The sequence below is a fragment of the Okeania sp. SIO1H4 genome, from assembly GCF_010672695.1.
GTDB lineage: Bacteria > Cyanobacteriota > Cyanobacteriia > Cyanobacteriales > Microcoleaceae > Okeania > Okeania hirsuta.
On sequence record NZ_JAAHGB010000009.1, the window covers coordinates 1 to 174716 of the forward strand.

Annotated in this window: 136 protein-coding genes, 1 tRNA gene, 9 pseudogenes and 1 other annotated feature; of the genes and pseudogenes, 66 read left to right on the plus strand and 80 right to left on the minus strand. The window is 37.1% G+C overall.

Features of this window, described 5'->3' with window-relative positions; all coding sequences use genetic code 11:
- Nucleotides 1–197: 197 nt before the first annotated feature.
- A complete protein-coding gene (locus F6K06_RS09750) occupies nt 198–659 on the minus strand; it encodes a hypothetical protein (RefSeq protein WP_287240886.1) in 462 nt (153 codons plus the stop codon).
- Nucleotides 660–687: 28 nt separating this feature from the next.
- Complete coding sequence (locus F6K06_RS09755) at nt 688–843, minus strand: hypothetical protein (protein ID WP_287240885.1); 156 nt, start codon at nt 841–843, stop codon at nt 688–690.
- A gap of 485 nt (nt 844–1328) precedes the next feature.
- Here F6K06_RS09755 and era point away from each other — a divergent pair, with 485 nt between their 5' ends.
- A complete protein-coding gene (era, locus tag F6K06_RS09760; protein ID WP_287240883.1) occupies nt 1329–2261 on the plus strand; it encodes a GTPase Era in 933 nt (310 codons plus the stop codon).
- A 430-nt stretch (nt 2262–2691) separates the two neighbouring features.
- Here era and F6K06_RS09765 read toward each other — a convergent pair whose 3' ends face one another.
- Entirely contained in the window at nt 2692–4131 is a 1440-nt protein-coding gene (locus F6K06_RS09765) for a sodium:alanine symporter family protein (RefSeq protein WP_287240881.1), read from the minus strand.
- 779 nt (nt 4132–4910) lie between these two features.
- On the opposite strand from F6K06_RS09765, the gene F6K06_RS09770 reads away from it, so the two are divergent.
- Complete coding sequence (locus F6K06_RS09770) at nt 4911–6017, plus strand: DUF1611 domain-containing protein (protein ID WP_287240879.1); 1107 nt, start codon at nt 4911–4913, stop codon at nt 6015–6017.
- A gap of 570 nt (nt 6018–6587) precedes the next feature.
- On the opposite strand, the gene F6K06_RS09775 is transcribed toward F6K06_RS09770, so the two are convergent.
- From F6K06_RS09775 to F6K06_RS09790, 4 genes are all read right to left on the minus strand, one after another.
- On the minus strand, nt 6588–8723 hold the full coding sequence (locus F6K06_RS09775) for a helix-hairpin-helix domain-containing protein (RefSeq protein ID WP_287240877.1): 2136 nt from the start codon (nt 8721–8723) through the stop codon (nt 6588–6590).
- A 617-nt stretch (nt 8724–9340) separates the two neighbouring features.
- Nucleotides 9341–10642, minus strand: a complete 1302-nt coding sequence (locus tag F6K06_RS09780; RefSeq protein ID WP_287240875.1) for a HEAT repeat domain-containing protein — start codon at nt 10640–10642, stop codon at nt 9341–9343.
- A 141-nt stretch (nt 10643–10783) separates the two neighbouring features.
- On the minus strand, nt 10784–11047 hold the full coding sequence (locus tag F6K06_RS09785; RefSeq protein WP_287308822.1) for a hypothetical protein: 264 nt from the start codon (nt 11045–11047) through the stop codon (nt 10784–10786).
- Between the two features lie 15 nt (nt 11048–11062).
- On the minus strand, nt 11063–12613 hold the full coding sequence (locus tag F6K06_RS09790) for an NACHT domain-containing NTPase (protein WP_287240873.1): 1551 nt from the start codon (nt 12611–12613) through the stop codon (nt 11063–11065).
- 590 nt (nt 12614–13203) lie between these two features.
- Between F6K06_RS09790 and F6K06_RS09795 the strand changes: the two genes are divergently transcribed.
- The gene (locus F6K06_RS09795) at nt 13204–13386 is read left to right on the plus strand and encodes a hypothetical protein (protein ID WP_287240871.1); all 183 of its coding nucleotides are present in this window, start codon (nt 13204–13206) and stop codon (nt 13384–13386) included.
- Nucleotides 13387–14144: 758 nt separating this feature from the next.
- On the opposite strand, the gene F6K06_RS09800 is transcribed toward F6K06_RS09795, so the two are convergent.
- The 6 genes from F6K06_RS09800 to F6K06_RS09825 all read right to left on the minus strand — a co-directional run bounded on the left by F6K06_RS09800 (nt 14145) and on the right by F6K06_RS09825 (nt 23700).
- Nucleotides 14145–15587, minus strand: coding sequence for a phosphoglucomutase/phosphomannomutase family protein (locus F6K06_RS09800; RefSeq protein ID WP_124147690.1), 1443 nt, complete (start codon nt 15585–15587; stop codon nt 14145–14147).
- Between the two features lie 448 nt (nt 15588–16035).
- Nucleotides 16036–16749 carry a GTP cyclohydrolase I FolE gene (gene folE / locus F6K06_RS09805; RefSeq protein ID WP_124147691.1) on the minus strand — a complete coding sequence of 238 codons (714 nt, stop codon included), beginning with the start codon at nt 16747–16749 and terminating at the stop codon, nt 16036–16038.
- 1056 nt (nt 16750–17805) lie between these two features.
- Nucleotides 17806–18780 carry an acetyl-CoA carboxylase carboxyltransferase subunit alpha gene (locus tag F6K06_RS09810; protein ID WP_124147692.1) on the minus strand — a complete coding sequence of 325 codons (975 nt, stop codon included), beginning with the start codon at nt 18778–18780 and terminating at the stop codon, nt 17806–17808.
- Nucleotides 18781–18986: 206 nt separating this feature from the next.
- Complete coding sequence (locus F6K06_RS09815; protein WP_192901223.1) at nt 18987–20222, minus strand: pitrilysin family protein; 1236 nt, start codon at nt 20220–20222, stop codon at nt 18987–18989.
- A 996-nt stretch (nt 20223–21218) separates the two neighbouring features.
- Entirely contained in the window at nt 21219–21404 is a 186-nt protein-coding gene (locus F6K06_RS09820) for a hypothetical protein (RefSeq protein ID WP_124147693.1), read from the minus strand.
- Between the two features lie 472 nt (nt 21405–21876).
- A complete protein-coding gene (locus tag F6K06_RS09825) occupies nt 21877–23700 on the minus strand; it encodes a CapA family protein (RefSeq protein WP_124147694.1) in 1824 nt (607 codons plus the stop codon).
- 362 nt (nt 23701–24062) lie between these two features.
- On the opposite strand from F6K06_RS09825, the gene F6K06_RS09830 reads away from it, so the two are divergent.
- The 3 genes from F6K06_RS09830 (at nt 24063) to F6K06_RS09840 (ending at nt 27512) form a co-directional block, all read left to right on the plus strand.
- Nucleotides 24063–24833, plus strand: coding sequence for a sulfotransferase family 2 domain-containing protein (locus F6K06_RS09830; RefSeq protein ID WP_287240865.1), 771 nt, complete (start codon nt 24063–24065; stop codon nt 24831–24833).
- A 104-nt stretch (nt 24834–24937) separates the two neighbouring features.
- Nucleotides 24938–26011 (plus strand): dTDP-glucose 4,6-dehydratase, encoded by a 1074-nt coding sequence (rfbB, locus tag F6K06_RS09835; protein WP_124147696.1) that lies wholly within the window; start codon nt 24938–24940, stop codon nt 26009–26011.
- A gap of 1075 nt (nt 26012–27086) precedes the next feature.
- Nucleotides 27087–27512 (plus strand): hypothetical protein, encoded by a 426-nt coding sequence (locus F6K06_RS09840; RefSeq protein ID WP_124147697.1) that lies wholly within the window; start codon nt 27087–27089, stop codon nt 27510–27512.
- Between the two features lie 3 nt (nt 27513–27515).
- Here F6K06_RS09840 and F6K06_RS09845 read toward each other — a convergent pair whose 3' ends face one another.
- The 3 genes from F6K06_RS09845 to rpaB all read right to left on the minus strand — a co-directional run bounded on the left by F6K06_RS09845 (nt 27516) and on the right by rpaB (nt 30462).
- Nucleotides 27516–28046, minus strand: a complete 531-nt coding sequence (locus tag F6K06_RS09845; protein ID WP_287240943.1) for a DUF456 domain-containing protein — start codon at nt 28044–28046, stop codon at nt 27516–27518.
- A 60-nt stretch (nt 28047–28106) separates the two neighbouring features.
- Entirely contained in the window at nt 28107–28754 is a 648-nt protein-coding gene (locus F6K06_RS09850) for a cofactor assembly of complex C subunit B (RefSeq protein WP_124146529.1), read from the minus strand.
- A gap of 976 nt (nt 28755–29730) precedes the next feature.
- Nucleotides 29731–30462 carry a response regulator transcription factor RpaB gene (gene rpaB / locus F6K06_RS09855; protein ID WP_124146530.1) on the minus strand — a complete coding sequence of 244 codons (732 nt, stop codon included), beginning with the start codon at nt 30460–30462 and terminating at the stop codon, nt 29731–29733.
- Nucleotides 30463–30626: 164 nt separating this feature from the next.
- Here rpaB and radA point away from each other — a divergent pair, with 164 nt between their 5' ends.
- Nucleotides 30627–32177 (plus strand): DNA repair protein RadA, encoded by a 1551-nt coding sequence (radA, locus tag F6K06_RS09860; protein ID WP_124146531.1) that lies wholly within the window; start codon nt 30627–30629, stop codon nt 32175–32177.
- A gap of 716 nt (nt 32178–32893) precedes the next feature.
- On the opposite strand, the gene F6K06_RS09865 is transcribed toward radA, so the two are convergent.
- The 3 genes from F6K06_RS09865 to glpX form a co-directional block, all read right to left on the minus strand.
- Entirely contained in the window at nt 32894–34198 is a 1305-nt protein-coding gene (locus F6K06_RS09865; protein ID WP_124146532.1) for an endonuclease NucS domain-containing protein, read from the minus strand.
- A 187-nt stretch (nt 34199–34385) separates the two neighbouring features.
- A complete protein-coding gene (locus F6K06_RS09870; RefSeq protein ID WP_124146533.1) occupies nt 34386–35681 on the minus strand; it encodes a glutamyl-tRNA reductase in 1296 nt (431 codons plus the stop codon).
- Between the two features lie 503 nt (nt 35682–36184).
- On the minus strand, nt 36185–37222 hold the full coding sequence (glpX, locus tag F6K06_RS09875; protein ID WP_124146534.1) for a class II fructose-bisphosphatase: 1038 nt from the start codon (nt 37220–37222) through the stop codon (nt 36185–36187).
- A 320-nt stretch (nt 37223–37542) separates the two neighbouring features.
- On the opposite strand from glpX, the gene F6K06_RS09880 reads away from it, so the two are divergent.
- Nucleotides 37543–37872, plus strand: a complete 330-nt coding sequence (locus F6K06_RS09880) for a co-chaperone YbbN (RefSeq protein WP_124146535.1) — start codon at nt 37543–37545, stop codon at nt 37870–37872.
- Between the two features lie 383 nt (nt 37873–38255).
- Here the strand turns inward: F6K06_RS09880 and F6K06_RS09885 are convergent, their stop codons facing one another.
- The 5 genes and pseudogenes from F6K06_RS09885 to F6K06_RS09905 form a co-directional block, all read right to left on the minus strand.
- A complete protein-coding gene (locus F6K06_RS09885; RefSeq protein WP_124146536.1) occupies nt 38256–38438 on the minus strand; it encodes a hypothetical protein in 183 nt (60 codons plus the stop codon).
- A gap of 491 nt (nt 38439–38929) precedes the next feature.
- Nucleotides 38930–39257, minus strand: a pseudogene (locus F6K06_RS09890) (IS5 family transposase); the annotation flags it as partial.
- Nucleotides 39258–39445: 188 nt separating this feature from the next.
- A complete protein-coding gene (locus F6K06_RS09895; RefSeq protein ID WP_205127487.1) occupies nt 39446–39706 on the minus strand; it encodes a transposase family protein in 261 nt (86 codons plus the stop codon).
- Nucleotides 39675–39986, minus strand: a complete 312-nt coding sequence (locus F6K06_RS09900) for a transposase family protein (RefSeq protein ID WP_287240857.1) — start codon at nt 39984–39986, stop codon at nt 39675–39677. Before F6K06_RS09900 ends, F6K06_RS09895 begins: the two co-directional genes overlap by 32 nt.
- A 47-nt stretch (nt 39987–40033) precedes the next feature.
- Nucleotides 40034–40339: pseudogene (locus F6K06_RS09905) on the minus strand (transposase family protein); the annotation flags it as partial.
- 565 nt (nt 40340–40904) lie between these two features.
- Here F6K06_RS09905 and F6K06_RS09910 point away from each other — a divergent pair.
- Nucleotides 40905–41375 carry a transposase gene (locus tag F6K06_RS09910; protein ID WP_124146671.1) on the plus strand — a complete coding sequence of 157 codons (471 nt, stop codon included), beginning with the start codon at nt 40905–40907 and terminating at the stop codon, nt 41373–41375.
- Nucleotides 41376–41510: 135 nt separating this feature from the next.
- Entirely contained in the window at nt 41511–42122 is a 612-nt protein-coding gene (locus F6K06_RS09915; RefSeq protein ID WP_124146672.1) for a HEAT repeat domain-containing protein, read from the plus strand.
- A gap of 51 nt (nt 42123–42173) precedes the next feature.
- Here F6K06_RS09915 and F6K06_RS09920 read toward each other — a convergent pair whose 3' ends face one another.
- The 4 genes and pseudogenes from F6K06_RS09920 to F6K06_RS09935 all read right to left on the minus strand — a co-directional run.
- Nucleotides 42174–43043 (minus strand): HEAT repeat domain-containing protein, encoded by an 870-nt coding sequence (locus F6K06_RS09920; RefSeq protein WP_124146673.1) that lies wholly within the window; start codon nt 43041–43043, stop codon nt 42174–42176.
- A gap of 285 nt (nt 43044–43328) precedes the next feature.
- Nucleotides 43329–44588, minus strand: coding sequence for a transposase (locus tag F6K06_RS09925; protein WP_287240853.1), 1260 nt, complete (start codon nt 44586–44588; stop codon nt 43329–43331).
- Between the two features lie 233 nt (nt 44589–44821).
- Complete coding sequence (locus F6K06_RS09930) at nt 44822–45616, minus strand: phycobilisome rod-core linker polypeptide (protein WP_124146675.1); 795 nt, start codon at nt 45614–45616, stop codon at nt 44822–44824.
- A 177-nt stretch (nt 45617–45793) separates the two neighbouring features.
- Nucleotides 45794–46114, minus strand: a pseudogene (locus F6K06_RS09935) (bleomycin hydrolase); the annotation flags it as partial.
- A 1199-nt stretch (nt 46115–47313) separates the two neighbouring features.
- Between F6K06_RS09935 and F6K06_RS09940 the strand changes: the two are divergent.
- Nucleotides 47314–47808, plus strand: coding sequence for a bleomycin hydrolase (locus F6K06_RS09940; RefSeq protein WP_287240850.1), 495 nt, complete (start codon nt 47314–47316; stop codon nt 47806–47808).
- A 1010-nt stretch (nt 47809–48818) separates the two neighbouring features.
- On the opposite strand, the pseudogene F6K06_RS09945 reads toward F6K06_RS09940, so the two are convergent.
- Nucleotides 48819–48977, minus strand: a pseudogene (locus F6K06_RS09945) (hypothetical protein); the annotation flags it as partial.
- Between the two features lie 264 nt (nt 48978–49241).
- The gene (locus F6K06_RS09950; protein ID WP_124143327.1) at nt 49242–50441 is read right to left on the minus strand and encodes an MFS transporter; all 1200 of its coding nucleotides are present in this window, start codon (nt 50439–50441) and stop codon (nt 49242–49244) included.
- 386 nt (nt 50442–50827) lie between these two features.
- Here F6K06_RS09950 and F6K06_RS09955 point away from each other — a divergent pair.
- Nucleotides 50828–51229: pseudogene (locus F6K06_RS09955) on the plus strand (IS1 family transposase); the annotation flags it as partial.
- A 42-nt stretch (nt 51230–51271) separates the two neighbouring features.
- Here F6K06_RS09955 and clpX read toward each other — a convergent pair.
- The 3 genes from clpX to tig all read right to left on the minus strand — a co-directional run bounded on the left by clpX (nt 51272) and on the right by tig (nt 54913).
- The gene (clpX, locus tag F6K06_RS09960; RefSeq protein WP_124145364.1) at nt 51272–52618 is read right to left on the minus strand and encodes an ATP-dependent protease ATP-binding subunit ClpX; all 1347 of its coding nucleotides are present in this window, start codon (nt 52616–52618) and stop codon (nt 51272–51274) included.
- Nucleotides 52619–52630: 12 nt separating this feature from the next.
- Complete coding sequence (gene clpP, locus F6K06_RS09965; RefSeq protein ID WP_124145365.1) at nt 52631–53317, minus strand: ATP-dependent Clp endopeptidase proteolytic subunit ClpP; 687 nt, start codon at nt 53315–53317, stop codon at nt 52631–52633.
- Between the two features lie 156 nt (nt 53318–53473).
- Nucleotides 53474–54913: a trigger factor gene (gene tig, locus F6K06_RS09970; protein WP_124145366.1), complete on the minus strand. Its 1440-nt coding sequence runs from the start codon at nt 54911–54913 to the stop codon at nt 53474–53476.
- Between the two features lie 1790 nt (nt 54914–56703).
- Between tig and F6K06_RS09975 the strand changes: the two genes are divergently transcribed.
- From F6K06_RS09975 to F6K06_RS09985, 3 genes are all read left to right on the plus strand, one after another.
- Nucleotides 56704–57759, plus strand: a complete 1056-nt coding sequence (locus tag F6K06_RS09975; RefSeq protein WP_124145367.1) for an aspartate-semialdehyde dehydrogenase — start codon at nt 56704–56706, stop codon at nt 57757–57759.
- A gap of 352 nt (nt 57760–58111) precedes the next feature.
- Complete coding sequence (gene dapA / locus F6K06_RS09980; RefSeq protein ID WP_124145368.1) at nt 58112–58996, plus strand: 4-hydroxy-tetrahydrodipicolinate synthase; 885 nt, start codon at nt 58112–58114, stop codon at nt 58994–58996.
- A 488-nt stretch (nt 58997–59484) separates the two neighbouring features.
- A complete protein-coding gene (locus tag F6K06_RS09985; protein WP_124146800.1) occupies nt 59485–61302 on the plus strand; it encodes a ribonuclease J in 1818 nt (605 codons plus the stop codon).
- Nucleotides 61303–61421: 119 nt separating this feature from the next.
- Here F6K06_RS09985 and F6K06_RS09990 read toward each other — a convergent pair whose 3' ends face one another.
- The 3 genes from F6K06_RS09990 to hisZ form a co-directional block, all read right to left on the minus strand.
- Nucleotides 61422–61667 (minus strand): ferredoxin family protein, encoded by a 246-nt coding sequence (locus tag F6K06_RS09990; RefSeq protein WP_124146801.1) that lies wholly within the window; start codon nt 61665–61667, stop codon nt 61422–61424.
- Nucleotides 61668–62390: 723 nt separating this feature from the next.
- Entirely contained in the window at nt 62391–63407 is a 1017-nt protein-coding gene (gene hisG / locus F6K06_RS09995) for an ATP phosphoribosyltransferase (RefSeq protein WP_124146802.1), read from the minus strand.
- 82 nt (nt 63408–63489) lie between these two features.
- Nucleotides 63490–65022 (minus strand): ATP phosphoribosyltransferase regulatory subunit, encoded by a 1533-nt coding sequence (gene hisZ, locus F6K06_RS10000; protein WP_287240844.1) that lies wholly within the window; start codon nt 65020–65022, stop codon nt 63490–63492.
- A 180-nt stretch (nt 65023–65202) separates the two neighbouring features.
- Between hisZ and F6K06_RS10005 the strand changes: the two genes are divergently transcribed.
- The 4 genes from F6K06_RS10005 to F6K06_RS10020 all read left to right on the plus strand — a co-directional run bounded on the left by F6K06_RS10005 (nt 65203) and on the right by F6K06_RS10020 (nt 67622).
- Nucleotides 65203–66162, plus strand: a complete 960-nt coding sequence (locus F6K06_RS10005) for a Rieske 2Fe-2S domain-containing protein (RefSeq protein WP_124146804.1) — start codon at nt 65203–65205, stop codon at nt 66160–66162.
- 216 nt (nt 66163–66378) lie between these two features.
- Nucleotides 66379–66534, plus strand: coding sequence for a hypothetical protein (locus F6K06_RS10010; protein ID WP_287287231.1), 156 nt, complete (start codon nt 66379–66381; stop codon nt 66532–66534).
- A gap of 275 nt (nt 66535–66809) precedes the next feature.
- Nucleotides 66810–67412 (plus strand): prohibitin family protein, encoded by a 603-nt coding sequence (locus F6K06_RS10015; RefSeq protein WP_205127504.1) that lies wholly within the window; start codon nt 66810–66812, stop codon nt 67410–67412.
- A gap of 63 nt (nt 67413–67475) precedes the next feature.
- Nucleotides 67476–67622, plus strand: a complete 147-nt coding sequence (locus tag F6K06_RS10020) for a hypothetical protein (protein ID WP_205127505.1) — start codon at nt 67476–67478, stop codon at nt 67620–67622.
- Nucleotides 67623–67917: 295 nt separating this feature from the next.
- On the opposite strand, the gene rplL is transcribed toward F6K06_RS10020, so the two are convergent.
- The 9 genes from rplL to F6K06_RS10065 form a co-directional block, all read right to left on the minus strand.
- Nucleotides 67918–68322: a 50S ribosomal protein L7/L12 gene (gene rplL, locus F6K06_RS10025; protein WP_124146805.1), complete on the minus strand. Its 405-nt coding sequence runs from the start codon at nt 68320–68322 to the stop codon at nt 67918–67920.
- A 145-nt stretch (nt 68323–68467) separates the two neighbouring features.
- Nucleotides 68468–69040, minus strand: a complete 573-nt coding sequence (gene rplJ, locus F6K06_RS10030; RefSeq protein WP_124146806.1) for a 50S ribosomal protein L10 — start codon at nt 69038–69040, stop codon at nt 68468–68470.
- Nucleotides 69041–69053: 13 nt separating this feature from the next.
- Nucleotides 69054–69242: a sequence feature (ribosomal protein L10 leader region), on the minus strand.
- A 205-nt stretch (nt 69243–69447) separates the two neighbouring features.
- Nucleotides 69448–70164, minus strand: a complete 717-nt coding sequence (gene rplA / locus F6K06_RS10035; RefSeq protein ID WP_124146807.1) for a 50S ribosomal protein L1 — start codon at nt 70162–70164, stop codon at nt 69448–69450.
- Between the two features lie 115 nt (nt 70165–70279).
- On the minus strand, nt 70280–70705 hold the full coding sequence (rplK, locus tag F6K06_RS10040; RefSeq protein ID WP_124146808.1) for a 50S ribosomal protein L11: 426 nt from the start codon (nt 70703–70705) through the stop codon (nt 70280–70282).
- Nucleotides 70705–71379, minus strand: coding sequence for a transcription termination/antitermination protein NusG (gene nusG / locus F6K06_RS10045; RefSeq protein WP_124146809.1), 675 nt, complete (start codon nt 71377–71379; stop codon nt 70705–70707). Before nusG ends, rplK begins: the two co-directional genes overlap by 1 nt.
- Nucleotides 71376–71600, minus strand: coding sequence for a preprotein translocase subunit SecE (secE, locus tag F6K06_RS10050; RefSeq protein ID WP_124146810.1), 225 nt, complete (start codon nt 71598–71600; stop codon nt 71376–71378). Before secE ends, nusG begins: the two co-directional genes overlap by 4 nt.
- Before the next feature lie 405 nt (nt 71601–72005).
- Nucleotides 72006–72078 (minus strand) — tRNA-Trp (locus F6K06_RS10055).
- Between the two features lie 100 nt (nt 72079–72178).
- On the minus strand, nt 72179–72562 hold the full coding sequence (rplS, locus tag F6K06_RS10060) for a 50S ribosomal protein L19 (RefSeq protein ID WP_124146811.1): 384 nt from the start codon (nt 72560–72562) through the stop codon (nt 72179–72181).
- A gap of 35 nt (nt 72563–72597) precedes the next feature.
- The gene (locus F6K06_RS10065) at nt 72598–72756 is read right to left on the minus strand and encodes a hypothetical protein (protein WP_205127691.1); all 159 of its coding nucleotides are present in this window, start codon (nt 72754–72756) and stop codon (nt 72598–72600) included.
- A gap of 629 nt (nt 72757–73385) precedes the next feature.
- Between F6K06_RS10065 and F6K06_RS10070 the strand changes: the two genes are divergently transcribed.
- The gene (locus F6K06_RS10070) at nt 73386–75146 is read left to right on the plus strand and encodes an EamA family transporter (RefSeq protein ID WP_124146812.1); all 1761 of its coding nucleotides are present in this window, start codon (nt 73386–73388) and stop codon (nt 75144–75146) included.
- A 488-nt stretch (nt 75147–75634) separates the two neighbouring features.
- Here the strand turns inward: F6K06_RS10070 and F6K06_RS10075 are convergent, their stop codons facing one another.
- Nucleotides 75635–75784: a hypothetical protein gene (locus tag F6K06_RS10075; protein ID WP_161564669.1), complete on the minus strand. Its 150-nt coding sequence runs from the start codon at nt 75782–75784 to the stop codon at nt 75635–75637.
- Between the two features lie 150 nt (nt 75785–75934).
- On the opposite strand from F6K06_RS10075, the gene groL reads away from it, so the two are divergent.
- Nucleotides 75935–77617: a chaperonin GroEL gene (gene groL, locus F6K06_RS10080; protein ID WP_287240836.1), complete on the plus strand. Its 1683-nt coding sequence runs from the start codon at nt 75935–75937 to the stop codon at nt 77615–77617.
- A gap of 21 nt (nt 77618–77638) precedes the next feature.
- The gene (locus F6K06_RS10085; protein ID WP_287240834.1) at nt 77639–77788 is read left to right on the plus strand and encodes a hypothetical protein; all 150 of its coding nucleotides are present in this window, start codon (nt 77639–77641) and stop codon (nt 77786–77788) included.
- 623 nt (nt 77789–78411) lie between these two features.
- Here F6K06_RS10085 and cofH read toward each other — a convergent pair.
- Complete coding sequence (gene cofH, locus F6K06_RS10090) at nt 78412–79596, minus strand: 7,8-didemethyl-8-hydroxy-5-deazariboflavin synthase subunit CofH (protein ID WP_124142707.1); 1185 nt, start codon at nt 79594–79596, stop codon at nt 78412–78414.
- Nucleotides 79597–79618: 22 nt separating this feature from the next.
- On the opposite strand from cofH, the gene F6K06_RS10095 reads away from it, so the two are divergent.
- The gene (locus tag F6K06_RS10095; RefSeq protein WP_287240832.1) at nt 79619–81775 is read left to right on the plus strand and encodes a glycosyltransferase family 39 protein; all 2157 of its coding nucleotides are present in this window, start codon (nt 79619–79621) and stop codon (nt 81773–81775) included.
- 67 nt (nt 81776–81842) lie between these two features.
- Here F6K06_RS10095 and F6K06_RS10100 read toward each other — a convergent pair whose 3' ends face one another.
- From F6K06_RS10100 to F6K06_RS10115, 4 genes are all read right to left on the minus strand, one after another.
- Complete coding sequence (locus F6K06_RS10100) at nt 81843–82100, minus strand: hypothetical protein (RefSeq protein ID WP_287323228.1); 258 nt, start codon at nt 82098–82100, stop codon at nt 81843–81845.
- A gap of 395 nt (nt 82101–82495) precedes the next feature.
- The gene (locus tag F6K06_RS10105; protein WP_124145213.1) at nt 82496–83107 is read right to left on the minus strand and encodes a DUF3318 domain-containing protein; all 612 of its coding nucleotides are present in this window, start codon (nt 83105–83107) and stop codon (nt 82496–82498) included.
- A gap of 336 nt (nt 83108–83443) precedes the next feature.
- On the minus strand, nt 83444–84028 hold the full coding sequence (locus tag F6K06_RS10110) for a hypothetical protein (protein ID WP_287273838.1): 585 nt from the start codon (nt 84026–84028) through the stop codon (nt 83444–83446).
- Nucleotides 84029–84942: 914 nt separating this feature from the next.
- A complete protein-coding gene (locus F6K06_RS10115) occupies nt 84943–86352 on the minus strand; it encodes a NupC/NupG family nucleoside CNT transporter (RefSeq protein WP_124145215.1) in 1410 nt (469 codons plus the stop codon).
- Between the two features lie 673 nt (nt 86353–87025).
- Here F6K06_RS10115 and F6K06_RS10120 point away from each other — a divergent pair.
- From F6K06_RS10120 to F6K06_RS10135, 4 genes are all read left to right on the plus strand, one after another.
- Complete coding sequence (locus tag F6K06_RS10120; protein ID WP_124145216.1) at nt 87026–87310, plus strand: hypothetical protein; 285 nt, start codon at nt 87026–87028, stop codon at nt 87308–87310.
- Nucleotides 87311–87850: 540 nt separating this feature from the next.
- On the plus strand, nt 87851–88066 hold the full coding sequence (locus F6K06_RS10125; RefSeq protein WP_124145217.1) for a hypothetical protein: 216 nt from the start codon (nt 87851–87853) through the stop codon (nt 88064–88066).
- Between the two features lie 45 nt (nt 88067–88111).
- Nucleotides 88112–89323, plus strand: coding sequence for a lipopolysaccharide assembly protein LapB (locus F6K06_RS10130; protein WP_124145218.1), 1212 nt, complete (start codon nt 88112–88114; stop codon nt 89321–89323).
- Nucleotides 89324–89356: 33 nt separating this feature from the next.
- Nucleotides 89357–92779, plus strand: a complete 3423-nt coding sequence (locus F6K06_RS10135) for a CHAT domain-containing protein (protein WP_287240827.1) — start codon at nt 89357–89359, stop codon at nt 92777–92779.
- Nucleotides 92780–92896: 117 nt separating this feature from the next.
- Here the strand turns inward: F6K06_RS10135 and larC are convergent, their stop codons facing one another.
- On the minus strand, nt 92897–94222 hold the full coding sequence (larC, locus tag F6K06_RS10140; protein WP_287240825.1) for a nickel pincer cofactor biosynthesis protein LarC: 1326 nt from the start codon (nt 94220–94222) through the stop codon (nt 92897–92899).
- Nucleotides 94223–94694: 472 nt separating this feature from the next.
- On the opposite strand from larC, the gene F6K06_RS10145 reads away from it, so the two are divergent.
- From F6K06_RS10145 to F6K06_RS10160, 4 genes are all read left to right on the plus strand, one after another.
- Nucleotides 94695–95357, plus strand: coding sequence for an L-threonylcarbamoyladenylate synthase (locus F6K06_RS10145; RefSeq protein WP_124145221.1), 663 nt, complete (start codon nt 94695–94697; stop codon nt 95355–95357).
- A 234-nt stretch (nt 95358–95591) separates the two neighbouring features.
- Nucleotides 95592–95726 carry a hypothetical protein gene (locus tag F6K06_RS10150; protein ID WP_287287936.1) on the plus strand — a complete coding sequence of 45 codons (135 nt, stop codon included), beginning with the start codon at nt 95592–95594 and terminating at the stop codon, nt 95724–95726.
- 441 nt (nt 95727–96167) lie between these two features.
- Nucleotides 96168–97409: a HetZ-related protein gene (locus F6K06_RS10155; protein WP_124154348.1), complete on the plus strand. Its 1242-nt coding sequence runs from the start codon at nt 96168–96170 to the stop codon at nt 97407–97409.
- 869 nt (nt 97410–98278) lie between these two features.
- A complete protein-coding gene (locus F6K06_RS10160) occupies nt 98279–98992 on the plus strand; it encodes a PHP domain-containing protein (protein ID WP_287240822.1) in 714 nt (237 codons plus the stop codon).
- Nucleotides 98993–100165: 1173 nt separating this feature from the next.
- On the opposite strand, the pseudogene F6K06_RS10165 reads toward F6K06_RS10160, so the two are convergent.
- Nucleotides 100166–100466: pseudogene (locus tag F6K06_RS10165) on the minus strand (IS630 family transposase); the annotation flags it as partial.
- Between the two features lie 105 nt (nt 100467–100571).
- On the opposite strand from F6K06_RS10165, the pseudogene F6K06_RS10170 reads away from it, so the two are divergent.
- A pseudogene (locus F6K06_RS10170) lies at nt 100572–101679 on the plus strand (RNA-guided endonuclease InsQ/TnpB family protein).
- Nucleotides 101680–101820: 141 nt separating this feature from the next.
- On the opposite strand, the pseudogene F6K06_RS10175 reads toward F6K06_RS10170, so the two are convergent.
- The 7 genes and pseudogenes from F6K06_RS10175 to F6K06_RS10205 all read right to left on the minus strand — a co-directional run.
- Nucleotides 101821–101973, minus strand: a pseudogene (locus tag F6K06_RS10175) (IS630 family transposase); the annotation flags it as partial.
- Nucleotides 101974–102143: 170 nt separating this feature from the next.
- Complete coding sequence (locus F6K06_RS10180; protein ID WP_124147431.1) at nt 102144–102836, minus strand: response regulator transcription factor; 693 nt, start codon at nt 102834–102836, stop codon at nt 102144–102146.
- Nucleotides 102837–103920: 1084 nt separating this feature from the next.
- Complete coding sequence (locus F6K06_RS10185) at nt 103921–105018, minus strand: NF038122 family metalloprotease (protein ID WP_124147432.1); 1098 nt, start codon at nt 105016–105018, stop codon at nt 103921–103923.
- A 608-nt stretch (nt 105019–105626) separates the two neighbouring features.
- On the minus strand, nt 105627–106472 hold the full coding sequence (map, locus tag F6K06_RS10190; RefSeq protein WP_124147433.1) for a type I methionyl aminopeptidase: 846 nt from the start codon (nt 106470–106472) through the stop codon (nt 105627–105629).
- A 795-nt stretch (nt 106473–107267) separates the two neighbouring features.
- Complete coding sequence (locus F6K06_RS10195) at nt 107268–107582, minus strand: PepSY domain-containing protein (RefSeq protein ID WP_240039186.1); 315 nt, start codon at nt 107580–107582, stop codon at nt 107268–107270.
- Nucleotides 107583–107968: 386 nt separating this feature from the next.
- Nucleotides 107969–108406 carry a VOC family protein gene (locus tag F6K06_RS10200; RefSeq protein WP_124147435.1) on the minus strand — a complete coding sequence of 146 codons (438 nt, stop codon included), beginning with the start codon at nt 108404–108406 and terminating at the stop codon, nt 107969–107971.
- Nucleotides 108407–108811: 405 nt separating this feature from the next.
- Complete coding sequence (locus F6K06_RS10205; protein ID WP_124147436.1) at nt 108812–109336, minus strand: TIGR02652 family protein; 525 nt, start codon at nt 109334–109336, stop codon at nt 108812–108814.
- Between the two features lie 316 nt (nt 109337–109652).
- Here F6K06_RS10205 and F6K06_RS10210 point away from each other — a divergent pair, with 316 nt between their 5' ends.
- The 3 genes from F6K06_RS10210 to F6K06_RS10220 all read left to right on the plus strand — a co-directional run bounded on the left by F6K06_RS10210 (nt 109653) and on the right by F6K06_RS10220 (nt 112875).
- Nucleotides 109653–110180: a gamma carbonic anhydrase family protein gene (locus F6K06_RS10210; protein ID WP_124147465.1), complete on the plus strand. Its 528-nt coding sequence runs from the start codon at nt 109653–109655 to the stop codon at nt 110178–110180.
- Nucleotides 110181–110564: 384 nt separating this feature from the next.
- The gene (locus F6K06_RS10215) at nt 110565–110690 is read left to right on the plus strand and encodes a photosystem II protein Y (RefSeq protein ID WP_124147437.1); all 126 of its coding nucleotides are present in this window, start codon (nt 110565–110567) and stop codon (nt 110688–110690) included.
- Between the two features lie 607 nt (nt 110691–111297).
- On the plus strand, nt 111298–112875 hold the full coding sequence (locus F6K06_RS10220; RefSeq protein WP_124147438.1) for a sodium:proton antiporter: 1578 nt from the start codon (nt 111298–111300) through the stop codon (nt 112873–112875).
- Between the two features lie 674 nt (nt 112876–113549).
- Here F6K06_RS10220 and F6K06_RS10225 read toward each other — a convergent pair.
- The 3 genes from F6K06_RS10225 to F6K06_RS10235 form a co-directional block, all read right to left on the minus strand.
- Complete coding sequence (locus tag F6K06_RS10225; RefSeq protein WP_287243005.1) at nt 113550–113996, minus strand: ferredoxin; 447 nt, start codon at nt 113994–113996, stop codon at nt 113550–113552.
- Between the two features lie 223 nt (nt 113997–114219).
- Nucleotides 114220–114606 carry a DUF1257 domain-containing protein gene (locus F6K06_RS10230; RefSeq protein WP_287243004.1) on the minus strand — a complete coding sequence of 129 codons (387 nt, stop codon included), beginning with the start codon at nt 114604–114606 and terminating at the stop codon, nt 114220–114222.
- A gap of 45 nt (nt 114607–114651) precedes the next feature.
- Nucleotides 114652–114864, minus strand: coding sequence for a DUF2997 domain-containing protein (locus tag F6K06_RS10235; RefSeq protein ID WP_287243012.1), 213 nt, complete (start codon nt 114862–114864; stop codon nt 114652–114654).
- Nucleotides 114865–115726: 862 nt separating this feature from the next.
- Here F6K06_RS10235 and F6K06_RS10240 point away from each other — a divergent pair.
- The 3 genes from F6K06_RS10240 (at nt 115727) to F6K06_RS10250 (ending at nt 118302) form a co-directional block, all read left to right on the plus strand.
- A complete protein-coding gene (locus tag F6K06_RS10240; protein WP_287243002.1) occupies nt 115727–116731 on the plus strand; it encodes a saccharopine dehydrogenase-like oxidoreductase in 1005 nt (334 codons plus the stop codon).
- A gap of 606 nt (nt 116732–117337) precedes the next feature.
- Nucleotides 117338–117886, plus strand: a complete 549-nt coding sequence (locus F6K06_RS10245) for a flavodoxin (protein ID WP_287243000.1) — start codon at nt 117338–117340, stop codon at nt 117884–117886.
- Between the two features lie 164 nt (nt 117887–118050).
- Nucleotides 118051–118302, plus strand: coding sequence for a hypothetical protein (locus tag F6K06_RS10250; protein WP_287242998.1), 252 nt, complete (start codon nt 118051–118053; stop codon nt 118300–118302).
- 233 nt (nt 118303–118535) lie between these two features.
- Here the strand turns inward: F6K06_RS10250 and F6K06_RS10255 are convergent, their stop codons facing one another.
- The 3 genes from F6K06_RS10255 to petE all read right to left on the minus strand — a co-directional run bounded on the left by F6K06_RS10255 (nt 118536) and on the right by petE (nt 122246).
- Complete coding sequence (locus tag F6K06_RS10255) at nt 118536–119465, minus strand: tetratricopeptide repeat protein (RefSeq protein ID WP_287242997.1); 930 nt, start codon at nt 119463–119465, stop codon at nt 118536–118538.
- Between the two features lie 846 nt (nt 119466–120311).
- On the minus strand, nt 120312–120656 hold the full coding sequence (gene petJ, locus F6K06_RS10260; protein WP_124147449.1) for a cytochrome c6 PetJ: 345 nt from the start codon (nt 120654–120656) through the stop codon (nt 120312–120314).
- 1188 nt (nt 120657–121844) lie between these two features.
- Nucleotides 121845–122246, minus strand: a complete 402-nt coding sequence (petE, locus tag F6K06_RS10265; RefSeq protein ID WP_124147450.1) for a plastocyanin — start codon at nt 122244–122246, stop codon at nt 121845–121847.
- A gap of 219 nt (nt 122247–122465) precedes the next feature.
- On the opposite strand from petE, the gene F6K06_RS10270 reads away from it, so the two are divergent.
- Both F6K06_RS10270 and F6K06_RS10275 read left to right on the plus strand, forming a co-directional pair.
- Nucleotides 122466–122888, plus strand: coding sequence for a BlaI/MecI/CopY family transcriptional regulator (locus F6K06_RS10270; RefSeq protein ID WP_124147451.1), 423 nt, complete (start codon nt 122466–122468; stop codon nt 122886–122888).
- A complete protein-coding gene (locus F6K06_RS10275) occupies nt 122888–123733 on the plus strand; it encodes a M56 family metallopeptidase (RefSeq protein WP_124147452.1) in 846 nt (281 codons plus the stop codon). The genes F6K06_RS10270 and F6K06_RS10275 overlap by 1 nt, the downstream gene beginning before the upstream one ends.
- 803 nt (nt 123734–124536) lie before the next feature.
- Here the strand turns inward: F6K06_RS10275 and F6K06_RS10280 are convergent.
- From F6K06_RS10280 to F6K06_RS10290, 3 genes are all read right to left on the minus strand, one after another.
- On the minus strand, nt 124537–125088 hold the full coding sequence (locus F6K06_RS10280; RefSeq protein WP_124147453.1) for a gamma-glutamylcyclotransferase: 552 nt from the start codon (nt 125086–125088) through the stop codon (nt 124537–124539).
- Nucleotides 125089–126079: 991 nt separating this feature from the next.
- A complete protein-coding gene (locus F6K06_RS10285) occupies nt 126080–127195 on the minus strand; it encodes an aldo/keto reductase (protein ID WP_124147454.1) in 1116 nt (371 codons plus the stop codon).
- Nucleotides 127196–127710: 515 nt separating this feature from the next.
- Nucleotides 127711–128217 carry a bifunctional nuclease family protein gene (locus F6K06_RS10290; RefSeq protein ID WP_287242992.1) on the minus strand — a complete coding sequence of 169 codons (507 nt, stop codon included), beginning with the start codon at nt 128215–128217 and terminating at the stop codon, nt 127711–127713.
- 419 nt (nt 128218–128636) lie between these two features.
- Here F6K06_RS10290 and ribE point away from each other — a divergent pair, with 419 nt between their 5' ends.
- The 4 genes from ribE (at nt 128637) to F6K06_RS10310 (ending at nt 133225) form a co-directional block, all read left to right on the plus strand.
- Nucleotides 128637–129350 carry a riboflavin synthase gene (gene ribE, locus F6K06_RS10295; protein ID WP_124147456.1) on the plus strand — a complete coding sequence of 238 codons (714 nt, stop codon included), beginning with the start codon at nt 128637–128639 and terminating at the stop codon, nt 129348–129350.
- Between the two features lie 71 nt (nt 129351–129421).
- Nucleotides 129422–130657: a hypothetical protein gene (locus F6K06_RS10300; protein WP_287242990.1), complete on the plus strand. Its 1236-nt coding sequence runs from the start codon at nt 129422–129424 to the stop codon at nt 130655–130657.
- Between the two features lie 516 nt (nt 130658–131173).
- Nucleotides 131174–131770, plus strand: coding sequence for a GNAT family N-acetyltransferase (locus tag F6K06_RS10305; protein ID WP_124147458.1), 597 nt, complete (start codon nt 131174–131176; stop codon nt 131768–131770).
- Nucleotides 131771–132556: 786 nt separating this feature from the next.
- The gene (locus F6K06_RS10310) at nt 132557–133225 is read left to right on the plus strand and encodes an ester cyclase (protein ID WP_124147459.1); all 669 of its coding nucleotides are present in this window, start codon (nt 132557–132559) and stop codon (nt 133223–133225) included.
- A gap of 333 nt (nt 133226–133558) precedes the next feature.
- Here the strand turns inward: F6K06_RS10310 and F6K06_RS10315 are convergent, their stop codons facing one another.
- The 3 genes from F6K06_RS10315 to F6K06_RS10325 all read right to left on the minus strand — a co-directional run bounded on the left by F6K06_RS10315 (nt 133559) and on the right by F6K06_RS10325 (nt 138886).
- Nucleotides 133559–134257, minus strand: coding sequence for a sugar transferase (locus F6K06_RS10315; protein ID WP_124147460.1), 699 nt, complete (start codon nt 134255–134257; stop codon nt 133559–133561).
- 868 nt (nt 134258–135125) lie between these two features.
- On the minus strand, nt 135126–136688 hold the full coding sequence (locus tag F6K06_RS10320) for a hypothetical protein (protein WP_124147461.1): 1563 nt from the start codon (nt 136686–136688) through the stop codon (nt 135126–135128).
- A 401-nt stretch (nt 136689–137089) separates the two neighbouring features.
- Nucleotides 137090–138886 (minus strand): hypothetical protein, encoded by a 1797-nt coding sequence (locus F6K06_RS10325; RefSeq protein WP_287242987.1) that lies wholly within the window; start codon nt 138884–138886, stop codon nt 137090–137092.
- An 822-nt stretch (nt 138887–139708) separates the two neighbouring features.
- Between F6K06_RS10325 and F6K06_RS10330 the strand changes: the two genes are divergently transcribed.
- From F6K06_RS10330 to cobT, 4 genes are all read left to right on the plus strand, one after another.
- Nucleotides 139709–140413 carry a Crp/Fnr family transcriptional regulator gene (locus F6K06_RS10330; protein ID WP_124147463.1) on the plus strand — a complete coding sequence of 235 codons (705 nt, stop codon included), beginning with the start codon at nt 139709–139711 and terminating at the stop codon, nt 140411–140413.
- A gap of 6 nt (nt 140414–140419) precedes the next feature.
- Nucleotides 140420–140623, plus strand: coding sequence for a hypothetical protein (locus F6K06_RS10335; RefSeq protein WP_287242986.1), 204 nt, complete (start codon nt 140420–140422; stop codon nt 140621–140623).
- A gap of 194 nt (nt 140624–140817) precedes the next feature.
- Complete coding sequence (locus F6K06_RS10340; protein ID WP_124147464.1) at nt 140818–141477, plus strand: DUF2232 domain-containing protein; 660 nt, start codon at nt 140818–140820, stop codon at nt 141475–141477.
- 506 nt (nt 141478–141983) lie between these two features.
- Nucleotides 141984–143072, plus strand: coding sequence for a nicotinate mononucleotide-dependent phosphoribosyltransferase CobT (cobT, locus tag F6K06_RS10345; protein WP_287242985.1), 1089 nt, complete (start codon nt 141984–141986; stop codon nt 143070–143072).
- Between the two features lie 606 nt (nt 143073–143678).
- Here cobT and F6K06_RS10350 read toward each other — a convergent pair.
- Nucleotides 143679–143909 (minus strand): hypothetical protein, encoded by a 231-nt coding sequence (locus F6K06_RS10350; protein WP_124146540.1) that lies wholly within the window; start codon nt 143907–143909, stop codon nt 143679–143681.
- A gap of 477 nt (nt 143910–144386) precedes the next feature.
- Here F6K06_RS10350 and F6K06_RS10355 point away from each other — a divergent pair.
- Nucleotides 144387–144752 (plus strand): annotated as a pseudogene (locus F6K06_RS10355) (ferredoxin); the annotation flags it as partial.
- A gap of 371 nt (nt 144753–145123) precedes the next feature.
- On the opposite strand, the gene F6K06_RS10360 reads toward F6K06_RS10355, so the two are convergent.
- The 4 genes from F6K06_RS10360 to F6K06_RS10375 form a co-directional block, all read right to left on the minus strand.
- The gene (locus tag F6K06_RS10360; protein WP_287242983.1) at nt 145124–145669 is read right to left on the minus strand and encodes a hypothetical protein; all 546 of its coding nucleotides are present in this window, start codon (nt 145667–145669) and stop codon (nt 145124–145126) included.
- Nucleotides 145666–148587 (minus strand): hypothetical protein, encoded by a 2922-nt coding sequence (locus F6K06_RS10365; protein ID WP_287242982.1) that lies wholly within the window; start codon nt 148585–148587, stop codon nt 145666–145668. The genes F6K06_RS10360 and F6K06_RS10365 overlap by 4 nt, the downstream gene beginning before the upstream one ends.
- 457 nt (nt 148588–149044) lie before the next feature.
- Nucleotides 149045–150475 carry an ATP-binding protein gene (locus tag F6K06_RS10370; RefSeq protein WP_124145672.1) on the minus strand — a complete coding sequence of 477 codons (1431 nt, stop codon included), beginning with the start codon at nt 150473–150475 and terminating at the stop codon, nt 149045–149047.
- A gap of 172 nt (nt 150476–150647) precedes the next feature.
- Complete coding sequence (locus F6K06_RS10375; RefSeq protein WP_287308864.1) at nt 150648–150836, minus strand: hypothetical protein; 189 nt, start codon at nt 150834–150836, stop codon at nt 150648–150650.
- A gap of 92 nt (nt 150837–150928) precedes the next feature.
- On the opposite strand from F6K06_RS10375, the gene F6K06_RS10380 reads away from it, so the two are divergent.
- The 7 genes from F6K06_RS10380 (at nt 150929) to alaS (ending at nt 157964) form a co-directional block, all read left to right on the plus strand.
- On the plus strand, nt 150929–151948 hold the full coding sequence (locus tag F6K06_RS10380) for an ATP-binding cassette domain-containing protein (RefSeq protein ID WP_287242979.1): 1020 nt from the start codon (nt 150929–150931) through the stop codon (nt 151946–151948).
- Between the two features lie 455 nt (nt 151949–152403).
- Nucleotides 152404–153294 (plus strand): hypothetical protein, encoded by an 891-nt coding sequence (locus tag F6K06_RS10385; RefSeq protein WP_287242977.1) that lies wholly within the window; start codon nt 152404–152406, stop codon nt 153292–153294.
- A 189-nt stretch (nt 153295–153483) separates the two neighbouring features.
- A complete protein-coding gene (locus F6K06_RS10390) occupies nt 153484–153675 on the plus strand; it encodes a type II toxin-antitoxin system HicB family antitoxin (RefSeq protein WP_287242976.1) in 192 nt (63 codons plus the stop codon).
- 4 nt (nt 153676–153679) lie between these two features.
- Nucleotides 153680–153895: a hypothetical protein gene (locus tag F6K06_RS10395; RefSeq protein ID WP_287308863.1), complete on the plus strand. Its 216-nt coding sequence runs from the start codon at nt 153680–153682 to the stop codon at nt 153893–153895.
- Nucleotides 153873–154178 carry a hypothetical protein gene (locus tag F6K06_RS10400; RefSeq protein WP_287242972.1) on the plus strand — a complete coding sequence of 102 codons (306 nt, stop codon included), beginning with the start codon at nt 153873–153875 and terminating at the stop codon, nt 154176–154178. Before F6K06_RS10395 ends, F6K06_RS10400 begins: the two co-directional genes overlap by 23 nt.
- Nucleotides 154179–154193: 15 nt before the next feature.
- Entirely contained in the window at nt 154194–155060 is an 867-nt protein-coding gene (locus F6K06_RS10405) for a hypothetical protein (RefSeq protein ID WP_287242971.1), read from the plus strand.
- Nucleotides 155061–155339: 279 nt separating this feature from the next.
- Nucleotides 155340–157964: an alanine--tRNA ligase gene (alaS, locus tag F6K06_RS10410; protein ID WP_287242969.1), complete on the plus strand. Its 2625-nt coding sequence runs from the start codon at nt 155340–155342 to the stop codon at nt 157962–157964.
- Nucleotides 157965–158324: 360 nt separating this feature from the next.
- Here alaS and F6K06_RS10415 read toward each other — a convergent pair whose 3' ends face one another.
- Complete coding sequence (locus F6K06_RS10415; protein ID WP_124145675.1) at nt 158325–158510, minus strand: hypothetical protein; 186 nt, start codon at nt 158508–158510, stop codon at nt 158325–158327.
- Between the two features lie 132 nt (nt 158511–158642).
- On the opposite strand from F6K06_RS10415, the gene F6K06_RS10420 reads away from it, so the two are divergent.
- The 4 genes from F6K06_RS10420 to F6K06_RS10435 all read left to right on the plus strand — a co-directional run bounded on the left by F6K06_RS10420 (nt 158643) and on the right by F6K06_RS10435 (nt 163875).
- Nucleotides 158643–162317 carry a tetratricopeptide repeat protein gene (locus F6K06_RS10420; RefSeq protein ID WP_287242966.1) on the plus strand — a complete coding sequence of 1225 codons (3675 nt, stop codon included), beginning with the start codon at nt 158643–158645 and terminating at the stop codon, nt 162315–162317.
- Nucleotides 162307–162441 carry a hypothetical protein gene (locus tag F6K06_RS10425; RefSeq protein ID WP_275670253.1) on the plus strand — a complete coding sequence of 45 codons (135 nt, stop codon included), beginning with the start codon at nt 162307–162309 and terminating at the stop codon, nt 162439–162441. The genes F6K06_RS10420 and F6K06_RS10425 overlap by 11 nt, the downstream gene beginning before the upstream one ends.
- 103 nt (nt 162442–162544) lie before the next feature.
- The gene (locus tag F6K06_RS10430) at nt 162545–163117 is read left to right on the plus strand and encodes a Uma2 family endonuclease (protein ID WP_124142677.1); all 573 of its coding nucleotides are present in this window, start codon (nt 162545–162547) and stop codon (nt 163115–163117) included.
- 191 nt (nt 163118–163308) lie between these two features.
- The gene (locus F6K06_RS10435) at nt 163309–163875 is read left to right on the plus strand and encodes a Uma2 family endonuclease (RefSeq protein ID WP_124142676.1); all 567 of its coding nucleotides are present in this window, start codon (nt 163309–163311) and stop codon (nt 163873–163875) included.
- A gap of 1204 nt (nt 163876–165079) precedes the next feature.
- On the opposite strand, the gene tnpA is transcribed toward F6K06_RS10435, so the two are convergent.
- Nucleotides 165080–165484 (minus strand): IS200/IS605 family transposase, encoded by a 405-nt coding sequence (gene tnpA / locus F6K06_RS10440; protein ID WP_287242963.1) that lies wholly within the window; start codon nt 165482–165484, stop codon nt 165080–165082.
- Between the two features lie 58 nt (nt 165485–165542).
- Here tnpA and F6K06_RS10445 point away from each other — a divergent pair, with 58 nt between their 5' ends.
- Together F6K06_RS10445 and F6K06_RS10450 are read left to right on the plus strand one after the other, a co-directional pair.
- Nucleotides 165543–166829, plus strand: a complete 1287-nt coding sequence (locus tag F6K06_RS10445) for a transposase (RefSeq protein WP_287242962.1) — start codon at nt 165543–165545, stop codon at nt 166827–166829.
- Nucleotides 166830–167186: 357 nt separating this feature from the next.
- Complete coding sequence (locus F6K06_RS10450; protein ID WP_124145525.1) at nt 167187–167411, plus strand: hypothetical protein; 225 nt, start codon at nt 167187–167189, stop codon at nt 167409–167411.
- A 151-nt stretch (nt 167412–167562) separates the two neighbouring features.
- On the opposite strand, the gene F6K06_RS10455 is transcribed toward F6K06_RS10450, so the two are convergent.
- Nucleotides 167563–169398: a serine/threonine-protein kinase gene (locus F6K06_RS10455; RefSeq protein WP_124155539.1), complete on the minus strand. Its 1836-nt coding sequence runs from the start codon at nt 169396–169398 to the stop codon at nt 167563–167565.
- Nucleotides 169399–170235: 837 nt separating this feature from the next.
- On the opposite strand from F6K06_RS10455, the gene F6K06_RS10460 reads away from it, so the two are divergent.
- The 4 genes from F6K06_RS10460 (at nt 170236) to F6K06_RS10475 (ending at nt 174670) form a co-directional block, all read left to right on the plus strand.
- On the plus strand, nt 170236–171666 hold the full coding sequence (locus tag F6K06_RS10460) for a form I ribulose bisphosphate carboxylase large subunit (protein ID WP_124145527.1): 1431 nt from the start codon (nt 170236–170238) through the stop codon (nt 171664–171666).
- A gap of 292 nt (nt 171667–171958) precedes the next feature.
- Nucleotides 171959–172339: a chaperonin family protein RbcX gene (locus F6K06_RS10465; protein ID WP_124145528.1), complete on the plus strand. Its 381-nt coding sequence runs from the start codon at nt 171959–171961 to the stop codon at nt 172337–172339.
- 308 nt (nt 172340–172647) lie between these two features.
- Complete coding sequence (locus tag F6K06_RS10470; protein WP_124145529.1) at nt 172648–172983, plus strand: ribulose bisphosphate carboxylase small subunit; 336 nt, start codon at nt 172648–172650, stop codon at nt 172981–172983.
- A gap of 373 nt (nt 172984–173356) precedes the next feature.
- Nucleotides 173357–174670 (plus strand): class I SAM-dependent methyltransferase, encoded by a 1314-nt coding sequence (locus tag F6K06_RS10475; RefSeq protein ID WP_287240816.1) that lies wholly within the window; start codon nt 173357–173359, stop codon nt 174668–174670.
- Nucleotides 174671–174716 lie beyond the last annotated feature (46 nt).

Below are 174716 nucleotides of genomic sequence, written 5' to 3' on the forward strand. Positions count from 1 at the left end.
AAGACTACCCGTTGATAGGTGTTCGGTGGAAATGCAGTAATGTATGCAGCCTAGACACACTAACAGACCGAGGACTTGACCTCATTTCTCTTTTCACTTCTGACTATGCAGCCTTCTTTGTTTCTTTTTTTTAAAAAGAAAGCTTGTTTCTATTCGTTGAATTTAGAAGCAGGCTTTCTTTTTTACGTTACCTTGCGTTACCTACAAACAGCACGATTGTTAGCATTTAGAACTATTGTGCCTTCTTCTCCATTAATAATAACTGGGTTGCCTGTGCTAACTCTCAATAATCGTGGTTTTTTATTCAAACATTCTGTAACCTCTTCTCCCCAAGCTTCTATAGAAGCAGTGTACTCCGCTCTGTAACGCAAAAGCTCATCTAGAGTAATTCCAGTGGGTATAGGAGGTAAGTTGTTAACAAAAGCATCAGTTATTGGAGAATCTGTACTGATGCTGTCATCAACATCAACTTCAGTAATAATTGGAAAATCAAATCTTCTGGGTAAGGTTCTGTACGGAATAGACAAATCTGGTAATGGATAATATTCTTCCTTACCAGATTTGTAATCGAAATCAGATGGTATTGCCAAAGCTGGTAGAGGTAAATTTGCAACGACTAAAGCACAAACACTTCCTAATAATGTAGAAAATTTTTTCATTTTTTTTCCTAGTTCTAGATCGATTTAATTAGATATCAACTAACAAGTTAGTTTGCCAAACCTTGAAAGTTTCTAAACTTTCTGCCCCTAATGTTTTTGCTCGCCTAAGTAAATCAACTTCTTTTTTAGATAAAGAGAAGTCAAAAGTAACTGGCAAAAAACTTAAACAAGGCAAAATTATCATACTCTACAAAATACTGTAAAATTCAACAGTATATCTTAATAAAGTAAGAAAAGATAAGATGTCTGTTATAGCAGCAGAAGGCAGAATAAAAAAGGGGTTGGTGATTAGGTAATGCCATTAAATATTTATGAACGGTACAATTATAGTTTTTTCATAGATATTTGAGACAAAAGCATTACGCATTCACCAATGCCATAAAAAATCTGGCTTTGTGTGAGTTTTCAGCTTTTGAGATGTTTTCACCTTTCCTTCGACTGCTATAATTATTCAGCTTTGTACTACTACATGAATTAAATTCATGTAAGCACTGAAGTTAATATTTTACTGATGATGAGTCACTTCAGAATAATATACTTTAATCCTTGTATTTTAATAATATTCTGATAACCACAAGAAAAATGTATAGTATCTATCAGTTAATATCAAAAAAATTTTACTTAATAAGTTGTTATTTTTGAAATATATAAAATAAAAAAAATACAAAAATGGAATTGTCCACAAGTATGATAATTCCCGTAGCACCTGCGGGATATAAATCTGGATTTGTTGGTATAATAGGACGGCCTAATGTTGGCAAATCTACTTTAATGAATCAACTGGTAGGGCAAAAAATTGCTATTACTTCCCCAGTTGCTCAAACTACTCGTAATCGTCTCCGTGGTATTTTGACTACAGAAGCAGCGCAGATGATTTTTGTTGATACTCCTGGTATTCATAAACCTCATCACCAATTGGGCAAGGTATTAGTTCAAAATGCTAAAATAGCAATCCAATCTGTGGATGTAGTATTGCTGGTAGTGGATGGATCAGTAATAGCTGGTGGGGGCGATCGATATATTATAGATTTACTCAACAAAACACACACTCCTGTGATATTAGGTTTGAATAAGTTAGATTTACAACCTCAAGATAATGGGGAGATAGAAGCTAGTTATCATCAATTGATCGCTCCTCACCCCTGGCAAATAGTGAAATTTTCTGCTCTTACAGGAGAAGGAGTAGAAGGACTACAAGATTTGTTGATTGAACATCTTGAAACTGGACCTTATTATTATCCTCCTGACTTAGTAACAGACCAACCAGAACGTTTTATTATGGGGGAATTGATCCGAGAGCAAATCTTACTGTTGACTCGTGAAGAAGTACCTCATTCAGTAGCGATCGCTATTGATAGAGTAGAAGAGGAAAAAACTATTACTCGTATTCTTGCTACTATTCATGTTGAACGCTCATCTCAGAAAGGAATTATTATAGGTAAAAGCGGGAATATGTTAAAAGCTATTGGTAGTGCAGCACGTCAACAAATTCAAAAGTTAATTGCTGGAAAAGTTTATTTGGAATTATTTGTAAAAGTGCAATCTAAATGGCGACAGTCTCGGATTCAATTAGCAGAGTTGGGTTATCAAGTTGATGAATAAAAGAAATTATATCATGTCTGGTTAAACAGTTATAAATAAATGACGAAGGAGTCAGAAATCAGGAGTCAGGAGGGAAAAAAGAAGAAGAAAGAGAAAGTTTTTCTATCACTAATTATCAAGATATGATATTACACTTTCAAATAAAAATATATTAGTTTAGACTCTTAAAGATATAAAGAATTGGCATTGCTCAATTAGACTATGAATTTGTTAAGGTGAAATAGAATAAATAATATTAGGCGTTCGCTTTCACCTGAATTATTACCAAAATGTAAATCGGAAAATATCCGTAAAAATGGTAAGAATAGGTATTAATTAATGATGGATTTCATTACTTATATCATGTTCGGATAATCACTAATTACAAAAACCTTATCCCTTTGAACCTTTCCTTCCCTTCTGCCTTCAGCATAACTGCCTTCTGCCTTCTTCAATGCATTGTTCCTGACTGCAAACGAAGCATATAATTTTTTAGATCGGATGCAACTTCACCTGACATTAAATAACAACCAATTAAATTAGGAAAAGCCATAGCTAAAAGCATCATATCTGTAAAATCTAATGCAGCACCAACACTAACATTAGCACCAATTATTACACCGAAAATATAGATAATTTTAGGAATAATAGCTGTCTTAATTCCAAACAAATAGTTCCAAGAAATTATTCCTTGATAAGCAGTACCAATCATAGTTGAAAAAGCAAATAAGAAAACTGCAAAAGCCAACATATAAGGAAACCAGCTAAAAACTGAAGCAAAAGCATCAGCAGTCATTTTTACTCCATCAATTCCTTCTCGAGAATCTTGATAAACTCCTGTAATTACAATTACTAAAGCTGTCATATTACAGATAATAACTGTATCAATAAATGGTTCTAATAAAGCCACTATTCCTTCTCGAATTGGTTCATTAGTTTTAGCCGAAGCATGGGGAATAGATGCAGTACCTAATCCTGCTTCATTAGAATAAGCTGACCGTCTTAACCCTATAGAAAATGTTGTGACAAAACCACCAGCAACGACTGCTGAAGGAGAAAAAGCTTCAGTGAAAATTTTACCAAAAGCTGGCAGAATTTCTGTAAAATTAATACCTAAAATCCACAGACAAGCAACAATATAAATAACTGCCATTGTTGGTACTAAACTACCCGCAACTGTACCAATACGTTTCATCCCACCCAGAATGACGACCGCTACTAATATTGCCACGATCGCACCATAAACCCAACTTGATAACCCAGGTATAACATTAGAAACGGCGATGTAAGACTGATTGGTTTGGAAAATGCTAGCACCAACTAGGGTAGATAGTCCGCAGAAGAATGCAAATAAAGTGGCCATTCCTTGTCCCACTGCACGGAATCCCATATTAGCTAGACCTTTGGATAAATAATACATTGGGCCTCCAGCTATAGAACCATCTGAGTTGATTCTTCGGTATTTCAGACCGAGAGTACATTCTGTAAATTTGCTGGTCATACCAAATAACCCACCAATAGTCATCCAAAATACTGCACCAGGCCCGCCTAATTGGATGGCGATCGCGACACCTGCCACATTTCCTATACCCACTGTGCCAGAAATAGCTGTGGCAAGAGCTTGGAAGTGAGTAACTTCTCCTTCATTTTCTGGGGAATCATATTTTCCTCTCACGATATCAATAGCGTGTTTAAAACCTCGGATATTAATAAACCCCATACGAAATGTTAGTAAAATTGCTCCTAAAATTAGCCACAATACAATTAGTGGAAAACCAGCAATATCAAAAAAGATAATTTTTTCTAGGATGACTACTAACTTTTGAAAAATCCCATCAATAGCACTAAAAATATTAGTATTTTCGACCTTTGTGACAGCTAAGACAGTCATTTCAGTTATTAGTTATCAGTTATCAGTTATCAGTTATCAGTTCCTCTGCAATAAGGAGGCAAGAAAATACGGAATTCTCTTTTCTCTTGGTCGATTAGATATGGCGCAGGTTTCCTCCCCATCTATCGACCGCTTTTTATCCCCTTAAAAGGGGAGGCGCATACCCACAATTTATCGGTAAAATTTACTGTAGTAATAAATATTATAGACAACAGCATATTTTTCACTAAATTTTGAGGAAATTTTGACATTTAATTATGTCTGATGGGCAAAAAATAATAATATATATTAATGATATATATTCATGGATTTATTATTTTTCAATATGTAAGCATTTCCTGCGGAATGCTGCGCAAACAGCTATTAGCAGTCAGCTCTCAGCAATAAAAATGAATTAAGCAAGTACTCGTTTAACTTCTACTACATTTTCAACTCTATGGAGGGAAATATAGATGTGGCTAGCGCTTAGTGCTAAGGTTAAGTAATGGGCAATTCTATTACTAATACTTTTAATTCTGTAAAGCTGATAGCTGATAGCTGACCGCTGAATGCTTACTTCAATATACAATTAGGAACATTGATGAAAAATATATTTTTAACAAATTATTACACAATTTTTAATGAATGCTAGTTTAAACTAAATACTATAGTTAAGGTTATACAAAGATTTGTAAATTACCTATACAGATTTTAAGTTATAAAAGGAATTCTATTTGTATTCTAGGTTCATTATTAACTATTACTTGTACTTACACAGGAAATTTATTCATTAAAAAACCATGACTGCAGAAAATACACAATCAAAAATTCAAAATAGTAAAATAGCAATTCTCCTACACAATGGCATCCAGGGTACATCAGGTAAAACTGGCTTATCACTATTGCGCTACAGTCAAGCAGAAATTGTTGCCGTCATCGATCGCCAATGTGCCGGAAAATCATTGCCCGAACTCACTAAAATTCCCCGCGACATACCAATAGTTGCTTCTGTTGCCGAAGCGATCGCTTTTGACCCAGAAGTATTAGTCATAGGTATTGCTCCTTCCGGCGGTGCTTTACCTGATGAATGGTTTGGAGAAATCAAACAAGCAGTTACTTCTGGGTTATCAGTAGTCAACGGTTTACATAGCTCTCTGGCAAATCATCCAGAAATTCAACCACTATTGCGACCTACGCAATGGATATGGGATGTGCGTCAAGAACCTCAAGGATTAACTATTGCCACTGGGAAAGCTAGAACACTTTCTTGTCGCCGAGTCTTAACAGTGGGTACTGATATGGCGATCGGTAAAATGTCTACCAGTTTAGAACTAAATGCCACAGCTCAACGTCGAGGTTTCAACTCTAAATTCCTCGCTACAGGTCAAGCAGGTTTAATGATTGCTGGCAATGGTATTGCTTTAGATGCAGTGCGAGTTGACTTTGCTGCCGGAGCAGTAGAACAAATGATTATGCAGTTTGGTAAGACCCACGACTTACTGATTATTGAAGGCCAAGGTTCTCTATTGCATCCAGGTTCTACTGCTACCCTCCCACTATTGCGCGGTACTCAACCCACGGATTTAATCTTGGTGCATCGTGCTAATCAAACTCATATTCGCAATCATCCCAGTGTTTTGATTCCACCGTTACCTAAAGTAATTGAGTTCTATGAGATGGTAGTCGCTGCTGGTGGCGCTATGGAAGCAGTGCGAGTTATTGGTATTGCTATGAATACTTTTCATTTAGATGAAGTGACGGCTAAAGAAGCGATCGCTCAAATAGAAACAGAAACTGGTTTGCCTTGCACTGACCCTGTGCGTTTTGGTGCGGATCTATTATTGGATGCAGTTATAGTAGGCAACAGGCAACAGGCAACAGGCAAAAGTGGGAAAAACATTGCCTAGTATTGCTACGCGGAAGTTAAAAGTCAAAAGTATTTGACTCTTATCTTTAATATTGAATAACAAGGATACTACCGGATTTGATATAGCAATAGGTATTAAGATTAGGACAGCTAAGAAACTTCAAAACATGACAGTTAAAAGTTTTGACTCTAGCTGATAGCTGTTTGCGTAGCATTCCGTAGGAAATGCTTATAGCTATCAGGATTTACGCACGGATACTAAATCGAGTGAGGGCGCCATTCGGAGCTTTGCGGAGCGCAAATGCCATCCGCCCCTACACATGGCGTTTTCAAGGTTAATTTGCGTAAGTCCTTGCTATATTATACCAATTTGAAAAAAGAATGCTACAAAAAAAAGCTGAGAATTATGCCTAAAAAGAACTTATCCAATCCTATAAGCTACTTATTTCGATTGTTTATCCTTTTTTTATAATTTGTTTATTACTTTTCCTTCTTAGCAAAAAAGACGGTCTAAAGCCTCCCCTTTTAAGGGGATAAAAAAAGAGTATTCCGTATTTCAAGCCTATGGCTTCAGAAGTAGGTACTGATAACTGATAACTGATAACTGAAATTACCACTTCCCCATACCTCCCCAAGCTGCCCCAGAGAAACAGCCAGCAATTGCACCCAAACCAGCCCCAAAAATCGTTGAAAGTATAATAGTAAAATCTTCATCAACTCGCATAATTCTAACTAAATCTATCGACCAAAATTGCGGTAAAATACCACCCAAAATTACCCCAATAATTACTCCTAAAAAACACCCCCAAATTCCACCTAAAAAAGCACCTCTAATCCCTGATAATTTATTTGATAAAGGTAAAGTTGGCGCTCCTAAAATTGGTCCTAAAACAGCACCACCGATAATACCACCCATTGCACCTACACCTATTGCAGGAATCATACTACTTATGAATATTGATACTAACTCCAGCCAAGAATTACTATTCTCTTTCATACTTTCCTGAAACACAAAAACACCAGCTAAAATTGCCCCAATAACTGTTCCTAAAAAAGCACCCCAAATAGCACCTAAAAATAAACCACGTCTTCCCCAAACTCGTCCAGGCACAGGCAATGTTAAAGGTGGTTTAAAAGCACTCCAAAAACTACCCCAAATAGTACCTAGAAATCCTCCAAATAAAACTGCTTGCCCAAATAACTCCAGACGATTACTAATTCCATATATACTACCACTAATAGCAACTGCAATAAACCCTCCCCAAAATGCTCCAGTTAAACCTAAACTGCTACCAGACGATCCCAAAGGAATAATATATTGCCAAGCTAATGCGAAAAACCCCCCCCACAACATTCCCACGATCGTACCACCAAAAACTGCAAGGCTACCTTTTATTGTTCCTAATATTAAACCTGCTACTGCTGCTGCACACAATACTCCCCAAAGGCTACCCCACATAGCATCTTTAGCAATACCAGCAATACCATTTCCACCACCTGGTAGAGGAATTATTGGTAATGATGGCGGTTTAGTTTTAGTCAGAATAGGTGTTAATAAAGGTTGATATTGACCCATTTTTCTGTTTATAATAATAGGTTTTGGCGGTGCTGGTTTTCGGGGAGTAGTAGTAGTTTTTGGCGGCCCCAACGACAATAATTTTCGTTGCTTAGGTTGAGCTGGTTGCAGATGTTTCTGATTTCGCACTGCTTCCCTTGATGGAAAAGGGTCGCGCCCTTTTAATTTTTTGGTACGATCGCACCACGGACAAGATTTTAAATGATTACCATATAAATGTTGATGATTTTTTTGACAAATTATCAAATTATCTTCTGCTTCTCGTAGAACTTGCAACCAAATTTTAGTATCTGGGCGCTCCGTAGGATGTTTATGTCCTTTTTCAAAACAATCAATAAACAATTGTTGTATGGTGGGATGCAAAATCTTAAAATCTGGCGCAAGTGGGGTTGGGCGATAGGGAACTCGCTTTTTACTGTAGGGAAAATGACCTGCTTGAATTCGAGCTTCAAGACTTGGTGGTTCACCTCTACCTTGATAAACTCCAGCAAAGGGGTGAGTTCCCTCCATCAACACCTGAAATATTAACACCGCCACCCCAAATAAATCATGTTCTGGTAGGCGATCGACTTCCCGGAAACTCTGACCTTGTAATTCTGGGGGAGTAAATTCTGGTTTTCCCACTGGGCAACGATAAACTTCTAGAGTGTAGGGGTCGCGCACTTGAAATGAGTCTGTATCAACTAGGGTTACTAAAGCAGTATCTGTCACCAGCATATTTGACTCATTGATATCGCCGACTGCATATCCACTTTTGTGTAAAGCATTAACTGCTGCGACTAAATTACGAGCTGTGCGGTGAAGATAACGATAGTTGAAGAGGGGTTTTTGTTCCCTACGGTTTCTAGGATTATAGAATATGTGTATCGGTTCTGCTCTAAAAACACGAGGCATGAGAAAACCGATGATTTGCTGTTTACTGTTGAGGGTGTGTAGTAGGTCTACAGGCCATGCGATCGCTGAATGTCCGGCTGCTATTGGTGCGTCTGGTGGGTGAGAGAACATCACTGTTAGTTTATCGGCATCTTCATCTGTGGGTTTGTGGTAAATTTTGGCCACTAAGGATGGGTCTTGTAGCACAGGATAGATACGACCTTCTCCACCCCCACCAATCAAGTTTTGGGTGTCTAAAGTGACGATTTGTCCACTAAACTGACGTTGCAACTGCATGGGTACTGTTGTTTACCCTAAGATTGTTTTTTCGTTTACAGTATAGCTTGAAATTTTTAATTAGGGAATAGGGAACAGGGAACAGGGGGAATAAAAAACTGATTATATAGGGCTTGCTGAAAAAGTCTTTTTTAAGGAGTAGGGGAGCGGGGGAGTAGGGGAAGTAGGGGAGAATTTTTTTGCCCAACTATGCGCTAAAAATGCTAACTTTTTGAGCATCAAGAGCTGAAAACCATGTACTTTTTCAATACCTTAAAAGGCTAAAACCTTTATCTGGTAATTATTTAAAATTTAATCAGCCAACCCTAATATAAGCTTTTAGCTATTGGAAAGTTCTTGTAATTTGTACATAAGCCAGCGCACATTGCTATATATGAAGTAGGACTTACGCAAATTCACCTTGAAAATGCTATCTGTAAGGGCGAATGCCATTCGCACTCACTGAATTTAGTGTCTGTGCGTAAGTCCTGTGAAGTACAAATATTAATGTTTAATGTTCTGTATTCTGGGCATCCTAGTAGTGTACCTGATTGAGATGAAGTATGGCAGAATGCGACAACGGGAGCAAGATGCTCCCACTGCCTAACTATTGAATTTTGACAAACTGCCTCATATTCTTAACTCTCCTCACTTACAACTAAATACCACAGCACATCAATACCTCTGCCGACATATTCTGAATCTTGATGTTGTTGAATCCATTGAATAATTGTCGGGAGGATATTGTTGGATTTTTTGCCTAAATTACCTAAAGCTTCGGCAGCATCACTACGCACAAAAGAATCCTTATCTTGGAGTCTTTCTATTAGGGCATTAACTACAGTTTCTGAGGTGTTATTCAATATACCTAAAGCTTTGGCTGCTTGCCTACGCACATCATAGTTTTTATCTTGAAGCAGTGCTACTATGGCATCAATTACATTTTCTGAACTGTTACCTAATCTCCCCAAGGCTATAACTGCAGTCTTACGAACACCATTATTCTCATCCTGAAATTGTGCTAGTAGAGTGCTAACTACAGTTTCTGAATTGTCATGTAAATGACTCAAGGCTATAGCTGCCCACCCTCTCACACCAGGATTCTCATTTTGAAGTTGTGCTAGTAGGGTGCTGACTATAGTTTCTGAGTTTTTGTCAAAATAACCTAAGACTATGGCTGCCCATGCTCCCATATCAAAATCGTTATCCTGAAGTTTTGCTAGTACAGTATTAACTACAGTTTCTGAACTTTCACCTAATGTCTTTAAGGCTAAGGTTGCCCATCCTCGCACAGTATAATGTCTATCCTGAAGTCGTGCTAGTAGAGCATTAATTATAGTTTCTGATGTGTTACCTAGTCTGGCCAAAGTTGAGCTTGCCCATCCTCGTACACTTGTATCTTCATCCTCAAGTAGTTTTAGCAGGACGTCAACCAAAGCTTCTGAGTTTTTGCCTAAATAGTTTTTACCGAAACTGCTCAAGGCTGAGGCTGCCAGCGAACACACATAAGAATCTTCATCTCTAAGCCGTGCTAGTAGGGCACTGACTAAAGCTTCTGAGCTTTTACCTATTTTGAAGGCATCAATAACTGCTCTTCTACGGACATTATAGCTCTTATTTTGAAGCCGTGTCAGCAATGTTTCTATTACCTTATCTTCTAACTCATATTCTGCCCCCAACTCTGCTTGATATTTCCACCACCGCCACTCATCAATTAAATTTCTCTGCTCTTTTAACACCTCCAAAGCTTGCACCTGAAAATCAGTTTCATAAAGACTACAAAGAATTTCATAGACCTGCTCACGAACTTTCTCACCAACCTGCTCTACATTACTCACTTCCAACTCAACCAACCTCTCCAAAATCTCCTGTACCAACTCACCATCAACACTCCGCAAACCCTTCGGATCTTCTGCTAAACAATTTCCAGCAAAAAACAAATCCCGATGTAACCACTGCTCATACTCATATCATGTCCGGTAGCATCGGTCTTGTATAGCAAAGGTAAGGAAGAAGGAAGAAGGAAGAAGGAAGAAGAAAGAGGGAAGAGGGAAGAAGGCTACCCTCGCAAGAAAAAACCATCATTTCCTGTAGATATTCACCCTTAGGTTTACACAAACGATATAAACGGACATGATATCACTACCATGATTCAAAATTGCCCGCATCGCCTTTGCCACCTTTTTCGGCTTCTGTTGTGCTATTAGCAATAATAAAACTTCCCGCCAGTGAGACTCATGCAAATGTTCTCGAATACTATTCAAAACAATTTCAAAATCACCCTCATTATCCGCCTGATAATCAATCTCCTCAGCACACAAATATTCTTGAAAAGTCTTATGCACGAACCCATAAAAATCTTACCCCTGCTCATTCAACAACCCCGTGCGTTCCCGAATTAATTCCACAAATCTTTCCGCCTCTTCCTTTGCCTGATATAACTGCACCTGCTTCAACCTCTTAATCTCTCGACTCAACTGCTCTATCAACTCATCTCTATCTATCAACGTGCCACCCTCATTATCCCCAACATTTCCCTGAGTATGTACCCAAAAAGCCAACAATTCCATCAACCTGCGTAGATCGTCTAAATCTAAATATTGAAACACCCCATGATTACTGATTTCTTTATTAGCATCCCAGGAAGTTAACAGCGTCTTCACGGCAGCATCATAAAGCTCAAACCGTTTTTTGGGCAAAACTGCCTGATACCGATGAATCAAAGCAATAATTGTCAATAACAAGGGATTTCGGGCTAACAACTTAATCCGGTCATTATCATCCAACGCCTTTCGTAAACTCTCTTTCCGTCTTTCTGCCTCCGCTCGATCTTTAAACCGACTGTCATACCAATTATTGATAAATGCCGAAATTTTCTCATCGTCAAACGGCTGCATTTGATAGTGGGGAAATTCCTCTGTGCGGAAAAAGTCGCGTCTATAACCCGCAGGGCGAGATGTAATAATTGCCCGGTTTCTGTCAAACTGTCCTAAAAAATTCTCAATGCGTCTGACCACATCATAACGTTTGCCTTCTTCGGCCACTTCGTCCAAACCATCGAGCAATATTAATGCTCTGCCATCTTCTAACCAATGTTCAAAAAATCCTGTTGGTAAAGTTTTGACTGCCATAGTTTTCTCGGCAAATATACGAGCATATTCGAGAATGCTTTTGTCGGGATGTCGCGCTAAGTCTCGTATTCTAATTAAAATTGGGAGCCAGTCGGTGTTGGGGTCTAAACCCAAAATTTGAGGTTGTGTTTGTGCCAACATCACGGCAAAATAACTCATCAATGTTGTTTTTCCTGAACCAGGCGCACCTAATATGACAAATTTCCGTGACTGACTTTGAGTCAATAATTCTGAGGCTAAAAATTTTCTGCCAGTAGTATTTATCAATAATTCCCTTTCCAGTTTTTCCCCACTTCCTGCTAATAATAAATCCCTTTCAAAACCCCCTGCTGTTGAGATATCTTCTACCACATCTGGCATGACAAAAATATAGGCTAATTTTTCTGATTTTTCTACTTCTTGTCCAGGTACAGAAATACCAGCAAATTTCACATCATCAAACCAATTTGTTAACTGCTCAAAATAATTTTGTTTAGCTACTTGGTATTTAATATAAGTATCAGTTTGTTGAAAATAAGCATTCACAAAGGTTTCTATCCAAGGTTGTAGAGATTGTTGATTTAATTGAATATTTTTTGTCTGTGCTTCTTGTTGAAAAATTATGATTAAAATATCAATATCTGGTTTGCCTTGACTAATTAATGGTTTTTGTAATTCCGTCAAAACAGCAGAATGTTGAAAATATTGGCTGAGAAATTTATTAACTCCATTCCAACCATCTTGTTTAGCTGAATAAAATAAAAGCTGTTGAGGCGAGAGTTTATTTTCCCATTCCTTCACAGCTTTTTCTCCAGATTTAATTGCCTTTTCTATTTTTTTGGCGATGCAAGAGGAAAATCTTTGCCGTTTTTTTGGTGCTTCACAGAATGCAGATTAATCATCCCTGTATCCGTGGCTCAATCCTTGTCTGGCAACAACGATTTTTTTGAGGATGCAAGGGGAAAATCCTTGTGGTTTTTTTGAGCTTCACAGGATGATAATTTTCTTTGGTTTGTGAATATAGCGATCGCAGAGCAAGTGCGGTAGCTACATCCCTTCTACATGAGTAAATATATAGATGTGTTGATGGGGTGAAAATTTTTCCTGTCGCTATTTCTTGATCTGAGTGCTTCTCCGAATGATTATTTTCTCTGCTTTGATGGTTTGAGTATCCCTTCTATATATATTCAGTGGCGAAATGGTATTTTTGGGTTGAATAAAAAGTCATAATAAATGGCAAACTACACCCAATGATTACATACTATCACGATTTTTTTGAGGATGCAAGGGGAAAATCCTTGCCGTTTTTTTGGTGCTTCACAGGATGATAATTTTCTGGATTTGTGAATATAGCGTTAGTGGAGCAAGTGTGGTAGCTACATTACTTCTACATGAGTAAATATATGGATGTGTTGATGGGGCGGGCAAATTTTGCGATCGCTACTTCTTTCCTGAGTGCTTCGCAGGATGATTATTTTCTCTGCTTTGATGGTGTAAGTTTCCCTTCCATAAGTATTCAGTGGCGAAATTGTGTTTTTCGGTTGAATAAAAAGTCATGTATAGGGGAGAATTAGCAGGGCAAACGCATCTTATTTTGCCGTTCCCTATATGTAGTGTTTATTTGATTTTATAGACACTATATGTTGAAAGTCTATTGTCAACAAGCGCAATAAAACCCGGTTTATTGATAATTACCCCTAGTTTATTGACGAGATGCGTTTGCCCTGGGAGAATTAGACACAATGGTTAAATTGTATCACGATTTTTTTGAGGATGCAAGAGGAAAATCCTTGCCGTTTTTTTTAGAGCTTCACAGAATGCAGATTAATCATCCGTGTATCTGTGGCCAAGTCCTTGTCTAGCAGTTGCTCAAATGTAATAGTAAGTAGTTGAAGGTAATTTCAGTTATCAGTTAGTCTCTTCTCGAGGAGCTACGCTAACAGTACCTCTGCAATCAGAAGGCTTTAAATCTGGAATATTATCTTTTCTGTTGGTCGATGGTCGGTCAGGGAGGAGACCCGTTCTTGCAGACCCGCTCCCCTGTTAGCGTTTGCGGTAGCATTCCGGAACGGAAAGCTTTGCGGTAGCAAACGCCATTCCATCCTACGGGAAGATCCGAAGATCGACCGCTTTTTATCCCCTTAAAAGGGGAGGCCTCAGACCACAATTTTTCGGTAAAATTGAACAACTTATGTTTTACCCTGATATGATACTTAATCTAAAAATCATTACCACTAAGCAACGCCAGAATTGAACTTCTGACTTCTGACTTCTGACTTCAGTAAAGTGCTAGACATCAAAACTACAGGATTCATTTGCAACTTTGCATAAATCAAGCAATACTGTTAGCCCAATTTTTAGCCCATTCCAAAGTCTGCTTAACCTGCTGCATATCCGCACCTTCACAATAAAGCCGCAAAACAGGTTCAGTACCACTAAACCGAATCAATAACCAACGACCATCAGCTAACCGCAACTTATACCCATCTATAGTCAAACAATCAACCACTTTTTGTCCGGCAACCTCCGTCAAAGGATAACTTTGTAACTGCTCCAACAAACGCGATCGCACCTCCATATTAGGCAAAGGTAAATCTATCCTGTCATAAACAGAACTAAAACCTGTTTTTTCTTGAAGTTTGCCGTAAATTGCACTTAAATCTTCACCAGACATTACCACTGCTTCTAACAAATAGAGTGCTGATAATAAAGCATCCCTTTCCGGAATATGAGTACCATAACCAATACCCCCAGACTCTTCTCCACCCACAAGCACCTGAGTTGACAACATCCGGTCGGCAATATATTTATAACCAATGGGAGTTTCAAAAATTGGCATATTATATAATTGTGCCACCTTGGGAAATAGATCCGAACCACTAATAGTCTTTACAACTTCCCCACTAAACCCATGCCTAGTTGTCAGATGTTCTATCAGAATAGGAATTAAAATTTGGGAGCTGAGAAAATTACCCTCACCATCCACAGCAGCAATGCGATCGCTATCTCCATCAAACACTAATCCAATGGATAAACTTCCCTGATTTGCTGCTCGATAACTTTTCATTTCCTTAAAAAGTTTACTCAAATAGCGAGGCAAAGGTTCAGGGGCACCACCATCAAATAAAGGGTCGCGATTACCATTAACCTCTTGAATTTCCACTCCCAGTATCTTTTGCAACCCTCCAGCAGCAGCACCGTGCATTACATCTGCAAAAACTTTTAATTTTCCCTCATTAATAGCAGACTTAATGTTGTTAATATCTACCATTTTTTGTAGAGTTTCACAATAACTAGGCCAAGGATTAAAACTTTCTATTTTGCTCCCCTGAAGCCTATCTTTTTCTACTTCAACTGTTAATAATTCTTCTATTTGTTGTGTAATTTCTGGAGGAACTGACCCACCAAAAGCACCCTTTACTTTTAACCCTAAATATTTTCCTGGATTATGACTAGCAGTCATTACGATTGCCCCAAGAGCTTGTTTTTCAAATGCTGCCCAACTAAAAGCTGGAGTAGGAGCATAAGTATCTGTTAATAGCACATCAAACCCTACATTTTGAATAGCTTCAGCAGCAACTTGGGCAAATTCTTCGGCCATAAACCTACGATCATAACCAACAATTACTGTTTTACTATTATTCGTAGAATCAGCATAATTTTTCTCTAAAATTCGCGCTGCGATTGGAGCTACTAAAGAAACCCGTTCAAAAGTAAAATCATCAGCTATAACACCGCGCCAGCCATCTGTTCCAAATTTTATTGGTTTAGCCATACCATAAATCTCTTTAATATATAGATTTGTTTGTTTAATTATAGCAATCAGGAATCAGATGTGAGAATTGAGGTATTCCTTTAAAGCATAGAATATAGTAGTTATCTTATTCTTATGTATTCGTTTCTTCCCTCCATACCTATTTCCTATTCTCTCCATACCTAAAACAAAAGTATCCAATATCTCACAACTAAAATCATATTGCTATATTTGCTTTAACTCTTAGCTTTTTCCCCTACTTTTCTATACATAATTATTGTTGAAAAGAAGAGGGAAATAAGAAAAGTTGCTTCCTTATTCCCAGGGTATTCAGTTAGTAGTGCAGGATGGCAGAAATAACTAACCAGTTACAAAATCCTAAAAGCCTTACCAATCAATACTCTTGACTTTTGACTTTTGACTTTTGACTTCCGCTGACTTTTAAATTCCGCGTAGCGACACTAGCTAGTTAAAAGAATGCAGGTTGATGGCGAATTAAGCTCAGGTATTCCTCTCTAACTTTCTGATCTTCTTCAAATAAACCAAGCATAGCACTGGTAACAGTCCAAGACCCAGGTTTTTGTACTCCTCGCATTACCATAGAGGTATGAGTAGCTTCTATGACAACTGCAACACCTTTTGGTTCTAAAACTTGTTGAATTGCCTCAGCAATTTGACGGTTGAGTCGCTCCTGAACTTGCAATCTACGGGAATACATTTCCACAATCCGAGCTAGCTTACTAAGACCTACTACTTTTTGATTGGGAATATAAGCTACATGAGCTTTTCCCATAAATGGTAACATATGATGTTCACAAAGACTAAAAAGATTGATATCTCTAACTAGAACCATTTCGTTATGACCTTCGTCAAAAATGGCATTATTGACAATTTCTTCAAGGGATTGATTATAGCCTTGAGTGAGGAATCGCATTGCTTCTGCAACCCGCTTAGGAGTTTTGAGTAAGCCTTCTCGTTCAGGGTTTTCTCCTACTGATAGTAACATTGTTCGTACTGCCTCCATCATTGCTTCATTGGTCTCTGTAGCAGGAGGTTGTTGTTTAATCGGTTGACCATTAGATGAGGAGCTGCGGTCAGGTCGGTGAGAAATACCATTTGTAGAAGTTTTAACACCATTGGTGCTAATTGTGTTATTGGAAGCGTTGGAAAAAGTTTGAGTCATAATAGATCCGGATCAGATTAAAAAAAAAGCAAGTTGTATCTTGACCTAACTTTTGCTAGGCCATTTAGCTTAGATCACAGCTCTCTGTTCATTGGTGGTAATCAGTTTTAGTTATTAATTAGCAATGAACTATGAGAATGGGAAATTTTCAATTTCTCTGCTGTAAGTGTGACACCGAGCAAGAATCTATTTTCACAAGTTATTACTTATCATAGAAGTAAGTAAATTACAGTCTAAGTTGGTATCAGGAAAGTATTAAGAATTCTCCGCAACTATTTCTATTTTAGGATGTTATCATGGTGAAATAGTTAAGCTCAATTCCAATAAGTTTCTTGACCCTAGATAGGGGTATCGATCAACCCAGGGAGAATTGGCTGTAATACTAACTAAGTAGTTATTTCTTTTCTTGTTATTATTTCATAAGGAGCTATGAAGCAAAATTGACTGGACACAGTAGATCCCCTTTTTGTGAAAATACTTGGTCATTAACGAAACCATACTCACTACTTTAATAATTATGCCAGAAAGTCAGTCGTGCATGGTTAATTAAGATTGCTTGAATAAATTTAAAAACAATGAAAGAAAAAAAATATCTAGATTCTATTGAATTTTATTAATTTTGCCAGATCAAATGTTTGAGAGTTATGAGAGCAATATTTCCCTAGCTAGAGTATAGATTAAAAACTACTGAGGTTATTTTAATAACCGTTTACTTTATCTTAATTAGGGTTGACACTATAACTTAATTTCTAGTATAACCTAAAATCAATTTATTAAAAGCATACTAATTTCTCATTACTTCATTAAATTACATTTTATTGTGTAGATCATCTGTTGAATATTCCTAGAGTAGAAATAATAAGTCACTAATAAATCGTCTTTCTTATCCATCTTTTGGATTTAATCAAAAAAATTAACTGGATATAGAGACAAGAGATTCATCCATAGAAAAATAAAGCTTTTATTCATGCCAATTGATTTGATTAATGGGATAATAATTTGTGACTTTTGACTTCCACGAAGCGGTTTACTAGAAGACAAAATCAATTTCAGTTATTAAGTTTCCAAAAATACTCCTATGGAACGGAACTTTTGATAACGTTGTTTTCGGCGTTCCTGACTGCTGATCTTAGTTAATTCTTCTATATTGCTAACTATGGCCTTTTTGAGGTTTTCTGCTGCCTGTAATGGGTTAGCATGAGCCCCACCATTTGGTTCTGGAATGACATGATCGATAATCCCTATATTTTTTAAATCCCAAGAGGTTATTTTTAAAGCATCTGCTGCTTGAGAAGCTTTACCGGCATCTTTCCAGAGAATTGCTGCACAAGCTTCAGGACTAGCAACTGTATATACAGAATGTTCTAACATTAGTAGGCGATCGCCCACTCCAATCCCTAACGCTCCACCTGAACCACCTTCTCCAATCACCGTACAAATTATTGGTACATCCAGATGAAACATTGCTCGTAAATTGTATGCTATCGCTTCTCCTTGTCCCATTTTTTCAGCTTCTATACCTGGCCATGCACCAGGAGTATCGATAAATGTCAAGATTGGCATTCCAAAGCTATTGCCATGTTCCATTAACCTCATTGCTTTGCGGTACCCTCCTGCTGAGGCCATACCGAAATTACGGGCTACATTATCTTTCGTATCTCGTCCTTTTTGATGACCAATAATTATAATTGGCCTTCCATCTATCCTGGCCAAGCCTCCTACTATTGCTGGATCGTCACTACCACCACGATCGCCATGTAACTCGATCCACTCATCACAAATAGCTTGGATATAATCCAGAGTGCTTGGTCGCCTTGGGTGGCGGGCCAACTGTAGTTTCTGTACAGGGGAAAGACCATTAAAGATTTCTTGACGTAGTTGAGTTGCTTTTGCTTCTAGTTGGCTAATTTGCTCAGAGACATCTACACTACTACAGTCTTTAGCTAGTTCGCGAATCTGATTTATACGGTTTTCTAATTCTGCTAGAGGCTTTTCAAAATCTAGGAGAATTTTACGTTCTGATTTGGGCACACCGAGTTTTTATTTTAGGTTCTATATTAACATTGTTAAGTTTACCACAGTTCATCAGTTTTTTTTGACTACTCCCCACTCCCCACTCCATTACTCAACAAAATGTAGAAAAGTTTTTGAGAAATGGTATAATTCCAGCTTAGGTGCGATAATGAGCTAATAACTCATAGCTGATAGCTGATAGCTGACCGCTGAATGCTTACATTTTATTCTGGTCCAACAATTGAAATATAGGGTTCAATGAAATACTTACTAGCAACTTCTTGTGCCTCAGCAGTAGTTACCATTGTCAGATTTTCTTGAAATTTAGCGTCAAATTCTATACCCAAACCTAAAATTTCATACCATCCTAAAATTTGAGCAATTTGTGAGTTTGTTTGTTTACCTAAAGCATATTGACCTAATAATTTGTTTTTGGAGACTTGTAATTCTTCTGAGCTAAGTTGGTTATTCACTAAGCGCTCCACTTCTTCTCTTAATCCTGCTTTAGCGATCGCTGTATTTTCTGCAGCGGTTCCTATATAAACTGTAAAGTTGGAGATATCTAGACGGGTAGGATAAAAAGCAGATATATCATAAGCTAAACCTCGTTTTTCTCTCAGTTCAACAAATAAGCGACTTGATAAACCATTACCCAAATAAGTATTAATTAATTTGAGAGGAGCATAGTCAGAACTGTTAACATTTGCGGCTAAATAACCAAGCATAATAATTGATTGTTGAGTTTCTTGGTATGTTGTTGCTTTTGATGGTTGGGGAGTTATACTTGGTAAGTTTAAAGTTATCGGGGGTGTTTCTGGTTGTTGCCAATCTCCTAATGTTTGTTCAACTAAATTAATTGCTTTGGCATTTGTAATATTACCTACTATAGATATGATTATATTATCTGGACGGAAGTGAGTTTGATGAAATTCTTGAAGATCGGTGCGGGTAATTTGAGAAACTGTTTTTTCTGTACCTAAAGTTGATAAAGCATAAGGATGATTTTGATACATCATTTCTCGTAATTGAGAGAATGCTACAGTAAAGGGTTGTTCTAATTGAGAGCGAATACTTTGAATAGTAATTCGTTTTTCTAGTTCAATTTCTGTTTCTGGAAATGATGGATATCTGATTATTTCTCCTGATAATTGAAATATATCTGCAAAATCTGTAGATACTGTTTTTATGCTCAGTAAGAAATAATCTGTGGTTGTATCTGTACCTAGTCTTGCTCCTACTGATTCAACTTTATGGGCTATATCTAGAGAGGATAATTTTTCTGTCCCTTTGGTTAATACTGCTGCTAATAAGTGAGAGATTCCTGCCTGTTCTCTGGGTTCATAACGACTACCTATTCGTAAGAATATTTTGGCTGAAATAATATCCGCTGTCTTATTTTCTGTTGTGATGAAGACTATGCCATTATTCAGGACTTTTCGCTCTATATTTTTTTTAATCATTAATTTTTTAATTTTAAATATTTATAAATCTTATTTGAGTTGTGAGATATTGTAGATTTTTAGGGAATAGGGCACAGGGAACAGGGAATAGGGAATAGGGAACACAGAAGCAATAAAATTCTTACATCTGATTCGGTGATTGCTATTAGTTATTAGTCAAGAGTTAGGTAAGAGGCGAAAACCCCATTAATTTTTTTTGTGTTTTTACTATTAGACATCTCCAATAATAGAAAATAAAATTAATTATCGCACATAAATGATCGATTCTTTCCTCCTACTCCCTACTCCTTCTTTTCTGGAGATGTTTATTGAGTTACACTTTGATTTGTCTGTAGCTTTTTGGGTACTCCTTGTCTATTCAAAATACACTGTTTATTTTACAAAAATACTTATTTTTTGAAACTGGTATATTTAAAAATAACTTACATAAATTTTTTGGCATTGTTAATTTTAAGTATCATAGCTAATTTCACAAATAGTTAGTAACTAATGAAGTTAAATTACTTTAGAGTAGGTAAGCATTTCCTGCGGAATGCTGCGCAAACAGCAATCAGCTATCAGCTTTATTACATTTAAAGGAAAAAAAAGCAATTTTATCAAAGCTTCAGAGTACGAATCTCTAGTTAATAATGTAGTAGAAATTAAACGAATGCTTGCTTCATTCATTAAAAAGCTTATAGCTGACCGCTAATAGCTGAATGCTTACTAGAGTAGAGGCTTTAAGTACTGAAAATATCACTTTTGGCTTTTAATTTTTGACTATGGAATTATTAATGCTTTTATTAATTATGTTCGCCCGGAAGTTAAGGATTTTCGCGAGGCTATTACTACTTTTCAGGCAGACTTACCTACTATTTTAAAAAGTTTACGAGATTTAATTGCTAAACAGTCGGAGAATAATCAAAAGTTTTGTTTGGCTAGGGATAAGTTTTTGACTATTTGTCGAGAGTCGATTAATCCTGAAGTTAGTTTGTTTGATGTGCAGGAAATGATTATTCAACACATCTTGACTTCAGAAATAAAAATTTGATTCAATTTATTCAACCAAATTTCCCTGCTAAAAGGCGATCGCTCATCTTTAGGAATTTTCTTAGAAGCAGTGCCAGAAATATTGTCATCTTGTGGAGCTTTCAGCAAATACTTATTTTTCCCTCCATCACCCCTCAGTGCAAAGCCACCCACATTTTCATTTTGTGGAGATCCAAAAAACGCGTCTCAAAGTATTTTCCGTTGCATCCCCACAATTTTTGTGATATTATAACAACTATAAGGGGTTTATTGCCAATACGTATGACTTTTTATTCAACACAATTTTCTGCTAAAAGGCGATCGCTCATCTTCAGGAATTTTCCTAGAAACAGTGTCAGAAGTATTGTCATCTTGTGGAGCTTTAAAAAAAATACTTGTTTTTCCCTCCATCATTCCTCAGTACAAAGTCAACCACATTTTCATTGTGTGAAACTCCTGAAACGCGCCTCAATTTTCAGTTACATCCCCAGAATTTTTGTGATATCATAATAACTATAAGGGGCTGCTCGCCCATACGCATGACTTTTTATTCAACACAATTTTCCTACTAAAAGGCGATCGCTCATCTTCAGGAATTTTCCGAGAAGGAGTACCAGTTATTACCTCAATTTTTAACCTTTAACTTTTAACTTTTAACTTTTAATTTCCCTTCCCCATCAATTTCTAAAATTGTCTTCGGAAAATCTTTTTTTGTAAGCTGCTGAATTAACTTAATACTCCGACCATACTTATCAGGATAAGGAATACCCTTACTATTCAAATGAACAGGCAAAATTTTACCAGAAACAAAATCCCCTCTAGGATTAATATCTACTTCTAATACCAAAGAATATCCCAACTGAGCTTTGCTAGACAAAGTGCGATATCCCATAAAATTACCAAGAGAATAAGCAATTAACTTCCCTTGATAAACCTCCATTGCTCTAGGCACATGAGGACCATGAGCCAAAATTAAATCTGCACCTTCATCTATTAACGTATGGGAAAATAATATTTTATTACCTCGATTTTCACCAAAAAAATATTCAGTCTTATTCTTAATTCTCAACGCCCTAGTTCCCTCTGCACCAGCATGAACAGAAATAACAATAATATCTGCATTTTCATCTGCTTCTCGAACAAGTTTTTTTGCAGACTCTAAGTCAAGCATAGAATTATGATAACTATAATTACTAAAAGCAATAAACGCTATATTAATCCCTTTCACTTGACGATAAACAATTTCTCCCTTTTTCCCAACAGCTTGCATACCAGCATTTTGAATATTGGTAATTGTATCTTCAAACCCTTGCTTTAAAAAATCGAAAGAATGATTATTTGCCACACTCAAAACATCGAAACCAGCATCTTTCAATAAATATCTATAATTCGGTGGTGTTCTAAAAGCAAATACCCTACCACTCCCCATTTTTTTGCCACTTCTTGGATAACTTGTTAAGGTACTTTCAAAATTTCCAAAAACAATATCTGCATCTTGTAGCAAAGGTTTAACTGATGCAAATAACTTTTGTTTTTTAGGGTGTAATTTATTCTTAGGATAATTAGTCCCGGGGATAATATCTCCCACTGCTTTAATAGTAATTCTAGTATCAGGATTAATTGGAGATTTAATAGATGATAAAACAAACTCAGAAACCTGTGATAAATTAAGTTGATTTTGAATTTGTACAATTTGAGGAGTAGCTACAGTTGATATTTCTGACTTACTAACTTCTACTATTGAAGAACTTGACTGAGATTTTTGTTGCGGTCGAGAAATATTTGAAATAATTTCAGGTAGCTTGTAATTATTAGAGTTGAAAACTAAATTTGATACAGGAATTAATGCTATGCCAACAGTGCTTAATAATAGCCAAAAAGCTTGATTTTTCTGAGGTAAAAATTGCCAAGAACTATCATCAGAAGAAAATACTTTTTTTGCCCTAGAGCGATTATTTCTTTTTCTCACAGGTCGGTTGAGATTAACTGGAGAAAAATCTACATTTTTATCTTCACTTTGACCAAACTCTGGATTAGTCTTAACTATTTCTGGAGTATTTAATTCCACCTGTTGAGATAGGGAAGGTAGGGTAGTTTCAAGAGATTCTTGGGAAGAATTTGTATTTTCTGATTGCCACCAAATTGTCCCTACTCCCGCTGGATGGTATATACTAGGTCTGTGTAATTCAATAACTTCTGTCCACTCAGGGATAGTGTTACCTAATCTTCGCCCATAAATATTGACAAAATCAATCGACGATGCGTTTAGACGTTGCATTCCTTGATGAATGACTCTAATACAAACTTGGCGATCTGGAAGTTGAGAGCTTTCCAGTAGAAGATGCAGATTATTTTTCTGAATACTAACCCTAGCTTTAACTCCAATAGTTGTTAATGCTTGATTGACCAGAAAAGCGATCGCTTTAGGGTCTCCTTGTTTTGCTCGTGTTAAAATTTCTTGTTGACTCACAATTATTTTCCTTACACCAAAAAATATAAGCTAAACTCAATCATATTACTACTTATCAGAATAAATTTTTACTGATAATCCCTTATAGTTAAGTTGTTTTGCATTTAAACCATATATCCGATTTTTATCAAAGGGAACACTGGATCGGGGAATATAGAATCTAAATGATTCTTAGCTTACTAAAATTTATGGCGTTGCACAGCGACGAATGATTTGAGATTTTTGATTGAATTGGATTGTGGATTAATCAATTGCCAGAATGATTAATTAATGGTTATTTTTAGTCAAAGTCTAAACTAATTTTTGGCAATATCATTCCATAATGTGCAACCCAAAATTTATCGTCGATAGAGATTAGCCAAATGATTATTTCTGAGAATGATAAATTTATCTTTATTCATATTCCCAAAAATGGAGGAACTAGCGTAGCACTATCTCTAGAAGAACATCTGAAGTATAACGACATTGTTATAGGTGGAACTAAATATGGTGAGAAATTACTACAGATTTATCAAAAACAATTTGGCGTAAGTAAACATTCCTTAGGGATAGAAATCCAAGATTTAGTCGGAAAGGAAAAGTGGGAGCAATTTTTCACATTTGGTGTTGTCAGAAATCCCTATCGCAGAATTGTTTCTATCTATACCTATAGCGAAAAAAAATTATCTAGTTTTTTTGGCACAGGAATTTTACACCATTCAAACAAAGAAACATTAGCTCATATTCCCCAGCGCATTAAATCTCAAATTAAATATTTGGGTGCTAAAGTTAATAGTCAATACTTTAAAAATACTCTCTGGCTACTGAAATGGCCTGATATCAAAGCTTATTTAGATACTGCCAACTTTTCTGAGTTTATTCGCCATCCTTTTCTTATGAAGGATAATTCCTTTCGCACTCAATGGACATGGCTATCAGACCGCGATCACCAGAACCTTATAGTCGATCGGGTCATTAAGTTAGAAGAAATTGAGTCTGAATGGCCGAAATTATGCCAAGATTTAGGAATAAGTTGTAAACTAAAATTTGAAAATAAATCGGCTTCTAGAAGTGTTGAGTTGACCCCTGAAGACCGTAGCTATATATATTCGCAATTTAAAATAGACTTCGACAAGTTTGGATACCTGCCTTAGGTCACTACATTCGAGTTCTTCTTCCATACATAGCTCGACAAAATGTTAAATTAATCTAGCATAGATACTTAATTGGAATTAGAAGCTCTCAGGAGATGATAATTATGGAAAGTAGATTATTGGTGACCGGGGGTGCTGGATTTATAGGTTCTAATTTTGTCCATTATTGGTGTGAAACCTATCCTAATCATCGAGTAGTTGTATTGGATGCTCTGACTTACGCTGGTAATAAGGAGACTTTAGCTGATTTACTAGAGTTACCAAATTTCCGTTTTGTCCAGGGAGATATTTGCGATCGCTCGTTAGTAGATAGCTTACTCCAGGAAGAGGATATAGATACAGTAGCCCACTTTGCCGCAGAATCTCATGTGGATCGGTCTATTCTTGGCCCGGCAGCTTTTGTTCAAACTAATGTTGTGGGTACTTTTACTTTGTTAGAGGCATTCAGAAGTCATTATTCCACTGTTGCCCAAAATCCAGATCGTAGGTGTATATTTCTCCATGTTTCGACTGATGAAGTCTACGGTAGTTTAAGCTCAGAAGATTCTGCCTTTACAGAAACCACACCTTATGCGCCAAATAGTCCCTATTCTGCATCGAAAGCAGGAAGTGACCATCTGGCTAGAGCTTATTATCATACTTACGGTATCCCGACAGTTATTACTAATTGTTCTAATAACTACGGACCCTATCATTTTCCAGAGAAGTTAATTCCCCTGATGTGCATCAATATTTTACTAGGAAAACAATTGCCAGTTTATGGTGATGGGCAAAATATTAGAGATTGGTTGTATGTGATAGATCATTGTCGGGCATTAGATACGGTAATTCACAAAGGTAAACCTGGAGAAACTTATAATATTGGTGGAAATAATGAGGTTAAAAATCTTGATTTGGTGCGAATGTTGTGTCAAATTATGGATGAATTAGGAACTGATTTACCAGTGCAACCTTGTGAAAAGTTAATTACTTTTGTTAAGGATAGACCAGGCCATGACCGACGTTATGCTATTGATGCAACAAAGATTAAAGCTGAGTTAGGTTGGCAACCTTCAGTAACTGTTGAAGAGGGGTTGCGTCAGACAGTAGAATGGTTTTTGAATAACCGAAATTGGTGGGAGCCATTATTATCTGAAGAATATCAAGCTTATTATCAGAAAGTTTATGCAAGCTCTTAAATTGGCTATTGGTAATTAGTAATATTTTTTGATTATTAGCTACTAGCTCTTCTATTTTCTGCAAGTAGTCTTTTCTAGCTACTATCCTAATTCTCAATTAGTTAATCTAGTCGTAGAGTTTTCAAGGTTACTACTTTTATAGCAGAAGGTAGAAGGAAAAATCTGGCGTGGTCTGAATTTTCAGCTTTTGATATATCCTCATCTTTACTTCGACTGCTATATAGAAATTTTATTTGAGTTAATAGGTAAAATTTCTGGGAATCAGGGACTAGATAAGCAGGAAAATAAATAAGACTTTCAAATTTTCGATCTGATGAAATCTCTTGGTAAAGATTTTCCTTGCTTCAATAAAAATTGAGAACATTTGTCTTTCCGGCAATGCAGAAAAATTGTTTAGATAGATATTTGATGGAGGGTTTAAGATTACTAAGTACTGAGACAAAATTAATTACATATTCTGCCGTTCCCTTTTTGCCAATTTCAACTATAAAGTTTATTTTGCACAGCTATATATCAGGGTCATTTCATTCTAGAAAATGACAATGAATTTATTGATTTTCAGACAGCGAAAGATAAATTTTCTAAAGCTGTAAATAACGTGGTTTCGTCAATACATAAAATGGCACAGTTTAGAATGAAATAGCCCTGGCTATATATTGATTATATCCAGCAGTTTTCGAGTCTTGCAGGTACAAAGTTTTAATAATTTAGAGAATACTCGAGATGGTGACAGAGATACAGCAGATTCGGTGGTATATGAAGTACAGAGGTTAACAATTAAATATTTGTAGTGCGGGCATCTTGCCCGCGACGGGTGTACCTCACTAAAATGGAATCTGCTGTTATTATTTAAACCGTACTAGCGCGTCAAGCTTGAAATAGTGTTTTAGGAAAATTCTCCAAACCTTAGTCAAAGCAAGAATTATACTCAAAAATTTAATACACCATTTTCAGCTTGACACGAAAGTACCTTACAATACTGAAAATTGCTGTTAAGACTACCTCACAAATAACCGAAGCAAAAATTTTGGAGTATTAAGTATTAGATTTTTTGTAAATTACAACAAGAGGAAAAATGAAAAAATTTGCTCTAATCACAACATTATTAATAACTTCAAGCTTAATAATTTATCCCAAAGAAGTTTTATCTCAAAATGCTCCTACTTATGTACCTGGATATTGGCAACCAGAAGCTCAAGCAGCAGATTCAAAACAACCAATTATACTAAAGATTTTAAATCAGACTGGAAAAGCTCTCAACTATAACTTAATTCCAGAAGTAGAAAGAATTTTGCCCGCAGGAAGAAGTAAAAATATCAGAGTTGACTTGCAAAGTATACCTGACGGTTATGGCACAGTAAATATATATAATCACAGTTTACTTACTTATGAATATAGTGCAGAGGGTAATACAGTTACGGTGAGAGTTAAACCAGGTTCAGAAGCAACTGACCATAAATCAGTTTATATTTCTCCCACTGGCAGAGTTTATTCTTTTTAACCACTAACTGTTAATGGTCGGCCAAGTGGAAACAAGAAAAACTATCACAGTGGCGATCGCTAAAATTCCTTGAATTATATTTCCCACAACTGTCCCGACCACTATACCTATTCCAGCTTTTACAGATAATTTAGCCCTCTGAATAAACTCTAAATCTTGACGATATAAAAATTCTCCAACAACTGCTCCGAAAAAAGGTCCAATCAACATCCCTAATAAAGGTCCGCCAAATGGTAAAGCTGGTAATAGACCAAAAAAACCTAGTGCCAGACCAACGAAACAACCTATTTGTCCCCATTTGCTAGCACCTGACTGTTTTGCTCCCCAATAAGTAGCTAGAAAATCTATCAAAGTACTCAAAACCAGAACGGCGATCGCCATTCCTAATGCCCAACCCACTCCAGTAAAATTTTGAATAAAGCTCCAAACTAAAATCGCTGCTAAAATCAAACTAGAACCTGGCAAACCTGGAATTACAGCACCAGCAACACCGACCAACATAACTATTATAAGAAGCCAATAAATAATTACCATTAACATATTAATTAAAATCAAATTAATTAAAATCAAAAAAATTAACCTGTATTATTGATTCTAGTTAATTTCTCTCAATAAAGTATCTGTCAATTTCTCTGCTATTCCTGAAATCCAATTTTCATCTTGTTTCGTATAACTGCGAGGGGAATTTGCACCTAAGATAATTACACCATTCTTACCAATAGGTTGACAAATGACACCTTGAGTATTTTCTGGTAAATAATTAAATTCAATACGACCCGGATAAACTTTTAAATCTACTAAATAAATAGGTTTTTGTTTATTCAAAACTTGCTTGAAAATAGCTCCCGGTTCTACTTGTGAGTGAGATGGTAACATTCCTCTTTTTAATAAGACTTTGTTTTGATACCAAATAATAATAGTTTTAGTAACTGTATTAGTTAATAATAAACTAGAAGCCCAGGCAAGTTCATTTTTTGCTATGTCAGATAATTCTGGCAATAGTTCAAATCCTGATTCACCAATTAATTCAACAGTATCAGGAGAACGTGGTTGTATCTGTTGCCAAAGTAAACCAGTTAAAATTAAAAAAGCGCTTAAAATTACTCCTACAACATCAGAACGAGCTTGGGAAGCTAAAAGATTAGGGGTGAAAAATCGATTAACCATGAGTAAAGTTCCACCTAATCCTCCTACTATTATAGGTAACATTCGTAGGACTTGATTTTGGTCTGATTTAGCCATATTTTAAAGAATAAATTATTAAAGAAAGAGGGTTTAAATATAGTGTTTATATTTAAGAAATATGAATATATAGTAATATAATATAATTTAAGTTGTGAGATATTGGCAAATTTTAGGAAACAGGGAACAGGGAAGAAGAAAAAAAATCTATCATCTGAATATGATAACTGCTATACTTTATACTTTTAAGGAACAACTCAACTCTCACAACTTATTCCTGATTGCTATATAGTCTCTACATAAATTTTGAAAGCTATGATTTAACTCATTAAATTTATTGAAGAAGGAAAAAGTTGATTGAGGTAGTCTTTGACAAGCCACTTCGTGTCTGATAACTTCAAGCAATTGTAGACACAGCAGTTGAAGTGTGGAATCTTATACCCAAATATCACGCATTTTTGCTACATCTTCTTGAAAGCAGAGAGTAGAAAGTAGTTCAACAATTAATTATTAATTATTAATTATTATCTCTCCTTGAAAAGAAGAGGATTGATATCAAATCCGCCTAATTGCACATATATCCAATAACCTTATAATCAGAATTGTAAGCTATTGATTGTGAGGTTATTTAACCGGATTTGATATGACACGGAGCATGATTTTTTTTCTTTTTTATCCTTTAAAGGAGAGGCTTTTAACCTTAATTATTCGGTAAATTACGAATAAGATATCTTGACTTTATACAAATAATTGCTAAAAAAATTAATGAACAATTATCATTACTTAATAACTGAAGTATTCAATAAAAATAGCATTATTTTTAGGAATTGGTATTAAACCAGTAAAGAAAAATATAAATTTAGATACCGATAAGGTAATTTTTAAAGTTACTGAATAACTAGCATTTTTTAGTAGTACTAAACAAGTAATGATTTTTATAGTCTACCTTCTTATAATTAAAGGAATGTAGCAACTAATATCCTTAAATCTTTAGGACTACCCATTTTTTAGCCTTTGATTTGACTGTAACTATATTTCAACCAACCTCACCAGGCTCAATAATACGTTGAAATAAATAACCAGTACCCCGCGCAGTTAAAATCAATTCTGGATTACTTGGATCTTCTTCTAACTTAGCCCTCAGTCGAGAAATATGAACATCCACTACCCGCGTATCTACATGGCGCTCCGGAGTATAACCCCAAACTTCCTGCAAAATCTCAGACCGAGAAAAAGGTTCTCCAGAACGACTTACCAACAACTCCAACAAACTAAACTCCATACCAGTAAGTCTAATTCGTTCATCTCCTTTGTAAACTTGACGCTTATTCGTATCAATTCTAATAGTGCTGACCTGAATAACACCAGAACTAGGAATGCCAGAAGCACCATTTTTATCAACTCGACGTAATACAGAACGAATTCTTGCTTCTAATTCTTTTGGAGAAAAAGGCTTAACAACATAGTCATCAGCACCTAACTCTAAACCTGTAATTCGATCTGCAACATCTCCCAAAGCAGTTAGCATAATTATGGGAATATCAGATTCTTTTCGCAACTCCTGACATACACCATAACCATCTAATTTTGGCATCATCACATCTAATACTACCAGATCGGGTTCCGCATTGTGAAAAGTTACTAAAGCTTCCTCTCCATCAGCAGCGGTGACAACATCATAACCAATCATTGACAGCCGAGTTTCTAAAATACGACGGATACTTGCCTCATCATCAACAACCAATATTTTTTCTTTATGATTTTCCACTTTTCCTAACACTCCTTCATTTAGATTTATAATTATATTAATTTTTTTAACTCTATCATCAAAATAACAATAGAAATTACCATTATGTATTACTCCTTAGCTTAGGATGAGTGAAACTTTAGGCTTTTTTATATTTGCGAGTGAATATTAAATTATTTTAAGAAATGCCAAAACAGAAAATAAAGTATGTTTGTGGAGAATGTGGATATGAGTCTACCCAATTTTTGGGCAAATGTCCTAGCTGTAATACTTGGAATTCTTTTACAGAAGAGATAGAAAAATCAACTACTGCTGCTCTACAAAGATTGGGACTGACTGATATTGGGGGCAGTCAAGCATCTGAATCAGATAAGTCTTCTGGTCAACCAAGGGCATCTTTTCTATTATCCCAGATTTCTGACCAAAGTTTGTCCAGAATGCCTTCTGGGTTTGAAGAGTTAGACCGAGTGCTTGGTGGTGGAATTGTTCCTGGTTCCTTGGTTTTGATTGGTGGAGAACCTGGTATTGGTAAATCTACCCTTTTGTTACAGGTGGCGAATCAGTTGTCTAGTAGATGTCGGGTTTTGTATGTATCAGCGGAAGAGTCTGGACAACAGGTTAAATTACGTTCGCAACGTTTAATTGTTAATCTCAATGAAGTAGAGCAAGAGGATAAGGATAATGTTTCAAATGTTGAGATGGATGAAGATTTATCCTCAAATGAAAATCAAGAAAGTAATAGCAATTCTGAAACTATAAAAGATTCCACTACAGATTCTCACGAAAATTTATTTTTATTGCCAGAAACAGATTTAGAAGTAATTTTGAGAGAGTTGGAATCTCTCAAACCATATTTAGCAGTAATTGACAGTATTCAGACAATTTATTTTGCTTCGCTGACCTCCGCTCCTGGTTCAGTTGCTCAGGTGAGGGAATGTACTTCCGCATTAATGCAAGTAGCAAAGCGGGAAAATATTACTTTATTAATAGTCGGTCATGTCACTAAAGATGGTGCTTTAGCAGGTCCCCGTGTTTTAGAACATTTAGTAGATACGGTTTTGTATTTTGAGGGCGATCGCTTTGCCTCCCACCGTCTGTTGCGCTCTATGAAAAATCGTTTCGGCGCTACTCACGAAATTGGAGTATTTGAAATGGTGGCGAATGGTTTAAAAGAGATATTGAATCCCTCAGAGTTATTTTTAGGAAGTAGGGATGAGTATTCTTCAGGAACTTCTACAGTTGTATCGATGGAAGGTACTCGCCCAATAGTTGTAGAGATTCAAGCTTTAGTAAGTCCAGCGAGTCATGGTGCGCCTCGACGTTCTACTACTGGAATTGATAGTGGTAGGTTGCAACAGATTTTGGCAGTGTTGGAAAAACGGGTAGGTATTCCTTTATCAAAGTTGGATACCTATGTGGCGACAGTGGGTGGGTTGAGTGTAGAAGAACCTGCCGCAGACCTGGGAGTTGCTATTGCAGTAGTGGCTAGTTTTCGCGATCGGGTAGTTGACCCCAGGATTATTTTGCTGGGAGAGGTTGGTTTAGGTGGCCAAGTACGACCTGTATCTCAGTTGGAATTAAGGTTAAGAGAAGCTGCAAAATTAGGTTTTAAGAGGGCAATTATTCCGAAAGGTCAACAAACGCCGGATTTAGGTATGCATATTTTACCTATTGCTAAGGTGATTGATGCGATTATTGCTGCGATTCCAGCGCAACCTCTAACTATGGAGAATTGAGGATTTTGTTGTTAAAAGGAAGAAGGAAGAAGAAAGAAGGAGTAAATAGGGTTTGCTGATTAACTATCAAAGTATTGACTGATAAAGGTTTTAGGCTTATGAGATTCCCAAAAAGTGCCCTTGTTTTAGTCTAAAACGTTCAAAAAGTTAGCATTTTGGGCAAATCAAGGACAGAAAAATTGAGGGACAATTCTTACTTTTACCTCCTCTAAATTCCCCGTTTCTTCTGACTCGGTCCTCGGTCCTTTTCCTCTAACCAGGTAGCAGCTACTCCTTACAGCTCTTTAACCAATCAGGATCGAAGAAAAATCGTTGAAGCTAGCTATCAATTCAGAGATGCACTACTTGAGGCTCGTGCTGCTCTTAACCTTTCTTAAATGTATGGTTGTAGGGAGGATTTAAATGAAAAAATGGGTTTAAAACCTCCCCCTATAAGGAGAACTATATCTACAATCTTTTTTTGAGATAATTATTTTATTAGACATTTCCAGAAAATAAACTTACCCTTTATTTACTATAAACTAGGGTTGTAAAAGTTACTCACAAAATAATTTTCCGTGTTTTTTTCCTCAAAAAATCTTCCCTTTTCCCTACTTTTACAAAAAGTCTATATATTTTTCGGAGGTGTCTATTCTGTAGAGATCTGCGATGAAATATTAGCTTTGAGATATGGCATAAATTTATTTCCAAAAAAGGGATTAAGTAAATTAGCTACTTTACTTAATCTTATAATTCCAAGTTTTTAGAGCTAAATCAATATACCAACCTAAATGTATAGGAGTTTTTGTTTTATATGACTCCCACCAAATTCTATCTTCATCAGTAATAGTTTTTGGTGTCACACCTTTTAAAACATACATTAGTAACCAGAATGTCGGATTATTTTGATATGAATTAACAATTTGATTTAATACTTTAGAACTAGATGTTTTAGCTACTCTTTTCCATTCATCTAATTTAACAGGGTCTTGGGTATAACGAAAAGTCACGTTACCTAAATATAAATTCGCTCTACTCCACTTTAATGTACCATCTCTACCATAAGCAGCTACTTCTGAATTAATATCGGGTGTATTTTTATTATTCAAAGTTTCTTTAGTTGATACTAACCACTCAACAACAGAATCATTAGATAAAGAATTACTAGAATTTTTTAAAACAAATCCACATCTTGCTACTGGTTTCTCTGACTTTGTATCTACAGATGTCGGTAACCACAGAAATAAACATAAATCTTTTCCAGGAGTATTAGTAATTTCTGCTAACTTTTTATGATTTTTTCCCTCACCTGTTCCATACAATACTTTTCTATAGCTCGTGCTAACCATTTCTTTAATTTTTGGTTGAACAATTAATTGATTTCGTAACCCTTGAAAATCTTTCTTGTATTTTTGGTCTAGTCTAAAATAAAATTCCCAAGCAAAAGTCGGTAAACTTTTACTATAAGATTCAGAGTTTAAAATTTTTCCTGGGAAGCCAAATATAGGATAAGGAATATCATAAGTTTTTCCTGAAAGATTAAATTGAGCAATATCTTTACCCTGCTCAATATCAATACTAAACTCCCACAGACAAAAATCATTCTCGAATTTAGAAGCTTCTTGATCTGTATAATTATCCTCGTGAAAAGTTGGAGCGATCGCTATTAATTTCACAGGTAATGAATAATCTATTTGTTCTGGAAAAGGCTTTTCTATCAGTAAAGCTTTCCTATACCGAGTAAGCTGAGAGATTAAATTCCTATCCTCTTCATTTTTTAACTCAATTATCACAGGTTGCTTAACTGATTTAATAGAGCATAGTAAATCACATCTTTGCGTATTAATAGTATGCTGACGCTTAATCAAAACTAAGCCTGGTAAAATTTGGTTAAAATTTTCCTCTATATAATTTTCTAAATCTTCTTCTGACTGAAATTTAATTTTGTCATTGATCAAGACTAAATTACGAGTAGACTTTGCTACCTTCTCATCCCGCTTTTTCTCAGCTTCAGTTAAATGCTTGGCTTTTAAATATGGCATAAACTTCTTTATAAGAATCAGAATGTGTAAATTATACTTGTCATGTTACTTACTGTTAAAGAAAAAGATCATAAGATAAGTAAAATGGGAGTTATCAGGACTTACGCATGATTTTTTATTCAATGTAAAGAACAGGCAAAATATAGGGTACGCCACGCACACCCTACTTAACAAACTCAGTCACTAACTAAACAACTTTCCCAGAACTAATTTCTTGTTCTAAATTAAACAAAAGTTGTAAAGTCTGCATCGCATGACGCCTTGCTTCAATATCCTGTTGTGCCCGTAACTGCACCATTGGGTCATGCAAAATCTTATTCACAATACCCCTAGTCAAAGCCTCAATTACCTCTTGATGTTTTTCCGCAAATTCTGAACCTAAACGAGATAAAGCTTTTTCTAATTCCTGCTCCCGAATAGTCTCTATTTTTTGTCGTAAAGAATTAATAGTAGGAACCGTCTCTAAACTTCTCCACCAAACATCAAAAGCTTCTACCTCTTCCTCCAATAAAACCTCAGCCTCCATCGCCATCTGCCGACGACTTTCTTGATTTTGAGCAACAACAGCTTTCAAATCATCCACATTAAAACAACGAACATTTGCCAATTCACTCACATCAGTAGCAATATTACGAGGCACGGAAATATCCACCAACATTAAAGATTGATTAGGAGCTAAAATTCCTTCTAATTTAGCCTTATCTAAAATTGGTTCAGTTGCCCCAGTGCTAGTAAATACCAAATCAGAATTACTAATAACCTGACTCATTTCTGACATAGAATCAACATTTATATTTGCATCTTTAAAACTATTTGCTAAATCCTGAGCGCGTCCGATAGAACGATTAATAATTGATATATTGCTTGCACCTTTAGCTAATAAATGTTGCACCAATAATTTTGACATTTTACCAGCACCAACAATAGCCACTCGGTAATTAGATAAATCCTCTAATTTCATTTGAGCTAATTCCACCGCTGCAGAACTAATAGAAACAGCACCAGTACCAATACTTGTTTCTGTCCGAACCCTTTTTCCAGCAGTTACAGCTTGCTTAAATAAACGATTAAGAATACGCCCAATACCTTTATATTGTTGTCCGAGTTTATGAGTTTGTTTCACCTGAGCTAAAATTTGTCCTTCACCTAATACCAGACTATCTAATCCAGCAGCAACTCGCATTAAGTGCATAATAGAATCTTCATGGAGCAACATAAATAGGTGTGGACGAAGTAAATTTAAAGGTATTTTACTAGAGTCAGAAAGAAACTGAGTTACTTCTCGAATACCAGGCTGCATTTCATTAGTAACTACATAAATTTCTAAACGATTACAGGTACTAAGAATGCCAACTTCTTGAGTATAAGTTCCACCACATAATTGAGTAATGGCATTTTCTATTTGTGTTTCTGGAATACTTAATTTTTCTCGAACTTCAACCGGTGCTGTTTTGTGGCTAAGTCCTACAACTGCGATATTCATGTAATTTTTCTTTTGTTAATTTGTTGTGATTTTTAATTAAATTAAAAAATGAGGTCTAATACCATTTATTCATAAACTTGCACTTAATATTCAGTGTAATAAGGTCTGAAAAACAATTATTAAGCGCATTTTTACAGATAAATGGCCTAAAAAATTTATATTGTTTCAGAAGATCATTAGAATTGTGAAAAAACTGAGGGAGGTTTAATATATGGTTAGTTCTTTTCCGCCTAAATATTTAATTTAAAACCTACCCCCAAAACTTTAATAATTCCCTGGTTATCCTGATTGATATGAGCCATGAATTTTGACTGTTTAGCAGTAATTTTTCAAAGGTCATTTTTCAACAGAGATATTTTGTAATGCCCCATTTACCTAATACTATTTATCTAAGCATTCAGCCATCAGACATTAGCCATAAACTGTACGATAAAATACATCAACTAGCTTGATTAATTAAAAAGCTGAATGTTAACTACTAATAGCTGAATGCTTATCAATTTCTATCTCAGTTCCAGTGTTTTTGATTCTCCAAACATATGCACAGTATCTACGAACCGAGCAGTTTTTGACTGAGAAGAAATAACTAAACTTTGGGTACGAGCACCATTATGGAAGAAACGTACTCCTTCCATCAGAGTGCCAGGAGTAATACCACAAGCTGCAAATAACACTGTTTCTCCAGAAGCTAACTCTTCAGCGTTGTAAACTTTGTCTGGATCTTCAACACCCATATCCTTGAGTCGCTTCATGTTATCTTCTTTGCTTTCTCCAATCAAACCAGTTTTGACAATAGCTGGGTCATAAATCAGTTGTCCTTGGAAATGGCCTCCTAAAGCACGCATAGCTGCTGCAGAAATTACTCCCTCTGGCGCTGCACCAATACCCATTAAAGCATGGATATTTGTTCCAGAAAATGCACAGGAAATTGCTGCAGAAACGTCACCATCACTAATTAGACGAACTCTGGCACCTGCTTGACGAATTTCATTAATTAGGTCTTTATGACGGGGGCGATCCATGACTACAACGACCAATTCGTCAACAGCACGTTCCATGCAGTCTGAAATAATCTTGAGGTTTTCAGTAGCAGATTTGTTTATATCTACATGATTTTTAGCTACTGCTGGTGCTGCTAATTTTTTCATATAAACATCTGGTGCTGCTAATAGACCACCTTTTTCAGAAATAGCTAATACTGCCATAGAACCATTTTGACCATAGGCAACTAGGTTTGTTCCTTCGCAAGGGTCAACTGCTATGTCAATCTCGACTAGCTGTTCTATGTCACAGACCTCACTGGCATTAGGTTGAGTACAAATTCCTACTTGTTCCCCAATGTAGAGCATGGGCGCTTCATCTCGCTCCCCTTCTCCAATCACGATGCGGCCCCGCATATGAATTTGGTTCATGCGTTTCCGCATAGCTTCTACAGCTACTTGGTCTGCAGTATTTTTCTCACCTTTTCCCATCCAACGAGCAGAGGCGATCGCTGCTTGCTCTACTACTTCGATAATTTCTAAACCAATTACGTTATCCACGAATTTTTATCCTCCCAACTGCTGAGGAAAACTTTTTTATTTAGCTCTCCCAGTGTTAAAGTCTATCAGAGCCAGGGTTCAGGTTAGGACTTTGTGCGGAATCTAGGATGTAAAGTTTTATTGCAGATAGTAAACAGTCATTAGTCAAAGAAACAAAGACATAAGTTAAAAATAAGGATTGATATAGGGAAAGCGATGGTTTGGGAAATTTACTAGCTTCAGTTATCTTAAATATTTAGTTTGACCTACTCAAATTCTGATAAAATAAATAGCCACAACATTTGTGAGAAAATGTCAGCAAATTATGGAACGGAAAAAACGTGAGTAGTAACGTTATTGTCATTAATGATTCTCAGTTTGAAACTGAAATCCTCAAGTCAGAAAAGCTTGTATTAGCTTATTTTTGGGCTACTTGGTGTGGCCCATGTAGGCTAATGTCCCCTTTAATGGAAAAAGTGGCCACTGAATATAGCGATCGCCTCAAAGTAGTGAAAATGGAAGTCGATCCTAAGTCTAAAATTGTGAAGCAATATCAGGTGGAAGGAGTCCCTGCCTTTAGACTATTTCGGAATCAAGAATTATTACTCTCCGATGAAGGAGCTATGACAAAACAACAGTTAATAGATAAGTTAGAACCTTATTTAAATTGAATTAGGTCTTTGTTATCTTTAGTAGTTCACAGATTAAACAATTATTTGAAGGAGTGTTTTATGAAAATCAAAACCTTGGTCAGTTCAATTATTAGTATTATATCTGTCCTTGGTTTTGCTATGCCTAATGCTTCAGATGCTGATTCTCGGCAAATCTAAGTCTCCTTTGAAAACATCCCTCCCAATGGAGAAATTGCCTGAAGTTATATCTGGCAAGCTTTCCATCATGGTACTTATGATACCGATGATTTGGGAAATACTACTTCTGCTTTAATTTAGCAAATTGCTGAAGATGAGATTGTTGTACCAGGAAGCTATCAGTGTAAGAAGCTATCAGTGTAAATAGTATAGCAGTCAATTAGTCATAGCAGATAGATTTTATCCTAGGGCGTGTCATCAATTAAAAAATTGACAAGTAGGGGTCTTGTATGTTCTAGGTCGATGGCGATCGCTACGCCAATAAAATGACTGAGGCTGCCTGTAGGAATTCCTCCTAGAAAGTTAACTGAACGTTGATCGTATCTAGTAGCGATATAGCTGCCGCACTTGCTCCGCCAACACTCCATACTGTTTGAGTTTGGCCAAAAAATTTTCTATTCATAGACGTGCTTTGTACAATATTTCATCGTAATTACGGAGTTCACGGGCGGTTTTTTTTGGGAGGAATCACTACTTCTATTCCTCTGTTAGTCAAAGGCGATTGGCACCCGCTCCTGAGCATCATCAGCTTTGTCCCCGCGCTCCCGCTTCCACTTCTACCATTGGTAATAGAACATCTGCCCCATCCAAGTCAGACCCTTGAGCTGGAGTTAAAAAAAATTAGTGGGATTTACCCAGAGCATCTACTACTCCATGTATTTTCGTGCTTAATCCCCCCTGACTACGGCCAATAGAGTTGTTGGGAATTAAGCACAAAAAATGGCTAAAACCCTTATCAGTCAAAGTTTATAGCTATTTTCAAGTGTAAAATCATGAAAGCCTTATACAGTAAGCTTTTGAGCATTTGAAATTTTTATTTCCCAACAACTCTAATATCTTCCTGTTGTGGACTACTGTTTTTTGCTCCGGCACTACGAGTATGAGCACGAACAATAGTGGCATCGATCATGGCATATTCGTGATCTGCATCCTCAGCCTTAGCTTGAAATACTATGCACCCATACCCCTGAACAGCTCCAACGACTAAAACGAGTATGGACAACGCGAAAATCCCCAAATCTTTCTGGCAAGTCTGTCCAAGGAATTCCGGTTCTATACCTATATAAGACAGCTTCCACAAACAGACGGTTGTCTGTTGCTGTCCTCCCTACAGTCCCTTCACGCCCTGGTAATAAATTTTGAATGCGTTCCCATTGATCGTCTCGCAAGCCATAACGTCTAGTCATTTAGAGCAGTCCTATGCATGTTATTCCTGTAGTTATTCTTCACCAGCATACTATATAGCGCTGTGCGCAGGCAACAGCTCATCTGGCAACAGCTCATCTGGGGGAATAAAAGACCGATAATACAAGACTTTTAGCTATTGGACAGTTCTTGTAATTTGTAAATATGCCAGCGCACATTGCTATACCTTTTATGTCAACCTCTTTATAAGTTCCAGCCATCCAGTTGCTGTGAACATTAATTTGTCATCAAAATTACTCTTGTGATTACGATCAATCTGGCTAACTGCACCATAACGTTTAACACCGGCGAAAGCGTTTTCACATATTACCCTTGATTGACTCAAATTTCTGTTTTCTAACTTTTGCTGTTCAGTTAGTTCTCCTGCTTTTGGTTTTTTATGGGGGATGCGGATATTTTCATACTGGCGAGTGCAGACCTTGAAAACCACTATCTACTTCAATTGGAATTTCTAAAGGTATATTACCAATAACCTTTTGCTGGTCATGGAACTTTTGATCATGTAACTTCCCTTCTCGAGCCTGAGTTAATATTAGCACTCGCTTGTTTTGGTCTACTGCTGCTAGATGTTTGCGAGTGTGACGTTTTTTTTTCCCGAATAATTCAGTTTTTGTTTTTCTGGGTGAGTTGGTCGCTGCACTGGTCGTTTTGTGCCATCCATAATTACTCGTTCTACTCCAGGGAAACGCTCTATAAATACTTGGACACAATTAATTTGACGCTCTGGTAGTACTTTTTTTTCTCCCAGGGTGGCTTCTAAAATAGGTTGTAAACGATGAACCCAATGATGTGCCTGGCTGCGATCAATATCAAACAAGATGCTGGCCACATCAAAGGTTGGATAACATTTAAAGTAGAAGAGAATGTAGAATAATTTGTCTTGAGTGGTGCGTAAACGAGCCTTACGACCTCCTCCAACAGAGCGTTGACCAGGTTTCAAGAGCAATGTTTGCTCATACATTTGATTAAAGGACTTCAACAAAGTGTAATCTGCTTTACAGTTTAATCCTGTTAATGCTCTGAGTAACCTGTCTTGTTTTAAGGCTCGTTCAATATTTAGCATTTTTATGGGCCAATTTCTGCTTGAATCATTTTACCTTATTTCCCAACAACTCTAATAATCATCATGATCATCGGAAACCAAAACAATGGAAGGCTCAAAGAAAATAATGTTAAAAATCTTTGTATATGTTTTCGACGACTTTCATATGTGATCGCTAAAGGAAAACAACCAGAAATACCTTTCTATTTTGACAGTTTTCTGTACCGTTAATCACCAAACTAAAATTTTTAAAGCTTGGACTTGAGTATCACTCCAGGATTGTTTAAAATATAACTCATACAATGATAAAAATTGCATTTGGTTGGTCTATTTATGTAAGTGGATCGACTTTTTCTACCATAAAATGTGAGTGATGGCTACCATCAACAATTGAGATAAAAATCAACTTGAATTGGGGGAGAAGGGATTGGTAGGCTCCACGTGCCAACCCCTTCTCTAAAAATGATGATCATTATTATTGAGGAAAAATTCAGATTTTATACAGAGGTATAATCATTGAAACTATTGCCCCACAATAGTTTTGAGGTGCTTGTCACCCCCTGAGATCAAAAGGTGAGTTACTGGTGTGGGTACAGGGCGTATAAACTGCGCGGGAGACCCAGTCCCTCATGAGTCGAGATTAGGCTTAATCACATTATGGGCAAGAAAACTGACATCTAGAGGAGTCCAACCTGTAGCAATAGAGCAATGGTGCTTCGATTATCTCTGGTTATATGGCTTAGTCGAGCCTGAAACTGGAGAAAGCTTTTTTGCAGAATTTTCTCATGTAGATGGGGTTTGCTTTCAGCAGTACCTGAAGTGGTTTGCTCAAAACTATCCAGCCGAACTACATATAATTCAACTAGATAATGGACGGTTACATACTTGGTCAAAATTAGAAATTCCTGAGAATGTTATCCTTTTATTTAAACCTCCCTACAGTCCACGAGTTAATCCGATTGAAAAATTATGCAAAAAAATTAAAAAGCAATTGAAGTGGGAACTGTTTGAGAACCTTGACAGTTTAAGGAACCTAATATCTCAAGTCTTACAGTAGTTAACTCCACAAACCATTAAATCCGTGACGGGATGGGACTTTATTTTAGAAGCTTTATCTGTAGCATAATTTTTCGTATTTCATATTACAATCAATTAAGGTATACTTATAATTTGTCAAACTACTCATAAAGTGATGACACAATCCTCTTTATTTGAGAAACTAAAACACCCTAACCCTCACTTGCGTGATCGAGCAATGTGGGAAATAGTCGAAACTTGTGATGAAACTACCATTCCTAACTTGATGGAAGTTTTGGCAGAAGAAGATACCGTCTATCGACGGGCAGCAGTTAAAGCACTCGGAGCGATCGGGACAGATACTGTGCCATTTTTAGTCGATTCGTTGCTCAACAGTGATAATTCAACAATTAGGAGCAGTTGTGCTAAAGCTCTAGCTCAGGTAGCTATTAACTATAAGAATGTTCCTTTCCCATCTGAAGGAATTGAAGGCTTAAAAAAAGGACTCAGCGATACCAATCCCGTTGTTCATATTGCCTCAGCAATGGCTTTAGGAGTCATTGGTGTGCCTGCTTTAGATAGCTTGTTGGAAGTCCTAGATGGAACTGAGAACTTAGGCTTGGCAGTGGCAATTCTCAATGCTGTTAGCTCTATTAATGACGAACGCTCTAAAGCAGTCTTAACCAAATTAGCCAATGATGCCTCTGCTGACACCTATGTACGGGAGACAGCCATCAGTGCTTTATCCCGCTTGGATATGTTGAATTTCAAACCTAACCGAAGTTAAAAAGGCTAAAGCTACTGTGCTTCAGCCAGGTTAAGCTTATTTAATATTTAGCTATTCCCAATCGTTTTCTGATGATTGCCTCTCTAGTTGAGTAATTGCCAATTTAATAATCTGCTTAATATCTGCTTCTGATTCCTGTTCCCATGCTGTTTGTAAGGGAACTAATGCACTATCGGAACGAATTTTCATCAAAGATAGAGCTGCTGCCTTGCGAGTTTCACCGCTAGTAGGATGATTCAGTAACTCTATCAAATAGGGAGCTGCTGGTTTATAAGCCAAATTTCCCAGGACGGCTGCTGCTTCAGTGCGTACTATTTCAGACGAATCTCTTAGGGCAGTCAATAAAATATTCAGAGCCTCTTCCTCCCCTGAATCTTGGGCAATTTTGGCGATCGCCCCTACCACAGCAGCCCTAACTGCGACTTTTTCAGAATGAATCTCCCGATATAGATACTCTTTTGCTTCAGGTCCAATAAATGCCAAAGCCCAAGCTGCATGACCTTTGGTACTTTCTGGATACTCTGTTGACCCTAAAATGTCCAACAATGGAGGTACAGCAGCTTTTCCTATCCTGGCTAGGGCACCAACTGACGATCCTTTAACCACTGTATCTTCATCATTGAGGAGAGCATGGACTAAGGGAGAAACTGTTTCTGGGTCAGCAATCAGGGTGAGGGTTTTGGCACTAGCTCTGCGTACTACAGGATCGGGGTGATTTCCGAGAGCCTCTATCAAGAAAGGAGTAGCTGGTTTGCCAATTTGTCCGAGGGTCTCAGCAAAGCCTAAGCGCACCATTCCCCGTGAATCTCCCAGACACTCTACCATAAGTTTTAGGCGTTGACTGTCGTTGGGGTCAAAGGTTTGTTGGACTACTTCTTTTCTAGCAGAGGCCAGAAAAGCATCTGTTTCTTCTGGAGACATAAAAAAACGGCGTTGATAAATTAGTGTATGATATTAATCTTAATTCTTTAGGAGTCAGGAGTCATATCATGTCCGGTTGAATACTTATTCTTTGGTGGAAGGAAGGCAGAAGGTTTTCTTTCAATAGAGGAGGTAGTCGGATATATTTATCCCTTTATTTTTTTGCCATAGTTACCCCAAAATACTAACTTTTTGGTCGCTCAAGCTTAAAAAGCTGCACTTTTTTTCTTTCTAAAAAGGCACTTACCTTTATCTGTAAATGCTCTTAGATTTAATCAGCAAACCCTAATAAAAATACAGTGACATCTCCCACACGCTCGCTGACGCTATAGTGTGGGCTTCTCGTTTCGTAGCCCCGGTATCCCGTCGGGCTCCACGAGCTTTAAAGACGGAATGCCCTACCGCCCTATTTTTTATATTTATCGCCGCATTTAAGTCGCGGTCTATGACAATGCCGCAATGCGGACAACAATGAGTTCGTATGTTTAATTCTTTCTTGACTTTTTTTCCACAGTTTGAGCAATCTTGGCTAGTATTTTTGGGGTTCACTGCTATAATCTTCTGTCCAGCATTTCCGGCTTTGACAGTCAAAATAGTTAGGAATTTACCCCATCCAGCATCGTTAATTGATTTACTCAAACGAGTTTTTGCTAGCCCTTTAATATTTAAGTTTTTATAAGCGATAACATCCGCTTTTGATAATAATTCATTGGCTGTTTTGAAGTGGAAATCTTTACGTTTATCGGCAATTTTTTTATGTTGTTTAGCTACAGTTTTTACAGCCTTTAACCACCTTTTACTTCCTTTTTTCTTTCGAGATAAACGTTTTTGTAGAGTCTTTAATCGCTGCTGAGATTTTCTATAGTATTGAGGTATAGGAACTGATTCTCCTTCACTTGTGACTAAGAATTCCTTCAATCCCATATCAATTCCCAGAGTGTTTTTTAATGTTGGTTCCACTTTAGTTGTTAAAGCTGGAACTGATTTGTCTTCTAGGGATAAAGTAATATAATAACCATCTGCTTTACGACTAATCGTCACTGTTTTAATTTGAAAACCATCAGGTAAAGGTCGATGTTGAATAAATTTGATATTGCCTATTTTGGGCAAGTTTATTTTGTTTTCTTCTATGCAGTTTTGCTTGATTTGAGGATAAGTAAAACTACGATAACGTCCTTTTCCTTTGAACCTTGGTTTTCCTAATTTATGTCCATTTTTGTCTGTCTTAAACCATCTGTCAAAGGCAAGTTTTACCCGTTTTATACAATCCTGTAAAACCTGAGAATGAATTAGCTTGTATTCCGGAAACTTGTCTTTGGTATTGACCAAATCTTTTTTTTGAGAGTAATAATCTGGATTATCTCTGAGTTGAGGGATTGGCATCACCAAGGGACAAGCGTTAACTGGACAACGGTTTTCTGACCACCATGAGAATCTTTCACCCAGCCTATAATTGTACTGCCGACGCAACAATTCCAACCACATTTCTATGACTGCGGTTTGTTCTTTGTTGGGTCTTAATTTATATTGGTAGGCAGTGCGCATAGTGGAAAATTTTTGAAGCTACATAAGATAATAACACAAGTTTTTTAAGGCGACAACTTGCGGATAATATTTGTAAATTGAATGGGCATTGAACCCATTCAATTTACCGCCGAGAAGCCTCACGCCATAATCTTCGATTTGGCGTGAGGCTTCTCGGCGGTCTAGCTAAAAAAACCCGCGCTGTAATACTTACGCAGTACACAGCCGGGATTAAGTAAAAAAAACGAGAGACATTAAGCGACTTCGCTAATACTGATAATTTTTCCGCCTGTTTTCTGGATATTTTGAAGTATCTTAGACATTTGGCTGTAGTTGACTACGCATTCTTGACGACTGAGCTTGCCCAATCTAGCAGGAGATCGAGAGGTAGAAAATGCTATTGTGAAGCGCTTTTCTGTATTACCATAAGAAGCTCCATTGCCGATTGCCAGTGGCTTTATCGGAGTTGGTAAATTAGCAGCCACAGAAGAAATTAATTGGGCGCGTTTATCGCTATCGTTAGTTGCAGAGCCGCGTAATAGAGAAAACATCCGGTTGAATGCTTCGTTTTTCAGTCCAACAACTGAACGAATACTGCGTGGATAGGGTACAATATTATCGCCAAAATTTTGAATATACTCGTCACTATCAATGTACGAGTTAATCTCAGTTTCGTATCCTTGTTCGTTATAAATCTGAACGTGCTCAGAAATTTCCTCTTGAGCTTGAGGAGGACGACCCAATAAATGCTTAAAATTTAACTCAATAAAGCGGTACTGAGACGAAGAGTGAAAAAAGAGTGATTGATAAAGACTTGATTGAGCCACACTCCTAACAAATTCACGGACTGTAATGTCGCCATTACGCAGTAGAGACTCAGCACTAGAGAGGCGATCGCCTTCCATGAGATACTGGTTTCCTAGTACCTGCTTATAAACTGCCCTGATGAGCTGTTCTAGCTCTCCTTCTGTGGTATTAGGACGGAGTTCTAGTGGGTCAACTTCAAAGGCATCCAAACCTAGAGTCGCTGATGTGCTTAATTTTCCCATTACTTTATTTTCTAAAGACCTGATGTTGATATTCTTAAAATTATGTTCGCTCTTAAGGCAGCGTAGTTAGCCTGCAGTAGGAGTAGTTAGCTCAATGAGTTCAAACCTCTAAACCCATAGCTTCTAACCCTTACAAGCAGACTAACCTTTATATCGCAATACTTTCAATAAAGAGTATTAGGACATGGAATTGATTAAGTAATCAAGATATCCATTGTATTCCCCTAAGGCTTGAGGAGACAGATCGCGAGGAGCGCAACCCCGATTCCGAAGGAAGCTTAACCCAGTAACGTAAGTATCAGTACCAATTCCAAGAGCGCGGTATACTTCCCGTGCTCCAGCAATTCCCCACTCATCAAGAGGACCTGTACCACCAACAATTAGACAGTAATTAATTAAGCGCAAGTAGTGAACGATATCCCGCTTGCACTTATTTTTCTGAGTTTCGGCATCCATATCCCGACCACTGCCACTAGGGAATTTGCTATAAATAGCATCAACCTGAGTCAGCGCTAGTTACGGTTCTGGAAAAAGCGTCAAGCATTGAATTCTCCTTAGTCAAGCTAATTCTAAAATATATGACTTAAATATAGTCACTGATATAAGTATATAAAGCACTAGCAGTTTAAAATCTCATATATGAGAAACAAATTAATAAAACTTTATTTAGAATAATATTATGTCTGCGCTTTATCGTTTGTTTACACCTAACTTGATACAATAAATTGTTTTGTATTTAAACCATATATCCAATTTTTGTCAAAGGGACAGTGCGGCCCCGCAGGGTGTGACAGATTTCATTAATGGATAATTACCCCTGGTTAAAACCGTTCTTGATTGAATATAAGGAAATATAGAATTTAAATAATTTTTAGCCGATCAATAAACTATCAGGACTTAAAAGTTAATTTTTATTACTTTTTTCCTTGATTCCTTGACAAATTTGCAGATTGAAGAAGGAGACAGGAGACAGGAGACAGGAGGAAAATTACATGGGGATTCTCACCCCAAGTAATTTTGAACACCGTGTAGACGGTGGGGTATTAAACCCACAAAGAAAATGATAAAATATGTAACTTCATGAGAAATCTCTATTGCTTTAGGCTATAGAGAGTATCGAAAACTAAAGATGTTAAAAAAACAACTTTCTCAAAATAACTTGGAGAATTTTTATGAACACATAACCTCTGAATAAGAGCTTGATGGAAATTAATCTAAGAGATTATTCAGAATATTAGTTTTGTTAAGTACCTAAGCAAAATTATTTACCTATCCCAATTCTCTGCGATCTTTAGAAGTTCAATAATTCAGATTGTATAGATGTGTAATTAATTTTGCGCGACCACTTAAAAATCAATGTCTAGGCCGACTATTTCTGTCAAAAAACTGAAATTTTAATTTATTTCATAATAAAAAACTATATTTATTTTATGGTAGATTCAATCACAAATAATAACATAATTAGGTAGTTATTTTACATGGCTATATATATGAGATTTAAGAGAAAATATGATTTTATTTAGTCTATAAAAAAACTGAAGTATTTTGATATAATATCTCTACAAAAGCTTTAGAAGTAGTTGAAGTATAGATTAGGTGATGAGAAGAAATTATAGCTGTAGTTTATCTCGTTTTTTTCTATTTACTATTCATTTATTCTCTCCTAATTTTTGCTTCATTTGCGATAAAAAAAAATAATGAAGTCATTTATTTCAACTGTAATTACTGCTGCTGACATAGCAGAGCGTTTTCCTAACTACTCCGATCTAGAGTGCATTCGAGGCGGTCTACAACGTACTTATGCTCGTATGGAAGCAGCAGAAAAACTCGCTACTCGTATTGATGCTGTGACAAAAGAAGCTAGTGAATGGGTATTTAGAAAATACCCCGATCTTACCAAACCTGGCGGACCTTGTGATTCTCAAATTAAGATCGAAAAATGTTATCGTGACCTAAGTCATTATCTGAGACTAATTAATTATTGTTTAGTAGTTGGTAGTACTGCTCCTCTGGATGATTGGGGTATTACTGGCCAGCGCGAAGTTTACCGCGCCCTCAATTTGCCTACTGCGCCTTATGTTAGCGCACTTCAATATACACGGAATCGTGCTTGTTCCCCCAGAGATATGTCTCCTCAAGCTTTAGCAGAATTTTGGGTTTATCTAGATTATTTAATTGATTCCTTCTCCTAACCAGTGTCGCTGCATAAATACTGTGGTGACTACAAATGATGATCGGGAGATGGGGAGATAATATAATACCAATTTGATAAATGTTTGCTACAAATGGTTAGGCTATTTCTTAGGAGTCAGGAGTCAGGATCCGTATGGGAATTGCTTCAATACCAGTTTTTAGCTCGGAAATCATCCTTTTTGTCAAAGGGAATATCCTGCATTTGTCTTTTTATTCCTCTTACTATTCGTAACATTCTTTTTTCAAATTGGTATAACTACTAGACATAGGCGTGATAATAAAAAATCAAATCAATTCTCACACATAAATTATCAATTATTTCCCCTCCTGGGAGGGGGAGGGGCTAGGGGTGGGTTCCCTACTGCCTACAGCAAAGCTGCCTACTCCCTCTTTTGGAGGAGATGTCTACTGGGGTTGCATATTATGGAATGATACTGCAAAAAATTGGTTTATACTTTGACTAAAAAAATCTAATATTAATCATTCTTAGCAATTCTTAAATCCAAAATCAAAATCAATCAAAAATATCAAATCACTGGTCACTTTGCAATGCCTAATTATAGCAAATTCGATGATTATAGGGTAGTTATCTAAGTGTCCAAATCTTGATCGAGAAGGGTTTTTATTTTTGTTAATATCTCCTTATTACAGCGGATTTGATATTACTTGTATCGAACTCGAAGCAAAGGGCACGGACATATCAAAAGCATAAAACTCAGACAACGCCAGATTTTTTCCTTCTTCCTTGTGCTATTTTTCATATAAAATTGCTATTTTACTCTCTCGTTCAACTTTAAGCTTTTGTAAAATAAATGTGGCATTATTTTTTGTTTTTAACATGAACTTATTCCAGTAATAATATTTTTGTTAAAAACACTAAATATTTTGATGTTTAAAAAAATAATAATTAAGCTTTTTAAACACATTTAACCTCAATAAATAACCCTGTCAAAAATAATGGAAGAGGTTCATAAAACCATGTCCGAATGATTAAGTATAATGTAAGGATTCAGGTATGCAAAATAGGAATAAGAGAAAGAGTTGATGAGGGATCGCCTACAACGCTGTCCACTAGAGACTGTTCAAAGAATTCAATCACAGAACGCCCCTGGCGACGACAGGTTTGTACCACAGTTAATAAATTAGCTGTGTGTTGAAATCTTTCCATNTACATATAATTCCACTCCATCAAAACCCATCTCTGAAATAATATTGGCAGTTTTTTCTAATTTATTATGACCAAATATCCAGGTAGTAACGCCGATTTTTCTCTGTATACTTATACTCATTTTATTGCTAAATATATGAAAAAATACTCAAAGTATTTGCTTAACTTCTACTACATTTTTGAACATTGAAGCACAAGAACAACGAGCTTAAATTGTCCACTAAAGGTAATAAAGCTGATAGCTGAATGCCGACCGCTGAATGCTTATTCAATAGTCACAAAAAGTTTACTAATTAACCCCAAACTCAAAACAGAAAAACCAGCCGCAGCATAAAAAACTCCAGCCATTCCCCAAATTCCAAAAGCAACTCCAGCTAACAACGGACCTAATGCTTGTCCTGTAGATAAAACCGTAGCATTAACAGCCATAAAACCAGCGCGATAATCTGGAGGAGCGAGTTTTCCTAACAATGCCTGAGTAGCAGGATAACACATTCCATGAGCAGCTCCAAACAAAATACTAGGGATTAATAATAACCACATACTTTGTAGGAATGGAGTAACTATTACTGCCAAAGTATAAAGTACAAATGAAATTTTAATTAGGGTAAACTCTGATATAGATTGGGAAAATAATGCTACCTGAGAAGACACAAATGCTAAAGATAGCGCCATAGTTGCTAAAATAATTCCAATTGCCACATTAGAACCTGCAAAAATATCTGCAGCTAAAATCGGAATATAAGTAAAATAAGCACCAAATAGTAATATAAATAAAGCAACTACTGCAAACAACAATCCTAATACCTGCCTATTATTAACACTATGCCAAATATTTCTTAAATATACTCTCAAACGGAATTTTGGTGTTTTTTTAAAGGAGGGTAATTCTAGGAAAAAAATAACAGCAAGTACAACTGGAACTGCGAGCAATGGCAGTAAAAAAGGATAGCGCCATCCCCATGTTGCTAACCATCCAGTTATTAGAGGATACACTGTCAAACTTATACCAATCATACTAGCGTTGAATGCCATTGCTGATGTTAAACTTTTGCCTGCATACAAATCGCTGATTAATGTAAGTGCGAGGAATTCTAAACTAGCAGCTCCTACACCCTGGAGAAACCGCAATTCTAGCAATGTGCGAAAATTGGGAGCAAAACTGCAAGCAACTCCGGCGATGGCAAATAATAATAATGAGGGAATGAGTATTTGTTTTCTCCCAAAGCGATCTGCTAATACTCCTAAGATGGGAGTTCCAATGGCGATGGGTACAACAAATGCTGTAATCACTAATCCTATTTTTTCTGGAGGAATTTGCAGTGCTGATGCCATTGTTGGCAATACTGGTCCAATACTACCTGCTGAACCTAAGACTGCTATCAATGTTATCCCAATGATGATTTGCAGGTTTCTGTCTAAGTAAATTTTTGTACTGTGACTCAGAAATTTACTGTTTTCCATTGCTCGACCTTTTTTACAGTTGTCAGTGCATTAATGTAGTGGACTGACACAGCTAAAATGTTGCAATAAGTGTAGGTTAGGTTGAGGTGCTCACACCAATTATGCCACGGATATAGGGATTAATAGCTATAACGTAGCAAGATCCCGTCAGAGTAACCCAACAACAATTTTGCTCCCCATCTCTCCATATCCCCTAGGGACGTTCCATGGAACGTCCCTACCATAATGCACTATTTTAGCTGAAACAGTCCATTTGAATTTCGTTAGTATCAAAGTTTTGAGTCTACAAAGTCTTAATGCATGAATTTTAAATTTTGACTTTTGACTTCTGTTGAGGAGAAGTAGAGTTAGATTCCTCCATAATTGCAGTTGAGACTGCAACTTTCCTGGTAGAGTTAGATTCCTTTGTCGGAAAAAAAATCAAATCTGGCACAGGAGCTGCTGTAGACAATTTTCCAGCGGGTATTTTAGGCTTGTTGTAGGTGACCATAGTGCAGAAACATTTATGGTATGATGGCAGACTATTTTCTGGTGGCAATGTTACTTTTGGGTGAGGGATGGTAATCCAGTTTATACTAAATTTATTCCGGCAGGAGATCAGATTGTGAGCAAGACTTACATGACTGGTGTAGAGGGAGAAAATACACGCGCTACGTCATTACTGAGCTATGTTAGATGGCAAAACCTTGTGCTATTCCAAGTCTGTTGAAATGTTAAAGCACTCAATTCGACTACTGATTTATTACCTTAAGTTTAAAGAGGTCCCTGTTCCCACCCTGTCCCTATAATTCATCTTTTAATCTGACAACGCCTGAAATGCCGATCGCTAGTTAAGCAGACTCAGGTTTTGGCAACGATGATGGATGCACTAATAACTCTGCAGTCGATCGCTTCTCTACCATTTCCTTAGTAATAGTACACCGAGTCACATCCTTGCGCGAAGGTAATTCATACATCACATCCAACATCAACTCCTCCACAATACCCCGCAACGCTCGTGCTCCGGTCTTTCTCCTAAATGCTTCCTTCGCGATCGCTCGAATTGCCTCTTCCTCAAACTCCAACTGTACATTATCCATCTGCAACAACTTTTGATATTGCTTCACCAAAGCATTCTGAGGTTTTGTCAAAATTGCCATCAGAGTCTCCTCATCCAGAGGTTCAACTACCGCCACCATTGGTATTCGCCCAATTAACTCTGGAATTAAACCAAACTTCACCAAGTCATTCGGTTCCATTTGCTTCATTAAATCTACAACTTTTCGATCCTTGGACTCCTTTTCTCCTACTTGCTGAACAAAGCCCATTGACTTTTTGCCGTTTCTCTGTTCTACTATTTTATCTAAACCAACAAAAGCCCCACCACATATAAATAAAATATTGCTCGTGTCAATCTGAATACAATCTTGATAGGGATGTTTCCGACCACCTTGAGGCGGGACATTAGCAACAGTCCCCTCCAACATTTTTAATAAAGCCTGCTGTACCCCCTCTCCAGAAACATCTCTTGTTATCGAAGGGTTCTCACTCTTGCGAGCTATCTTATCTATCTCATCTATATATATAATACCCCGTTGTGCTTCCTCTACCTCTAAATCTGCCACTTGCAGAAGTCGCAGCAAAATATTCTCCACATCTTCCCCAACATATCCAGCTTCTGTTAATGTTGTCGCATCTGCCACAGCAAATGGTACATCCAATAATTCTGCCAAAGTTTGAGCCAACAATGTCTTACCACAACCAGTCGGCCCAATCAATAAAATATTAGATTTTTGTAATTCCACCTCATCTGGAGAAGACTTGCCACTTTTTTTGGCTTCTACAAAGGTCAGACGTTTATAGTGGTTATAAACTGCCACTGACAAAACCTTCTTACCTTCCTCCTGACCAATAACATGAGTATCCAGATAATTCTTAATTTCTCTAGGTTTAGGAAGTTGGGCAACTGACACTCTTTTGGCAGTACTACTTCGCTTTTGAGTAGGGGTTGTTGGTCTTGGCGTTGGAGATTGTGGCCCTGTTGTGTTAGAGTCAAAAAGCTCCTCATCTAAAATCTCATTGCACAACTCTACACATTCATCACAAATATAAACTCCAGGACCTGCTATTAACTTACGGACCTGTTCCTGAGACTTGCCACAAAATGAACATTTTAGATGGGAGTCGTATTTAGACATAACTTCCTCTTATTACATTGCGGGAACAGACTCTCCTGGTACAGGAAGATTCTGTTTAGTAATCACTTGATCGACCAAGCCATAATTTTTGGCCTCTTCTGCGGACATAAAGAAGTCGCGGTCTGTATCAACTTCTATTTTTTCTAGAGGTTGACCTGTATGAGCTGATAAAAGTTCATTCAGCTTACGTTTATGATATAAGATTTCTTTAGCCTGGATCTCAATATCTACTGCTTGACCTTGAGCCCCACCTAGAGGCTGGTGAATCATTATTCTAGAACTAGGAAGGGACATTCTTTTACCTTTTGTCCCACCAGAAAGAAGAAAAGCTCCCATACTTGCAGCTAAACCATAACAAATTGTTACTACATCAGGCCGTACCTGCTGCATGGTGTCGTATATAGCCATTCCAGCAGTAACAGACCCTCCAGGGGAGTTGATATAGAGTTGAATATCTTTTTCTGGGTCTTCAGCATCCAGGAATAGCATCTGAGCAGTAATGGTATTAGCTACATTATCGTCTACTGGGGTCCCCAAAAAAATTATTCTTTCTCTAAGGAGCCGTGAGTAGAGGTCAAAAGCTCTTTCTCCCATCCCTGATTGTTCAACTACCATAGGAACAATGTTACTAGGACCGGAGTAAACTTGTAACTTATTATAGATATTAACTAAATCATCAGAATATTGAGATATAACCATAGTCCATCAGTTTATATATAAACAAATTTTGTTTTGACTTGCTCATTTTTGATTCGTATCAATCCAAGCTGAATATTATTATGACTTAGCTTTACTAATATTGGTAGTTGGGATTACCCAACCATTCATTAATTTGAGTTTAGTTAATCTTGTTCATTATTGAGGATTTTCCACAGTAGCTACAGGTTCCGCCTCAACTTCTACAATAGTTTCTGACTCTGACTCAGTTTCTACAGGAGTTTCTGTAGCTTCATCTATTTCTGAATCTTTAGTTAGAGTTCCTTGAGGTACTAACTCTACTGTGCCATTTTCTTCCAACCATTTGATTGTTTTTTCCTTCAGTAAGTCTTCTGTCACTACTTCTCTTAATCTATCTGGATCGACATCCTTTCCTTGGAGTTGTCCCATGACTTTAGCTGACTCTGCTACAATCTCTTCTTCATTTACCTCGATTGACTCTTCCTTGGCCACTGTTTTAATAGCCCAATCTCTTTTTAATCGCTCAATTGCTTCTGGCCGCGATCGCTCTTGCATTTCTGGCAATTTATCGCTACTGAACAATTCTTTAACATCTATTCCATACTGGCTCAACTCCATGGCACTTTGGGCTAACATCTGCTGAACTTCATTTTTAATTAAAGTTTCTGGTAATTCTACTTCCAGATGGTTCACCAGCTCATTTACAATGGCAATTTCCTTATTCTGTTTTGTTTGTTCCTCTTTTTCTTTGGTAAATTTTTTCTCCATGAACTCTTGTAATTGGGCTAATGTTTCAAACTCACTAATTTCTTGAGCAAAATCATCATCCAACTCTGGTAATTCTTTTTCTTTTAATTCTTTAAGAGTAATTGTAAATACTGCTGGTTTACCTGCTAACTCTGGTTGACCATATTCTTCAGGAAATTGAACGGAAATTTCTTTTGTTTCCTCTAGGTTCATACCTACTATTCCATCAATGAACCCAGGGATAAATTGTCCTTCTTTCAACTCCATTTGATAATCTTGAGCCTTGCCTCCTGGAACTTCTTTCGGCTCTTCTCCCTCTGTATCAGATGGGATTATACCTTCAAAATCTACTATTGCCACATCTCCTAACTGAGCAGCTCTTCCTTCTACGGGAATTAGTGTGGCCTTTTCAGAGCGACGTTCTTCTAGAAATTCATCTAATTGAGCATGGTCATATTTAGCTTCTTCAGCCTTGACCACCAATCCTTTATAATCATTAACTTTAGCCTCTGGCTCTACATCCACTTTAGCAGAGAAGGCCATTTCTTTTCCTGGTTCAAAATCTTTTACTAACTCTTCAAATTCTGTAACCAGGTCAAATTGACCTATTGCATTGATTTGTTCTTGTTCTCTTGCTTTTTCTAAGCAATCATTAATGAGGTTATCTAAGGCCATAGCTTTAACATAATTTCTACCCAGCCTCTGTATCAATATTTGTCGAGGCACCTTGCCTTTTCTGAACCCAGGAATATTGGCGGTACGGATATATTTCTGAATCACCTGTTCGTAGGCATTCTTGGACATTTCTGGTGTAATCTCGATTTCCAGGCCTATTTGGCTAGCTGGAAGTTTTTCCTGGGTAACTTTCATCGGCGTTTTGTTTAAGTTAGTTAGAACTAAGTTTAAGATTATAGGCTATGATTCTATCATAAATGTTGAAAGAGGACTCCTGTTATATCCCTACTTGAATCGGGAATGGGGAATAGGGAACAGGAAATAGCAAACTGTAAAAGGGTTTTAGCATTGAAAAATGTCCTCACTAATTCTTGTAGTGCTATATCATCGCTCTTAATTTAACGATGAGGTGAATTTCAACCAGAAAAGTGATTGAGCAATACGCGTGCGCATTTTTGGCGTTATAATTGCATCAATAGCCGTGGAGTACACGGTTGAATCAAAACGCACCGCCTGGGCTGAGGTAAATTCAGGGTAAAGACGGAGCAAGACAGCTTGTTGAGATAGTAGTAGCGGGGGTGCAATTCAGTTTATTTGATTTGTTATCTAGCCCGAGAATCTGTGAGACAAGAATCTCCCGTTATGATCAAGGGATTTAACCATGAGAGTGTCAATAAGCTATATAATTATTTATTTATAGGAATCTTAAGATTCTGACTTTTTCTTGCACTATACTTTTTGGCTTACTATTACTATAAGTATTTCTCTACCTTCGCCAACAATGCTTTAATTTTAGGAATTTTTTAACTTTATTTTTTTCTCGCTATTGGCAAAGTAAGTTGATATTTTTTCTTTTAAAAAGCTACCATATTATGGTATTATTAAAGGTTTACTTAAAGATGACATGACTCTAGTGCCGCTACGCGGAAGTTATTATATCATGTTCGGTAGAACAGTTATAATTAGGTTCGTAGTTTTGCTCTAGCAATAATAGTAAGTATTTCAGAGGCTCAAGCCCAACTACAAACAAAAATGTAATTATAAGTAATTATCCGTTAGCGTAGCTCCCCCTCCGGGGGAACATGATATTAAAGGTTAAAAGTATTGATTTGTAATTGTTTTAGGATTTTGTAACTGGTCAGTTATTTTCGGCATCCTGCACTAGGTTCTTATTTTAAGATTCTCAAGTTGTTACACTACAATTATAATTAATACTGATTAAATTTCGGCCAAAAATTTCATATAAATCTTTCTCGATTTTCCTCTATTTTGTCTGAAAATTAATATGTTAATACTTTTACTTATATAAATAGCCGAAGTAATATAATCATTTAAAACTACTCTATCAAAAAGACATCTCCGATCATAAAAAATCAAATCAACTATTGTACATAAATTATCAATTATTTATCCCTACTACCTATTTTCTGGAGATGTCTAAAGAATTAAACCGAAATATCTAAGAATAGTTTGATTTGATTTGACTATAGTCAGTCAGTAGGTATAGAATTAATTTAGTAGTATGAAAATATTGGTTTTATTAAATATTTTTTGGTTTTCTGCTATTTACGATCGAATAATCTAATTGAATATCTGTTGTAAGCATTTAGCAGTCAGCTATTAGCTATCAGCTATTGATGATAGGAGGAGGTAAAAGCAATTTATAAATTTGGATAAATTAAAAAACTTATTGTCAAATTACGCTGATTTAGACTTATAAGGAATTTTCATTATTTGCTGATAGCTGACTGCTAAAAGCTGAATGCTTAGTATATGTTATATATGAAATATCAAGCTAATTTTTAATCCTTAGTTTATGAAAATTATCTATATTAACCAAGTCGTAAGGGAGTGCAGATTAGATAATCTAGATGAGAATCAAATTTAATAAAAATAAAAAATCTATTTTAGTCAGAAAATCAAAAAATTAGCTCAAACTATTAAACTTAATAAAAAACATTATCAAAAAATAAAATGATGAAAAAATGAAGGAGGACAAGAATTTGTCAGAGTTTTACAAAGTAGCAATATTAGGAGCAACAGGGGCTGTAGGAACAGAGTTGTTAGAATTACTGCAAACTAGAAACTTTCCAGTAGCAGAATTAAAACTACTGGCATCACCCCGTTCCGCAGGTAGCACTCTAAAATTTAAAGGACAAAACTTACAAGTAGAAGCTGTAACAGATGATTCATTTAAAGATGTAGATTTAGTGCTAGCATCAGCAGGTGCATCTACATCAAAAGAATGGGCAAAGAAAGCAGTAGAAGCTGGTGCTATAGTAATTGATAACTCCAGTGCCTTTCGTATGGACCCTAAAGTGCCTCTTGTAGTTCCAGAAGTTAACCCAAAAGCTGCGGCTCTACATCAAGGTATAATCGCTAATCCTAACTGCACAACAATATTAATGTGTGTAGCAATATGGCCTTTGCATCAAGTCCAGCAAATTAAAAGATTGGTAGTGGCCACTTACCAGTCAGCAAGTGGGGCAGGGGCAAGGGCAATGGAAGAAATGAAAACTCAAACGAAAGAAATTTTAGAAGGAAAAACTCCTGGAACAGAGATTTTTCCCTATCCATTAGCATTTAATTTGTTCCCACACAATTCCCCACTGAATGAGCAGGGATATTGTCAAGAAGAAATAAAAATGGTTAATGAGACTCGTAAGATATTGGGGACTAACGATATCGGGATTACAGCAACTTGTATTAGGGTACCAGTATTACGCGCTCATTCAGAAGCTATTAATTTAGAATTTGCTCAAACATTTAGTGTAGACAAAGCTAGGGAAATATTAAGTCAAGCACCTGGAGTAACACTGGTAGAAAATTGGCAAAAAAATTATTTTCCCATGCCAATAGAAGCAAGTGGTAAAGATGATGTATTAGTAGGTAGAATTCGTCAAGATATTTCTCATCCTTGTGGATTAGAATTATGGTTAAGTGGAGACCAGATCCGAAAAGGAGCTGCCTTGAATGCGGTACAAATAGCTGAGTTATTGGTGGAAAAATATTGCTTGAGGGTAGAAGCAGCAACAGTTTAGACTCAGGGTGCAAAAAACAAAAGAAAAAAAAAGAGTATTCAACAATTAATAATTAACAATTATCTATCCTTGAAAAGAAGAGGATTGACTCAAAGGAAAATTTTTTCTTGTTTCTCCTTTAAAGCAGAGGCTTTAAACCTTAATTATTCGGTAAAGTTAGTTCCTATTTCTACAATGTAATGAAATGGGTTATTAACAATAGTTCAGTCATACAAAAATAAAAAAATTTTGCAGAGAGACTGTAAAGCGAAAGCGATGTTAATCTGAAAAAAAATTAGGTCTAGTAAGATAGCCCAAAAAAAAGAATAAGACCTAACAAAGCTATAAAAAAACCATAAGGAGTGCAAAGAGTGTGGTAGATTTCGGTAAAGTTATAACTGCAATGATTACGCCGTTTAATTCAGACGGTAGTGTTAACTATGAAGAAGTAGAAAAACTATCTATATGGTTGACAGAAAATGGGACAGATTCATTAGTAATATGTGGAACAACAGGAGAATCTCCAAGTTTAACATGGGAAGAAGAATATAAACTATTTCAAGTAGTTCAAAAAGCAGTAGCAGGAAAAGCTAAAGTAATAGCTGGTACTGGGTCAAACTCCACAATAGAAGCGATCGCAGCTACCGAAAAAGCTGCTAAATTAGGCTTAGATGGTTCATTACAGGTGGTACCATATTATAATAAGCCACCACAGTCAGGACTTTATGAACATTTTAAGGCGATCGCTCAAGCCACCCCAGAATTGCCAATAATGGTATACAATATACCAGGGCGTACTGGTCAAAATCTGATTCCTGAAACTGTAGCCAAACTGGCCGAAATTCCTAATATTGTTGCGATTAAAGAAGCCAGTGGTAACATAGATCAAGTAAGTCAGATTAGGCACTTGACTGCACCAGAGTTTAAGATTTATTCTGGGGATGATTCCCTCACACTACCACTTATGGCTATTGGTGGAAGTGGCGTTGTCAGTGTAGCTAGTCATTTAGTAGGAAAACAGCTACAAGAGATGATAGTAGCGTTTGAAACAGGTAAGGTACAAGTTGCTACAGAAATTCACCTAAAACTATTCAGCTTATTCAAAGCTTTATTTGCAACAACTAACCCCATTCCGGTAAAAGCAGCTCTGAATCTGCTAGAGTGGAAAGTAGGCTCTACTCGCCCTCCACTATGCGACCCTCCAACTGAAGTAACTGAAAAATTATCAGCAGAAATGGGTCAACTAGGTTTATTATGAGTCAATTTCACTGGTAATAAAATTTGTCAGAAAATTAAATATCATCAATCTGAATAATGATTTAGTTACCCCCTCACTAAATCGCTAAAATCTTGAATTTTTAAGAGATTAGTTTTTCTACTTTTAACTAATGGGTATTAAAAATCAGTAATGCCAATTTTAAAAAAGAATGTTTAGAATAATTCAGGGTAATAAAAATAATTTACAGGAGATGTCTCTTTGACTAAAAAAATGAATTACAACCTAAAAAATGGTATAAAAGCTATTCATTATCACTCCTGACTCGCTCATCCAGACACCTAAGAAATAGCTAGGCTATTTATAGCAAATATTTATCAAATTGGTATATAGCAAGGAAGAAGTTGATGTTTGACTTATATTAATGATGAATTTGAGACAGAGAAAAGCTTTTCCCACTGTTCCCTGTTCCCTGCTATAACAATCATTCAAAATCTTTCACAGTTAACAACAAGAAAAATAGGATAATTATGACAAGAAAGAAATCATCATCTGCCCTAAAAATTATTCCTCTGGGTGGACTACATGAAATTGGTAAAAACACCTGCGTATTTGAATATGATGACGAAATTATTCTGCTTGATGCAGGATTAGCTTTTCCTACTGATGGAATGCATGGTGTAAATATCGTCTTACCAGATGTAACTTATCTGACTGAAAATCGTCATAAAATCAAAGGTATGATTGTCACCCATGGTCACGAAGATCATATTGGTGGTATTCCTTTCCATTTGAAAAATGTAGAAATTCCTGTCATTTATGGACCTAGATTGGCAATGGCTTTACTATACCCAAAACTAGAGGAAGCAGGAGTCCAAAATCGCACAGAATTAAGAACTGTTCGTCCACGTGATATTGTCCGGTTAGGCAGACATTTCAGTGTTGAATATATTCGTAATACTCACTCAATGGCGGATAGCTTTACAGTCGCCATCACAACACCAGTGGGAGTAGTTATCCATACAGGTGACTTCAAAATTGACCATACTCCTGTAGATGGAGAAAATTTTGACTTTCAAAGGTTAGCAGAGTATGGAGAAAAGGGAGTTCACTGCTTATTAAGTGATTCCACAAATTCAGAAGTACCCGGTTTCACGCCTTCAGAAAGGTCAGTTTATCCAAATTTAGACCGAGTATTCGCCAACGCTCCTGGACGTTTAATGGTTACAACCTTTGCATCTAGCGTACATAGATTACAAATAGTTCTAGAGCTAGCAAAAAAACATGGTAGGTTGGTGGCAACAGTAGGGCGATCGATGCTGAATGTGATTGCTCATGCTCGCAATCTTGGTTATGTTAAGTGTGAAGATAGTTTGTTTGTACCTCTACATAGCGTCCGAAGTGTACCTGATGAGAAACTATTGATTCTGACTACAGGTTCTCAAGGGGAACCAATGTCAGCACTAACTCGTATTGCTAAGGGTGAACATAGGCAAATAAAAATTCGTAAAGGAGATACAGTTGTATTCTCTGCCAACCCTATTCCTGGTAATACGATCGCTGTTGTTAACACCATTGACAAACTAATGATGTTAGGAGCAAATGTGATCTATGGTAAAGATAAGGGTATCCATGTTTCTGGTCATGGTTGTCAGGAAGACCAAAAATTAATGTTGGCACTTACTCGTCCTAAGTTCTTTGTACCGTTTCATGGTGAGCATCGGATGTTAGTTAAACACAGTCAAACTGCTCAAAGTATGGGGGTTTCTCCAGAAAATATGGTAGTGGTACAAAATGGTGATGTGGTGGAATTAACTAAAGATTCTATCGGTGTTGCAGACCGAGTAGCTTCTGGTATTGAACTGGTAGACTCTTCTCGTTCTGGTATGGTTGAAGACAAGATTCTTAAGGAAAGGCAACAATTGGCAGAGGATGGTGTTGTGACTGTAGCGTTGGCGGTGAATGCGGATGGTAAATTGATTGATAGACCTCAGTTACATTTGCGTGGTGTGGTAAGTGCTATGGAAATATCACAAATGCGCGAACTGGTGATCAACACATTAAAACAAAGTTTGAGCAATAACTGGTTTGAGTATGCTAAGTCAAATAATACTCAAGTTAATTGGTCTGGATTGAAAAAGGATCTTGAATGTGCTGTTCAGCAAATGTTGAGACGAAAGCTTCAAGGTCAACCTTTGCTAGTTTTCTTAATGCAAACTCCAGAAGCAGGAGATATACAAGATAGAAGTGTAGAAGAGAAAGTAGAGCAGAAAAAAGAACTGCCTATACCCAAAACACCACTGGGAAGACGGAAACGTCGGTCTACTGCAGCAAAAGTAGCATCTTAATGAACTCAGAAGGCAGAAGGGTTAGAGAGTAATTTTAAAAACGGACTTTTGATAACCGGATCTGGTATAAGGTGCGTTGCAACGCACCCTAAAGTTAGTTACTCCTGACTCCTCCCTTATTAACTACTGGTACTAGATGTACTAGGTGTCTTCTGTGACTCTGGTCTTTCTTCGGCCAAAATTGCCCCTTCTACAGGACAAACACTTAGGCAAATTCCGCAGTCAATACAGGTATCAAAATCTATCCAATACCAATCAGTTCCCTTAGTATTTTTACCAGGTCCTTCATGGATACAAGCGACAGGACAAGCTCCAACACAGTCAGCAACACCTTCGCAAATATCAGTAACAATTGTATGTGGCATTTTTATTATTTTATCAAGTCAAAACTAAAAATTTCTAAGGGATATTTCTCTGTTGTAATATAGAATCCAGTTATATAGTATATTTTGATAATTCTATAATTACTTCAAGCCTTAAATCTCCCCTACTTCCACACTCCCAACTATATAATTAACTATTCAACCGAACATGATATAAGAGGAGAGTTAAGTCGATATTTTTTTCTAGAAAATATCAACTTTCTCCACCAATAATATCATGTCCGGATAATTAGGGTTTGCTGAAAAAGTATGAGTGGTAAGAGTAGGAGTCAGGAGCCAGAATCCAGAATCGAGGAGGAATGGGAATTATAGAAGAGGTAGTTGGAAGAATCGTCCCTTAATTTTTCTGCCATAATTTACCCAAAGTATGCTCATTTTTGAACCGGAACTACCTAAAAGCTAGAACTTTTTCATACCTGAAAATCTTCAAACCTTTATGTGTAAAGACGTTGAGATTTAATCAGCAAGCCCTAATTAGCAATAGAACTCAATTCCACTGACACGTTAACGTTTGCGATAGCATTCCGTAAGGAAAGTTGTGCGCCAGCAAACAAAAAACTTTCTCCTTTTCCTCCTCTTTATTCTTCTTTCTTCCCTCCTGAGTCCTTACTTCCCCTCCTGGGAGGGGGAGGGGCGAGGGGTGGGTTTACTCCTGACTCCTCCGTCGTTTATTTATAAGTATTCAACCGAACATGATATAATAGCCTAATTTAACTTTTTCAAAAATGCTTCATAAGTTTGAGATTTGGAGCCAAAAACATAATTAGGAGAAGAAACTGTAATATCTGTACCACCTACTTTTCTGAGATGATTAATTGCTGGTAACAACATTTCTTGTTTCACTACAATTGTGGCAGCATACCAATCATTTTTCTTCCCAGAATATACTTTAGCAATAGTCGGTCCTTGTAAACCAGTAATGCCACTTAATCCACTTTTATTCATTAACAAATCACCTATTTCATCTGCCGACTTTCCATGCACATTTGCAGTTATCGACACATATTTTTTTGACTCCATCTGAGCTTCAATTAACTCTAAAAAGACCTTAGTTGTTTCCAACTTAGCTTCACTTTCTTGTAACAAACGTTTATTACCAATTAAACAAGCTTGAGACTTAAGAAGTGTGCCTCCTTCAATTCGCTTTAAACGATTTTCTCTCAGAGTTGTGCCAGTGCTAGTTACATCAGCAATCATATCAGCATATCCCATACTTGGTGCTGCTTCCATTGCACCTTGGACTGCTACTAAGGAAAAATGTACAATTAACTTTTCATACAACCATTTTCGAGTCAGGTTATTATACTTTGTAGCAATTCTTAGATTTTTACCTTTCTCTTTAAATAATAGAGTTAATTCTGCTAAATCTTCTATGGAAGAAACATCTACCCAACTTTCAGGAACGGCTAAAACAACTTCACATTTACCATAACCTAATTTATCCCAAATAACTATTACATCATCATCGGATTGACTTTCTTCAGAAACTACGTCATAACCTGTAATTCCTAAGTCAACACTTCCTTCTTCTACTTTTGTAAAGATATCTGCTGCTCTTTGAAATAATACTTTTACTTGTGGCAAGGCAGGAATAGAGCCGAAATATTGTCTTTCACTGGGTCTAGATACAGTTAAACCACAAGCTGACAATAAGTTCATGGCTCCTTTTTCTAATGCACCTTTACTGGGTAAAGCTATTTTTAAAATTTGCTCGGTGGTCATTTTAGTTATCAGTTATCAGTTATCAGTTATCAGTACCTCTGCAATAAGGAGGCTGGAAATAGGGTATTAATTTTTCAGTAATTCAACTATTTCTAACTTTTTTTACTACTTCATTTAATTCCAAATTTTGCTTTTCCCCAGATTCCAGGTTTTGCAAAAGCACTTTACTATCTTGTTGTTCTACAGAATTTAAAATAATTAAAAATGGAATATTATGCTGAATTGCATACTCAATATTATTTTCAATATTTCTCCCGATAATGTCAGTTTCTATCCGCAAACCTAGCCTTCTTAATTTTTCCGCAATTTCGACAGTATAAACATAATCATGTGAACTAATACCAACTACCAAAATTTCGACAAATTGATAATTATTAATATTCAAATGAGATTTTTCAGCTAATACTTCTCTGAGTTCTTCCATTACATAAGAAAAACCAGTGGCAGGAGTTTCTTGTTGACCTCCTAAACTAACAATTAAATCATCATATCTACCACCACCACATAATTTTCTTTCTCCTAAGTTACTGTCAGAAATTTCAAAAACCATACCTGTATAATATTGGAGACCCCGACTAATTCCGAGGTCAATATTAATACGATTTTTGTCTACATTAAAGGCATCTAAACTTTTAAGAATATCTTGTAATTGTGTTAAGCAATAATCATCAATATTGTAAGCTAAAAGTAGTTTTTCTGTTTCTTTTAAAATAGCATTCGGCTCACCTTTTAGTTTACTCAACTCTGTCATAAAATCTAATGCTTTATTGAGCTGTTTAGTTTGGTTTTGATGTTTAATCTTCACTAACAAACGGTCAACTATTTCTTCAGGTTCGCGAGTGCTTGAAAGTTCGATATTCATACTTTCGAGAAACTCAAAAATAGCTACCCTAGCCTCCTCTTCTTCTAAATTTTGTAGGAGGTCTGTAATTTTTTTTGTCGTAATATTTTTACCTGGTTGTTGTTGAGCAGAAGTATTTTTTTGAAACGCTGGATAAATTTCAGAAAGTAAATTTTCTACTGTTTGTTTACCTTCTTTTCTCAGAGTTTCCATCTGAGTAAGTAGAAAACTACGAAGACGAGTATCTAACTCAAGATGGTCCAGGAATTTGTTGATAACTCCAACATGACCAATAAACATTTGATATTCAGTTAAACCTAAACGGTCTAAACCTTGACAGGCCATAGAAATAACTTCCGCATCAGCGATCGCCCCTTTTGCCCCAATTAACTCTATTCCCATTTGGGTAAATTGACGATATCTCTCTTTCTGGGGCTTTTCATAGCGAAATACTGGCCCTGTATAATAAAGTCTTACTGGCAGGGGTATTTCTTGGAAGTTGTCCAAATAAGCGCGGACCACTGAAGCCGTAAATTCTGGCCTGAGACAGAGGCGACGGTTACGATAAATAAAGTCGTAGAGGCGAGAAACTATGTCCTCACCAGATTTTTTCAGATAGAGTTCAGTATATTCTATTAGTGGTACATCTATAGGTCGGTAGCCATAAGATTCAAAACTACCACTGAGTGCATTTTTAATTTGTTTATCAATGTGATAGGTGTTTGGCAGAATGTCCCTGACACCTCTGACTCGTTCTACTTTTGTGGTTTGCATAGACAAAATATAAAAGATTGTAGTTTTCTCATCGCAATTTTGACAAGAGAGCTTCTACTAGATGATTTTATTTCTCTTTTGTCAAGAAAAATTGATATTTTTTAATGTTTCTAGTTGGCAAGCGATCGCTACCCTTATACACTGATAGCTGATTTTTGTCTATATTCAAAAAAAATAATTATGTATTCAAACCTCCCTAATAGCTGGTTTCGTGTTGCCAGAAGTGAAGATTTATCTACCAAAGGAGTAATACCACTTCATTACTTCGGAAAAGACTTTGTACTATTTCGTACAGAAGATGGCAAACCTCATATTTTTGATGCTCACTGTCCTCACTTAGGCGCTCATCTTGCTCATGGAGGTAGAATACAAGGCCAAACTCTGAGATGTCCTTACCACGGTTGGCTCTGGGATACAAATGGACAATGTGCTGCTATTCCTTATCCAGATAAACCCAAACCCAAAGCAAAAATACAGAGCTGGCCTGTACTTGAGCTTAATGGTCTCATAATGATGTACCATCACCATCAAGGAAAACTGCCAGACTGGGAAATACCTCAAATACCAGAACTAAATTCGGTCGAATGGACTCCCCTACGTTTAGTCCGTCAGTGGAAAGTCCGCACTACCCTTCAAGATTATATGGATAACAGTGTAGATGTCTCTCACTTATATAATTTGCACAGCCGTACTTTTAAAAGCGCTCATAGTCATGGGGTAGAAATTGACGGACCAATTTTAACTCATAGAATGTCTCAGAAATATAATTTATCTTCTTTAGCAGCAGGAAAATTAGTATTAGAAGATGGCTCAGTTACTACTATTTATTACGGACCTGCTTATGATGTGAGTTTTTACTGGACAGAAGGAAAATTAAAGCTAGGTTTGTTAACTATTTTTACAGGAACACCAATAGATAATGAGTATCTTGATATTGCAATATTTTACAGTGTGAAGAAAGTTCTACCTTTTCCTTTAAGCTTGATTTTAAATAAGATGTTAAAACAGGATGTCTTAGAAACTTTTGAACAAGATGTGAGTATTTTAGAGAATAAAAAAGATATTCATAATCCACCTTTATATCAAGATGATGGTCCTGTGCGTCAATCTCGAAGTTGGGCGGGTCAATTCTACTCATAAAATTCTTGGATATCAGATACTTCAGTTTAAAAATAAAAAACTATATTTTACAATTTTTGATAGATTAATTCGCACCAATTCTTGGTAACAATTTCCTGAATCAATAATATAAAATACTTTAAATTTTTGATAAAAAGTTAGAATTTAATTAGGGCTTGGTGATTAATCCTCAAAGAATTGACATATAAAAGCTTTAGCCTTTTTAGGTCGAAAAAAGTGCCAGTTTTTTGGTCTATAGAGCTGCAAAAAGTTAGCATTTTCATTGGGCGAGGACGAAAAAATCAAGGAAAAATTCTTTCGGCTAACTCCTCTATGATTCCCATTTCTCCTGACTCCTGTACGGGTAATTCATGTTTGCGGAGCATTCCGTAGGAAATTACCCCTACTCCTGCCGTTATACATAAGACTTTTTCAGAAAACCCTAATTATTTATCACTAGGAATATTTTGCTCCCATGCTTGAATTCCGTATGACAATTTGAAGAATCTATAAAAATTTGCTTAAGTAATTACTGGAATGATACTATGTCAGTTTAGTAATATTTCTAGTTAATTATGCTTAGTTAGTTAGCTCTAAATCTTTTACCTAAGCAATAAAAATTATCTCACCTTAATCGGTAAAAATTCAATAAATCCCCAATCAAAACAATGGAATTAATCATCTCATTGCTCGTTACTTTGGTGGCATTCCTTATAGCTTTGACAAATCCTAATATTGCCGGGGAAAAAGAAAGAAAAAAAGTACGCGCCCTCGCTCTATTAATTGGTTCTTTGGCTGCGATAATTTCTATTTATCAAACAATCAGTAAGTTTTTGGTAATTATGCCAGCAGGTAAAGTAGGTGTGGTAGAAATACTTGGTAATGTTTCTGAATCTACGCTTACCCCTGGTCTTCACTTAGTTAACCCCCTTGCTAAAGTAATAAAATTTTCTACTCGACTCAAAGATTTAAAAGAAACTGTTACTGCTACATCCAAAGAAGGATTAAACTTTCAAATAGATGTCAGTCTTCAATATAAAATTGACCCTGAACAAGCAGGACAAGTATATGAAAATATTGGTTTAGAGGAAAAAGAAATTATTATTTCTCGATTCCGTTCCCTAATTCGGGAAATTACTTCCAACTATGAATCTAGAGATATTTATAGTGAGAAAAGACAGGAAATAGCCAACAGTTTACTTGAAAAACTTACTCAAGAGTTAAATCCTTTGGGTTTTATAGTTGAGTCAGCTTTGTTCAGAGATATTTAATTACCTAGAAATATTCAACAAGCAATTCAAGAAAAATTAAAGGCAGAACAAGAAAGCCAGCGAATGCAATTTGAATTAGAAAAAGCACGTCAAGAGGCAGAACGAAAAAAAATAGAAGCTCAAGGTATGGCAAATGCTCAAAAATTACTTTCTCAAGGATTAACTGAACAAGTCTTGAAGTTAAAAGCTATTGAAGCTACTGAAAAGTGAGCAGCTTCTCCTAATACAAAAGTGGTTATTATTGGTGGGGGCGAAGATAGATTACCTATTATTTTACAACAAAGATAAAAGATAAAAACTGCTGTCTCAAGTTTTTTCCAAATTCATGTACTATATTTTGTCGTGCGGAATTTTAATTTTAATCAAGACCGCTATAATTTTCAGATAAAACAGCCCATATCAATGATACAGGCTGTAAAAAAAATATCAACATTCTCTAAGTTTATAGAGAAATTTGTCTAATGTTATAGTGAATATTATTCACTAAATATTTTCCCAAAGATAACTATTTAACTGTCACCTTAGCTCCTGCATCTTCTAATTGCTTCTTAATATCTTCAGCAGCTTCTTTAGCAATACCTTCTTTAATTGGCTTAGGTGCAGACTCTACCAAATCTTTTGCTTCTTTCAGACCCAAACCTGTAATGGCACGAACCACTTTAAGAATAGCAATTTTCTTATCTGAAGGAAACTCTTCAAGAATTGCATCAAACTCAGTTTGTTCTTCAGCTTCTTCCGCAGGAGCAGCAGCACCTCCAGGACCAGGCATACCCATAGGCATCATCATGCCACCAGCAGGAGCAGCAGCACTAACACCAAAAGCTTCTTCTATTTGTGAAACTAATTCAGATGCTTCGAGCAAAGAAAGAGACTTAAGTTGTTCTAGAATTTCGTCGGTTTTTGCAGACATTAGTAATCTCCTATTTTTTGTTAGTTTGTAGTTATTTTTTCGCTAGAATTTAGACTTTTTTATTACCTTTAATATAGTTAAATTACTGGAATTATTCTCATAATAAAACTGATAGGATATTAGTCAAAAATTCATGTTGTTTGTGTTAGGCACCATCGCCTTGTTGTTCTTTTTCTGAAATTGCTTTAATAGCTCTATTTACAGAAGCTGGAACCTCATTAATACCAGTGGCAAGTTGAGTAGGTACAGCATTTAGACCAACAGCCAACTTAGTAGCTATACTGTTGAGAGCACCAGCCACTTTAGCAAGTAACTCTTCCTTAGATGGTAGATCGGCGATCGCTTTAACCTGATCTTGAGTCAGGAGTCGCCCTTCCATCACACCACCCTTAAATTCTGTTTTTTTGGTGGTTTTTTGGAATTCTTGGTACGCCTTGATAGCACCGCCGATATCATCTTTTAGGAATAGGAAAGCATTAGATCCTGCCAACAACTGTTCCATAGGTTGCCAGTTGGCATCTTCTTTAACTGCTATTCCCATCAGAGAATTTTTAGCTACAGAGCAACAGCTACCAGTAGGCAGTAGTCGTCTACGCAGGTCTGTAATTTCTGCCACGGATAGTCCGTGATAATCAACTACAAGTGCTAGCTGACTTTCACTCAAGTTTTGCTTGATGTCTGCCAACATCTCTTGTTTTTGTTCCTTCGTTTTGCCCATATTTATCACCTCCTTGACAAACCAAAAACCCTGGCGGATTATACTATCTGCCAGGGCAAAGAATTATGAATCCAAAACAAGTAACTTATTAAAGATTTCGACAAAAATCCCTTATACCTGTTTTTGAATTGTTAATCCTTGAACCTCGGCAGGAAATTAAGCTATTAGCACCTGCTGTCTTAAGCTCTTTGATTTTAATTATTTTAGCTTGAGAAATCTTATTTAACTAGCTATCAGCGATTAGCCATTAGCCATCAGCTTTTATTGCTTTGGGTAAAAATACCCGGTTTCCAACCTGCCGGATAGCCCTTGGACAAGTTAAAATATCCTTTCCGTTCCGGAATGCTCCGCAAACGAAGGCATCTCAAAAAAAATCTGCTGAAAGCTGACCACTTATTTAATATAGATTAAGCTTCTGCTGTTAATTTTAGATCCCGCAGGGCACTAACTTCAATTTCAATTGATGGTCCCATTGTTGCTGATACATATATACTACGCCAATAGCGACCTTTTGCACCAGAAGGACGGTTACGGTCAATACAATCTTGTAAAGCCTTTAAGTTGATCAGCAAATCTTCTACAGAAAAAGAAGCTTTACCAAACATAACGTGAACTATACCTGTGCGGTCGGCTCTAAATTCTAACTTACCTGCCTTAAACTCGTCAATAGCTTGTGCCAGATCGAAAGTTACAGTACCGCCTTTAGGAGATGGCATTAAACCTCTCGGTCCTAATAAACGCCCTAGTTTAGCTACTTTAGGCATCACATCAGGTGTAGCGATCAAGGTATCAAAATCCATCATCCCTTTGCTAATTTCTTCAATTAGCTCCTCCGATCCAGCTAAGTCAGCTCCTGCGGCCAGAGCCTCGTTAACTTTTTCACCTTTGGCAATGACTGCAATTCGGACGGTTTGACCAGTTCCTTTGGGTAAGGCCACTGTAGTTCGTAGCTGTTGATCTGTATACTTAGGATCAATCCCTAAGCGAATATGAGCTTCTGCTGCTTCTGAAAATTTTGCTGTAGCTGTTTCTTTTAAAACTTGAAGCGCCTCTTCAGGTTCATAAGGTCGCTCTTCTACTTTTTTTCTCAGTTCTTCTAATCTACGAGAGACTTTTTTTGGCATTTTATTCTCCTGGGGTACTTAACGAAGCTCTGCTTCTCCCCCTAATATCAATTTACTTTTGTTTCTATTTCTACTTTAGAATACAGATATTTGGGAATTGGATTAATTAATCAAATCAATCCGCAATAGTAATACCCATATTTCTAGCTGTGCCTCCTACAATTTTCATTGCAGCTTCAATGTCATTAGCATTGAGGTCTGGCATTTTTGTTTGGGCTATTTCTTGCAATTGAGCTTTTGTAATTGAGCCTACTTTTGTACGATTTGGTTCACTTGAACCACGTTCTACACCTGCTGCTTTTTTAATTAAGACTGCTGCAGGAGGGGTTTTCAGAACAAAAGTAAAACTACGGTCTTCATAAACCGAGATTTCTACTGGAACTACTGTACCAGCTTGGTCTACAGTTTTGGCGTTATACTCTTTACAAAACGCCATAATATTCACACCATGCTGACCTAAAGCAGGACCTATAGGCGGAGAAGGGTTAGCCTTTCCCGCCGTAATAGCCAACTTGATCAGCGCCACGACTTTTTTTGCCATTATTTATGCTTTTCTACCTGATTAAATTCTAATTCTACTGGCGTATCTCGTCCAAAAATGGATAATAGCGCTTTCAATTTACCTCTTTCTGGACTTACTTCAATTACATCACCTTCAAACTCTTTGAATGGCCCTGAGAGAACTGTAATATGATCTCCTTCTGCCACTGTCACCTTGAGCATTGGGTCTTGCTCTTGAGCTCGTTTAAAGACTCTTTCTACTTCTGAAGGACTCAGTGGTAACGGCTTAACATGACCACGACCCCTTCCATAGCGACGCTTTTGTTCAGCCCCTACAAAGTTAATCACATGTGGGGTACTTTTGACAACCTGCCATGCTTCGTCATCAATTGTCCATTTTTTTTGTTCCTCTATCCAATTTAGCCTCATTTGTACTAATACATAGCCAGGAAAAACTTTTTCTTCACTATGTTGGCGACTGCCATCTTTACGAAGCCTAACTGCGGGTGTATGAGGTATTTCTATTTTAAATATTTTATCTGCAACATCAAGAGTTTGAATACGCTGGGTTAAATTAGCCTTAACTCGTTTTTCGCAACCAGAGGCAACTTGTACTGCATACCATCGTAATTCTCCTTTGAGAAACTCTCTGGGCTTTTCTTCCCCCTGGTTTGATTGCGTTGTGTCTTGTGTTTCTTCAGGATATAATTTCATCCAAACACCACCCCAGCTGCCCAACTAAAGAACTCATCTACTAGATAAATGATTGTTGCCGAGAGAATAACCATTAACAGTACAGCAACAGACTCACTGATGAGCTGCTCTCTGCTTGGCCATACTACTTTATCTAGTTCTTCTTTTGTTTCTTTGAAAAAAGCTAGAAGCTGGAAACTTTCCTTGTTTTCTTGTACTCTAACTTCCTCTTTTTTGGCCACAATAACTTATCTCCCTAAGTTTTGGATTTTCAATTTATTTACTTATACTTAATTGTTGGGATTTTTTACTGTATTTACTGTATAGTCTTCCCAAATACTATTGCTAATGGTTGTTTTATAGATTCAGATTCTTAGTTCATCGGTACGACTTAGAATCTCAAGGAAGATTCTGATAATATTACATTTATACACTGGAGTCTCAGCAATCTACTTACTATAGCACAAATATTGTCCGCAATTAATAACTGCTTTTGATGTCAGCGACAGCAGTAAAATTCGCATAGAAATAATTAGGAAACCTTTGCCTTAGTAAAAATTCTCTATACAAAAATATTATTGGTTAATTTGGGTAGATATAAAAATATCTACGATGAAAGAATATCTTGATTAACTTTAAGTATTAAGCGCGCCCTGGAGGACTCGAACCCCCGACATCAGGTTTTGGAGACCTGCGTTCTACCAACTGAACTAAGAGCGCATAGTTGAGGCCTTAGATTAAATCTTAATGACCTCTACTTGATCTAGTATAACATAACTTTTCATCAAGTTCCAAATAATTTCTTAAACCATCTTGGAGACTATAAAGGACGATCGAATCTTTGCTTGACACGGGTGGCCTTACCAATACGTTCTCTCAAGTAGTAAAGTTTAGCTCTACGCACCTTACCTCGACGGATTAGTTTTATACTAGCAATTCTAGGAGAATGGAGCAGAAATACCCTTTCTACTCCTACACCCTGGAAAACACGACGAACTGTAATAGTTTCATTGATTCCTCCATTCCGCATGGAGATTACAGTACCTTCGTAGGGCTGGACTCTTTCTTTTCCTCCTTCTATAATTTTGACTCCGACTTTTACAGTGTCACCTACATAAATTTGAGGCAATTTCTTTTTCGAGCCTTGTTTGAGGTTTTCTATTTCCTCGGCTTCAATTGAGCGAATGATTTCTTGGGCTGTCATAATACTCTTTAAAACTCACAATCTATTACTATATATCAATTATTATGAGCAATGCAAGCAGCAACAAAATGATGAAAGACTGCCCATTCCCGATCAAATATTAGTTTTGCTAGTTTGATGATTATACCTTGGACATCTTCGTCAATATTTGAGTCAAGGAAAAGTATCTCAGTTAAAAAATAAACTTTCCGCATTAAAGCTTAATCATCATGTAATGTGGAGATATCGTGGAGGTAATATGTCCCCAATTTTATAGCTAAATTCAGTTAAAGAATAGTCAGATAGATAAAAATGGGACATTATTCATTCAAGTATATATATGAAAGAAACTGTAAAAGTTGACATCCTCTCCGGCCTAAAGGCGCTGATCTTCCTACTGAACGATAGATTTCGGTGGGTTGACGTTTTGCTGGGGCAGAACTGCGACTAACATAGGAAACTAATTTAAAGATTATAGCATATTTTCTGCTACAGAAATCTTAGGAAAAGTCCTCCTTTGAGGACGAGGCTTCAGACCCAATTTTCCTGTGAAGTACCCAACAGCAAACTTTGTTTATAGTGGGCTTCCTAATTCAACAGCCAATGCCTAAATACAAGGGAAGCAAATACTCATCTTCCACAGGCTAATTGTTGAGATTCACTTAGTTATCGAGATTAATACTGGAGTTCCAGCATTTATTATATTAAAGCACAATCAATTCCCGCGATTTATTAGGGGCTGTGTGGGGAATTACTGCCACATATTTATTAGTTCTGCCCCAATCCCAACGTACCTTATGGAGTGGGACTTTTCGCGGTATTAGTTAAAAGACCTATAGGGAAAATGAATACTCAACCCCCAAATCAGGGAGCCGAAACTCCCAAATCACCAGAAGAAGTCCTGAAATTAGTGATTCAAGACTTAGATAGTTTTCGCCAAAATCTGACAAATCAGTTAAGCCAAGATGTATACAGACTGAGAGTCGAGAAAGAACAGCTTAATGAGGATATCAGTAAATTACGAAAGCAATATGAACAGTTGCAATCTAAACAACTCGAATCTTTATCTCAGCGACAAATAGCCCAGCAACAATTATGGCTTAAACAATTAGCCCAGGTTTTAGCTAATAACTTACAAAAACAGTTAGGCCAAAAAATTAGAGATTTAACGGAGAGTGTCGATCCGGGACTACAACAAGCTGGTATTCCAGGGGGAGAGTTACCAATGACTAATCCTTCAAATAACTATTATGGGACTACTAATGAATTTGGAGATTCTTTATCTGGTGTTGTGAGTGGGACATTTGAGGCATTAAAACAGGAGTTGGATAGTTACCAAAGTGACCTTTCTGTACAGTTAAATAGTATGCGTAGTATGGAACAGCAGGGTGAGGTCATTCTAGAAGCTTTGGTCAGTCGTCTTCAGGCACAACTGGAAAATAATCATACAGTTTCATCTAGAACTTATGAAGTTTCTCAGTCTGGGTCTAACAACTCAGCAAATACTACTTCTTCAGGAAAATCAATGTTGACGACATCTCCTGTGGAGTCCTCAGAAGTATCCCCTAAGTCCAAAACTGAGTCTACTGCTAAACCTAAAAAATCTGCTTCTCAAGTTCAGGTAGGTTTGATTTTGGCTTTACTTTCAGCAGCACTGTTATCTTTATTTAATGTTTGTATTAAAGTTATCCTTAATACGCCTCCACAACCTAGTACAATTTTCGGCTTATTTCCGGTGGAAGGGTTGATAAATCCTAATGTTGGTAATTCTTTGTTAATTTTATTACTACGACTCATTGTAGTAATGTTGTTGATGCCCATAGTCGCAACATTTCTCTATCCTGCGGTTTGGAGCGATATTGAGCGCCTGATCAAATCCAAAGATTTTTCTTTATGGTGGAAGGTTATTGGTAGTGCTTTCTTTTTGTTCTTATCTCAGGTATTAATATATATTTCTATAGGTAATATACCTACTGCTATTGCTATTACAATTTTCTTTATTTATCCAATTATTACTGTTTTAGTATCTTGGGGATTATTTGGCGATCGCCCTTCTATGATAAGAATTTTTGCTATGGTTCTGATTGTTATAGGAGGGTTTTTAGTTCTTCCTAGTGGAGAGGGTGATTATCAACAAGGAATTTTGGCTGCTGTGGGTGCTGGAATTACTTTTTCTGGGTATGTTATTCTCACACAAATGTCAGCAGGAAAACTTCATCCTATTCCTTTTAGTTTAGTGAATTTTGCCGGAATTTTTGTATTTTCTGCTTTAGGTTTGATGATGCCTTTACCGACAGAATGGTCAGTTAATATTAATATGGACCCTAGTGTTAATGTATGGTCTGGTTTAATTGTTAGTGGTATTATTCTGGGAATTTTAACACTTTCTAGCTATGTATTAAATAGTTTTGCTATTAGATTTGCTGGAGCTGCAAGAGCATCTATAATTGGTACTTCTGGTCCGGCATTGACTGCTTTATTTGCTCTTTTGGTTATTGGAGAAGTTTTATTATTAAAACAACTTTTGGGAATGTTATTGGTGATTATTGGAGTTGCTGCGATGAGCTTTGAAAGAATGTTTGCAGCAAGGCAAAAAACAAGTTAATTTTGTTTCAAAAATCCTGAAAATTACAAGGGTAGGAGTCAGGAGTCAGGAGTCAGGAGTAGAGAGTAGTGAGGAGAAACAAGGAATTAATTAGAAGATAGTCAGATATATTTGTTCCTTGATTTTTCTGCTATTATTCTGCCTTATATCCTAATTTTTTGAGGGTTTTCAACTGAAAACCAGGGATTTTTTTCTACCTAAAAAGGCTAAATTCTTTATCTGTCAGTGCTTTTGGATTTAATCGGTAAGCCCTGTTTAGGTGTTGCTGTAATGGTAATAATATTTATTATTGATGGAATGTACAATTGTGATTTTTTCAGATAAATTCCAGACAAAAAATATTCAACATTCAACAACACCAAAACATCTAAATATTGTCGAACTTTAGATGTTCCGCAAAAACTTTAAAAATAGCATTGGTCTAACCAAAGCCATTAACAGATGGACAATAACAGCCATCTCCAGCAATTTCCGCTATATTCACGACATTATACTTTTCCCAGAGGCTGTGTTCCTTGAAAAACTGGCGATCGCCATCCCATAAATACTGAATTGATGAATTCTTTTCGTTTTTTTGCCCTCTCTTCCCACTCAGCTACAGAATCATTTTGTCCAATGAATTTTTTGAGTTTTAGCAATATAAAGCCTAAAACCTAGACAAAGCAAGATTTTTCCTTCTGCCTTCTGCCCTCTGCCTTCTGCCTTTTGCTATAGGTACGGTTTCCACGAACTAGCACTCTACCTCACCGAGTGCTAAATTTTTATTTGGAAGCAATAGGAGAAAGTATATGGCCAAGATTGTAGAATTTAATGATAAATCCAGACGCGCTCTAGAGCGAGGAATAAATTCCCTAGCTGATGCAGTCCGAATCACTATGGGTCCAAAGGGTAGAAATGTATTATTAGAGAAAAAATTTGGCGCACCACACATAGTGAATGATGGGATTACCGTGGCCAAGGATATCGAGCTAGAAGACCCCCTAGAAAATACAGGTGCTAGACTTATTCAGGAAGTGGCATCCAAAACAAAAGATATTGCTGGAGATGGCACAACTACCGCTACAGTTTTAGCCCAATCTATGATTAGAGAAGGTCTCAAAAACATAACTGCTGGTGCAAACCCAGTAGCAGTGCGTAAAGGGATTGAAAAAACCATTAATCAGCTAGTCAAAGAAATAGAAGCAGTTGCTAAACCAGTAGAAGGAGGAGCGATCGCTCAAGTAGCTACGGTCTCTGCTGGTGGCGATGCAGAAGTAGGACAAATGATTGCTGAGGCAATGGATAAAGTGACTAAAGATGGGGTAATCACTGTTGAAGAATCTAAGTCTCTCTCTACGGATTTAGAAGTTGTTGAAGGGATGCAAATCGACCGTGGTTATCTTTCTCCATACTTTATTACTGACCAAGATCGGTTAGTAGTTGAGTTTGAAAATTCTCGCATTCTCATCACTGATAAGAAAATTTCCTCTATTCAAGATTTAGTACCTGTACTAGAAAAAGTTGCTCGTGCGGGTCAATCTCTTTTAATTATTGCTGAGGATATTGAAGGGGAAGCTTTAGCTACTTTGGTGGTGAATAAAGCACGGGGTGTATTGAATGTTGCTGCTGTGAAAGCTCCTGGTTTTGGCGATCGCCGTAAAGCTATGCTCCAAGATATTGCTATTCTTACAGGTGGTCAACTTATCTCTGAAGAAATAGGTCTGAATCTGGAGATGGCAGATTTAGATATGATGGGAGTTGGTCGGAAAATCACTATTAACAAGGACAACACTACTATTGTTGCTGGTGGGGATACAGCAGAGGAAGTGAAAAAGCGCATTGCTCAAATTCGCGGACAGCTTGCAGAGAGTGATTCTGATTATGACAAGGAGAAGTTGCAGGAGCGTATCGCTAAGTTAGCTGGTGGGGTAGCAGTGATTAAAGTTGGTGCAGCAACAGAAACTGAACTTAAGGACCGCAAGTTAAGAATAGAAGATGCTTTGAATGCTACTAAAGCTGCTGTAGAGGAAGGTATTGTGCCCGGTGGTGGTACTACTTTAATTCATTTGGCGACTAAGATTGATGAATTGAAAGGTAGTTTAAGTGAGGAAGAGCAGATTGGTGCTGATATTGTCAAACGTGCTTTAGAAGGACCTTTACGTCAGATTGCTGATAATTCTGGTGCAGAGGGTTCGGTAGTTGTAGAGAAAGTACGTTCTACTGATTTCAGTGTTGGTTTTAATGCCATAACTGGTGAATATGAAGATATGATTGCTGCTGGTATTCTTGACCCGGCAATGGTAGTACGTTCTGCGTTGCAAAATGCGGGTTCCATTGCTGGTATGGTATTAACTACTGAAGCTGTGGTTGTTGAGAAACCTGAGAAGAAAGCTGCGGTGCCAGATATGGATGGTGGCATGGGCGGCATGGGCGGCATGGGCGGCATGGGTGGCATGGGCGGCATGGGTATGCCTGGCATGGGTCTGATGTAATATTGCCTGTCTATTTAGGGTTTGCGCTCTTTAGTAGGGGTAGGAGACAGGAGACAACCCACCCCTCGCCCCTCCCCCTCCCAGGAGGGGAAGACAGGAGACAGGAGACAACCCACCCCTCGCCCCTCCCCCTCCCAGGAGGGGAGAAATGGATCGGGAGCGAGGAGGTAGGAGTAAGAATTGTCAATTTGGGATTTTTCTGCCAAACTCCTGCCTAAAATACTAACTTTTTGAGCATGGAGAGCTGAAAAGTTTGCACTTTTTTCGACCCCAAAAAGGCACTTGTCTTTATATGTCAATGCTTTTAGATTAGATCGGTAAACCCTATTTAGTATTAGAAGGCAGAAGACTGTATGGTTGATTTTATCTGCCTCGCCACGCTGTACTAAAGCCTTATTTTAATTTTGCCTAAAACGGGATTGATGAATTGAGATTATGTTCAACTTTCCCGTTTCCTTATTTTATATAGTAGTTTAACTTAAAAATGAGGCGTTTTTTCGTCTGAAACTCCCTCATAGCAAGAAAGCTTTGTCTCAATCTAAAGTTAAATGACTATACTTCTTGCAAAAGTCTTTTTCAGATAAAATTTGTAGGTTGGGTTAAGCGACAGCGCAACCCAACAAATCTATAGCAGGGAACAGGGAATAGGGAATAGGGGGGAAAGCATTTCCCTGTCTGAGATTGATCGTTAGCATAAGTCCTAACCGCTTTGGCAGTTGCTATATATATAACTTTTACTTTCTTTGTTGGGTTTATCCTGCGGATAAGCTACGCTAACGTTGCCTCAACCCAACCTACAAATACTGATAAAGCGTATCTCTGTGTTGATAATTTCTTCCTAAACTCCTAATAGCTCCTTGCAAACTTTCGACTTCCATACAAGTACCTCCAACAGCACCTGCCATTGTTGTAATATGCTCTTCCATTAACGTACCGCCAATATCATTACAACCCCACTTCAACGCTTCCTTTGCTCCATCCAAACCAATTTTTACCCAACTTGGTTGATGATTAATTATCCAATTTCCTAAAAATATTCTCGACACTGCCGTTAATAATAAAACATTCAACAAAACAGGTTGGTCGCGTCCCACTCTCCGACGCAAAGGTGCAGGTGCTTCTTGCCCGACAAATGGTAATAAAATAAATTCTGTTATTCTCGCCGGATAATTTTTTTCAATGGCAGTTTGTTGGAGAAAGCGCAACCTCTCCAAATGTAAAATTTGTTGTTGAGGGGTTTCAATATGACCGCACAACATCGTACTTGTGGTTGGCATTCCCAAACGATGTGCTGTGCTGAGTATTTCTAACCAAGTCGCCGTATCAATTTTTTCTGGGCAAATAACTCTTCTCACTGCATCATCCAAAACTTCCGCAGCAGTACCTGGCATCGACCCGACCCCCTCATCCCGCAAAGCAGCAATTACATATTCATAACTCATGCCATCTTCTCTGGCAATAAACTGTACCTCTTGGGGAGAAAAAGCGTGTAAATGTAATTGAGGAAAGTCATCTTTAATACTTTTTACTATTTGCAAATAATAAGGTAAAGATTTACCTGCAATTTTAGCTTGAAGATTTAATCCTCCCTGCATACAAATTTCTGTTGCCCCTCGTTGCACGGCATCATTAGCTTTTTCCAGAATTTGACCGATATCTAACCAAAAAGCACCCGCATTTCCCTCATCCCGGCGAAAAGCACAAAAACTACAATGTTGTTCGCAGATATTGGTGAAATTTATATTCCGGTTGATAACGTAAGTAACAGTATCTCCTACTTGTTGTTGTCGGAGTTGATCTGCTGTTTTCTGGATAGTGGTTATTTCTGTGGGAAGTTGAGTTAAGGCAAGTTTTCCGAAATTTGCTTGAGAAGTTGGGGATAACAATAATAGTGTCTCTGCTGTAGATAGGTCATAACCTTCTAAAGCGCGATTTAAAATTGTCTCTGGGTTTTGGTTTGTCAAGTTGAAAGCGGTCATATTTATTAGGTTAAAAGTAAGAGTGAGAAAGTTTAATCGAGATATTAATCAGAAAATAGTCAACTTTTGGCGCAGAAGTTTACATAGTCAATGGTTACTTTTGCTAGTTTGGATAGCGATCGCTACTTGTTTACGTCTGACTAATTTAGATGGTAAACCACCTTGGACGGATGAATTTTCTACTTTGGTTTTTAGTTTGGGTAATAGTTTCCAGGATGTACCGCTAGATCGAGCGATCGCTCCTGATATTTTACTCCAACCCCTGCAACTTCATCCCAACGCCGAAATTAAGGATGTTGTCGATCACCTATTAACTCATAGTAACCACCCACCTGTCTATTTTATCTTGACTCATTGGTGGATGCAGTTTTTTTCTAAAGAAGGGGAGTTAGTTTCTCTATGGGGTGCGCGGTCTTTGAGTGTTATATTTGGTGTTGCTTCTATTCCTGCTATTTATGGTTTGGCTAAGTTGGCTTTTGATTCTCGGTTAGTGGGACAACTTGCTGCTGCAATAATGGCTGTTTCTCCTTATGGTATTTATCTTGCCCAAGAGGCACGTCATTATACTTTAGCTATTTTATTTGTTATTGCTTCTTTTAGTTGTTTAATTATTAGTATTCGCCATTTTCAGCAAGGTCAATCTTTGCCAATTTTTACGGCATTTATTTGGGTAGTAGTTAATAGTTTAGGTATTGCCATCCACTATTTTTTTATTTTGACTCTCTGTGCCGAAGCAATGGTATTAATTTCTCTATTTTTTGTTGAAGAAGGAAGAAGGAAGAAGGAAGAGGGAAGAGGGAAGAAGCAACAAGGAAGAAGGAAAAAGTTGATGGAGGCTCAAACTTTTACCAAAGAAGGAAGAGGGAATAGGGAAGAAGGAGAAAGGAAGAAATTGATGGATACTCAAACTTTTACCAAAGAAGGAAGAGGGAATAAGGAAGAAGGAGGAAGGAAAAAGTTGATGAGGACTCAAACTTTTACCAAAGAAGGAAGAGGGAATAGGGAAGAAGTAAGAAGGAAAAATTTGATGGGGACTCAAACTTCTACCAATTTTCAACACCCTGTAGACGGCGAGGTATTAAACTCAAAAGAAAAAGATAAATTTTCTAGTTTCAAAGTCAAAAAATCAAGTAAATTTTCTCTCCATACTCTCATCAAATCACTTGCTAGTTTCTACATAGTAATTTTGGGAACTTTAGCAGGTGGTTTAGTTTGGCTGCCTTTTTGGAAAAATGGTTATAGCAGTGAATTAACAAAATGGATTTCGATTAGCGATAGTAACTTAAAAAGTTTGCTCAGTCCGATTTTTCAATACCTGGCTACAGGGATTACTATGTTATTTTTATTGCCGATAGAATCTCCGATTTTTCCTATAGCCATTATTTCTGTCGCGGTGATGATTTTATTTTTCATCTGGCTATTTCCTCTATTTATTAGTGGCACTATTAATTGCTTAAAAAATTCTGATATTAGTATTTATTTCATTACTTTTGCCGGAGTAATATTAGCTAGTAAATTATTATTTTTTGGTTTTACTTATATTTTTGGTATTGACCTAACTAGAGGTGCCCGTTACAGTTTTGTTTATTTTCCAGCAGTAATTATTTTTGTAGCAGCAATTCTCGCGCAAATTTTTGAACGGCAGTTTGTTAAAAGTAAGTTTTTGAATGTCTTAATTTGCACAAATACTGGCAAAAAAGCGGTAATTTTAATTTGGTTAATGGCTTTATTAAGTGGCTTAACTGTTGTTTCAAATTTAGGCTATCAAAAATATTACCGACCAGATTTATTGGTCTCTCTGATAGAAAAAAAATCTGACAAGCCGATAGTTATTGCTACTATTCATAACACTCATGTTGAAACTGGGGAATTGATGGGAATAGCTTGGAATATGAGAAAAATTTTTCAGCAAAAATGTAGAAAAGAGAGTATTTGTCAAGAAAAACATTTAGAGGGTGTAAAATTTATTTTAGTAGAGCAAAAAACCGATAGAGAAAATACTGTCAATTCACTTCAGGAAATTATCAATAGACTGGAATATCCTTTTGATTTATGGTTAGTAAATTTTGCGAGTAATTTTAATATTGCAGTAGAAAACTGTCAGGTTGATAAAGGTGGATTTCTATTAATAGATGGTTATAAATATCAGCTTTATCATTGCCATTTTTCGGGTGGATAAATATGGATTATTACTCTGCCAATCCACCACTAATTAATAAAGTAGATGGAGCAAAGTTACGCGCAAATTATTGCCTTATGTTGTTGTTATACCATTTTGAAAAAAGAATGTTACGAATAGTAAGAGGGATAAAAATAATTTTCAGGAGACATCCCTTTGACAAAAAAGATGATTTCCAACCTAAAAAGTGGTATTGAAGCCATTCCCATACGACTCCTGACTCCTGACTTCCCCTCCCAGGAGGGGAGGGGTTAGGGGTGGGTTGGGAGGGGGAGGGGCGAGGGGTGGGTTGACTCCTAAAAAATCCCCTAGTTATTTGTAGCAAACATTTATCAAAATGGTATTACCCACCAGAGGACAGAGCAGATTAGACAATCAGATGATTAACTTCAGAGCTTCAACAACGGCAAATTGCCACTGAAATTTCCTGCTCAAATGATAATAGATTTTAAACTATACATATATTAAGGAAAGAATTATCCAAAAATATCTACTTTCGGATTTCATCATTCCTGACTGTGCGACGCCGTCAATTCAATAGCGATCGCTTGTTTCCTGTTACCAATTGACAGCGATCGCCTGTTTGTGATTTTCCATTTTTAGTCAAAGCTGTTATCTTTAAAATAGCAACTTTTTCCTGACTATTCTATTGCACTATTTTAGATGAAACAATCCACTACTAATAGCGTTTATGTGTAAGTCTTAACTATGCAGAACTACCTATTCTTTTCTCACTTTTTCCGGAATTGCTACAGGAGATAAACCAGCGATCGCTCTTAAATTTTGACACCTAACTAACTCGGTAAAATTCAGATTATTACGCCCTTCAATTTTGGCTACATTTTCAATTCCTTGTAATAAATAATTTGCTGCTTCAGCTTTTTGATAACCTCGTCTGGTTGCCACTCTAATTGCCATTTCATCTGCTGCTAATTCTGTTTGTGTACTATGATTATTTTGCCAAATTTTGATTAAACCAATTGTACTTAAACCACCAGCAACTAATATTCCAACTACATCTGCTTCGCTTAATTGGGAAATTACTCCTATTAAACCAACTGCAAAAATACCTTGATTCAGATTAGGCTTAAACCATTGAATTTCACATAACCAATTGACAGTTCGTAACATGATTAAATCCCGTTGTCCTTTGGGTAAATTCATCCATAAGTCAAAATTCAAATAGATTACCCGGTCATTTTTCCAAGGTAAAGGAAAGGTTGTTTCAATAATGGTAGGTTGTTGATTTTTACCAACTATTTTTGTCATCATTCGCCCAGAAGCAGGCATGATATCTAATAAGCGGGTAGTTTCGGAAAGTTCTGGATTCATAATTTTTAAATTCGAGGAAGAGGGAAGAAGGAAGAAGGAAGAAGGAAAAATATTACATTGTCTGAGTTTTAAGCTGTTCATCTCTCCTAACCTTTCCTTTAATTGCTATAAGCATTATTTTTTTGATTGAAATTAAACTGCTTTGTAAGCATTTCCTGCGGAATACTGCGCAAACAGCTATTAGCAGTCAGCAACAAAACTCTGTTCTTAAGAATAATGTTTAAATTAACAACTGAATTTAAGGGCAAGGGAGCAAACTTTTGTAGTAAGACAATTAATAAAGCTTTTCCTAAACTAAAAGCAATAGCTGATAGCTGATAGCTGAAGGCTGAATGCTTAAACTGCTTTTAAACTCTTGGATAAAACTTGTAAAATTTGGGTTATTTTTTCTGTTTTTGCGTCTGTGGCACTAATTAACAATAAAAATACATTTCTATCAATCTGACGAGCTAAAATTATTCCACTTATCGGTTGTGTATTATTATTTATTGTTAAACTACCGCTCCAAGGTAAAGCAATTTCTCCTGGTTTAATTATTTGAAATTCTTGTGGTTTAAAATCTTCGCCTCTAGCAAATTCATTTATGGCAATTATCGCTAAAGTTTGATTATCTAATTGTTGTAAATTAACTTGAGGTTTGACTACTACAGTATAAGCTAAATTTCCTTCTGGGGATTCAAATACTGGTACGCCAGCAATAATTTTTTGTTGATAATCTTCTATAATTCCAATCTCAAATTTACTGTCTTTATATAAGCGAGAACTCAGAGTGATTAATGAATTAGTAACATCTTCAGCTTTGGCAGGTTTAAGTAAGGATATTTGATGCCAATTTCCGACAATATAATTGAAAATAAATAAAGTTAGAGCTGTGAATAATCCTATGCTAATTAAGCGCAATTTTTTCATATATATAGCCATCTTATTTCAGTTATCAGTTATCAGTTGTAAAAGTTTCAGAGTTTTTATATATCCTGATATTTTTGACAAATCATTTAGAATTACTATAGCAGGCAACAGGGAAAAGTGGCAAAAGCTTTTCTATGTTTCAGATTCATCATCAATCTATTTCTTAAGCAACTCTTTGCTTCCTATATATTAAACTTCCAAATTAATTTTTTTCTGTAAATTATCGTCACTATAGTCAGAATAATTTAGGTATACAGTATCTGAAAAAAAGTTGTATGGCAGAAGGAAAGAGAAAGGTTAATATAGCAATTTCCACCCTGATGAGATACAAAATTCATTTGTTTTAGGGAGTAGGGAATAGAAAATCAAAAAATCACTGTACCTCAGTAACTTGAGAAATCCTATATTACATACAGCATATTTCGGACAAATGATGTACAAATTTGAATGGTAAAATTCTTGTAGTGCGGGCATCTTGCCCGCTAGATGTGTACCTCACGGGCAGCGGGAATTACTTTCAACAATTAATAATTAATAATTAACAATTACCTCTCCTTGAAAAGAAGAGGATTGACGCGGTAGGAAAAATTTTTTCTTTTCTCTTGGTCGATGGTCTGCCAGCTCCAAGACCCGTTCTTGCAGACCCGCTCCGCTAACGCCATCCCACCCTACGGGAAACTCCGAATATCTACCGCTTTTATCCTTTAAATGAGAGGCTTTAAACCTTAATTATTTGGTAAGTCAAGAGTACTAATAGACATCTCAAAAAATCCAAAATAAAATCAATTTTTATCTATAAAATCATCAATTATTTCTCCCTATTTCCTATTCCTTCTTTTCTGGAAATATCTAATGGCAATGGCTATAAATTATCAGTTAAATTCCTCAGAATATTTAACTACTAACCTACCACCTACCATCTACTATCAAAGACCTAAAATAGTAGGGTCGCCAAAATCAAATAATCCGGCGACACAACCTGTCATTAAAGTAGCAAGAGTACCAACCCATAGAGCTTTCCAACCAAGAGCAGAAAGTTCTGATCGCCTCGATGGTATGAGATTTGATATTCCACCGACAAAAATTCCATAGGATGCTATATGGGTAAAACCACAAAGAACATAACTAACTATTAGTAAGCCACGATCGCTAATTTCTCCGGTCGCTTTTAATTGTGCCAAAGTAAAATAAGGAGGGATACTTGTTTCAAATAATCTACGTCCAATTAATATTGAAACTTGCCAAAGTTCGTTCCATTCTAGAGATACTCCAGTGAGAAAAGTTAGAGGTAAAAATATCGCTCCTAAGATATTTTGTACAGTAATTATTTGAAATAAATTTCCTATAGGACTTGGTAGATTTGCTAAACCATTAAATATGGCATTAACTAATGCAAGTAATCCTAAAATTACAATAATTACTGCCACAATTCCTACTGCCATTTTTACTCCATCTATCCCTCCATTCATTAAACTATCCATTGGGTTTGGTAATTGGTCATTTTCTTTTTTTTTCTCAGATGGAATATGACCTAAAGTTTTCGGTTTCTCGGTTTCTGGTATCAACAGTTTCGATAGTACAAAACAAGCAGGAATAGTCATTATTGATGCTGATACTAAATGCCCAGTAATACCAGGAAAGGTTGGTCTGAGAATAACTGCATATATGCCTAATATTGAAGAGGCGATCGAACCGAAACAACAAGATAAAATAGTACAAAGTTCGCTGCGGGTCATATCCTTTAGATATGGTTTGACGGCAATTGCTGATTCTATTCCTACGAATATATTCGCAGCCCCAGATAAAGATTCTGCTCCACTAATGTTCATTGTTTTTTGGAAAATTTTAGCAAACAATTGAACAATGGGCTGAATAATATTTAGTCGATATAATAGACTAATTAACCCAGAAAAAAAGATGATTTGTGGGAGAGAACGAAAAGCAAAAATAAAGCCTAAATTCAGATTATCCGAGGTGAGGCGATCGCCTGGAATTTCTACATAAGGAGTACCTACGGTTCTAACTATCCATCTAGCTGCTGGGCCTGGTCCCACAATACGATTAGGGTCTGGGACAATTGCTGAATTAGAGCCGCCAAATAAAAATCTGGCCCCTGCTTCTGAAGCATCTAGTACTGTATTTAAGAGATTATTGATTTGTGCAATGAGGTCGCGGGTTGGCAATACAAATATGAGTAAACCAATAAATAGTTGTAACCCTATTCCCCAAAATATAACTTTCCAAGGAATAATTAGGCGATTTTCTGAACCTAACCATGCGATAAAACACAGAATTACAATTCCAATTAAAGATATAAAGTTTAATAACAGATTCATTTGATTAGGGTTGAATAAAGAAACAAGAAGGAAGAAGGAAGAGGTAAGAAGGAAGAAGTAAGAAGGAAGTAGATAGGGAATCAAAACCCAACCAATTTTAGAGGATATCTGAAAAGTTTTTTGATACTGAATTTTGCCCCCCTATCCCCCCAACTTTGGGGGGGAACAAGAGTCAATTTGCTTGCTCTAGTCCCCCAAAATTGGGGGATGCGCGGGGGCTTGGATTTTGACTACAAAAAAATCTCTTAATTACAGAAGATTCTACTTTAGTAAGGTACACCTATGGTGGGCAAGATGCCTGAAATAGAAACATTTAATTGTTAATCTATGTACTTCTTATGGGATAAATCTACTGTATTTTTCTCTATTCCTTCTAACGCTTAATTTAATTTCAAAGCTATATCCTAAATAAGTTGTTCTTTTCAGTTTAACTAACTCTCGGCTAACAACTTTTAGTTATTAGCTTGGGCTGAAATACTCGGCTGATACGCCAGATAATTTAAGAGGGGTTAAAATATCCTTAGAAATTGTTTTTCTTTCGGTTTGACTATAAATCTAAGCAGTAATGCTGAGTATTGAATTGCCGTTTGCGGAGCATTCCGTCAGGAAATGCTTTTTAACTTTCAGTTACAATATTGACATAAGAAAACTTATATGGTATATAGGATAAATTATGGAAGCATTTAGCCCAACTCCTCCCCAATGGACAGAATCTTCAATTCATGTTTTTCAGTTCTCCTGTCCTAAATGTGGGGCAGGTACAATAGACGCACAGGCAGTTTGGATTAATCGACGTTCCCCTGTCTATGGAGAAAATAGTCGTCGCAAATGGCAAGAATTTTATCATTGTAAGTGTGGTTGTAGTTGGTGGGCCTGGAGTAGCGATCGCCCACCTTCTAAGTATGCTCCTAGCGATCGAGATGAGGATGAATGTAATGATTTAGATCCTTTCAGTTAGAAACTTAGGGTATTCCTGCTTAACGAAGTCAGAAGTCAGTAGGGGTGGTTTCCTACGGAATGCTCCGCAAACGCGAACCACCCGTACAGAAGTTATTTTTGTAACGGGGATTTGAACTCCGCTCCAAAAATATTGCGTCTTAAAAGGCGGGGTTTTAGACCCATATTATTTTGATAATAATGGTATACAGGGAAATAGTATATAACAAACAGGAATACCTAGCACGGGAGCAAAATGCTCCCACTTTTCTTATAACAAACATTGCCGGACAATGCACGACCACCAGAGTCATTTTTCCTCTTTCTTTACTTCTTACTTTCTTATAGTCCAGAAGTCTAATAGACATATGCATGAAAATTCAAAATAAAATCAATTCTTATCCTCAAATTACAGAGATTAACAATTAAATGAATGCAAGTGCGGGGATCTTGCCCGCGACGGGTGTACCTCATTAAAGTGGAATTTGCTGTATCAATTATTTATCCCTGTTCCCTCTTTTCTAGAGATGTTTAATGAATGCCGTCTGGAGGTGATAAGTAAATGTTTTTAAATAAAATAAATATCTTACTAAGATTTCAGCAAAACCTAATTTTATTTGCCTACTTTTTAATTTTTTCAAAATCTGTAATAGCAGAACCTAGTAAAAACAATGTTCTTCCGATAAATAAACAACAATTTGTTAATCAAGCTGAAAATTTTGCCCAACAAAGAACAATTCCTTCTCAGCAGATACAAGCTATTAGAAAATGGGAATAAGTACTATTAAAATGGCAAAAATTAGGAGATAAATCTCAAGAGGCATTGACCTTAATTAAACTCGGTGAAATTTACAAAGATATTGGCGCAACAAAGCTGGCATTAGAACACTACAATAAAGTATTAAATTTATATCGAGAATTTGATAAACGCCTCCAGGAAGCATTTATTCTTAGTCAAATTGGTAGTATTTATATTATTGAGTTAGAACGACTGGAAAAAGAAAGAAATTTTCAATCATTTCATGGTTTATTTGTCAATTCTGGTCAGTCTCAATTATTGTTAGAAAAAATTCATAGCACTCCAGAAAATGCTTTAGAACTTTATCAGAAATCTCTCGCAATTTACCAGGAAATTAATAACTTATCTGAAGAAGCGAGGATTCTGAATAGAATGGCTCAGAGTCGATATTTATATGATGGTAATGAAGGCAAACAGAAATTACTCCAAAAATCTTTAGCAATTTATCAAGAAATTGGTGATAAACAAGGGGAAGCTTTTGTTTTGGGTCTTCTGAGTGAATTGAATCTGATTGAGTATAAAAATGATGGAGCAGGATGGGATTTATTTAATCGAGCTATGGCAATTTATCGGGAAATTACACCTCAAAATAGCGATAATTTTACGGTAGTTCAAGCCCAAGCAAATCTATTAACAATTGCTGTGGATTATTGGTGGTCAGATAATCAACAAAAAGCTTTGGAATTATACGAACAGTCATTAAAAATTTATCAAGCAATTGAGGATAAAAAAGGCAAAGCACTGGTGATAAAAAAGATGGGCGATCGCTATGGTTGGTTAGAGGATAAAGAAAAGCAATTAGAGTTTTACACAGAAGCATTGGGTATTTATCAAGAAATTGGCGATGGTATTCAAATAGCTAATATTCTGGATAGTTTAGGAAGAGTTTACTCTGATTCGGGAAATTTAGAAAAAGCATTAGAATTCTACAATAAAGAATTAGAAATACTTCAGGAAAGTAGTCAATTTTATAGTCAGATCGGAGATTCAGAAACTGCCTTAATTTTTGAATATCGTCAGCCGATTATTTGGTTTGCTATGGGAAATATTTACTCTAAATTACAAGATAAAAAAAATGAAGTAGAGGCTTATAAGCAAGCAAGAAAGATTTATCAAAAATTGCCAGATAATCAAGGAGAGACAGATTTTCTGATTAAAATTGCTGAATACTATGGAAATCAAGAAAACCTGGAAAAAATGGTAGAATTTTTAACGCAAGCTGTGAAAGTTTACTAGGAAACGGGCGATTTTAAAGCTGAAGCTAATCTCTTGCGTGACAAAATTGCCGGGATTTATTTCTATCGATTGAAATATTCAGAAACAGGATTTGAAGTTCTGAATAAATCTTTGAAAATTTACCGAAAAATTGGCGAACCTGAAGAAGTGGCAAAGACTCTCAGTAGGATTGGCTATTTCTATCTATATACTGCTAAAAATGAATTAAAAAATCCATTGGAAAGTCAACGCAAAGCACTAGATTTTTATAGTCAAGCTATTTTATTTTATCGAGAAATTAATGATTTTAGTGAGGAAGCATATAGTCTCAGAACTATTGGAAAAATCTACTATGACTTAGGTAATAAAGAGAAAGCTTTAGAAGCATTTGAGCAAGCCGGAAAGGTTTTTCTAGAAAATGGTGAAGAGAAAAAAGCAGTAAATATTTTGATTAATATTGCTCGAGAAGACTATATTAAATTTGGAGATAAAGAAACTGCTTTGCAATTCTATTATCAAGCCATCCCAATTTCTCAAAAATTAGGAGATTACAAAAAGGAAGCATGGATTTGGCGAACTATTGGTCAGCTTTACTATGAATTAGAAAACCCAAACAAAGCATTAGAAACTTTTAATCAAGCCCAAAGTATTTATCAAAAAAATAATGACCGTTCAGGAGAAGCTTGGACAATTTATGAAATTGGTAAAAGTTACACTATATTAGGAGATTTCAAAAAAGCTTTAGATTCCTATCAGCAAGCTCTACCTATTTATGAGCAAGAAAATGATGCTCCTTTTCGAGACGAACGAAGCCTAGATATATTTATTAGAATGAGTCGAATCTATGCCTATTTAGGAGATTCAGACAAAGCTTTAGAATTATGCCAAAAATCCCTAAGTTATTCTCAAGAAATCCTTCAATCAAAAACAATTTCAAATACAGAAGTATTTAGGGAAATTGGTAAACTGTGCTATCAAATTAACAGTCCTAAAAATGCTTTAAATGCCTTCGATCAATATCGTATAATTTATCAAAAACTTGGGGCAGACCGAGAAATAACAGGTTTAATACGAATTGGTAAAGATTACACTGAATTAGGAGACTCAAAACAAGCATTATACTTTTTTGATCAAGCTAATAGAGTTTCTCAAAATAGTGGTTTTGATGAAGGAGTAATAAATACTTTAATTTGGATTTCTCGGATTTATTTTCAGGCTGGAAATTATCAAAATGCTTTAGATTCTTTCAATCGAGGTTTGCCAATTGCTCAGAAAATTGATAATCCTAGCAAACAAGCCTTAATATTAAGTGAAATTGGTGATAGTTACTCCGAATTAGGAGAGAAAGAAAAAACTTTAGAATTTTACAATCGAGCATTGATAATTTACAAAAAACTCGGAAATTATCATCAAAAAACCGATATTTTGAATAAAATTGGTAAACTTTACCAGCAATTCGGAGATTTAGAAAAATCCCTAAAATTTTATCAGCAAGCCTGGACAATTTCCCAAGAAAATTACCCTTTTAAATTAGTCTCTATCTCTATGAATATTGCTGCAATCTACTCTGAACTCGGAGAATTAGAAACAGCCTTAGACTTTTTAAAACAAGCCTTAAATTCTCATGGAAAAAATTATTCTTCTTTGCATACAGAGATAGGTAAAGTTTATTCTAATTTAGGAGAACTCGAAACAGCCTTGCAGTTCTTTAATAAATCCCTAGAATTACTTGATAAGAACTATCCCGAATCAAAAGCAGAAAACTTGTTTGGCATTGCTAAAGTTGAACAAAAACAAGGTAATCTCCAGACTGCTTTAACTCAAATAAAAACAGCAATTTCTTTAATAGAAGAAACACGAATTAGCAAAAATTCTCCCGAAGAACGTCTTACCTTTTTTACCTCCAAACAAGACTATTATGAATTTTACATCGACTTATTAATGGAACTGCATCAACAAAACCCCTCTCAAGGATATGATGCCCAAGCACTCAACATCAGCGAACATTCTAAAGCAAGAAGTCTCCTTGAACTCCTCACCGAAGCAAACACCGATATTCGCAAAGGTGTTGAACCAAAATTAGTCATTCAAGAACGAAATTTACAACAACAATTAGATACCATTGAGCGACGACGAGTAGAACTTTATAGTAGTGAAAAACAAACCCTAGAACAAAAAACAGCCATCGAACAAGAACGACAATATCTCCTCCGAAAATATCAAGAAGTCCAGGCAAAAATCCGCGAAAAAAGTCCGAGTTATGCAGCTATCACTCAACCTCAACCCCTCACTTTAAAACAGATTCAAGCACAAATTCTGGATAATGATACACTTCTGTTGCAATATGCTTTAGGTAAGAAGCGTAGCTTTCTTTGGGCGGTTACTAAAAATAGTATTACCAGTCATGAACTCCCTCCAAAAGCATTAATTGAAAACATAGTTAAAGAATTTCGTTTTACTATTACTGATAGACGAGTAGATCCATCTTTGTTATTAGAAATCTCTCAATCTCTCTATGAGATAATTTTAGCTCCTGTTGCTCCTCAACTGAAAGATCGACGCTTGGCGATCGTTAGTGATGGCATTTTACATTACATTCCCTTTGCTGCCATTTCCTTACCAACAACTTCATCAGAAGCAAATTATTTACCTTTAATAAGTAAGCACGAAATTGTCAATCTTCCTTCTGCATCAACCTTAAGTATTCTACGTCGAGATGCCCAACAACGAAAAACTGCACCCAAAACCATTGCGATAGTTGCCGATCCAATCTTTAGTCCTGATGATACCCGATTAAAAACTGCCGTATCAACTCAGAATGAAAATAGGGAACAATATAACCTCAATCGTGCCGCTCGACAAATGGATGTAGGAATTTGGCAACGACTCCCAGAAACCCGAACAGAAGCAGAAGCAATTCTCGCCCTTTTGCCAAACTCAGAGACTATCTCCTACTTTGATTTTGTGGCAAATCGTACCCAGGTAATCAATTCTCAACTGAATCAATACAAAATTATCCACTTTGCTACCCACGGACTACTTAATAGCATTAACCCTGAACTTTCTGGAATTGTGTTATCGATGCTAGATCCACAGGGAAACTTGCTGAATGGATTTTTACGTCTCCATGATGTTTTCAACCTGGATTTTTCCGCAGACTTAGTAGTGTTGAGTGCTTGTCAAACCGGATTAGGAAAACAAATACGGGGAGAAGGGTTAGTAGGATTAACCAGGGGATTTATGTATGCAGGTACACCTCGCGTACTTGTCAGTTTGTGGAATATCGACGATGCTGCTACTAGCGAAATAATGAGTAGATTCTATCGGTTGATGTTACAAGACAAATTATCACCAACAGAAGCATTAAGAAAAGCACAGTTGGAGATGGTTTCTGAGACTCGTTGGAAAGAACCTTATTATTGGGCAGCTTTTACTTTGCAGGGAGAGTGGAAAGAAAGTCAAGGGAATAGGGAATAGGGAACAGGGAACAGGGAATAGTTAATATTAACAAATAGTTCAAACAATCCAAAATACAAAATATAAATTATTCCCCCTGTTGCCTGTTACCTGCGCGCAGCACTTGCGGTGAAAATATCAGGAACGGGCAAGATGCCCATTCCACGCTTGTAATACCATTTTCTGTATTTTCATCAAAGGAATATTTTGCTGTCTAGCTAATGCGACACAATCTTCATATTCAGGTTGCACATTTACAATTTGATTCCCCATCTTTGCCACTTTTAACCGCACTGCTCCATAGTCTGTCTGCACCCGATCAATTGTTCGCTGCAAAATAGCCCGTTTTTGAGTAGAGCGACGAATACCCAGAGTTGTAGTCTCTCGAAATATTACCTCCTCACAAGCAGATAACTTTTCCGGTAGACAAATAACAGTAAGTAACACTCCTAACCTAGATTTTTTCATTGTCACAGGTTGAGTAAAAACATCTAATGCACCTACTGCAAATAGAGCATCAAAAGTATAAGCGATCGCTTGAGGAGTACAATCATCTATTTGAGTTTCCAACACCATTACAGTTTCTAGGTGTGGATGTGGGGAACTGGGAGAATGATATTCTGTAAGTTGAGAATGTTGAGTATTCACCTCCCCTGCTCCGATCCACAAACGTAAAATATTAGGAATAGCTAAATCGCGAGAACCCGCACCCAAACCCACACATTCTAGAGACATTGACGGTGGCGAGCAAAAACTACTGGCCAAAGTACAAGCGATCGCGCTACCTGTAGGAGTACACAATTCTTTTTCAATGCCATTACTATAAATCGGAACCTGATGCAACTCCCAAAGTTTTAGCACTGCTGGGACAGGTACAGGTAACCGACCATGAGCCGCCCGCACAGTACCCCCACCAGTGGGCAAAGGCGAACAATATAATTGGTCAATATTCAACCAATCTAATCCTAAACAAGTCCCCACAATATCAACAATAGCATCAGTTGCCCCTACTTCGTGAAAATGTACCTTCTCTGGGGCAATACCATGTACGGCACCTTCAGCTTCAGCCAATTTGTGAAATACAGCTAAACTCCAAGCTTCAGCACGTCGGGGCAATCCTGCTTTTTTGATTAATGCTTCAATTTCTGGCAAGTGACGGTTGTGAGAATGATTGTGTTTTTCCGTACTTTGGTCATTTTCTGAATGGTGAGAATGATGGTGGTGGTCAAAAGTTAGAGGTTCTCCATTTTCAGGATTTGCAGAAGTTAGATTGACATGAAATTTCGTAGCTAGTAAACCATTGCGATGAACTTTTTCAGTGCTTAACTGATATTCCTGGGAAATGCCGAGAAGATTGAGTTTTTCTATCAGATATTCTAGGGGAACACCCGCATGGACTAAAGCACCCAAACACATATCGCCCGCAATGCCAGTGGGACATTCAAGGTAAGCTATTTTTTTCATAAATTTTAGGTCTTAGGTGGTAGGTGATTCAATAATTAATAATTAATAATGATTGCTCTGATGATTAAATCTCAAAGTCTTTACAAATAAAGGTTTGAAGATTTTTAGGTATCAAAAAGTGCTAGCTTTTAGGTAGTTCCGGTTCAAAAATGAGCGTATTTTGGGCCATAGTTGGGGAGAAGCCAAATTTGTAGGGCGCATATTTACGGCTAAAATCTAGACTTTGAAAGGCTTTTAACAATCCGTCGCAGGGCATCATTGCATAAGTGTCAGTTTACTACATTTAATACTCCCCATCTCCCCATTACTAAAGATATATAGCAAACTTTTTGAGATTTAGTATTATTTCTTCCTTCCTCTAAAAAGCCTTCCTCCGCTACGCTAAAGGACGGGTCTTTAAACCCCATTTTTTGGTAAATTTTTCCAATCTAAAATCTAACATATGCTTTTTCTATAATCTAAAATAATAATTATGGCAATATTCTATGAACTTCATCCTGATACACCCCAACAAAGACGCGTAGAACAAATTATTAGCGATCTAAAAAATGGGGCAGTGATGCTTTATCCTACGGATACCGTTTACGCGATCGGTTGCGACCTCTATGCTAAATCTGCTGTGGAGCGAGTCAGACAAATTAAACAACTGTCTAATGATAAACCTCTGACATTCCTCTGTTCCTCTCTGTCCAATATCGCCAATTACGCTATTGTGAGTGACTCAGCCTACCGAATCATCAAACGTTTAATTCCTGGCCCTTACACATTTGTGTTGCCTGCCACAAAGTTAGTCCCACGGCTGGTGATGAGTCCTAAGCGAAAAACAACGGGTATTCGGGTTCCAGACAATCAATCTTGTTTGTCTTTGTTGGAGACTTTGGCCAATCCCATCATTTCAACATCAGCTCACATTACCAGTGATGCGGAAGGAATGGCCCCAGTAGATGTAGGAGCAGTTACTGGTAAAGCAGAATTATTTGATTGTCTAGAAAATTTAGTGGACATAATTGTTGATGACGGTTCTGATCCTGGATATCAAGTATCCACTATCCTGGAATTAACTGGCCAAGAGCCAAATCTGATTAGGCAAGGTCTTGGAGTTGAAACTGTAACAGCTCTGATTGGGGTTTGCTGAATAAAGTCTTTTTGCTGGGGTAGGAGACAGGAGACAGGAGACAGGAGACAGGAGAAATGGAGAATTTAGAGGAGGTAGGAGCGGGCGTTTTGTCCCTCAGTTTTTCTGTCCTTAGTTTGCCTTTTATGCTAACTTTTTGAGCATGAAGAGCGGAAACAAGGGCACTTTTTGGGACTCTAAAAAGGCTCAAGCCAATATCAGTCAATGCTTTTAGATTTAATCAGCAAGCCTTAATTGGTTAATATAGCAGGAGGCAGAAGGCAGGAGGCAGAAGGCAGAAGGCAGAAGGCAGGAGGAAAAATCTGGCGTTGTCTGAGTTTTCAGTTTTTGATATGTCCTCACCTTTCCTTCGACTACTATACAAGCTAAAACCTAAAACCTAAAACCTAAAACCTACAACCTAAAACCTAAAACCTAAAACCTACAACCTAAAACCTACAACCTAAGACCTACTACTGTGCCACTTGTGTTTTTGTTACACGGGTGGCACTGCCAATTTGAATATTGTCACAGTCTCTTTGAGTTGGATAATTTGGTAAGTAAAGTTCTGATTTTCAATCTATATCTAGCTTTCGTTGATTTTAGACCGAAATCCGGAAAATATACTTCTGATAGTGAATTAGAGAATTGGTTGTTAACAGAAAAACCACATCATAAAAGTGGAACCCTCCTCTGCAAATAGTTGGGTGAACTTTCCTATAGTCGTAACTGTAGAGGCAACAAAGGAATCACACAGATTTCAACCAACACCTAATCACTCTACATGATTACTTCGTACACCTACCGTGCATTATCCAAAGGTAAAATCAAATGACTGTTAACATTGCCCACACCCCCAACTCCCTGAACACAAACCCTGCTATTGCTCCAGAAGTTAACAACAGCAAAGTTGAAAATCACAATACAGCGAATACTGTACTAGAAATGAATACTGAAACTTTAGCTGCTGTAGTTTTGCAAGAATTGCAAGGTACTTTGAAAAGTAAGCCAGCAAAAGCTGAAACCATAATCACTCGCATCGCCCAAGAAGTAGAGCGGATTTGCCAAAAGAGTAATCGGATTCAAAATTCTGGTGAAGTTCAATCTTGGCAACTTAGTTTGGCTCGTCATCGCTTGCAAAAGTGCGTACAATACTACAAACTTGGTTCTAAACAAGGTCGGGTAGAATTACACTCTCTGCTAGCTTCTATGATTTATCGTCATATTGCTTCTTTTAGAGCACAATTGAGTTTCCAAGGTCGCTATAACTTGATTGAGGATTTTCTGCAAGGTTTTTATATTGAATCTTTAAGAGCTTTCCGCCGGGAACACAATCTGGAGGAAGACTATACTCCTAGAGTGAAATTAGAATTAGCAGAATATATGGCATTTACTGAACAGTACGCCAAGCGTCAAATTGGTTTGCCTGGCCGGAATCGTCAAAGATTGATTGTACTCCGCGCTCAAGGTTTTGCTAAGGGTCAACCTCCTGAAACTTCTCTTGATATTGAAATGGCAGTTGAGTCTCCCAAAGGTGAAGATGCAGAAGCTTTTAGTCGGTCTTCTGCTGTGCAACAAGTACGGGAGCAAATGGTTTCTGAAGCTGTTGACCCTGCTGAGGCTGTATTGCGCGATCGCGTGATTTCTGAATTAATCAATTACTTAGAAGTTCAAGGTCAAGACCAATGTATTGATTATCTGCGTCTAAAATTACAAGATTATCAAGCATCTGATATTGATAAGGAGCTAGGTTTAACTTCTCGTCAACGGGATTATTTACAACAACGTTTTAAGTATCATGTTGAAAAATTTGCTTGTTCTAAAAATTGGAAGTTAGTGCATCAATGGTTAGGTGCTGACATTGACCAAAAATTAGGTATGAATTCTGATAAATGGGAAGCTTTCCAAGCAACTCTTTCTCCTGAACAACAGCAAATTTTACAACTCAAGCGCAATGGTGAAGATGAACAAGCGATCGCGAAGACTATTAAATGTACTCCGAAACAGTTACAAAAACGTTGGGCAAAATTGTTGGATATGGCTTGGGTCTTTCGCAATAGCGACCAAAGTTAGTATGGTATTAAAAATGAAACAGATTCTTTTTACTCATCCATCAATTAAAGTTTGCGATATGGGTCATCCTGCTTCTGTCTAGGGTGGGCAATGCCCACCTTATGGAAGTCATACCGTTTCACGGAAGTTATAAGTCGAAAGTCAAAAGTCAAAAGTAAGATTTTATAGATCTACAAAACTTTAATTATACAGTAATTTCAGGAAATTATTTAACATTTAAAGTTTGAAACTATTTGTGACATCTTTAAACTGAATTGGTATCAGAAGTCAAAAGTCAGAAGTTAGAAGGCGCGAAATGAAAGTTGATAGACTTAAAGTATTGACGTTTACAATAATTTCAGCTTATTATTCCACATCATCAGTTGCTGACTATTTGTGACATCCTTAGAGTGAATTGGTATTATATTCAGTCTATTCAAGATTTTTATGTTATTTAAAATACAAATTAATTGGGACTAATATTCTGTTCAGATCGGCAATTATTATTATATTTAGTAGCCAGTAGCCAGTTAGGGGAGTTGTCCGATTAGCGACGTACATTCGTCATTAACTATTTTGAGTTCAGCATTACCATTCCATCAAACAATGAAGCTATTTAAACTATAACCAACTATCAATTATCAATTATCAATTATCAATTACTTACTTTCACAGATATTATCAGTATTTAACCGAAAATAATTTAATCAGTATAAATACCCTCTTATTTTTTGATAGAAATTTTTCCCATCATTCTCATTAAATCAATACTATTTAATCAATTAGATATTTTTAAATATAAAATTTTAATATATTAGTTAGCTGGAGCTAATTAGCAGTTTTGGATAAAAATTAGATATATTGGATAAAGTAACGATTTATTAAAATATATGTCTATCAATATAGCTTTGGCTCCTGATTTGACTAGTCGAGTGGCCAATAACTACTCTCAAATTAAGCAAATCTTTGAAACTATTGATGCTCATAGCTGTCCATACTATTATAACTTTCATCTACATACAATTTACTCGGATGGACAGTTAAAACCTGAGAGTTTGATGGAGCAAGCAATTGCCATCGGCCTTAAAGGTTTGGCCATTACCGATCATCATACTGTTGCTGGTTATCAAGTAGCTAAAAGTTGGTTAGAAAACTGGAAATCTAATGATGGAGACCGCGAGCGGTTAGCACCGACTTTGTGGAGTGGAGTAGAAATTAACGCCAACTTAATTAATATTGAAGTACATATTCTAGGATATGGCTTTAACCCAGAACACTCAAGTCTACAGCCTTATTTGACAGGAAAAGCGACTCAAGGTCAAGAATATCAAGCTACTAATGTCATCACTGCAATTCAACAAGCTGGTGGTTTAGCGGTACTTGCTCATCCCTGTCGTTATAAGCGTTCTGCTACCGATCTAATCAAAGCAGCAGCTAAGTTAGGTATTGATGGTGTAGAAACCTACTACGGTTACACTCATACTAAACCCTGGTATCCTAGCCCAAAACAAACAGAACAAGTGAAAAAACTCAGTGCTACTTATGGTCTACTTAATACCTGCGGTACTGATACTCATGGAAAAAATCTTTTAGTACGTTTATAGGGTGGGAAGATCTCTATTCCACCCCTATAATTAAAGCTGTATTGATATACTCCTGATGTTGCGCTTAGGCGACACCGCAGGATTAAACTAGCGTGCGGAGTCGCTGTTTATACACCAGGGTCTTCTACCTGTATTTTTATTAGACTTGTCGCTATTCTATTATGAACTTCCTTTACTAGAGTTCACAGAAATTCTTACTGTTTCTGTTAAATTGAATTGCCAGACCTCTTTATTTTAGTGAAAGGGGTCTGCTGTTTTTTTAGCTTCCATTTGCTATCATTATTGTTGTCACAAGCATTACCCCAAAGCTCATTAGCAACAACACAATTCCTAGAGATATTGACTGGCCAAGATGTAATGATGATTTTGATACTCTCATGATTTTTATCACAGTTTGTTAAATTGATGTATTCAGGATAACAAGTGTTGTAAGAGTTCGAGGCAAATATTAATATTTTGTGATTAAACTTATATTTTCTTGATATTAGACATCTCTAGATAAAGAGGGAGTAGGAAGTAGAATGAGCAAGCTATTTAGCATTATTTATTTTATTTAGGACTTATACCATGTCCGGTTGAACAGTTATAAATAAATGATGGAGAAGTCAGGAGTCAGGAGTTAGAAGTCAGGAGGGAAGAAAGGAGAAGAGAAGGAGAAAGTTTTTTTATCACTAATTATCCGGACATGATATTACACATAAACGCTATTGGTAGTGGATTGTTTAATCTAAAATAGTGCAATAGAATAGTCAGGAAAAAGTTGCTATTTTAAAGATAACATCTTTGAAGAAAAATGGAAAATCACAAACAGGCGATCATTGTCAATTGGTAGCAGGAAACAAGCGATCGCTATTGAATTGATAGTGATAATTATTGAGTATTAGGCGGTATCAAAAACCGGATCAAGATGTTTGAGTTCAACCCTGGCATGATCAGTTGAGAATTGCCAGCTCACCTTAGAGGCAGTTTGGTTACGCTCGGTTTGCCATGCAATTAATTATTTTTCCAATTTTGGCGTTGCACAGTCAGGAATGATGAAATCCGAAAGTAGATATTTTTGGATAATTCTTTCCTCAATATATGTATAGTTTAAAATCTATTATCATTCTTTAATGTGCAACCCCCCAATTTTTCTTTGCTACAAATTCTTCGCTCTAAACATTGTTTCGATCAAATACTTAGTTCAGTCTCGGCTACATTTAACCAACTACCATTGCCAGGGGTATGGTAAATTTCCAATCTTCGAGCTAAAGGGTGGGTTTCTGGAGCTGGAAATGCTTCATAAAAAGAAGCGATATTATGGGTATTGAGATGATCACAAACTAACTTGACTTTTTGAGAAAATGGAATTGTCTACATCCAATAATTGCCTCACTTCTTCTGCCCAATCTATTCGAGTCCGACTATCTCGATTACTAACCCGCCGCCATCCTCTGTTAGGATCAAAAAACATGAACAAAGCTTGTACTCCTTCAGGAGTTTTGACTTAGTTGACAATTTACGTTATAACGCAGTATAATCAGCTAGTTATCTCTGGGTTGAAAAAATACAGTAGTCAACTCAAAAAATAGCTAGAAATATTTACAAGTCAATTCGTACAAAGCTCAAACTAAATAACCAGCAGAAAACCCTCTTGGCTCAACACGCAGGTTATTCAAGATGGGTTTATAACTGGGGCTTAAGTTTATGGAATGCTGCTTATCAAGATGGTTACAAGCCAAATATTTCCTGCGGAATGCTGCGCAAACGTAAGCTCAGAGAAGTTTTTACTAACCACACAAAGCCTTTATATCCTTGGATGAAAAACCTGTCATCTAAGGTTTACCAGTATGCTTTGCTCAACTTAGGTGAAGCGTTCAAAAGGTTCTTTAAAGGATTAGGAAAATACCCAAAGTTTAAGAAGAAAGGTAGGTCTGATTCATTTACAATTGATAATTCTGGAAAACCAATAGAATTAAATGGATGGAATCATAAATTACCTTTTATTGGTATTGTCAAAACTTATGAACCTATTGAAGCAACTACTCAAAAAATAACTATTAGTAAACAGGCAGGTGATTGGTATTTAAGTTTTGCTTATGAATTTACTCAATATCTAACACCAAAAACTACTGAAGTTGTAGGCCTAGATTTAGGCATTAAAACATTAGCAACTTTAAGTGATGGGAAAGTCTTTGAAAGCGTCAAGTCATATCGCCAGTTTGAAGCCAAGCTTTCTCAACTACAATATCTAAACCGGAATAAAGAAATTGGTTCAGCTAATTGGCGAAAAATACAACTGAAAATTGCCAAGCTACATAGAAAGATAGCTAACATCCGTAAAGACGCACTTCATAAATTGACAACATATCTAGCCAAGAACCACGGCAGAGTTGTCATAGAAGATTTAAATGTTAGTGGTATGTTAGCTAACCATAAGCTAGCTAAATCAATAGCCGACCAAGGATTTTATGAGTTTAGGAGACAACTTGCATGCTCTGTGTCAATGGTATGGTTCTGAGTTAGTATTAGTTGACAGGTTTTTTCCATCATCAAAGACTTGTTCTAACTGTGGTCATGTTCAGGATATGCCATTAAATGTAAGGACTTATGACTGCCAGTCATGTGGCTTGTCAATAGACAGAGATTTAAACGCCAGTATAAATTTGAGAGATGCGGTCGGTTCGACCGTGAATGCCTGTGGATGAGTAACCGCCGACGGCCTCAGTGGAAGCAGGAAGTAAACATCAGATTGTCACGTTATGTGACGCTTTGTATCAGTTTTATAGAGCAGTATAGTGATCATCTTCTTTTTTGTCTTCTCCTGGCTTCATGGGGATGGTTTCCTAGAGATGTCCTTGAAGTTGCACAGAGGCTTCATCCATATTAATTAATGGTTTTTCTTCAGAATGGACACTGCTGTAAAGATCGAGAACAACTTCCATTTAGGAGACAAATCTGGCTAAATCCCTTTCTGGAATACAAAACCTTTGGATTTTCCAATGTCAGTGCCTAAGTCCTGATATTATTATCTTTAACTTCTCCTCCACTCCCCCACTCCCCTGCTCAATAAAATGTGGAGTGGGACCATCTTGCTCCCTTGCTTGTATCTTGCTCCCATGAAGCGTCGTTGTTCATCCTCATCTACCATTACGCGAGCAGGACTATCATACTATTTAGTTAACCCATGCTCTAGAGCATAACGAACTAATTCTGTTCGGCTGTTTGTACCAGTTTTCGTAAATAGTCTACTGACATACTTTTCTACATTGCGGACACTGGTGTTTAGGTCTCTAGCTATTTCTTTATTCATTAGCCCTCTGGCTACTAAATCTAATACACTTTGCTCTCTTGGGGTTAAATCTATTTTAATTGGTGATGGGGTTTGAGCGATTGTATTTTTCCCCATTAACATTGCTTTAATTTCGGCAATTTGACTTGCTAAAACAGCAATATCTGAAGTATTTTCCCCTTCATTTGGGCTTTTCGCTACTATTCGACGTTCTAACAAATTTTCGACTATAGCTACTAACTCCTCAGGATCGAAGGGTTTAGAAAGGTAAGCATCACAACCTGCTTGATAACCTTGAATGCGGTCTGTAGTCATTCCTTTGGCGGTCAAGAATACTACTGGTAAAGCTTTAAATCTTGGATCTTCTCGTAATTTTTGTAGAAATTGATAGCCATCTATTTGAGGCATCATAATATCTGTAATTACTAAGTCTGGTAAATATGATTGTAGGATATCCCATCCTTGATTAGCATTACTGGCAACGTTTACATTAAATCCACTATCTTCTAAATAAGCTTGTACGGCTTCCCGTAATCCTGGTTCATCATCTACTAATAATATTTTGCTTGGCATTTTTAATTTTTCCTCTAGCTCATTTTTAGCTTGAATCATTCCAGGCATATAGATTTTTCTAGTTTTACTACTTTCTATAATTTAGCTAATTTTCATTATTAGTGGAGCTAAAATAATGTATGGTTTATAACACTTGACAAAAAGTTATTAAGTTTTTTTTATAAAAATGTAATATGTGGTCAGCAATTTTATGGAGCAGATTTTGCCAGTAACTTCAACCTGTTCCTAATGTCAATAATGAAGGTATTAGATAATTATTAACGGGCTTTGTCCTCGAGGTAGAGGCCAAGAGGCAGACTGTACAAGTATTTCCATTAGACATCTCCTCCAAAAGAGGGAACACCGGATCTGGGAACAGGGAAGAGTAATGGATGATTTCTGGATAAGAATTGATTTTACTTTTTCTCCCACATTCCGCAGGTTATAGTAGAAATTTTAAATATTTTTCAAGTAAGGCAGGGTAAGGATTTCAATATTTTGGCCATGAGTGATGTAGGTGAAAATTTATCCCTTTGAGCTAATCGCATCCATTCAGTTTCCTAGAGGATGTACTGCGATTGCATTCAAGAGCGCGATATAGCTACCGCTAGGCTCCGCCAACGCATTTAATTGCTTCTCAACCCATCATTATAGCAGTTTTCATTAACATAGAATACAGAGATTTTGGCTTAAAGGCAGAAGGCAGAGGGCAGAAGGCAGAAGCAATGCAAGTCTACCTTTGTGAAAACCGCTATAATATCTCTAGACTATTCAATGACAGAGTCAGCAATGTTTTGAGACTAGCGATCGCTATTTGGCCACACAGATGGTATTATATATAATATAGCCGGAAAAAAAATCCCCCAACAGCACCGTTAATCTGCGGAATGTAGGTTTTATTATATTATTGGAGATGTCTATTTAGAATTAGTCAGGCGTTGCAGAATCAGGAATGATGAAATCCGAAAGTAGATATTTTTGGATAATTCTTTCCTCAATATATGTAAAGTTTAAAATCTATTATCATTCTTGAATGTGCAACCCCATTCGTCAAGTTGTTTCTATCCAGTAGTTAAATATGGCTGGTTTTCCGCTTACCGAATTTTTACGATGATTTTATTTGAGTTTTAAGTAGAACACTACCAGTAATTGCCAATAGCATTCCCAAAATAGGTGATGGCTCTGGAATATCCTTAGTAGGCTTTTCTACTGGGTCCCAACCAATGACATCAAAGGCTAAAAGATCTAGACGAGTAACTATTCCCAACTCTCCAGGAGCAAGTGTTGGGTCTAGAATGCCTAGTCCTAAATTATCTTCCCAGTGACTCGCTTGACGACCATCACCAGAAAACCGACCAGTTGAAAAAGTACCCTCGCTAGTAACACCACCATCAATTGAGAAATACTTTTCCCTGGTATCTGCTGTCCAATCTAGCGCACCCTGGGCAAAGCTTTCATCCGAATAGCGGTATAAATCTAGAGGACTGACAAATGTGAAGGCATTTCCAGGAAACAACATATCTCCAGCAGGCGGACTGTTAATATCCAAGATATCAACACCACTGATAAAGCCTAGTGCATGACCTATCTCATGAATAGCAATAGCCTCGAAATCAAATGTCTCTAAAGTAATTCCATCAGTGTTATCGAAGTCGTATTCAAAATTACTGCTGAAAGTAATTTCTGCATCAAAATCACCAAATGTTTCTGGAGGTACAAAGAAACCTAAAGCTTTAGCATTTGCTGTGGTCATCCGAATTATAGAATTATTCTCACTCCCATCATTATCAAGATAAGGTGTCTCAAAATCAGGAGGGAAATTAGGATTATCAGAAGTCCGATTAATTAATAAGTCAAAGGCTGGAATTGGCGGAAGGTTACTGACAGCTATAGTATCATAAGGTGAGGTAATGTCATTCAAAAGTGTATTCCAAACACTTGTATAATTAGTAAAAGCCATTGTAGAGAGAGCTCCGCCTAAAATATTTTCACCAAGGTCTTCAAAACCTGCATTGATGTTGACAGTGATATCATCTGTAAATTGACTCTCCCAAAAATCAGCAGCTTTCCGAAAACCAATATCTGCTTGCGTATTGTAAGTCGAAGTCAAATTGATAGTTAAAGCTCGTACCTCAGGCACTTTAACATATAGTGATACAACCGAACTTAGAACTGTTAGAGCTAGTAATCTACTATGTTTCATATTTAGAATTTTGGAGTTCTGAAATTATGAGCATCCAGTAAATGTAAATGCACAAATTTAATTTTTTGCAGCATTTCTTTACTTATTGATGGAGAAAATAGCAAACATTTTCCAGTCAGTGCAAGTGTTTTTACAGAGCTTCATCAAAACAACATATTTCTCCCATCCATATATTTGCGGTTAAAAGTCTTACAGAATAAACATTCAAGTATAATTTAACTAAAAAAAATATTTAAAGATTTAATGAAGTTTGACTTAATTGCAGGGTTTAATCTTGACTTCTACTACCCTAAAATGTTACTTATGTAAGATTATTTATTGACGTTTGTACCCGATAGCTAATTGCTACATCTCCAGAAATTGTTTGAGTCCCACTCAAATACTTATAGAACCCATTTAAGTTCTCCTTACCTAATATCAGCCTTACATTTTCTTGGTTTAATCATGATTGGCATAAATAGTTCTCACTCAACCACTATCTAGCCAGAAATTGCTCGATATACTAGCTACTTCAGAAGCTAATTTAGCTTGAATAAAAATGCCAAATAGGTTCTATAAGTTCTAATTATTAAGATAGAAAAAAAACTATCACATCTATCACATGATACCTAACAGCTAACTTGGGAGCGATCTGTTAAAATTTCATAACCAGTATTTGTTACCAATACTGTATGCTCAAACTGAGCTGAAAGAGAATTATCAACAGTAACAGCAGTCCATTTATCGGATAAAATTCGTGTAAATCTAGAACCAGCATTCAGAATTGGTTCAATAGCTAAAGTCATACCTGCTCTGAGTTTCACATTTGGCAAACTTTTAGTTCGAGAGTTAAAAACAGAAGGTTCTTCGTGTAAATTTCTTCCCACACCGTGACCTGTAAATTCTTCGACTACACGAAAACCATTTGCTTCTACATGATCTTGAATAGCTCCTGCAAGATCGAGTAGATAAGCACCAGCTTTGACTTGTTCGATACCTTTATACATTGCTTCTTCTGCTACACGAATTAGTTTGGCTGCTTCAGGAGCAACTTCAACTACGCCAATGGTAATACAAGAGTCTCCATGAAATTCTTGATAGTAAGCTCCTGTATCTACTTTTAAAACATCACCAACTCGAATAACTTTTTTCTTATTGGGAATGCCATGGACAACTTCGTTATTTATGCAAGCACAAATAGAGCCAGGAAAACCATGATAACCTTTAAAACTTGGCGTTGCCCCCATTTCTCGAATGCGTTTTTCTGCATATGCATCTAGGTCAGCAGTTGTCATTCCTGGTTTAACAATCTGAGAAATTTCTTTGAGTACTGTTGCGACTATTTTACAGGATTGTCGCATAATTTCTATTTCTCGTTGAGATTTAATTTCTATTCCTCGACGTTGTTTTTTCTTAACAGTAGGACGTGGCTTAGGTTTTGCGGGAGTTGCGAGTATATTACTAAAAATGTTCATGTTTTCTGACAAGTTGTTAACTAGCTATCAGCATTTTCTGTACCGAAACGCTTTTTAAATATTATCTATGACATCTTAAAGTCTAGGTAGAACTAAAGTCAAATGTCAAATTGATGCCTTGACTGAGACAAGATAAATTGAGAATATTTAAACTCTACTTGGAATTGGTAGATTGAGACTTTTTTTTGACTAAAATATTATGAAATTATTGGTTTACTAGTGCAGGATGGCGGAAATAACTAACCAGTTAAAAAAGGTTCAAAAGCTTGTACAATAACCTTTCTTCCCTTCTGCCTTCTGCTATCCTAGATAACTAAAGCTATCCTAGATAACTAAAGCTATTCTAGATAACTAAAGCCTTCTGCCTTTTTGCACTAGCTTTTTTTGATGATATCTACAAGACTTACGCATAACCACCACATATACTAGGGGCGTTAACGATAGTTATGCGCCAGCTTTCGGCCGTTTGCTTCGCATACTTCGTAACGCCCCTACAGATGGTGTATAATTTCTATTTTGCGTAAGTCCCGATCTACTCAGAATTTTTAATACTGCAAATTTCAGGATCGTGAGGTACAGTTTAAGACTAATCTATAATTTTTATTCATTTGTTTGTTGTTCCCTATTCCCTATTCCCTCACAAGAGTGCACATTCCCTCTCTTGGTCAGCATTCCCTTATGTCTGACGCCGACGTGGGATCTGACAGCTTGCGTCTGTCGCCGACGCGGGGTCGCACCGCTGTTCCCTAAAAGCATAAAACTTTGTACCTTATTAACTCGAAAACTGCTGTAATTCTATGATTCTACTGTAGTTGTATTTGATTCTGTATTTTGCTTGGGTTTCTTTTTATTAAATAAGCCACTCATAATAATACCTGTTACTAACATCCAGATCAATCCGATACCATTTAGGAGTACATAAAAAGGTTTAATGTCTTCTCCAAGATATTCGGCTTCGTGAATTACCATTAAAATATGTGCCTGGTCTCTGGATAAACCAAACCAATTTCTACCAAGTCGGTAAGCTACTCCTGTAATGACAGTGACAAATAATGGTAGAAAAACTATTGGGGCTACTATTCTATGTAATTTACGGAATGTTTGTTTCATAATTTCCTTTAAAGTTTAAAGTTACCAGTAATGAAGTAAAGTGGAATATTTAACGGTTTGCTTGATTGTATTTTTTTCTAGAAGCAAGGCTATCACATACTACTGGACTGACACAGCTAATTTTGTGCATTAGAAAATGGGGGGATGGGGTGATGGGGAGATGGGGTGATGGGGTGATTATGAAAAAAGCTAATGCACCATTTAAGCTGTGTCGGTCCACTACAATAATTGAATGCTGCATTTTTACAGCACTTTTTAGGGAGCGTGAGGTATAGTTTTAAGATTAATCTTTTTTTCCCTACTCCCTACTCCCTAAAGTCCTAAAATTTTGTACCTCATCAACTCCAAAACTGCTGTAAAATCTTCAAAGCATTGTCCAATTTACTCTAAGGATTTAACTTTCTAATAAATTCTAGAGGTAAACCATCACAGTCAGCAATAAAAGCAACTTCATAAACATTATTTCCAATCATTTGTTGAGTAGGCTCTAAAAGAATTTTCAATGGTTGAAACATTTCTGGTTGTGCTGCTGCTATAGCATCAAATTGTTGTTTTAAATCATTTAACCAACTAGGTAAATCTGTAGTATTTTGAGTCAAATCAAATGATAAATGATAATATCCAACATAATGCTCATCCCCAAAAGCATCAGGTGCAGGTTTTGGCTGAGGAATTTCAATCAGTTCAATTCTGCCATTTAATCCCTCCATCCAACAAGCTAAAGTATAGCCTGTAGTAAAGCGTTCGCAGACCGTAAAACCTAGTTTTTCATAGAAAGCGATCGCTCGATGAATATTGGCTGTCCGAATCGAGGCATGGTGCATTCTAGTTTAATATTTTTAACCTGATTTTCAGTATTAATTTTACAGTAAATAGAACTCAGCTAAGACTAATTTATTTTGGCAATAAATAAGGATAACTTTTCAAGAGAAAAGGGAAAGACTTTTCAGCTATCAACCCTATTCAATCAATCAATATTTATAAATCATTTATAAATGCTAGACCTCTTGCAAAAGTTTTAATTAAATCAATTCAAGATATTAAATCAACAATTTCACCTCCCTATTCCCTATTCCCTATTCTCTCTCTTGGTGCGCGTTCCCTCTCTTGGTCAGCATTCCCTTGCGACTGGCGTCGTCGCGGGGTCTGACCGCTTGCGTCTGTCGCCGACGCGGGGTCGCACCGCTATTCCCTATTGCCTGACTTCCGCAAGAAGTCTGCGGAATAGTTTATTCAAACAATCGAAAATAGGGATATCGAACGGGTACTCCTGCTTCTTTGTCCAACTGAAAATTGATTACTTCCCAGCAAGGCTCATCCTTGGGGTCGGGACTAAATTCTACAGGTAAACCATAAAGTTTGGGCTTACAGGAAGAGTCAGAGTTAGAACGCCAAGGGGTACTACGTTCCAAATAGGTACTAACCAACTCCTGATATCTTTGAGCAATAATCAAACGAGTGGCTCTATATCCTTCAGTATAAAGTCGATCCAGCGCTTCATGGATTTCAAACCTAATACCATCGGGATGAGTATGTTGCCGATACCACTCATCGTTCCATAGACGCCAGTGACGGCCAGACTGAAGATGACACAACTTACCAGTATTTGGGTCAACCTCAAAAGCTCCGTGACGAGGACATAAATACGTATCTGTCAAGGTGAGAGCTGGTATGGTCTGGCGACAGTGAGGACACTGAATTTCAGGGCCAAACATTGGGTATTGGAGGGCAGAATTGATAGAGGATTGGGTCATAGTTTCTAGAGAGCTGTGGTGACTTAATTATAGTTAGCTTGGTTAAAGAATCTGAGCTAAATAGCTACAGGATAGTTACTAAAGTACTACATCAAACTCTTAACCTACATTATGGGGTAGAGAATTTGTGATGTTTCAACCAGGAGTCAGGAGTTAAATATTTTTTAGCCTATGGCAAGGAACGGGTTGATTAGGATATGGACTAATGATGAATCTTAGATTAGGTAATGTTTTTCCCACTGTTTCCTCTTGCCTGTTGCCTGTTGCCTGCTATAAAATTCCGATTAAGCAAACATCACTAATATTAACGAAGATCATGTCAAATCAGCCCTCTTTTTGGCCTCCTCCAGATTTATCCCAAGCTGCTTTTGTGGCAGATAACGCTGTAGTTATGGGTGTTGTGGAAGTAGGAGTGGGAGCTAGTATTTGGTATGGGACTGTTGTCCGAGGGGATGTAGAACGGATCGTGATTGGGAACCATAGTAATGTCCAAGATGGGGCAGTGCTTCATGGAGACCCTGGTTTAGTAACTGTTTTGGAAGATCATGTGACAATTGGACATCGAGCTGTGATTCACTCAGCTCATATAGAAAAAGGTTGTTTGATTGGTATTGGAGCTGTAATTTTGGATGGTGTACGGGTAGGGGCAGGTAGTATTGTGGGAGCTGGGTCTATTGTCACTAAGGATATACCGCCATTGTCTCTGGTGGTAGGAGTACCGGCGAAAAAAGTTAGGGATATTTCAGAGTCAGAGGCTGCTAATTTAATTGAACACGCTCAACGTTATGAAAAGTTAGCTTTAGTCCACGCTGGCAAGGGAACTGATGTTGGATTTACCAAGTGAAGTCAAAAGTGTATTTGAAGTCAAAAGTCAAAAGTCAAAAGTCAAAAGTGAATTGAAGCTGATAAGTAGTCAAGCAAAATTAATTGTATATTTGATGGTCAGGTTAAATAGGTAAGAAAAATTATTTTTAGATCGACTGCTCAAGGACACAAATGTATTTTATCAAAATAATTTGGTCGTGCAACCCTGGCTTTTAAGGGGAAATATTTTTGGAGCTTTGCTAAAATTCCCGTTACAAAAATCACTTTTAACTTCTGACTTCTGACTTTTGACTTCTGACTTCGTTAATCCCTATTCCCTATTCAAATTTTGCTCAAAAAACTTAATTTTAGATTAAGATTATAAGAAATGATAAATCTTTAAAAATCTTTAGGAGGGGAGTAAATGGAATTTGACTTTCGTTTGTTAATTGTTCTATTACCTATAATTGCTGCTGGTGGTTGGGCAGTTTACAATATTGGGGCTGTAGCCATTCAACAAATCCAAAAGTTCTTAAACAAAGAAGCTTAGATTCAACCTCAGCTCTTTGCTAAAAAACCGACTGTTTCTTACACTCAGACAACAGTCGGTATTTTTATTTATTAGACATCTCCTTCAAAAGAGGGAGTAAGGAGTAGGGAGTAGGGGGAAAGAATTGAGAATTTATGTGGGGTAATTGATTTTATTTTTTATTATTGGAGATGTCTATTAGACATAGGCGTGAAAAAGATATAGACTTTTTGTAAAAGTAGGGAATAGAAAATAGGGAACGGCGGATATGGAAAGATTTTTTTAGGAAAAAAACACGGAAAATGATTTTTTGAGTTATTACACTCTAGTTTATAGCAAATAAAGGGCAAGTTTATTTTCTGGAGATATCTATTAATTTGTAAGCATTTCCTCCGGAATGCTGTGCAAACAGCCGTCAGCTATCAGCTATTACTTTTAGTTTACGATCAAAGCTTTATTAATTGTCTTACTACAAAAGTTGGCTCCCTTGCTCTTAAAGTCTATATTAATTTAAACACTGTCCTTAAGGAGAGAGTCTTGTTGCTGATAGCTGACAGCTAATAGCTGTTTGCGCAGCATGACCTAGGAAATGCTGACATTAATTTTATGCAAAATTTAGGGGTAATATATGGCTTTAGAAACTGCCGTAAATGAAACAGTTATTGAGCAAAATATAGAACAATTTCTGTTAGTTCTTTCTGTCTCTCTGAGTGTGGCTACTTTCTCACGAGTTTTTAGTTGGTTCCGTAGAATTCCCTTTACTTTATTATTAGTAATTTTTGGATTAATTCTAGCATTCATTGATGTGAGATTAGTCAGTTTATCTCCTGAATTAATCCTCGAAATTTTCTTGCCTCCTTTATTATTTGAGGCTGCTTGGAATTTGAATTGGCGAGACTTAAAACGAGATTTAGTTCCAGTGGGATTTTTTGCCATTATTGGTGTAATTATTTCTGTAGTTGGTATTGCTTATGGTTTGAATTTTTTCACCGGAATTCCCTTAGCGATCGCCTTTCTCGTCGGAGCTAGTTTATCCGCAACAGACCCTATTTCTGTAGTAGCTTTATTAAAAGAATTAGGAGCAAGTAAACGCCTACGCACCTTAATGGAAGGAGAAAGTTTATTTAATGATGGGGTGGCGGTTGTTGCCTTTACTTTGCTAGTTGGAATTCCATTAGGAACAGTAGATAAATTTTCTATTTCGGACTCTCTATTCACTTTTCTTAGTTTTGTTGGCATCGGTGTCGGTATCGGTTGCTTAATTGGTTTTGGCATTTCTTACCTCACCCAACGTTTTGATTTACCTTTGGTGGAACAGTCACTAACTTTAGTTTCTGCTTATGGTACTTATGTAATAGTAGAAAAATTAGGCGGTTCGGGAGTTATTGGGGTTGTCACTGTTGGTTTAATTTTAGGTAACTTCGGTTCCCGCATTGGGATGAACCCCCGCACTCGGTTAATAGTTAGTGAGTTTTGGGAGTTTGTGGCATTTTTTGTCAACTCCATAGTGTTTCTGTTAATAGGCGATCAAATTCGATATTCAAATCTGGCAGATAATATAGTATTAATAGCAGTTGCTATTGGAGCAGTTCTTGTCACGCGAGCAATTTCGGTTTATAGTTTGAGTGCTTTGAGTAATTTGGTAGTCAAGTCAAATATTGGTTTAAAAGAACAAACGTTACTTTGGTGGGGAGGTTTACGGGGTTCGGTTTCTATTGCTCTGGTGTTGAGTGTACCTGTAGTTTTGCCTGGGCGAGATGAAATTACGGCAGTTGTATTTGGGGTGGTATTGTTTACATTGTTGGTGCAAGGTTTAACAACTCAGTCAATGTTGAAAGTATTGGGTTTAATAGGCGACCAACCGTTGCGTCAGGAATATATGGAAACGACCGCTCGCCGTGTAGCTTTAAAACGGGTGCTTAATTATGTGTCTGAGTTGGTCAGGTTGCAAGAAATTGACCCAGAATATTATCGCTATCAGGCAGAATTTTTGCAAAAGGAATTGAAGCAGTTGCAGGAGAAAATTGATAAAATGCAAGCAGAACACTCTCAGTTAGTGGCGCTGGATATGAAGTTATTGCGGGAAGAGTTGGTGGATATCGAAGCGGAAACTTATGCTGAGTTTATTCGAGCAGGTAAGTTGAATAGTAATATTTCTCCTCTTTTGGCAGAAGTATTTGAGGAGAAAGAAGAGCAAGAATCATAAATAGGAATGGAGTAGAAGCAATTCATGTTTGTGCAGCATTCCACAGGAAATTTTCCCTATGGTTTCTTGATTTTTAAATGCTAAGGGTATAAAGAGCGATCGCTCTTGTTGTAATTATAGCACTTCCTGCTGCCCGTGAGGTACATATCGTGAGGTACATATTTTGCAGGTAATATCAAATCCGGTTAAACAGCCATAGAATGGTTAAGTTAGGAGTCCTCAGGAGTCAGGAGTCAGGAGTCAGGAGGAGAAAGAATTACAAAGATAAACGTAGTGATGGCGATTGAAGATTTTTTTTATGTCCAATTAAACGGATTTGATATAATATCATGTCCGCTTAAATACTTATGCTTTGGTGCAAGGAAGGCAGAGGGCAGCTATGCTGCTATGCTGTTTGCGTAGCATTCCGTAGGAAAGAGTTTCTTTCAATTAGACATCTGGTAAAAATCAAAAATAAAATCAATTCTTATCCATAAATTATCAATTATTTCTCCCTGTTGCCTCTCTTGGTCAGCATTCCCTTGCGACTAGCGTCGTCGCGGGGTCTGACCGCTGTTGCCTCTTTTCTGGAGATGTCTATTGAAACTTAGTTCTATACACGCTCCGATGCTACCGGACATGATATAAGTCCCCACACAGCAAGAGTTTGACTATTCATGCCTTGTACATCATTACTATTTATTCGCATTCTGCTTATTTCTATGACTAGCAATACGAGCTGCTCCACTATCCACAGGACCACCAGCAATAGGAATCACCTGATATTTGCGCTCTTGTTCTAAATTTTTTAGTTTAGTATAATCAACCCAGTGAATACAATTTACAGGACAAGTGTCGATCGCTTCTTGGATTAATTCTTCAGAGTCCCCATCTTGCTGAAAAACCCGCGCTCGCCCATGATCTGGTTCAAGATAAAAAGTATTATGGGCAACATGAGCGCAGTGTTTACAACCGATACAGGTAATTTCATCAACGTAAACTCCTTTTTGTCGCAACATTCCACCAAGTTCGGGTTCCAAACCTGAACGTTCGGGAGCATCCCGTAATATTCCACCAAGTTCGGGTTCAAAACCGGAGCGTTCTGTCTCACCTTCTAGGGAGGATGAAGAAAAATCTAACATTTTGTAAAAGTAATAATATTATCTTATGTGTATAAACTTTAGTAAGTTGGCCTTCGTTGATATACCCAAAATACGCTACTAATGTTGTATTAGAGTTATTGGGTTTTGCTAATGCTTTTTCTTACGAAATGCTCCGCTTGCACAGCAAAACCCAACCTAAATTTGAAATCACTTTTCCATAATTTGGAAAGCTGAGTGCCGATCGCTAACTGCTGACTGCTATTTAAGCACTCCAACGTTGAACAACTAGACGTACAGATCCATCCTGATTTTTTTGCTGTTCAGTAACCTGAAATCCTTGTTTAGCAGTTTCATTAACTACAGTATGGAAAGCATAGCGCTGAGTCACCATATTAACAAACCGATCTACAGACCATGCTTGTTGCCAAAATTGTAGATCAGCGACCAACTCATATTCATTTCCATTCCAGGTAAACCCTAAGTCATACCCATTATTCTGTTCTACAACTACTTCAGCAGTGCTAGTTTGTCCACGATAACCACGAACTTCTGTAGGACCAGATTTCCAGTCAATACCTAAATCTGTGAGAGCGGACTGCAAAGAATTCAAGTTACGAATTTGAGTTTTGATTTGACTAAAGTGTGACATAGTAATTCTAAGAGAAATAAACTGAACTCAACAAGAAAAAAAATTTTAGTAACTGCTAAAAGAAGAAACTTGCGTCTTAGCAGTATCAGACTGATGCTGCTGTTGAGCAAAGTATTCAGAAGTTGATTCTTGAGTGAGAATAATTCCTAATTCTTCTTCAATTGCCTTAGTTACTTCTGTACAGGATGTACCGACAATGCCAGTAACTTTTTCCTGTACTCGACCATCTGGATAAATAATGAACTCTAAAGTTTCCATGTTCATAGCTCAATATATGAACAACAGTTGTAGGACTATACGCCGACACCAATTATTTGAAAGTGATGCCTGCTGATGTTGCTTATTTTTGTTATTAAATGACTTTATTTTAATCTAAATCAATTTTTACTAATTGATAAATTACGAGTCATTATTTAACAAAAGTTAATATAATCTGAAGCAATACATCAGTTATTTGTTAAGTTTGACGTATATTTTGGAAACCGTCAAGATAATGGACTCAAGTACGATGAAATATGGGATCAAGAAGATAACCAGGTGAGTAATGTAATAAAACTTCAAGCTAAAAGCGCTTGACAAATATTACTCATACTGTTAAAGAAAATATTTTTCTTTGATATTTCTTGTCCAATAAGTATTTTGGAATTTGTCGGTCAAGTATCTCTTGAAAATACAAATGATTTTCTAGGTTAAGTTGATATGTAATCAGTTGCCATAACCGTTAGAACCGATCGAATAGCTGTTTGTGTAGTAGGACTTAGGAGAACTAACATAAGATTAGCAATTAATCTTATCTCCTAGATAAATAAAGCCTTCTTTGTTCTTCTCTCTTCCTTAAGAATAAAGGCTCGTTATATTATCTGAAATAATTTTTATGTTTTCTTAGTGAAAATTAGGTTTTGAATTATTTCATTTTCGTTAATTTCTAATAATTGCAAATAGATTTTTTAGACAATTAATTAAATCCCTAACGAACTAGGAACTTTAGGTTAAATTCCCTCGTCTTTATCGATCTTTTAACTTTTGACTTTTAAATCCAGCTAAATGGCATGACTTCCGCAGTGATGCACCTTAGCAGATAATAAAAGTCTGTCCACTTAAATTAAGTACTATAAGTGCTATGCAAACTACAAATTCCAAAAATCAAATTCGTGTAGGTGTTTTAGGTTTCGGTGGCCTGGGTCAAGCTGCAGCTAGGGTACTCGCTCCTAAACAAGAAATGCTCTGGGTTGCTGCTGCTGACCAAAAAGGTTATGCCTACAACACTCAAGGATTAAATCCCGACCAATGTATGACCATGTACAATGCTCAGGGGTCTTTAGGCCATTTAGAATCTGGTGGCGTTTTAAGTAGTCACAGTATTGAAGAATTAATCGGAGTTGCTGATACTGTGGATGGTTATTTTCTGGCCTTACCAAACTTGCCTAATACTTTTATGGCAAATGTGGCGAAACAGTTTATAGCTGCTGGTTGGCGGGGTGTATTGGTGGATGCTATTAAACGTACCAGTGCTGTAGAGCAATTATTGGCCTTGAAAGATGAGCTACGGGCTGCGGGTATTACTTATATGACTGGTTGTGGGGCAACTCCTGGTTTATTAACTGCAGCAGCGGCCATTGCAGCTCAGAGTTATGCGGAAATTCATAGTGTGAATATTACTTTTGGAGTGGGAATTGCTAATTGGGAAGCTTACCGAGCTACAATTCGTGAGGATATTGGCCATTTACCAGGATATGATGTGGAACGGGCAAAGGCGATGACTGATGCTGAAGTTGAGGCTTTGTTGGAAGAGACAAATGGTCTGTTGAAGTTGGAGAATATGGAACACGCTGACGATATTATGTTGGAGTTGGCGGGAATTTGCGATCGCGACCGGGTGAGTGTGGGAGGTATTGTTGATACTCGCAACCCAAAAAAGCCTTTGAGTACTAATGTTCAAGTTACAGGCCGTACTTTTGAGGGCAAAATCTCTACACATACTTTTACATTGGGAGATGAAACGAGTATGGCGGCTAATGTTTGTGGCCCTGCTTTTGGCTATTTGAAAGCAGGAGTAGATTTATATCGAAGAGGTCTTTATGGTTTGTTTACTGCTGCGGAAGTTATGCCACAATTTGTGCGGTAGTTTAAGATAATTCAAAAATCAAATTATGGGGGCTGAGGAAAAATTCCCCAAAAAAATGTAGGGACGTTCCATGGAACGTTCCTACAACTGCTTTAAAAAAGGTGTATTTGAGGCTTAATAAGATGTTTTATTAATTGTGGCTCTGACAAAAAGAAGCCTATGGGCAAAGCTAAACCTAGAATCCAAATCAATTAATAATTTTTCGATCTATTATAAACTTATTCAAAAGAATTCTCAACTACAATTAATACAGATTTCAATTAATTTACCCGATATATTCAGAAGTAGATAGGGTTGATAGAAAAATTCCTGTCTATTCCGGGGTTATTTGATAGAGTAGTCTCTAATTGGCCTTTGTTATTTGACTTAATAGGACAAATACCATTCGTCCCTACAGTTAAAGAAATAATTGCTTGATTTTATTGCAATTACTTCTTGTTTAGCAAAAAAAAGAGACTAATCTATTAAGAAGATTTGAAGCAAGAAAATTCTGCAAATAACTTGTATAAATCACCGAAAACCCTCAAAAATCTGGGTCGAGCTTTGGCAATTGTCTAACTCACTAGATTTAATGAATTTTATCAAAACTGATCGGGAGTGTTGATTATGGCAAAAATTGGTATCTTTTATGGTAGCACATCTGGCGTAACTGAAGAAATCGCTGAAGCATTGCGCGAAAAATTCGGCGAAGAAATTTGCGATCTTTATAGTATGGAAGAAGATTACGACGAATATAGTCAACTTCTTGATTATGATTATTTATTATTGGGTTGTTCTACCTGGGGTGCCGGGGAAGTACAGAATGACTGGCGCGAACCACTTTTTGACATGGATATCGAAAAGCCTGATTTTACAGGAAAAACTATTGCTTTGTTTGGTGCAGCAGATCAAGTCGGTCATGGAAAGCACTTTGCTGGCGCATTGCAACTTATGTGTGACCACTTCGAGAAACTCGGTGCAACTATAGTGGGAGATTTTCCTATTGAGGGTTACAGTTTTGAACATTCTTCAGCGGTGCGTAATGGTAAATTTGTGGGTTTGCCTATTGATGAGGTTAACCAAAGTGAGTTAACTGAAGAGAGAATTACACAGTGGGTTGAAGCGTTACGCCCCATTTTTGTAGCCACGGAAAGTGCTGTGTTGATACCTGCTTAGATATTGAAATTTGAAGGTTGATATTAAATCTGGCTAACCATCTACGTTAAAGTTGTTAGGAGTTGTTTGAATAAATATCTCAAATTGAGAAATTTTTCGACTTCAGTAATGGCAACTGTTTAGCTGGAAATAGTAATATCTATCGCATCGTATGAAAATTTGTTTTGTTCGCATCTAAGTTCATCGTTCATCTCCTTTGGAGTTGGGGAATATTCCTCAACTTTTTTTTTGAATATTCATGTCTGCATCAAAGTGGATTATTTATTCTTGTTGATGGTCAGGGGAAAGTATGGTTTTTTGTGTTGAATAAAAAGTCATATTTAGGGGCGAACGACTCCCAATATATAAATTATCTCACAACTTTTTGGCAGATGCAAGGCAAAAAAACTTGCGCCGCCGATTCTGAAGCTTCATAAAATGATGGTTTGGAGGCTGAGGCGATTATTTTCTCTATTAGACATCTCCAAAAATCCAAAATAAAATCAATTCTTATCCATAAATTATCAATTATTTCTCCCTGTTGCCTGTTGCTTTTTGCCTGTTACCTGTTGCCTCTTTTCTGGAGATGTCTATTTCTGGGGTTAATGTTGTGAGGTTTCTATAGAGGTTGAAAACTTAAGGTGAGACTATGGGTAATTTCCGTAGTATATTAAGCAATAGCAGTTTGATTAGACGATAGGAGCCATGTTTGTAGTTTATTAATCAGAGCTTGAGTGTGATGATAAGCTACCATATCTCCTCCATCGCAGAAACATTTTGCTGCAGCTTGCCAATCTTGAATTGCTGCTTGATAAAGTCCCTGGTGGTGGTGTAATAGTCCTCGGTTTAAATAAGCTTGAGCTTCATGGGGATTAAGTTGTAGAGTTTTGCTAAAATCTTCCATTGCTCCTTCTATATTTCCCATCTTGCTACAGACACAACCTCGGTTTAAATAAGCTCTGGAGTTATTAGCATCAATATTAATAGCATAAGAAAAATCTGCCATTGCCTTGTGCATTTTTTTTGACATTAAATATGCTAGACCTCGCTCGTTATAGATATCTGCTCGATCAAAATTATTGTCTTGCTTGGTCTTTGCTAAAGCTAGGTTATAGTCCAATACAGCTTTCTGATAATTTTTCAGTTCAAAATTAGCTAAACCTCGATTATATAAAGCACGAATATCATTAGGATTTTGATTAAGGACTTTGGTATATTCTGCAATAGCCTGTTGGTAATTACTAATTTTGTAGTAGGCTAAACCTAGATTAAGATTTGCTTCTAGATTTTCTGGGTTGAGTTTAATAGCTTGGGTACAGTCAGCGATCGCTTGCTGGTACTTTTCCTGCTGAAGATAGACTAAACATCTATTACTATAAGCACTGGCAAAGTTAGAATTAAGTTCTATTGCTTTGGTGAAATTATTAACTGCTTGTTCATAGTTTTTATCTTGAGTATTAGCTATACCTTCGGTGAAAAATTTTTTATAAATTCCGCTTTCTGAGCTAGCAGTTGCAGTTTTCATTGGTGGGGAGAATGAAGAAAAGATTACTGCAAAAACTATGCCAATACTTAGTAGAAATCGATAAAAGTTGTTCATAATATCTGTGAAGATTGATAATAGTTATTGGCGATAATAAGCTATGGCTTTAACATTACAACAGTTTTCTGGTTGATGAGGTACAAAGTTTTATTGCTCTAGGCAACAGGCAACAGGCAACAGGCAACAGGCAATAGGGATAATAGTCTTATAGCTGTACCTCACTATCCTAAAAAGTGCTGTAAATGCTAATTAGCCTCCAATAGTTTTTATTACAACTGATTATCCGAGTTCTATCTAAATTTATTATATTTATTTCAATATTAATGTAAGCATTTCCTAGGTCATGCTGCGCAAAAAGCCGTCAGCTATTAGCTATCCTTCTAGGTCGGAACTGCGGACTTCAGCTATTAATTTTAGGGAGAGTAAAAGCAACCTTTGAAATTGAAAAAGAATAAAAAGTTACTACCAAAGTCTCAGGACAAAACCTGAGAAGTAATTATTAATTAGGGTTTGCTGTTTGCGTAGCATTCCCTAGGAATAGCTGACTGCTGATAGCTGTTTGCTTACATATTAATATTGGGGTGAACATCTAGAGCAAACTCAGCAGTTTCTTTCGCTCTAAATTTTCACCCCAACTAACTATTAAAGAAAATTTTATTAGGACGAGAAAATTTTCAATTGTGAAGTAGAAAATTATTCTCGCTAATACTTTAATGACTTACATACACAGAAAGCGGGTGCGTATGTGTAGACTTTTGATACTTTTTGAAGACAGTCAGAACTTTCTGAGAAACAGAAGCAATTTTTGATTAAACAATAACTACTTTGTTTTTATGACTGTTGATAGTCACCGAACAAGTCCACTCGAACTTATTTCAAGATGAAGCTAATTTTTTATCTAAATTATTTCCATTTGTCAGCTTGATCTACAACATAAGCGACAACATCTTCAATATCATTAGGTTTTAGACGACCTTTGAAAGCTGGCATTGCTCCCTTACCATTTGTGACTTGATAGGTTACTGCTGCTACACTATCTTCTTTAAAACCTTTGAGATATTTTGTTAGGGCATCGGTTTTTAGAGTTTTCGGAGCCATGATTGTATTGCGACCACCCAAATGGCAAGCGTTACAATTACCTTGAAATATCTGCTTTCCATGAGCTAAGTCTGCAGCTAAAGCGGGGGGTTGTACAGCAACAACAAAAAAAGTTATGGCCAATACCACAATTGATAGTAATTTCTTCAATTTTGTTCTCCTCTCTCAATACAAATACAGAAAATTATTAAATCTGCGTTTTTGATTGTAAATTACGCCTCTATATTAAGTCAAACGACAAGCTGTCAAACATAAAAATCAAATTAATCACGATCAAATAGTTTTGAATGCTACATTTTTAATTTGTGCTGATACTTTAAAGTGCTTTATAGTAGAAAGAACTAAGGAAGAATAAAGAAGGAAAGTAAGCATTCAGCCATCAGCATTCAGCCATCAGCTATTGCTTTTAGTTTGATATAAAAGCTTTACCGAAGAATTAATAATTAAATAATTAAATAATTAAATAATTCGCGCCTTGAAGCCTCCTCTTTCAAGGGGAAACAAGAAAAAATTTTCTTTTTATCAGGAAAGGCAGAGGGCAGGAGGCAGAAGGCAGAAGGGAATTATCATTTTCTTTGTGGGTTTAATACCCCACCGTCAACGGGGGTGTTCACGCATTACTTGGGGGAGCGAATCCCCATGTAATTTTCCTCCTGTCTCCTGTCTCCTGTCTCCTTCTTCAATCAATCAATTCCGTTTTAGGGAGAGGTAATTATCAATTATCAATTATCAATTATCCATTATCCATTATTGAATAATTTATCATAATTAAGGTATGAAAGTAGGTTTATAGGGAATAGAAAATACCGAAGTTGGAAATAGGGAAAAGTTAATATTAACAAGTAGTTCAAACAATCCAAAATACAAAATACAAAATTATTAAATCATACCCACCCATCAGCAACGCCCAGAATTTATACTTACTATAAAAGCTGGCTGAAACAGCCTATATTCATTAAAAATCTGTTATCAGAGCTGAGAGCAGACAGCGAGCTAGCTGAATGCTTACGAAGGAAAATTCTTACGTTGTCTGAGCTTTAAAGTTTTTAACTGTCCTAAGCTTTTTTTTCGACTGCTATTTTAATAATAAAAATAATTATTCTCCCCCTAAAATATCTAAATCACAAGAATTAATTGTTGAAGTTATTAACACTTGTGGTAGATAAATTTTTAGAGGGAGAAATATTTAAGAGTTATCAATTATAACTCTAATTTTTGATTAGTATTATGAGTTCTAAACTATTTAGTAATTTGCACAAGAACAAGTATTCTTGTAATTACTTTAATCAACTACAGTAAACCAATTTTAAAGTAGTTTCTGATGCTTAAGTTCTGCTGTTATTCTACAACCAGATGGCCAACCATTCCTGCGCCACGGTGAGGAGTACAGAAAAATTCGTAATCACCAGACTCAGCATCTGCTGGGATATTTACATCAAAGCTCTCTCCAGCTCTATAGGCCAAGTTTTTGTGGGAAAGTGATTTGGACAGTTCTGAATCAGGTGATTTAGCAGGATTGAAAATTACATTATGAGGTGCGAGCATACCATTTTTAAATGTAACTGTATCACCAGGCTTAACAGCTATTTTCCTGGGACTAAATTGTAGTCCACCAGCACCCATTGTTACCTCATAGTTAGCTGCTTCTGCTGGATTAGAAAATACTAGACTACCAATAACTAACATTGCTACGGAAGCTAATAGTGCTAAAGACTTGGAAAATGAAGAAATAAAACGCATCTTTACTCCTGTTCTTTTAAAATTATTATGTATCCAGAGGTAATTCTACAATAGATATCTCCAAAAAAATCTGAAATCGTTATCCTGTTTAGATTAAAATATAATTTATGGAGATTTTAAATTGTAAAACGACAGACTGTCATACTTAAATAATTTACCATAACAAAGGATAAATTTTCACTACGGTGTTGTCAAAATCTAAGAAATAAAAAATAAATAATGAGTCCTTTACCAGATCACCGTCCACAACAAATGTCTTTAGGCCCTCTAGAAACAGAGATTTTGAATATTGTTTGGACATTAGATTGTGTCACGGTCAAACAGGTACATGAATATATTCTGACCGACCCTGACCGAGAACTAGCTTATACTTCAGTAACTACAGTGCTACGTCGCCTGACTCAAAAGGGTTGGTTAGTTTGTGATGAAAGTGAGCGTGCTTTTGTGTGGCGACCTTTAATTTCTCGTCGAGAAGCTCAAATGTTGAGAGCGCATCAACAATTAAATAAATTTCTGGAAGTAGGAAACCCAGATTTGGTGGCCTCTTTTGCCGATAGTTTAGATTCTGCTAGTATCGAGCAAATAGAAGCGATCGCCGAAAAGCTAAAAGCTATACGCAAAGTTAGGGAGGACAAAGAATAATGCACCTGATCATCATTTTGGGAGCTGTTGGGTTATCTTATGGCCTCAGAAAAGCTTACTTTTTTACTCCGCGTAATTGGGGCCAACGTTGGGAGCGATCGCTGCTGTTATTTATTTCTTCTCCCATAATTTTAATTACGACGGCCATTGCAGTTATTTGTATGGGTCCTCAAGGAGAAATGCTTGGACTATCGACTGGATGGTTGAGTTATTTATTGGCCTGGGTTTTTTGTGGATGGACAGCTATTTTAGGTTTGATTTTAGGTTATGAAGGTTGGCGGTCTGTACAAAAGGTGAATAATTATCCTCAAATAATTATTGAGGGTAAATCAGTACGTTTACTGGATACTCCTATTTTATTTAGTGCCCAAATAGGCTTTTGGAATTCTCAGTTAGTAGTTAGTAAAGGACTTATAGAAAGATTAAATTCCGAGCAACTTTATGCAGTTTTAAATCACGAACAAGCGCATTATTATTATCGAGATAATTTTTGGTTTTTTTGGTTCGGTTGGTTAGGAAAAATTGCGCCTTTTTTACCTAATACTGAAATGTTGTGGCATGAACTTTTAACTCTTCGAGAAGTGCGTGCCGATCAGTGGGCAAAAAAACAAGTTGATGGGTTATTATTGGCGGAAACTTTGTTATTAATGGTGAGCGATCGTTTAACTCAGCCAGCTAATTTTGCTGCTGCATTTAGTTGTACAACTCCCCCTAACCGTTTGACTGAAAGAATTGATGCGTTGTTAGCAGAACCAGATTTTTCTATACAGCAAAATAATTACTGGTTTTGTAGTTGTATATTGTTAAATTTTTTCCCTTTAATAACTATGTTATTTCATCAGTGAAGGAAGAAGGAAGAAGGAAGAAGGAAGGAAGAAGGAAGAGGATAATTTTTTTTATCGCGCTATTCTCAAGGCATGATATACATCGTATTTCAGATTAGTGAGGTACACCAGTTGCGGGCAAGATGCCCGCACTACAAATATTTTACTATTTATATTTGTACCTCATCTATCTGCAACCTGCTTTCAACAATTAATAATTAATAATTAATAATTACCTCTCTTTGAAAAGAAGAGGATTGACTAAAAGGATAATTTTTTATTTTTTCTCGTTTAAAGGAGAGGCTTTAAACCTTAATTATTCGGTAAATTTTGATTCGATCATTTTTAGCAAAAAAAAAATGCTTTATACCATTTCGCTGTAACAATGCGCTTAATCATTGTTGCTCAGACCTGATTACGCTGACTATTATCATCTTTATATTAAGTGCAACTTCATAGATAAATGGTATTAGAGTAACTAAATTAACATCAGAAAAGAAAATAAAGAATCTCAATCTCAATAAAGACATGAAGTGCCAGAATCTAGAGGGTCATTTCAGTTATCAGTTATCAGTACCTCTAGTTAAAGTCAAAGGCTTGAAATATTGAACTTTATTTTTTTTTATCCCCTTGAAAGGGGAGACTTCAGACCTTATTTTTTGCTCATTAAAAACCCCCTAAATTTCTTGATATATTTTCATCTTTTGCCTTTTTTAACCCAGAGATATATAGCACTACACAATTGGGTTAAGACAATACTAAATGCTGAAAGTAAGTCAGAGATTACTTTTGAATTTTGAATTTTGAATTTTGAATTTTGATATCTAAGCTGCTGACAAGAAATATTGTTGTCTTTTCTGATGCTGTAAATGATACATATGTTCAAACAATTTCCAACAATATTCTTCAGAAAGTCCGCAAGTTATAGCTCCTCTAAGTACAACATTAAAATACCAATCGTTAGGAGCTAATTCCTGGGGTAATTTATCTATAACAATATAGGTACAAACCCCACTATATAATTTCCCTTGACTATACACCTCAACTATTTCTGGTCGATAACCACCGCAGTGAATTTGTTTAATAAAATCGAATTTTACAGTTTCTCTTTCATCTAGGCGAGGGCGTAACCTCAAAGGTAAATTATAAAGCACTCCTTCTACATTAGAATTCGGGTCTTTTACTACATCTAACGCTCCACAATTACGCTTTTCTGAATAACGATAAAATCCAATTCTATATCCTTTAAGTTTAGCAGGACCTATAACATAGTGATGAGTATTTTCTCCCAAGGTTCGTTTTAAGTCTACAGGACACATACAAGATCCATAGGCAAAGTAGTAAAACTTTTTCTCTGTAGAAGTCAGCTTGTTCATTTTAGTTATTGATTTGAAACTCTGAGTTAGTATATGTCTGAAAAGACAGATTTGATTGGAGCATATGCATTAAATTGTGCAGAAAGTTTGATACTTTTTTCTGTTAGATTTTGCACAATATAGTAATCAGTAGTCAGCTATCAACTTTTCACTTTGAAGAAGGAGTCAGGAGTCAGGAGTCAGGAGTCAGGAGTTATATCATGTCCCGTTGAATACTTAGGGTTTGCTGATTAAATCTAAAAGCATTGATAGATAAAGGTTTTAGCTGTTTTAGGTTGAAAAAAATTCCTGGTTTTGAGCTCTTCATGCTCAAAAAGTTAGTATTAATGGTAAGAGTTGGGCAGAAAAATCATTCTTACATTGTTACTTCTACCTCCTCTTAATTCCCATTTCTCCCCTCCTGGGAGGGGGAGGGGCGAGGGGTGGGTTGTCTCTTGTCTCCTGTATTCCCCTCCTGGGAGGGGGAGGAGCGAGGGGTGGGTTGTCTCCTGCCCCTACTAAAAGATTTTTGAGCGCAAACCCTACTTATAAATAACTTAGCGAGGAGTCAGGAAGCAAGAAGAAGGAAGAGGAGAAGAAAGTTTTTTATCACTAATTAAACGGACATGATATTAGACTACTGAATAATTTGGTATACCTACACAAAATAACCAGTGCATTTTTTACTAAAAAAAACTAGCTTAAACTATCTGTAGGTAAAGAAATATAACTCAACAGTAAATATACAAATAATTTTGTTTACTTAGCTTAGGGATTTTTATAGCCGTCGAACCAAAGGGCGCGGACATATCAAAAGCTTATGCTTATAGCGATTTTCACTCATGTTGACTACAGTAAAAATTATAGATATACTTAAAGTTTAATAAGTTACAGAAATAGTTGTATTCTATGAAACATGAAAACCGCTATAAAACTCAGACAAGGCAAGATTTTTCCTTCTTCCCCCTTCTTTCTTCTTCCTTCTTTCCTTCTTACTTCTGCCATAACTAGATTATTCCCATAACCGACGACCAGAGGAACCCTTAAGTTTTTCATGTGTATCTTTCAACAAAGTCGGTATATCTAAGTTTTCTGGACACCTGGGTAAACACTCACCACATTCAGTACATCGACTTCCTTTGTTACCTGGAAACCAATGACCTGCATTTTCAAACATCCCATATCGATACTTACCGAACTCTGTCATATCATAGGCTACAGTCAAATTTCTTAATCTCAAAACTTCTGGAATATGAATACTTTCTGGACATGGCAAACAAGCATAACATTGGCTACATTTTTCTGTGCCTAACCTTGTTAAAGCCTGATTTTCCAAACGCTGAAATATCTCTGCTTCTTGAGGAGTGAGGGGTTGCGTGCAACTGCTGATACTCAGAGGCCATTCTAATTCTTGTGGCCTAGCAGCACCCACACTTAAGGTTGTTATTCTCGGGTCACTTAACAAAAATCGATAATTTAATTCCAATGGAGAAAAAGGTTGACACAGTTCCTGAAGAGTAGGAGATGGTGTATATAATTGCCCACCTTTATCTGCGGGAGAAATAATAAAAATGCCCATATCTTTTTGTTTGGCTAACTCTATTGCAGGGGCATTATGTTGGAAAAAGTAGTAATAATGTAAGTTAATAAATTGAAAAAAGTCAGTATTAATAGTCGCTAAAATTACATCTAAAGGGCCATGGGTAGAAAAACCAATGTGTCTAACTCGCCCATCATCGATCATTTTATGTATTGCTTTAATTCCATGATGGGTAATTTCTAAATGTTCCCAAGTATTAATGCCATGAATAGCCAAAAAGTCTAAATAATCTGTATTTAGGTTTTCTAGAGATTCATTTATATATCGCTCTATCAAACTGACATCTCTTGTAGGTGTAATTTTTGTTGTGATATAAAGTTGGGTACGCTGCAGCTCACAGACCAACGCCGCACCCAGATATTTTTCACTTTTACCATAACCTCTAGCTGTTTCTATGTGGTTAATTCCCATATTTACAGCTTGCTTGATTGTTTCTACAGCATTTTCCTGAGATACCAAGTATCGCATAGTTCCCAAAGAAAAAACTGAGAGGTTTAAGTTCGTTTTGCCAAACCTGCGGTAGTGCACCTATATATTCTAGTTTTTAGTTTTTAGTTTTGCTATTGAGCGATCGCTTCTTTCTACCTATCTTTTTATACTCTCAGGGTTAAATCTCGCGATTATAACAGGAGATTCTTGCCAGTAAATAGATTCTTAACTAGATAACAAATCAAATAAACTGAGTTGCACCCTTGTCAGACCATCCACACAAGTCTTCTTGCTCTGTCTTTAAACTCAGGAAACCTCAGGGCAGGCGGTGCGCTTTTATTTAACCGTGTGCCCCACGGCTATTGATAAAATTATAACACTAAAAATGCGCGCGTATTGCTCAATTATTTTTCTGCTTGAAATTCATCTCACCGTTCAATAAATGCGATGATCAAGGGAGTCCTCTTTCAACATTTATGATAGAATCTGGCATAGGCAATACCTGAGTCCTAACTACTATTGACCGTTTGGCCAAGGTTCAAATAAACTTGAAAAAGTTTTCAGCTAAATAAATCTTCTTTGACTTTTGCATTTTTAATTCTATTAAAATAGTACTAGGATAATTCACCAGTGCTAGAACCACCACGTTTGATTAAATCTTCAGGGCGAAGTTTTGATATAAAGTCCCTAAAGGCTTGCCTTTCTGCTTCATCTGCATCTTGGTCTACTGGAATAGAGGCATCTGCTACGACTTCTTCCATTACCCAGATGGGACTATTGGTACGTAGGGCAATAGCGATCGCATCACTGGGCCTAGCATCAATTTCTTTTCTAGTTTCTCCTTGCTTCATGATTAGCACTGCATAGAAGGTGTTATCTTGCAATGAATGAATTACCACCTTTTCCAACACCCCACTTAGTGATTCTAAAATACTAACCGTGAGGTCGTGAGTCAATGGACGTGGTGGTTGATGGTTTTCCAGAGCGCTGATAATTGCCTTGGCCTGGTCTTGACCTATATAGATGGGCAAAGCACGTCGCTCGGTACCATCTCTTAACAATACAATTGGATTGCGTGTTGATGCATCCAATGCTATTCCAGCAACTTTCATTTCAATCATTGGCTCGGCCTCATTTTATAATAATTTTTGTCAAGCTATATAGAATGTAAGTCAGTATAGATAAGGATCAAGTAATTTTTAGTATGACTTGATATTTACCTATTTACCTATATGAGTCATTTTTACATTTTTACATTTATTTATTATCTTCGATTTTTGGGAGTATGGTGTCTACCTTGACTAATGGCTAACCATGATATAACAACCCTGTAATTTCAAGACTATAGCGCTTCGCCCAGGCAACAGGCAATAGGGGAAATAAATTGCTGATAATATAAGATTTTAGCTATTGGGGAGTTCCTGAAATTTGTAAATATACGCCTAGCGCGCTGCTATAGCGTTGCTGTTAACGGAATATTAATAGAGTTTGCGTTCATAAAATTTAACTAATCTTTAATTAATTAATCAGAGGAAAAACAGTGTTTACAGGATTGATTCAAGCTTTAGGAAAAATTAAGCTTTTAGAAGAAAGCCAAATTTTAGTTTCTCTGGGATCATCTAGTGGCAGTAAAATTATTTTGGAAGATTTGGCCATTGGTGATAGTGTAGCTGTAGATGGTGTTTGTTTAACAGTAATAGACATTTTAGCTCAAGGATTTGTGGCGATCGTATCACCTGAAACCTTACAACGTAGTACATTAGGCCAAATATCGGATAGGTATGTGAATCTTGAGACTTCATTGCGAGCAGGTAGTAAGTTAGGAGGCCATTTTGTTACTGGTCATATTGACGGGGTTGGACGCTTGCAAACTTCTGTGGAAACGATTAATGCTTGGGAAATGAGATTTACAGCTTCACAAACAGTAGATGAAAGGTGGCAACGTCAGATAGCTCCCTATATTGTGTCTAAAGGAAGTATTGCAGTAAATGGTATTAGTTTAACTGTTGCTGATTGTGATGTGGATGGCAATTGGTTTGAGGTAGCGGTTATTCCTCACAGTTTCAATGAAACAAACTTGTGTCATTTAAAAGCAAGTAGTTTAGTGAATATTGAGGTAGATATTCTTGGTAAATATGTGGCTAAGTTTCTACGTCATGGTTCTAATAACCATTCAGTTTTGGCAGGAAATTCTCATGTTAATAGTTTCAAAGATATTACACCAGAATTTTTGAGTGAAAACGGTTTTATTTAAAATGAGGGAACATTTTTCCTAGTGGTAAGGTCTAATTCAAGCAAAAAAAACTTATTTAACTGAAAAAAAGTATGGCATTTTTTGAAAGTGAATACTTGCTGGAAAACTCTGATGTGGCAGCAGCAATAAATAGCGGTGTGATGAGTTCTGGTTTTGAACACTATCTCCTGTTTGGGTTATTTGAACAACGATCTGCTGCTTTTACTGGTACCACTGGCAATGACTTTCTCCCAGAATTTCCCGTGGGTGTACCAGGAACAGAAATAGACTTGATCGGAGTACCTGTCGCTTTAAATACTGCAGGCGATCGTATTTATCAAACGGGTGTTGCAGGTGATGGAGGTGGTGGTTTTGATACTTTAGTTGGAGGCAACGCTACTGATATATTTGTCTTAGGTGAGTCTGGTCAAGATTTTTACAATGGTATAGATAGTAATGTTCGGATTAGCAATTTTGACCCCAGCGTTGACATTATCCAGTTGGGCAAAGAAAATAATTCATTGATTAGAAACTACTCCATTAATTTTGCACCAGGAGAAACTGACGCTACCATTATTGCCCGTAGCACTACAGGAATAGGGTTAGCAGTGGTGGAGAATGTTGTCGATCCTTTTACTGGTGAGTTACTTTTGGATGACAGTAACTTCCGCTTTGGTTCTCAAAACCCCCCGAATGACGAACCTTTACCTCTAGAAATATCTTTTGTAGAAGGCGAATATTTAGCAAATAATCCTGGGGTTGCTGAAGCTGTCAATAATGGGTTCATTAGTTCTGGTTTAGAACATTATCTCAACTTTGGTATTAATGAAAATCGTGCTGCTTTTTTTGGTGGTACAAATGGTAGTGATATTGTTAGACCAGTGGGAGAAGAAAATAATTTTGTGGAAGTAACTGGAGTTGCAGTAGATTACTTTTTTGAAAGAGATTACCTTAGTGATGGTATTGGTGAGTTCGATCGCCTCATTGGCACTCCTGGAGTAAATGAGTTTATCCTGGGAACTACAACTGTTATTACTCCTGTCATAATACCAGTAGCTGTACCTTTCTACTTAGGTGAAGGTGAGGCAACAATAGTAGATTTTAACCAATTTGAGGGAGATTCTATTGAGCTATTTAAGCAGTCAATAGATAATATTCAGCTTTTTCCAGTGGGTAATGATTTAGTTATTGAGTACCAATCTTTAGAGAATAATGTTATTGAGGTAGATACTGTTGCTGTAATTGAGGGTGGTGCTAACTTAAACCTAACTCAAAATATTGAAACAATTGACGATTTTTTCGGAATTGATAGAGTTATTTTGTTCTAATATTTATGTAGGGTTGATATAGTTATAATAAAATTTGGCGTTGGTGATTTTGGCTATGATTTTTTTAAATGGCGATCGCCTAAATATTAATTAAAAAGCATTTTATACTTGATAAATTTAGCTTTCATATCTTGATTCTCCAACGGCTAAAATTTTTGTTTGTAGTTGGACTTTAGTCCTTCAAATACTTGTCTTATATCATGTCTCTTTAAATACCCACAAATAACACTGATGAGGGAGCAGGGAGTAGGGGGAAATTTGATAGATTCTCAATTATCTTGGGAATATCATTTTTACCCTTGTCTAATTAATGAGACTTGATAGTTGGGCTAAAGCCCAACTACAAGCCAACTACAAGCATAATTATAACTGTTCTACCGAACAGGATATAATTCATAATTTAAGACCTATCAGTAAAAGTTTTAGTTAATATAAAAAATGGGAATTTAAGAGATTTTATTTTTAGAGATAAAAACGTTTTTCTTATAATTAATTAATGAAACTTGAACTCAAATAATGAAGATTTTTCTAGAGACAGAAAGATTAGTTTTACGACAGTTTACTGAAGCTGATACAGAATTATTATTTGAGTTAGATAGTGACCCAGAAGTAACTCGATATACAAAATTAGGCGATCGCTCCGGAAAACCTACGACTTACGATGAGATTAAAAATAAATTTTTGCCTAAAGTTTTCAGGTATTACCAACAATATCAGAGTTATGGTTTTTGGGCAGCTATTGAAAAGTTAAGTAATAAATTTGTTGGTTGGTTTCATTTTCGACCAGGTTTAGATAGTTATATGGGGGCAGCATTGTATCAAGAAAATGATATTGAACTTGGTTATCGGTTACAAAGAAAAGTTTGGGGAAAAGGATATGCAACTGAAGGATCAAAAGCTTTAATTCGCAAAGGTTTTTTAGAGTGGGAAATACAGCAAGTAGCAGCAAGTGCATTGTTAGAAAATAAAGCATCTATTCGAGTCATGGAAAAAGTGGGATTAAAATTTGAGCGAAATTTTGTTTATTCAGAATCTCAGCAAAAAGGTATTAAATATAGTTTGAGTCAAGATAATTTTTACTTGCTGGAAAAACCAAGAGTAAAAAAGGAATAAGGTTGATTAATTTTCAGTAGCAGCAAGTGCATTGTTAGAAAATAAAGCATCTATTCAAGTTATGGAGAAAATGGGATTAAAATTTGAACGAAATTTTGTTTATTCAGAGTCTTAGCAACAAGTTGTTATACCAATTCGAAAAAAGAATGTTACGAATAATAAGTGCGATAAAAAGACAAATGCAGGATATGTATTTTGACAAAAAGAATGATTTCCGACCTAAAAAATGGTATTAAAGCTATTCATTCTGACTCCTGACTTCCCCTCCTGGGAGGGGCTAGGGGTGGGTTAACTCCTCAGAAATATCCTAGCTATTTGTAGCAAATATTTATTGATTTGGTATTATACCATCTCCAGATGATTAAGTATCATAAAAATCTTCGACTGAAGCCATCTGGAAGGAATATCCCAAATTTATGCTTCGTTTCCAGTGTTCCCTCTTGAATTTACATCTACATTATCATTAATTAAACGGACATGATATTCAATATAGTTTGAGTCAAGATGATTTTTATTTGTTGAAAAAACGAAGATAAAAAAATGAATAAGGTTGATTAATTTTTTTAATTTCCGTTGACTTATAATCAAAAAATTAAATCATTATGTAATAATCTATGGCAGCAATAAATAATCTAGTAAATTAATGAAAGTGTGAATCCACTCAGATAATTGAGAACAAATATAGCATTTTTAATGCCGATAAAGTAAAATATAATACTTTTTTTATCCTGTTGTATGTTCTCTAAAGTCAAAAAAATTGTACTTCACCCTAGCAATAAAAATTATATGAGTAATACTAATTCTACAAATTTACCCCTATGGGTGCAAGATAGAGAAAAAGTAATTTCTAATGATATAGATGTGGAATGGCGAGGCGGAAAACGACCAGATTATTCTCACAATGATCGAGTTTTTCAACAAGAGAGTAAATATGATCATCCAGAAGGGTCTTTAGAAGCGATCGCTCATAACCTAGTCAGGACTTTTGAGATGGAAGCATCTAATAAAATTAATCCTGAACAGTGGTTATCTGTTGTTGCCGATCAATTTCGCATGAGTAGTAATGGAGGAAAAGAATATACTGCTCAGGAAGCAGGAAAACACGGGACATATAATCTTTTTATTAGTAAAAATAAACATTATGACCCTGACAAAGAAACTTTTGAATCATCCTTTGAAACCTTTAATAAAGCTTTTCCAAAAGGGTTTCTCTGGGAAGTAATAGAAGTACTTTCCGGACCGCCAAATGTTACTTTTAAATGGCGACATTGGGGGACTTTTCAAGGTAATTTTAAAGACTATCAACCTACTGGCGAAACAATCGAAATTATTGGTATGAGTATTGCTAGAGTAACTGAAGATTTAAAAATTTTGTCTGTAGAACATTATTTTGATAATAGTAAATTTATCAAAGATTTAACGGCTGGTGGTTGCCCATTTCATAGTCAAAAATAAGAGAATCATTTTACAATACTTCGGCGATAATTAAATACAGAAAATATAGTAGTGGTCTGCCAAAATTTCATTATTAATAAGTAGTGGGAGCATATTGCTCCCATCTTGATTAAAGATACCTCACGCTTATTCGAACAATTAGGAGAATATCTGCGCTAGCAAAGATAGTGGGTCAACAATTCCATATAATATAACTAATTAAATCTAATTTGCTACGGAATAATCAGATTTCTTTTCTTATTTTAAAAATAACTTCTATTCTAGTCGCATTAAACAGCATCTCAAATCTATTTCTGAGAAATGCGACATTGAACTCCGAGCAAAAAAGTAGAACTAACAAGCACCTGACTTATTAAATACTACCCAAATTGTTTTCCATATTAACTTGAGATCGTATGCAATAGACCATTTTTGCTGATAGTCAATATCCATGCGTACTATTTCTTCAAAGTCTTTCACACTAGAGCGACCATTAACCTGCCATTCTCCAGTCATACCAGGTTTGATATCCAGTCTGTGCCAGTGATGAGCTTCATAATTTTTGACTTCATCAAAAGTAGGAGGGCGAGTTCCCACTAAACTCATATCTCCTTTGAGAACATTCCAGAATTGAGGTAGTTCGTCTAAGCTAGTCCGACGCAGAAAGCGACCTATACGAGTTATTCTAGGATCTTTCTCATTTTTAAAAATGTTACCTTTTGCTTCGTTTTTGACAAGGTGCTTCAGTTTTTCTGCATCAACAACCATTGAACGAAACTTCCTGATCCAAAAAGTTTTTCCCCTAAAACCACAGCGAACCTGACTGAAAAATAGCGGACCGGGACTATCAAATTGCATGAATATAAATACAGGAATTGCAAATACTCCTGTGATCGCTAATCCGACTAAGGCGCCTAAAATATCAATCAGACGCTTGCTTGGACTATTGACAGACGGATGAGCTACTTGTTTGTATAAGTTAGTTGAGTATTTGTGTTCTAGAACTGCTAGAGAATTCATATTTGAAGAGACTGATAAGTTAGATGTATTCATAAAATTTGCACTGTGACATTCTGTTTTATATTTATGGAAAATTTTTATACTTACATCTTAGAAGAGCTAGATTTAAGGTGGTAGGGTAAAATACCTAACTTTACTGAATCTTCACAAATATCAGCCGTTTTTTAAAGTTTATGTGTTGTTTTGGTAATCCATCATCAAATCTTCCGGAAAGAGAAAAAATATTATGTATAATTAAATATTTTGCTTTTTTATGTTTTCTGGTGTTTGTAGATCGAATTAAGTATTATGTAATTAAAATCACAAAAATTGTATATTCTAATACAATTATTTGTAACGAGAAACCCTTAGGTGTTTTTTTTTAACAATATGTTAATGGGACTTTAGATAAATATTTGCTGCTCCATATTCCGTTATCTGTCCTATAGAACCCATTTGGTATCTTAGTCCGCGACCCGCGTTTTTTTACAAGAGTCAGGAAGACCGAGTCAGGAGATGAAGGGAAGGCATAAGGGAAGCAGGTTAAAAAATACTCCCCATCTGTTTTTAAATAGATATCAAATAGGTTCTATAAACAAAATATTGTAATATTTTTGTATTAAGCTTATAATGCAAACTATTTTTGACCAGGAAAACTTGTAGAGCAAGCGATCGCTAAATTACATTTTCGGCGTTGCTGAGTGGTAATGATTTTGAGATTAACTTTGGGCGCAAAACATCAGTTTTTCAATTTTACCTTCAGCTAATAGACATCTCCAAGAATCAAAAATCAATATCTATATCCCAAAGAAATTATCAATTCTTTACCCCTACTGCCTACAGCAAAGCTGCCTACTCCCTATGGGTGGAGTAGATGTCTAATTATTATTACATTTAAGCAACGCCACATTTTCTGTTAACTTTATAGGGGTTCCTCAAATTTTTGCCTAGTATTAGCCACTAGCATATTTAAGTATTCTCTTACATATTCTGCTTGTTCATTACTCAAACGATACCCATTACCATCAGGTTCTTGGCAAAAAAGTGGCTTTGCTCTCAAACTTTGATATTCAGAATTTTGTCGAGAAACTTCACTCAATAGCATGACATCTTCCTCCGAAGGCACTAAACCTGGAGGTAGTTTACTTTCTAAAATAGTCTTAATGTTCTCCTGACAAACACGAGTATTTATTCCTTGCTCCTCTAATAATTGATAAACTTCTTTTAGAGATAAAGGATGATCTGGAAAAACTCGTAGTATTTCCCAAAGTAAAAAATAGTCGTTGTACTGTTGTTGAGGTATATCTATAATTTGTGGATAAAGAGGTAAAATAGCTAAACCATAAGCAACCCTACCTATAGTTAATTTAATATCTTCAATCTCAGATAAACAATTATCCGATCCCTGCAGATTTTCCTGCCCTAACTCTACATTTTCAGAATTAACTTTTGCATCTTGAACAATAATTGCATTAGGCAATTTTTGACGTAACCAACGAGATATCCCACTCCAACTCCCACTACCTCCAGTACATAAAGCGCGGTTAATTCCCACTGGAGATATTCCCACCCTACTCAAAAAATTATTTAACTCCTGATTTAATTGTTGTATAAAAGGCTCTAATACTTTTTTTTCTAAATCTTGTTGTTGTAAACTCCATTGGCGATCGCCTATATTCAAAGTAAATTCTTTTTCAGATGGCAGAATGACTTTTAAATTACGAGCTGCTGCTAATAATTCTTGTCTATAGGATGAACTTTGTAACCATTGCTGTAGTTGAGACCTAATTGACAAATCTGGATAGCCTGGCCGTGGCCATAATTGAGTAGATTGTTCTTGATTCTTTTCTTTCTCGGTCTGGGGCGAAATATTTTCGTTTTTTAGTAATAGTTGACAAACAATATCTTGATCTAGGGCCTGACCTCCATAAGCAAAACTATGGCAATGGAAGTGAGAATAAGTTAAATTTTGGCCATCATCAGGAAAATTAACTAAGGCCATTTCTGTTGTAGTTGCTCCCACATTCACAATTAAAATTTTGCCCCTTCTAAATTCTGAGATCGTAGATGTTTTTGAATCTTCTCTTACTGAAGTTAATTCTGATAGGGCAGTAGCGATCGCGTCCTCAATCACAATTACTTGATTGACATTTTTGACAAGACCTGCTTCTAAAACTGCTTCTCTCAGATTGAAGCGATAGGCTTCTGGCCAATTAGTCGGACTACCGATCAACACACATTTTAATTGTGCCAAAGCTGAAAAAAATGTTTCTTGGTCTAATCCTACTGCGCCACAATTATAATCATTAGGTAAAGTAACTATTGTTTGAGTTTCTCTATCAGTTAAAGAAATAGAGTCTTGGCCAAAAGCTTGGGGCTGAAGGGTTGTCAATAAAGTTACTAATCCTTGATTAACTAACTTGAGGGGAATTTGTTCATGTTCAGACAACTGTAAAATTGGTTCATGGGCAGTTGTAGCAATCAAGTTAGAACCTAGAAGAACAGATTTGTCTGGTTTATCCTGGGATTTTTGTTTTTCAAATTTAATTGAAAGGTAAGGAATAGTAACTTTTAAACCTGGTTTAAAGTTTTGTAGTAATAAGGGTTTTTCTTCTATATTTTTCTCTTGAGATGATTTTTGATGTATGTATAAAGTTGATGGTAGGTGATATATTTTTTTGGTAGAATTGAAAGTTTTTTGGCCTATTTTTGTTGAGAGAGTAAATTCTTGATTTGTTTGAGTAATATTTAACTTTTGTTGAGTTGGTAATCTCTCCCAATATATAGGATAAATTTCACTACTGCTACGATTAAATAATGCTGCAGAAATACCTGTAGTACCAAAGTCAATTCCTAAATACCATAGTAAAGCTGTTTTATCTGGTGTTATATCTGTCTGTTTTGATAAATTAATTTTTTTTTTTCTGTCTCTGGAGGGTCTTGAAGTAGAGTTTCTAGCGGTAAAAATTCTCGCTCATCTGTTTCTATTTGTTCTACTTCTATTGAAGATGTTAAGCCATCTAAAATATCTTCTAAAGTTTGTTCATTTTCTGTATTTTCTGCTGAACTTTGGGTATTTTCTTGGTTCGTTAGATTTAATTTTTCTGAAACATCACCAATATCTATAAATAAACCCTCTAAGTTAGTAACTTCTAAGTTAGTAACTTTTGCTTCTGAAGTCGAAGTAACAGAATCATTAGTCGATTCAAGATTACTTTCTGCTAAAGATACAGGTGAATATTCTCCTAATTGAAACTCAGTTTGTTGCGAATCATCTGCTAATTCCTCTAAGTCAAATTCTTCTAAATTTTCTAAATCAGAACGCAAATTATTGAGGGTATTAGTATCTAATAATAATTCTATATTTTGATTTTGTTCTTCATCCGATTCTTGTATTGGTAAGAGACTTTCTTTAGCCGATGCCTGAAGATACTCTTCTTCTTCTGATTTATTGCTGTAATTTGTTTGTTCTTGTGTTTGTTCTTGTTCTTGTTTAGATTCCAGAGACACAATTAATTGGTTAGTTTGTCCTTCATTTATCTCTAGTTCACCGAAAAGATGACTGAGAGATTCGATAATTTGAGTGCTTTCTACATCTTCTGAGTTGTCTAAATTTGACCCTGAATTTAGTGGTGATTCGATCAAATTTGCTATTTCTGCATCTTCTATTTTAGCAGTTGAATTTTGATATTTTTGCCACTGTGTGTAATTCTCTTCAAAACTAGGAGCTTCTAGTTGAGCAAAAGTTTTATTTTCCTGGTCTTGACTTTTAATAACTTCTAAATCTTGCTGTTGATCAAGATTAAGTTGATTCTGAATTGATGATTCTTGAGGGTTTGAATCATCTGTTTCAGTTGTATTTGATTCTGTATTTACTTTTGCAACAAACTCATATCCCGGATAAGGTAATACTGTTGTATCGGTAGGCTCATATAATTCATTTATTTGAGAAGATAGCTTTTTATGTTGAATATTTTGAGGATTAACATTGGATGCTATAAAATTTTCTGACTCTTGCTGTATTTCCTGATGATCTTCTGTATTGAAGTCATCAATAAATGACCGATCAAAGTTAGAATCTTCTCTAAATTTATCCTCTGAACTTGTCACCATCTCAGAAGGTTCAATATTCTTAGAAGTCTGTGGATTGATATTTTGCTTAACAGGTAAAGCACTTTGACTTGGATATGGATGCTGGTTGGTTAAATGAGACAAATGTTCCACCAATGTTTCTTGCACTGGGCCAAGTAAAGCTTGAGAAAACTCAGAGATAATTTGCTCCTGTTTAGCATATTGTTGAGCTAGGGAATAATTATCTTGTCTTTGCTTCTCCAGTTGCCTAATTTCTTGTTGCAAAGCTCGTCGTTGTTCTTTAAGAGTTTGAAAATCTTCTTGTAGATAGTGATTAATAGGATTCAAAAACTCTTCTAGCTGTTGTGGATATTGCTTTGTCGTCTGGTCAATAATATTTTCCGAATTTGAAGGTGGGTCAACAGAGAGTAGCTGTAGACTTGAGATTGTATCCACATTCTGACTCAGATAGTTCAGCACCTGCTTTAGTATCTTTTGAGATTTTCTGAGTGTTTTTTCTAGGACTTTAGGAGAATTTTCAGTGCTAGACTGACTTAGCACCTCATCTATTTCACTGATGATTGATTTGATTTGCTTATTCTGGAAATTCAAGAGTTTCACCTCTGTCGCTCACCTTTATTAAGAATTATAAAACTGATGAGAGCATAACTGACTTTAAAATTACTCTTTCATACTGGATATACAAATTGGAGATTAATTCAATTAAAAGTGTTAAGGTTTTTTCAGACTCTTTAGTCTAACGTATAGCTTGATGTGGCAATAGCAGGATATGATTAAATTAATTATTTAAAGACTTTTGCTTTCTATCTTTTACAGGGTATGACGGTTATCAACGCAATGCTGAGTGGAATGCTTCTCAAAATATTGGTCAATGGTTAGGTGTTTTATGTCCTTTGAATCTTGAGAAAGCTGTGTCTGTAATGGGCATGGATGATTTAAAGGTAGGGGTCAATGATAGTCCCTAAACTAATGAAAAGTTTAAACAGGGGATAAATCCAACTGTTTAAACGACCTTTAGGATCGGCACGGATTTATCCCATAGAGTGTCAAATACATAATATTTATTAACTATAATAGTCCTCAAATTTAGCTGTTTAGACAATCTCTTAGGATTAGGAAACAGCATTATGATTCTGTGGATGTTTAATCCGTCAAGGAGCGCTTAACTAGAAGCAGTAGTAAAAGTTTCTGGATTTATTATTTATATTTTGGATTTCTGACAAATCTTGTACGTATATCTATGTACTACCATACTGTAAAAGCCCTTTCATAACTTCCACAAAGTTGTTGACTTTCAGGATATTTAAATTGGCCAATTGGTTACTAATATAATATGTATTAATTTTAACTATTAATTTATAGTTGCTCTGTGGGCTAAATATACTGCCCTATTAATATTGAAAAAATAACTTTATGGAAGAAAGGTATAATCGCGACCCCCAATTAAATATTAAAGAATTAATGCGATCTACCTCATTTTTTGAGGGTTTATCAGAAGAAGCATTAGAAAAAGCAGTAATTCATGTGGTCAGTCGTCAACATCCACCAAATCAGGTAATCTTGCTGGAGAATGATTGGGGGACATCTGTATACTTCATTCTGGATGGGTGGGTAAAAATTCGCACCTATAATTTGGATGGTAAAGAAGTAACGCTGAATATTTTGGGTAAAGGCGAATTATTTGGAGAAATGGCTGCTTTAGATGAAGTACCTCGCTCTACTGACGTAATTACCTTAGCTCCCACATTAATTGGTAATATGCCAGCTCAGGATTTTGCTCATCTAATTAATACTGAACCCACAGCAGGAATTCGATTAGCTCAATTAATGGCCAGACGTTTACGACAAGTGAATCGACGACTTAGACTACGAGAAGCAGATGCTCAGGCCAGGGTAGCAGATATTTTACTATTTCTAGCAGAGGGACAAGGTATAGATTCTCAACAAGGAAGAGAAATTCCTAATTTGCCTCATAGAGAGCTGAGTAGTTTAAGTGGGTTGGCCAGAGAGACAGTGACTAGAGTCTTAAGTAAGTTAGAAAAAAAGTCATTAATCAAGCGCGATCGCGATACATTATGTATTCCTGATATACACGCATTGGAACGTACACTTGTTTAATCGGGGTTGCTGAATAAATGTATTATTTCACAGGAGTCAGGAGTCAGGAGTCAGGAGACAGGAGACAGGAGACAGGAGACAGGAGACAGGAGACAGGAATCAGGAGTCAGAAAAAAGTTTTTCGGTGACTTTAGAGTCAGAATTATAGATATAATTCCCACTATTAGACATCTGGTAAAAATTAAAAATCAAATCAACTATTATCCATAAATTATCAATTATTTCCCCCTGTTCCCTGTTCCCTGTTCCCTGTTCCCTCTTTTCTGGAGATGTCTATTGTTTTGGGTGAAAATTTACCACTAATTGAATTTCATATATCAAATCAGCAACGCCGTTTAATCCAGAAGTAGATTAAAAGTAAATTAAATTTTAATAACCAAAATATATAAGGCCAAAGCAATTCTGTGAAAACAACTTCAGATCGAATAACATCATCCACCAGCAAAGAAGATAAACCAATAGTTCTGGTAGAAACAGCTTTTCTGGCCAGTACAGCTAGTTTAATTTGGTTTATCAATTATTATTTTCCCTTGGGACCATTATTAAGAGTTTTCTTCCCCATACCAATTGCTTTACTATATTTACGCTGGGGAAACCGTGCCGCTTGGATGGGTGCAGTAGTATCAGGATTACTTTTATCTGTGCTTATGGGGCCAACTCGTAGTATTTTATTTGTCATTCCTTTTGGTTTCATGGGAGTAATGTTAGGGGCAGTGTGGAAACGAGGAGGAAATTGGTTAATTTCTGTTGGTTTAGGTTCTATACTAGGCTCTATTGGTTTCTTTTTTCGATTTTGGTTACTTTCACTTTTGTTGGGGCAAGACCTCTGGATATATTTAACTACACAAGTTACAGAATTCCTAGAATGGATATTTATCAAATTGGGATTATTAGCTCAACCTAGTTTGCCTTTAATTCAAGCACTTGCTTTAGTTATGGTACTTCTGAATAATTTTGTGTATTTATTTGTTGTACATTTGGTAGCTTTATTATTACTAGACCGCATCGGCAACCCTATTCCTAGACCTCCTAAATGGGTAAGTGTGTTGCTTGATTATGAGTAGTAGATTTTAGGTGGTAGGTAGTAGGTGGTAAGTGGTAGGGTGTGTTAGCGGTAGCGTAACTGAGCAAACTCTTTTGTAGATATTAGGTATTAGGTGGTAGGTAAACTTTTCTCCTCTCCAATAGACATCTCCAAAAATGAAAAATAGGTAGTTCTACATAATAATGATATATGCAGATGAACAATGCCTAGTGTGGGCATCCTCAAAACGAGGGAGCAAGATGCTCTCATTACCGTCTCTGGTAACAACAATAATTACAATGTACGACTATTACAATGCACCACCATCCCAAAATCAAATCAATTGTTATCCATACATAAATATTCAAATATTTATCCCTGTTCCCTTAGTGACTACTGCTATAGCAAGGAACGAGTTGGTGTTTGACTTATGTTGATGATGAACCGTAAGACAGAGAAATACTTTTCCCACTGTTGCCTGTTGCCTGTTGCCTGTTGCCTGCTATATAACTGATAACTGAAATTACCCATTACTCAATAATAATAATGATTCGTGTATATACTCAGGTGCAACAGGGAAAAAATTGGCTGCAAAGGTATCGGAGACACCAACCAGTGTTTTGCTGTATATTAGGATTTACAGATACAGGTCTAATACCGGGAATTTCTGCAGCAGGGGCAACTCCAAAAGACCGCCAATATACTTGTTTGGCAGATGTGGAATTTTTATATAACGGTTTTCAACCACAACCCAAATATCCATTACCACCCCTTGATGCTGGTGCTTCTCCAGTTTTAATCACAAAAGCAATTGTTGATGCTCTCAATATTCCTCTCTACTTATTTAATGCTGGTTTAACTCATCAACCCACTGTACCAACAATTAATTTGGGAGGTACTCCAGCTCGTTGTTTAACTTCTGGTCATGCTTTAGATATGGCAACTGTTGAACATTTACTGGAAGCTGGAAAGAGTTGGGGATATAAGTTAGCTGCTGAAGCAAAAGATAGCTATTTAATATTAGGAGAATGTGTAGTTGGAGGTACAACTACAGCTTTAGCAATTTTATTAGGTTTAGGTATTGCTGCTGCAGGCAAAGTTAATAGCAGTCATCCTCAATGTAATCATGCTCAAAAGTTGACTGTGGTGCGCCAAGGTTTACAAGTTTCTGGTTTTAATTCTGTACCTCCCCTTTCACAACCCCTAAAATTGGTCGCTGCAGTGGGAGACCCGATGCAAATAGTAGTAGCAGGAATGGCAATGACAGCAAGTCTCAAAGTAGGGGTGATGTTAGCTGGTGGTACACAAATGTTAGCTGTTTATGCTTTGATGCAAGCATTAGCTGCAAAATATTCTTTATCTTGGTTGCCTGAGAATATTGTGGTGGGAACAACTCGATGGGTTGCTGAAGACCCGACAGGAGATACTGTGGGGTTAGCTAGAGAAATTGGTATTGTGCCTTTGATGGCAACAAAAGTTAGTTTTGCTGAGTCTTGTTATCCTCAATTACGAGCTTATGAACAGGGGTATGTTAAAGAAGGTGTGGGTTGTGGAGGATGTGCGATCGCGGCTCATTTATATAGAGATTGGAGTCAAGACCAGTTGCTTCAAGCTGTTGAAAGTTTGTTTTTATAGGGAGATGGGGAGATAGGGAGATGCTAATCAAACATAGCATTACTATTCCGAAACGGTATTAGTGGGACTTACACAAAATAAAGCGATAAAATAGGCTCAAATATAGATAGGCAGAGGCTTTTACGTCAAAAAGGTATAAATTATGAATTACTAAGGGTGCTAGCCATTTTTAACGCATCGACGTAATTCCCTTGTCTAGACTGACTTTGACGCATGTTTCCTACCAAAAAATTTCTAAGTACCATTAGTTATAATATATATCCCCAGAAAATAAACTTGCTTTTTATTTAAGATAAGCTAGAGTTGTAAAAGTCACTGAAAAATCATTTTTCGTATCTTTGGCATGAAAATTTATTCCCTGTTCCCTGTTCCCTGTTCCCTGTTCCCTGTTCCCTACTGTGTGCAAAAAGTCTATATCTTTTTCGGAGAGGTCTAATAGTTTGTTTGTAGTTGGGTTTTAGCCCAATAAATACTTTTCTGATACCAATTCCTCAAAAAAATGCTATACTTATTGAATACTTCAGTCATTAAGTAATAATAATGGTTCAGCAATGTTTTTAGCCATTATTTGTATGAAGTAAAGATATCTTATTTTAATTCCAAATTTTAATTCCAAAGCTGCTTCTTATAGCAATTGTGTTGATATGCACTCCAACCTGCCTCTGGATGGTCTTGGTCTGCCATCAATAACACTTGAGCATGAAGGATTTTCTTTGCCGGACCATGACCATTATGGCTAATATCCCGTAATTGTTGCCGTTGGCGTTCGCTCAGATAGACTTTGTACTTAATCTTAGAATTACTCATAGGACATCCTGGGTCATAATTTTTACCCACAATTTTAGTCTAGATGCGCTACTACTGTTGGGTTTACCCTGCGGGTAAGCTACGCTAACGTTCCTCAACCCAACCTACACCTAGAGATGTCTATATGCAAAGACAATACCGATCACTGATAATTATTGTTTATTTTTGCAAGAGGTCTAATGCTAGATTTGGCGTTGGTAAATTAGTGTATAATATTAATCTTAACTACTTAGAAGTCAGGAGTCAGTCCTCAGAAGTTAGGAGGGAAGAAATAAGAAGAAAGAGTAGTAGAAGAGAAAGTTTTTTGTTCACTAATTATCTGGACATTATATCATACCTAAAATCACCAACGCCGTAATTGGTAAGATGATTTTCTACTAGGGGTGATACCCATCACTTACTCTGGTTAGATATTTAGAGGTATCAGAAACAGATTACTCTTAAAGTTTCATCTCTTGATTTACCAACGCCCTAGATTTTTCTACATCATTTTCTGAGTTTAACACAGAACGTTCAGGTTTTGAACCCGAACTTGGTGGAATGTTGCGACAAAAAGGAGTTTACGTTGATGAAATTACCTGTATCGGTTGTAAACACTGCGCTCATGTTGCCCATAATACTTTTTATATAGAATCAGATCATGGGTGATCGCACGTTTTTCAGCAAGATGGCGACCCTGAAGAATTAATCCAAGAAGCGATCGACACTTGTCCTGTAGATTGTATTCACTGGGTTGATTATACCAAACTAAATACTCTGGAAGAAGAGTGCAAGTATCAGGTTATTCCTATTTGTGGTGGTCCTGTGGATAGTGGAGTAGCTCGTATTGCTAGTCATAGAAATAAGCAAAATGCAGATAAAAAGAAGATTTGATTCTTTTCATTAATTCCTGTAGGGTGCGTTAGCGAGAAGATTAATTATGCTCAAGTCTAGTGGAGAGGGCGATCGCGTAACGCACCATTTCAATGTTATAGCAGTCGAAGCAAAAGTTATACCAAATTGATATAGCAATGTGCGCTGGCATATTTACAAATTACAGTAACTGTCCAATAGCTAAAAGCCTGATATTATCGGTTTTTTATTCCCCCTGTTGCCTGTTGCCTGTTGCCTGTTGCCTGTTGCCTGTTGCCTGCGCACAGCGCTATAAATGTTTGCTACGAATAGCTAGGGTATTTCTTAACTTATCTTTTTCGTCAAATAGTCATTTCCAATAAATTCTTTCTATCGACTCCAGCAAATAACCATCAATCTCTCAAACTCTCCAACACCTCATCCGTAAACGGATTTTTCCCTGCCTGGAGCGCTTCGATCCATTTTTGCCGTTGTGCTTTTTTCTTCTCATTACTCGTCCATTCTACAGATACCTGAAAATCTGCGATCGCTCCTTTAATGTCCCCAGTTAAAGCCCTGGCAAGTCCCCGACTATTAACAATCGAGCCATTTTTAGGGCTAAGGGTGACTGCTTTCTCACAAGCAAACATAACATTAGCAGCTTTTTCATAAAGACTGCCAAACCAACAGAGAGTATCCCAATTCTTAGCATAAATTTGAGTAGGGTAGATTTTTTCTGCTTGTTTGTAAGAGTTAATTGCTTCCTTAACTTTACCCTCTTTCACAAGCTCCCTCCCTTTATCCAAAAACGCATTTACTGCCTGATATCTAGCTTTAGCCTTAGCAATATTTTGCAGAGTAGGCATGAATGCTAGCTTGTCCAGTTTTGCTATTGCTTCTTCATACTTTTCTACTGTTGCTTCTTCTATAACTTCCTCTATCAGCTTTTCTGCCTTCAATAATGATTCTGCAAGAACTTTTGGCTTGAGGTTGAGGTCAGGGTTCCATTTTGACCAGTTAGATCGAATTTCCCATCTACTTGTTTTTGTATAGCTTTCATAGCAGTCATCAACCCATCCAACCGATCACCTGACATCGATAACGCTCTGGACTCATTTACCGTAGTAATAATAGTCTGTCTTTCTGCTCGCCTACTTTCCTTTTTAGCCTGTAAACCAAACACTGTCATCCCTCCTGCCAATACTGCCATCCCCAATGCAGCACCAACCGAAACTCTAACCACCCACTTCTGCAACTGCTTTCGTTTTTCTTTTTCCTGTTTCAGCTCTTCTAGTATTTCCAACCCTTTCCTTTGCCGAATAAACCGAACCAAATAATCGTGTACTAACTGATAACGGTTTGCTGGTTTTTCCCGTAACAAAAATACTAAACTAGACTCGACAAAAATATTTAATACTAACTCTAACTCTTTCTCTTGAAACTCACTTTCTTTCGCCAACTCAGCCTGAGTTTTCAGTGGGCGAGTATTATTTTCATCGGTCAACAACATCAATACCAGCCATGCCATTTTTTCATTTTGTTCACCACAGTCTTTCACTACTGATGTTAAATATCGGTTTACTAATTCTGCTTTGGGGTAATCTCCTAATTCTTGATATTTTTCCACAGTGGTAATATTCTCTGTCTGTAGTTGTGCCCCCACTACTTGCAATTCTATCGGGCGAATTTCTCCCAACTCCTGAGCTAAATCTTCAACTAACTTTTCTGTCAGATTTGGATCTATTTTAAACTGAGAATTTTCTGTTAATCCTTGAATGACTAATTTTGCCTTATCCTGGGAAAAATTTCTCAATTCATAAAGAATATTTTTACTTAAAATATCATTGTTGATTGTTTCTAAATTGGCTAAATAATTAAATTCTAATAAATAATGAATATAATCTGAACGCAGGGATAAAACAATTTTCACAAAAGGAATTTTTAAACATTCTTCCAGAAACTGAGCAAATTCTCTTTTTTGCACTGGCTCTGAATTAACAAAGAAAAATTCCTCAAATTGATCGAAAATAATAACCGTAAGTAGATTTAATTCAGCATTATTTCGTAACTGAGAAAAAATTGCCTCAGTCGAATTAAGTATATGTGAATTAACTGCTAATTGGGGAATTGCTTTAAGTTTTTTAGCTAAACTTTCCCCCAATTCTGAAATCCAATGAATATAAACTTGCTGCAAAACCACTACTAAATTACGGGTATCAATTGATTTTTTTTCTAAAGCAGGTATTAATCCAGCCTGCAAAATAGAACTTTTACCAACTCCTGATTGCCCATGAATAACTATCAGTTTATAGTCAGGGCGACTAATTCTTTCTAGTAATTCTTCGACATTAAATTTGCGTCCAGATGCAGAAATTTCTTGAGTAACTTTTCGTCGATTAAGTTGAGGTAAAGCCGGGTTTGTATTTGGTTTTCTGTATCCCAAACGATTTGCACCGATAAATGCTACAAACCCAAATTGTTGTTCTATTTGTTGCAGTTTTTGCTTCAATTCAAAAGCTGCTAAATATGCTTTTTGTTGGTAATATATTTCTCGTGATTCTGTGATAATATCAATATAAAATTCGGTACTGTACTCAGGTTTTGTCGTATTTTTTGCTTGTTCAAAATTGGCTATAGATGCTTCAAATTTACCTAAATATTTTTCGGCTTTTGCTAGAGCAAATAAATATTTTCCTAGATGAGAATAGCGCTCCCAATCTAAAGTAATTTCGTCTTTTTCTGAGCTAGGAGGAGATAAAGCATCTAGAGTTTTGTTGCAAATTTCTATGGCAGTATGAGCAAGTTTTTTTGCTTGTTTATAATTATTTTTTGCCAGTTCAAATTCTGCCAGAAAACCATAAGCACGAGCTTCACAAAATGGCTGAGAATAGGTTTGATGTAATTCAATTGCTCTATTGGCAACAGTTTCTAACTCATCCCAACGCCCTAAAGTCTGCAAAACTTCTCCCCAAGTATTGATAAATTTAGCAACTAAGTCTGGGCGGTTAACTGTCTCAAAGCCTTCTACCGACTGCTGAAAATATGAACAAGCTTTCTCACAAGCCATGTTTTTCTCAACCCGATGTCTAACTGCATAACTACGCCACCATAACCCCAGATAATAATAAGTGTGAGCCACCCGCACCGAGTTGTTAATTTGTTGCCAAAGTTCGAGACTGCGTTGATAATGCTCTAGTGCTACTTCGGTAGAATTATCAGTTGCCCTGCCTAAAACAAATTCCAAATTTGCTTCTAATTCAGGCTCTAAGGTAACTTCTCGGTTTAACAATTCTTGCCTTGCACCCACCAACTCTTGATAAGCAGACTCTCCCAAACCAAGGGTAGTATCATCTAAAAATATTCCTGCCCCACTTTCTAAAACTTTCTGATAAACACTCTCACTGGTCTGCTGAATAAAATCAATTAATTCCTGAGTGGCAGTTTCAAAAACGGTCAGACTTGACCAATTTTCAAAGTCAGGAATTAAGCGAATAAACTTACGAGAAATTTCTGCATCAATCCATAAAACTATGGGAAAAGGGCAATTTTTTCTAAACTCCTCGCGAACTAAACTCATTGCGACCAGCAATTTATCAATATTTCTGACAAACTCCAAACCCCAAACCATCAGAGCATCTGGTTGTTGGTTTCCTAAGCATTTTCTAATAGTTGCATAAAGTTCATCGACAGACTCATCCAACTGCAACTGTGCCAAGTCTCCAGAAAAAGATTCCCGGAGTTGTGGAATTAGGCGATCGCGCTGGCTCAAATTATTGCACTGTGCCAAAAACAGCCGAAATTGTCCTTGAGACATTTCCATCCCTTGGACTAATTTCTGCAATAATTTTTGATTGTTAATTTCCCTGTAACTAGGCATAAATTTTTGACTCTATGTTAATTGCTAACAAACCTCAAACCTTTATTATTTCCTACTAGACTGACACACCTTAAATGGGGGGATGGGGTGATGGGGGGATGGGGTGATGGGGTGATGAAAAAAGCTAATGCACTATTTTAGGTGAAACGGTCCACTACTAGACTGACACAGCTAAAACTGTGCAATAGATTGTGGCGTTGGTAAATTAGTGTATGATATTAGTCTTAATTCTTTAGGAGTCAGGAGTCAGGAGTCAGGAGTCAGGAGGGAAGAAAAACAGAAAAAACCCCGAGTAGAAGGAGAAAGTTTTTTGGTCGCGTAAAGGTCACGGAGTTCTATCGCACTATTATCCGGATATAGTATCATACCTCAAATTACCAACGCCTAGATTGTTATTTCTAGGTGTCTTTATCTCCCCTACTCCCCCACTCCCCCACTCCCCCACTCCCCCACTCCTCTACTCCCTTATATTTAACTCTGGCGCATCTTTCAAGAGAGGATTAATATCAAACCAAGGGCCAAGTTCATCTTGATACTCATAAACAAACATACTCCGAATTAAAATTTGATATCCATCATCTCCCGTTACTTTTTTTGTCTGAACAACTCGGCGCAATAATTCCCACTCATGGTCATCTACAGCTAAAAGTCGCTGATTACGATAAGTTTTAATTACATTGGCAACACTAGCGCGGGAGATGGGAAGATCCCCTTCTTCCATAATAGCCTCATTAACTATTCGCAATACATTCCTCACATGACCACCACTGAAACGACATAAGTAATCTAAAGTTTCCTGACTATCAAATATTTCGGTAACTTTTGCCAAACGTTGCTGTGGATCTAATTCTGGAAATGCCCTTGCCAACACTAACTGCCGCATTAACTTCATTCCTTCAGCACATTCACTACCATCGCGCAACTGTGTGGCCACCATTGGCAATATTTGAGGGTCTTTCTTAAATCTTTGAGTTAATGTGTCGTAGTCATTGGAAAACCTCAGTGCCATAGGAAGAGTATAAATCAGATGACAATGAAGACTCATCAGTTGTTCGCCCCGGTCAACAAATAGATATTCTGGTTGAGGTCGCCCCCAAGGTTTAGGTGAGCTATCAACTTTTTCCAAGTTGTCAACGATAACCACTAATCCTTTTTTGCCATACTTTTTCAACTTTTCGTTAGCGGGTTCGAGTAATTCTTTGTTAATAGTTTCAATAATTCCGCTGGTGCGGGGTCCGAGATATTCTCTGAGTTTCGTACGAAGTTCGGGACTAGCTTTTGCCTGGGCAGTAATTTTACCAATTCCTAAAGCTACAAATTCTAATCCTTTTTCGTCAGCTTTGACTTGACCAACTCCAGGCAAACCAACTTCTGCTGAAAATGAACCCTCACTGCTAGCTGCCACTTTACCCATACCAGGAATATTCGCTTCTGCAGAGAGTTCAATTTCTGTCTGCAATAATTTTGCAGCTCCCTGAAGTAGACCTTTTAATCCTTTTGGTTCCTCCAAGTTAAGTTTTTCCAACTTCTCCAAACTTCTGCTGACCTGTTGTGCAATAGTTAGAAAAATATCGCCTATGTCTACATCTCCCATTTCTAGGCTTTTGTCAGATTCAAAATAGACAACATGAAAGCCTTCTGTTTCTAACTGTTGCTTAAGTTGCCATAATTCTGTAGACTTACCACAACCAATATGTCCGGTGAATAGTTGGCAAGTAGGTTGGTCTGAAGACCAGAGAGTAATAGTATTTTTTAATTTTTTTATAACTTTTCCTCCACGCACGGTCGAGAAGTCAATGTAGTATTTCTTGTCAATTTCTACATTATCTATAAACAGAGGAATGCCAGGGTTTGTTGCCTGAAAAAAGGCTTTAACATCTATGGTCATAACTATTTTCTATTTATGAGAAGCTACCATCAATTTTATCTCAGGGAAAAGGGAACTGGGAAATAGGCAACAGGCAACAGGCAACAGTGACAAAAGCTTTTCTGTGTCTCAGGTCAAACATAATATGGCTGAAGGAAGAAGGAGAGAAGGACAATCTTGCGTTGTCTGAGTTTTAAGCTTTTGGGCGTTGGTAATTTGAGGTATGATACCATGTCCGGATCAGAGCGCGATTTCTCCTTCTATTCCTCTTTCTTCTTCTTTCTTCCCTCCTGACTCCTGACTCGGTCCTCCTGACTCCTAAGTAATTAAGATTAATATCATACACGCGCTTTACCAACGCCAGCTTTTGATATGTCCGCACCCTTTCCTTCCACTGCTATACTTCTGGTCTTCTGCCAAGAATAAAATAAACAATTACAATTATCAAAGAAAACTTTATATTTACTAATAATCATGGCACCAGCAGTTTTAATAGAAAACCTTCAGAAAAGTTATGGTTCGGTTACAGCAGTTAAGGACGTTTCCTTTAAGATAGAACCTGGAGAAATATTTGGTTTACTTGGCCCTAATGGTGCAGGTAAAACAACCACACTACGCGCTCTGTGTACTCTACTTACGCCAGACGCTGGACGTTTAGAAGTATCTGGTATTTCAGTAGTTGACCAACCAAGAATAGCTAGACAACGTCTTGGCTATGTTGCTCAGGAAGTGGCCCTCGACAAGGTGCTGACGGGCCGAGAACTACTGGAACTACAAGCAGCTATATACCATATTCCAGGCAAATTGGCAAAAGAAAGAATCGAAGGAGCGATCGCCCTCCTGGGAATAGAAGATTGGGCGGACAAAAAAACAGGCACTTACTCTGGCGGTATCCGCAAACGTCTAGATTTAGCAGCGGGTTTATTGCATCAACCAGATGTTTTAGTTTTGGATGAACCGACAGTGGGTTTAGATATTGATAGTCGGGTAGCAGTTTGGGATTTTTTGCGTCAGTTGCGAGACTCAGGTACAACAGTTTTGATTACCAGTCACTATCTCGAAGAAGTCGATGCTTTGGCAGATAGGGTAGCTATTATTGACCAAGGTGTGGTTATTGCGACGGGTACTCCTTCAGAACTTAAAGACCGGGTGGGAGGCGATCGCATCACTCTCCGTATTAGGGAATTTTCTTCTACTGAAGAAGCTGAAAAAGCAAAAGTATTACTAGGAAACCTGCCAATAGTTCAAGAAGTTATTGTTAATGCTGCTCAGGGCAATTCTTTAAACTTAGTTGTGACGCCCCAAAGTGATGCTTTGATCGAAATTCAACAGTCATTGCAGTCAGCAGGTTTACCAATTTTTGGTATTGCTCAAGCGCGACCAAGTTTGGATGATGTTTATCTGGCAGCAACAGGAAAAACTTTGATGGATGCAGAATTAGCTGCTGTGGGTAGTCGTGACTTAAAAGCTGAGAAAAAACAAAGTATGCGTTGAACGTTTTCGTGAATTGGCACTTTGTAGGTTGGGTTGACGTGAACAGAAACCCAACGGTAGTAAAAAGGGTGGGGAGATGGGGAGATGGGGAGATGGGGTGTGTTAGCGACAGCGTAACGCACCATCAATAGCTGGAATAGGCGGTGCGTTACATTTCAGACGCACCCTACTTCTACTTCTAGCGATCGCTATCTAATCAAGAAGTCTTCTTCTGCTAACTCTGGCATATTTGTTAAAGTGGCAAATTGACCTCTATTACCAAAACCAGTTGCACTACCGTTGGGGTTGTAGAATAAGTTTCCATTGTCACTATTAGAAATCTCCAGAAAATAAACTTGCCCTTTATTTGCTATAAACTAGAGTGTAATAATACCAAATTGATAAATGTTTGCTACAAATAGCTAGGATATTTATTAGGAGTCAACCCACCCCTCGCCCTTTCCTTTCGCTGGCCTTTGGTAACTGCTTTTGCGATCCTGGGCATCAATTACGGCATTACTAACCAAGTAATTCCTGACCCGGAACTGGTCTTGCCAACAGTTATCGCTACTTACCTACCAGTGGGAATTAAGGGATTGGTATTAGCTTGTTTTATTGCCGCCGGGATGTCTACTTTTGACTCCTTAATTAATGGTGGCGCTGCTTACTGGGTGAAGGATATTTATCAAGCTTATCTCAATCCGCAAGCTGACAACCGCAAACTGCTGGCTCAAAGTCGTTGGGCATCGGTTATCATTGTTATGGTGGGATTGCTATTTAGCTTCAGTATCTCCAATATCAATGAAATTTGGGGATGGTTGACCCTGGGATTGGGTACAGGTCTGGCGGTTCCTCTGCTGTTAAGATGGTATTGGTGGCGGTTTAATGGTTATGGATTTGCCACGGGTATCGCTGCTGGCATGGTGGCCGCAATTGTTACTAAGGCGATCGTCTTACCTTCCTTCCCGAATCTGCAACTTGCTGAATTTATCCAATTTCTAATTCCTAGCAGTTGTTCTTTGGCAGGATGCATCGCTGGCACTCTGTTAACTCCGGCAACGGAACGGTCTGTTCTGGAGAATTTTTATACTGTCACCCGTCCCTTCGGTTTCTGGAAGCCGATCGCTGTTAATATTCCCCGCAATCTCACGGTCAATATCGCATTAGAGAACAGGCGTGATTTGCTGGCAACTGCGATCGCGATTCCCTGGCAAATAGTTTTGTGTCTCACGGGAATCATGTTTATGATGAAACGTTGGGATAATTTCCTAATTCTATCCTTGTTGCTGCTTGTACTTTCTATCTGTTTGTACTTTGTCTGGTACAGACATCTGTATGGAAGTCAAAAGTCAAAAGTTAAAAGTTAAAAGTAAGAATTATGGAAGTCAAAAGTTAAAAGTCAAAAGTTAAAAGTAAGAATTATGGAAATCAAAAGTCAAAATTCAACTGCTGAGTGCTAACTGCTTTTTTAATAATGTGGTTTATTGACCTAAAAACTGCTGTATAATAGCTATAAAAGTTGAGAAAATTTTTGACTTCCTCCAATTTAAAATATTATGGAAAAACTGTTACAACTACAGATTCAAAAGTTACCTGAAGGAGTTTATTTGGCAACTAGCGATGCTTTGCCTGGTTTAGTTGCTCAGGGAGAAACTCTGACTGAAACTTTGGAAATAACTCGCGATGTAGCTAGTAAGTTAATAGAAGCTCGTAGGGAAAGATTACTTCTGAATCTGGAAGGTTTATAAACTCTTGCCGAAAAGTTTGATTATCCATTGGTTATTAGTGAATAATTTGGTGGTTTTATGGGAAGGTTGGCAGGATTTCGCTACCTTTGAAATTGTGAATAAATTGAATACTTTTGGGTTTGTTTTTGACCGTCAAGCTGCTGGTAGCCATGAAATCCAGTACAATTGGTTATTAATGAATAATTTGGTGATTTTAAATGACTCAAGGTCAAATTCCTGATGATACTCCTACTAATTTACAAGAAAAAATTCTGCTAGAAGATGCTAAAAATCAACCAGGAATTGAAATTATAGGAGGAACAGATACTCCACTTAGAGATGCTCCTAGACTGATTAGTAATTATGGCGGTAATCCTGAATATTGGTATAAAATAGCTAGTAACCAAACCACAATAATTGATGGAGCAATTGTTGAAATACATTGGTATAGAAATAATAAAACTGGGCAAAACGTGGAATACAAAATTAAACGTACCTATCCAAGAACAGCACGAAAAAATTAGAGAGGTAAATAGATTATGAAAGTTTGTTGTCTTGCTAATACAGGGGAGTTTCTACCTGAAAGTTATCTGGATTCATCTCTATATCGTACTAAAGAAACTGAGTTTAATTTGATAGTTGGTAAAGAATATGTTGTCTATGCACTCTATATCTGGCAAAAAAATATTTGGTATTATATTTGTGACGAACGTTTTACTTATTTTCCTATCAAAAATCCTGCACCTTTATTTCAGGTAATAGATTCTCGTCCTTCTAGATATTGGCGCATGGAATTAGCTGAAAATGGTTTATTTATTCTGGCATTTGAGCATTGGTTTTCTATGGCTAATTATTATGAAAAATTGACTGAAAAAGATGAAGAAGCAGTGTTAATTTTTGAGAAATATAAGGAGTTGATGGATGCTGAAGTTGCTGAACCTTTACCCAAACCTTTGAGTGTAGAAAATTTGTTGGAAAGTAATTATAAAGCTACTATAGGAGATGACCTAGCAGCACTACTAATTGCGGTTCCTTTTGTAACTAAATATGTGGAAAAAATAGGGGAAGCTTTAGGGGAAAAGACCGTGAAACAGGTGAATAAGTTTTGGCAACTAATACAACAAAAGCCTGCGGGAATTTTGCCTACTTTAAAATCTGCTGAAACAGAAGCTTTTCCTATCGATTTTTATCAGGCAATACAAGAGTTGGAGGCTGCTGCTAATCAAGACCCAGAAGTGAAGCAGGCTCTTATTGATCTGGTTGAAGTTGCAAAACAGGAAGATTCAGAATATGTTAACAATCTTGAGTCTGAGGTTGAGAAAATTAAGTCTCAAGGAGTAACTGCTAAAAGCTCCAGGAGTTTTTTGATGGCAGCGAAGCAGTGGGGAAGTAGGGGAGTGGAGTAAACGGAAGGCAAAAGTCAAAAATCAAAAGTCAAAAGCAAGAATTTAAGGGCAGTTAAAAGTTAGAATTTAAGCAAGGAAATTACTTCAGAGTATGTAGACCATAAAGTAGGAACGTTGCATATAATGTCCCTACAGGGTTATGATTTTTTTTATCAGAGCTTACGCACCCAAACAAGAAACCGGGTTTATTCCCATAATTTGTTCAAAGTACCAAATTTGGTTGATAAACCCGGTTTCTGCATGACGCACCTAAATCAGAAAAAAGGAGTAATTTAAGCTATGTCTACCCAAAAACTCACAGGTAACGAAATTCGACAAACATTTCTCGACTTTTACGCACAACGGGAACACAATATTTTACCAAGTGCATCCTTAGTACCGGAAGACCCCACGGTTTTACTAACTATTGCGGGAATGTTACCATTCAAACCTATATTTCTCGGACAACAACCCCGGAAATATCCCCGCGCTACTACTTCCCAAAAATGTATCCGCACTAACGATATTGAAAATGTCGGTCGCACTGCCAGACATCACACTTTTTTTGAGATGTTGGGTAACTTCAGTTTTGGCGACTATTTTAAACCAGAGGCGATCGCCTACGCTTGGGAACTTTCCACAAAAATCTTCGGTTTGCCTCCAGACCATTTAGTTGTCAGCGTGTTCCGAGAAGATGATGAAGCATTTGCTATTTGGCGCGATAAAATTGGCATTCCTGCACACCGCATTCAACGGATGGATGAGGAGGATAATTTTTGGGCATCGGGTCCGACTGGTCCGTGCGGTCCCTGTTCGGAAATTTATTACGACTTTCATCCAGAATTAGGGGATGAGAACATCGACCTGGAAGACGATAGCAGGTTTATCGAATTTTATAATCTGGTATTCATGCAATACAACCGCGATGCAGAGGGAAATCTCACGCCATTGCAAAACAGAAATATTGACACCGGGATGGGGTTGGAAAGAATGGCGCAAATATTACAAAAAGTGCCGAATAATTATGAAACCGACCTAATTTTTCCTATCATTAAAACTGCTGCGGATATTGCTGGTATCGACTACAAAAAAAGTGATGATAAAACTAAAGTTTCCCTGAAAGTTATTGGCGACCATGTGCGAGCAGTAGCTCATTTAATTGCTGATGGTGTCACCGCATCTAATGTTGGCAGGGGTTATATTTTACGACGGTTAATTCGTCGGGTTGTGCGTCACGGACGTTTGATTGGCATTTTTGGGGAGTTTACATCCAAAGTTGCTGAGAAAGCGATCGCTCTTTCTGAGGATGTTTATCCAAATTTGCGGGAGAGGGAAAGTGCTATTAAAGCTGAGTTGCAACGGGAAGAGTCTCGCTTCTTGGAAACATTGGAGCGTGGTGAAAAATTGTTGGCGGAAATTATGGCAAAACCGGAAACTCAGAAAACTAAACAAATTTCTGGGGAAGATGCTTTCAAGTTATACGACACTTATGGTTTCCCCCTAGAGTTGACTCAGGAAATAGCAGAAGAAAATGGTTTGACTGTTGATGTCAGTATGTTTGAGAAAGAAATGAAACTGGCGCAAGAACGTTCTCAGTCAGCCCACGAAACTATTGACTTGACTGCTGAAGGTGGGGTAAAATTGGATGTTGACAAAACGGAATTTTTAGGATATACAGATTTGACTTCCTCAGCGCAGGTAATGGCATTAATAGCTGAAGGGGAACAGGTTGAGTCTGCTGAAGCAGGTACTCAAGTGCAAGTGGTGCTTGACCAAACACCTTTTTATGCTGAGTCTGGAGGTCAAATAGGCGATCGCGGCTATCTAAGTGGGGATAATGTGGTCGTGCGGATAGAAGATGTGCAGAAGCAGAATAATATTTTTGTGCATTTCGGTCGCGTGGAAAGGGGTTCGTTACAGTTAGGAATAACGGTGAATGCTCAAATAGATGCTGCTTGTCGTCGCAGAGCGCAAGCAAACCATACCGCAACACATTTGTTACAAGCTGCTTTGCGGTCCCTGGTAGACCAGTCTATTTCTCAAGCGGGTTCGTTGGTATCTTTTGACCGTTTGCGATTTGATTTTAATTGTCCCCGGGGGTTGAAACCGGAGGAAGTGGAGCAAGTGGAAGCTCAGGTGAATAGTTGGATAGCTGAAGCACATCCGGCGACGGTTGCGGAAATGCCATTGGATGAGGCAAAGGCAAAGGGAGCTGTTGCTATGTTTGGTGAAAAGTATAGCGATGTGGTACGGGTAGTTGACTATCCGGGAGTGTCGATGGAATTATGTGGGGGAACTCATGTGAATAATACGGCAGAAATTGGGGTGTTTAAAATTATTTCTGAAGCTGGTATTTCTTCTGGGGTGCGCCGTATAGAAGCAGTTGCTGGTTTGGCAATATTAGATTATTTGAATGTCCGAGATACTGTGGTTAAGGAATTGAGCGATCGCTTTAAGGCAAAACCGGAGGAATTATCGGAGCGGGTGAGTAACTTGCAGCAGGAGTTGAAGGAGTCGCAGAAACAGTTGGAAGCGTTGAAAGGTGAGTTAGCAGTGGCGAAGTCTGACCAGTTGTTAGGGGATGCTGAGACTGTGGGTGAGTTTCAGATATTAGTAGCGGAAATGCCTGGAGTTGATGCGGAGGCGTTGAAAACTGCTGCGGAACGGTTACAACAAAAGTTGGGCGAGAGTGCTGTGGTATTGGGTGCTGCATCTGGGGAGAAAGTCAGTTTAGTTGCTGCTTTTAGTAAGTCTGTGAATAGTAAAGATTTGCAAGCAGGGAAATTTATTGGTGGGATAGCGAAAATGTGTGGAGGCGGCGGCGGCGGTCGTCCGAATTTGGCGCAAGCAGGGGGTCGCGATCCGAGTAAGTTGAAGGAGGCGTTGGAAAGTGCGAGGGAGCAGTTAGTTGATGGGTTGAAGTAAATTTTTGACCACTATGTTGTAGGTTGGGTTGAGGAACCCGAAACCCAACATAACCCAACTTACTTAACATAAACATATATAGGTTTTTGTTGGGTTGCGCTATCGCTTAACCCAACCTACATTATTATCACTAAATTATCCAAATATGGTATTAGTAGTTTAGGTGATTTTTGTAGATTTAAGGTAAGTTAATACCTAAGCTAAAAATTATTTATTTAGCAGTTTTAAAAATCTACAATATTTGAATCATCTTCACTAGATATCTCCAGAAAACAGAGAATGGAGAATAGGGATAAATCATTGATAGTTCATAGATAAGAATTGACTTTATTCTTGATATTTGGAGATATTTTTTCTAACTTATACAATATTTGAATTGCTTTCACTATTAATAAGAACGCGCGTTTCTTCAAACTCGATAGGTTCAAGTTTTTTAGGTGGTTCTAGTTCCTGAGAAGGTTCAGGTTTTTTAGGTGGTTCTAGTTTCTGAGAAGTTTCAGATGATTTTTGATTTAAGTTATCACTTTGTTCTGAATTATTCGACATAAATGACTTTCCCAAAAGTTTAACTTGTTTAGCACTGCCTCGCAATGACAGAGGAGTTAAATTAAGTAAACTGCATAACTGGTTACTTCTAAGGATATATAATTAAGTAGGTGTGCTAATGGGGTGAATTTTATGAAAGCAATAATTAAATATTCTCTGGTGTGGGGAGCAACATTTATTAGTATCTGTGGGTTAACTGTGGGGATGGTGAAACCAGTAGTAGGGGAAATTAAACCTGCTGTGGTAGCGCAACAGTCTGGGGAAGTCGAGGAATTTAAGGGACTTTTTCAACAGGCTGGTCAGTTGTCAAAACAGGGAAAATATAGTGAAGCTATTCTATTGTTAGAACGTGCCTTAATTATTGTAGAAAATGCAGGTGCTTCTGAAACCACTGCTGCCATAGTTATTCATCTTTTAGGTCTGCAGCATTATTACCAAGGAAAGTACACAGAAGCCTTACCCCTATTCCAAAGGTCTCTGGCAATATTAGAAAAAGCATTAGGAGCTGACCATCCCTCAGTTGCTGCCAGCCTCAACAACCTGGCAGTACTGTACCGTGACCAAGGGAACTACACAGAAGCCTTACCCCTATTCCAAAGGTCTCTGGCAATATTAGAAAAAGCATTAGGAGCTAACCATCCAGAGGTTGCCCAAAGCCTCAACAACTTGGCACAACTGTACCAATACCAAGGCAACTACAGCCAAGCCTTACCTCTATTCCAAAGGTCTCTAGCAATAAATGAAAAAGCATTAGGAGCTGATCATCCAGAGGTTGCCTCTAGCCTCAACAACCTGGCAGGACTGTACCGAGACCAAGGCAACTACACAGAAGCCTTACCTCTATTACAACGGTCTCTGGCAATCAAAGAGAAAGCATTAGGAGCTAACCATCTCTCCGTTGCCCTTAGCCTCAACAACCTGGCAGGACTGTACCGAGACCAAGGCAACTACACAGAAGCCTTACCTCTATTACAACGGTCTCTGGCAATCAAAGAGAAAGCATTAGGAGCTAACCATCTCTCCGTTGCCCTTAGCTTCAACAACCTGGCATCACTGTACAGTGACCAAGGGAAGTATACAGAAGCCTTACCCCTATTACAACGGTCTCTGGCAACCTATGAGAAAGCATTAGGAGCTAACCATCCAGACTTTGCCTCCAGCCTCAGTAGCCTGGCATCACTGTACAGTGACCAAGGGAAGTATACAGAAGCCTTACCCCTATTACAACGGTCTCTGGCAACCTATGAGAAAGCATTAGGAACTGACCATCCCTCAGTTGCTGCCAGCCTCAACAACCTGGCATTACTCTACCAAGAGCAAGGGAAGTATACAGAAGCCTTACCCCTATTACAACGGTCTCTGGCAACCTATGAGAAAGCATTAGGAACTGACCATCCCTCAGTTGCTGCCAGCCTCAACAACCTGGCATCACTGTACAGTGACCAAGGGAAGTATACAGAAGCCTTACCCCTATTACAACGGTCTCTGGCAACCTATGAGAAAGCATTAGGAGCTAACCATCCCTCCATTGTCACCCCCCTCAGTAGCCTGGCATTACTGTACCATGTCCAAGGGAAGTACAGTGAAGCCTTACCCCTATTCCAAAGGTCTCTGGTAATATTAGAAAAAGCATTAGGAGCTGACCATCCAGACTTTGCCACCAGCCTCAGTAATCTGGCATCACTGTACCAACGCCAAGGGAACTACAGTGAAGCCTGGCCCCTCTTTCAAAGGTCTCTAGCAATCAGAGAAAAAGCATTAGGAGCTGACCATCCCTCAGTTGCCACCAGCCTCAACGGCCTGGCATCACTGCACCTTAACCAAGGCAACTACACTGAAGCCTTACCCCTATTACAACGGTCTCTAGCAATCAGAGAAAAAGCATTAGGAACTGACCATCCCTCAGTTGCCACCAGCCTCAACGGCCTGGCATTACTGTACCATCTCCAAGGGAAGTACACAGAAGCCTTACCTCTATTCCAAAGGTCAAGGGCAATCAGAGAGAAAGGATTAGGAGCTGACCATCCATACGTTGCCACTAGCCTACTCAACCTGGCAACACTGTACCAAGCTCAAGGAAATACAACCAGTGCCATTGAATATCTCACCCAGGCAATGGAAGTACAAGAAACCACCCTCACTACTTTCCTCGCCACAGGTTCGGAAAGCCAAAAACAAGCTTCCATGAGAAAGCTCTCAGTCACAACTCACCAAACAATATCCCTACATCTCCAAGACGCACCCAATAACCCAAAAGCAGCTAACCTCGCCCTCACCACCATCCTCCGGCGCAAAGGTCGCATCCTCGACTCCACTATCAAGTCCCTGCAAACTATCCGCGACAAACTGACCCCAGAAAACCAAAAACTCCTCAACGACCTGGCAAACACTCGTACTCAACTAGCTGCCCTCATCTACAACAAACCCGAAAATCTCCCACCAGAACAATATCGTCAACAAGTCGCTACCCTCAAAGGTAAAGCAGAGAAATTAGAAGCTGACCTTTCCCTCGCTAGTGCAGAATTTGCTAAGACTAATGAACCAGTAACTATTGAAACGGTACAAAAGTTAATTCCTGCTGATGCAGCATTGGTGGAAATAATGCAGTATTACCCAGTAGATGTCAAAGCTCTGAAACTTGGCAAACCCCACTACGCAGTCTACATCCTCCATTCCACAGGTTCACCACAATGGCTAGACCTGGGACCAGTAGCACCCATCCATAACACCATCACCGAATTTCGTGCTCAATTATCACAACCAAATAGTTCCATCCGAGAAGTTGCCCGTACCTTAGACCAACAAGTAATGCAACCCATCCGCCAAAAGTTAGGCAATGTCAAACACACCCTGTTATCTCCAGACTCCCAACTCAACCTCATTCCTTTTGCTGCTCTAGTCGATGAAAACAACCAATATTTAATCCAAAACTATAATATTACCTACCTCACCACCGGACGCGACTTAATCAAACTTGGTATTGACTTCCCCACCAAACAACCACCAATATTAGTTGCCAACCCCGAATACGACAACCCAGGCAACCCCACTTCTGTGCGACTCGTTGCTAATAATAAACGTGGTCACAAAAAACCTACTAGAGATTTAGGTAGTTTTTTATTTGCTCCAGAAAACTTAACTTTTGGAGCATTATCAGGAACCAAAGCAGAAGTGGAAGCTATTGCACCAATGTTATCAGATGTGACTCTGTTAACAGAGTCCAATGCTACAGAAAATGCTATTAAACAAGTGAATGCACCAGAAATACTTCATATTGCTACCCACGGTTTCTTTCTGGAAGATTTAGAAGAAGTAGCACCGCCAGTATTAGTCGGGGGTTTTAATACTGACATTCCCAACACAGAAACAAATAGATTAGAAAATCCACTGTTACGTTCGGGTATAGCTTTAGCAGGGTTTAATCCTCGCAAAAGTGGTGATGAAGATGGAGTAATGACAGCGTTAGAAATTGCTAATTTGAGTTTGGGGGGGACAAAGTTGGTAGTATTATCCGCTTGCGACACGGGAGTGGGAGATGTGAATGTAGGAGAGGGAGTTTATGGTTTGCGTCGAGCATTAGCTCTTGCGGGTAGTGAAAGTCAGGTAATTAGTTTATGGCAGGTGGATGATTTTGGTACGAAAGATTTGATGGTGAAATATTATCAACGGGTGTTGAATAATGAAGGGCGATCGGAAGCATTACGACAGACCCAGTTAGAGATATTGGGAACAGAGGAATATCAACATCCCTATTATTGGGCATCGTTTATTCCGTCTGGAGATTGGCGGGAGATAAATGATGGATAGCTCGGATATTTTTTATTATCCGGATGTCATGGTAACTTGTCACCCACAAAATGAAAATTTTTTAGAGTTAAAATTAGTGGGGTTAACTTTAACAATGGCCGATATTTATGATGAAGTTTTATAGCTTTTGTAGGGACGTTGCATGCAACGTCCCTACCTGATGATTTATCGTTTCTAATTTATGATAAAATTTAACTAATTGAACAAAAAAAATCAAGGAGGAAATTATGATTGCTCAACCGGAAAATCATCAAAAAACGACCGCAGAAGAATATTTAGAATGGGAAGCTAAACAGGAATTTCGCCATGAATATGTGGATGGTGAAATTTTAGCCATGACTGGAGCAAGTCTTCCTCATGTTGACATTGCCCTTAGTTTTTATCGCGCTCTCTATCCCCATCTCCGTCAAAGAGGATGTCGAGTTTATGTGTCTGATGCTAAAGTTCAGGATGCTAAAAATAATCGTTATTTTTATCCAGATTTAGTTATTAGTTGTAATGCTGATGATTTAAAATCTCGTACATTTCTCCAAAATCCTAGTGTAATTATTGAAGTTCTTTCTCCCAGTACCAGGGGTTACGATCGCGACGATAAGTTTAAATATTATCGTCAATTTTCGAGTTTGCAAGAGTATGTTTTAGTAGATTCAGAATCAATTTATGTGGAAATTTATCAACGTGGTGAAGGGAGAATGTGGCTTTATTCTGCATATATAGAAGGAGAAGATTTTACATTATCTAGTATTGAATTTAATTGTGCTGTTGATGTTTTATATGAGGACGTTAGTTTTGAGGATTAATGAGAGGAATATGAGAAATATTACTAACAAAACTAAAACAAAAATCAGCCCATAAAATCAACTCTTTGCTCGTAGTTTTGCTTGATCCCTAATCCTAAAATATTCGCCATCAGAAAAAAATGGCAGACTTATGACTTCAGCTATAATTAATTATCCATATAAATTCATATAAAATTGAGTAACTAATAACTATGGAATTAGCAACTGCATTTATTTCAACCACAGATTATCTGGAAGGGGAAAAATTTAGTCCCATTCGCCATGAATATCTCGGCGGTCAAATATTCGCTATGTCTGGTGGCAGTGAAGAACATAACCGCATTTCGTTAAATATTGCTAGTTTTTTGCGTTTGAATTTACGCGGCAGCGAGTGTAAAACTTTTATTGCAGATATGAAAGTTAAAATTGCCATTGCCGAAAATAGCTCGGATATATTTTATTATCCTGATGTGATGGTAACTTGTAATCCACAAGATACGGAAAAATATTACAAGAGTTTTCCTTGTTTAATTGTTGAGGTACTTTCCCCTTCTACTCAAGATTTAGACAGACGAGAAAAACGCTTGAATTATCAAAGTTTAGCAAGTTTGCAAGAGTATGTATTGGTCGATCAAATAGAAATGAAGGTAGAGGTTTATCGTCCATCAGAAGTTGGTTATTGGTCTAGGGAAAGTTTAGGAAAAGAAGATTGTTTAGAATTAAAGTCGGTGGGGTTAACTTTAACAATGACTGATATTTATGATGAAATTTTGATATAGCTTTTAAGCATTCAGCATATTAATGGCTTTAGTTATCTAGGAGAGAAGGGGAGAATATGGTTTAGGTGGGGACAAGAAACACTTAGAACGGGAGCAAGATGCTCCCACTGGACTATACCGTGACAAAAATAATTGGATACCAATACTATTACAATACAAAACCACTGATATCAAATCCGGTTAAACAGTTATAGAATCGTTAACTCAGGAGGAGTCAGGAGGAGAGAGAATTACAAAGATGAGCGTAATTATGACGATTGGAGAATTTTTTGATGTCCAATTCCCTCGGATTTGATATTATATCATGTCCGGTTAAACAGTGATAAATAAATAACTACGGAGTCCTCAGGAGTCAGGAGGAAAGAGGTAATAAAGAAGAACAACAGGAGAAGAAGGAGAAAGTTTTTTTATAACTAATTATCCGGAAATGATATTAATTATAAAAAAATATGGCGTTGGTAAAGCGCGTGTATGATATTAATCTTAATTACTGAGGAGTCAACCCACCCACGCCCCTCCCAGGAGGGGAGGGAGGAGGGGAAGTCAGAACTCAGAACTCAGGAGAGAAGAAAGAAGAAGAAAGAGGAATAGAAGGAGAAAGTTTTTTGGTCGCGTAAACGGAATGGAGTTCGATCGCGCTCTGATCCAGACATGATATCATACCTCAAATTACCAACGCCAAAAATATAAATAATACATCTTAACATATCTACATTAATTAGCAACAAATCTAAAAATTTAGATGAGGTAAATTTCTATATTATGGATGTGTTAGTTGCTGAGGAATTGGCTATAAATCACCAAAAAACTATCTAATGAAGACTATTTCTAATAGTTTATCCATTAGACTTATCCAAAAACTAGATTTTGGCCTTTGATATCATGTCCGGTAGCATCGGAGCGTGTATAAAATTAAGGTGACAATAGGATAAAACCTTCTGCCTCCTGCCTCCAGCATAGCTGCCTTCCTTCCAGCAAAGTCTAATTATTCAAACAGACATGATATGATTCATAATTGAGGGTCATTTGCAGCAGATATGTCTTCTATAAAGAGAAAAAACCATGGTCAAGATTGAAGATACACAAGAAAGAAAAAGACTGATTGAAGATCGTAACTCATTAAAACCTAAAAAATGGCGGGAGGAAGTTAGCCAGGGTGATTTATCCCCTGGTTGAATAACGACGCGCGGGTTTTAACCCGGTGTTACTTTCCGGTTTGGTTTTCAATGTACTTCCTAACAGTCTCCGTTGAAGCATTTCCGGTTGTAGCACAGAAAAAGCTAGGGGTCCAAAGTGTGGGCAATTTTAGCAATCTAGGAAATTCTTTTCTCAAATGATGAGAAGCTCTACCTTTGACTCGTTTGATAATGACAGAGGCTGCAAAAGTTGGATCAACTTCTAAAAATAAATGTACATGGTCTGGCATTATTTCTAATGCTATTAGTCTCCAATCATGCTCAGTACATAACTCAAAAATAATCTGTTGCAACCGTTGTTTTACGTCTCCTACCAATACTGGCTTTCTACGCTTTGGACAAAATACAAAATGGTAATTAATCAGTGTTACTGAGTGAGGATTTCTTCTATATTCGTCTGGTTTTTTCTTCATCAATCTGTAGACAGAATGTGTTTAATAGTGCTATTATATCTACAGGAGGTGAGAATTAATGTATGGATGTCAACAACACCTAGTCAAGAATACCTCAGAAGTAATGGCTGTGCTTGAATACCTATGCACAGAAGCAAATAAGTTGACAAATTGTGGTATTTACTATTGTCGTCAAATGCTATTTAAAGCAGGACGCTTTGTGTCTAAAGCTGAACTAGATTTTGAGTTAAAAAGTAATCTGCATTTTAAGGCTATGCGTTCAGCCTGTGGCCAACAGACATTACATTCTGTAATTGAGTCTTTCAACTCTTATGCAAGACTTGCCAAAATGTTTACTTCAGGTGAACTGGCACAAAAGCCAAAACCACCAAAATACCGCAAAAAGAATGGTTTAGCAGTCGTTAGTTATCCAGGACGCTGGGTCAAGCTAGTGAATGGAATGCTTAAGTTCCCTCTAGGTAAGCAAGTCAAAGCATGGTTTGGAATAGACCACTTTTTATTGCCAATGCCTAGCAACTTAGATTTCAATCAAATTAAAGAATTGAGATTTGTTCCCACAAACAACTGCTTCTATTTAGAATTTGTTTATGAGCAACCTATACTAGAAAAAGGCCAACCAATAGCAGAAAACGTCTTAGGCATAGACCCAGGATTAAATAACTGGTTAACCTGTGTGAGTAATGTGGGAAAGGCTTTTATAGTTGATGGGAAAAAGGTTAAATCTCAAAATCAATGGTACAACAAGCAAGTAGGCAAAATAAAATCAGGCCAGTCTGGTGACTACTGGGACGATAACTTAGCAGCTATTACTGAAAAGCGCAACCGTCAGATGCGGGATAATGTTAACAAAGCAGCTAGATTTGTGCTCAACTGGTGTATTGAACATCAAATAGGCACAATAGTTTTTGGGTGGAATCAACGCCAAAAAGATAGCATTAACATCGGCAAGAAGAATAACCAACAGTTTGTTCAAATACAAAATGCCAAGTTAAAAGCCAGGATAGTTGAATTGTCTGAGCAGTATGGAATTAAGTTTGTTGAGACTGAGGAAAGTTACACGAGTAAGGCTAGTTTTCTAGATGAAGATTTCTTACCGACATTTGGTGAAAAACCCGAAAGGTGGGAGCCATCAGGAAAGCGTGTTAATCGTGGTTTGTACCGTTCAGCAACAGGTAAATTGATTAATGCCGATGCTAATGGTGCTGGAAATATTATCAAAAAAGTAGCAACACAGCTAAGTTTAGATTTAGCCAAGGTTGGTAGGGAAGTTTTGATGCTTCCACAACGATATAAGTTGGACGATCTAACTAGAAAATATCGTAAGCAGTGTGTCGCGTGGCTTTAGCCCGCGTAAGCATATCCGCTTAGAATCCAGGGTGTTTTAACCCCTGGAGACATCAAATTTAGACTCTGATTTCAAAAAGAGAGCTGATTGGTTCTTGCAAAACCGTCAGGATTTGACAACCATAAGGGGGTTGGTAAGGGGGTGCTGGTTTCCCCACTCCTCCACAGGGTGGGGCGGAAAGCACCCCCTTACATAAATAAATGTTGATCCGCTTCGATCAAGATGTTTGTCTACCTCCCGACAATGATTTGATATTTTTGATAGAATTGGATTGTGGATTAATCAATTGCTAGAATGATTAATTAATGGTTATTTTTAGTCAAAATCTAAACCAATTTTTGGCAATATCATTCCATAATGTGCAACCCCAAAAATGCTGTTATAGATGCAGCTATGAGAGCAGCACGTCAAGGAAAAGAAGAAGTCGCACTAAGCGAACTACTTGAATCTATTAACTCCATTAAAAAAGCACGAATTAACGTTACCCCAGCATCAAGACCCTTAACTCCAGAAGAAAAAGAGGAGGCAGAGAAAAAAATCAAAGAAGCTTTAGCTAAGAAAAAACAGGAAGGTACATCCTGATATAGAAAATGTGAAGCATTTGGAGATTATGTCTTTATTCTCGAAACGCTTCGCTCCCTCATCTCCCAATCTCCCAACTCTTAAACAAGAGCGATCGCTCCCTATATCCCTACTGCTAAACAAACCAAATTTTAGGCGACGCTCGCTCTACTTATCGTAAACCTAACCAACGTAAAAGAGGAATAATCACATAATGACTAACACCCAAACAAAAACCACTGATACAACCTAACAAACTGAAAAAAGTTATACTTGTAAAAAATTCTAATAAATTAGGTTGACTGTGATTCATAAAAGTAAACTGTAAAAATAACTCTGGAAAAATATTTAATTGCTCCAAACCCAAAAAAACTATTGCCGTCAAACTAGCAACTATAAAAGCATAAATAAAGTTATGCTTTCTTAAACCAAGTCCTAGAGTAACAACACCAGTAGCTACCCCCACAGATAATTTACCCATAATTTCTAGGATAATTAAATCTTCTTTTGTCGTATAGACACTACTACCAACTTGGGAAAATTGCCAACATAACCCTCCTAAAATGTAACCAATAATTCCCATAAATGCAGCCAACCCATAACGACGACGTTGACCTAAACCTCCCACATCCGTTAAACCAACTCCCGTTCCCAAACCAGCTAAACCAAAGACAAGTATTTCCGGACCAATATTTAGGGGAACATCCCACACAAGAAAAATTAGATTAGTAAATATACTAGCGAGGCGATCGCCTATTCCTGACCAATAAGCAAAAATTAATCCGAATGTTGCCCCAATACTTCCCCCAATTGCCCCCAACACCATTTCCCAAATTGTATCTACACATCCTGAAACTATTTGATGAAAAATTTTAGACAGCGTAAAAAATAACCTATTAATATTCTCACTGAGATTTTTCAACAGAGCTATTAATGAATTTTTAACAGTTGTAGCTAATGTAGCTAACAAATATATTCTCAGAGACCTCTTTTGCCGTCGATAAATTTTAGCTAAACGGACTTGCACTTCTGCTGCTGTTGCTGGTCGTTGGGCCGCATCTAAACTCACCATATCATCAAGTAAATTAGCCAAAGCTGGATGAACTGGCTTAAGTTGACGCCACTTTAGCTTACCTGTTAAGGGGTCCTCCAATTCTGCTGGATATTGACCAGTTAGTAAATGAATACAAGTACGGCCCAAAGCATAAAAATCTGTGAATGGGCCAATTTCACCCCCATTAATTTGTTCTGGAGGACTATATCCAGGAGATACTAATCTGGTTGTGCTGCGTTTTGCTACAGTTTCTCTAGGTTGGATTCTATAACTACTAATTTGTTTTACCCCACCGAAGTCAATTATGACCAGTTGACCTCTTTTTTTTCGTTGATGATGAAAAGAATAGGATAAAGAAGATTTTGTCAAAGTTGAAGGTTGGATTTCCCGCAACATTAAATTAGAAGGTTTTATGTCCCTGTGAATAATTTTCCGGCGGTGTAATTCCCATAAAATTTCTACCGCTTGGGAAAGCCAATTGATTACATAGAAATCTGGACATCCTTGGGGATATTGTTCCAGAATTTCTTCTAGGGTACAACCATCAATTTTTTCCATGACTAGGCATGGGAGAAACCATTGACTAGAGTGGCCAACTGCTGGCTGACTATTTCGCTTGCGTAGGTGAAAATAGTCTCCTGTTTCGACTCTAGGAATACCTGAATGGCGGATACTGGCAAGTACCCAAGCTTCTTGGTCAAATAGTTCGAGTGCTTTGGGAGAGCTTTCTAACAATACTTTCAGAATACGTTCGGTTTGAGTTTCTTGGTCCCAAATAATGTAGATTTTCGCAAATCCACCAGCGCTTAATTTTCGCAGGGGAATGTAGCGATCGTTAATGAGAAGTGGGGTTCCACAGCTTTGACAAAAGTTATTTCCCCATGGCTGGATTGGACTTAGACAATGGGGGTTGATACAGTGGACTTTTGATAAAACAGACTGATGTACAGTCATCTACAGTTAGATATGAATTGAGGACAATAGGAAAATTACTTATATTTTTATCTTAAAAGTTCGCTCTTCTTGAAAACCATGTCGCTTTAGCTTAAGGATAATTAGTGGTACTCAGACATTTTATCGTAGAAAAAATGCGTCAAATTCAGTCTAGACAAGGGAATTACCTCGATGCCTTAAAAATGGCTAGAACCCCTGCTGATTCAGGAATTATGCCTTTTTGATGTAAAAGCCTCTGCCCATCTATATTTGATCCTATTTTCTGGCTTGATTTTGTGTAAGTCCCATTAGGTCTAATTATTTTTATTTTGCAGACAAAAATGCAAGTTAAATGTAGATTACTTGAGTCCGATAGTGGTATTAGTTATCGATAGAAAGGTGCTGAATAATTAGCGCTCTAGAAAAATTAATTTACCGATTTTTTCTTGTATTAAGTGCTGATTTTTTCTGGAAAAAGTAATTATATTATTTTGATACTAGCAATAATTTCTACATAAAATTATAGTCAAGTTTTTTCCTTATTAGTTCACTACTCAAATCTTGCACTTTTGGTGAATCTCTCGTTTTTTTACGATCCCCTGTATTTGTTCAATATTTAATCTGGGATAATTAAAATTGTTTTTACTTTGCATATTTGTGTTTTTTTGTCAATGAGCAATTATTCACTTGATTTATTTTAAATGATTATGGCGATAAAATTAACAAATGTAACAAATAGATTAAAAAAAGTTATTAATAAAAAAATAATCTTTAAAGTGGAAAAGTTCTAATTCTTGATATTATCTAAAATAGTATGCTGTATAGCAGAAAAGTGAATAGATTCTTAGGAAAGAATATATGAGTTACGCTAAAACACAAACTCAGTCTAAGTCTGGGTATCAGGCTGGAGTAAAAGACTATAAACTAACTTATTACACCCCTGATTACATACCAAAAGATACAGATGTTCTGGCAGCCTTCCGTATGACTCCTCAGCCTGGAGTTCCTCCAGAAGAAGCTGGTGCTGCGGTAGCTGCTGAATCTTCTACTGGTACTTGGACAACAGTATGGACTGACTTGTTGACTGACCTCGATCGCTACAAAGGTCGTTGTTATGATATTGAATCCGTTCCTGGCGAAGATAATCAATATATTTGCTATGTAGCTTATCCTCTAGATTTGTTTGAGGAAGGTTCTGTAACTAATATGTTGACCTCTATTGTAGGTAACGTATTTGGTTTCAAAGCACTACGGGCGCTACGTCTGGAAGATATGCGGATTCCAGTAGCTTATCTCAAGACTTTTGAAGGTCCTCCTCACGGTATTACTGTTGAACGTGACAAATTAAACAAGTATGGTCGTCCTCTATTAGGTTGTACTATTAAGCCTAAGTTGGGTCTATCTGCTAAGAACTACGGTAGAGCAGTTTATGAATGCTTGCGCGGTGGTTTAGACTTCACAAAGGATGACGAAAATATTAACTCTCAACCTTTCATGCGCTGGCGCGATCGCTTCCTGTTTGTACAAGAAGCTATTGAAAAGGCCCAAGCTGAAACTGGTGAAATTAAGGGCCACTACCTGAACGTAACTGCCCCCACCGTTGAACAAATGATGGAGCGTGCTGAGTTTGCTAAAGAAATTGGCACTCCAATCATCATGCACGACTACCTAACTGGTGGTTTTACTGCAAATACAACTTTGGCCAAATGGTGTCGTCGTAACGGTGTTTTATTACACATCCACCGAGCAATGCACGCTGTAATTGACCGTCAGAAAGCTCACGGTATTCACTTCCGCGTTTTGGCTAAGTGCTTGAGAATGTCTGGTGGAGACCACCTACACTCTGGTACTGTGGTTGGTAAGCTTGAAGGTGAAAAAGGTATCACTATGGGATTTGTTGACTTGATGCGGGAAGACCACATTGAGCAAGACCGCGAACGTGGTATTTACTTCACTCAAGATTGGGCATCCATGCCTGGTGTAATGCCAGTTGCTTCTGGTGGTATTCACGTTTGGCATATGCCAGCTTTGGTTGAAATCTTTGGTGATGATTCCTGCCTACAATTCGGTGGTGGTACTTTGGGTCACCCTTGGGGTAATGCTCCTGGTGCAACAGCTAACCGTGTAGCTCTAGAAGCTTGTATCCAAGCTCGTAATGAAGGTCGTAACCTCTTCAAAGAAGGTGGCGATGTCATCCGTGAAGCTGCTAAGTGGTCTCCTGACTTGGCCGTTGCTTGCGAACTATGGAAAGAAATCAAGTTCGAGTTCGAGGCAATGGATACCCTCTAAGTCTGTCTTTGAGATGTGGGATTTTAGATTTTAGATGGCAATAGTGAAATAGATATGTCACACTTGTCTGCTAAGGATTTAAAAAGCGTTCAGCTTTCAGCGTTCAGCATTCAGCTTTTTATCAGGGGATTTAAACTTAAACCCCTCCTAAAGTTAAATGACAAGCTAGAGCCTGTCTTTATTTATGTGGACTATCCACGCTGATTGCTAGTAGCTAATAGCTGATAGCTAGTTAATCAATCCTCAATCTAAAATCTAAAGTCTAACAACAATATTCAGGCTGGGGTCAAAAATGGATATTAAAAAAGTTGCGAAAGATACTGCAAAGGTACTGACGAGCTACCTGACCTATCAAGCTGTGCGGACTGTAACTGCTCAGTTACGAGAGACGAACCCTCCCTTAGCAATTTGGTTAAGTGGTTTTTCCTCAACAGGCAAAATTCAAGATGGAGAAGCTTACCTACAAGAGTTGCTCCAGGAAAATAAAGAATTAGCATTTAGAGTGATGACCGTTCGAGAACATTTAGCAGAGGAAGTGGCTGAGTATTTACCAGAAATGCTGCGCAGTGGTATTCAGAAAGATAATATGGAACATCGCCGTCGGTATCTGGAAAAGATAACGCAACTGGAAATAGCTGACCCTAGTTTAGATCCAGAGCAACGAACAGATTAGCCACGAAAATTTGCGGTTAAAATAGCAGTAAGCACCTCAGCGGTCAGCGGTCAGCTCTCAAGGCATAAAATGGGGGATATTCAAAAGAAGCCACTCCGTGTCTACAAACCCCCATCAACGTACACCACTAATTTTTCAAATAAATATAGTGGGGAACTTAAACCCGCCAATTTTAGCTGATAGCTGATAGCTGATAGCTGATAGCTTGTTAAATTTTCCTCCACGGAGAGACCGGGGGGCTGAGATATAAAATCTTGATTGATTCAAAATTTGGCTCCCTTGCACATTGTATTAAACAGTAAAAAAACATGAGAACATTACCAAAAGAGCGTCGTTTTGAAACCCTTTCCTATTTGCCTCCTCTGAGTCCTAACCAAATTAGTCAGCAACTTCAGTACATTTTGGATCAAGGTTTCATCGCTGGTGTAGAATTTAGTGAATCTTCTGCACCAGAAATGCACTACTGGACTTTGTGGAAGTTACCTCTATTCCATGCCAAAACAGTTCAAGAAGTTTTAAGTGAGATCGATGCTTGCCGTTCTGAAAATCCTGATTGCTATATTCGCGTGATGGGTTTTGATAATGTGAAGCAGTGTCAGGTATTGAGCTTCATCGTACATAAGCCAAATCAAAGAAGATACTAATTCATAGCTAAATTAATTTAGTTATAGTGGGGTAGGTAACCTTGTCTGCTCCACTATTTTTTTGTATCATTCATTCCGCTAAATTGTCTAGAATGTAAAGACGTTCCATGGAAGCTTTCTGCGGGTTGGAAAAACCAATTTTTGATGATAATATCATGTCCGGTAGCATCGGAGCGTATATAAAATTAAGGTGACACTCTTGAGAAAACCTTCTGCCTCCTGCTATCCTAGATAACTAACTGCTATCCTAGATAACTAAAGCCTTCTGCCTTCCTTCCACCAAAGTCTAATTATTCAACCGGACATGATATAACTGCTGACTGACTAGAAGGACAAAATTAGCGAAATTCTAAATCCTTACCTGATTTTTTAAATGAAAACTCAATACAAATATCCAGAGAACTTGAAATATTCTGATATTGATCGTCACTCGCAACACCATCAAAAATTTGTCGCTCCACCACTGGATGATGAGTTTTACGCTGAGAGTTATGAATTGCGCAAAGCAGCTTCGACGATGACAGTTTCTGCCATTGAATGGTTCCGCAATAATGTAACAGTATTACTGGAGCGAAGTTATTCACGCTCACACCAAAAGGATACCTTCTCGGTACTCAGTATTGGTAGTGGTGAAGGTGATATTGATATCGAAATTATACAAAGCCTAATTCCCAGACTCGATCCACGGTGGAAGCAGTTAAAATATGTAGCACTTGAACCCAACCCTATCCATCGCGATCGCTTTCTACAACGGCTCGATCAAGCATCTTTTGGCAAAAATGTCAAGGTGTCTGTGCGTGATGAATATTTTGAACCAGGTAGATTTGAAAGCGAACAGAAGTACGATTTGGTTCTGTTGACCCATGTTTTATATTACTTTGATGAGCCTTACCAAGCAATTCAGAGTGCTTTAAAGCAAACAAGAGAAGGCGGAAAGGTGGTCATTGTCCACCAAACAGCTACAGGCATTCCTCAAATTCAGGGCGAGTTTATGCTGGAAGCGAAAGGGAACCAAAATGAAATGTTCACAGCAGAGGATATTAGAAATTTACTGGATACTCAATCTCATCCGCATCAGTATCACCATGTCGATGCTCGTCTGGATGTAACTGAATGTCTCCAAGGCTTGGAAAATGGCGTTAAAATTATGTCCTTTTGTATGGAATGTGATTTGCGCCAGCTTCAGGAAGCAAAATTTGCTAAGATTCTACAAGCATTTTGGAGATTGGCTGAGATTGAGGAAAGTGGAAAAGCATTTATAAATGAACCTATTGGGGTTTTTGTCTTGCCAGTTCCCAGTGTTACTGTTCAACAAAGAAGTCCAGAAGACAAAGATCCAGTAATTGATTATTGGCAGTTAGCGCAGCGTTTCGACTGGGCGAGTACTTTTTTATCACAATATCATCAGGGGGAAAGTTCCTCTCTGAGATTACTGGATGTTGCCTGTGGAACAGGGCGTTGGTTGCAAGCTTTTAGTCACTACATCCAACTTGATGAAGAAATTGGCAATATTGTCTACGATTGCTTAGATCCTTCTGGAAGTTCAATTGCTCAAGCTAGTCAGAAAATCCATCTTCCCTTACAGCAAGGGAACCAATATATTAGTACAACCATAAGGGGGTTGGTAAGGGGGTGCTGGTTTCCCCACTCCTCCACAGGGTGGGGCGGAAAGCACCCCCTTACATAAATAAATGTTGATCCGCTTCGATCAAGATGTTTGTCTACCTCCCGAC

Excerpts from the sequence above, each read along its gene's own strand:
- F6K06_RS09750 (WP_287240886.1), bottom strand. The coding sequence starts at position 659 with ATGAAAAAATTTTCTACATTATTAGGAAGTGTTTGTGCTTTAGTCGTT.
- F6K06_RS09755 (WP_287240885.1), bottom strand. The coding sequence starts at position 843 with ATGATAATTTTGCCTTGTTTAAGTTTTTTGCCAGTTACTTTTGACTTC.
- era (WP_287240883.1), top strand. The coding sequence starts at position 1,329 with ATGGAATTGTCCACAAGTATGATAATTCCCGTAGCACCTGCGGGATAT.
- F6K06_RS09765 (WP_287240881.1), bottom strand. The coding sequence starts at position 4,131 with ATGACTGTCTTAGCTGTCACAAAGGTCGAAAATACTAATATTTTTAGT.
- F6K06_RS09770 (WP_287240879.1), top strand. The coding sequence starts at position 4,911 with ATGACTGCAGAAAATACACAATCAAAAATTCAAAATAGTAAAATAGCA.
- F6K06_RS09775 (WP_287240877.1), bottom strand. The coding sequence starts at position 8,723 with ATGCAGTTGCAACGTCAGTTTAGTGGACAAATCGTCACTTTAGACACC.
- F6K06_RS09795 (WP_287240871.1), top strand. The coding sequence starts at position 13,204 with ATGAGTAAATATATGGATGTGTTGATGGGGCGGGCAAATTTTGCGATC.
- F6K06_RS09800 (WP_124147690.1), bottom strand. The coding sequence starts at position 15,587 with ATGGCTAAACCAATAAAATTTGGAACAGATGGCTGGCGCGGTGTTATA.
- folE (WP_124147691.1), bottom strand. The coding sequence starts at position 16,749 with ATGACTCAAACTTTTTCCAACGCTTCCAATAACACAATTAGCACCAAT.
- F6K06_RS09815 (WP_192901223.1), bottom strand. The coding sequence starts at position 20,222 with ATGATTAAAAAAAATATAGAGCGAAAAGTCCTGAATAATGGCATAGTC.
- F6K06_RS09830 (WP_287240865.1), top strand. The coding sequence starts at position 24,063 with ATGATTATTTCTGAGAATGATAAATTTATCTTTATTCATATTCCCAAA.
- rfbB (WP_124147696.1), top strand. The coding sequence starts at position 24,938 with ATGGAAAGTAGATTATTGGTGACCGGGGGTGCTGGATTTATAGGTTCT.
- F6K06_RS09840 (WP_124147697.1), top strand. The coding sequence starts at position 27,087 with ATGAAAAAATTTGCTCTAATCACAACATTATTAATAACTTCAAGCTTA.
- F6K06_RS09845 (WP_287240943.1), bottom strand. The coding sequence starts at position 28,046 with ATGGTAATTATTTATTGGCTTCTTATAATAGTTATGTTGGTCGGTGTT.
- F6K06_RS09850 (WP_124146529.1), bottom strand. The coding sequence starts at position 28,754 with ATGGCTAAATCAGACCAAAATCAAGTCCTACGAATGTTACCTATAATA.
- radA (WP_124146531.1), top strand. The coding sequence starts at position 30,627 with ATGCCAAAACAGAAAATAAAGTATGTTTGTGGAGAATGTGGATATGAG.
- F6K06_RS09865 (WP_124146532.1), bottom strand. The coding sequence starts at position 34,198 with ATGCCATATTTAAAAGCCAAGCATTTAACTGAAGCTGAGAAAAAGCGG.
- F6K06_RS09870 (WP_124146533.1), bottom strand. The coding sequence starts at position 35,681 with ATGAATATCGCAGTTGTAGGACTTAGCCACAAAACAGCACCGGTTGAA.
- F6K06_RS09885 (WP_124146536.1), bottom strand. The coding sequence starts at position 38,438 with ATGGAGTGTTGGCGGAGCAAGTGCGGCAGCTATATCGCTACTAGATAC.
- F6K06_RS09915 (WP_124146672.1), top strand. The coding sequence starts at position 41,511 with ATGACACAATCCTCTTTATTTGAGAAACTAAAACACCCTAACCCTCAC.
- F6K06_RS09920 (WP_124146673.1), bottom strand. The coding sequence starts at position 43,043 with ATGTCTCCAGAAGAAACAGATGCTTTTCTGGCCTCTGCTAGAAAAGAA.
- F6K06_RS09925 (WP_287240853.1), bottom strand. The coding sequence starts at position 44,588 with ATGCGCACTGCCTACCAATATAAATTAAGACCCAACAAAGAACAAACC.
- F6K06_RS09930 (WP_124146675.1), bottom strand. The coding sequence starts at position 45,616 with ATGGGAAAATTAAGCACATCAGCGACTCTAGGTTTGGATGCCTTTGAA.
- F6K06_RS09940 (WP_287240850.1), top strand. The coding sequence starts at position 47,314 with ATGAAGTCATTTATTTCAACTGTAATTACTGCTGCTGACATAGCAGAG.
- F6K06_RS09950 (WP_124143327.1), bottom strand. The coding sequence starts at position 50,441 with ATGGAAAACAGTAAATTTCTGAGTCACAGTACAAAAATTTACTTAGAC.
- clpX (WP_124145364.1), bottom strand. The coding sequence starts at position 52,618 with ATGTCTAAATACGACTCCCATCTAAAATGTTCATTTTGTGGCAAGTCT.
- clpP (WP_124145365.1), bottom strand. The coding sequence starts at position 53,317 with ATGGTTATATCTCAATATTCTGATGATTTAGTTAATATCTATAATAAG.
- tig (WP_124145366.1), bottom strand. The coding sequence starts at position 54,913 with ATGAAAGTTACCCAGGAAAAACTTCCAGCTAGCCAAATAGGCCTGGAA.
- F6K06_RS09975 (WP_124145367.1), top strand. The coding sequence starts at position 56,704 with ATGAAGGAGGACAAGAATTTGTCAGAGTTTTACAAAGTAGCAATATTA.
- F6K06_RS09985 (WP_124146800.1), top strand. The coding sequence starts at position 59,485 with ATGACAAGAAAGAAATCATCATCTGCCCTAAAAATTATTCCTCTGGGT.
- F6K06_RS09990 (WP_124146801.1), bottom strand. The coding sequence starts at position 61,667 with ATGCCACATACAATTGTTACTGATATTTGCGAAGGTGTTGCTGACTGT.
- hisG (WP_124146802.1), bottom strand. The coding sequence starts at position 63,407 with ATGACCACCGAGCAAATTTTAAAAATAGCTTTACCCAGTAAAGGTGCA.
- hisZ (WP_287240844.1), bottom strand. The coding sequence starts at position 65,022 with ATGCAAACCACAAAAGTAGAACGAGTCAGAGGTGTCAGGGACATTCTG.
- F6K06_RS10005 (WP_124146804.1), top strand. The coding sequence starts at position 65,203 with ATGTATTCAAACCTCCCTAATAGCTGGTTTCGTGTTGCCAGAAGTGAA.
- F6K06_RS10015 (WP_205127504.1), top strand. The coding sequence starts at position 66,810 with ATGGAATTAATCATCTCATTGCTCGTTACTTTGGTGGCATTCCTTATA.
- F6K06_RS10020 (WP_205127505.1), top strand. The coding sequence starts at position 67,476 with ATGCAATTTGAATTAGAAAAAGCACGTCAAGAGGCAGAACGAAAAAAA.
- rplL (WP_124146805.1), bottom strand. The coding sequence starts at position 68,322 with ATGTCTGCAAAAACCGACGAAATTCTAGAACAACTTAAGTCTCTTTCT.
- rplJ (WP_124146806.1), bottom strand. The coding sequence starts at position 69,040 with ATGGGCAAAACGAAGGAACAAAAACAAGAGATGTTGGCAGACATCAAG.
- rplA (WP_124146807.1), bottom strand. The coding sequence starts at position 70,164 with ATGCCAAAAAAAGTCTCTCGTAGATTAGAAGAACTGAGAAAAAAAGTA.
- rplK (WP_124146808.1), bottom strand. The coding sequence starts at position 70,705 with ATGGCAAAAAAAGTCGTGGCGCTGATCAAGTTGGCTATTACGGCGGGA.
- nusG (WP_124146809.1), bottom strand. The coding sequence starts at position 71,379 with ATGAAATTATATCCTGAAGAAACACAAGACACAACGCAATCAAACCAG.
- rplS (WP_124146811.1), bottom strand. The coding sequence starts at position 72,562 with ATGACAGCCCAAGAAATCATTCGCTCAATTGAAGCCGAGGAAATAGAA.
- F6K06_RS10065 (WP_205127691.1), bottom strand. The coding sequence starts at position 72,756 with ATGCGGAAAGTTTATTTTTTAACTGAGATACTTTTCCTTGACTCAAAT.
- F6K06_RS10070 (WP_124146812.1), top strand. The coding sequence starts at position 73,386 with ATGAATACTCAACCCCCAAATCAGGGAGCCGAAACTCCCAAATCACCA.
- groL (WP_287240836.1), top strand. The coding sequence starts at position 75,935 with ATGGCCAAGATTGTAGAATTTAATGATAAATCCAGACGCGCTCTAGAG.
- cofH (WP_124142707.1), bottom strand. The coding sequence starts at position 79,596 with ATGACCGCTTTCAACTTGACAAACCAAAACCCAGAGACAATTTTAAAT.
- F6K06_RS10105 (WP_124145213.1), bottom strand. The coding sequence starts at position 83,107 with ATGAATCCAGAACTTTCCGAAACTACCCGCTTATTAGATATCATGCCT.
- F6K06_RS10110 (WP_287273838.1), bottom strand. The coding sequence starts at position 84,028 with ATGGCTATATATATGAAAAAATTGCGCTTAATTAGCATAGGATTATTC.
- F6K06_RS10115 (WP_124145215.1), bottom strand. The coding sequence starts at position 86,352 with ATGAATCTGTTATTAAACTTTATATCTTTAATTGGAATTGTAATTCTG.
- F6K06_RS10120 (WP_124145216.1), top strand. The coding sequence starts at position 87,026 with ATGGAAGCATTTAGCCCAACTCCTCCCCAATGGACAGAATCTTCAATT.
- F6K06_RS10125 (WP_124145217.1), top strand. The coding sequence starts at position 87,851 with ATGTTTTTAAATAAAATAAATATCTTACTAAGATTTCAGCAAAACCTA.
- larC (WP_287240825.1), bottom strand. The coding sequence starts at position 94,222 with ATGAAAAAAATAGCTTACCTTGAATGTCCCACTGGCATTGCGGGCGAT.
- F6K06_RS10145 (WP_124145221.1), top strand. The coding sequence starts at position 94,695 with ATGGCAATATTCTATGAACTTCATCCTGATACACCCCAACAAAGACGC.
- F6K06_RS10155 (WP_124154348.1), top strand. The coding sequence starts at position 96,168 with ATGACTGTTAACATTGCCCACACCCCCAACTCCCTGAACACAAACCCT.
- F6K06_RS10160 (WP_287240822.1), top strand. The coding sequence starts at position 98,279 with ATGTCTATCAATATAGCTTTGGCTCCTGATTTGACTAGTCGAGTGGCC.
- F6K06_RS10180 (WP_124147431.1), bottom strand. The coding sequence starts at position 102,836 with ATGCCAAGCAAAATATTATTAGTAGATGATGAACCAGGATTACGGGAA.
- F6K06_RS10185 (WP_124147432.1), bottom strand. The coding sequence starts at position 105,018 with ATGAAACATAGTAGATTACTAGCTCTAACAGTTCTAAGTTCGGTTGTA.
- map (WP_124147433.1), bottom strand. The coding sequence starts at position 106,472 with ATGAACATTTTTAGTAATATACTCGCAACTCCCGCAAAACCTAAGCCA.
- F6K06_RS10195 (WP_240039186.1), bottom strand. The coding sequence starts at position 107,582 with ATGAAACAAACATTCCGTAAATTACATAGAATAGTAGCCCCAATAGTT.
- F6K06_RS10200 (WP_124147435.1), bottom strand. The coding sequence starts at position 108,406 with ATGCACCATGCCTCGATTCGGACAGCCAATATTCATCGAGCGATCGCT.
- F6K06_RS10205 (WP_124147436.1), bottom strand. The coding sequence starts at position 109,336 with ATGACCCAATCCTCTATCAATTCTGCCCTCCAATACCCAATGTTTGGC.
- F6K06_RS10210 (WP_124147465.1), top strand. The coding sequence starts at position 109,653 with ATGTCAAATCAGCCCTCTTTTTGGCCTCCTCCAGATTTATCCCAAGCT.
- F6K06_RS10215 (WP_124147437.1), top strand. The coding sequence starts at position 110,565 with ATGGAATTTGACTTTCGTTTGTTAATTGTTCTATTACCTATAATTGCT.
- F6K06_RS10220 (WP_124147438.1), top strand. The coding sequence starts at position 111,298 with ATGGCTTTAGAAACTGCCGTAAATGAAACAGTTATTGAGCAAAATATA.
- F6K06_RS10225 (WP_287243005.1), bottom strand. The coding sequence starts at position 113,996 with ATGTTAGATTTTTCTTCATCCTCCCTAGAAGGTGAGACAGAACGCTCC.
- F6K06_RS10230 (WP_287243004.1), bottom strand. The coding sequence starts at position 114,606 with ATGTCACACTTTAGTCAAATCAAAACTCAAATTCGTAACTTGAATTCT.
- F6K06_RS10235 (WP_287243012.1), bottom strand. The coding sequence starts at position 114,864 with ATGGAAACTTTAGAGTTCATTATTTATCCAGATGGTCGAGTACAGGAA.
- F6K06_RS10240 (WP_287243002.1), top strand. The coding sequence starts at position 115,727 with ATGCAAACTACAAATTCCAAAAATCAAATTCGTGTAGGTGTTTTAGGT.
- F6K06_RS10245 (WP_287243000.1), top strand. The coding sequence starts at position 117,338 with ATGGCAAAAATTGGTATCTTTTATGGTAGCACATCTGGCGTAACTGAA.
- F6K06_RS10255 (WP_287242997.1), bottom strand. The coding sequence starts at position 119,465 with ATGAACAACTTTTATCGATTTCTACTAAGTATTGGCATAGTTTTTGCA.
- petE (WP_124147450.1), bottom strand. The coding sequence starts at position 122,246 with ATGCGTTTTATTTCTTCATTTTCCAAGTCTTTAGCACTATTAGCTTCC.
- F6K06_RS10270 (WP_124147451.1), top strand. The coding sequence starts at position 122,466 with ATGAGTCCTTTACCAGATCACCGTCCACAACAAATGTCTTTAGGCCCT.
- F6K06_RS10275 (WP_124147452.1), top strand. The coding sequence starts at position 122,888 with ATGCACCTGATCATCATTTTGGGAGCTGTTGGGTTATCTTATGGCCTC.
- F6K06_RS10280 (WP_124147453.1), bottom strand. The coding sequence starts at position 125,088 with ATGAACAAGCTGACTTCTACAGAGAAAAAGTTTTACTACTTTGCCTAT.
- F6K06_RS10290 (WP_287242992.1), bottom strand. The coding sequence starts at position 128,217 with ATGATTGAAATGAAAGTTGCTGGAATAGCATTGGATGCATCAACACGC.
- F6K06_RS10300 (WP_287242990.1), top strand. The coding sequence starts at position 129,422 with ATGGCATTTTTTGAAAGTGAATACTTGCTGGAAAACTCTGATGTGGCA.
- F6K06_RS10305 (WP_124147458.1), top strand. The coding sequence starts at position 131,174 with ATGAAGATTTTTCTAGAGACAGAAAGATTAGTTTTACGACAGTTTACT.
- F6K06_RS10310 (WP_124147459.1), top strand. The coding sequence starts at position 132,557 with ATGAGTAATACTAATTCTACAAATTTACCCCTATGGGTGCAAGATAGA.
- F6K06_RS10315 (WP_124147460.1), bottom strand. The coding sequence starts at position 134,257 with ATGAATACATCTAACTTATCAGTCTCTTCAAATATGAATTCTCTAGCA.
- F6K06_RS10330 (WP_124147463.1), top strand. The coding sequence starts at position 139,709 with ATGGAAGAAAGGTATAATCGCGACCCCCAATTAAATATTAAAGAATTA.
- cobT (WP_287242985.1), top strand. The coding sequence starts at position 141,984 with ATGATTCGTGTATATACTCAGGTGCAACAGGGAAAAAATTGGCTGCAA.
- F6K06_RS10365 (WP_287242982.1), bottom strand. The coding sequence starts at position 148,587 with ATGCCTAGTTACAGGGAAATTAACAATCAAAAATTATTGCAGAAATTA.
- F6K06_RS10370 (WP_124145672.1), bottom strand. The coding sequence starts at position 150,475 with ATGACCATAGATGTTAAAGCCTTTTTTCAGGCAACAAACCCTGGCATT.
- F6K06_RS10380 (WP_287242979.1), top strand. The coding sequence starts at position 150,929 with ATGGCACCAGCAGTTTTAATAGAAAACCTTCAGAAAAGTTATGGTTCG.
- F6K06_RS10390 (WP_287242976.1), top strand. The coding sequence starts at position 153,484 with ATGGAAAAACTGTTACAACTACAGATTCAAAAGTTACCTGAAGGAGTT.
- F6K06_RS10400 (WP_287242972.1), top strand. The coding sequence starts at position 153,873 with ATGACTCAAGGTCAAATTCCTGATGATACTCCTACTAATTTACAAGAA.
- F6K06_RS10405 (WP_287242971.1), top strand. The coding sequence starts at position 154,194 with ATGAAAGTTTGTTGTCTTGCTAATACAGGGGAGTTTCTACCTGAAAGT.
- alaS (WP_287242969.1), top strand. The coding sequence starts at position 155,340 with ATGTCTACCCAAAAACTCACAGGTAACGAAATTCGACAAACATTTCTC.
- F6K06_RS10415 (WP_124145675.1), bottom strand. The coding sequence starts at position 158,510 with ATGTCGAATAATTCAGAACAAAGTGATAACTTAAATCAAAAATCATCT.
- F6K06_RS10420 (WP_287242966.1), top strand. The coding sequence starts at position 158,643 with ATGAAAGCAATAATTAAATATTCTCTGGTGTGGGGAGCAACATTTATT.
- F6K06_RS10425 (WP_275670253.1), top strand. The coding sequence starts at position 162,307 with ATGATGGATAGCTCGGATATTTTTTATTATCCGGATGTCATGGTAACT.
- F6K06_RS10430 (WP_124142677.1), top strand. The coding sequence starts at position 162,545 with ATGATTGCTCAACCGGAAAATCATCAAAAAACGACCGCAGAAGAATAT.
- F6K06_RS10435 (WP_124142676.1), top strand. The coding sequence starts at position 163,309 with ATGGAATTAGCAACTGCATTTATTTCAACCACAGATTATCTGGAAGGG.
- tnpA (WP_287242963.1), bottom strand. The coding sequence starts at position 165,484 with ATGAAGAAAAAACCAGACGAATATAGAAGAAATCCTCACTCAGTAACA.
- F6K06_RS10445 (WP_287242962.1), top strand. The coding sequence starts at position 165,543 with ATGTATGGATGTCAACAACACCTAGTCAAGAATACCTCAGAAGTAATG.
- F6K06_RS10450 (WP_124145525.1), top strand. The coding sequence starts at position 167,187 with ATGTGCAACCCCAAAAATGCTGTTATAGATGCAGCTATGAGAGCAGCA.
- F6K06_RS10455 (WP_124155539.1), bottom strand. The coding sequence starts at position 169,398 with ATGACTGTACATCAGTCTGTTTTATCAAAAGTCCACTGTATCAACCCC.
- F6K06_RS10460 (WP_124145527.1), top strand. The coding sequence starts at position 170,236 with ATGAGTTACGCTAAAACACAAACTCAGTCTAAGTCTGGGTATCAGGCT.
- F6K06_RS10465 (WP_124145528.1), top strand. The coding sequence starts at position 171,959 with ATGGATATTAAAAAAGTTGCGAAAGATACTGCAAAGGTACTGACGAGC.
- F6K06_RS10470 (WP_124145529.1), top strand. The coding sequence starts at position 172,648 with ATGAGAACATTACCAAAAGAGCGTCGTTTTGAAACCCTTTCCTATTTG.
- F6K06_RS10475 (WP_287240816.1), top strand. The coding sequence starts at position 173,357 with ATGAAAACTCAATACAAATATCCAGAGAACTTGAAATATTCTGATATT.